The following is a 230,686-nucleotide window of genomic DNA, read 5'->3' as shown; positions in this document are numbered from 1 at the left end:
AAAAAAGTGATCCAGCCGGGCATTGCTGCGCTTTCCGCAGCCTTTCCCGCCCCGCTCACTCCGTTCATTTGAGTTACCTGATTCATATTAACTCCACCTTTCACTTTTAAATACTGAACGTTTAGTTTATTAATTATGGATTTATAATATACTGAACGTACAGTTTTGTAAATAGGCAGTTTAAATGATTTTTGCAAGCTGTCCCCAAGCCTGCTGTGTTTTGCTCCAGATTGGCTATATTCAACGGATATTTTGTATAATGGACGTATAGTTTAGATTTATAATGAATACTGTTTGAGCGGATTATGAACCCGGAGGGATGAGGATATGGATAAAAAAAGAGGACGCCCGCGCAACAATGAAGCAGAGGCTGCGATTCTGGCCGCTTCCTATGAGCTGCTGCTGGAAACAGGGTTTGGTGCGGTAACGGTCGATAAAATCGCTGAACGGGCCAAAGTCAGCAAAGCCACCATTTATAAATGGTGGCCTAATAAAGCGGCTGTTGTTATGGACGGTTATCTCTCTGCCGCTTCGGCGCGGCTACCGGTGCCGGATACCGGCTCTGTTAAAGAGGATATCATGATTCATGCGACCAACCTGGCTGTCTTCCTGCGCAGCCGGGAGGGCAAGGTTATCACCGAGCTGATCGGAGAAGGGCAATTCGATGCCGGGCTTGCCGAGGCTTACCGGGCCCGTTTCTTCGCCCCGCGCCGGCAGGAGGCGCACCTGCTGCTGGAACGAGGAGTTAAGCGGGGGGAGCTAAAGGCTGAGCTGGATATCGGCTGCAGTATTGATTTGCTGTATGGCCCGATTTTTTACAGGCTGCTGATTACAGGGGATGTGCTGGACGAGGCTTATATTACAACGATAACGGCCGCAGCCTTTGAGGGGATCAGACAATAGCTGCAGCGGGCACAGTTAGAGACGCACAGGCCTATTTTCCCCCGGAATCCATTCTTGTATATGTATTGATCAATTCGTCCAGCTTCATTGACTGCCTGATTACACGCGGATGAAGCAGCCCGTAGGTCTGTTCCATCTCATTTAATCTGGTTCTTTCGTACTCTATTTGCTTGCTCAGGATCTTGAGCTTGTCCATCTGAACTACCTCCCGTACATATTTTAGAGGTATATGTCAAATTATAGGATATCAGGCTCAATGCATAATGTATAGATATTCAGAGTTTCGTATATTGCTGCTCCTGTCCTTAAGTGCTGCAAAAAGAAAAGGCCTGCCGGCTCTACGCCGGAGGCCTTTTCACATATTTAGAGCCTTGGCTTAATCATAATTCCAAGCTCCTTCAGGTATGGGCCAAGCTCCTCATACAGCCGGCTAAACCGGGCTGTCTCCTCTTCGCTCAGCCGCTCCGGATGTATACTGCCGTCAGAATCAGTAATGGCCGCATTATAAGCCTGCAGCTCGCTTATCAGCTGTCTGAACGCTGTCAGCTCCGTGCCGCTGAAGACCTGCTCTCCCCGGGCTAGCTGCTCCTCCCAGAAGGTACCGCTGTCGAGAGGAGGTAATTTGCCGGAACCAGACGGCTGTGCCTCCTTCTCTATTTTCTCGAAGTAGGGCTCAAGCTTCACGGTCAATTCCTGATACATATCCTGCTCAGCGGTGCTCAGCAGCCCGGGATTAAGGTTCCCTTTATCATCGGCAATCCTCAGATTGTAGCTCCCGATCTCATGCAAGAGTGCCGTAAGGGCTGTAAAATCATCTTGGCTCAGACTGTTTTTGGCCTGCTGCAGCTTGGCTTCAAGCCGCTCGTAGCCTTCAAGCGTTCCGCCGTTCTCCATGAAATGATCCTGCGAGCCGTACACGGAATCCGCCAAATACGTATATCCGGCATAGGCTCCGGTTGGAACCAGTAAAACGGCTGCCACCACTGTGGCTATAAGCCATTTTTTCATGCGTCTTCCCCCTTGTACCGGAGTAATCCTGCTAAGGATTCTGTCCTTCAGCTCAGGTGGAGCGCTCCAGTCCCCGGCCTTCTCCCGGAGGGCCTGCCGCAGCTGCTGTTCAAGACTCATGCACATCCTCCACCCTTCTGTACTGGATTGTGTCAGCCTGATGCTTCCGGCGCAGCTTCTGCAGTGCAGCATGGATACGCGACTTAACAGTGCCCAGCGGGATCTCCAGAATCGCAGCGATCTCCTCCTGGGAATACTCCTGCAGATAATGAAGGATGACAACCTGCTTCAGCTTGAACGGCAAATGGTTTACCGCCATAAGCAGCGCACGGTTTGATATCCTGTCCACTACCTCTCCTGCAAAATCATGCTCCATCCGCTCGGCAGTCTGCTCCGCACGCCGGAGCAGGCGGAAATGCCTCCAGCCCCTGCGGCGGTAAGCCTGGATCTGCCGCATAACCAGCCCCGTCAGCCATGGTCTGAATTCACGGGAATGGTCATACCGGCCCAGTGAGCGGTACAGCTCCACATATACCTCCTGCACAATATCCTCAGCATTCACCGGCTCGGAAACAAGGAAACGCACGGTTCTGTACACATCCCGTATCGTTGCTTCATACAGCTCACCATAGGCTTCGACGCTGCCGGCCAGCGTCTGTTCAATGAGCTGCGCATATTCCATTGGATGCTTCATCCGTCATCCCCCTTCAGGCTTACACTATGTATTGGCGGGCTGGACCGATTTCGTTCGGTTTATTTGGTAGAGCAGGCAGCAGCCATAAAAAAACAGGCCCACAAGAGAAGCCCTCTTGTAGACCTGTTCTGCTGCAGTGCCGGGTTACAGCCTGATCCGTTCCAATAAACCGATCAGCTGCTGCTTCTCCTCCGGGTCAAACCCTTCATAGACCGCGGCCAGCAGTGCTGCCGACACTTCCTCAAATATCGGCTGCAGCTCCCTGCCCTTGGCTGTAAGAGAAAGGCGATAAATTCTTCCGTCCGTCCGGTCCTGCTCCCGCTTCACATAGTCCAGCCGTACCAGCTTGTCCACCAGTGCTGTAATAGTGGATTTATCCTTATCAATGGAGCTGGATAACTGATTCATCGTGATATCTTCACGGATGAACAGCTGATACAGAATATCTCCGTGAGACGGGGCAATGCCGTGAATATGATGCTTTTTGAGCTCCCGTTCAATGAACCGGTTACCGCTGCGGTGAATACGGCCAATGACCGCCAATATTTTGTTCTCGTCCATGCTCCCATGTTAATTTTAACCAAATGCTGTGTCAAGCCCCTCCTCAATACATTATTTGGGGAAGCTTGCGCAAGTCTTTTTATGTTTTGTTTTAAAAATATTCAAATTTTAGTTTGATATAAAAATTAATTCGATAATTGTGATTTATATCACACCTTATGTGAAAAAAATCACTTATCATAAAGCCATCGAGGATGATCATCCGATACTACAAAGAGAAAACAACCATACTATACTATCAAGGAGTGGATATCATTGTTTAACACCTGGTTCCGTACTAATAAAATCGCTATGCTGCTGCTGACTGTCGTTCGTATATATGTAGGTTATCAATGGCTCGAGGCCGGCTGGCATAAGCTGACCGGGGGCTTCGATGCTTCCGGCTTCCTGAAGGGTGCCATTGCCAAAAGCGTCGGGGAAGATGCTACCGTACAAGCCTGGTGGGGAAGCTTCCTCCAGCATGCCGCTCTGCCGAATGTGAATTTTTTCAATCTGCTGGTTCCTGCCGGTGAATTCCTGGTCGGTCTTGGACTGATCCTTGGTACCTTCACCACCTTCGCTGCCCTGATGGGACTTGTTATGAATGCCGCCTATCTGCTCTCGGGCACTGTAAGCACAAATGTTCAGCTGCTGCTGCTGGAGGTTATCATCATCGTATCCGCCGCGAATGCCGGTGCAATCGGTCTCGACCGCTGGGTACTGGGCTACCTGCGCAGCCTTTTCCACAAAAAAGACAAATCCGCCGCCTTCCGGCCTGCAGCCGCTGCTCCCGGAATGAAGCGCTCCGTATAAATATATTTTTCTGCAAGCTGCAATGCCCCGCAGACATGGACAACGCTCTGACGTCCATCTGCGGGGCATTGTTTTTGTTAAATACCCGATCATACGTTCCATTCTGTGCTGCCGCCGCCAAAGCGTAACAAGCTTGTCTTATCAATGTTAACAGAAAGTGACCTTCACACGTTCAATTTGCTTTATACTAATAGAAGCAACTTCTGCTAGATTAATGCAAAGCCTATATAAATGGAGGATTTACTCATGAAAAGATGGATCGCCAGCGTAGCTGCAGCAATGCTGATTGCCGTATGCCCGTCGGCTCTTGATATAGATAAGACGTTTGCCGCTTCACCGCTTAAATTGATTGTTGACGGGGAAGCTGCGCTTACCCCTCTGCATCCGTTTCTCGACCAGGACATCGTGTATGTGCCGGTCCGGGTGCTCACCGAGTTCTACCCTGCAGCACTCCAGTGGGACAACAAGCAAAAGCTGTTAACAATCACCACTGAAAGCACCAGTACGATGGTTAAACCGGGCAGCCAGCTGGTGCTCTATTATGGCAGCTCGACTGCGCTTGAAGGCAAGGCTATACTGCGGAACGGACGCATGTATATTCCGGCATCTGCCCTGAATCTTATATCCGGAGCTGACTTCCGGCTGGAACAGAAGCAGAACTCGGTATCTATTATATCAGGCAGCGTAAGCACAACCGTGCGGGTCCCGACCGAAGCGCTTGCTGCCGCAGAAGACCATCCGGAAGTCAAAATCTATGCCGCCCTTAAAGACAAGACAGCCTATAAAGGCTATATACTTGAGGTAAACGGACAAAAGCACAAATACAACTGGCAGACCTACCGGGATTTAAGCCACCCGCCGGAGCTTTACTACAATGATATCAATAAGGACGGACAACCCGAAGCCATCGTTATTCTCACATTAGGTACAGGAACAGGAATTGTGGAGCAGGAGATCCATGTGATTAATCCGAAGACCTGGCAGGAGCTCTCTGTACCTGAAGCCTGGAAGGCTGCAACTCAGCTTGTATCCTCCAGCATTACTGCTGACGGCAAGGATATGCTCGTATCGCTGAAGCTTGCCGGTGCCTCCCCTTCACAGGTGACCCTGCGCCTGCCCGACCGCAGCGACGACCCGAATATCGGCGGAAAAGCAGGCATCGGCTCCGTTACTTACTACATGGTGGAGAATAACCGGCTGACGGCTGAAGTGAATGTGACGACCGGATTCCTGGAGAGCATCGGAAGTCTGAAGCTGGTGTACAAACCGGCTGCTTCCGGGAAAGCCCTGGAGCCGGAATCGGTCACCTTCATTGCATTCGATGAATATCCGGCAACGGTGAAGAAGCAGACCGCCAATGATTGATGCTCATATTCATCTGGAGCAGTATGATCAGGCCGTGCTGGAGGACATGCTGTCCGGGCTTCCCGGGCAAGGCATTGACGGCTTGATTGCCGTCTCGATGAATTTGGAATCCAGTGTCCGTACATTAGAGTTAGCCCGCAGAGCTCCCGGACTGATTAAGCCGGCCTACGGCTATCACCCCGAGCAGCCGGTGCCTGAGGAAGCAGAGCTGGCAGCGCTGCTCCGCTTCATTGAAGAGCACGCCGCACACATGGCAGCCGTAGGTGAAATCGGCCTGCCTTATTACAGCCGGGCCGAAGCGCTGGAGCGCGGCTTGCCGTTTGAGATGGAGCCATATATCCGGCTGCTGGATACCCTGCTTGGCGCTGCCGCCCAGCTCGGCAAGCCGGTGGTGCTGCATGCCGTCTATGAGGATGCATTGACCGCCTGCGACCTGCTGGACAAGCACGGCATCCGTGATGCCCATTTCCACTGGTTCAAAGGGCCGGAGGAAGCCGTCGCCCGGATGATTGAGCGCGGCTATTATATCTCCTTCACTCCGGATATCGTCTACGAGCCGGAGATTCAGGCCCTGGCCAGGCGTTATCCGCCTGAGCTGGTTATGGCGGAGACGGACGGCCCTTGGCCGTTTGAGGGGCCTTTTGCCGGACGGCTCACCCACCCGGCTATGATCCGCGATGCTGCTGCAGCCTGGGGCGCGCTGCACGGCTATTCGCCTGCGCAGGCAGAAGCGCTGCTGAGCGCGAACACAGCGCGGTTTTTCCGGCTGTATGAGAGCACGGGAAGCTTAGAATAGTTCGTCATATTCTTCGGATTCTACAACCCGTTCATGCCGGATGCAGGACATTTCTTCTATGCCGAGAATCTCTATGAATTTACCGGATAGCTCCATAGCTTGGTTAATGTTGCGGTGAATGAAGGAATGGCTCAGAATTTCACAGAGCTGTACAACCTGTTCACCGGATGCCCCCAGCAGCTGGAATTGCTCCGGGCGGCTGTCGTTGAACAAATTCCCGAGCTTTTGCTCAAATACAGAGGCCGACTCAAGCTCCTCACGGATCTTTTCCAGAGTACCGCTGAGCAGCAGCTCCGTGAGGTCTGACTCCGGGTACCTTTCCTCTGCAGTATGAAGAACCATTTCTTCCTCATACTCATAGGCAATATGCAGCGCCGCTATCTCTTTTCCTTGGTGGATCAGCTGATAGCCCCACTCATGGTCTGCAAAGTTATAGAAATATAGCACCGGCGCCTCCTCTGACAGAAGCTGAATATGCTCCTGAGCCAGCCCGCTGTTATACGTATGTTCTATCAGATAAGCTATGTATTGTTCATTCAGCTGAATCATTACTGAACCTCTAACAGCATGCTTCCTGACGATATCCCGGTCTGCGGCCCGCAATATATGACCTGATGTAAATTCACTCATTACTTTAAGCCTCCTTATGTAGTGATAAGCTGGATAAAGATAGTTGCACTTCGTGCAGCTAAAACAGCCGGTTTTGCCCTATTGCAGGCCTTTAAGTGTAGTTCATACAACTAAAAAGGCTCCATCCCCGCAAAACGGCGGGAAATGGAGAAAATAGCTGCACGGAATACACTTATATGTCTGAATCCGCTCAAAAAGCCGCTTTTAGATGTACAGAGTGCAGTTAAAGCAGCATGGCTGTACCGGCCGGGAGCAGCGCCGCGAATGGGCTGAGGCTTCTACTTCAATCCGTCTCCCTCTATCCTGCCTGCTCCATCCGGTCGGCCTTAGCCTCCCGCTTCTCCTGCCAGAGTATCCGGCCGAAGAGCAGGCCGGCCAGTCCCAGCGCCGTCTGGATGAGGCCGAAGATCAGGAAGATCCGGCCCGGGCCGGCGAACTCAACCAGCAGCCCGCCCAGCAGCGGGGCGATGATCAGCACCGCGCTGAGCACGGTATTCTGGATGCCGAAGATGCGGCCGGTCATGTGCGGCGGGGTTTCTTTTTGCAGCATATAGTTGAAGGCTACTGCAAAGGCCCCGTTCCCGGCTCCAAGGACGAAGCCAAGCAGCAGCACCCAGATGACCGGGGCGCCCGGCTGCAGCAGCCCGAGGCCCGCAACCGACACGCCGATCAGCATGTAGCCCATGCCCAGCCGCCAGGTATAGCTGATAGCGCCGCGAAGTCTGCCCAGCAGGAGAATAGTCAGCACCGCGCCCACACCCGAGGCGGCAACCATCCAGCCCAGCACCGCTTCTCCGGTCGGGGAATACACCCGGAACAGGCTGGTGAACTGAAAATCAATGACCTGGATCGCCAAAGCCCCGGCCAGCCCGTAGACCATCATATTTAGCAGAATCCGGCTGCTCAGCATGAAGCTCCAGCCTTCCTTCCACATCGTCCGCAGCGGAACCTGCTCTTCGGTTGTCTTCTGCGCAGGCTCTGCCTTTGCATCAATCTTGCGCACAGACAGCAGCAGCAGATAAGAGAAGCCGCGCAGCGCGGCATTCAGCACGATACACCAGTGCGGTGTAAGGAAGGTGAGCGCGAGTCCGCCTAGTAGCGGGCCGGCGATTTTGGAGCCCTGATTCACCAGCCCGTTCAGTGAGGAGGCCTGGAGCAGCTGATCTTCTCTGACAATACTGCGGGTCAGGGACTGCTGGGCAGGCACATTGACCGTTGAGATGGCTGAGCGCAGAGACAGCAGCGGCAGCAGCCAGAACATATTCGGGGCCAGTAACAGCACCAGTGTCAGCACAGCGGTAAGCAGATCGCAGACCCGCATCAGCTTCAGCTTGTTCAGCCGGTCGGCGGCAACTCCGGCCACAGAGCCGAGCAGAATGCTCGGCAGCGCAATGGCTACCGGAATCATGGCAAGCATCAGCGGGCTGACCTGCCAGCGGTATCCGACCAGCACCTGAATGGCCAGGGAGTCGAACCAGTCGCCAAAGCTGGCGGTGGCAAAAGCGCTATATACGCGCACATAGACCTTGTTATGCAGCAGGCTGTTTCCCTGCTTCGTTGAAGCTTCCATCCGTCATTCCTCCAGCAACATATTTAGTCCAGATGAATCAAGTCATCTTATGACCTTAATGTAACGGGGAATTGTCAGAGCATTATCAGAGGGATATCAGGGAATGTGGATCAGATATTCAGCGCCCGCATCAGCAGGTTTTCCAGAGACTGTTCATAACGGCTAAGCCCGCTCTCCTCCATCGCCTCAAGGAACCTGCGCTCATATTTGCGGTGCAGCGGATGCGGCGGCAAATACAGGCGGCAGTAATGATAGATCCGGTAAAAGCCGTACAGCTGAAGCGGAACAAACCCCGACCGCTCCAGCACCCCGATCCCCTCATCCAGCAGACGCACCGCTTCAACCGGCTGATTTTCCCGCAGCTGCCAGAGTCCCTTTATAATTTTGTAGCCGCCGGTTTCTCTTAAAAAGGGCTTCTCCTGCAAAATCTGCACCACAGCCTCATCCAGCCGCATAAGCACATCATTTCCCGCCCCTGCCGCCAGCTGCGCAAACAGCTCAGTTATCATGGTTACCGGCACAAAATTTTCATAGCCCGGCTCTGTGATGGCCTGATAGGACCGGGGAAGGCGCGCCAAGGCCCGCTCCGGTTCACCCGATAGGATGAACAAATCAAGGATCGTCAGAATGTCCAGCTCCAGCTGATCCTCGGGATGCATCACCTGTGCCTGGATTACCCGCTCACATACTTCAAGCTTCTTCTTGGGGTCTCCGGTAAACATGTAAAATAAAAACAAATGAAACAGCCGGTCCTTGAGCGGAACCTCCTCTGTATGCATAAGCCATTCCAGATCCCCCTGGACAAAATGGATCGTCACCGCAACCTCCGGGTCCAGCGCATAGCCGAGTGTATCCTTTTGACCGGCCAGGCTGAGCATGGATTTGCCCTGTCCGTAGACATGGAATTTACTGAAAACCTCGCGCATCGCCTCGCGCAGCTCCGGGTCATGGGTTGTCGGATTAAACATCGGGACAGCTGCTGTTTCCGGTATGGAGAGGCTGTAGCCTGAGCCCCGTACGGTTTGGAGCGCGAGTCCGCTGAAGGGGCGGAGCTTTTTGCGCAGACGGTATATATGATCATCCACGGTCCGCTCCACCGGATACTCCAGCGGCCAGACCTTGTCCAGCAGTTGACTGCGGGTGAAGGTTTGCCCTTTGTTGCGGTACATAAAGTCCAGCAGCGCAAATTCCTTGGGCAGCAGCTGTATAGCCGTTCCGCCGGATGCCACGGTAAAGTTACTTTCATCTAATTCGAGCTGCATCGCAAGTTCCTCTTTTCCACGGATGAGTCCATGGGTGTATTATAGCAGTCCTTCTTCCGTCCGCTCCAGCACTAACGTCATACCATAAGCAGGGGGCCTGCCGATTCATCAAATGATCCGTTAAAAAAAGAGCAAATCTGCAAACCGTCTGCAGCTTTACTCTTTTGTTAATTGTATTAGCCCGCCATATTGTTAAAGGAGTCCTGTTCGGAAAAGACCGAGATATGATCGACCGTGCCCGTTGCTTCCGGAATAATAAACTTCAACTCGTATTCCTTGCCGGCCTGGTAAATATAAATCCTGTCACTGCCGTTCACAGCCGTATCATCCGGCTTGCCGAGCGTCTGCTCAATCTCTTTCAATGTTAGCTGCTGCAGAGTAGCGGCACTGGACCGGACATCAAAAATCCGGCTGCCCTTGTTCCAGCCGAAAACAACATGCTTGGCGCTGTAGGTGGAATAGATCCCTTTGCCTGCCGGCTCCTTAGTGTCCGGCTCGCCCCATGCTGCCTCGACTTCGTCAATCATTCCGCTGTGTGCGGCATATTCCACACCGGGAACCTTGCCCTGCCGGGCCAGCTCCAGCAGCTCCTTCAGCCGGGCTGCACTGTCTTCTGCCGCAGCGTCGTTGCCTGCTGCTGTATCCGGTGCTGCCGTCGCTGCCGGCGGAACAGATTGCTCAGCTGCCGCTGGCGAAGGGCTGGCAGTGACAGCCGGCTGCGCAGAAGCGGACGCCTCTGCCGAAGGGGCATTTGTCGCCTCCGCGCTGTTGTCGGCGGATGAATTGCAGCCCGTAAGCCCGATTGCGCTGGCCAGTATCATGATTCCTGCTATTGTTTTGAATGTTGTTGTCATGCTGTCATCTCCTTGGTTAGCTGAGCTGTCTCTGGTATTAAGTAATGCTTTTGACGCGAGGGGCGTAATAAAGGTTGCAAAGTACGGTTGGCTGAGTACAGTTGGCTGAGTACAGTTGGCAAAAGACAAGACTTCTGCCCGGCTGTACCGCGCTTGCCCAGAAACGGATGGTCTGGAAAGTTTATTTTATTGTAGACAAACTCTCCGGCATTGAATCATAGAGCAGCCTGCACATTAATTTTCTGTTCACTCATGCAACCATACCGCTGCAGCCCGCATCTTATTAGTAAAGGGAGGGGAGCTTCATCTGGATATTATAGAGAGAATCAAGGCCAGGGATGAGTCCGCTCTCCGCCAGCTGATGGATGAATACGGGGATATGCTGCTGAGAACGGCCTGTCTGCTGCTCAGGGACCGGCAGTCTGCCGAAGAAGCTGTGCAGGATACCTTTATCCAGGCTTATGCCAAAATCGGCCAGCTCCACGAGCCCGCCCGGCTCCGTTCCTGGCTGATTGCGATCACGGTCAACCGCTGCCGGATGAAGCAGCGGACCTGGAGCTGGCGGAGCATTTTTCCGGCGGCGGAGAGCGGCCGGTGGGCAGAGGCTGCCGGGGAAGCGGCTGCAGGAGCGGAAGAGCTTTTTATGGCTGAATGGTACAGCGGGAAGATTTCGGATGCAATCGGAGACCTTGACTATATGTATCGTGAATGCCTGACCCTGTACTATTTTCACGAGATGAGTATACGGGAAATTGCTTCCCAGCTGAAGACCAGGGAGAACACGGTAAAATCACGGCTCGCACGCGGGCGGCAGCTGCTCAGGCTGATTTTGGAGAAGGAGGACATAGATAATGGATAACGGACGCGAAAAGATCAGGCAACGGCTGGAAGATGAGCTTGCTCCTGTCACCTTCTCCGGCCATGACCGGGTGCTGGGACAGACCCATCCGCCCACCCTCCGGGCACGCCTCGCGGCGCTGTGGAATAAGGAGCTGGAAATCCCGATAGGGGCTCTCGGTGCTGCAGCAGCAGTGCTCACGACAGGGGTTCTGCTGTTCTATGCACCTCAACTGACAACAAAGCAGCAGCAATCCATCCAGCCGCAGGAACGGCGGGAATTAATAGAAACCGGGGGTAACACCTACTGGAAAGACCTCTACGAGCAGGCGGTGAAGCAGCATGAAAATTAGAATTAAAGTCAAGCATCTGGTGCTTTTCCTGCTGCTCCCTCTCACGCTGCTGGCGGTCTTTGTGTTTATCCGGCCTTCGGCCGGGACTGATTTAAGTCCGGCACAGCAGGCTTCCGCAGACGCCCGGACTGTGCTGCTGCAGAAGCTTGACTCCAGCAGCGGCAGTGCGCGGATGCAGCTTATCCGCGAGACGGTCATAGAGCCGGCCAATTATTACCCGGCTTACTGGTTCAACGTATACGCAGGCGGGTCCATGAGCCAGGTCAACCAGATGAGCGACGATCAGGAGGCATCCCCGCTTCTGCCCAGTGACCGGATAAAGCTGCTGGAAGAGTATATTCAGGAGGGCCCGGCTGATTATACCCTGCAGCATGCGGTTAAGCAGCTGGTCTATGAGTATGATGCGGCAGGGAATGCCGGGGATCAGGCAGACCAGGCGATTGCTGCTGCTGTAAACAGGTTCAGCAGCAAATCCTCTGCCGCACGCGAGCTGACCCTGCTCCGGGCCGAGCGGGCGCTGAACGCCGGGGACTATACAATGGCCGGGGAGTACCTTGAGCAGTCGGCGTTTACGGTCCAGTTCAACGAGTCCGAGCTGGATGCCAGGACGGCCTGGCTGCAGGGGCGGCTGCTGTTCACACAAGGCAAAGGCAGTGAGGCGCTTACACTGGTGAACAGCGCACTGGAAAAGTACCGTAAGGAATGGGCTGAAATAGATGCCGATTTTAATCCCGCTGGCAGTGGTTCGCAGCAGAACGCCTCCGCTGAGGGCAGCACGGATGGCAGCGACGTAGATAGCGGTGGTACGGATGGCGGTGCGGTCGGCGGCAGCTCAGAAACCGGCAGCAACGAAGCTGAGGAGGTATATCGCACATCCTCCCCCACAGAGGAGCAGCTTGTTGCACTTCAGACAGCGCTGCGGGAAGCTGTGAAGCTGGGCTTCGATGCTCCCGCTACCTTATCAGGCACACTCACCAAAAGCGACGGTACTCCGTTAGCCCGGGCCGGCATCTTCCTGCGCGCGGAAAGCGAGCTGTATCACAGTGTGCAGTCTGACAGTGAGCCGTATCAGATGATTACGGATGCTGAGGGACGCTTCCAGTTCTCCGGCGTAATTCCCGGGTTCTATCAGATCCAGCTCGGCTTCAGCTTTGAGCAGATCGACGGCTGGACCTGGCCGGTGCAGTCTGACGACTGGATTGAACTGCAGTCTGGCGGCTCGGTCACACATGACATTACTCTGCAGCCGCTGCTGGAGCTGCAGTCACCTGTTAACTCACAGGTGCTGACCGGTGAGGCTGTACAGTTCAAATGGGAGGCTGTTGATGGAGCTGCCTATTACAATCTGTCAACAACAGTTGATGACAAAGGCAGCTTCTTCAGCCATATCACCCGTCAGCGCATTACGGATAATCAGGTTGAAATTCCGGTCACTGAGCTATACAACAGCGGAGGCTTCTCTACCGGCGGCTTCTCTACCGTAGAAGGCGGGGAAGGCTGGCAGTCGGTTTCACCCGCCTCCCTGCTCGGCTTTGCCAATCCGGACAGCCGGTTCTCCTGGAGCATCGACGCTTACGATGCGCAAGGTCATGTTATCACCCGTAGCAATGGCTACCGGCTCAATGAAGAGACCGTCGGCAATCTGCCGTTCTTCTATCTGAAGTCTCGGACTATGACCGCTGCGGATAAGCTCGTTGCTGATCAAAAGCTGGTGGAAGCACTGGAAGCTTACCGTAAGGACTATGCCGAAAATCCGCAGGATGACCACGCGCTCAAAATGCTGATTCATCTCCTGTTCGCCAAGCATTCCTATTCCCGGGATGCCGGAATTATGGATGAGGCGATGGCCTTATTAGTGAAGCTGGTGGAGCTGCGTCCGGATGCCAACTTTGCCTACAATCTGGCAGATTACTATCTGGATCGCTCCGACTGGAGCAGCTACAACAAATACCATGCGTTGTATCTCAAGCTGAACGGGCAGGAGCAAGACAGCTTCGACCGCTCTCTCGATGCCCTCGCCCTAATGTACCAGGGCCGGCTGGACGAAGCCCGGCAGCAGCTGGCTCTGGCGATGGAGACAGACCCGACTCACCGGTTTATCGGCAGCTATCTGGCAGCCGAGCTGGCTGCTGGCCAGCCGCTGGAGTCCGTGCTGGAGCTGGCGAAACGTTATCCCCAGCACAGCTACGGCCGGGGCGGCTACAGCTGGACCCTGCTGATTATGGAGCTTCAGGCGGAGCGTGCCAAGGCACCTGCTGCTTTTGACAAGCTGCTGGCCGAAAAACTGGATGCCTATATGAGCCGGCAGGATAAAGCCCTTGAGCAGTGGGCCGGCGCTGGCACACCGACGGCACTGAAAAAATTTATTAAGGCCGTTCTCGAGGTGGGCTAGACGGCTGCACAGGGGCGCACAGCAACATAGCATGGCAACATAGCATGGCATAAAAAGACGGTCAACACAGCAGTATGCTGTCTGTTGACCGTCTTTTTTAGATATAACTGTAGCTGGCTAAATTCAAGGGCATTTTTGCCTCTCATTTGGCCCATTTGGCCGCCGAGGCCCAATTCAAAGGCATTTTTGCCCTTCATTCGGCCCATCTGGCCGCCGAGGGCGATTTCAAAGGCATTTATGCCCTTCATTCGGCCCATCTGGCCGCCGGGGCCGAATTCAAGGGCATTTTTGCCTCTCATTTGGCCCATCTGGCCGCCCGGGCCGAATTCAAAGGCACTTATGCCCTTCATTCGGCTCATCGGGCCGCCCGGGCCGAATTCAAAGGCATTTTTGCCCTTCATTCGGCCCATCTGGCCGCCGAGGGCGATTTCAAAGGCATTTATGCCCTTCATTCGGCCCATCTGGCCGCCGGGGCCGAATTCAAGGGCATTTTTGCCTCTCATTTGGCCCATCTGGCCGCCCGGGCCGAATTCAAAGGCACTTATGCCCTTCATTCGGCTCATCGGGCCGCCGAGGCCAAATTCAAAGGCACTTTTACCCTTCATTCGCCCCATTTGGCCGCCGGAGCCTCTTTTCCCGTCCCGTACCCCTCATCCAGCAGCGCACTCTGATTCACCACGTAGGTTCCGGCCATCATATCATGGAGCGCCCGGTTGCGCATGCTGAATACAATAAACAGGCAGTCTATGATGATGATCAGCGCCAGGAATCCTGTCAGGTCGCTGGCCAGCGGGGCCCAATTGGCATAGGCTTCAGGCAGCTTGGAAAGGGTACCATCCCCTGCAGTAACAATGACGGCCAGCAGTGTGTTGACCAGCAGAAAGCTGTAACGGATCACGGCCTGTTTCAAGCTCGGGCGTCCTCCCTGCTCATTCACAACCCGCGTCCGCATGATCAGCCTACCCGGCGTTCCGCCGTATTTGGCAACCAGCACAATATGAAACAGCGAAATTAGGAGCCACTCTATCCACAGCGGAATCCCAGACTGGTATTGAACAGCCGCTGAAACCGCCAAGCCGTTGATGAAATAGATAGGAAGCGCCAGAATCAGAAAATCCAGAATGCTGATCAGTACTCTTTTCCAAAAGCCTACATAGTCGCTCTCCGCCAAACGTTCCGTTATACTGTGCTCCATGAAAGTCCCCCTTGCTGTGTGATGTCTTACTATAGGCTATTGCCAGACACGCTGTTCCGTTACTCCGGACCGATGATATCCCGTGCCACCTGTTTCGCCTCTTCCAGCGTGTGCGCCGGACCGGCAATGTAGCCGTCCTGACCCTTAAGGCCATACCGCTCGTTGACTTCGGTCAGCACGACCCAAATCTTATCCAGTGCAAGTGACGCGGTTACCATTCCTGCAGTCTGCGTGCTGCCATTCCCTGTTGCCTCTGATATAACGCCAAGATAGTAGCTGCCGCTCTCCTTAAGCTTAAGCTCATAACGCAGATCACCGTCCGCAACCAGGCTGCCGTTAAATCTGCTTTTGCCCGGTAATCCCCTGAATTTTTCTCCTGCCAGCACGAGGACTGTACTTCCCGCCTGACCAGCTTCATTCGTATAAATCACACTGCTGTATTCCTGATCAAAAGGCTGCGGACGCAGCCACATATAGGCCAGTGCCACAATCCCCAGAACTGCGATAACTGCTGCTGTACGCCGTATTTTATTCATCGCTCCTCCTGCTGTCTGATATTAATCCGCTGCCCTTACAGCTTCTGCACCTTAAGCCCGGATACTTAATGGTGCTGACCGTTTCGCCTTTATCCGGAATTTTATCCTGCTCCTCCACATAGCCCTTCAGCTTAATGCTCTCCGCCTGCTTCAAATCCAGCACTGCTTGAGAGTGCTTCCCCCCAATCATTCCATACATTTACCTTATATTTACTTCTCTGCCGATGTCAGATTTCCTTTAACTTTGTGCTAATGGCCTGCCGGACCGCCATAATTTCCTGCAGCAGCTCCCGGTTCTCCGTCTCTGTTCCTGCAGCTTCCCTGCACATCAGTCCGGCCATCCGCAGCTGCAGCAGCTGCAGCTCACCCTCTCGGGCCTGCTCCTCCGGAGTCAGCACCCGGCTGCGCTCCTTAGCATAATATTCCTCAAACGTCCCGGAAAAGAACTGCGGGCTCTGCCCCCGGCCCAGCAGCAGCAGGCGGTTGGCGACTCTGGTATGGAGATAACGGTCATGCGAGACGATCACCAGACCGCCGGGATAGGCGGCAAGCGCTTCTTCCACCCGCTCCCGGGTGTCGATATCCAGATAGTTGGTCGGTTCGTCGAGCACCAGCAGATTAGCCTTACCGAAATACAGCCGGAGAAAAGCCACCCGGCATTTCTCGCCGAGGCTGAGGTCGCCGATGCGTTTAAACACATCCTCCCGCGGGAACAGGAAGCAGCCGAGAATGGTCCGCGCCTCCGTCTGCGTCATGCCCGGCAGCTCCAGCAGGCTGTCCAGTATAGTCAGCTCCGGATTCAGATGCTCCAGCTCCTGGGCGAAATAGGCAATTTTCGTGCGGGGATGCAGCCGCAGTCTGCCGCTGGCGGGCTTGACAGCACCTGTAATCAGCTTCAGCAGCGTGGATTTGCCGGCGCCGTTCGGACCGAGCACGGACAGCCGGTCCCCCCGGCGTAAAGTAAGCGAGAAATGCTCCAGCAGCTGCGGCCCGCCCGGGTAGCCCAGGCTAATGTCCTCCGTTGCCAGCAGCGCATCTCCCTGAAAATCCTCACCTTCCAGCTTCATGCTCAGCTGGGGTGCCGCCTTCGGCAGCTCTATACGGTTTTTCTCCAGCCGCTCCAGGCTGGCTTCCTTGGCGTGCAGGCGTGAGACGTTCTTCTTCGACTTGGACCGCAGAAAATCATTCTGCCCGGCAGCAGTGTGCGCCTGCTGGAACCAGAGGGCGTAGCGGCGGATGCTTTCCAGCAGCTTTTCCTTTTCCAGCTCCTGCTTTTTGTGCTGGCTCTCCAGCGTCTTAAGCTCCAGCTCCTTCTGCTCCCTGTACTGTGTGTAAGCGCCGGGATAGCGGCGGCAGCCTGCCGGGCTCAGCTCCAGAACACTCGTCGCCGTCCGGTCGATAAACGTGCGGTCATGCGACACATACAGCACCGTACCGGGATAGGTCCGCACCCACTCCTCCAGCCATGCCATCGTCTCCTCGTCGAGATGATTGGTCGGCTCATCCAGCACCAGCAGCTTCGGCTGCCTGGCGAGCAGCGCAGCCAGCTGTACGCGCGTCTTCTGGCCTCCGCTAAGTCGCCGGTAAGAATGATTCCACAAGGACGGGTCCAGCTTCAGCTGCCGGAGACATTTCTCCGCCTTAGCTTCCCAGCCATATCCGTCCAGCTGCATATAGCTGTCACTGGCTTCTCCGTACTCTGCCACTGCCGCCTCATCCGTGCCGCCTGTCTCTTCCAGCCTGCGGGCAAGCTGCTCCATCCGTTGCTTAAGAGCGGCCAGCTGCTCTGACGCTGACAACACAAATTCAAGGACGCTGACGCCGGAAGCCGTCTCCAGCTGCTGATCCAGTACGCCCCATTCCTCCCGCTCCAGGCCGCAATAGACGGTGCCTTCCTCAAAGGCAAGCCTGCCCAGCAGGCCCTGCAGCAGGGTTGTTTTGCCGATGCCGTTCCGGCCGAACAGCAGGACACGCTCACCTTCCGCGATATCAAAGGATACCCCTTCGAATAAGGGGATGCCGTCCCATTCTTTTTTTAAATTCTTCGCTTTCAATATAGTCATTGTAGTCATATACATTCCTCCGCTTCCGTATTAGCTCCAAGGCTGACTGCCGCATCCGTAACAGAAACAGCAGCAAAAAACCGCAGCCAGCAGGCTGCGGTACAGGAAACGTATGAAGGGAGCAGCGTACAGGAAATAAGCGGCAGAATAACTGTACACCTGAAAGCAGCTCCAAGCGCAGTATTAATCTTTTGCCAGCCCAATTTCCATATCGCATGAGTCCCGGCAGACACACGTATCCCTGACCGTACACCCTAAACAGGTGTCCCGTGGCATGTGCTTATGCACATCACAAGTAAATAGGTCATTGTATAGGAAACGTGTTAGTTATTCATCAGCCGGTGTCCTCCGTATTGTCCGAAATCAGTAATACTTATAATATAAACAATCTGGACGGCGATGATAAGGGTAAGAACGGTTTTAATTGTTTTTGCCCGGCAGAGCGCAGGAATTATCTGTATTTCTCAGCGATCTCAAGTATATAATTCCGGAAGGCATCGACATATGATTTAGGCTCAACAATCTGCAGCCTTGTTCCGAATCCAGCCAAAAAATCAAACCCGAAACTATTATCAGGAACAAGGAATGTTGCCATGAACCGTTCAGGACCGCAGTACTCTATACTCTTATGTCCATACCTTTCAATAAACTGATCCTTTATGCCCGGCGAAATCAACGCTTTAACTGTGACCAGTTCCGGTTGATAGCCCGTGGCCTGTGCTTGTTCCACGGAATCCTCTCTGACGCTAAACGATTGCTCATGCATGCAAGGATCATTGATGCGGGATATTTTGAATGTCCTGTATCCCATTCGCTGCAAGCAGAAGGCTTTGAGGTACCAGCTGGATTCGCTAAAGTGAAGCTGATAGGGCTCAGCAGTCCTTTTCGTCACAATGCCGTTTTTATCTGTATAGTCAAAAGAAACAAGTCTCCTCTTCAGTATTGCTGCTTGAAATACCGCCAGGGTTTGACTGAGCTCAGAGCGGCCCTCCCAGTTATAAAAAGAAAGCCGGATGGCGCTTTTCGGGGCCAGCGGACCTACCATGGCTTCTATTTTTTTAATTGTTCTCTCAACTTCCCCGCTGATTAAAATTTGCTCAAGGCCACTCAGCGCAGTCAAGATGTTCTCTAAGTCAGCGCTGGTTAAAAGCCGTTTATCCATCTTGTATTCATTCAGAATACCGTAGCCCCCGTTGACTCCATTGACTGAATAAACCGGAATATTAGCTAAGCTCAAGGCTTCCATATCGCGAAGAATCGTCCTTTTGGAAACATTAAATAACTGCGCGAATTCTGTGCTGGAAACAACCTCTTTCCTCAGCAAAATCATAATAATAGAAATTAGTCTCTCAACCTTTTCCATCGGCTCACCTCTTTTCTACACTTCAAAAAAACAGTGACAATAAGGTGTCACCTATCATCCATTATACTTCCTTTATAACAAGAAGGAGGCAGTATATATGGCAGCTATTGCGTATCTGAACTTTAACGGAATTGCAGAACAAGTGATTGATTTTTATTCAAAGGCTCTACACGCAATCGAAGTAAAGAAAGCGAAGTATGGGGATATCCCCCAGAATCCAAGCTACCCGATGCCGGAAAACGAGCTGAATATGATCATGGAATCTTCGATAACATTCACTGGCGGGAAAATTATGTTGTCGGACGTTCTGCCTTCCATGAAGGCTGTGACAGGTGAGCTTATGACAGGAAATAATATACTGATTAGCCTGGTCATTGATGATAAGCAAAAACTGGGGGAATACTTCAACGGTTTATCTCAGGGCGGAACGGTCATCATGCCGTTATCTGACACTCCCTGGTCTTCTTGCTTCGGGATGCTGGTTGATAAATTCGGGGTGAACTGGAAATTCAATAGCGATGCAGATCTGTTTTTAGATAAAATAACAGCCAGCACACAGTAACAGTAAAAAAAGACGGCTCCCCGCAATCTTCCCGGGAACCGTCTTTTTTAAATATCAGCTTCGGCAGCACATTAGCTTATGCCGCTCTTACTTTTACAAACTAAGCAAGCTCTGCACTCACCAGGCCGCGGATAAAGCTCTCCACATTCTTGGCCAAATATGTAACCTTATGGTTATTCGCCAGATCGACATAGACTACTTCCGGCTCCCCGTCATTGCCGGCAGGCCTGTAGTCGAGCATTACAACTCCTTGATCGGCCGATGGCGCATCGCAGATGACCACGCCAAACTCAGGATAATTCCATTCGTCTATGACTGCCAAGCTTCCCTGCTCCCCGCAGAGTGAGTATTTCTTATCCCGGCCGATGCCGCGGATTCCGGAGATGACAATGTGATCCTTGCCGGCTTCGGCAGCCTGGTTCCCCAGCGGGTATTTCGTGTTGCGGGGAACGCCGCCGTTCTGCTGCTTCATCACGGCAATGTAGAAGTCCGGCAGCTTGAACACCAGTTGCTCCTGCACGGATTCAATCAGTTCGTCCGTGAGCGGCTCAGACACATAGTTCTCCTGCCCCTCTGCGCCGTCTGCCCAAAAATTAGCACCATCGAACTTCGGCAGAGGCCGCAATCCGGACGTCTTTTTGGAGGAGGCTTCTGCTGCTGCAGCTCTGGCTGCTTTTTTGGCTGCTTTGCGCCGGCTCAGCGCCAGAAACTCGAGTGTATCCTCGTCTTCAGGCTCCAGCTCGTCAGCGGTTTCAAATGCGCTGACAGCTTTGTCATACTGCTTCAGATAGTAGTAGGAAAACCCGACACGGTAATGCCAGAGCGGATCATCCTCGCCTTCCTCCTCAACAGACATAAGCTGCTCCAGCGCATCTTCGTAACGCTCAAGGTTAAGCAGCGCTCTGCCTAAATGGCTGACCAGCACATAATCCCGGTCCTCCCCGGGGATTTCCATCACTGCATCCACAATTTCCTCAAACTCGTCTTCTTCATGCCATAATTCCAACTGTTCCACAAGCTGCTCGCTCATCGTTTCAGGCCTCCCAGTTTCATAACGCTCATACTGGTGAAAATTATACCATTTCTACCGGGTGCTTCTCCACCTGACGCATCACAAGGGCAGATACGCACATTATTTGCATACCCCGGCACATTTATTTTCCTGCCAAATATAGTATGCTGATGAAAAAGATGAGAGGATGTCCGCTGTGCAGCAGAAGGATGTTGTAATCGGAATAGACGGCGGAGGAACGCATACCCGGGTCATCGCCGCAGATATTCAGGGAAATATACTAGCCTACGCTATAAAAGGAAGCGCTTCAATCTACCGGGAGTCCTCTGTGCAGATGAATGTACAATCGGCAATCAGAGACGTAATGAGCAGCGGCGGAATTGAGGCAGACCGGATTGCCGGAATCGCCGCCGGTATTGCCGGTTATGATTCACCTGAGGATCTGGAGTGGATTACTCCGCTTACCGCGGTTCCAGGCTTAGCCTGTCCCAGATGGCATGTGAATGATGCCCTTATTGCCCATTACGGGGCCCATCTGGCCCGGCCGGGCATTATCGCCATCGCAGGCACCGGCTCCATTCTGATTGCCATTAATGAAGAGGGACGCTATTTGCGTAATTATGATTTCCATCATTATGCTGCCAGTGCTGCCCGGCTGCTTGGCTATGAGGCGGTTTTTGAGGTACTGGCCGGGCATACCGGTTCCAGCGATGAGCGGCTTGTTGCCAGGATGCTGGCGCATTGGGAGGTACAATCTTTGGACGAGCTATACAGCCAAGCCTCCGGGGGCTTCGACGCTGACCGCAAAGCACGCGACCGGTGCTTCGGCCGGTTCGCGCCGGCAGTCACCGAAGAGGCAGCGCTCGGAAGCGCTGCCTCGATCCGGGTCTGCGACCGGGCTATCCGTCAGATGAAGACCGGCATTGAGCTGCTTGGCGCTGCCTTTAAGCAGGACCATGTACCGGTCGCTTTCATTGGAAGTGTAGCGTGCAGCAGCTATTTCCAGGCCAGGCTGCAGGAGGAGCTGGAGATTGCCACTAACAAGCAATATTCAGTGGTACAACCGCAGCTCCCCCCTGCAGCAGGAGCCATACTGTATGCGCTGGAGCAAGCCGGCCTGCCGGTTACGGACGGGATCATACACCGCCTGCAGCCTAGCGGCTTGCTGCTCCGGCAGGCGCTTGAGCAAAGCTCTTTTACAGCTTCACCGTTCCATCCTTAGGGTTCCAAGTAAAGGTTAAACCAAACAGCGGGGTCAGGCTGCTGAGCGGAATATACAGGCGGCCGTTAATATTTTGTGAAGCCAGGATGCTTACCTCCCTGCCGTTCACCTTAGCTGTCCCGCTTAGCGGTTTGTGGACTGCTGTGTAGTTGCCTAGGGTAATAATCAGCGATCCGGTAGCCGGCTCCTGCTTCAGGCTCCCTCCAAGGAGTACTACCGACTCCCGCAGCGGAATATACACACGTGAGTTCTCCAGCACAAAAGAATCCTTAACCTTAACCGTCTCTCCATCTACGATAAAAGCGCCAGCCAGCATCGCCGGTCCTGCGGAATAGCCGTGTTTGGCAGCAATGCTTTTCAGATCGAGGCTGGAGGTTGTAATGATTACAGGAGTATTCTTAGCCACCTTCGGATACAGCCAGTGGATGTCGTCATTGTGCATACGGATGCAGCCTGCGCTGACATATTTGCCGATCGAGGACTCATTGTTATTGCCGTGAATGGCATAGGTCGTTCCGTACGTTCCGTTCACCTCGAGCCCCAGCCAGCGGTCGCCGAGCGGATTGGACGGATCGCCGCCGGGGATATTTTCTTTGTAATAAGGCCTGTTTTTGGCTTTGAGCACCATCCGGAAAGTTCCTTCCGGGGTCAGATTCTTGGTTTTGCCTGTAGCGACCGGAAATACCTTTTCGAGCTTGCCGCCGCTAAAAAAGCCCAGTGTGTTCGTTTTTTTATTGACGACAATCAGGTCCGAGGATGCCGCAGCGCCTGCAGCAGCTGATGCCATCCCGGGAAAACAGGCCGTAAACAACAGTAAAAATACCAGCGGCAGCTTGATGCCCAGCAGCCTGCCCGTTCTGTTACGTCCGGCGGTTCCTTGCTCTTTCATGTTGCCCCACCTCCACCTTATGGGTTAATCTGGAAATCTCTTTTATACATAGACGGTGTTGTTACGGAGAAGTTGCAGCCCGGCTTGTACCTATTTGCATCGGTTTGTCCGCATAATAAATGATCATGAATATTGGGTCCAGCCTCCAGAGATAATAAGCCTGCAATACCAAACCGATACTGCCAAGGAGGCAACGACCTTGAATTCAAATCTTTCCAGCCAGATCAGCCAGTGTGAATCCATTATTCAGCAGCTTGTCGCCCAGACTCAGCAGGCCAGCCAAAACTACCAGCAGCTTCTCCAGCAGGAGCAGCAAAACGCAGTCAAGCTGGAGGAACTGGCACAGCGCGAGCACAAAGCAAGCCAGGTGATTCAGCAAGCCCTGCAGGGTCACAGTACGGCTGTGCAGCAGCTGCAGCAGGTTACTCAAACCCTGAGACAGCTGGAGCAGAGTTCCCAGACTGTCAGCTACAATACAGCTCCAAGCTATAACACAAACCCAAGCTATAATACCGCTCCAAGCTATAGCACAAACTCAAGCTATAATACCGGGCTCCCGCATTTTAATACAGGAGCAGCCAGTTATAATACGGAGCATACAAGCTCCAATACAGGTGCTAACGGATATACTCCGTCGTACAGCTCCTCCTACAATCAGCAGCCTTTGCATACACCACTGCATACACCGGCTGATTCTTCCGTACAATCACACATTGGTACCGGCAGCAGCATGAGCCCATCCGGCTCCATCGGCCGGATCGGAGCCCTTGGAGCTATCGGCTCCATTGGCGGGCAGAGCCAGAGCTATGGCTCGTCCATGAACCAGGGCCGCAGCTTCCAGTAATCAGGATTCAAAAAGAAGGCTTCCGGACATTGCGCCGGGAGCCTTCTTTTTTGTGATCTGGCAGGGCTATTTCGGTGGCGGTGCCGGAATAAAGGGGCTGATGGCCTTGCGGGGCGGGGTCAAGGGCCGGAATCAAGGGCATTTTTGCCTCTCGTTCCGTGGATTTGGCCTCCTGGGCCGGAATCAAAGGCACTTTTGCCTCTCATTTCGCGGATTTGGCCTCGCGGGGCGGAATCAAAGGCACTTTTGCCTCTCATTTCGCGGATTTGGCCTCGCGGGCCAGAATCAAAGGCACTTTTACTCTCGTTCCGTGGATTTGGCCTGGCGGGGCGGAATCAAAGGCACTTTTGCCTCTCATTTCGCGGATTTGGCCTCGCGGGGCGGAATCAAAGGCACTTTTGCCTCTCATTCCGTGGATTTGGCCTCGCGGGCCGAAATCAAAGGCACTTTTGACTCTCATTTCGGGCTTTTGGCCTCGCGGGCAGGAATCAAAGGCATTTTTGCCTCTCATTTCGCGGATTTGGCCTCGCGGGCAGGAATCAAAGGCATTTTTGCCTCTCATTTCGCGGATTTGGCCTCGCGGGCAGGAATCAAAGGCACTTTTGCCTCTCGTTACGCGATTTTGGCCTCCTGGGGCGGAATCAAAGGCACTTTTGCCTCTCATTCCGTGGATTTGGCCTCGCGGGCCAGAATCAAAGGTACTTTTGCCTCTCATTCCGCGGATTTGACCTCGCGGACAGGAATCAAAGGCACTTTTGCCTCTCGTTACGCGCAGTACGGCAAATTTCCCCACGCCATCGTTACGGGATAAATTAGTTTATACTCAAAAAGGCTGTCTCTCGCAGATTGTTTGCGACGGAAACAGCCTTTGCAATGTGCATTGAAGCGTTGAGCTTTAGCAATGTGCTTTGAGCGTTGGGTATTGAGCTTTGAGCAATTGAGCGTTTTGAACTTTGAGCATAACAATGTTATCGGGCAATGTGCCCATTCGTCACGTGCCGCACCTTTAGTAGCTCCCGATAGCTGCTTAGACCACCAGCCGGCCCCGTTTCTCCGCCATGCTGATCACCGCTTCTACGCCGGAGTTGAACTCCAGGAAGTCACTCTCCACGCCATCACTGAAGATAACGCCATCCTCCGGCATCTGCGAGGTAATCCGCAGCGGCTCATTACCGCTGACCCGGCCAAACACCACGCCGGCGGAAGTGGTCCGGCTCGGAAAGGGCTCCCTAACCGTAAAATACAGGTTAGGGTCATCCCAAGCCAGCCGGCTGTCCATGCCGGCTCCTGCACCCGCGGCCTGCCCATACCTGCCGCCGTCACGGGACACTCCCGCCGTAGCGGCACCCTCATCGGCTTCCTCACCTGCTGCCTGCCCCTGCCCCGCGACGCCAGGCAGTCCAGCGGCAACACCGCCCGCAGCTTCCCGGGCCGCCAGCCCAAGCCCGGCCGCGCTGCGGGTGATGCCCGCCGCCCCGGCAAGCACGCTGCGCAGCCAGCCGGTGGAGCCAAGGCCGGTCGACACGATGATGCCGCTGGAGGACTGCTGCTCGGCAGCACTGCCGTGCTGCAGCAGATAGCGGGCAGATACATGCGTCCTGCGGCCGATGAACAGGTCGTTCACGCCGTACAGGCTCTGGCCGTCGTTCAGCTCGGCCTTGGCCAGCGTCACTTCCCGCACCTGCCGGCGGCTGCGGAATACCTCCGGCAGCAGCAGCCGCAGATCCTTGACGGTGAACGGCAGCAGCACGCCGTCCCAGCGCTGCGGATCGGGATTCACGCCGATCAGCGGCTGCGCCTGCAAATATTTTAACGTATTGGCTACAAGACCGTCCTGTCCCAGCACGATTACCGTATCCTCATCACCAAAAATAAAGTTCGGCACATGCTGCCGCTCCAGCACCTGCACCCGGCCAAGGGCGCTCAGCTCGATAACCGCAGTCTCCACCGCCTGGCGGTAGGTAAGGTCCTCGCTGATATAATCACTGAAATCCGCGCCCAGCCGCTCAATATAGAACTGGGCCTGCTGAACTGTGTTATAACGGACAACCAGCTTCTCCAGCCGGGTCTTTCGCTTGACCAGTACGATTTTGTTCTCCGATATCCGTCCCCCGCTGCTCATCATCGTCCAACTCCCTTCTACGCATCTGAACCGACGCTCATTATTTGCAAATTTCACCACACTTGCCTGTCACTCATTGTCTGCCTGCTTCTATGACTCAACCTGCTCGCAATCTTCAGCTTCCTGCTCCATGATCTTCCTGTTCCATTCTCTCTTCCTCTGCTCCGCCGCTCATCGTCCACCCGCTCCCCTCGCTGTACCGCTGCCAGTGCCGCCTGCAGAGCCGGCCATAATCCCCTGCAGCAGATCAGGTGTGATGTTCAGCTGCCCGATTTTGCCGGCGTTCTCGGCCAGCTCCTGGAAGGCAATGGCGATCAGCTTATCCGGCTTCATGCCGACATTGGTCAGCGCCTGCAGTACATTCGGCGATACGCCCTGCAGCGAGTTCATCACCGCCGACAGCTCGTAGGCTTTGGCATCCGCCTCGGCCTTCTGGTTGGCAACGGTCAGGCCGATCAGCTCCTGCTTTTTCTCCTCAAGGGCTGTGTCAAAGCTGAGCTGCTCCTCCTTCATCTCGTTCTGCTTCTGCTTCACGAACCGCTCGGAATCCAGCTGAGTCTGGCGGATCTGCTTCTTTTTCGTCTCTACAGCAATCTCGGTATTCAGCTCGTTTTCCTTCACACGGCGTTCCTGCTCAATCGATGCATTCCGGCGTTCATAAAGCGCATTATCGGCACTGCGGAGAATTTCCTCCCGGGCCTGCGCCTCCAGTGCGCGGAGCGTCTCCTTGTTCGGCACAACCGCCAGTATGGAGAGTCCCATCAGCTCGATACCCAGCTTTTCAATCTCCGCATTCCGCTCAATCTCCTGGGTAATTGTCTTGGCCAGCCGCTCACTTGACTGGATCGCCTGGCGCAGAGGCAGCTGCTCCAGCTGCTTTTTGGTCAAAACCTTAGCCACATTAATAACCCGCTGGGCCAGCTTGCCCGGATCGTCAGACAGGTAGGTGTTCTTTTTCAAATTGTAGGTATAGTTAAGGATTTGCGTCGTTTTGCTGTAATCGACAATCCTGTAGGTCAGCTGGCCCTGCACTGTTACCGTCTGGTAATCAGCTGTAATCTCTTCGAACATGAACGGGACATCAATCGAGGAAACAGGAACTACAATAACCGAGGTCGTAGGCACATAATAGTAAAAAGAAAGCCCCACTCCTTCGCGCACCACCTTGCCGTTTTTCACCTTAAGCACGTATTCACTCGGCTGGAATTTCACGAATCTGAATCCGAACATGGTCATTACCTCCTGTATCTTTGTTATTAACATTTTGTTATTAACATCACTTTAACATACCATCTTGATATTATCAACATGTTAATAACAATATTTTCATAATTAATTTATCCTCCGCCAACACGTTCGCTGCAAAATTAGGATCAGCCGGCAACCTGGACACTTCATGGTCCGAATGTACTTTTAAAATAATGCAGATACGTTTACCGCCCGTTCCGTCCTGTTTTGTACAAAACCAATTCCATCCCCCGCGTTTGTCCATTGAGCCGCAGAAGGCTTTACTTTATGATGGTGCAAGCGAGAATGATTCTCAGTAAATAAGATCGTAATTCAATTGGGAGGTACTTTTATGTTAAAAAAAGCAAGACAACCCTTAGCCGTTCTGTGCGTTATTTTCCTGATGAGTGCACTTCTGCTCGCCTGCGGAAATAATAACGGACAGCCGGAGAGCAATAGCGCCGCAAATACAGCAGCCAACACTGCTGCAAGTGCAGCGCCGTCTCCTGAAGCTTCTGATACTGCGGCTGCAGCAGGGACACAATCGTATACAGACTACATGGACCATACGGTTGAGATTCCGGTGAATCCTGAGCGCATTGTATATTCGGGCGAAACCTACGGCGATCTGGTTGCCCTTGGTGTGCAGGCTATCGGCTACCCGCTGTCTATGGGGGAAGGGCAGGTTTTCGAGGACAAGCTGGCGGGAGTTGAGGATGTCGGCTTCCCGATCAATCTGGAAAAGACCCTTGAGCTTCAGCCTGACCTGATCATCTATGCCGGAACGGATGAAGCAGACTTTGAAGCATTGTCCAAAATCGCACCAACGGTTATCTTTAATACCTTCGGACCGCTGGAGGAACGGATGACCAAGCTGGGCGTTCTGCTGGGTAAAAAGCAGGAAGCGGAAGACTGGCTGGAGCAGTACAAAACAAGCAAAACTGCAATGTGGGAGCAGCTGAAGGCTGCCGGCGTGAAGGAAGGCGAAACCGCTTCTGTCTTCACTTACTATCCGGGTGACCGGCTGTTCGTAATGGCTGCGACCGGGCTGTCGCAGGTGCTCTACGGGGAGGGCGGCTTTAAAGCCCCGGCTCCTATACAAGCTCTGCTGGATGAGGGCACCGGCTTCCAGGAAATTTCCATGGAGGTAATCAGTCAATATGCGGGTGACCGGATTTTTGTCCTGACTCCTGTAGCTGATGAGGCCAAACAGTCCACAGATGTCATGATACAGAGTGAGATCTGGAAGAGTCTCCCTGCTGTCAAAAATGGCTACGTCTACACGCAGGACATCATGAAAACCTCTGCCGACGCCACGACCAGAGAATGGCTGCTTACAGAATTGCCGCGCCTGATGGGCGGAAAATAAGCATATATTAATCATACTGGGCCGGACCCGGGCCTTCTGAATGCAAAAAGCTTATCAACAACCGTTGATAAGCTTCTTTGTTTTGGCTACAATAAGTTTATTTGATAATCATTCTCACCTACAAAAGGGAGGTCCGCTCATGCTGCCATCACCTACGCCGCCCGCCCCGCTGCATTCATTGCTGTTTCAATTGGCAGAGGCCTCGCTGGCCGTTCAGCCTGCCATGTCCTCTACGGAGCCGCAGACAACACAAGCCCATCTGCTGCTTATCTGTACCGGCGGCAGCGGCGGGCTGACATTCCCGGGCGGGACCGTTGATCTGAGTGCAGACAGATGCTTTCTCCTGTCTCCCGGAACTACATATACAGCAGCTAATCCGGAAACGACACTGTATTATTATCAGCTCTCCTTCCATGTCTATCAGACCGCCGGGGACTTGAAACCTTATCTGCAGGAGCTGTTGACCGGTAGACAGGAGCTCCTTGTTCATCCGTTTACCCGGGTCATCCGTCTGGCGGAGGAAATAACCGCATATCCGGAGGACTGCAGTGAAGTCCAGCAGTACAGGCAGCAGCTGAAATTCCAGGAGCTGTTACTGCTGCTTCTGGAGCATAACTATCACTCGGATGAGGCGCCAAGCCCGGCAGAGTCTGTGGAAGGCACTCTTACCTATATGCAGGAGCATTATATGGAGAGCATCACGGTCAAGCAGCTGGCCGGACAGGCGGGAGTCTCACTCTGGCAGTACACTCCGCTCTTTCAAAAGCTTACCGGCCAAAAGCCGCTCGAATATCTGACCGGGCTGCGCATCAGCCGCTCGAAGCAGCTGCTGCTGGAATCGGCTGAGCCGCTGCGGGAGATCGCCCGGCTGTCCGGCTTTTCCGATGAATATTATTTCAGCCGCCGCTTCCGCCAGATTACCGGGGTCACCCCCGGCCAATATGCCGTAGCGCAGCGCGGGAAGCTCACCGTCCAGGATTGGACCGGCCATACGGTGGAGATTCCGGAGCGGCCAAGGCGGATCGTCTACCATGGCGAGACGATCGGCGATCTGCTTGCACTCGGCGTGAAGCCGGTCGGCGGCGACGAGGAATTTGCCCGGAACAGCGTCTATAAGCACAGGCTGAAAAGACTGGCCAATGTCGGATTCCCGCTGAATCCGCAGCTGACGGCCTCGCTTCGCCCGGACCTGATCATCATCGCCAATCCCGATGAGAAGGTGTACAAGCGGGTCGCGGGCATCGCCCCCGCCCTAACCTTCGATTCGTTCGCTCCGCTGGAGCACCGCATGCGGACACTGGGCGGCTGGCTCGGCAAGCAGCGCGAGGCCGAGGCCTGGCTGGCCGGCTTCGCGGCCAGGAACGCCGCCATGTGGCAGCGGCTGTACAGCAGCGGCGTGCTCTCGACCGGCGAAACTGCCTCTGCGCTGATTTTTGACCATGGCAAGCATCTATATGCCATGGGACTAAGCGGGCTGTCCAGCGCGCTGTATGCTCCGGGCGGCCTGCGGCCGACTGCGGAGATCCAGGCGGTGCTGGACGCTGAGCTCGGCTTCGCCGAGGTCGATCCGCAGCAGCTGCATGCCTACGCGGGAGACCGCGTCTTCATGCTGATCCCGGAACGGGAGGACTCCCGCGCAGCGATGGATGCGCTGCTCGAAAGCCCGTCCTGGCGCAGCCTGCCGGCCGTGCAGCAGGGCCAGGCCTATTTGCTGGACAGCAGCAAATGGAACTTCAGCGACGCGCTCACCCGCGAGCGGCTGCTGACGCTGCTGCCGAAGGTGCTGGGCGGGCACGGCACCGCCCAGTAACGCGTAAGGCCCCGCCACTTGGATGGCGGGGCCTTGTTGCAGCTGCGCTAGGGCGTGAGATCAACGGGAATAACCCGTTGACCTGTGCTCACGCAGCGCGAATGCCCTGAATCACGGGAGTTTAACCGTTGGTCGGGGCGGGCATTTCCGGTGGAATCAGAGGCATTTGTGCCTCTGATTTACGCCACAGGCCCGCTTTCAGCGTACTCAGAGGCATTTGTGCCTCTGATTCCCGCCACGGGCCCGCTTCCGGGGCATCCAGAGGCATTTTTGACTCTGATTCCGGCCATGGGCCCGGTTTCCGGCATATTCAGAGGCACTTTTGACTCTGATTTCCGCCACGAGCCGCTTTCGGCGCATTCAGAGGCATTTTTGACTCTGATTCCCGCCACGAGCCCGCTTTCGGCGATTTCAGAGGCATTTGTGCCTCTGATTTACGCCACGGGCCCGCTTTCAGCGATTTCAGAGGCATTTGTGCCTCTAATTGACCGCCTCGGGCCCGCTTTCGGCGATTTCAGAGGCATTTGTGCCTCTAATTGACCGCCTCGGGCCCGCTTTCGGCGATTTCAGAGGCATTTGTGCCTCTGATTCCCGCCACGGGCCCGCTTCCAGAGCATTCAGAGGCATTTGTGCCTCTGATTTACGCCACGGGCCGGCTTCCGGCGAAATCAGAGGCATTTGTGCCTCTGATTTCGGCTACGGGCCCGCCTTCGACGATTTCAGAGGCATTTGTGCCTCTGATTTACGCCACGGGCCGGTTTCCGGCGCATTCAGAGGCATTTGTGCCTCAGTTTCCCGCCACGGGGCCGCTTCCGGCGAAATCAGAGTCATGTCTGCTCTGATTCCCACCTAACACCTGCCCCCGCACTACGCACAGACGCCTCTCCATGGTCGTTTAACTATCTAGCTATCTCTGCGGAGGTATACTCTATCCTCAGCACAACAATCCCCTGCTTACGTACAGCGTCAGGCAGCTGCACTATCAGCCCTTTCACTTCGCGGCTCCATTCGAGCGGCTCGTTCCAGCCGAGCAGCTCGACCTTGCCGATCTCACCTGACAGCAGCTTGCAGCCGCTGCCCAGCGTCCCGACGACAGCTGTTCCGTCCTCAGGCCAGCCCATGACGGAGGCATACAGCAGCTTGTCGCCTCTGGCCGTGAAGCGCACATCCTGCGCAGTGAACGGGCTGCGCTTCGTATCGTTGAAGGTGCCGCTGACGATTTGCGTCGGCCCCTCGCCGTAAACCTTCCACGGCCGGGTGCCGTAAATGGCCTCACCGTTAACGGCCAGCCAGTCGCCCACCTCGCGCAGCAGCGCCTGCTCCTCTTCAGGAATCGTACCGTCCGCACGCGGGCCGACGTTCAGCAGCATGACGCCGTTTTTACTGACAATATCGACCAGATCGCCGAGGATCGCCCCTGAAGTCTTATACTTATGGTCGGCAATATGGCACCAGGCCGTTTCCCCAACTGAGGTACAAGTCTGCCAGACCTCCGGATTAATATCAGCCAGCTGGCCGCGTTCCATATCATAGACGGCTGTCCCCTCGGCAAAAGCATCAAATTTATAATTGATGACTGTTCCCTGGCCCCACTCGGCAGCTTTGTTGTAATAGTAGGCAGCCAGCTTTTGCAGATACGGCTTAAAGACAGGCTGTTCAATCCACCAGTCGAAGTAAAGCAGCTGCGGGCCGTAACGGTCGATCAGATCACAGGTACGCACCAGCCAGTCGTCCAAAAACTCCTCGTTAGGAGGCAGAATCGGCAGCGGATAAGCCGGATCGCCGTAGGTAGGCTGCGCCGGGCCATAAAGCTCTGCGAATGCCGGGTCCTGCACATCGGACGGAATATCCCGGCCGCCGTTATAGTACCACCAGTTCTCCGCCCGGTGGCTGGACACGCCGAAGGTCATATAATGCCGGCGTACCGCCGCTGCAAGTTCTCCGACGATATCGCGTTTCGGTCCCATTTTGGCAGCGGTCCACTCGGAATACGGGCAGTCATACATGGTGAAGCCGTCATGATGCTCAGCCACGGGAACAACAAACGCCGCACCCGCCCGCTTGAACAAGGCTGCCCATTCCTCGGCATCGAATTTCTCCGCTGTAAACTGCGGAATGAAATCCTTATAGCCAAAAGTATCCGGTGAACCGTAGGTAGCTACATGATGCTCATACACTTCAGTTCCCTCACGGTACATATTGCGTGCATACCACTCCGTCCCGAAGGCCGGCACAGAATACACCCCCCAGTGTATGAAAATGCCGAATTTCGCATCCTCATACCAGCGCGGAACCGAATAGGCACCGAGAGAGCTCCACTCCGCCCGGAACGGGCCGTTTTCTATAGCGGCGCTGATCTCAAGCTTTTTGGCTTTGCGCAGTTCATGTAGCGTTGACTTTGACAAGCAGCTCACCTCTTCCAGAAATTCAAAATCTGCCGGACAGCCTCAAGCCGACCGGGATCAACCGGTCTAAGCGGACTGCCAGCCTCTCTTACTGCAGAGCCGAAATGCACGCTGCCTACTGCCGTTTGCTCCAAAAAATCCTTAAGCCCCTCTGCTGTCAGCCCGCTGCCGGCCAGAATCGCGGGCTGATGCCGGATGGACGCCAGACGCTGAAGGACAGCTATCCGCTCCGCACCCTCCGGAGCAGTAGCCTTGCTGCCGGAAGTCAGCACATCCGTAATTTGCTTGTAGCGGGATAACACGTCCAGTGCTTCCAGCTGATCCGGAATCTCATCAAACGCGCGGTGAAAGGTCACATCCATTCCGTCTGCCGCTTCAAGCAGGCGCTCCAGCAGCTCCTCATCGACAGAACGGTCCGCGCGGAGCACCCCTGTAACCAGTGAAAGACCGCCCGCAGCGCGGATGTAGCGGATGTCACGCAGCATCACGGCAACGTCCTCCGCGTCATAGCAAAAGGATCGCGCATGCGGCCGTACCATCACCCTCACAGGAATCGAAACAGCTTCCCGCACCGCTTCAATCAGGCCCAGGCTGGGCGTCAGGCCGCCCTCAAGCATCCCCGTAATCAGCTCAATCCGGTCAGCACCGTGGCGCTCGGCGGTGACCGCATCCTTTACAGTTGTGGCGATAACCTCTAACAGCATCTTCAGTTCGCTCCTTATATATAGGGTCAGTCCGGCAAATCTGTCAGGCAGCTTTATTCTTTCTCCATACCTGTTCTATCCGGCTTTTGGCAAAACCTTTTTCTTTCCATACTACACCGGGTAGCTCTGCTCCCTATCCATAATCAGCTTAGCCGCCCCAAGCATCCCGGCCTCATTGCCAAGCCGGGCCGGCAGCACCTTAATGGACAGCGGGGATAACACCGCCAGCCTGCTTAGCCACGTCTCCCACCAGATAGAGTGGGAGTCAGCCACCCCGCCGCCGATAATAACGGCGGCAGGATCAAGATACGACTGGATGTTATGCACAGCATAGCTGAGATCATCCAGATACGCCTCAACCGCGCCCGCCGCCAGCGGATGCCCGGCCGCAAAAGCGTCCAGCAGCCGGCGCCCGTCCCAGCCGGCAAAGACCTCCGCTGCCCGGCGGCCCAGCGCCGTGCCGGACAGATACTGCTCGGCGCAGCCGCGCTGCCCGCAGTTGCAGGGCAGCCCGCCGGGGTAGAGTACGGCATGGCCGAACTCCCCGGCGGCCCCTTGGCTGCCGGACACCGGCGCGCCGCGGTGAAGGAACGCTCCGCCGACGCCGGTGCCCAGCGTCAGCATCGCGAAGCTGCCCAGCCCGGCGGCTGCGCCGAGCCAGCCCTCGCCAACCGCCGCAGCGTTGGCATCGTTCTCCGCCGCGGCGGGCAGGGCAAATTCGGCTGTCAGCGCCTCAGCCAGCCGCATGCCGGTCCAGCCCGGCAGATTGTCCGTTGCATAGCGGACAATCCCTTCCGCGGCGTCGATCCGCCCGGCGCTGCCGACGCCGATGCCCCCCACATCCGCGCCTTCGGCCAGCAGGGCGCGGATGACGTCTTTCAGCGCGCGCAGAATGCCTGCCGCGCCTTCAGTGACCGGAGTTGCCGCCTTGCTGCGGGCGGCAATGACACCCCGGGCATCAATCAGCGCAGCCTTGATGCCCGTGCCCCCGAGGTCGGCGCCGATGTAATACCGGCTCACGACCCGCCCCCGGGAGGCGAAGCTCCGCGCATCGCCTCCACATACCGCCCGGCGATCCACTGCGGGCGGGTAATGGCCGAGCCGACCACGACGAAGGCCGCCCCCAGGCGCAGCGCCTCTGCCGCCTGCTCCGGCCGGCAGATTCCGCCTTCGGCTACAACCGGAACCGGAAGCGCAGCGGCCAGCTTTTTCAGCAGCGAAAGGTCCGGAAGCTCTGTGCCTGCAGTCTCGGCGGTATATCCGCTCAGCGTAGTGGAGACATAGTCCGCCCCCCATGCCGCCGCCTGCACCCCTTCCTCAAACGTTGCAATATCAGCCATTACGGTCACTCCCGACTGCTTCAGTCCGGCAATCGTCTCCTTCAGGGAACGCCCGTCCGGCCGTGGCCTCCCTGTCCCGTCGATAGCTACAATATCTGCACCGGCGGCATGAATGTCCAGCGCATCCTCCAGCGTCGGCGTGATGTAGACCTCACAGCCTTCGGTCTGCTGTTTGACCAGCCCGATTACCGGCAGGCTGGTTTCTTCTTTGATAGCTTTTATGTCAGCCACCCCGCCGGCGCGAATGCCTGCAGCTCCCGCCTCCTTCGCCGCCCTGGCCATAGCCGCCATGTGATGGCTGCCGTGAAGCGGCTCATACTCCAGCGCCTGGCAGGACACGACCAGCCCGTGCAGGGGAATTGCTGCCTTTTTTCCAGCGTCCATTAAGCCCTCACTCCTTAGCCATTGATTTAAACCTGAATCTGCCCAGTAAGCTGAACGTTAACCCTTATCTTTTATCTGCGGTAACCATGGATCAGCGTTCCGATTCGGCTGTACTCATAGAATTAAGCCCGAAACGATCGGCTATTTCCAAAGAATGCTTGGACCTCCCGCCGCCGCTCGCGGTTGAAATCCGCAGACTGGTTATGCCGGTTATGCGATGGTAGCGGGCCTTTTTGCGAAAGGCTGGAAAGGAATGAAGGAATTAGTTGGATAAAAGCAGCCTAAATTCATTCCATATGCGCCCGAACAGAATTTAGTTGGAAAAATGTCACTTAAATCCGCAGTTTTAATGCAATACGCGTACTAAGCTCAAAATTAGATTACTTTTTTCCACCTAATGCCTGTAATTCACGAAAAACAGCAGAATTAAGGTACAAAAATCCACCTAAATCCAATCCCGGCATTCACGGCATTCCCGGCTTTCCCGGCTTTCCCGCACCCCGGGCACCCCGCCAGCCCCCGCATCCCCAGCACAATCCCGAACGATCCGCACACCCCAAGCTGCCCCCGCTCCATTCCCAAGCTCATCCTCTACCCCTTAACAGCACCGCCCACCAGACCTTTAATAATGAACCGCTGTACGAACAGGTACAGGATGATAATCGGCAGCGCCACCAGCGCGGCACCGGCGAACATCTGCGGCCAGTTGGTGTTGTATTGGCTTTTGAAGGCCATCAGGCCGACAGGCAGCGTGCGCATTTCCGGCGAGGACAGGTAGACCAGCGGATTGAAGAAGTCATTCCACGAATTGATCGCCACCACAATCACGCAGGTAGCCGTAATCGGCAGGGTCAGCGGAAAAATAATCTGCATAAACGTCCGCCACGGCCCGCAGCCGTCCACCAGCGCCGCCTCTTCAATCTCTGTCGGGACGGTTTTAAAGAAATTCACATACAGGAAGATCGGCAGGGCCAGCCCCGAAGCAATCTGGATCAGCGACAGCCCGATATGCGTATTAAGCAGATTCACCTGGCGCAGCACCAGAAATGCCGGAATCGTACCGGAGAAAGCCGGCAGAATGAGGCCCATCAGGAAAAAGGTCGACATCGCATCCGATTTGTAGCGTTTGCCGTGGTGCAGGCCGTAAGCGGCCAGTACCGAAACGCCGATTGCGGCGGCGGTGGTCATAACCAATACGAGAATACTGTTACCGAAGTAGGGCAGCAGATTACCGGTCTTGAAGGCCTCCGAATAATTGCTCCACTGCGGATCTTTGGGCAGGCTCAGCGGATTAACCGTCGACGGGGTCTGAAGTGAGACGGAGACCAGCACAGCCATCGGCACCAGCACGATAATCAGGGCGACAATGAGCACGGTGTAAATTGAAGTTTTCTGCAGAGTTGTTGTCAATTCGCCACCTCCATACGGCTGAGCAGTTTTATCTGTACATAGGTCACTGCCAGAATCATCACGGACAGAATCATCGCCATCGCGGTGCCGTAGCCCATTTGCGAGGTTTTGAAGGCATACTGGTAGATCATGATGCCAAAGGTCTGGGTCGAGTTGGCCGGTCCGCCCTGGGTCATGATGAATACATGCTCGAACATTTTCATGCAGCCGATAACCGACAGCACGGTGTTCACAATAATGGACGGAATCAGCAGCGGCAGAGTGACCCGCCAGAATTTGTTCCAGGGCCCGGCACCGTCAATGCTCGCAGCCTCATAGATTTCACCCGAAACCGATTGCAGGCCAGCCAGATAGATCATCATCGAGTAGCCTGTGTACTGCCAGACCATGACGAGCGCAATTGCATAAATCGCCAGCTTCGGGTCACCCAGCCAGTCCAGGGCGGCCAGTCCGTGTAAACCGATCGCGTCAAAAAACTTCGGCAAAAACCCGACCATCGGTGCATACATGTAGCTCCACACATACCCGATTACGACGGTGTTCAGAATGACCGGGAAGAAAATAACCGCCCGCATCCAGACAATCCCTTTAAGCTTCTGGTCAAGCAGCACGGCCAGCAGAATCGAAAAGCTGTGCTGCAGCACGATAACGACAACCGAGAGAATGAGCATATTTTTCAGCGCGGTGAGCAGCAGCGGATCACGGAAAGCCTCGCGGAAGTTCTCCAGCCCCACCCAATCCGCCTTAAACGAAAAGCCGTTCCAGTCCGTGAATCCGTAATACAGGCCGCTGAAGATCGGTCCGGCAAAAAACAGCAGATAGATGAGAAGCGCTGGTAGAATGAACAGTATATAGTTGCGGAAATTCATGAATTTCATGTTGCGCCTCCGTTTCTTACCCCAAAATGGGTAAAAAAAAGAAAAGCCGGCGAAAGACAGAGCTGTCCTTGTTCTGAGCCTTCGCCTATTCTTTTCTGATTCGTGTGTTGGTTTCAGTTGTCTAAGAGACTCTAGATATCCTTATTCTGTGCAGCCTGCAGCTGCTCCAGCAGCTTGGACGTATCCACATCCTGCTTCAGCAGAATCTGCTGGAAGACCGGGAACATTACCGGCTCGATGGATGAGGTCATGCTCGGAAAAATCTGCGCTTCACTGGCTTCCACCAGCGGCTGCAGCGATGCGGCAAGCGGGCTGTAGGTATCGGAGGTGCCGCCTTTGACCGTTACGGCCTGCTTGGTTTCATCGGACCAGATTTTGGCGATTTCCGGGTCTGCGACGAATTCCATGAACAGCTTGATCTCCTCCTGATGCTTGCTCCAGGACACGCCTACCAGCAGGTTATCAGATACCAGATTCGTTACGAGCGGCTGGTCGCCCCGGTTAACCGGAATCGGGAACGCGCCAAGCTCAAAGGCGGAGAAATCGGCATCAAAGTTCTCGCTGTAGCCCCATTCGCCCATCGGCCACATCGCAGCCTTGCCTTCCTTGAACACCTGCGCTACCTGGTCATAGCTCAGCCCGACAGAGTTCTCCAGCAGATAGCCTTTATCCGCCAGCTCCTTCATCCCGTCAAAATAAGTGCTGAACTCCGGATCGGTCCACTTCTTCTCTCCGCTGGCCAGCTGTGCGAAGACATCCGGGTTGTCATGCTGGTATAGGCCGAACTGGGAAGTGGTGATGAACTGGGTGGCCCATCCGTCCTTGCTGCCGATGACCATAGGTGCGGTGCCGCCGGCTTTAATCTGTTCGCTGACAGCGAGCAGCTCATCCCATGTCTGCGGAATCTCAAGGCCAAGCTCGCCGAACAGTGTTTTATTATAGAACATTACGATTGGCTGGCTGTTGTACGGAACGCCATAGGTTTTGCCGTCCACCGTACCCAGCTTCACTGCTGCTTCCAGGTAATTATCCAGCCAGGGGCTGCCGGTAATATCCATCAGGACATCTTCTTTGGAGAACTCGGCCACCTGGTTAGGGAACAGCCAGAGCATATCCATATCGGACTTTGAGACAATCCGGGTACGGATGATTTCGCGGAACTGGTCATAGACCTTGTCATGCTCGATCGTGATGTAAGGATACTTTTCCTGGAATTTATCAACCACCGTCTGGCTGACCGGATTCCAGGTTGTCAGCTTCAGCACCATCGGCTCTTTATCAGCCCCGCTGCCTGCAGCATTTGTTGCTGTCCCCGCCGCTGCACTGTTGCTGTCCGATGCGGCATTGCTGCCGCAGCCGGCAAGAACGGCCAATAGACTGAGACTCCATAACGATGACCGCCAGAACCCCTTTTTCCCACTCATATGTTAGCCTCCCTGACATAAAGTAAATTTCTTAAACCCATATTACCGTTTATGCGTCAGGTTAAATACCGTATTAACTTGCTGCTTTACAGCTATTTATTGCTTACTTAATAGCCTCTGCAGGCTCCAAAAGCTGAAGCCGGCGGAAAAATAGATGAAAATTGCTTATTAGCGCAAAAATTTGCTATTTCCGTGCAACGCTATTGATTGCGGAATTCCAGCGGTGTCAACCCGGTGTCATCTTTGAACAATTTACTGAAATAATGCGGGTTCGCATAGCCCAGCTTTTCCGCCACCTCGTACACCTTATCGTTGCTCTCACGCAGCAGCCTGCGGGCCAGCAGCATTTTTTTGGCCGTCACATATTCATTGAAATGCTGCCCGGTCTCCTTGAGAAACAGGCGGCTCAGGTGACTGACACTGACATGTATCTGTTCCGCCGTACGGGCAAGCGTAAGATCCTCCAGCAGATGCTCATCAATAAAAGCCGTCGCCAGCCGGATCACTCCGCTAAGTCTTCCGCCGGTTTCCGGTTCCTGCGCGGCAGCAGCCCTGTAAGCTTCCGGCAGCTCACACGCTGTCCGGTGAATCCCGCTGCAGGTGTAGGCGAGGCGGATGCCGAGCATTTTATCCAGCCCCTGGTTGAGCTGCTCCAGATCACCCCGCAGCGCTCCGGCGTCCGCCTGCGCTGCATCCAGCGGCAGCAGCCAGACCAGTTCCCTGTCTTCCGTGTTAAGCAGCTGGCCGCCCCATTCACGGGAAATGTACTCCTCCAGGTAATAGCGGAAGGACATAAACCGGGCCTGGCCGGCCGTTTCCGCGGCACTCCCCTCTGCCATACGCAGCACTGCAAGCTGCCAGCCCCGGCCGTAACGCTGCTCCAGCCCAAGCTGCTGCCACCTCTGCGCACAATCAGCCGGCGGCTCACCTGCTGTAAGCAGCTCCAGCAGCAGGCTCTCACGGTCTTTATCTGTATAGCCCTGCGGCTGCTCCTGCTGGTGAAGCTCCTCCAGCGTCGCCGCCGCTTTGCGCAGGGCAGCCGCAATTTCCTCCTCCGCCATCGTCGGCTTATGCAGATAATCCACGACTCCAATCCGTACGGCTTCCTTGACATAAGGGAAATCCTCAAAGCTGCTGAAAAAAATAATCTGCACCCTGCCGTACTGCTCTTTAATCCGGCGCGCCAGCTCAAGGCCGTCCATACCCGGCATGCGGATATCCGTCATTACGATATGGATCTCCTCCTCCGCAAGCACCTTGAGCGCTTCAAGCCCGTTCGAGGCCTCTGCCTTCCAGGCGATTTCCAGCTCATCCCAGTTCAGCATATATCTAAGGCCCAGCCTGACTATGGTCTCATCCTCCACCACAAGCAAATTCCACATCATTGTCACTCCCCCAGTCTGCTTAGACTATCCTGACCGTTCTCCGCCCCATACGGCAGATGCAGCAGCGCTTTCGTTCCTGCTCCGGGTGTACTTTCCAGCTTCAGCGTATAAGGCTCACCATAGCGGAGCCGGATACGGTCGCGCACATTGGAGATGCCGATGCTGTCACCGGCTCTTCCCGATGATGGCGGCACTCCCCCGCCGTTCAGCATATCCAGCGTTTCCGGCTCAATGCCCTGCCCGTTGTCACTGATCCAGATCAGCAGCTCCGTACCCTCCGGATTCACTTCCGCTCCGACCTCAATCTGGAGCAGCCCGTCGCCGCTGTGCAGAGACCCGTGAAAAATCGCATTTTCCGCCAGCGGCTGCAGAATCATCGGCGGCACCTTCGCTCCCAGTATGTCCTCGTCTACCTTCCATTCCACCTCAAAGCGGTTCGTATACCGGAGCTCCATAAGCCGCACATAATGCCGCAGCAGCTCAAGCTCAGCCTCCAGCGGAACCTGCTCACTGTCCAGCTTCATATTGGCCTGCAGCAGCTTGTTGAGTGACTGCAGGAGGCGGGCTATCCCTTCGGACTGCTGCAGTACAGCCAGCATGCGGATCGAGTTGATCGTGTTAAACAGAAAATGCGGCGTAATCCGTGCCCGGAGTGCGTACAGCTCTGCTTCTCTTTTTTGCCGCTCCTTCTCTTCGATCGACTCGATCAGGATGCCCAGCCGTTTCACCATGGTTACATAGCTGAGATGAAGCTGGCCGATCTCGCCCTGCATGGGCGGAGCGGCCGGAGTTACGAACAGCCCGCGTTCCACATCACGCATAGAGGAGATCAGGCTGCGGATCGGCTTCGCCAGCCCCCTGGCCAGCAGCAGCGACAGCAAGCCTGCAAGCGCGGTAATAATCAGTACCAGAACAACCGTAAAGTTCCGGATGACATTGGCATCGCCCAGCAGCTCCCCGCGGTCAATCAGCAAATAGCTGGTCCAGCCGAGATATTCGCTGTAGGCATATACGCCGGTGGCCGCATCCAATCCGTCTCCCAGCGCAGGTACGGTAATCATGCCGCGCACCGCACCGTTTTGCGCCGCCCGCCCGGCAGCAGCACTGAGAAACCGTTGATTGTCAGCGGACTTAGTCGAGTAGATCAGCTCCCCTTTTTCATCAGCCACCATCACATGCATGCTTTTCAGCTGAAAGGAACGGACAATCTTGTCCATAAAATCCGGCCGGATATCCACCGCCACCACACCCGCAGGCGTAAAATCATCATTCAGCAGTACTCTCGAAGCCGTAATCGTCTGAAAAGGAGCGCTGTTGAACTGCTTTTCCAGCCTCAATCCGGATATAGCGATCCCTCCGTCACGGCTCAGCGTCTCCCGGTACCACTCTTCATTCTCCGGACTGACCGCCTCATTAATGGATGACCTGTCGCTGACCCTGTACCCGTAAGTGTTGCCTGTGCTGCTGTAGAAGACGAGACCCTGAATCGTGGAAAAGATCGAAGGATATGTGACAAGAAGCTTGGCAAACTGCTGCTGGCTCTCAATCTCCTGATAGCTCCACTGGTCACGAGGCACGTACGGCTGATTCAGAATCTGAAAGATTTCCGGTGTAAAATAAGGGAAGGTGCTGAACCGGTCCACATCCTCAACCTGCCGCTGGATCGCTTCATTCAGTTGCCCGGCGATAACACCCAAATCCTCATTGACCCGCGCTTCCAGTGTCCCGACCGATTTAAAATAAGCCATCGTGCCGATCACCATTGACGGTATAATACCTAACAGGAAGAAGGCGAGCATCAGCTTGCTCTGATAAGTGAGATTATTCCACCGCCGCATTCTCCATCCCCCTCAGAAGGCTTTTAAATTTCATTTATTATAAGGGATACATCCAGGCCCTGCATGCGAAAAATCACTGTAAATCTCTAGCATTCCCCCTTCACCTAACCGGCCGGGCAGTGAAAAAGCCCGTCAGAATCACCTTTATAACTGACATGAACGTATCATATATTTATCGATAAAAAATATATTTGTAAACTTTAATGACACAGGTATAATGAAGCTTATGTTAAATTCAAAATAAATGCAGCCCCACATCCAGTATGAGAAAGGACTTATACCATGAGTGAGAATATTTCTGTTATTCCTTTGGACGGCTTAACGCCGGATAGCGGATTCCAGCTAAATCAGCTGCTGACCGACACGGTGGAGGACGGCGCCTCAATCGGCTTCCTCCCGCCGCTCGCTGAAGCTGAGGCAGCTGAATACTGGCAGGGAGTGCACGGTCCCGGTGTACTGCTCTGGGTTGCTATGGAAGGCGAAGCCATTGTCGGTACCGTTCAGCTCCATCTGGCGCTTAAGCCGAACGGGGCACACCGGGCCGAGCTGGCCAAGCTGATGGTTCATCCCGCTCACCGCCGCAAGGGCATCGCGGGCCTGCTGATCGATGCGGCTGAGCAGGCCGCGGTTGCACACGGCCGGACCCTGATTGTCCTCGATACGCGGGAAGGCGATCCTTCGAACCTGCTCTATCTTTCGCGGGGATACATAGAGGCAGGCAGAATCCCCGATTTCGCTATCTCTGCTGAGGGCGGACTCGATACAACGGTGCTTTATTACAAGAAGCTGTAGCAGCAGTCAAAAAGAAGCGGCTTTGGTCCCGTAACACGGGAGCAAAGCCGCTTTATTTATTGCTGGCTGCCCATCATTGCAGCTGCTGATAAATCTTATACAGCACCTGCGCAGCTTGGGCTCTGGTGGTAACGCCTTTAGGATTCAGAGCTGCATTGCCCTGCCCGTTAATGAATCCGAGCTTAACCATTGCAGACAGATCTTCCGCTGCATATCCAGCGACTTGGCCGCTATCTGTGAATTCCTTGAGGTCTCCGGAGATACCGGCCTGAAATAGAGGATCTGCTGCACGCAACGCTCTCATGGTCATTACAGCTATATCCTGTCTGGTGATCTCCGCACCGGGATTAAAGTTGCCGCCGAAGCCTACCGTAATTCCGAGGGCTCTGGCAATACCAATTTCCTCATAATACTGGTTAGTTGCATGAATATCGCTGAAGTTCGCATTAAAATCCGCTGACAGGCCCAGTGTTCGTACCAGCCATGCCAAATACTCGATTCTCGTAACCGTGCTGTCCGGGCTAAAGTCTGTAGACGAGCTCCCGTCTATGAAGCCCTTGGAGGCCATTGTTTCTACCGCTGGCCGGTACCAGGCATCCGGTGCTACATCACTGAAGCTCTTATGGGTGTAAGCAACAGCATACGTACCAGGCTGAGTAGTGTTAAATACTACCGCCTTTTTAGCAGCATCATATTTGGCGTGCCTGATCTGAGCCGGCTTTCCGTCTGCATCAATATGCCATACAGTCAGGTATCCGGAAGTAACCAGCTCATGAAGCGAAGGAAGATACGGAATCCGTATTTCAACTGGTGTATCCAAGGCATTCCCGGCTACTGCTGTTCCGTCTATTTTGACAGCTACACTGATTACTGGTCTGCTGCCGGCCATGCTTTGGGTAACAGGATCAAGCATAGTGCTGCCGGCGCTACCTATAGTCAGTTCAACAATTTTGGCATCTGCAGCCGCCTGATTTAGTATTGCGGAAGGCACAAGTATCGTACCGGAGCCTGTTACGACCTCTATTAACACATTTGCTGTATCCGAGCGCAGTGCAGCGGCAGGAAGCTTAACCGTATATCCGCCTGCGCCTTCCATCACCGGAACTGCCACTCTCACAGTCTTTACTCCATCGCTGTCAGCTTTGGCGTTGGCCAATGCTTTATTGATGTCCTCCTGACTGATTGATAGCCCGGCCGCTATGCCGGTCACCGGATCGAGCTTCAGTGCTGAAGCCTTGATTACAGCTCCTTCAACAGTGTTGGTCTCAGGAGCCGGTGCCGGTACGTACACTGTTGCCGGCGGTGAGGTTGGCGCTGGTGTTGCTGTCGGCTCCGGCGTTGCTGTCGCTGTCGGCTCTGGTGTCGCTGTCGGCTCCGGCGTCACTGTCGGCGCTGGTGTCGCTGTCGGCGTTGGCGTCGCTGTCGCTGTCGGCGTTGCTGTCGTTGTCGGCGCTGGTGTCGCTGTCGGCGTTGGCGTCGCTGTCGGCGCTGGCGTCGCTGTCGGCGTTGGCGTCGCTGTCGGCGTTGGTGTCGCTGTCGGCGTTGCCGTCGCTGTCGGCAATGGCGTCGCTGTCGGCGTTGCTGTTGCTGTCGGCTCCGGTGTCGCTGTCGGCAATGGCGTCGCTGTCGGCGTTGCTGTTGCTGTCGGCTCCGGTGTCGCTGTCGGCGTTGCTGTCGCTGTCGGTGTCGGTTCTACAGCCGGACTTTCAATGACAACTTCAAGGAATGGACTCGCTTTATGCGTGGCCGTTTCCTTAAATCTCACCTCATAGGTTCCGGCGTCAAGTCCTGTGATCTCTGTACCTGTGATGGCCGTCCAGAGCTCTGTACCGGCTCCCTGTTTCCGGTATTCCATCCCGGAGGACACGCCGGTGAGCTTCCCGTCCTTAGCGTCAGCTGCACTGACATCCACACCTTTAACCTCTTCAGCAGACGGCGGCACCTGTTCCTGCTTCTGCCCTTCCGGACGGCTTACCTCCCATTCCCATAAGCCCACTCCATTGTCGCCCGCTGCTGACTGCTTCGTCATCGTAACCCGCAGCGCCTTAACCTCAAGCACCGGATCGAACCCGTACGGATTCACGGATTCTGCGGGATTATGCTCAACCACCTTGATGCCCTCGGTGACTGTTCCGGCTGTAACCCATTCATTCGTTACACTGTTCAGTGGAATGTAAGAATACACGTACTTGGTAGGCGGCGTGATTCCGCCTGCATCTGACCACAGCACCAGATTGGAGTTTTGGATTACAGCGCCCTGCGGCCAGTCATACTGCACCCATTCCGCTGCCCCTGCATTGCCCCAGGTTCCCCAGTGCGGCAGATTAGTGCCTGTCTTTTTCCCGTCATTCACTGCGGCAAGACTTTCCCAAGGCGAAGTGTAGCTGGATGATACATTGGCCAGATAGGCCATATTGTTATCATGCGGGCTGAGCAGACGCAAGTCTGTCAGCAGCTTTTCAAGCGCTAGGGTAACTTCGCCGTCTGTGGCAGCCAGATTTTTAATCACAGCGGAAGCATCAGCCTTCGCAGCCTCAACCGGTGCAAGACCCGGTGCGTCAAAGTTAGCAGCGTTCAAAGTATTAACATAGTTATACAGCTTGATCAGCTCTGCCTTATCGACCGCACCTGTATAGCCGTAGACCTTCCATTCCAGAATCCCGCTTCCATTGGCGGCTGGCTTCATATCCATCCGCACGCCTGTAATATAGGCAGGCTCAAAGGTGGTTGTGTTGTATTTGTTAAGCTCATTGCCAAGCCCCTTCACGGCTCTCGGGGTATACCATTTGCCGTCCCCGTCACGGAGCATCAGCTGCATCTCCTTCGGACGGAAGTTTCCGCCGCCGTCCTGGAATACATAGACATCCATGGAAGAGGCGAGAAACGGCTGATCCCATTCGTATGTTACCCAGGCCGGATCTCCTTCCCGGCCCCAGTTATGCCAGGCGCTGTTCGGTGCCCCGCGGTTCGGCGAGAAATCGCCTGAGCTTTTGGGCTCGATGCCGTTGTTCATCGCTTCCGGATACCCGTCACCGCCGGAGAAGCTGGCGGACGGTTTAGCGGTCAGCGCGGCATTTGACAGCCCGGAATTCACGACGTATACAGTAGCGCGCACCTCAATATCGCTATCTATGACTATGCCTTTGGCTTCAAACTGACCCGCAGCTCCATAGCTGGCCGGATCAATAGCCTCCCACTGAATGTCCCGCTCCCCGTAGCCGTCTTCCGACAGGACATTTACCTTACCCGGTAGAACTGGGGCTGTATCCTTTTTGGTCACTGTACTGAGTGCCCGGTAGGTGTTCACTGTGTCCTCTTTAATCTCAATTGTGACATCCTTGCTGCCTTGTTTGTCATCGTCTGACGCCGTAAAGGTAAACACATAAGTGCCTGCCTTGCTGACGCGGGCATACGCTGTCTCTTTATTACCGGCGACAAAAGTAACCTCACCGGCACCCTCCGGCTTCTGCTTAACCGTCCACGCATAGGTCAGCTCCGGCTCGAATACGGCGCTGTGCACCGGATCGGGAACGGCCGAGCCGGACAATATGACGATGCTGTTGTTCGCCACATCCTGAACGGCAGTCACCTGGCTGATCACCGGAGGCTGCTTCTCAGGCGGCGCAGCCAGCTGGAAGGTCACCTCGCCGGAGCCGGTCTTCGCCCCGTCACCTGCGGTAAGCCGTAACGTATAGGTGCCTTCTTTTGAACCCGTAGCCTGTGTAATGTTTGCCTTCGGATGATCGAAGGTGAGCTTGCCGCCTTCCGGCGTGCTGACAATATCCCACTGGTAGGTGAGGCTGCCGCCCGGCGCACCGTCATCGGTTACAATGCCGTTAAGCATAAACGGAATCAGCGCCTGCGGCTTTTGCACTGCAACCTTTGCCGTCACCTGCGGAGCTTCATTTTCGCCGGTATCCGCCTTTTCGATGACCAGCTCAGCCGTCTTTGCGCTGCTCATATGGAACATGGCCGTACCTTTATTGTTCTGTACATAGAACTGTCCGGCATCTGCACCATCCAGCTTGATTGTATAGTAGCCGTTCCCGATGCCCGCCCCGTCAAAGGTAATCCGCGAAGCATGCTCCTTCTCCGTCGTATTCTCAAGCTGCAGGGTAAAAGCTTTACCGTCTTTGCGGATATCCGCGCTTGTCACCTTATCGTTCCCGGACACCAGATACAGCTTCTCATCCAGCAGATTGATCCGTCTGCCGAACCCGTCTTTTGGCGTGATCTGATAGCTGTCTCCTCCGTCCGTAACCAGGGCGCCGTATCCGAACAGCCCGAATACCGGATCGGTCACAATATCGGCACTGATGCTGAGCAGGGAACCGTACAGGCCTTCCTCCGCTTCGCCGGAAAAATCATTCCAGCCGTTATTCATCACCCGCGAGCCGCCGTCGAAGACGTCCTTGGTGCCGGTTCCTCCCTTGTACATGGAATATCTCCAGGAGGTGCTGCCCACAGACTGCGCGGCTATCTGCCCCATGTTGACGGCGTTAAAGTTGGAAATCTTCGCTGCATAGTTGCGCTGCTGGGCGATGGCGGTCTGCTCCTCCGATCTTCCGTCATCCTCATAGCGCAGCCAGTCATCCATAATATAGCCTGCCAGTGAGGCGGTGTACTGGAAATTCCACCAGCCTTCGCCGCCGCGGAATACCGGTACGGAATAATGGAACCAGGTAGGCTGGATGCCGCGCATGGCGCGTGTCTTCCAGTCCGCCATTTCCATGCTTTGTTCGGCTGCCGCTGCGCGTCCGTCGTTCGGATAGTAGGTGCGCAGCGCCTTGGCTGCCGCATATGCCCCTTCCTCCCCGGTGTTATCATACTCAAACTCGGAGCCGTAAGGATAATTGGCATTGGTCATATTGCGGCCTTTATCCAGGGCGAACTTCCGCTGCAGATTGGCTGACTCAGCCAGCATGCCCTCTTCCTTCAGCGCCTCGATCATATCCGGGATCTGCTGCTCTCCGTAGAATCCGATTGCTCCGCTGGACACCCGGTTGTAGTAGATGCCGTAGGCTTTTTCCAGATAATATTGCGGGGACTCCCGGTACTCAATCAGGCTCGGGTAGGCCTTCTGAATCCGGTACATGTTGAAGAAGCCGGTCGCTTCCATCATTTCCGAGAACGCCCGGGTATACGGCTGCTCTTTATCCGTAAAAGCCCCCGAATCTCTAAGATAGTTCGCTACCGTATAGCTTTTCTGTGTATTTTTCATATACCGTTCCCACATGAAGTCGATCAGGTACGTTTCGATGGAGCTGATTTCAGCGGGATCGGGATCAAGCACATTTTTCATCGTCATGAAATTGATATTATCGTGGCTCCAGTCGTCCCCCCAGTGGCTGGTGTTCTTATCGAGGCCGCCGGTGAGATACCAGTCAAAATAGTTGCCGTAAGTCGGACTGTCCGGGTCCTTATCCTGCGTCTGCTCCACCATAAACGTAGAGTGGGCCTCCGAGGTCTGGTCCAGCTCAGCCAGCACATTGAATTCATACTGGGTGAATTTATCGACCCATTCATCGCCAACCTTCAGCCTGTAATTCACACGCACACTGTTATTGCCGATGGAACCGAACTTCAGCGAATAGATATGATGCTGTTCACCGTCAACTACCTTTGTCTCTACGAACTCGTATGCTTCATCGTAGCCCGGATTCCCGTCAGCCAGGCCGCGGCCTGTGCGGGAGTTGTTGACCATCTCCGCTCTTGTTTTGCCGGGCTTGATATCCGGGATATGCTCTTCGTCAAACGGATCATTCTCGTCAACATTCTGGATATCGATCGACTGTACGTCGATAAGGCTGTCGTCATAGTGCAGATCCAGCTTGGCTGGCATATTAATCGCTGTCTGGAAGCCCGGCACCGCCACGGCATCGATCATGCCTGACTTGTACAGGATAGAACGAAGATTGGCCTCACGGTCTTCCATCGAGGTGGAGCTGTTGTTGGGGCTCTGGGCATTAGCCTGCGGCGTATTGTCGCCTGCCCGGACGGCGGAGAATTTGAACTTATATGTCTTCTCCTGATCCGGTCCCAGCACCAGGCTGGAGGCATCGGTGTAATAGCCCCGTCCGGTCTTCTGGATGTCCTTTGAGTGGATATACAGCACATTCAGCCCCGGATACCAGCCGCCGCTGTCGCCGGTCCAGTTCGCGAAGGTATTGCCGGCACGCAGCTCTCCGCTTTCCTGCATCCAGTAGTCCACATATTCGATCCGCGCGCCGCTCTCCGGCACAGGGCTGAACAGCATGAAGTTGCCTTCCCCGCTGGTACGGATCGCATAGGAATATCCGCTGTCTGCCCCGGCAAAATTATGCACAGTTACGCGGTCATCGTAAGTATCGGATAAGGTCCGGTATTTGTTGTTCCAGGGCATCGGCAGGCCGATATCACCGAACTCAATATATTTGCTGCTCTTGTTCTTCAGCGTGATTTCCCACAGCAGCGAGCCGTCTTCGGTATCCATATCAAATACCGACTTGACGTCAAAGCCCTTCATCACCCGCTGGGCTGTGGAATCCAGGCTCTGTCCCGTGAAGCTGACTTCTACCTTTTTGCCGTCTGCGGAGGCCGTCTTTTTGATATAAGGGTTATCCGGGTTGATGGTGGAAACTCTGGTTGATCCGCCTGCGGCCAGCGTTTTATTGGTATCCACTTCTGTAAAGCCGTCTCTGTTGTCGGGGAATTGTGCACTGTCACCCGTGCGGTAAGCAAAAATCATCTCACCCATCCACTGGTGCTGGACATCATTCTGCGGTGATGTCGTGTTCGGCAGCACAAAATTGATCGGCGCCCCTTTTTTATTGGCGGGGTTATTGTTAATGTACAGCTCCTCAATCTGGCCCAGATCACCGACCTTGGCAGACAGGCTGGCATTAGAGATATCGTTCTTTACTGCGGCTGCCAGCAGCTCTGCACCTGCCGCGGATTCTGCACCTGCATAGAGAGGGACTGCCTGGATAAGCATCAGCAGCGCAACCGCCAGCGGCTTCAGTTTTCGTGTAATCATTCCCATCATAACCTCCCGTTCGGACTAATTTTTTAATCCGGTAAGCGTGATTCCCTCTACAAAATATTTTTGGCCAATCAGGTAGAAGATGACGCCTGGAGCAAAGGAAAGACAAGTCGCGGCCATTGTCAGCGGCCAGTCACTTTTGAGCTGGCCTCTAAAGTTAGTCAGACCGAGCGCAATCGTATACTTATCGCTGGAGTTAATATAGATCATCTGCTGCAGCAGATCATTCCATAGCCCGATGAAAATAAAGAGCGCAACAACGATCATGGCCGGACGGATGGCCGGCATAATGATGCTGAACAGAATCCGGAAATAGCCAGCACCGTCGATGGTTCCCGCCTGATCAAGCTCGCGCGGAATCGACACAATAAACTGGCGGATCAGGAAGATGTTAAAGGCGCCGCCCCCGCAGAAATAAGGCAGAATCAACGGCCAGTAGCTGTCATTGAAGCCCAGCCCCCGCGTCCAGCCGATATACAGCGGAATAAGCGTGACCATTGCCGGCAGCAGCATGGAGCCTACGCACAGCGCCCAGAGCAGGCTTTTCCCTCTAAACCGCAGCCTCGCAAAGGCATATCCGCACAGCGTAGCTGTAAAGGTACCTGCCAGACAGGAGGGGGTGATAATAACCATCGTGTTCCACAGGTACTTCCAGAATTTAAAGACCTCCAGCGTCTTCCCGTAGTTGGAAAACAGCCATTTATCCGGCAACAGCGAAGGGGGATAACGGTAGATTTCAGCATTTGTCATGAGCGAGGTGCGGAAAATCCACCAGATCGGGAAAAAGGCGATCAACGCAAGCAATACGACGGCGGCGAAGGTTACAAGGTTCATTATCCTGTTTCTGCGTTTTTTGCTTTTTAGTCTGCCGTATGCAGCCACGCTCATTTGTCGTCGCCTCCCTCGTTAAAAATCCACCGTCCGGACGTTTTGAACAGCACCGTGGTAAAGACAGCAAGAATTGCGAAAATAATCAGCGTGGTCGCGCAGGCGTAACCCAGCTTGTAATTTACAAAGGCCTGATCGTACATCAGATAGGTCAGGAACCGCGACGAGTTACCCGGCCCCCCATTGGTTAAGGCCAGCGCCGGTGTAACGATCTGGAGATTGGCAATCAGGCTCATCAGCAGATTATAAAAAATGATCGGTGTCATGCACGGCAGGGTGATATGCAGGAAGCGCTTCCAGCCATTTGCTCCATCCATCTCCGCTGCTTCATGGTATACCACCGGCACATTCTGCAGCCCGGCCAGAAAGATAACGATCAGATTGCCGGCGAGCCAGACCGAAATCAGGGAAAGTGAAGGCACGACATAGCTGGAATCGGCGATAAAGAGGATTTTATTCAGGCCCAGCTCGGAGAGCAGGTAGTTAAAAAAGCCGAAGTTCCCCTCATAAAGCCAGGACCAGCCTACGTAGATGGCAGTAGCCGGCAACACATACGGCACATAAAACACAGCCCTGAAAAAGCCTCTTGCCGGAATTTTACGGTTAAGCAGCATAGCGATGAACAGCGAATAGACCATGCTTCCGGCCACCGATAAGCCTGCAAAATAAAGCGTCGCCAGGATCGAATCCTTGATGTAAGGATCGGTTGTAAACAGCTTGATATAGTTATCCAGGCCGATAAACTCCGGGCTCTTCAGCCCGGTCCAGTTCGTCAGGCTGATCCCCAGAACTCCCGCAAGCGGAAGGTACGTCAGAAAGATCAGTCCCAGAAAAGCAGGAATCAGACAGATATATGCGGTGCGCGCCTCGCTTGCATGAATACGGGAAGGCTTACGGGGACGGCGTTTCTGCAGCTTAGTAACGGTTTCCATATCTCGCTCTCCCTCACGATTGAAGGAGGGCCGCCTTCTGTGCTTTTGCAGCCCTACCGGCGGTCCTCCTTCTTCTCTATTAGTTGCCGCCGGCGTGGATGGCCTTCAGCGCTTCAAGATTTTTGGTGATCGCTTCCTTCGCGGTCGTTTTTCCGGTCCAGACATCACCCAGAACGGAGCCGAGCAGCGTGTTGAAGTCTGTTGTATAGTTCGTATAGAACCATGCGGCCGGTCTTGCAGCCGGGGACTGGGCATAATCAACTACCGCCGACTTGTATTCGTCATATGGCGGGAAATTCGGATTTTCAACCCATTTGCGGGTGAGCGTCTCATCCTTATACCATTTATCCAGCGTCGGCATCCAAATGCCCGAGGAGATCAGCTCCCAGTTGTTTTCCTCGGAGTTGTACCATTTCAGCCATTCCATCGCTTCCTTCGGATGCTTGGTCTGGGAGAAGACGACGTTGGCACCGCCTGTGCTGATCGTTACCTTATCCTTCATATAAGGCAGGACGGCTACGCCATAATTAAGCCCTTCCTCCTTGGCCGAGTTCAGGCTCGTTCCTACATTCCACTGGCCGTTTGTCGCCATAGCGACTGTACCGGCAATCACTGTACGCTGGATGCCGTCATCGGTCTGTCCTACGGACAGCGGGGCTACATGATCCTTCAGGTACAGGTCAGCCACCCGCTGAATGGCTTCCATGCTGGAATCTTCCCCAATCCGGACCTCTGCTCCATCTTCGGAGTAGAAGCCGCCGCCGTTGCTGAGCGCCCAGGCTTCCAGCTGCCATGGAAGATTCTCGACGGAAGCGCCGAACTGGACGATACCCTGTTCATCAAAGCCATCCTCGCCGGGATGCTTGCCGTTCTTGTCGAGGGTCAGCTTCTTGGCCGTCTCTACGAACTGATCCCAGGTCCAGGCCTGATCGAGCACTGCCGGAGGGTACGCAACACCCGCTTTATCAAACATGTCTTTGTTATAGTAGAGCAGCAGAATTTCGTTGGCAGCGGCATAGGCCACGGTATTGCCCTTGTGCCTGTAGGCCAGACTGTCGAGCGGCTTGCTGTCACTGCCCTCATACATAGCGCTTACATCATTAAGCATGCCTTCGGAGGACCACTGGATAACACCGTCTTCCTTCAGCATCCCTGTATCCGGCAATTGGCCTGCCGTAGCGAGCGTATTCAGCTTGGTCATGTAGTTCTCCCAAGGGATCGCCTGCACCTCGACTTCGATTTTGTCCTGCGAGGCATTGAACCGGTCAGCCACCTTCTGGGTGGTATTCCCTTCTGCGGCGCTTCCCCACATCGAGTAGATGATTTTGACCTTTTCAGCAGAGGCCTCGGAGGTTTTGGCCGGCTCCGCACTTTTGCTTGCCGTGTTCCCTGTGTTCCCCTTGTTTCCTGTGTTTTCCGTGTTCGACGCGTTATTACCACAGCCTGCGGCGCTCACCATCAATGCAGTCAGGATAAGACCTGCTCCCAGTTTTTGTGCTGTTTTCATGCTTCTGATCTCCCCTCATCATTTGCTTCGTTTACCCGGCCAGCCTTCAAATCTTATAGAAATCGTTAGCCAAACCTTTTTGTTAAACGTTTAAATAAAACCGAAATCAAAAGCCCCTTCTGCAGCTTTACAAACCCTGGCACTTTTCCCCTACAGTATATTTTCAAGTCTGATCTTTATAACGCAATTATCAAAAGAAACGTGATGCTTCAACGGTTCAAACCGTATCAGACCTGATATCAGGTTAAGTCCCGCCCCCTTTACAACGGCTCAAGCTCTAAGATAATCGTTTAACAAAGAATCCAAGCCAAGTAGATCTCCCCTGTTTGATTGATTGCTGCTGCTCTTCCCCTCCCTCGTCACGGAAGCGCTTACTTAATTGTAGCACCCCCCATTTCAATTGAAAAACCGATATTACAACCTATATTTATAAAATTTCAATCTTTTTGCGCTGAAGGGTTGTTTTGCGGAAACCGAAAGAGCCCGGAAGAGCCTGCCCGTAAATAAATAGTTCAAAAAAAGAATAAATGATTATATATTTTCACTGTTCATCATAGCTCTTTACTTATACCGGGAGTTGGGATACATTGGGTGCAACAGGCAAGGCATAGCGGAATGCATTTTCATAATTGCAACCTTTGGAGATGGAGGAGCCTATTAGATGAACGCGCCCATCCTGCATTTTATTTCGCCGCCAATTCCTTATTTCGTGGACTGCGGGCATGCATCGTACGAGATTGGTGATTATCATATAGACCGTAACTGCATAGGGGTGTTTGATTTAATTGTGGTTGTCAAAGGCCTTCTGCCGGTCGGGGAAAATGGTATTTTGCGCGAGCTGGGTGAAGGTGAAGGCGTAATCCTCCTGCCGGACGGCCATCATTACGGGTTTGCCCCCTGCACTGTGCCGACCGAAATCATCTGGATTCATTTCCAGACCTTTGGCAGCTGGCAGGAATGTGCCGATATGAGCGAATGTCTGCTTAATCAGCAGATCCTGTTTGAGGAGCACAAGAACAAAGCCTATGTTCATCACACCGACCTCTGCTCCATCTTTCTGCCGAGGCTCCTGAAGATCTCCGCCAAGGCGATGGAGCTGCTGGAGTTATTTTTCGAACAGGAATCGGAACCGAAATCACTGCGCAACTGGCGGCGCCAGGCCAGCTTCCAATCCTTTTTGCAATACCTGGACCGGAGCCTTGCCTCACCGAGCGATGCCACCGCAATCCATCTGGCCGAGCAGATTGAGCTGTACATCCGGAACAATTACATGCACGAGCTAACCAATCCTGTTCTGCAAAAGGAACTGAACTACCACCCGAACTATCTGGCCAAAAGCATGCTGAAGGTCTTCGGCATGACGCCGATGGCCTACCTGCAGTATTACCGGATTGAACAGTCCAAGCGGCTGCTGCTCCAGACCTCCTGGTCTGTGGCCCGTATTGCCGAGGAAGTCGGCTTCCATCATGTATCCCACTACTCCTCCTGCTTCTCCAAGAAAGAGGGACTCTCCCCTTCGGCCTTCCGCAGCAAGTTTGTGAAGGAGCGGTAGTGTCTGTTTGAGTTTGCTTGGAGTGCTGGTGGAATTTTAGAGCCATTTAAGTAGTGTTTTACTCCTTGAACTTTTAAAAGAAAATCGATCTGAGACAAAGAGCAGCGGAATTAATCGACATTCCCAAAAGTACACTTAAATAGTCTGCAAACAGCTCGCTGAAGAGATTAGTTGGAAAAAGTACAGCTAATTGAGCCGTATATCGGAGAATGAAGGAGTATTATCGAGAATAGGTTACTTTTTTAAAACTAAATGCTTAAAAATCGCCAAAATAGGAGAAATAGGTTACCTTTTTACACTTAATGTTCAACTATGGATGGTGGTGCAGCGCCGGAGACAGGGTGATTTGTAGGCATGCGCTCTGTGTGAGCTAACTGGCTGTAATGTTAGATGGAAATCCACTAATTGATTAGTTGCAACCAGGGTGCAAGCCGGATTAGTTGGAAAAAGTACACTTAAATAGTCTGCAAACAGCTCGCTGAAGAGATTAGTTGGAAAAAGTATAGCTAATTGGGCCGTATATTGAAGAATGAAGGAGTATTATCGAGAATAGGTTACTTTTTTAAAACTAAATGCTTAGAAATCGCCAAAACAGGAGAAATAGGTTACCTTTTTACACTTAATGTTCAACTATGGATGGTGGTGCGGCGCCGGAGACAGGGTGATTTGGAGGTATGCGCTCTGTGTGAGCTAACTGGCTGGGATGTGATCCTGAAGCTCCCTCCTCCCTACACAAAGCGGGTTTTTAACGGAAGCTGATGCAGCGGCTTCGCCGTAACCCTAAAGCCTATACACTCATTTATCAAAAACTCTCTCTAATCCAACATTCTCTCTTATCCAAAAACATACCCTTTTATCCAAAACACACTCTTGCATCAAAAAAGCCGCCCCTCCCGGGAACGGCTTCTTTACAATACTAACAATTACTCTAGCCCCTTACCTTAAGCCCACCACATATCAATCGGCTGCTCGCGGATCAGGATCGACTGCAGGTTGGTAACGGCACGCTGGAAGCCTTCGTCCACTGACATCAGCGGGTCCTCATGCTCGATGCTTACCACATAATCATAGCCGTAGGTGCGCAGTGCGCTCATCATATCCGACCACTCGGACAGGCTGTGACCGCAGCCGACGGAGCGGAACGTCCACGCCCGGGTCTGCACATCGCCGTAAGGCTGCATGTCGGTCAGACCGTACATGTTAATGTTGTCCTGATCAAGATAGGTATCCTTGGCATGGAAGTGATGGATCGCTCCGGCCTTGCCGAGAATCTTGATTGCGCCCACCGGATCAATACCCTGCCACCATAGATGGCTCGGATCAAGGTTAGCTCCGATGGCATCACAGGTCGCTTCTCTCAGCTTCAGGATCGTGTAAGGCGTATGGCACAGGAAGCCGCCGTGCAGCTCAATGCCGATCTTCACACCATGCTCCTCTGCCAGCTTGCCGATTTCCTTCCAGTACGGTATCAGCTTCTGCTCCCACTGCCAGGTCAAAATGTCGCTGTATACCGTAGGCCAAGGGGATACCGGCCAGTTCGGCGCTTTAGCTTCTTCACTGTCTCCGGCGGTGCCGGAGAAGGTGTTCACCACCTGAACACCCATCAGCGAAGCCAGCTTAATCGACTTGCGCAGAATCTCGTCGCCCTGACGTGCCTCCTCCTTGTCCGGGGAGATCGGGTTGTTATGGCAGCTGAATGCGCTGATCATAATGCCGCGGCTGGTGAACTTCTCCAGGTAAGCCTTACGTGCTTCCTCGCTGGCCAGCAGCTCGTCAGTCGGGCAGTGCGGATTGCCGGGATTGCCGCCTGAGCCGATTTCTACAGCATTCAGGCCTGCGGCCGCGATTTTATCGAGCATCTCTTCAAGAGTCAAGCTTCCGAATACGGGATCAAATACGCCTAATTTCATTTATACGCCCACCTTTTCACGAATTGGCTCCAGAGCCTGGGAATGGCCGTACACCGGATAATCGCGCTTGGTTGGTGCGCACCAGTTTACGCCGTTGATGATAACCTTTTGGATTTCTTGATGGTAATAAGTCGGATGGGATTCATGGCCCGGCTGGAAGTAAAAGATTTTGCCGCTGCCGCGCCGGTAGGTCGAGCCGCTCGGGAACACGTTGCCGCCCTCGAACCAGCCGACAAAGATCAGGCTCTCCGGAGCCGGCACATCAAAATGCGCCCCGTACATCTCTTCCTGCTCCAGATCGATATATTCGCCGATGCCTTCGGCAATCGGATGGCTCGGGTCCATCACCCACAGGCGTTCCTTCTCGCCCGCTTCGCGCCATTTCAGATCACAGCTGGTGCCCATCAGCTTCATGAAGATTTTGGACATATGGCCGGAATGCAGCACAATCAGCCCCATCCCCTGCAGCACACGGTTATAGACCCGGTTCACGATCTCGTCACTGACCTCCTGATGGGCAATATGCCCCCACCATACCAGTACATCCGTGTTATTCAGCACTTCCTCCGTCAGTCCGTGCTCCGGCTCATCCAATGTCGCTGTAGCTGTGTCAAACCCGGCGTCCTCCAAAAATCCGGCTACCTGCGTATGAATGCCCAGCGGATAGACCTGGCGGATGCGCTCTTCCTGGAGCTCATGACGATACTCATTCCATACGGTTACTCTTGTCACTATAGGACACACTCCTAAATTCATGTATGGGTAAATCAGTCTTCAAAAAACACCGGCAGCCCTGTCTCGGACGACTTATAGATCGCCTCCAGAATCCGGGTTACCACCAGGGCCTGCTCCGGTTTTACAACCGGCTCTGTATCGTTAAGGATGCTGTCAATCCACTGCGTGGCTTCTACCAGCGCCGGATCCTCGCCTGCACCGTCGTAGAAATCCACGCCCGCGGCATCCAGCCCGATATGCTTCTCGTAGGTTTTGCCGTACTCTTCGCCGTTGATACGCAGGCCCTTCTCCATATCAGCCCCGCCTTCTGTCCCGCAAAGCGTTGTCTTGGCTTCACCGACATCCAGGGTGTTCAGCGCCCAGCTGGCTTCCAGCACAATGCTTGCTCCGTTCTCCATCGTGATGAAGCCGATTGCCGAATCCTCAACCGTGAACTTCTCCGGGTCCCACGGGCCCCAGGCGTTGGCGGCATTTTTGCGGCCGGACAGCTTGTGGTAAGCATTGCCTACCGCATATTTCGGCTTGTAATTGTCCATCATCCACAGCGTCAGGTCGAGCGCATGGGTGCCGATATCGATCAGCGGACCGCCGCCCTGTGCCTCCTCATCCAGGAATACGCCCCAGGTCGGCACCGCACGGCGGCGGATTGCCTTCGCTTTGGCATAGTAGATTTCTCCGAGGTCATTGTTCTCACACATCCGGTGGAGGTAAGCGGAATCGGACCGGAAGCGGTTCTGGTAGCCGATGGTCAGCTTTTTGCCGGTACGCTTGGCTGCATCAATCATGGCCTGGGCTTCTGCCGTCGTCTTCGCCATCGGCTTCTCGCACATCACATGCTTGCCTGCCTCCATCGAGGCGATCGAAATTTCCGCATGGGAAATGTTCGGGGTACATACATGGATTACATCTATATTTGTATCTTTCAGCAGCTCTTTATAGTCTGTGTAGACCGCTGCGTTCTCATCTCCAAATTCCGCTTTGGCCTGCTCGGCCCGTTCAGGTACGATATCGCAAAAAGCAACCATGACAGCGCCTTCCACTTTACTCAGTGCCGGCATATGCTTGCCGGTCGCGATGCCGCCGCAGCCGATAATCCCCACTTTTAAGGTCATTCTCTGTATCCCTCCAGCTTATGTTGTAATCTCTCTGCCTCTATCATACAAATCCTGCGAAGCGCTTTCTTCCTGTATTCTTGCCCTGTTATTCCCGAATATTGTCTTGTGATATTTCAGCGGCGAAATGCCGGTTGCCGACTTAAAAAAATGATGGAAGGTCTTTACGCTGCCAAACCCGGCAGCTTCGGCGACGGCAGACATCGGCAGATCCTCGTTGAGCAGAATCCATTTGGCTTTGTTCAGCCGGTATTCATTGAGGAAGGCGATGAAGGTCATTCCGGTATGCTTCTTAAACAGCTTGGTAAAATAATACGGGCTAAATCCCATATGCCCGGCCACCTCGTTAAGGGTGATCTGCTCCTGGTAATGCTGCTCGATATAGATAAAAATCCGTTCCAGCCGCTCCATCATCTCCCGGGACTGGGACAAGCTATCTTCTGAAAATTTCGGCAGCCTGCCGGTGTTATTCCTCGGTACTTCCCGTAATATAACAGCCAGCAGCTCAAATAAACGGGCTTTGATCAGATAGGCATAGCCTTCCCCCCGCCGGGTGTCCTCCTCATATATGCTTTCGATCAGTCCGATGATCCGCCCGGCCGTCTCCTGAGGCCAGCCTGAGCTGGAATGCTCCATCACCGTGAACACCTCGCGCAGCGAAAAATCAGTGCCGCAGGTGGCCGCCAGCTCCTGAAACAAACCCAGGTCGAACTGGAGAACCACCCGTTCACTCTCCGGCGAAGCAAGGAAATAATGCACGTCTCCCCCATTGATAAACTGCACTTCCCCCTGCTCCATGCGGATTGGAGTATCATTTATTCCCAGATTTAGTCTTCCTTTAGTTACGTAAATCATTTCGATTTCTTTATGCCAGTGCGGATAGCAGAGCTCATCCCCGCCGCAGATCAGGCTGCGGAAAGGAAAATGCTTGTCCACATCCGGAAGCTCGAGATAGATGCTCATAAGCGCGGCTCCTTGTGCGTGTGGTCCTATTTTAGGGATTATCATAATCGGGTCGTATTCTAAAGCTATCGTACCTTAACCCTATTCGCAAAACAAATGCCGTGGCATCCTCACCAACACAAAAAGGACAACGCAAAAAGGAGCCTGTCCGGCTCCTTCCATTACATGTGCATCAGTTCTGCATTCTACAGCTTAATCTTCAGCACAACCTTGCGCACCGCTTCCTTGCCGCCGGCCTCAATCCCGGTCATGTGGCCGTCCTGCGGATAGCAGACCACCAGCGCCCCGGGCCCTGCGGTTACCGCAGATTGCAGCTCTCCGGTGAAGAACACCGCGTCCTTCTCGGCGCTGTATTCCTCTTTTACCGCCAGCTGTTCAATGGCTGCATAGCCGATCCGCTCCGTGCCTTCCAGAATATAATGCAGGTCCAGATTCATCCGGTGCGCCTCCCAGAAGCAATCCCCGGCATCCTTCGTTTCATATTCATTAATGAAGTAGAACATATTCTCATCGACTTCATGGCGTCCTGCGGCTTGTCCGCTGAAATCCGTGTCCCGCAAAAAACGCAGCCCCGCCTGGATTTTCTCCCCGTAAGCAGCCTCATTCTCTAGCAAATGTCCCAGTGTGTCTACGATCAAGCCGATCATCTCCTGCATTCTCTGATTACCGCAGCTGCGGCATACAAAAAAGAATAATGGATTCCATGCGCCGCAGCTATGCATTTGTTCACGCTTACCCGGCATATTCTTTTACTAGAGGCTTCTGAGCGAAAATCCAACTAAATAGTCTGGGAGGCTTGATAGATAATGCTAATCTTCCTGATGTACATGTTCGCTGTGCTGGGGGTAGGCCTGCTGCTGGCAGCGGCGGTGCTGAAATTCCGGCTGTCCCATCCCTCATCCGATCCGGCCAGGCTGGCCCGTGCGCTCGGCTCCTATCACCTGAAATTCTCCCGGCGGTTCGTCACCCCCGACCAGTCGCATATGATCGCCCTGGATGAAGCCGGCAGAACGCTGGCTATTGGCAGCTGTCACCCCGGCAAAGCAAAGCATGCGACGGCGCAGCTGTACACTTTTGATACGATACTGGGTTCAGAGATTGTCGAAAATGCCCTCACCCTCACCAAAGTAAGCAAGACAAGCCGGATTACAACCAGCACCAAAAAAGCGGGGTACGGGTACGGCCGGCCTGACGGTGCTAGGAACAGCGGAACGCCGGCAGACTCCAGCCCGTCAGATACAGAGGAGATCAAGGAGCTCACACTCCGAATCTATCTCAGCAGCGCCGAAACACCGGTCTTATCCATCCCTTTTCTCCCAAACACTGCACCTTACAGAAAAACAGATCCGGAATACTCCCTGGCGTTCACAGAGGTTCAGCATGTGCATGAAGCCCTCCTGAAAATTGTCTCAGCGTAAAAAGCCCCCATCAGCTCCGGCTACATTTAGCGGACCGGAAAGGTCAGGCTGTCCAAGGTCTTGCCCTGCTGCAGTCTGGCGATAATATTGAGCAGAAACCGCTCCGCCAGGCTGCCCTGCATAATGGCTTTTTCCGCTTCCTCCAAAGTAAACCAGGCCGCATGATCCAGCTCCTCACTGATCCCGCTCAGATCCTCAGAGTCCGCTACACTTATATAATTCAGCATAAGCGTATTAGATGGCGCAAAATATTCGCTCCGCATATATTCATAAGCGATGATATCCAGCCCGGCTTCCTCCTTCACCTCACGGATCAGGGTCTCCTCCGCGTTCTCCCCTTTGTTCACATAGCCTGCGAGCAGGATATAGTGTTTGCGGTTATACTGCTGGATCAGCAGGATTTTGTTCATCTCGCGGTTCAGGACCGCGGTGCTCATCGCCGTACTGAACACCGGAAACCGGAACACCTCGCATGAAGCGCAAAACGGCACCTCCCCCTCCCCCTTGCATTCCTTTAAGACCAGCTTCGTTCCGCATTCCAGACAAAAGTTCAAGTCCATCGCTTCCTTCTATGTATGTAATAAGTGATCTGAACCCTATTGTAGTCCTTTCGTTATCCGTGTGTAAAATTTACAGCGGTCAGCAGCCTTTTGCATGAAGCGGACAGGGTTTACTGCCCTCATGTGGAATAAGTGAATAGGAGCCTGCAGCAGCAGGAGGAACTGAATTCATAAGCCGGAGGGAAAACGACACATGAACAGTATTATCAACTTTGCGCACCGCGGCGCATCTGCAGTCTGCCCGGAGAACACGATGGCGGCGTTCCGCAAAGGGCTTGAGCTGGGAGCTACCGGAATTGAGACCGATGTCCAGCTGTCACTTGACGGAGGACTGGTGATTATACATGATGAGAGCCTTAACCGCACTGCGGATGCAGACGGCTATGTAAAGGACAAGACACTAAGCCAGCTGCTGGAGCTGGACGCCGGGTCATGGTTCGGTCCGCAGTTCGCCGGAGAACGCCTGCCGGTGCTTGAGGAGCTGCTGGATCTGCTGAAGAACCGGGATACGGTGCTGAACATTGAGCTGAAGAACGGGATTTTTATGTATCCGGGAATGGAGGAAAAGGTTATCGCCGCCGTGCAGGATTACGGCATGAGTGAACGTGTGGTGCTGTCGAGCTTTAATCATTATTCGCTGGCCCGCTGCAAGGCGCTGGCACCGGAGATCCGCACGGGCATTCTATATTCCGAGGGCTTATACCGGCCGTGGGACTATGCTGCCAGCCTGAACGCGGATGCGCTGCATGCCTACCATTATGCCGTGCTGCCGGAGTTTGTGGCGGAAGCGGCGGAGCAGGGCAAGGCCTATCATCCCTGGACCGTTAATGATCCGCAGCGGATGAAATCCTTAATAGATGCCGGCGTCGCTGGTATTATTACCGACTATCCGGATGTGCTGGCCGGGCTGCTGGCTGACAGACAGTCTTAAGGGTATAAAAAAGAGTCCAGGGGGCTGCAATCCCCTGGACTCTTTCTGTGATGGGCCTGGCAGCGGAGCAGGCCTGCTCCGCTTAATTAGCCCGCGGGCTGCCCAGCCAGCTCACCGGCTGAATGACATGAGCCTGGTCATGGACAGCATAACGGCCTCTGCCCAGCTGCTTGGCATTGTACATCGCTGAATCTGCTTCCTTCAGCAAGCGTACGGGATCTACCCTGCCCTGGCTTGCTGTAATGCCGATGCTGGCCGAGACGAACAGCTCGTGCCGCTCCAGCTTGTAGTTGCGTGTAGTGCTCTCCAGCACCTTCAGGGCCAGCTGCTCAGCCTCGCTGTAGCCGCAGCGCTTCGCTACAATCACGAATTCATCCCCGCCGATCCGGAAGATATGCCGCTTCCCCTTGCAGGAAAACTGCTGCAGCGAGCCGCCTACAGCCTGCAGCAGCAAATCACCGATATGATGGCCAAGCTTGTCATTGATCGACTTGAAACGGTTAAGATCAAGGTATAATACGGCAAGCTGCTCATTCGGCTTGCAGTGGTTCCAGAAGTGGTCCATACCGTTCTTATTGAACAGGCCGGTGAGGCTGTCCCTGTAGGCCAGCTCCTTAAGCTGCTCCCGTTCAGCCAGCATCTGGCTGATCCGGTGGAACAGCCAGACCAGCAGGACAAGAGTCAGCGCATAAAGCGACATCGGGATAAGCAGGCTGCCGTCAGTCAGGCCTAATTCGGATACAGCCTCCATTCCAAGCAGGTGCATCCCGGATACCCCGCCGGTAAGTATGAGAATAATCAGGCTCGTGCGCAGTGCACGGGCTTTTTGACCTTTGTCCGCAAAATATTGTCCGGTCCGTAATACGGAATAGGCTGTCACTGCTGCCAGCAGAACAGAGAGTAGTGCAAACATATAATACCGTGCTTCTTCCATGTTGAGGAGCACTCCCCTTTGCTTCTGAATAAGTAGGATCATTATCGCGTATGTGATTTCTATCCGTATAAAACTTATTATCGGCAGGCGGGGCCTGTTTCTTCATGGAATCTTTTGGATAGGAGCAGGCGCCTGTTATTATCCGTGATGCCTCACACAATTATAGAGATCGCAGGTCCACGTCTCTCCGTCCTTGATAATCCGGGTGAGCGACGTGTTCTTCAGCAGCCGGCTCAGGTCAAGCCCGGGCACAAGCCCGCCAAGCGTACTGCGCAGAATTGCGCCGTGACTGACCACCAGCACACGCTGTCCGGGATGCCGCGCGGCGACCTCTTCAATTGCCCTGCAGCCTCTCTGACGCCCCGAATCATTTTTCTCCAGGCCAAGCTCCAGTGTTCTCCATTCCTGCCCCCAGCGCTCTACACGCTCCTGCTCCGTTGTACCCTCCAGCAGCCCGCCGTGCATCTCGCGGATTCCCGGCAGCAGACCTGCCACCGTAAGGCCAAGTTTGGCTGCGATTACCTCTGCAGTCTGCCTGGCTCTAAGCATATCACTCGAATAGACCAGCTCCCATTCCTCAGCACTTAGCCGTTCTGCAATTTCTGCCGCCTGCTGCAGGCCCTCTTCATCAAGCGGATTATCCGTGTGGCCCTGAATGCGGCCTTCTTTATTCCATAAGGTGCTGCCATGCCGGATCAGACCTATTGTTGTTGTCATGGATACAAACCGCCTTTATGCGTAATGAGTTAGTATAGCTAAATTATATACGAATGGTCTGCAAGACGCATGTGACAGTACACGCTAACGATCTCTCCGGTAATTGACGATAAATATTGGCAGGGCCATGACTCCGGTACATCATTCTGGGGCAGGTTCCATATTCATCCTGATATGCAGGAAATACTGTACAAGTTAAAGGAGATTCTGTTCATGCTTAAAAAATGCTCGTCCCTCTGTCTGATTCTGCTGCTCCTGTTATCCGGGCTGCAGCCCGGTTCTGTTGCTTCGGCAGCAGCAGCCCCAAAAAATGCCGTCTTCGTAGACAAAGCCAGCCAGTCTTACATTCCGCTGCGTTTTCTGAACGGACTCTTCGGCATTACCTCGGTTCTGAATCCGGCAACGAAGGAAATTGAAATCTCCGGAGGGAGCGCCTCCCTTCTTCTAACCATGGGCCAAGCCTCCGCTAAGATTAACGGAAAAGCCGTAACCCTCACCGCTCTGCCCTTCAGCGGGAACGGCACGACCTATGTACCGCTGTCTGCCGTCAGTTCGGCAATGGGCATCGGTCTGAAATGGAACAAAGAGGCAGGCTCCGTTACACTGTCAGCGGCCGGAGAAGAAGCCGTCCTGCCTGTGGTAAGCGGCGCACTGGTCAAGCCGGAAGCGCCGGCGGCAGTCAGCGCCAAGCATACATATAAGGTTGGCTCCAGATCATTCAGTGTCCAGACCGTAACAGTACCTCTGATGCACCCCTCCGTCCGCCTGGATGCCGTACTTGCCGGCAATACTGTCGGTAAGACAGAAGCGCTTGGCAGCATTGCCAAGCGCAGCGGAGCCGTTGCAGCCATTAACGGAACGTTCTTCGATGCCTATACCAGCGGAGCTTACAAAGCTCCATACGGATACATTGTCAGCGGCGGCAAGATGCTGAAGAACAGCCCCGGCGACAAACGGGCCGTCTTTGCCTACGACAGTAATCTGCTGGCCGAGCTGATTCCGGGAAGTGAATTCAGCGCCAGGTATCAGAGCGGCAGCATTGAAGGGGCAATCCAGGCCGGTCCAAGACTGCTGGTCAACGGTGCTGTATCCCTGAATGTTACCGCCGAAGGCTTCAGGGACCCCAAAATCCTCACCGGCGGCGGCGCCCGCAGTGCACTCGGTATTACCCGGGATCATAAGCTGATTCTGCTGACAACCGGCGGAGCTACCATCCCGCAGCTGGCCCAGATCATGAAGCAGGCCGGCGCTTATCAGGCAATGAATCTGGACGGCGGCGCCTCCAGCGGTATGTATTACAACGGTAAGTACCTTACTACTCCGGGGCGCCTGATCAGCAATGCGCTTGTCGTCACCAAGTAATCTGATACAACATTAGCTTCCTGATAAGGGGGTGTTCCGCAGTCTGGCTAAAGACTGGAGGGACACCCTTTTTTTGTCCATTCCACCAATCCTACAGCGCAGGCAGAATAAGGAACGGATGCGCCGGGGATAATACTCCCACCTTACCCTGATTCCGGTGCATAGGAGGAGAAGCATTTGTCCGCCCGTTCCAAGCAAGGCCGCGAGCAAGACCCAGATCCTGTCGAACTCCTTATCCCTGCCCCCAGCCCGCTCAGTCCGTCACTGGATGAAGCCCTGCAGGAAATCAGCAGCAGAACAGGCGCAAGCCCGGATATTGTCATCCGCAGATTCGCCAGCGAATCATTAAGCCCGCTCCCGCTGGCTTTTATCTATATCGACGGTCTGGTCAGCGCCGATCTCGTGAATCAGACCGTGCTGCAGCCGCTGATGGATTATGTCTCACCCGGGAGCAGTGCGGTTGCCGCAGATGACGCCTATCTGCTCGTCAAAGACCGGCTGCTGCCGGTCGGCGGTGTCAAGGAGGGCAAGACCATTGAGCATATGCTGGCCCTTCTGTTCGAAGGCTACACGCTTATCCTGTTCGGCGGGCTGTGTAAGGCGCTGGCTGCGGATACCTCCGGCTGGGAGAAGCGGAGTGTCAATGAGCCGACCTCCCAGGGAGTCATCCGCGGTCCTAAGGAGGGCTTCACCGAAAGCCTTCGGGTCGGCACCTCCATGCTGAGACGGCGGCTCAAAACCTCCGACCTCCGGATAGAAGAATACAAAATCGGACAGCGAACCCAGACCGGTGTAGCCCTCGTCTACCTTGAGGGTCTGGCCAGCGCCGAGGTGCTGGCTGAAATCCGCCGCCGGCTGAACGGAATCATTACCGACAGTATTCTGGAGAGTAATTATATCGAGGAATTTATCCAGGACGGCGGGCTGACCCCCTTTCCTACCATTCAGAATACCGAGCGGCCGGATGCGGTGGCCGGAGGGATACTGGAGGGCCAGGTCGGGATCATTATTGACGGTACACCCTTTGCCCTACTGGCGCCCTCCACCTTTTTCAACTTTTTTCAGTCCAGTGAGGATTACTACCAGCGTTACGACATCTCATCCTTTCTGCGGCTGATCCGCTATGGCGCATTTTTCGTATCCATGCTGCTGCCTGCCCTGTATATTGCGGTGACTACCTTTCACCAGGAAATGCTGCCTACTACGCTGCTGATCAGTCTGGCTGCCCAGCGTGAAGGGGTGCCGTTTCCTGCGCTGGCCGAAGCGCTGCTGATGGAGCTGACGTTCGACGTGCTCCGTGAGGCGGGAGTGCGGATGCCGCGGACCATCGGTCCGGCGATCTCCATTGTCGGGGCGCTGGTGCTGGGGCAGGCAGCGGTGTCTGCCGGCCTGGTATCGGCGGCAATGGTTATTGTTGTTTCTTTTACAGCGATCTCCAACTTCGTTATTCCTTCCTTGGCCATCGCTAACTCTATCCGGCTGATCCGCTTTTTGCTGATGCTGACTGCCGCTACGCTGGGCTTGTTCGGAATCATGTCCTTCATGATGGTGCTGCTGATTCATATGGCAGGCCTGTACTCGTTCGGCGTTCCGTACCTGTCTCCGGTTGCACCGATGATTCCCCGCTATCTCAAGGACATTTTTATCCGTGTACCGCTCTGGAGCATGCCGCTGCGGCCCAAGACCTATCTGGGCAAGGAAACCCGCCGGCAGGGGCCGGGCCAGAAGCCGCAATCCCATGAGGAGCAGCAGAAGAAGGCACAGCTGACCGGCCGGAACACACACCCCAAGGAGGAGGAGCCGCAATGAACGGAAAAATCGGCACCGCACAGGCAGCCATGCTTGTGATCAGCACGATCCTTCCAACCGCAACCGTGGTGCTCCCCGTGATCATAAGCAATTACGCTGAACAGGATGCCCCCCTGTCCATCATCCTGTCCACTCTTGCCGGGCTGATCGTTGCTGTTATTGTGGGAACTGTAATCAGCCTGAACAAAGGCGCTCCCTTCATCCCATGGGTCGGTGAAAAAAGCTCGCCTGTGGCAGCCGTTATACTCGGCCTGCTCCTGCTGCAGTTCTATCTGGATACAACCGCCGCCATCTTACGGGAGTTCGTGAATTTTATTAAAGACAATGTGCTGCTGAATACCCCCGTAACCGTCCTGGTTATCCTGATTGTGCTCATCTCCATTTACATGGTCAGGCAGGGGATCGAATCCATTGCCAGAGTGAACACGATTGTAATCCTGCTATTCATCTTTTTCGTGCCGCTGTTCATCTTCGGCCTGATCCATGAAATGGATGTCCACCAGCTGCTGCCGGTATTCGACCATTCCCTGGCGGCACTGACTCTGGCCAGTATTACGCCTACTACCTGGATGTCAGAGGTAGCTGTTCTGCTGTTTCTTGCGCCCTATCTCCGGTTTCCGCAAAAAGCACGGCTGGCCGGAGTGACCGGCCTTCTCTTTGTATCCCTGCTCATGATGTTCTCCCTGGTCACTGCCCTAATGGTCTTTGGTCCGGAGTTTATTAAGCTTAACGCCTATCCGGGCTTCTCAGCCGCCGGCGTGGTGCATATCGGCAAGTTTTTTGAGAAGCTGGATATTCTGTTCATTTCGTATTGGGTGATGTCCATCTATCTCAAATTCGCCATCTTCCTGTTCGTTACCGTCGAGTGCTTCAAGCAGACCTTCCAGGTAAGCAGCAGCCGGCCGTTTATCGGCGCCCTTGGACTGGTGATTGCCCTGGAGTGCCTGTTCACCTGGCAGAACATGGACAAGCTGAACCTGTACAACAAGGAAGGGCGCTTCGTGACCTTCTTCCTGTTCAATGTGCTTGTGCCGTTGGCAGCCATTGCCCTTCACCGGTTCGGGCGCTCCAAGGCCAAACAAAAGGAGTGTGAAACATGAAGCTGTGGAAGCAGACCGCCTGTCTGCTGCTCTGTATCCCCCTGCTGTCAGCCCTGCTTACCGGCTGCTGGGACGACCGGGAGCTGAATGAGCTCGGCATTACCTCCGGCTCGGCATATGACTGGGAGGATAACCAGTGGAAGGCCACCTATCAGGTTATCAATCCTTCTTCCGGTGCCAGCGGCATGGGCGGGAGCGGTGGCGGCAGCACAACCTCCCCGCCATTTGTCACCTTTACCGTCAAAGGAAGAACGATAATGGAGGCGATTGAGCGGACTAATCTGACCAGCACCCGCGAGATGTTTTTCTCCCACTCGCGAATTACCGTTCTGGGCGAATCGGTAGCGAAGCAGGGCATCAACCAGCTTATTGATATGTTTCTGCGCAAGCAGGATGCCAGGGAGACCGTATATGTCTTTCTGTCCCAGGGTGAAGCCGGAGATATTCTGGACCAGCTGATGCAGCTGACCAAGAACCAGGGCGCCGGCATCCAGCTGATGATTGAGCAGGAATCCCGGCTGGTCTCCTATTATCCCGGAGTGCGGATCTACGAGCTGGCGATGGCTTTGTCCTCCGAGTCAGGCAGCGCAGTGCTGCCGGAAATCCAGCTGACCGGCAAGCAGATTATGGATGAGACCGGTGAAACAGGCCGGACTGACCTGCCTTCACGGCTGGCGCTGGGGAAGCTGGGCGTATTGAAGGGGGACAAGCTGATCGGCTGGCTGAATCAGGAGCAGGCCTTCGGCCTGTCTTTTTTGACCGGCAAAGTTAATAGTGCGACCCTCGCCTTCCCCTCGGATCCGAAGGCAGGCGATACGCCCGATGCTTCATTTATCCTTCAGAACGCAAGCACCACTGTTCATCCTGTGTGGGATAAGGATCACTATATTATGGATATCCACATTAAGGGCAGCGGTGTATTGACGGAGCTGGGAAGCGCCATGGATCTCAATGACAGGGCTTCTATTGCCGGTATGGAGCAATCCATTGAACAGAAGGTGCTTGAGCTTGTTAACAGCTCCTGGACCGAGGTCCGGCGGCTGGGGGCCGATGTCACGGGATTCGCTGTCCGGATCCACCGCAGTGACCGTAAACGCTGGAAAACCATTGAACGGGATAAGAGCTGGGACAGCATCTTCCGCGATATCGAGATCCGGCCCCGGGTCTCCATCAAAATTGAACGGACCGGGCTCATCAACAAGTCCTTCAAATCCGTTCAGCAGAAGTAGGGATTGCCATGAAAATCGCCATTACACTTCTCCTGTATGTCCTCGCTTTTATCTGGGGCTGCCGCAGGCTGACGGATAAAGGCTGCAGGCTTCACCGGCTGTGGTACGGATGTATTCTTGCCTGGTGCGCTTATGTGAATATTTGCGGGATAACCGAGACACCCCATATCAGCGTTGCTTCATTTTATACCTCTGTGTTTCAGCCGGCAGGAAGAGTCATTATTGATTGGTTGGGAGGTTGACACGCACTATGCCAAAAAAAGAACAGGTGTCAGCCCTGCAAATCGCTTTTATGGTCATGCTGTTCGAGATCGGCAGCACGCCGCTGTTCCTGCTTGGCGGCAAGGCTAAGCAGGACTCCTGGCTGGCCATGTGCGCCGGTTCGCTGGCCGGTCTTCTTCTGCTCCTGCTGCTGCTGTGGATTCAGCACCGTTCACCGGACCTTGACCTGATCGGCATGCTGCGGCTTCATTTCGGGAAAGCCGCCGGTTCCGGCATCGGCTGGCTATACTGCCTGTATTTCGCCTACCAGTCCATGCGCAATGTCCGGGATTTGGGTGAGCTGACCTCCTTAACCCTGCTGCAGACCACCCCCATGCCGGTCACGATGCTGGTTTTTATCCTGATTGCGCTGTACGCGATATGGAAAGGGGCCGCTGTGCTGTTCCGGCTGCCCGAGGTGCTGCTTCCGCTGGTGCTGTTTTTCTACGGGGTGCTGGTGGTGCTGCTGGGGATTATGGGCAATATTGATTTCAGCCGCCTGACCCCGGTTTTTGAGGACGGCCTTAAGCCGATTCTTAGTGCGGCGCTGCCGGATATCGTCTCTTTTCCCTTCGGGCAGATGCTTGTATTCCTGATGCTGTGGTCCTTATGGGAGAAACCCGGGGTTCCGGCAAAAAATACACTCACCGCCTACGTCGCCATCAGCGTGTTCCTCATCTTTATGAATGCGCTCAATGCTGCCGTTCTCGGGCCTACAGTTGCGGGGATCAGCCAGCTGCCTTTTCTGAAAACAGTCCGGACCTTATCCAATCTGCAATTTGTAGAACGGCTCGATATTCTGGTCACAATTCAGCTGTTCATCGGGCTGCTGATCAAGATGATGCTGTTCTATTTCTGCGCGGTCAAGGGAGTCAGCGGGCTGACCGGCAAATCCGTGCAGCGCTGGGCATTTCCTGTCGGTATGGTCATCTACGGCGCGTCCTTTCTCGAACGTGACTATACCCAGCATATTGCCGTCGGCCTCGGCCCCAGCCTGAAGCTCGACCCGCTGTTCCAGGTGGCGGTCCCGCTGCTGCTGGCAGTATTGATTCTGCTGCGCAGCCGGAGGCAGAACCGGAAAACTTCTGAAGAGTGAGGAGGCTGGTATGCCTGGGTGCATGCTGCTGAGGCTTTGACACTCCGCAGGCCGCCGTGGAATAATAGGTCATCGCAGAACGGATTCTATTAAGGGGGCCTTTGTCTGATGTCCAAAGCCGATTACATGCTGTCCATCCTGTGGATGCTGCAGCAGCGCAAAAGAACCGCGGCCGAGCTGGCGGGGACGCTCGAGCTCAGCGTGCGCTCCGTCTACCGCTATATCGATGCCCTCTGCGCCAGCGGCGTGCCGGTCATCGCCGATGCCGGTCCCGGCGGCGGCTTCCGGCTGCCGGAGCATTTCAGCGCAGTGCCGCTCTTCTTCGATGACGGCGAACGGCGCGCGCTGGTGCAGGCCTCCGCCTTCGCCGAGGGCAGCGGCTACCCGTACATCGAAGCCCTGGGCAGCGCGATTGCCAAGCTCAAGCGCTACAGCAGTGACGAGCAGCTGCTGCAGCTGCAGCGCCATGAGTCCGGCATGGAGATGCTGCACGCTCCTCCGGCCCCTCTGTCCCATCTGCTGGAGGAGCTGGAAGCCTGCACTGCCGGAGGGCTGACTGTGCAGCTGGAGTACCGCAAGAGCAGCGGGCAGGCCGCTTCCTTGCGTAATGTTGAACCCTACGGGCTGGTGCTCTGGAAGAGCCGGTGGTACCTGGCCGGCTTCTGCCACCAGCGCCGGGAAATCCGCAGCTTCCGGGTGGACCGGATTGTGCAGCTTGAGCGGACCGGCGGCGTCTTCAGCCGTCCGGCCGGCTTCTCTGCACGGCAGTTCCTGCTGGACAGCCTTCTGCCCGGCCAGGATCAGCAGGCGGCGCTTATCCGGGTCGTAATCGCCTCCGGCGAAGAGGTACTGAATGATCTGTGCAGCCACTGGCTGTTCGGACATTCCCTCGAGCAGCGTGTCCCGGGAGAGGCATCGTTTCTGCTGGATGAAACGATGCTGTACCGCTATGCGCCTTACTTCCTGCTGCCCTACGGCCGTTCGCTGGCCATCCTTGAGCCTGCTGCATTGAAGCAGAAGCTTGCAGTTGCTGCGGCCGATATCGCCGCTTATTATGCGGAATCATAGCATTGGCTGGAAATCACTGACCGCAGCTGTCAGTGATTTTTTGATATATTGTCCGTGTAAGTGAGGCAGGCAGCTGGCATACTGAGGAGTATTGAGCAATCCGGGGAAACCGGAGTAACTTCGGGGAGGTTAAACAATGAAGGAACTAAAGTATGAATTCTATATCGGCGCGGCACCCGCGGCAGTCTGGGATTGTCTCGTTTCGCCTGACAAAGTGGCGCAGATCTATTACGGCAGCACCATCCGCTCCAGCTTCACGGAAGGGGAACGCCTTGAATATGCCGGACCCGGTGCCGACGGAGATGACACGGTGCATGTGTACGGCACTGTGCTTGAGTACAGACCGCAGGAGGCGCTACGCTTTACGCATCACGCCGGTCCTTCCTATGTAAAGGAGGGGGAAGATTATGAATCTGTTATCTCCTGGCTGCTTTCACCTGCCGGCGGCTGCACGAAGCTGACGCTGATTCACGGCGGCTGGCATCCGGACGATCCCTCCTACGGGCCAAGCGACAGCGCTTGGTGGCATATTCTCAGCAACACCAAAACGCTGGCGGAGACCGGCAGAACGCTCGACTTCGGCGGCTGACCAGCTTGCGGCTGGGGTTAATCCGCTATGGGTCGCGGTTAAGCAGCTTGTGGCTGGGTTAACCCGCCAATGGCTGTTGCTAACCCGCCATTGGTTGCGGTTAAGCAGCTTGTGGTACGGTTAACCCGCTAATGGCTGCTGCTCACCCGCCATCGGTTGCGGTTAAACAGCATGTGGCTGAGGCTGACTAACCGTGCTTTTTCAGAGCTCTCATGCCTCTCAGCTGGCGCTCATCAAAACTAAGTGGAAATACGTCACCTAAATCACCTAAATCGGCTTGATTAAAGAGATTAGCTGTAAAAAGTTCACTTAAATCCGCCAAATTTGCTCAAATTCAGCATTTGGTACGAATTAGGTGGTTTTTTTCCAACTAAATACATTTGGCGCCGATCCTAACTACAATTAGCTGCCAAAAATCAAACTAATATCTCCCCCGGCCTTCCGCCTTCCGCCGTCCTCCATACTCTCCGCCGTCCTCCATACTCTTCACCCTCCCCCATACTCTTTACCTTCCTCCATACTCTTCACCCTCCTCCATACTCTTTACCTTCCTCCATACTTTTCACCGTCCTCCATACTTTTCACCTTCCTCACAGCGCGCACAACTTGTTTTTCCCTAAGGAAACTTTTTTGTTGCAAGGACAAAGTTGTTTACATATACTAATATTGTGGCAAAGAACAATTATTTATCACCTGTGCATAATGGACGCTTATTATAGCGCTATACCAATACATTTAGAGGGAAAGAAGGAACTGCTATGGCTGGAGCCGCTATTCCATTGTCTGAAGCCTCGAACGGCAGCCTGCTGCGTATCAGCGGCATTGAAGTTCAGGGCGTGCTGCGCAGAAGGCTGCTTGATCTCGGTTTTGTGGTCGGCAATGCCGTGGAGGTGCTGCGGCGCAGCCCGCTGGGAGATCCTATCGCTTTTCGGGTAAGCAACACGACGATTGCCCTGCGGAGGGAAGAAAGCTCGCTGATCTACGGTGAGCCTATTAGAGGTGACGGGATATGAGCCGATTCACAGTTGCTTTTGCCGGCAATCCCAACACAGGAAAGAGCACACTCTTCAACCTGCTCACCGGCCTGCGTCAGCATACTGGTAACTGGGCGGGCAAGACGGTTACTACCGCCGAAGGGGAATTTACCCATAATCAGCATGTCTACCGCGCGGTCGATCTTCCGGGCACTTATTCGCTGTACTCTAACTCCGCCGATGAGGAGGCTGCCCGGGACTATATTATTTTTGAGCAGCCGGATGTGACTCTGGTTGTGCTGGATGCGACGTCGCTGGAGCGCAATCTTAACCTTGCCCTTCAGGTACTGGAAATTACGGGGCGTGCGGTGGTGTGCATCAACCTGATTGACGAGGCCGGGAAGCTGGGAATTGATATTAACCTGCAAGCTATCGCCAAGCAGCTCGGTGTTCCGGTTGTAGCGATATCAGCGCGCAATCAGATTGGAATCGGGGCGCTGCTGGACCAGCTCGAGCGCGTGGCAACAGGTGCCTTCACCGGCAAGCCGCTGAAGATAGCTTACAGCGATGAAATCGAACGGGGCATTGCCGAGCTGCTGCCGCTGGTAGAGCAGACTGTAGGCTCTCATTATCCGGCACGCTGGATTGCCCTGCGCCTGCTGGACGGTGACAGCAGCCTGCTGGCCTCGCTCAAAGCCCGTTTAGGAGCCGGCACAGATCCTGTGCTTAAGGAGGTAGCCCGTCATGGAGTCCCCGCATGTCATTAAAGGTCCGGACGCACTGGACTCCCTGCTCTCTGCAGCCAGGAATCTGGCCGACAAGGGCGCCATCAGAGATGAGATTGTCACCGGCATCTACGGGGTATCGGCAGGCATCTGCCGGGAGGCTGTCTCCTACCAGGATAAAAAGAAGCTGGGCAGCACCTATAAGCTGGACCGGATCGTCACCTCCAAAGTGTGGGGCTTCCCGATCATGCTCGCCGGACTTGGCCTTGTCTTCTGGATTACCATTGCCGGGGCCAACTATCCGTCCGGCTGGCTGGCATCCTTTTTCGGCTGGATCGAGGGGTATCTGACTGCCGGCTTTGAAGCCGTTAGTGCACCGTCCTGGCTGCACGGCGTACTGGTTCTCGGACTGTACCGCGGCACCTCCTGGGTAATCAGTGTCATGCTGCCGCCAATGATGATCTTCTTTCCGGTATTCGCACTGCTGGAGAATTTCGGCTATCTGCCGCGGGTTGCTTTTAACATGGACCGGTTATTCAAAAAATCAGGCGGGCACGGCAAGCAGGCCCTGACCATGTCCATGGGCTTCGGCTGCAACGCCGCCGCCATTCTCTCCACCCGGATTATCGAGTCGCCGCGCGAGCGGATGCTGGCTATTCTGACCAACAACTTCGTTCCGTGCAACGGGCGCTGGCCGACGCTGATTCTGCTCTCCTCGCTGTTCATGGTCGGTGCCTCGGCAACCGGTGCACTCCGCACCTTTTCCACTGCGCTTGTGCTGATGGGGATTGTGCTAGTCGGCATCACGGTTACCCTGACTGTATCCTGGGTCATGTCCAAAACGATGCTGCGCGGCGTCCCGACCCACTATACACTTGAGCTGCCGCCCTACCGCCGCCCGCAGATCTGGAAGACGATTGTCCGCTCCTCCAAGGAAAAATCGCTGAACGTGCTGACCCGTGCCATTATCGTTGCCGCTCCGGCCGGTATTCTCACCTGGATTCTTGGCAACGTGGTGGTGGGCGGAGACAGCGTGCTTAACCATATGGCGGCGTTTTTTGACCCCTTTGCCCAAATGCTCGGACTGGACGGCTTCATCATCATGGCCTTCATCCTCGGACTGCCTGCCAACGAAATTGTGCTGCCGATCCTGCTTATGGGCTATATGTCCTCAGGAGCCATGGTTGATGTTGAAGGCATCGGCAGCATTAAGGAGCTTTTTCTGAGCCACGGCTGGACCTGGCTGACCGCACTCAACATGATGCTGTTCTCCCTGCTCCACTATCCATGCGGCACCACGCTGGTCAACATCTATAAGGAGACGAAAAGCCTGAAATGGGCAGTGCTCTCCGCCGTTATTCCGCTCGGCATCGCTGTTGGTGTCACCTTTGCTATTGCTCAGCTCGCCCGCCTGTTCGGCTGGGTCTGACCCTCATTATGCACCCGGCTTCTTCTATAACAGGAGGGGCCGGGTGTTTTTGAGCATAGGCTTATCCGTAGAAGACAGCCTCCGGCAAGTTCGTTCTCCGGTCATTTGACTACGCTTCCCCCAGATGTTAGGGTGACAATGAAGCCAATATTTTCCGGGAGGGATTGTTAATGACGGAAGTAAAGCTCGCTGTCGGATACGACGAATATGAAGACGGCCAGAGAATGGATACGGAAATCGAGCGCCTTAGCGCCAGCCCTGAAGCTGCGCAGCTGACCAGTCTTATTATCGGGGATTGGGGACAGGCCTACGAGAACAGCTCAGACGAGGTTGTGGAGGCGCTTGTTAAGCATAGCGGAAGCTTTCCGTCCTTGCGCAAGCTTTTTATCGGGGACATGAGCTATGAGGAATGTGAAATTTCGTGGATTACCCAGACTGATCTCTCCCCCCTGCTTCCTGCTTACCCGGAGCTGCAATCACTCACCATTCAAGGCGGAACAGACCTGGGACTAAGCAATCTGCAGCATGACAAGCTGGAGGAGCTGATTATTATTACGGGCGGCCTCGGCAAAAAAGTGCTGTCACAAATTGCCGCCGGTTCTTTGCCGAATCTGCGGAAGCTGGAGCTGTACCTTGGTGTTGATAACTACGGCTTTGACGGCAGCCTGGAGGATATCCTGCCGCTGATTCAGCCTGGAAAATTTCCGAAGCTGACCTACCTGGGTCTGAAAAACAGTGAGATTCAGGATGAAATTGCAGCAGCGGTGGCTGAAGCAGAGATTCTGGACCAGCTCCATACGCTTGATTTATCACTTGGAACGCTCAGTGACACGGGTGCGGAAGCGCTGCTGGCCAGCAGCCGGATCAAGGGCCTGCAGGCCCTGAACCTGAGCTATCATTATATGTCGGATGAGATGATCGCCCGCTGGAGAAAAAGTGGCCTGCCTGTTGACGTCAGCGACCAGCAAAAGAGCGATGACGATGAAGACTGGCGTTATCCTTCCATCACCGAATGATGCACAGTACGCTGCCGCTGATCCTGCTGTGCAGCCCCGGCGACAAGCGTACAGCTGGCATCCGGCAGGCGCGGAGCCGGCTCGGGCTGCCCCCGGCCCTGCTTGTCTCTTACCGGGAGCTGCTGGAGGGCGCCTCGCTCAGTAATCTGCTGGAGCGTCAGCTGCCGGGAGCTTGGCGGGCCGGCCTGCCGGAGCGGCACATGACGGAGAGCCAGCCGCTGCTGCGGCTGGAATCGCCCGGCGGCAGCTTCGCGCTTGAGCAGGCGCTCATTGCCCTCGGCGCGCCGGATGCCGGGGAGCAGGACGACACGCTGCATCCCTTCAGGCAGCTGAGCGATCCCTATCCGCTCAGCGTTCAGGCTGCCGGCCGGCTGAAGGAGCTGCCCGGCGTGCTGCATCATCCGTCCCAGTGGTTCCGCGGCTACTGCCGGCTGCTGGCCCGGATTCAGCGCGAAGCAGCCAGGATTCTGCCGGCTGCCCGCTGGCAGAATCATCCCGGCGATATAGCCGCGATGACCGACAAGCGCCGGACGCAGCAGCTGCTTGCCGCTGCCGGCGTTCCGGTTCCGCGTCCGCTGGGCGGCGCACAGCCCCCGGCAGACTATGAATCCCTCCGGGGGCTGATGCTGTCAGAGCGGATGCACCGGGTTTTTATCAAGCTGGCCTGCGGCTCTGCCGCCTCCGGCGTCATCGCCTACCAGATCAACCCTGTTACCGGAGCAGAGCTGGCCGTGACTACGATCGGGGTCGAGGAGTACATCACCCGGCCTCCTGTGTACTACAATTCCGGTAAGCTGCGGCGTTACACGGACCCGGCAGTGCTGAAGGGCATCATCAACTGGCTCTACAGCCACGGCGCTTATAGTGAGCAGTGGATTCCCAAGGCCGGATCAGCGGGAGTCTCGTTTGATATCCGCCAGCTTGTTGTCCTGGGAGAGGCCGGCCACTCTGTCGCCCGGGTTAGTAAGACACCGATAACCAATCTGCATTTGCGCAGCAGGCGGATGACTCCTGCGGAAGCCGGACTGACGGACGAAGAGCAGAGTGAGGTACGGCGTACAGCCGTACAGGCACTTGCTGCTTTTCCCGGGTCGGCAATCGCCGGGATTGATGTTCTTGTATCCTCGGGAAGCAGCCGCCGTACCTATGTAGCTGACGTGAATCCTTTTGGCGACCTGCTGTACGATGTTGAATATGAAGGCCTCAGCACCTACGACTGGGAAATGAAAAAGCTGTTGGAACACCGGATTATATCCTCTTAGAAAGGGTGCTATTAACGGTTATGACTGATATGAATGACATTGTCGGCACCCATGACATTCTGATGATTACACTTGATACCCTGCGCTACGACGCTGCTGTTCTGGAGGAGGCCAACTGCCCCAATCTGTGCGGCACGGGCTCCTGGGAGAAAAGACACACCCCTGGCAGCTTTACCTATGCAGCGCATCACGCCTTCTTCGGCGGCTTTTTACCGACTCCGGCTAATACAGATAAAGCTTCACATGTGCGGCTGTTCCATTCCAGGAATACCGGCCTGAAAACCCATCCTCATACGTGGCTGTTTGATACGCCGGATCTGGTATCCGGGCTTGCAGCCGAGGGGTACCGTACAGTGTGCATCGGGGGAGTTATTTTTTTCACCAAAAAAGTTCCCTTAGCCCGCGTCCTCCCCGCTTATTTCCAGCACAGCTACTGGCGCATGACCTTCGGTGTGACGAACCCCCGGTCTACAGAGCATCAGGTGAACCATGCCCTCAAGGTGCTGGATAATACGCCGCTGGATGAGCGTCTGTTCCTGTTCCTTAATGTATCTGCCATCCACGGGCCCAACCATATGTTTCTTCCGGGTGCCCGCAGGGATTCTGTGGACAGCCAGCGCGCCGCGCTGCGTTATGCCGACGGGGAGCTGGGACGTTTGTTCGCACGTTTGCGCGAGCGCGGCAACCCGGTCTTTTGCATGGCCTTCTCGGATCATGGCACAGCCTACGGCGAGGACGGCTATGAGGGCCACCGCCTGGCACATGAGACTGTATGGAATGTACCTTACCGGGAGTTCATCCTGTAGCTTGGCTGACAATTTAATCCGGATGAAAGGAGAAACGAATGACATCCACTGATTATGGCTTAACACCGTCTCTCTCTTCGGAGGAGGCCCGGCGATGGAAGGAGCAGATTACTGCACAGCCTTACCGTAATTATCTATATTCTTATCCGCACAAGACCGCCTACCGGGAATTTCAGCCGCCTGTTTCTCTGGAGCAGCTATGGCTGAATGAGCCTGCGGAGACGTTTTTTCTGTATATGCATATTCCGTTCTGCGGCGCGCGCTGCGGCTTCTGCAACCTGTTCACTCTGCCGGACAAGCGTGACGATGTCCACGAGCGTTATGTGGATGCGCTGGAGCGGCAGGCGCGGCAGTGGTCAGCTTTTACCGGTCATAAGCCCTTTGCCCGCTTTGCGGTCGGAGGCGGTACGCCGACTCTGCTGGCTGCCCCCCAGCTCAGCCGCTTGTTCCGGATTGCCCGGGAAATCATGGGACTGGATACCTCCCGCGCCTCCATCTCGGTGGAAACCTCACCGGAGACGATCACGGAAGAAAAGCTCTCCATCCTGAAGGAGAACACCGTTGACCGGGTCAGCATGGGTATTCAGAGCTTCGTGGCAGCCGAATCGGCAGCTATTTACCGTCCGCAAAATCCGGAGGTCGTCTACCGCGCGCTGGAGCTGCTCGGACAATATGATTTTCCCATCCTTAATCTCGATCTGATCTACGGGCTCCCGGGCCAGACGGTGGAGTCCTGGCTCTATTCGCTGGGGCAGGCGCTGCTGCATGAACCGCAGGAGATTTTTATCTATCCGCTCTATACCCGTGAGCATACGATTGTTAAGCCGGGCGATATGCAGCGCCAGCAGGACCTGCGGCATGAGTGCTATACTGCCGCCTGCAGGCTTCTTGCCGGGCACGGCTACCGCCAGTACTCGATGCGCCGGTTCGCCAAGGAAGAGGCCGGCACGGACAAATCCATTCTGGACTACAGCTGCCAGGAGGAGGGCATGGTCGGCCTGGGCTGCGGAGCCCGCTCTTATACCCGGGAGTTGCACTATGCTTCCCGCTACGGGGTCAGCCGCAAGGCAACGGAGAGCATTATTGCAGACTACGTGTCAGCGGAGCGTTATGACACGGCGGATTACGGCATCATGCTAAGTCTGGCCGAGCAGAAACGGCGGTTCATCCTCAAGGCTTTGCTGCATAGCGAGGGGCTGCGGCTGGCTGATTACAGCGGACGCTTCTCAGCTTCGCTGTGGGACGACCACCCTGAGCTTACCCTGCTGCTTGAGAGCGGGCTGGGTGAGCTCCAGTATGACGAGCAGAATGTGATTCATGATGGGGATCAGGATGAGGAGCGGCAGGATGAGCGGCTTGAGGGCTTATACAGCACCAAGGCTAAGACTCGGGAGGCTGGTCAGGATGATTGGCTTGGGGGCCGGGACGGCATTCTGCGGTTAACTCCTGAGGGTCTGGGTTACTCCGACTCGATCGGTGACTGGTTCATCTCCGGTGATATCAGGGACCGCATGGAAGGATTTATCCTGCCATGAATGCCGTTCTCTACTACCGGGGGTCCCTCACCTCATGCAACTATGACTGCCCTTACTGCCCGTTCGGCAAAACCAGAGACAGCGCAGCAACACTGGCCAAGGACCGCGAGGGCGTTGAAGCCTTTGTCCGGTGGGCAGCAGAGCAAGGCGCGGCTGGTCACCGGCTGTCTGTATTCTTTAATCCCTACGGCGAAGGCCTGATTCACCGCTGGTACAAGGATGCGCTGATCACCCTCTCCCGCCTCCCCCATGTGGACAAGGTAGCCATTCAGACCAATTTGTCGGCTAACCTTGCCTTTTTGCCGGAGCTGAATCCCGCTACAGCTGCTTTCTGGGCTACCTATCATCCGGGGCAGGTCAGTGAGGATACATTTCTGGCCCAGTGCACGGCTGTCCATCAGCAGGGGATTCCGCTTAGTGTGGGCAGCGTGGGCATCCGCAGCGCTTTTCCGGCGATTGCCTCACTGCGGGCTGCCCTGCCGCGGGACATCTACCTGTGGGTGAACGCCTACAAGGACAAACCGGATTATTATACACCTGAGGATCTCGCCTTCCTCGGCAGTATTGATCCGCATTTTTCTATCAACGCCGCCGACTATGACAGTCTGGGCAAAAGCTGTAACGCCGGCAAAAATGTATTCTATATCCAGGGAGCCGGAACAGTTAAACGCTGCTACAAGGACCGGGGAGTCATCGGCAATCTCTACCGCGATGGCCTTGAGGGCCTCGCCGCTGAACGGAGCTGCCGCATGAAGGTCTGCGACTGCTATATCGGGTACATTCATATGCCCGAGCTCCAGCTGGAGCAGGTATACGGCCGGGGTCTGCTTGAGCGGATACCTTATGGGATAGCGGAGGTGAGCGTATGAGACCAGATGGTGAAAGTGTCGGAATAGCTCAGGTCGATGCTGAGACTGTAGCAGATGATAGGACTGGGGCGGTTTGCGATCAGGCAGCAGCTCAAGCAAATGATGAGTCAGGAGCGGCTCACGATAATGCTGCACACCGGGTTGATGACTATGACGAGAGTGCTGTCGCGTCCAACTGGCTGGATGTTGAGACTATTGTGACTACAGGTGATTCAGTAAGCCAGGCGGATGCTGGGGCTGGAGTGACAACAGATGGTTCGGTAAGCCAGGCGGATGCTGGGGCTGGAGTGACTAAAGGTGGTTCGGTAAGCCGGGCGGATGTTGGGGCTGGCGCTACTTGTAACGGGAACACAACTGGCGCCGCTGGTCAAGGCATGACAATCTGGCTGACCGGTCTGTCCGGTGCAGGCAAATCGACCATCGCCTCGCTGCTAACGGACCGGCTGACCAAATTAGGCATTGCCGCTGAATGGCTGGATGGAGACCAACTGAGACGCGCGCTCGGCAAAGGTCTCGGCTTCAGCCGGGAGGACCGGTTTGAGAATATCCGCCGGACGGTGTACCTTGCTGAGATGCTTAACCGCCACGGTGTGGTTACTGTAGTTTCACTCATTAGCCCATACACGGAGATGCGTAACTATGCCCGTCAGACTCTTCCGCGTTTCGCTGAAGTCTATGTAGACTGTCCATTAGAGGTCTGCGAATCCCGGGACGTCAAAGGACTGTATGCCAAAGCCCGCCGTGGTGAAATTCCCGCTTTCACCGGCATCTCCGATCCATACGAAGCACCGCCCAGCCCCGAGCTGACGCTCAACACTGCCGGGCAGACGCCGGAGGAAAGTACAAACACACTATTAGCCTGGCTGACAGAACACACTTCACTGCAGCTAAACAAATAACCAAACAGCGCCCTGTCTGCTTATCCGGACAAGGCGCTGTTTGGTTATACGGCTGGTTACTTTGGCTAGAGTGCTACTGCGGGGAATATGGTTTAGGCAAGAGAAGGCTGCTACTGCGCGTAACAAATTATGCATCCTGCGGCCTAGCGGCAGCAAACGGCCAATTCAGAGGCATTTTTGCCTCTCATTCCGACCCGCAGCATATTTCCGGCCCATTCAGAGGCCTTTTTGCCTCTCATTCTGCCCGGCAGCCAACTTCCGGCCAATTCAGAGGCATTTTTGCCTCTCATTCCGCCGCGCGGCCAACTTCCGGCCAATTCAAAGGCATTTTTGCCTCTCATTTCGTCCCGCAGCCCGTTTCCGGCCAATTCAGAGGCATTTATGCCTCTCATTTCGCCCCGTAGCCCGCTTCCGGCCAATTCAAAGGCATTTATGCCTCTCATTCTGCCCGGCAGCCAACTTCCGGCCAATTCAGAGGCCTTTTTGCCTCTCATTCCGCCCCGCAGCACGTTTCCGGCCAATTCAAAGGCCTTTATGCCTCTCATTTCGCCCCGCAGCACATTTCCGGCCAATTCAGAGGCATTTTTGCCTCTCATTCCGCCCGGCAGCCCGCTTCCGGCCAATTCAAAGGTATTTTTGCCTCTCATTTCGCCCGGCTGCCCGCTTCCGGCCCATTCAGAGGCATTTCTGCCTCTCATTCCGCCCAACAGCCCGCTTCCGGCCAATTCAAAGGCATTTCTGCCTCTCATTCTGCCCAACAGCCCGCTTACAGCCCCGTTCCCGGCACTAAATGTGTCTACGTCTCTGCCCCTAGCTTCTCCCGCTGCCCGGCGTCCGGTCTGTCCAGGCCCTTCAACGGAACCTCACCCGCTTGAACGCCCCGCACTTCACAGCTCCCGCGCCAGCTGCATCAGCTTGCGCATGCCCTCGCGCAGCATGTTCTCGCTGGCGAAGGAATAGCTGAGCCGCAGCCAGGAGGTCATCTCCCCAAGCGGGTCGCACAGCGCACCCGGCACGAAGGAGATGGAGTGCTCCATGCTGCGCTGAAGCAGCGCGGCTGCCGAGACGGAGTCCGGCAGCCTGATCCACAGGTTCAGCCCGCCCTCGGGCGCGGACCATTCCCAGCCGCTGCCGGCCAGCTCCTCCTCCATAATTTCCTTATGCACCTGCAGCGCAATCCTCAGCTTACCCAGATGCTGCTGCAGGCGCGGCGAAGTGTAGTAATGCAGGAAGATTTTCTGGTTCAGCAGCGGCGACCCGTTGTCCGCCATCGATTTGGCGGTAATCAGCCGCTCCATGAACGGATGGCGGCAGGCTACCGCACAGATCCGCAGCCCCGGCGCCACGTATTTGCTGAAGCTGCTGATGTAGATGACCCAGCCTTCCGTATCATAGGCGAAGAACGGCGCCGGCGGCGCCTCCCCGAAATAGATGTCGCGGAAGGGATCGTCCTCGACCAGCAGGCAGCGGTAACGCTCCGCCAGCTCGACCAGCAGCTTGCGCTGGCGTGCCGGCACGGTATAGCCCGTCGGATTATGATGGGTCGGGTTGATGTAGAACATCCGCGGCCGGTAGGTACGCATCAGCTCCTCGACCGCCTCCAGATCATACCCTTCCGGTGTAATCGTAACCGGGAGCAGCCGGGCACCCGCCCGGCGAAAAATATCAAGCGCCACACTGTAAGTCGGCCGCTCCACCAGCACATGATCCATCGGTCCGAGCACAAGACCCGCAATCAGATTGATTGCCTGCTGAGCCCCCGAGGTAATCAGCAGCTCCTGCGGTGACAGCTGCAGCTTGTAATGCTCCTGATAGTGCCGGCTAAGCACCCCGCGCAGCTCCAGATCGCCCTGGACGGAAGAATACGTGCCCATAACCTTGGGATAGAGATCGAACACTTTTTTTACATAATCGGACAGGAACAGGTTGGGCAGCAGCCCGGGATCAATCAGCGCCTGCGAGAACTGGTACTTAACCGGCATACGCTGAATATCAGACATCGGATTAGTCAGCGAATAGACAGGTACCGCAGCGGTATCCGCATTCGGATCAGCACGCTCCTCGCGCAGCATGCCGGCAGGCGAGACATAATAGCCGGATTTATCCTTTACATACACTCTGCCGCTGCTGGCCAGCTCACGGTATGCCTTGAAGACCGTCAGCCGGTGCACCTGCAACTCCTCAGCCAGCACCCGGATCGACGGCAGCTTGTCATGCACCTTCCACTCCTCACGCACAATCCGGTTCACCATATAATCGTAGACCTGACGGAAGAGCGGATGACTCTGTTCCAGATTGGCCTGTTTTTTCATGCCTGTTGCACTCCCCTCAGCAATTTCCGCAGCTGTCCCTCCACGGAGCCCGTATTTAAGCCCAGCCTGCAGCACGTATCCCTTGTTATTTCCCCTATTGTACAGCATCCTGTGCCCTATCTGTTCTATCCGTTATCAACTGTTCTGTGTCCAGCCCGTTATGATTATCCACAACGCTTTACCGGACTGCCATATTACATTCACAAAGGGGAAATATTCATGATTATGCTTGCTTATTCACTCGTCTGTCTGATCTTCGGCACTACCTTTCTTGCTATCAAAATCGGCGTAGACGCTGGAGCACCGCCCTTTTTCTCCGCAGGCATACGCTTTTTTCTGGCCGGAGCTGTCCTGTTTCTGTGGATGGTCCTCAAAGGCAAGGCCAGCTTCTCCCTGCTGCTGCGCAAAGAAATGCTGATTACCGGCGCTGCACTAACCTTCGGCACCTTCTCCGCACTCTACTGGGCTGAGCAATATGTATCGTCAGGACTTGCCGCCGTGCTGTCAGCTACCGGACCGATGATGATCCTGCTGATGCAGACCGCTGTTCTCCGTCAAAAAGCGCCCTCCTACTCTATGCTCGGCTGCATCATCGGCTTCACCGGCGTACTGCTGCTTGTGCTGCCAAGCCTGGTTGTGGACGTGTCCCCGCTATGGATCACCGGCTGTATCGTTGTCCTGATCGGGGAATGCTGCTACGCGGCCGGTGCTATCTATTCCAAAAAAGTGATCACTGCCTTTTCCGGCGTATCGCCTGTTGCCTTGAATGCCGCACAGATGATGTACGGGGGTGTGCTACTGTTTCTTTTATCGCTTGCTGCCGAACCATGGCATCCGGAAGTTCTATTCTCGCTCAAAACCGCCGGCTCCCTGCTCTATCTGACCGTTATCGGCTCCATGGTCGGACATACCCTGTTCTACTGGCTTGTCGCCAAGACCAATCCGGTGTTTCCATCAACCTGGCTGTACATCTCCCCTCCGATTGCCGTTGGTGTAGGCTATCTCTTCTATAATGAGGCAGTGACCTGGCTTACGCTGCTCGGCGTCTTCACCATCATTGCCGGGACCGTGCTTGTTAATGCGGGGGCTCTGAAGGAGCTGTTGTTTAAAAAGAAGCCTCAGCCCGCTGTCATTCCTGCTCCCAAACTCGATGCCGCTGCACAGGAATAAAGCAATTTGTGCTTACTAAATTTATTTATGACGTACTATATGTTGCATTAATGATCATTATTGCGTATTATATAAACAAGTTAAGGGGTATTATTACCATTAAGACGTCTGAATGAGAGGGGGAATTGGCGACAGCACTCCTTTTCCCATAGGAGAGACCTGATAATATCCGGAAAATGGAGGGACCCGCAATCGAACTGACATCCCGTCAACTGCAAATTATTGAAATTGTGAAGAAACGTGCACCCATCTCCGGCGATCAGATCGCCGAAAGCCTGAACCTCAGCCGGCCGACCATCCGTAATGACCTGTCCATTCTGGTCATGCTGGAGTATATCGACGCTAAGCCGAAGGTAGGCTATTTCCCCGGACAGCGTTCTGTAGCCCATCTGGGCAGCGGCTATCTGCTGCGGGAAACGAAGGTTAAGGATATCCAGAGCATCCCGGTAGTCATACGTGAAACAACAACGATTCAGGATGCCGTCGTCACCCTGTTCCTGCAGGATGTCGGCACCCTGATTATCTGTGACGGGGACGGCAGGCTGGCCGGAGTCGCTTCCCGCAAGGATTTTTTGAAGGTAACACTCGGCAATCCCGGTGCGGTATCCATGCCGGTCAGCATGGTCATGACCCGTGTACCCAAGGTGGTCACGGTATCGCCTGATGAGCCGGTGCTGGATGCCGCACATAAAATGATTTTTCATGAGGTAGACAGCTTGCCGGTAGTCGTACCGGGCAGCGCGGAAGATTCAGTCTCTGGACTTGCAGTCACAGGCCGGTTGACCAAAACTTCCATCGTAAAGCTTCTCCTCGATCTCGAAGCCAAAGGATAACGGGAGGATTAGAACCGCATGGAGCAATCTTCGCACTACATCACGATATGCTCGGATTCAATAGGCGATACGGCAGAAGCAGTAGTGCAGGCCGTTATCCACCAGTTCCAGAATCAGCGTGTCACGATCAGGAGATACGGCAATGTAAGACATGAGGATGAATTGCGCAGGCTTATGGAGGAAACGGCCCAGCTGCAGGGCTTTGTCGCCTATACACTGGTGCAGCCTGAGCTCAGGGAGATGATCCGCGAGGAAGCGGTCCGGCTGGATCTGCGGATTGTCGATATTATGGGCCCGATGATGCAGGCGTTCATCGACACCTTCGATGATGCGCCGCAGGCCCGTCCCGGGCTGCTGCACCAGCTCGATGAGAACTATTTCCGGCGGATCGAGGCCATCGAATTCACCGTTGCCTGTGATGACGGCCGTGATCTGGGTGCCATGCTGAAGGCCGATATCGTGCTGCTGGGCATGTCCCGGACCTCGAAGACTCCGCTTAGCATCTTCCTTGCCCACCGGGGCAAGAAGGTCGTTAATTATCCGGTTGTGCCGGAGATCGCTCCGCCCCAGCAGCTCCTGAGCCTGCCGCCAAGCCGGATTATCGGCCTGACGATGAAGCCGGAGTACATGCTGAAGATCCGCTCCGAGCGCCTGAAGATGCTCGGGCTGCCGGCCGGCTCGCAATACGCCAGCCTGGAGCGGATCAACGAGGAAATGGAATACGCGGCAGTGCTGTTCAAGAAGCTGGGCTGCCCGGTCATCGATATTACGGACAAAGCCATCGAAGAAACCGCCGGCATCATTATGGGCCATCTGTAGTCTGGAGGCTGCCGCAAGCAAGCGTTGAACACCAAACCTATAGACTATTAATGGAGGGAAAACATATGGAACGTGAGTTGGCACTGGAGATTGTACGGGTAACGGAGCTGGGCGCCTTAGCCTCAGCACGCTGGATTGGCCGGGGCGACAAGAACGCGGCGGATGATGCCGCCACAACAGCCATACGTTCCATGTTTGATTCTGTCTCCATTGACGGAACCGTTGTAATCGGCGAAGGCGAAATGGATGAAGCACCGATGCTCTATATCGGGGAGCGGGTCGGCACAAAGAACGGCCCTGCTGTAGATGTGGCCGTTGACCCGCTTGAAGGGACAGAGGTCGTTGCCTGCGGGCTGCATAACGCCCAGTCGGTCATCGCGATTGCCGACCGCGGCAGCCTGCTGCATGCGCCCGATATTTACATGGAAAAGCTGGCCTGCGGCCCCGAGCTGGCCGGTAGGCTTAGCCTGGACGATTCCGCTGAGGTTACGCTGCGTAAAGCCAGCATGATCACCGGCAAGGCTTTGTCTGAGCTGACGGTGATGGTGCTAGACCGCAAACGCCATGAAGAGCTGATCGGCACCCTGCGCGAGCTGGGTGTGCGGATCAGGCTGCTTGGCCACGGCGATGTGGCCGGGGCGATCGCAGCTGCGCTGCCGGACAGCGATGTTGATCTGTACATGGGCTCCGGCGGTGCGCCGGAAGGCGTACTTGCCGCCGCTGCCCTGAAATGCCTCGGCGGCGAGCTGCAGGGCCGGCTTTTGCCGGAGGGGCCGTTCGAGCTGCAGCGCTGCCTGATGATGGGTCTGGATAATCCGGCCCGCGTGCTGTCGATGGAGGATATGGTCGGCACCGGTGATGTAATCTTCGCCGCTACCGGGGTAACCTCCGGCGAGTTCCTCAGCGGTGTACGGTTCATCGGCAAGGAGCGTGCCGAGACGCACTCCGTTATCATGCGGGCGCAGAGCCGGACCATCCGCTATATCCGCAGCATTCATTTCCTGCCCGGCAAGGATATTCCGCAGGGTGTCTCAGACCGCCAGAACGTTGCCTTTATGTAGCTGACACCAGTCTCTGGGACTTGGCGCAGCGTCATCTGCATCTGCTGCCGGCAGCAAAAAAAGGGTTTGCCCGGGGTCCTGTCGGACCTGGGCAAACCCTTTTATACTTCCCGATTCAACTGCCTTGCCACCGCCGCTTAACGCGTGCGGCTGTGGTCTCTCAGCAGCTCATCGCTGGCATTAACCTTCACATCGCCGGTCTTGTCGACACGGGCTTCCTCGCGTTTCACGGTATCTTTTACCTGCTCAGTGCCCTGAACCTCACGTTTGTGAATGTCCACTTCCCCTGTCACGACCGTATTCTTGTGAACCTCCACCTGTTCCTCGCTGACCGGGATGCGGATGGTTTCATCGGCTCCGACCGGCTTTGTGCTGGAATCATTGTTGACCGAGCGCCGCTCAATCACAATCTCCTCATGGGACACAGGAACATTGATCGTCTTCTGCTCCTCGATGATCTCCTTACGCACACTGACTTCACCGGTCTGCACCTTGTTTTTGGACACATCCAGCTGCTCCTCGCGCAATCGCAGCCTGCGGGCCTCGTCATCCTCATTTTCAAAGGCAAGTGAGCTTCTGCTGTCTACATGCTTGCCCATGCCGTCAGGCGTTCCGGAATACAAATCAGCCTTCATACCCGGCTGGTCAATATCCTCATGCGCCCGCTTATCCGGCAGATCATGCACCGGAGCAGAGTTCATTGTATCCAGCCCCGTGTCATTCCGGCCCTCCAGGCCAGATCCGTTAAAGGCCGCATCTACGACATCCGACACTGAATCATCAGCCGCAGCTCTGCGGGAACCGGCTGCACCGGTATCTTCTATATATCTTTCGGCATTGGCCGAATTATGGTTACGGAATACGCTGTACACATCGCTGAGACGCGCTTCATCCGCATCGACCATAACCAGAATCCGTCCCTCATCCACATAATTGTTATAGCTTTCCGCTTCATCCTCCGGAATACCAAGACCGATCAGGCCGCCTACCAGCCCTCCGGTTCCTGCTCCAATGGCCGCTCCTGTCAGTGTGGCAGCAATTGGACCGGCGGCAATGATAGGTCCGATTCCCGGGATGGCCAAAGCTCCAATCCCTGCCAGCAGGCCGGTCACTCCGCCGAGCAGTCCGCCGGTTGCTGCACCGGAGGCCATGCCTTCCGGAGCCTTGGTGCCTGTCTCATCGCTGATCGCTTCGACATCCTTTTTATTGCGGGCAATCACGGAGATGTCCTCTGTCAGAAATCCGTGGCTTTTCAGATCTTCAATAGCCTGTGAAGCCTCATATTCGGTATGGAACACACCTACAATTTTCCTATTCATAACGATTCCCTCCTGATAGCTTTTTTTAATTTTTGTAGTCACTCTTTCACATTTCTTAATTAACCACTCCCCTATCCGCTAAACTGAAAGTTTCTCAAATTCACACGATTCCTCAAATATATTTTCGAAACAGAAAACGCGGTGGAAATCCTATCCTCCGACATATTTTCATCATATTTCCCCTGTGAAAGTCAGGTATAATCACATGTAAATCACGGGATCAGACGATATGTTAAGCCTTTACGAACAATGATCTGAACCTCGTTACACATCCGGAAAAAGAGACTATACTCCTCGTAAGATAGGTCAGCCATTTCCACATGACCAAGGAGGTCTACCCATGAATATGCGATTAAAGGTATTAAAAAAGCATCTGCTGTTCTGCTGCAGTGAGCACTGCAACAACCAGGAGGTCGAGGATGTCATGCAGGCGTTCAAGGAGCAGCTGGTGGAGCAGGGCATCAACAAAACGGTCAAAATCAACAAAACCAGCTGCCTCGGGCTGTGCGGCAACGGTCCCTTTGTCATCGTCTACCCCGACGGCATCTGGTATTATAACGTGACCACTGAGGATGTGCCGCGTATTGTGGAGGAGCATCTGGTAGGCGGCGAGCCGGTGGATGAGCTGGTTATGCTGAAAATGGAAGCCTAGCCTGACTCGGTAATTTCCGCATGCTGTGTCCTGGGCGGTGCGACAATGCATTCCGTCCCCCCGCATTTGAATTCTCCCCCACTTAGCTAACGCTTGAAGTGGCGGATTCTTGCGAACAGAAGAGTAACCTCTTCTTATTTAGCAAGCGATTCCTGCGTTCCCGCAGTTCTATCATTTGGATAGGTGGCGGTTAAACCGCTACTTGTGCAATATTATGAGCGGCGTTTTCATCACGGTCATGAAGCGTACCGCAAACGGTACACGTCCATTCCCGAACCGCAAGATTCTTTACTTCCGGGTGAATCGTGCCACACACGTGACACCGCTGACTGGTCGGTTCGAACGTATCAGCGATCCGAAGGGTTCGTCCATACCAAAGGGCTTTGTACGTCAGTTGCCGTACCCACTCCCCCCAAGACGCATCCGCGATGGATTTTGAAAGCTTGGGATTCTGAATCATATTCGCGACACGCAGATGTTCGATACTAATCGTTTGGTTTTCACGGATCAGTTTCGTTGTCAGTTGGTGGAGAAAATCATTTCGTTTATTCGCAATACGTTCGTGAATGCGAGCGACATGCTGCTTCGCTTTCTTCCAGTTGGAGCCGCCCGGAGTACGCCGAGCCATCCGCCGCTGCCAAAGCGCCAGCTTTTTCTCATATTGGCGGTAAAAGCGGGGATTGGCATACCGTTCACCATTCGAGATTACAGCATACTCTTTCAAACCCAGATCGATTCCGATATGTGCGTCCACTTGCGGCAGTGGGTTCTTTTCAACTTCGCAACCAAGCGAAACGAAAAATTTCCCGCTGGCGTTTTGACGCACGGTAGCAGACAATATCCGGCCTTCCAGCTTCCGGGAGTTTGCAAAACGCATCCAGCCGAGTTTTGGGAGCTTCAAGCGACTCCCCTCAATGGCGATATTCCCGTTCGTGAATTTGGTCGTGTAACTTTGAACCGGATGCTTCCGGCTCTTAAAGCGTGGCACTTGATTTTGCTTTTTGAAAAAGCGATCAAAGCTATCCGCCACATGACGGGCAGCCGACTGCAAAGCGATGCTATCGACTTCTTTCAGCCAGTCGTATTGTGCTTTTAGTGCAGGGAGTTTTGTCGCACAAGCGTGATAGGACAAGCCTTTTCCCGTTTCCGCATAGCTTTGATTCCAAGTGTCCAAAAAGGTATTGAACACAAAGCGGCAGCAGCCAAACATACGCCTTATGAGTTGCTGTTGTTCCGGTGTGGGGTAGATCCGGTATTTATAGGCTTGATGTATCAGCATGTGCGACACCTCATTTTTGGTAATATTATTCATATTATAGCACATGCGTTCGGGTTTAGGTCAAATACCGCAGATTCATCCCCACCCTATCGAGGGTGGAGTATTCTCAGCTTTTTTAGATAAAAACCCCCTGCTGTCTCCGCTTCCGGAAGACTGCAGGGGATTTTTGTGTATTCCTGTGTAAGGCCTGAACTATTGTATAATGATAGATATATCTTCCGGTCCAGACTATCCTACACAGGAAAGAGGCTGAATGATGGCCATATTTAAATATAATCCGCAGCGTCCGTTCCGCAGCAGCCCCGACCTGCATCTGCATTACTGGGGCTTTGAGCATTGTGCTTCCGGGCATACCGTCGGTCCCGGCGTACGCGACCTTTACAAAATCCACTTTATTCACGCAGGCACGGGCACGGTGGCTGTAGGAGAAGCCGAGCACAGGCTGCAGGCCGGCCAGGCTTTTCTGACCTATCCGCATATTGTCACCCGTTACGCAGCCGACAGCGCCGAACCGTGGACCTACTCCTGGATTGCCTTTACCGGAGAAGAAGTGGAATCCTTATTGTCCCGGACCTCGCTTACCCCGGAGCAGCCGGTTTTCCCGATGGATCAGCAGCTTATGCCTGCCCTTTATGACCGGCTGACAGCAGCAGCCGATACGGCTGAGGGGCTCGACCTGCCGCTAAAAGCAATTATGTATGAGTTTTTTGCGGTCCTGCTGCGTACAGCTCCGGCGGCAGCAGACAGCTTGAGGCCTTCGCGTGCAAAAAGCTTTTATGTCGAGGAATGCCTCCACTTCCTGCATGCCCACTATTGTGAAAATATTACCGTCGAGATGCTGTCCGCCTCCCTGAAGCTGGACCGTAAATATTTGTCCGCCCTGTTCAAACGTACAGTCGGCCTGCCGCCGCAGCAGTATCTGCTGAATTTCCGCATTGCCAAAGCCTGCGAGCTGCTTGCCGAAACCGGCTGCACGGTCGGTGAAATTGCCCGTTCGGTCGGCTACCAGGACCCGCTGCTCTTTTCGCGGATGTTCAAAAAGGTCAAGGGCTGCTCGCCCAAGGACTACCGCAGCCGCCATGCGAATAATGACATTGTTCTATAAACAACTTCCATGCTGACATACGCTTTTGGCCCCTGCTTCCGCTACAATAGAACATGTCCGGCAGATTGTGAAGCAAACGCTTCCCCTTACCGGTGAACAAATCTAAGCAGATGCTTCTGAAGCCAGTTTTGCCGAAGGTAATACAGGAAGCTTATGCTAACAAAACTAAGCGTCTGCTTCCGAAGCGAGTTTTGCCGAAGGTAATACAGGAAGTCTATGCTAACAAAACTTTGAGGAGGTTTACACATGTACATCGCTAATCCTGAACGTTACAACCAGATGAAATATAACCGTACCGGCCGCAGCGGCCTGCTGCTGCCGGCCATCTCGCTCGGCCTGTGGCATAATTTCGGCGGCAACGACCTGTTCGAGAACGGACGGGCCATGGTGCGCCGGGCCTTTGATCTGGGCATTACCCATTTTGACCTGGCCAACAACTACGGCCCGCCTCCCGGCTCCGCCGAGGAGAATTTCGGGCGGATTCTCCGCCAGGATCTCGCCGCTTACCGTGATGAGCTGATTATCTCCACCAAGGCCGGCTATTACATGTGGCCGGGCCCTTACGGAGAGTGGGGCTCCAAGAAGAATCTGGTAGCCAGCCTTGACCAGAGCCTGAAGCGGATGGGCCTCGATTACGTGGATATCTACTACCACCACCGTCCGGACCCGAACACGCCGCTGGAAGAAACGATGGCAGCGCTCGACCTCATTGTCCGCCAGGGCAAGGCGCTGTATGTCGGCATCTCCAACTACCGGCCGGCTGAAGCGCGTGAAGCGGCGCAGATTCTCCGCCGCCTGGGCACACCTTGCCTGATCCATCAGCCGAACTATTCCATGATGGCACGCTGGATTGAAGACGAGCTACAGGATGTGCTTGCTGAAGAGGGCATCGGCACCATCGCCTTCTCGCCGCTGTACAAGGGTATTCTGACCGACCGCTATCTGAACGGTATCACCTCGGATTCCCGTGCGGCAGGACCAAGCGTGTTCCTCTCCGAGAAGGAGATTACCGAGGAAGTTATCGGCAAGGTAAGCAGACTGAACGACATCGCTGCAGCCCGCGGCCAGAAAATGTCGCAGCTTGCCCTCTCATGGGTGCTGCGCGGCGGCAAGGTAACCTCGGCGCTGATCGGTGCCAGCAAGGTAAGCCAGATTGAGGATGCCGTGGCATCGCTTAACGCTCCTGAGCTCACTGCAGACGAGCTGGAGCAGATTGAAACCATCCTGCGGGGATAACACCGCCAGGAATGCTGCACAGAATTGCATTATAGACGGTAAATGAAGCTGCCTGGCTGAGAAGCCGGGCGGGGACATTTGCCGTCTTTTGCGTCAGGGATGGTATAATGGACACAAAACAGCGCAGAAAGGATGTACCGCATAATGAACAAGAACCGCTTAGGACAATCCGATTTATATGTAAGTGCCATGGGCCTGGGCTGCATGTCCCTGGGTACGGAGGAAGCGCCAGCCGTCTCTATCATTCATGAGGCACTGGACAGAGGAATCAATTTCCTGGATACTGCTGATCTTTATGATGCCGGCCGCAACGAGGAGCTTGTCGGCACTGCATTACGCGGACGCCGCAGCGATGTCATTCTGGCTACTAAGGTTGGCAACCGCCGGATTCCCGGCCGGGACGGCTGGTCCTGGGACGCCTCCAAGGCCTATATCAAATCCGCTGTCCATGACAGTCTCCGCAGGCTGCAGACCGATTATATCGACCTCTATCAGCTGCACGGCGGAACCATGGAAGACAACATCGATGAAACTATAGAAGCTTTTGAAGAATTGAAGCAGGAGGGGCTCATCCGCTATTACGGTATCTCCTCCATCCGGCCGAATGTGGTCCGTGAATATGTGAAGCGTTCTAAGATCGTAAGTGTTATGAGCCAATACAGCATTCTCGACCGGCGGCCTGAGGAGTCTATTCTGCCGCTGCTTGAGCAGCACGGCATCAGCCTGATTGCACGCGGGCCGCTGGCGCGCGGCATATTGACAGAGAACGGCCGCTCCAGGCTGGAGAAGGACTATCTCGATTATACGGCGGCAGAACTGGCCGCATTGCATGAGGAGCTGACCCGGCAGGCTTCCGCTCCCCGGACCCTCACGCAGACCGCGCTTCACTACCCGCTGTCACAGCCGGCAGTTGCGGCTGTAATTCCCGGCGCGAGCAGCCCGGAGCAGCTGCGGGCGAACATTGCCGCAGCTTCAGCAGCGCCGCTCAACGCTGCTGAAGCGGACGCTGTCCGGCAGGCCAGCAAAGCGGGTGTCTATACCGCTCACCGCTAGGCTTGGTGGAGGCTTGGATTAGCGGGCCTGGCATAGCGGTGCACACGTACAAACCGGTCCGTTAAGAAAAACTGACAGCCGGTAACAGCAAATAGGCTATCCCGTTGCTAGATGCAACATATGGGATAGCCTATTTGCTCCTGCTGCCCTACTAAGCTGACACTGGTGTTCGCAAGGTGTCACCTTCCAGCGTCATTACAGTCCGTTAGATTCGCCAAACTGCACACTGGTAGAATTGGAGCCTACTTTTTCTGCTAAAACCGGGTAATCCGTTACCCTCTATGAGACCTGTTATCTTCTTTTCCGCAAACGGAGAATCCACAGCACCAGCGATACCAGTAATACCACTCCCGAAATCGCCCAGGTCAGCAAAAATGCCATCCCCAGCCCGATATTGGCGTCCTGTGCCTCCCGGAGGCTCTCCTGCACAAGCAAAACGGCGAGCGGAGCACCGCTTGCTATCAGGAGAACCAGCGTGCTGTACCGCGCAAAAGTAGTGCGTTTGGGCAATGCGTAATACAAACTCAGATACGAAATAACCAGTAGAATGAAAGATAACGAAGCCTGAATTGCGAGTCTGTCCATCCTGTCACACTCCTTATCTTCAGCCTTAGCCGGTCACGGAGACCCTGCCCTTTTGCCGGGCACAGTAGTCTCAGCTCCGGATGCGTACAGTATATCGGCTCCGCAAGCCTGATGCAAATGCGGACACCCGAGGCCGGCATCAGCCAAAAAACTGTGTAATATACACCATCGCCAGCAGCCCGAAAATAAACGAATACGTAGAAGGCCGCTCATAGCCGTGACCATGGCTCTCCGGAATAAGCTCCTTATAGACAATAAAGAGCATCGCTCCTGCAGCGAACGCCAGCCCGTAACCGACCGCATGCTCCAGGGAGCTGGCTGCAAAATAGCCGACAACCGCCGATATCATCTCCATCAGCCCAGTCAACGCTGCCACTCCGAGCGCTTTCCAGCGGGTTGACTTTGAATTCATCATGAAAACAGCCAGAATAAGGCCCTCCGGCATATTTTGTGCCCCGATGGCAATTGCCACCATTGGACCAAGACTGGCCTCTTCGCTGGCATAGCTGAAGCCGGTGCTCAGACCCTCAGGAATGTTATGAATGAACAGGGCAATCATGACAAGCAGCGCCTTGGAATCCATATTGGCAAAGCCGGGCTTGTTCTCCACATCGATATGCGGAATATTTTTTTCAATGAGATCAAGCATCAGCACACCGGTAATCAGCCCAAGCGTCAAAGCGATAATGCCCGATTCATTGATCGCCTGCGGCATTAAGCCGAAGGTCGAAGCGGACACCATAATCCCGGCGGTAAAAGCAACCAAAATATCCTTCCAGCGCTCGGACAATCTTCGTACGAACAAAATGGGTACCGCTCCAAGCACCGTTGCCATTGCAGATAAAAAGCTGCCTAGCAGCGCAGTCTCCAAGTTATTTCCTCCTCATCAGCAGAACGATTTTCATAGACTCAATTTATGCGGCGGGCAGCATAGTTTATGACCTTGCCCGCATTTTGGTGCCTATCCTCTGTTCAGGATAGTACAAGTGTCATTAGGTGTTCATCCAGATGCCGGCCGTCGGCCAGTCTGACCGCGTCGCGTTCAGTGCCGTAGCAGGTGAAGCCCAGGGCAGAATAGAGCCGCTTTGCCGGAAGATTATCCGCCATTACAGTCAGATTAATTACCGCAAGCCCTGTTATCTGCCTTACACGCGCAAGCAGCTCCGTCAGTAAAGCGAAGCCCAGCTTCTGTCCGCGTGCCGCCGGACTTACATACATTGCAAAGACATTGCCCTTGTGGCGGATCTTCTCCCTGCCCTCACGGATAAACGTAACCACGCCTGCCAGCTCATGCTCTGTATTGAACGCGCCCAGGGTGAACTTGTCCTCTGTAGGCTCCAGTCTGCTGCGGGTAGTGTCCAGCGGCAGCTCCTTCTCTTCTTCATAGGAGCTTAGAAAGGCCTCCGGATGAAGCCGAAGCGCCTGCAGCCGAAGCTCACGGTACTGCTCCGCATCGGCCTGATCCAGCATTCTTATGTACATAACAGTTCCTCCTTCCGCCCGGGGCGGACAACTGATATAGATAAACCGCAATTACCTGTATAACCTCACATGGAGGCAATCTATCGCTTCCACAGCTAAATCCTTTATCAGCAGGGTTCCGGTTTGGGTTGTAAGGTGATAGAAAAACAAGCTGCAAATGCGGATACTCCTTGGGAAACAGCTGTAACTCAGTAGCGTCATGAATTGGGCTGTTGTCCAACATCAAAGCTATTTTTCTGCTAGGGGAAGCAGAGAGAAGATCCCGTCCGCCTCTCCTTCTTCTCGGTGATGCACTTGCCCTGTTTCGTAAGTAATTGCACGGCATCATGAATGAGCCGGGTTGAACTCATTTAACTCCGAACCGACTGACTAAGGTTAGCGCTTTGGCAAGGGAGATCCATCCGCTGCTCAACGCTTTACCTAAGGCAGGAACAGGAGACGGTTTGTTAGTCTCATAATGACGTTCTATCTAGATAGATTATATCCGCTTGACGCGACTTTTGAAACGGAAGGCTATTTGGACAGCAGCAGTCGCGGATTCATGCCCTAATGCAAAAGAGCGGAAGTCCGGAAATACCGGAGCTTCCGCTCTAATCAGCCTAAGGATTTACAGCAGCTTATCCAGCTCCCGGCAGGCCTCACTGTATGCAGGCCCCAGCTTAGGAAGCTGCACGGCTGCCTGATCGTATTCGCCGGCCCTGGCATGACGCTCCACCAGAGCGCACAGATGGGCGAAATACTGCGCCCCGATGCTCAGGCTGCCGGATTTCAGGTTGTGGGCTGCCGCTGCCATTTCCGCCAGGTCCTGCCGGGCTGCAGCTTCCTCCAGGGCAGCTAGACGCAGAGGCGTATCCTTGTTGAAGATTGCGGCCAGCATATGCAGCAGCTCAGGCTCGTCTTCCCCGTCCATTTCCCGGATACCCGCCAGGGTCTCCTCCTGCAGGACAGGAATATACGGCTTTCTGCCGTACCATTTGGCTAACAGCTTACCTAGCGTCTGCAGGCTCAGCGGCTTAACCGTCCAGTCATCCAGTCCGGCCCCCATAAACTGCGAGCGGCTGTCCCCGTCCTCATCTCCGGTTACACCGATAATGGGTACCCTTGTCCTTGCGCCTGAGGCTTCAAGCTGCCTGATCGCACGGACGGCCTCCGGGCCGTTCATAACCGGAAGCCGGCTGTCCATCAGGATGAGTCCGTACTCCTGCCGCTGCCAGGCCTCAACAGCCTCCTGCCCGTTGCCTGCCAAATGAACGGCCTGTACGCCGAGCCTCTGCAGCTGCCGCAGCAGTACCGTACTGTTCAGCCCGTTATCCTCGGCAACCAGCACCGGCAGCTTACTAAACCTGCTCTCCTGCAAGCCTGCTTCAGCAGGCTTTAACGGTTCAGCAAGGAGGGCCAGCTTATCCAGCGTAAGCTCAAAGCGGAATATCGAGCCTTGTCCGGGTGTGCTGTCTGCTGAAATAGTACCGCCCATCAGCTCGATCATGGACTTGCAGATGGACAGGCCAAGGCCAGTCCCCTCGGCAGACAGCTCCGCATCACGGCCTACCTGCGAATAAGGCCGGAACAGGGAGGCCTGATCCTCAGGCGATATGCCAATTCCCTCGTCCCGGACTTCAAAGCATAAGCGCTGGCGGGCCTCGTCCTCAGCAGTGAGACTCACCCTAACCTCTACCTTTCCCTTTTGCGTAAACTTCACCGCATTGCCCAGCAGATTAATGAGCACCTGCAGAATTTTCGGGGAATCTCCCTCCAGCCTATCAGCAACCCCGCTCATGATCTGGTAGGTCAGACTATTTTCCCGCTTTGCCGCTGCAGGCGAGAGCAGTCTTAACGCATGCTCAATCAGCTCCTGTATGCTGAAGGACATCCGGCCGATCTCCATTTTTCCGGCTTCCATTTTCGAGAAATCAAGCAGATTCCGGATCATCTGCAGCAGATACTGTGCCGATTCGCGGATCACCTGCAGGTGACTCTGCTGTTCCCCGTTACCGCCTTCCGCTTCCAGGAGCTCGGTTATCCCCAGAATCCCGTTCATGGGTGTGCGGATTTCATGGCTGACGGTAGCCAGAAAGAGGCTTTTCGCCCTGCTGGCTGCTTCCGCCTCTTCCTTCAGCGCTTTAAGCTCGGCGACATTCTTGGCCAGCAGCCGGTGCATGGTTATGAGTTCATTATTCATGGCAGAAAACTCAGATAATGCCTGCTCTTCCCGGTGCTTGCCTGCAATTAACTGCTCTGAAAGATTCTCAATCGTCTCTCTCAGAACGCGGATTTCCTGTTCACTGCCGGTCATTGTTGTATCCCGCCTTCTTCTGTATCAGTTCTCCCGGCGCCGGGTACCAGGAATAAGCTGTTCTGCAACCTCAAGCGCAGTCCCGGCATCGGGGGCGTATCCGTCTGCGCCGACTTTTTTCCATAAATCCCTGTCAATATTAAACGGCATCCCGCCGACCATAATCTTCAGGCCGTCCAGTTCTCCATGGCTGCGGATCATCCCGATCAGGCGGACTACCTCGGACACATGAAAGGTCATTGTCACTGAAACTGCCAGCAGATCGGCAGGCTGCTCCTTCAGGTAGCGTATCAGGCTTTCGGCAGGCATGTTCGAGCCTAAATAGAAGGTATTCCAGCCCTCCATTTCAAAAAAATCCGTCAGCATCCGCAGGCCGATTTCATGCAGCTCTTCTCCCACACCGGTTGCAACCAGCCGTTTACGGCCGCTCTGCGCCTGAATCCAGCGGGGATACAGCTGAGAGATAATACTCTGGGTACAGGCCGTGCAGAAATGCTCCTGGGCAACAGTTATTCGTCCCAGCTGCCATAGCCGTCCGATTTCATACTGGCTCTGCTGAAAGAGATGCAGGTAAATGTCCTGGACAGGAATGCCGTCATCATATAGCCTCATTATAAATTCAGCGGCCTGACGCCGCTGCCCGTCCAGCAGCAGCCCGAGGTACTGCTCTGCCTCCCGGTAGTATGGCCTGTCCGGCTGCAGAAAGGAGGGCACACTCTCCTCACCGCGCATGTGGTACATGCCCATTTCAAGATAGCTAAGAATCACTTCCCTATCGGGCGGCTTCACCTCGGCAGTGATAGCATCCTTCATTAGCTCCAGATTGATCCGCAGATCCTCAGCTGTAATCTTGTACTGCATGAGCAGTACTTTAAGCCAGATAATATAATGAATGAACAAAAGCGGACTTTCCAGCGACACGCTTTGTGCAAGATAACGCAGATGATATAGGGAATCCTGCCTGGTTCGAGCAATCCCGGAAGGACCAAAGCGCTGTCTCAGATCAGGCTGACGTTCGTATTGACGCAAGGTAACTTCTTCTGCAAGCTGCTCGGCTATCATTTTAAGGCGTTCTCCAGCGTTTTGCTGATTAGTATACATTGGGTCACTCCTTCAGTATACGCACAAAAAATAATACTTAACTCCTATTATACCTTATTTAGCAAGTCTACCGGAAAATTCGCAGTATTTGTCATATTTTAATTACTGCCCGCCATTTTCCCGGATATTCGCATAAATTCAATAAGAAGCCTGATCTCCAGCGGCAAACAGCGCCTGATAACGCTCAAGCCCGTTAGCTGCAAACTCTTCAAGAGGGACAAAACGCAGCGCAGCCGAATTGGCCCGGTAATGCAGCTTCGCAGGCTCCGGGCCGTCATACAGCAGCTGGCCGAGATAAGCTCCGCTTAACCGGCTCCGCAGTACAGTCCGTGGTGCCCCGCTGCTGAGGTCCGCCTCACGGCGGATCAGCCCCGGCTCAAGCGGTGCGGTAAAGGAGGGCCAGCCGGTGCCGGAATCAAATTTATCTATTGAACTGAACAACGGGTCACCGTTCAGCACATCAATGTAAATACCGTCACGGTATTCATCCCAATAGGCGTTGTCATACGCAGGCTCTGTACCCTTGTTCCGGATAACTTCTATTTGCAGGGCAGTCAGCCGGTAGTGCAGCCGTTCCCTGTCCTCACGCCGCTGCCAATGGCGCTCCAGGAAATCGTCCCGGCCTGAGCCTTTAAGATACAGCTTGTAATCCAGCGGATGCGTCTTATAGTAATCCTGGTGTTCGGCTTCAGCCGGATAGAACGGTGCCGCCGGCAGAATGTCCGTTACAACCGGTCCCTTGAACCTTTTTTCTGCCTGAAGTGCAGCCTTGGAGGCCTCGGCTTCCGCCCGCTGCTCTTCACTGTGAACGAAGATAGCCGTCCTGTAGGAATGGCCGCGGTCCATGAACTGGCCGCTGCGGTCTGTTGGATCGATCAGCTGCCAGTAAATCTCCAGCAGACGCCGGTACGGAAACAGCTCAGGCTCAAAGGTAGTCTGCACCACCTCGAAATGTCCGGTCGTCTCCGTCCCCACCTCGGTATAGGTCGGAGCCTCCGTATGCCCGCCTGTGTAGCCCGAAACCACCGAAACAATCCCCGGCAGCTCATCAAACGGCTTGACCATACACCAGAAGCAGCCGCCGGCAAAGGTTGCCAGCTCATACCGCTGACCCGCCGCCTGTAATTTATCCATCCAGCCTGCCCCCTCACTTGTTCTGTTATAGTATTATTAACCCATTACATGCAGGAATACAGGGAGTCCATCAGGATTACCCGTCATAGACAGGAGCCGGAACGCCGTATGAAGCCAGCAAATACAGCCTGTAAGGAAACCATTGAATCAGCAAATGGTGACAATAAAAAAGCCGGACCTGCCGCCAGCCGCCGGGAAACCGTTGCGGTAACCGGCGCAGCCGGATGCCCGGATCATCAGCTTTCGGCAATATTGACAGGGCATTATGATGTAATAGCGCTGTCTTGTGAGAAGCAAAAAGCACTGGATCAGCGCCGGGACAAGGTACAGGCTCACTCTCATGTGCAGTGGCGTCCTTGTGACTTGTTCTCCCTGCCCTCTGCAGAGAAGGCATTGGAGGGTGCGGATTACGCCATCTATTTCTTGCACCGGCCGCAGCGCCCGGCCAGGCTGACACAGGCAGATACGGCGGATATGAATGCTATACAGGCCGATTATTTTGCCAGGGCAGCCCTAAAGAACGGCATTAAGCATATTCTACTCCTCCTCAATACAGTGTCTGCAGATAACCTGAACAGCCAGCTGCAGGGCTGTCTGGAGACGGAGCGCATCCTCGCCTCTTACGGGCTGCCCTTCACGACGCTTGGCACGAGGCAGCAAGCCGGAACGGTACACGACTCCCGTCCGGTTCCGGCAGAGCTGGCCGATGCCGGAAGGGCACTGCTTATGGCCGCGGCAGGCGTTGCCTTGTCAGGCAAACAGGCCGGAGCTCCGGCCAAGTCCTCAGCCGCAAAGACTGGACCGTTCCCGGATGTCCGGTCCATCCAGCGTGTGGTGCTGCCTGGAGATACAGATGCGGCCTGGGCTGCCCGTTATTATACGGACTGGCTGGGCAGCCTGCTCAAGCCGCTGATCCGTATAGATTATCATGACAGTGAGGACAGGTACAGGCTCTGTCTGCGTGCCTTCAGACGGCCGATACTGGAATTGACCTGCCAGCCACTGCAGAGCAGCCCGCAGCATACCGTATTCCGAATTTCCGGCGGAATCCTCACGAAGCAAAGAGATCCGTATGAAGGAAGGCTAGCATTTCTGCAGATTCCCGGCAGCCGTGAGTGTATCATTGCCATCCATGACTACCAGCCTTCGCTCCCGTGGTTTCTCTATAAGCACACACAGGCCAGAGTCCACCTGCTCGTAATGTCTGCGTTCCGCAGGCACCTTCGGCGTATAAATAGCCGCCGCTGAGCAGCTTTATTCGATTAAATATAACTGCAGTAACAGCAAAGCAGCGATCCTGCCTATACCGGAGAATCGCTGCCTTTGCGGGTAGCCTGCATTGTTCCTTGGGCTACAACCTGCCAGCTATGGAGTGCACACCCAAGTGCCCGGTAAGCATCTCATAACCTATTTATCCTGCTCGTTGATATCCCACAGATCCTTGTGCGTCAGCCCCGCGAACAGGAGCAGGATCAGCGTCAGAATCATCACTAACTCCCTGATCGTATTGGATACGCTGTCTACATTATAACCAAAAACAATGTTCAGCCGGCCCCACAGCAGGTTAATGCACAGCAGCGAGACCATGAAATAAGTCATCCATACACTCCGGAGATACAGGTTATACGTCCGGTTCGGCCCTTTTCCGATAAAAAACGTACGGTACCGCAGCACATAAGCAGCAAACACGATAAAAACAGCAACCTCGAGCGTAATTAGAATCAAATCAACGATGGCCATGCAAATCATCTCCTCTCTTACCCAGGCCGGTACGGTGCAGGTCTAACAGGCTTTCGATATCATTCAATTCATAGGCTTCCCGGATTCTGCCGAGGTTCTCTATCTCCCGTCTCACACTGCTGGGCTTGACTTCATTTTTTTTGAAAATATCGAGGAGCTTCACTTGTTGACGACCTCCTCACCTTTGGTTTTATCGGCGCTCTCTCGTACCAGGGCCTCTCTTTCAATCAATAGCTTGACCAGGGAACGATTGTACTCACTCAGCTGCTTCTCGTTCTCCTCATCACGTTTCTGGTAATTCTGAATGACCTTCTCTTTGCCCGCGATCTGCCTGATCGCCCAGATTAAAGCAACCGATAAAAGGACATTTAGCACGACTGAGCCGCTATTCTCAGCAAACAGGCCAGTCAATGCATTCAAATCCATCCATATCACCCCGTTTGTTGGGAACCTGTCCATCTCCGCAGCACCTGCAAAAGCAAAAGCACTGCAGAAGATCAACTGCTATACTCTATTCTTTTGTTGCTAGATTCGTTTGGGTATTCCAGTATGAAAAAAAAAAGCCCTCCGCATGTCTAGTAGACTGCAGAAGACTTTTATATAGATTGAACTAATAATATTGCTGTTTTGGGATTGCATGTGACTCCAGAGAATGTTTGGACTTCCAGCCGCTGTTGTCTGCAGATTTCTTGATTTATACCGTTTTTAACGGTTGAAATCCGCAGACAAAGGCGGTCGCTACCGCTCCTCCAGTTCCAAAATTCCCCTCCGCCACTTTTCCCTTAACTTAAATTCTTAAGTTCAATCTATATAGTAAATTTAATTGTCATTGATTCAGCCTATTCCAACTCATTAAATCTTTGGAGCATCGTGGCCACCTCTGCTCTGGTTGCAAGACCAGAAGGATTTAGAGTCAAATCATCGTTACCCTTCATAATGTCCTTGGATACAGCCCAAGTGATGGACTCTTTGGCAAAGTCTGAAATTTCATCAGCATCCTTGAAGCTCAGGCTTGAATGACCGGTTTGAAGGTCAACACCTTTACTCTTAGCGTATCTATAGAGCATAACAGCAATTTGCTCACGGGTGATTGCATCATTGGGAGCAAATCTATCCTTATCATACCCGTTAACAATTTTACTTTGATGTGCCCAAATAATCGGATCTGAATACCAATAGCCACTTTGAACATCAGAGAATACATTTGCAAATGTAACATTCGGCTTATTTTCCATACGATAGATTACAGTGGCCAGCATGGAACGGCTCATTTTCCCTGACGGTGAGAATTCCGTGTCAGAAGTTCCCGTAAATAGTCCCTTGTTGTAAACATGCCTTACTGAAAAATAGTACCAATCATCATGTGCTATATCTGTAAAAGGCGGTTTTTTAGCAAATGTAACCACCACAACGGTATCTCGGCTAACCTCGGGAATGGTGTAAATGTCATGGCCTATAAATCTTTCACCGTTGACAATGATATATTCAGTTTCAAACCCCTCATCTGGAATCATTCTGATGGTTGCAGAGGTTGTTGCCCGAATGGTCTGAACTTCAAAGCCGCCGGCAATTTTTCCGTTTCCGCCTTTTACAGAAGCACTAACGGAATAGTAAAGATCAACTGCGGTGTTACCGTCTGTGGTGTTGCCAACCGGCGCAGCCCAACGTTTCGGACCGACAATTTTTGAGCTCTCGAAATCGGAAACGCCAACGCTAAGCTTTTCGATTGCTTCTGAGATTTCCGACGCCAGAGCATCCTTGTTATCAAAAACAGCCTCAGCCTCGGCAATAACCTCTCTCAATTTTTGAGCGGATTTTGTTGGATACCAATAATCCGGATCATATATAGTTTTGGGATTATCTGCAATAGTAACTGAAGCAAGTAAGGCTTTTGCAGCTACAATGTTTTCATATAATAAAGATTTTGAGGTGTCCTTTATTCCAGAGCCAACAGTGATCTGCACATCCTCAAACGGTTCAATGTACCGGTGTGTCGCATCTTTATTTGTCAGAATGAAGCTGCCTGAAGAAAAGCTGAACGTTCCGCTGTTTTTAGCTTGAAATACAGCAGTACCAATATTCCGGAGTATTGAATCCTCTTTTCCGTTACCGGTCATATCAAGATAGACATAGTTGACGGCACCCTCGGAATATTTCATTGAAATGTCCTTTTCCATTTTAACACTGGTATTTTGCAGAACATAAGAATCAAACTGCAGCTTTCCTTGAAAGCCATATACCGGTGCCCTTCCGGCACCAGTATAGGAAAGACTCAGTTTAACAAAAATTTCTTCTCCAACCTCAAATGATGATTTTAAGGCACCGGAGCTGTCAGTTACTGTAGTGACTACACGATAACTAAGGTCTGCAGCATCGTTTGCGCTGTAGGCATATGATGGTAAAACAGCTCCTAGAAGCATGATACACAAAATGCTTTTCAAGTATTTTATCATCTCTCAAGTGCCTCCATTAGTGTGAGCTGCGCATCTACAATGTCAACTATGCCGTCACCGTTTTTATCAGCTCTCATCCAATCTTCTGATGAACTAAAACCGTTGTAGACATTGTCTAAAATAGCATTCAACGTTGCCAAAACGTCGATTTTATCAATAGCACCACTACCATCGGTGTCTCCACGAAGGAGAACAGGAGATTTCACTGTGGGTTCAAAGCCAAGCTTGGCTGTTAATTGCTCGCCTGTGACAAGTTCCTTTGAAGCCCCAATATATGCTTTTTTAAGCTTGTCATACAAAAGAGTATGTTTGTTGCCTCCAATTACAACCGTTGCCTTGCCCATGTTTATTTCAGTGTATATGGTGTACAACGAGAACCCTTGTGTCTGACGAACTTCATAACGATAACCATAATCTTTTACACTAATTCTGATAACGTCTGACAGTTCTTTATAGACCGTTTTCCCATTCTGTCCTTCAAAAGCAGAAAGTCTATAACTAACCTTGATTGCAGTTTCGCCTGGAGCTAATGCTTCAATAGTCCCGTCTTGTGAAAGTCTAATGATGTTCTGATTATAAAGAACGTCCCACACAACGTCGTCTGCCTTTAGAACGGTGTCGCCAACTGTACGAAGCGCTTTAACAGAAAGCACAGTTGTCCCGCCTATACCAAGCTCAATCGAATCAGGCTGATCATCCGAGCTTTCAAGGTCAGAGATTAGGTTAATGCTGTCAAACTCTGACAAAGCACGATTCACAAGATATACTTGAACAGCTGTTTCGTTTCCGGCAGCATCAACCGCTTTAAGAATCAGGGTTTGGTCCGGGTCCTCACTTGAGGCCTTACGATTGACAACGAATGTTCCGTCCGGATTTACAACAATTCCGTCTGAACTACCGTCTAATGTTAATGCTGCGGTTGGTTCTGTTAGACCATGGAAGCTATAGCTTGAGCCCGCGCCAACAAAAACAACTTGATTACTGACGGTGTTTTCAGCGTTTTCCCCGTCAAGACTTGTTTGAACATCTTCGTCAAGGAGTAACACAGGTGCTTTTGTGTCAACATTAAATCCAATGGCACCCGATGACCTGCTGCCTTGGATGGTGTCACGGTTTTCACCAACTGCTATAAAGTCAATTAACTGCTGGCCGTCTTCAAGACTTTCTTCAAATGACCACTCCGTCTTAAACTCTTGAGGCGTGTTTTTATCTTCAGTATTTAGGTTTAAGGTCATTTTAACAGGTCTGTCGAAGGTGTACTTTGCCTCTAATCGGTCAGTGTTTAAATAATAGCGGTCTTTTGATCTGTCAATATTGGTTTCAACGCTTAACAGCTGAGGTTTATCCATTGAAGGCATAACAAAGCTTGGCGATGATGCAAATCCGGCTGATCGGTAATATTCGGCCTGTTTAAGAGCAGACTCCACAATTCTAGCTGCCTGTACTTTAACAAAGTAAGTCTTGCCTGCCTCCAATAGAGGCCGGTTGGTCTGGCTTTCTAGTGGTTTTAGAATGATGCTACTGCCAGCTTTAAATTGACCAAAGGAATTCTCGACCTCAATACCATCTTCGTCTTCGATCGCCACGAGATAGTGTGTTGCCGTTTCGTCGCTTCCCGCTAGTTCAACCTTCACATAGCCGTCACCACTGTAGACCGCAGAAACAGATTTCGGGTTTTGAGGGAGCAATGGATTGGTGAAAGTGAATGTTGAAGACGTGATTTTCTTACTCATTCCGCCTTGATGGTTAACAAGCATTGCAACAACATGATATTTCCCTTCAGGAAAGGACTCCGGAAGTGTGAACACATGAGAACCTGATTCAATTCCGTCTAACTCCAGGTTGCCGATACTAATTAATGCTGAAGTGTCTTGAATGTTAGAGGATTCGATTGTTTGCATGACTGATGGGTCTGTAGTGACATAGACATTAAGTGCACCCGAATATTTGCCTTGCTTATCAGTTGTCCAGGAAACGTTAATATCACGGCTTGAATTTGCGCTATGAGAAGCACTGATTCCTGTAAGCTCCGGCAAATAGTCCACACTGTTTACTGCAAAGCTGTCTATATAAACATCAGGTGTTGTAACTGAAATGGACCAGTTACCGGCAACAATAAGAGAAGGGTCAGTGACTGAAACGTACAAATAATTAGTGCCATCTAAAGATTGAACAAGAAAGTTTCCGTTGCCCTTGTTATCGTCTTCAACCATTGTCAATTTTTTGCCGTTTGGATTGGTGACAATGATTTCTGATGCAGACGGTTTGACTAAACCGCGAAGCGGAACTTCAAAGAGAAGCGCATCCTTTGATGTTGGGGTAACCTCTTTTGTAACCCCATCCCCGGCCCTTGTTTTAGCTATTGCCCCGGTACTCAGTCTTCTCATATTCGTTCCATATATCATTGTGGTCGGCACAAGCTTGCCGTTTTCGTCCAGCGCTTCCGAGTTGACATAGTGAACCGCGTTTCCTCTTGAAGAGAGGTCGATTGATCCGCCAAAGCTCAGGTCACCGTTCCAGTAATAAATAAAGCCAAGCTTAATTCCAATGACTTTAAAGTTTGCACCAACAAAGTCAGAGGAAACAGCTGCCTCTACTCCTGCAACCTCCTTGCCCCCGAGCAATGGGATCGAGTCTGGAATGAACAGTCCTGCGTAAACATAACCATAAAAATAATCTTCCGTAATTTTTATCGTTATACCGCCACGAATGGCTCCGGCATGAATGCTGATGCTGCCAAAGGCATTTAGCTGAAACGGCGATATCCATTGCACATTCATTCCCGCTTGAAGATTAAGAAGTCTTCCCTCTTCGTCTTTTTCCAGCCGGCCGGTACCTTCAATTGCAAGACCGGATAGTTTGGCATCCAGCTTAAAGTCACCTACAATAATCGCATTAATTAAAAGCCTCGTTTGAAGATGAATTGTAAGCGGTGGAAGTTCACCTGCCGGTTCTCCGGCAATGGTATCTGCAAGGTTTGAAATCCCTCCGCCAAGCCCTGTGATAAACACATAAGGTGCAACCACAGGAACCTTCATTGTGGATGGCGCTAAAAAGAAGGTAAGTTTGTCTAGCATCATTTTTGGAACAGCGTTAATAGGGACCTTTTTTAGTGCCAATGACCCTTCTACTTCCAGCATGGTTACAGAAACACCTGCATCAATGCTGTAAATATCATCAATGGTGTTAATGGTTATATCCGCCTTAACACCGGCTTCGTTTCCTACTAGCGGGCCTAATATATCTTTTGGCAGGGCTACAGATAGTGTTGTGTTTATGCCAACAAAACCAATTTCGCTGTCTTTACTTCCATAGAGTACATCTTGGACGTTAGCCGTTAGTGAGCCTTTATAATCATAGTGCTCCTCACCCTTCGATTGATCAGCAGCTTTTAAAGGCAATGAAATTTTTCCGCCAAAGCTTATGCCGTAATCATCTTCATCCTGGGTCATAACGCCATATTTAATATTGATCAAAAAACCTGCAATATTCTGCAGCATATAACCGGCATCTCCAAGCTGAAGTTCAAGTGCTTGAGCATCTTTCTCGGAAACTGCCTCCCGGTTCAGAGTATATTTGGTTCCATTTTTGGCTTCAAAATGCCACTTATTATGCCAAATATTAATGGAGTTGATCACTTTGATGGTACCATCGCCTTCCAGCTTTGCACCCTTGCTGTCAACTGTCATCTTAAGGGCTTCGTTGCTGTCATAGGTCAGGATGTTGTTAATGGTAATGTCGCCATCGGCTCTGCTGGCAGAGTAATATTTTTCCGTACCCGTATCCATAAGCCTGATTTTTCCGCGAAGGGTCAAAAGAATCTCTGTTTTATCTTTTTCAAATGCTATGCCTTTGTTAAGAATTCCATCCTTTTTCACGCCGCCAGATACAAATTTTTTCATTGCATCTTCGTTTGCGAAACTAATATAGTCATACAGCTGTCTGTTATTTGCAGCGTCTGTAAATCGAACTAGCGAAACAATACCGTAACTTGCACTTTTATCCGCTAAATTATTGGTGACGTCCACTGTAGCTGCCGCTTTAATTTTTGTACCGAAGGCATCGATTAGCTGTTGATTTGTAAATCTGAATTCAATGTCATATTTTCCAACATCCAAGGTCTGATTAGTTGAAAACGCAAGCGTCTGACCTTCTTCAATAAAACTTATTTTTCTTTTGTCAATCAAAATAGCCTCACCGCCTGATGATGAAACAAGGTAAAGACTCCAGCCATCACTTCCCGAAAGAGCCTCAGTCAAAACCTTCATATTGCCAGAAACGGTGATATTTTTGTCGCCTTCATAATAAACGGACGACGGGAAAACATGCTTCATTGAAACTTCCGGAAGCTTTCCGTCAACTGCAGGAATCAATATGTTTGTGTTTGCACTATAGTCAACCAATTTATTAGTGTTAGCATCAATTATTTCTGTCGCGTTTAATGAAACGACCAAACGTTTTGATGTGATCATAGCCTGAGTCTCTGCAATAATTTCAACATCCGGAATATCAAACACCGATCCAATGTTAAGACCGCCCGAAATTTTCACCGTGTATTCCCGTGTTTTCGTTGCTGCAAAAACAAGTCCCTCATCGAGGCTAAGCCTAACAATAGGCTCTAAGAGTTCTTTTGCTCCCGAGACACTGTTGTCAATGGTGACATTCGCTTTAAACACACCATCGTTTTCATATGCTTTTTTGTCGTTAGCCAGTAATATGTTGTCAGTTTGGATACCTATTGAAACATGCTCCTTTTGTGTTTGTTCAGAAAAGTTGCCGATCCCATAGAGCATTTCAGAAATTCTGACTTGACCCGGCTCAATTGATTTTTCGTTCCAATAATAAGCAGTTGCAGTGTCAGGAACTAAATATTTGTTTGAATAATTAGTAAAGTCAACATTAGGGTTTGGTGTATAATCGTATCTTGTGTTTGCAAGATTAACCCAGTGGCCTACAATCACTTTATCCACGTTTACGTCTTTGTTGCCGCTCCAGCCTGACAAGAGGGCATAAGCCATCTTGTTCGAAGCTGAAAGAGAATCAACATATCTGATTTGCTGCGGAAGATTGTCACCGCTATATTCGGTTTCAACGATTGTCGGCTGCGTCGGGTCAACCAAAACATAAGGTGAATCAATTTCTGAACCAAGCGCGTTGTCCAGAAGAAGCCGAATACCAACCGTTCCGGCTGTAGCATTGTTATTTTTCACATCATATGAAATACCAATGTTTCCAGTCCTCGAGTTGTTAGGATCAATTGAAATGGACACCTTTTGTGTGATGGTGTAGCCCTTAATGTCCCATGCAATGGTTAAAAGCCTGTTTTGCTCTGAAACGACAGGTTCATGAAGCTTTGTATCGATTCCAAACCAGCCATATTCCTGACCGAAAACAAAATCTTTTCCGTCGATACGAACGGTTGTGAACGAGGTTCCATTGCTCCTTGCCGCATCTTCCTTATAAAGAAGCGGAAGGTTGTTGTCATAAGCTTTTTGTGGATGGCCGTCAACGGTTTCGATTGAAAAACCGCCTGTTTTTGAATTAATCGAATATTTCATAAATTCATTTGCAATCGAATAATCCGCACTACTGGCTTCTGCACGAGCAGGGAAACTGGCAAAAGTGAAAAGCATAGCTAGAAAGAGAGTTGCAGCTATGCTGCGTTTCATTGTTTTATGGACCGTCATTGCCTACTTCCCTCCTTGATTTGAAACATATACATGAATGTTGAAATAGTCGCGTTTATCCGTTTGGATATATACGGTGTACCAGCCCGCCGAAACATTATCGATGGTGTAAACTCCGTTTTTCTCCTGAAGGACAGTTCCTTTTGTTTTCATCTGGCCTTGTGTTAAAATACCCTTTTCATAACGGGCATACGAGATTCCGGAAAAGTTTTTCAGTGAAATTTCAACCTTGCTTCCAATAACGGTTGCAACATTTGAGCTGTCCGGCATAACTCCGTTAACAAGGGCTAAAGTGTCATAAAGACCCACAAGGCGAACGGTTCGGCGAATGGTTGTTTGATTCCCTGCATCATCTCTTACTGTATAGTCGATATAGTAAGGGTTCGAACGAACAAATTCATTTGCTGAGAGATTGTCAGGGTTAAACACCCGTCCGCCTGCTCCATAATTTATGGTGACCCGGCTTGTCAGGTCGACTTTTTGACCTGCAACCATATCCCATGCTTTGAAATCCAGAAGCTTTGACTTGTCATATGCAATGGAGGCATCTTTTTTAGGCGTCATTCCTTCGATGAAGATTAGCTCATCGCCATTTTCAAGTTTTAGCTCAGGGGAAGTTTTGTCGATTAGACCAATGTCGACACCATATGAGGTGTAGGCCCCTGTTCTTCCTTCAAGGTTAAAATTGTAAAGCCCATTTTCTCTATAGTTCAACGACTTCTCTTGTTCCCAAGGGTCGTTTCCGCCCACAAACTTAGCATCTTTGTCAGTGATTACCGTGACATTCACATTCTGGTTCGTTGCCGGATTTTTGTCGATTCCCACAACATATCCTTCTTCTTTTCCAGATGTGTCAACACCAACAACAATCTTGTTTTGATAGTCCTTTTCCACCCATGCACCACTTTGGTTTTGTTCGAGATATTTATATGTGAAGCGGACCTCTTTAACCTTGGGTGCTCCAACTTCAATTCCTTCCACCGTTAAAAGAATTTTTTGCGTTATACCTGTTTGGTCCCTGACTTGAAAGACGTGCTCCCCGTTAGTGTTAACGTTGATAACGGCATCTTTGTAGGACTCCACATCGCCGTTTTCATCCTTCACCTCAGTTAAAAGGGCATGTTCATATCCACGATAAGAAACGGTAAGATCTGTCATCTTTCTAAGAATATCCACCGGAACGCCGTCACTGTCACGGATTTGGTCAAAGGTTACATTAACGCTCAGCTTATCTTCTGCTAATGTTGCAGTCGCTTTTACTTGCGGCGGCGTAGAAACAATATTGGATATGGTAATAAGCTCATGTCCTTCGTTGCCATAGTCGTCAACAAAGAACATCGTAACAGTACCATTTTTTCTAAAGCGAACAGCTTTTGTGCCAGGGATATGTACGATATCGTTGGCAGTCAGGCTCCCGACAGGTTCTACACCAGTGACTGAAATAGTTTTGAACTCTTTGCTAAACTGTGTCAGCTCAACATTCACGCTTTGTGCAGTAATTGTGGCTGGAGGCGTGCTGTAAGTCTTCTCAATTGCTATTGGCACTACTTTGTTAATGTTTGAAACGGTGATCGGAGTACTCCAGCGGTTTCCGGCATAGTCATAGGCTGTCACATAATAAATTCCTGAGCTGTCAAGCTCAACGATATATTCATTTTCAAGCGGCTCACCTTTGAACGGATAAACCACATCGCCCTTTTTAACCTCCGCAAATGCGATTTCACCTGAATCATCCGATAAAGTGATCGTTGCAAAGATATTTTTGTTTGTCTTGGACGTATTGGATAACACATAGGAGGTTTGACCAATGGTGTTGTCAAAATGGTCATAGCTAACCTTATGAGCAGCTGTATTTCCTGCATTATCCTTAAACTCAAATGTGAATGTGTTTACATCTTGAGTTAAAGTCCTTGAAAAGGCTGCGTTGTTGTTTGTCATAGAAAGCGTTTTTCCGCCTCCTATAAACTTGAGCGTAGCCATAACCCTTCTATAGGCTTTTCCTTCTTTGATTGGAACCCAGTTTCCAAGATAGTTCTCATAGGTGTATTCAACCGTGTAGTGTATGTCTTGCGTGATTGGCGTTTTATCAATGTTTGAAACGGTGACCGGCAGGGTCGTTTCTATTCCTGCTTTGTTTGTCACTTTGAAATATACCGTTGCATTTTGTTCGAATGTTTCGGTGTGCGGAAGCATGAAGTCAATTTGGCTAAAATCTATGCCGTCATATGAACGCTCAAGCTTTGAAATCCCGCTTTCCGGGTCATACACAGAAAGTGTTGCACTAACACTTTTATTGGTTAACTCGGTAATTGAATATTTAACCTCTGCAACAGGTGCCGTTTCATCGACCACTGTAATGGCAACATATTCCTCTTCCATCCGGTCGGCTTCGATGCCTTCATTGGTATAGGCCTCGAAATAAGCTGATTTTGTTGTTTTTCCATTTCTGAGCGCTTCAAATACAAGCTTTGAATAAGCTGTTTTTCCTTCTGCTTCTGTAAATGAAGGGTCCAGAACACTTAGCTCTGTATTCAGAACGAATCCCGACAAAACTGCATTTTCAACAAAGAAATATTGTCCTGCATACTTTGGATCCGGAACGACAACATAATAAAGCTTATCGCCCTCGTTAAAAGATATAAACCCGCCGTTTTGGATGGTTTGACCATTTCTCTCTACATAACCTGAAACATCAAATCCTGTAACAAACTCAACCTCAGGTGTGAATTCTAACACACTATCCCTTCCGACCTCGTCCTGAACATAGAGGCTGATTGGATTATTGTTTTGAACAACAACCTCATAGTCCATTACATAGTCAGCAGATGTTGTTAAAAGTCCTTTATGGAGAAGGTTCGACCTTGCCATATCACCCACAACATCACCCTGGGCAGGTGCGTTAGGCATTACGGTTACTGGAACGTTAAAATAAACGCTAACCGTTGCTGTGGTTTTTGTTGTTGTAGGGTTTGCGCTGACCCTTACAATGGAAGCCTCCGCGTCAACCAGGTTTATTTTTGAGTCAAAGAAAACTTTTTCAGTCACATTTCCTGCGGTGTCGACGGCTTTGATCCCAATTGCATAGGTGCCGCTAAGCCCTTTCAAGTCAATGGTATAGCTTCTCTGTTTGTTCCCTTCGCCATTAACGATTACCGGACCGCTTTGCATTTCCACTGATTGACTTGAATTAAATAACATATAATCAGCTTCTGTTGCAATATAGTTTTCTGCCGGATCTTTAATAAGTGCGAATGAGACGGTTGTGTCACTATTGTCTGAAACCTCTACTGTAATCACACCATCCTGTCTTTCTCCTTTTGTCACGATTTCACTTGACTCAAGTGCAGATGGAGCTGTCCGGTCAATGTTAGACACGGAAATAGGAACAAAAACCTGATTTCCAAGCTCGTCAGACAGGAGCAGGTTTGTTGTTATATTTTCGCTAACTGTAACGGTGAATGCACCGTCTGCATATGGAGAAACCGTGATTTTGTCTGCATCCTCCGGTGCAACTGTCAGCTTGCTGATTCCCGTGCCGGCATCATTTGCTGCTATTGTTGCTGTCACTGATGCGTTTGTTGGCTGAATGGTGCTATAGTCCGGCAATTCAAAGGTTGGTGCCTGGCTATCATAAAGAATGGTGACAGGTTGTGCCTCTGTTACAAACTCCGGTCTAACGTCAGCGGGAACATTGAGAAGCCCGAACTGAAAATAGATTGTGTTAACGCCCTCTTGAAGCGGAACAGGGGTGTCGATTGTAAATGAAAAGTTCCCGCCTGAATGGTTGCTCGCTGTAAATTCGGGCACTACAACGCCGTTATCTGTTGACATGCCGTCCGTTGTTGCATAATATACCGGGTTTTGATATTTCGTTGTGCTGTCAGAAGTCCATGCTACATGGGGCTCATTCAAAACAGCATAGACACTATATGTACCATCTGTTGTTGTCCCCATTCCGTTCAAAGTCTTTGGCTGAGTATGATTTAATGTATCCATTGTCACAGGTCCTGACCTTATGCCAAAGTAGGGGGAAACCCTTTTGCTTTCTCTGCCATGCGGGTCTTGTGCAACAACAACAATACTGTACGCACCTGAAGGAATTCCTGTTAGGGTCAAGATTTGATTAACCTCAGCAATGTTTTCACTGTCTGGTGTCAGTGTCAGCGGATATTCTGGCGTACCTTCAATTCTAATTTCTGTATCTGGTTCAGATAGATAGTAATATGCACTCGCAATTCCGCTGTCATCTGTCACTTTCACTTTAAACTGATGGGAAGATTTGAAAAAATCATGCTGCTTCTCGATAATATAGCTAATTTCCGGATCATTATGGTCGAAATAGTATTCTCGCGAAAAATCAGCCGTGTTTCCGGATAGTTTATCTTTAACACGGTATTCAAGTATATATCTTCCGTCCATCACCACATTTGTTTCATTATGACTACGTTGTTCAGCTGCACCAACATCATGGCTCGATTCATACACTCTAAAGTTTTGTGTAAAGCTATTATCATTGCTGGAATGAGAAATCCATCTATAACTCGTTTCAATGTTTGCATCGCTTGTGTCGAAACGGATATCAAAGCGTGGCTTTGGCAGGCTGGAATCCTCTGTAATCAGTGTGTCGGCAACATCCCCGTTAAAAATCTGCAAAGGCCTTTTATAATACCTTGTTGACGCCTGCTCGTTTCTTGAATCGTTTCCTAGTGAGTCCACTGTGAAATAATAGAGAGTTCCGTCAAAATTATCACCTTTGGGAATGGATATCATAGCCGTTGTGCTATCACCTTCCGAGTCTACAAATGCCCACACCCCTTGAGTTGAAGCTATTTCTTTTGATACAGGCTTAATTTCATCGATTGGAGTGTCGGTTGGCGCCGCAGTTCCGTTTATAAAGGTATAATAAGTCCTTGACCAGCCGTTATTGCTTTGCTCCAGGTCGTTCATTTCAAAACGATAGTCATTTCTTTTACGAAGCTGTGCATTTTGCGGATGTACCGTTTCGTGAATGGTCACTCGCGGAGCCAGGCTATCGATTTTGATATTTTCAATTTCTGCATATCCGGCATCTCCGCCTAGTGGATTGTCAGCTTTATCCCATCCATAAAGCCGAAGCTTGAATTCGCCTTCTGTCGGGTCGATCGGACTTAGTTTTATACTGACTCCATTTAGCACTTGCGTGTTAATGGGTGCGGTAACAGTTGTTCTGGAGCCTGTACCGTCAAAGTTTTTTATTCTTGTTATTGCCGGTTCATAGGAATCACCGGTTTTCTTGTACAGCTCATATTTAAAGAGGTTTTGATTCTCACTGGTGTGGGCGGCATTCCCCTCCGGATAGAGTGTTTCGCTTGATACCATGTAGAATTCATGCATCTTTTTGATGTTGTTTTGAATGGAATTCCCCCCCGTAAGGTCATTTCCATCTTGATCGGTAACTCTGACGGTTGGCGTTTGTGTGTCCACTTTGTGAGTAGAAAAATAAAAGCTTTGTGATGCTGCAGATTCCGGTGTCGGATTTTCCAAATAGTAGGCCTGAGCACGCCCATTTTTCGATAGATAGGTAGACACATTGTTAAGCTGAAGCCTTATGCCCTCGCTTTCAACTGCGCTGACATCCAGCGGTACCTTTCCAGTGAATTGAAGTTTGCCGTTTGGTTGTCCGTCATTGCCTTGCAGTTTTGTCATGGTAAGGCTAGCGAGCTGTGTTTCCGTACTGTTTCCAAGATATAACACAGGTGTTGCCTGGAAATTTGTTATGAGCTCCGTTTTAATTTCTTGCGTCATGCTTTTTTTATGAATGGAAACCGCTTCAACGGTGATATTAACATCTGTCAATTTCCGATTTAGATACCGGTTGTCCTGGCTCGGCGTATAGGTAACCGTTTGATTGATATCGGGGTTGCCGAGGTTATATATACTACGATAGAACGTATACGTTACATCCTTATAGTAGTAATCCGCTTGCCCTATCTTTGTTGTTAAATAGGTTTTAACTTCGGGATTTCCTGAAACGGTGTGGGCAAAAGTCCCCCCGAGGCTTTCAGCATTGGTAGACTGGGCAAGCAGCGCCACCCTGTAGGTTAGCGAAATCTCTGCTTTGTCCTTTGCAACCATTTCATCGTGAAGCTTCTTGCGGTCAATATCCATCTGAAACGTTTGTGTTTTTGTTGGTTCCTGGAATGTTAACCAATCTCTGCCCACAGCGTCATCCGAAACGCTATAGCTGAAAACAGGAGCATCCTCATATTGCATAATGTCATAGTGACCATATTGATCTCTGACATATTTGTCCCACCCTGCACTTTCAGAGCCTGACGAATTAGCATCCAGATAGAATTCTCCGCCAAGCTCATCAACGTAACCAAGATCTGTGAATTTTCTTTTGGTTACGTCCGAAATGTCACGATAGAGTCTGCCCTGGTCTTTTGTCCATGCGTTTATTGGAATGGTCTTCGTCTGTGTTGGATTTATGTTCCCCCCAATTTGAGGAAGCCACAGAACCACAGATTCACCGTACCAGTCATCACTGCCCACAAGCCAAAAAACGAGCTCATTCATTCTCCAAGGTGGAATATTTTGTAATTTAAATGTATGTTGTGTATCAGACCAAGCGGCAGCGCCGCCAAAATTTGCTACATGATCAGAGTTTACTCCAGGTTCATAGGTACTTACGCCCATATAAATATCATCACCTGTTCCGCCGTTTCCGTTTCCTCCTGTTTTCACACCAAACACATAAGTGTACTCTGTTGCTGTATTCGCATAAACAGGCGCTACTGATGCGAGAAGCGAAAATACCAGCATCAAACTTAAAATCTTCTTCATAAAATACCTCCTAGTATTATCCTGGCACTTTTGGCAGTAAGTTCATTCGCAGTTATGAACCGTGATGATCAAATTTCGACATTTTTTTCTATAATACCATCGTCGAAAGAAGCCCTGCTGCTTTGTAAAGAAAACTTTAAGTTTCAAAAATAAAGTAGACTAGGAAGCCAGCTTGTTACCACGACACGCAAAAAAGGCCCGCATAAGTTTAATAAACTCATGCGAAGCCGGAAGCACAATAATGGTAAGACCACATTCAGGCAACGATCAGCCTTTACAGCTATTTTCCGTTAAGAATAGTTTCAATATACTTAGAGCTAAGACCTATAGCTTTTAGCTCTTCTTTCATTTCATGTGTGTGTGACATTTTTCTGTTAGGGACATATAAAGCTACGCCGCCCCGATTGTTATACCCTGCTGAATTTCTTACTTCGAATGCAAGTGCTTGGGCTGCAGCAGTGATTTCTGATGATTTGCCCATTATCTCTATAAGATCATATTGATCAAATATCCCATCGTTCTTGCCTAATAGCTCTGCGTTGTTTGCAAGATCTGTTAGTGGGGAATCAAATTCTGCATGTTCTATTGCCTTAACCAGGGATTCAGCCTGAGAAAGCTTCATCATAGACATTGTGGTTTGCATCTTAGCTTCAAGCCCCGAATGAAGGGTAAAGGAATCTAAGATTAAACGCCCTACTCTTTCAGTGCTAATCTGCGGGTTTCGCTCCATCGCACCTATCCATGTGGTATAATACAACCCTGCCGCAGGAGTTGAATCTTCAGAAGCGATGAGATATTTGCCATGGTCTCTAAGGGCATAGGCCGTTTCAACTGTGCCCATAAGACATGCATCAAAGACGATTAAGTCAAAATACATATCTGATGCACCGATTGCCTTCGAAAGCTCCGAAACCTTCATCGTTTTTCGTTCATTTAGCTCGTCTGCACCAAATCCGCCCATTGTACCATACCCATGATCCCATAAAACCAGTATATAACGATCACTTGGTGCAACGGTTTTGCCCCAAACAAGAAAATCCCTTAGTGTTTTAGGGTCTGATGCGGCTGTTTGGATGTGGCTCTCGTGCTTTTTAAGCTGTCCATTGCCGACTTCAAAGCGTTCTGATGCTCCATCAGCCATATATTTGTTGTGATATTTGAGCGTTCCACCTGTTTGAATCAGGATTTTCGTGTTTTGGTTTGGCTGGCCGCGGAACATTTCTTCCAGGTCATCTGTTAGCTGGCCTTGCTGTGATTCAAGGTCAGAACCAACTGCATATATTAAAATTGTCGATGAAGCAACATTTTTATCCTGCTCCCAAAGTGACCTTGCCTCGTTTAAAGCTTGCGTTGTGAAAACTTCTGTTGCACTAAGGGTTTCACCTAGTGTTGCTATTTGATCTCTGGGTCTTGTGTTTAAAGCATGACTGCTTATTTTTGCGAGCGTTCCCCGATTGAATTCGAGTTCTTGTGTAAAGTCTATTCCTAAAACTATAGAGGCGAAAGAAACCGCGGTTTCATAGGTAAAGTCGCCCTTAGTTTCTGAATATCCCAAAACCCTTAAAACCATTAAACAATATTGGTTTAAAGTGGTTGGCCGGTTACCGCCAAAGCTAAATTCATCAATTCCGTTAACTACACCCTTTGAATAGGAATACGACACGTAGCGGCTTTCCCAGCCCGTATCCTTAAACGGATTTTTGTAGGTGCTTTTCAGGACCTCGTCTTCCTTCCCCCACAGACGCAGCATCATAACAAGGGATTCTGCTCTGGTGGGCACCCGCGAAAGCTCATATCCATTCCCCGTTCCACTGAACAATTCCAATCGGTTAAGCCCTTCCGCATAGTTTGAGCTTTGTGCCGCTGCTGATGGAGTTATTGCAACAAAAAAAAACATAAAAATAATTAAGCTTCGGATATGCTTCATCAAATTCCGGCCTTTCCATTTGAAAATAAAGTAGCTGATTTACTTATCAAGCAACTCTAACATGGCGGATTAGCCCCTGTGTGAAAGTTAAAGAAATCTTTAAGGTTGCACCTGCAGCTCCATTCTGACTTGGAATACGGATACCTAATTTATTTCCCCACTTTTAAAAACATCTGTTCGAGCTCTTCCGCCACTACTTCCTTTTTGGATATTTTCAAGTTCAAATTATGTTCACAAGCAAAATCTTGATGATCAAAGAATGCTAATTCATATATAGGTGATTCTTCTTCACACCTTAGTCAAGATATACAAAAGACACCCTAGAGTAATTTTCATCACTCTAAGGTGTCTTCATTTTACACAATATGGTAAAAACACAGGCAATTAGTATTGCCACGAGGAGAAACCCTTGCTACGCAAGGGATCAGCCCTCAAATCACATCATGCCGCCCATGCCACCCATACCGCCCATATCCGGCATGCCGCCGCCTTTTTCAGGCTCAGGCTTGTCAGCGATAACAGCTTCGGTAGTCAGGAACATTGCAGCTACGGATGCAGCGTTCTGCAGCGCGGAGCGTGTTACCTTCGCAGGGTCAACGATTCCGGCTTCGAACATGTTCACCCATTCGCCGGTTGCAGCGTTGTAGCCGATGCCTACTTCTTCCTTCTTCAGACGGTCCACGATTACGGAACCTTCTTCGCCGGCATTCGCAGCGATTGTGCGGATCGGCTCTTCCAGAGCGCGCAGAACGATGTTAACGCCGGTTTTTTCGTCGCCGGTTACATTAACTGCTGCTACTGCGTTATATACGTTCACGAGAGCTGTACCACCACCGGATACGATACCTTCTTCAACCGCAGCGCGGGTTGCGTTCAGGGCATCTTCGATGCGCAGCTTGCGCTCTTTCAATTCTGTTTCTGTTGCAGCGCCTACTTTGACAACGGCTACGCCGCCAGCCAGCTTAGCCAGACGCTCCTGAAGTTTTTCTTTGTCGAACTCGGAAGTGGTTTCTTCCAGCTGGGAACGGATTTGGCTAACGCGTGCATTGATGTCCGCTTTGTCGCCGCTGCCGTCAACGATTGTAGTGTTCTCTTTGGTTACGCGCACTTGGCGTGCGTTACCCAGCTGATCAATGGAAGTGCTCTTCAGGTCAAGACCGAGCTTCTCAGTGATCACTTGGCCGCCTGTCAGGGCAGCGATGTCCTGCAGCATAGCTTCACGGCGGTCGCCGAAGCCAGGAGCCTTAACAGCAACAGCGTTAAAGGTTCCGCGCAGCTTGTTCACGATCAGCATAGCCTGTGCTTCGCCTTCGATATCCTCAGCGATAATCACGAGCGGACGGGCCTGCTGTACGATCTTCTCAAGCAACGGCAGGATTTCCTGTGTGCTGCTGATCTTCTTGTCAGTGATCAGGATGTACGGGTTGTCCAGAACAGCTTCCATTTTGTCCGTATCAGTAATCATGTACGGGGAAATGTAGCCGCGGTCGAACTGCATACCTTCTACCACTTCAAGCTCAGTCAGGAAGCCGCGGGATTCTTCAACGGTGATAACGCCGTCCTTGCCCACTTTTTCCATAGCTTCAGCGATCAGCTGGCCCACTTCATCGTCAGCAGCAGAAATAGCTGCTACCTGAGCGATAGCCTGGGAATCTTCGATTGGCTTAGCGATGTTCTGCAGCTCAGCAACAGCAGCTTTAACCGCCTTGTCGATCCCTTTGCGGATAACCATCGGGTTAGCGCCTGCAGTTACGTTCTTCAGACCTTCGCGGATCATAGCCTGAGCCAGAACCGTTGCAGTTGTAGTACCGTCACCGGCTACATCGTTAGTCTTGGTAGCTACTTCTTTAACGAGCTGTGCGCCCATGTTCTCAAAAGCATCTTCCAGTTCGATTTCTTTGGCAATGGTTACACCGTCGTTAGTGATCAGCGGGCTGCCGAATTTCTTCTCAAGAACTACGTTGCGGCCTTTAGGACCCAGTGTAACTTTTACTGCGTTAGCCAGAGCATCAACCCCGCGGAGCATCGAGCGGCGGGCGTCTTCACTGAATTTAATTTCTTTTGCCATTAGTGTTAACCTCCTAGAAATTTGTTATAAGTGTTGGTGTGTAAAGCTTATGAAACTTAAGTATATTTAGCGCTATTCTTATAAACGGTCTGCTTAGTCCAGAATCGCGTGAATGTCGCTTTCTTTCATAATCAGATATTCTTTGCCTTCGTATTTGATTTCGGTTCCGGCATATTTCGAGAAGATCACGCGGTCGCCTTCTTTAACTTCCAGCGGTACACGCACTCCGTCTTTAAGAGCTCCGCTGCCGACTGCGATGATTGTGCCTTCCTGCGGCTTCTCCTTGGAGGAGTCCGGAAGCACGATACCGAAAGAAGTGGTTTCCTGTTGCTCGCTTGCTTCTACCAATACGCGTTCACCTAATGGCTTGATCATGAAAAATAGCCTCCTTTGAAATTATGTGGTTTAACTTGAAAACATAGATTGATACCGGAGAACCGGTAAGGTTACCCGGCTGTCGGGTCAGGCAGCGGCACAGCTTCAGCCAGCTGATTCCCTATTACCCGGCAGTATTAGCACTCAACCATCTTTAGTGCTAACAACAATTTTTATGATACTCAACTTGAAGGCGGATTTCAAGTCCTTTTGCGTAAAATCAGCTGCTTCCTTCGGAAAAAAATGGTTCTCCAGGTTTGTCCGGCACACACTCACATACATTCTATCCACCGGAAGGCAAAATATGCCTCCCGGCATTAAAACCTGACCCCTTACAGCTGCTCCCGCTTTACATACCTGGCCTCCCGCGCCGCCTCCTCCGCCAGCTGCCTGCGGTAGACAAAGGCCGAGAGGAACACGCTGAACTCGTACAGCACAAGCAGCGGTACCGTAACCAGCAAATCAGAGATGAAATCCGGCGGTGTAATCACAACCGCGATAAATACCAGGGCGAAATAAGCATACCGCCGCATCCGGCGTAGCCGCAGCGGATTCAGAACCCGCAGCTTGGTCAGGAACATGACCAGCAGCGGCAGCTCAAACAGCAGCGCCAGCGGAAGGCACAGGCTGAACATAAAGCTGAAATAATCAGCAATGCCATAAGTCTCCTCCAGCCCCATGCTCCGGGTAACGGAGATGGTAAACGACAGGGCCATAGGAAAGACAATATAATAGGCAAATAACAGACCCAGAATAAACAGCACCGACACATACGGAACGTACCGCAGCGCAGCGCCCCGCTCCTCCGGGTGCAGGCCGGGGCTGATGAACGCCCACAGCTGGAATACGATAAACGGCAGGGATACTGCCAGGGATACCGCCATGGCGATCTTCATGTACATGCCTATACCGTCCCAGAAGGAGAAGGCATGCAGCACAAAGCCCCGGGCGTGGTCGGCAGCAATCAGGTATTCATAAACCGGCTTTGCCACAAACAATCCGCCGATCAGGCCGGCTGTGAACACAATCAGCACATAAATGATGCGTCTGCGCAGTTCGGCCAGATGATCAACCATTGACATTTCTTCCGCTTTCAGTGACATGATAGGCACCACCCGGATAACATATGTATAATACTCTTCGACAAAAAATAAAGGAGCGCCGCCCGGTCTTAAGCAGACTGAGAGAAACGCCCCCGCGTAATTAAAACGGTTATTCCGGCAGCTTCCGGTCCTGCGGAAGATCTGCAGCCAATGTCTGCGGGGCCGGCGCAGCAGCAGCTTCACTGCGCTTTGCCGGTTCCGGCTCATTGATAATTTCACGCGCCCCGTCCTTGAATTCACGGAAGGTACGTCCGACCGCCCGGCCTAGCTCAGGGAGCTTATTCGGACCAAAAAGCAGCAACGCCAGGATCACCAGTAGAATAATTCCGGGAGCACCAATACTACTCAGCATTCGTTATTCCTCCTCGCCTTTTGTCCGGTCATGGTAACTTTAGAAGTAGCTTAATAATACCATAACTTATATCACACATCCAATGGCTTTAATGCAGCAGAATGTGACATGGCAGAGGCCCGCTGAGACTATTGACGGTACTGTCCGGTTACCATGAGCAGCGCTTCCGGCAGCTGATCCATAATCGCTGCCAGATTCTCATGCACACCCTTCGGCGTGCCCGGCAGATTGACAATGAGCGTCCGGCCGCGGATTCCGCAAATGCCGCGGAAAAGCATGACCGCACGGTTCTTTTGCATCACAGTGCTTCTCATCGCCTCAGACATGCCCGGCACCTCGCGCTCAATCACCCGCCGGGTCGCTTCCGGGGTAACATCTCGGATAGCCAGCTCCGTTCCGCCTGTAGTCAGCACTAGATCGGCTTTGAAGTAATCAGTAAGCTCAATCAGTGCCGCAATAATCTCATCCTGTTCGTCCGGCACAATCCGGACCTCGATAATTTCACCGCCTAGCTCCTCTTCCACCAGCTCACGGATAACCTGGGCGCTCGTATCCTCCCGCTCGCCCCGGGATCCCTTATCACTTGCTGTCAGGATTGCTGTTTTCCACGCCATAGGTCGTTCCTCCCTCTCTGTTCTATGTATGGACGGCCGCAGTCTGCGGCTCTCCGCGCCTCTCCCTTGCAGCCCCCGGCTGTCTAAGCATCCAGCGCGTAATCCCCGTTCTTTCCGCCGCTCTTGGCTACGAGCATCGTCGGTCCGATAATCATATCCTTCTGCAGCGCCTTGCACATGTCATAGACAGTCAGCGCAGCCGCCGAAACCGCCGTCAGCGCCTCCATCTCCACTCCGGTCTTTCCGGTCGTCTTCACGGTTGCTTCTATATAAAGTTCATCTTTGCTGTTATCCGAGAAGGCAATATCTATACCGGTCAGCGGCAGCGGATGGCACATCGGTATCCAGCCGGACGTCTGCTTCGCAGCCATAATTCCGGCCACCTGTGCAACTGCCAGTACATCCCCTTTGCTGATTCTTCCTGCCTTGATCGCCTCAAGTGTCCCGGGATCCATTGCTACCTTGCTCTTTGCAGTCGCCGACCGCTTGGTGATCTCCTTGTCGCTGACATCCACCATGCGCGCGCGGCCCTGCTCGTTAAAATGACTAAATTCCATGCCGTCTCTCCTCCCGGAAATCCATGACGCCGTCTTCGGTAATTAACAGGTCCATGCAGGCATCATGATCTTCCATAGGCACTTCCTCCACCACCTGCTGGCTGAAGGACAGGCCAATCCACAGCGTATCTCTTCCTCGTGCAGGAGCCCCTGCATTCAGGCTGGCCCGCAACCGGTCGTAGTATCCGCCTCCGTAGCCCAATCTTCCGCCGCGCCGGTCAAATGCCAGTCCTGGCGCAAAAATAAGCTCCGGCCGGTGCAGCCGGACCTGCATATCTGCAGGGTCAGCTGCAGGCTCCAGAATACCGTATGCCCCCGGCACAAGCTCTTTCCATGAGTGTACCGGATGCAGGCTCATCATTCCTGTGGCTTGTATCACACGGGGCAGCAGCACTGTGCAGCCCGCTGCCCAGGCACTGCCGATCAGCGGGCGTGTATCCAGCTCCGAGCGGAACGGAACATAAGCAAGCAGCGTATTCACGCCATAACCTGCCATCCATTCCGCCGCATGCCGGCAGACCAGAGAAGACTGCTGCTCCCTCCGGTCTGCCGGGAGCTTGCCGCGTGCAGCAGCAGCCGCTGCACGCAGCTCCCGCTTCCACTCAGCGGTCCGGTCACTCCGGACTGTCATGTGCAGCCGCCTCCCCTTGCGTATTTACCTGGCTTATCATTGTTTGTAAACCCAGTTTACCACTCTTCTCCCCGGTTCGCCAAGGTTGTATCATTTCCCCTGTTATACGAATCGGAGAATCCCTCCCTCTCGCGCGGAAGAAGCTTTTCATGTAAACTGTAGTATAAGTAAATTTTACAGCCGGGCTATAACGCCAGGGCGAATATGCAAGGGCGGAGGGTTCAATCAGTATGCTTCTTCAAGCGACAGGAATTTCGAAATCATATGGTGTTCAAAGCGTGCTGGACGGCATCAGCCTGCAGGTGAACGAAAAGGAGCGCGTTGGTCTTGTAGGCGTTAACGGAGCAGGCAAGTCCACCTTTTTGCAGATTATCGCAGGTGAAATGTCCTTTGACAGCGGACAAATTCATAAATCCAAGGAAACAACCGTCGGCTATCTGGCCCAGAACAGCGGTCTGCAGTCTGACAAAACCATCCAGGAGGAAATGCTGGCGGTATTCGCGCCTTTAATTGAAGCGGAAGCGGAGCTGCGGCAGATGGAAGCCGATATTGCTGATCCGAAGCTGGCGGAGGATCCGAAACGGTACGAGGATCTGCTGGAGCGGTACTCCAAGCGCTCGGACTGGTTCAAGGACCACGGCGGCTATGAGATGAACACACGGATCCGCAGCGTGCTGCACGGTATGGGCTTCGGCGAGTTTGCACCGGATACGCCAATATCCACACTAAGCGGAGGACAAAAGACAAGGCTGGCGCTGGCCCGCATTCTGCTGCAGGCTCCCGATCTGCTCATGCTGGATGAGCCTACCAACCATTTGGATATTGAGACACTGACCTGGCTGGAGGATTACCTGCGCGGCTATGCCGGCGGCATTCTGGTCGTGTCCCATGACCGGTATTTCCTCGACAGGCTGGTTACCACTATTGTAGAAATAGAACGGCATCAATCCCGTCGTTACACGGGCAATTACAGCCGTTATATGGAGCTGAAGGCGGCAGAGTATGAAATCCGCATGAAGCAGTATGAGAAGCAGCAGGAGGAAATCTCCCGGATGGAGGATTTCGTGCAGCGCAATATCGTGCGCGCTTCCACCACCAAACGGGCCCAGAGCCGGCGCAAGGCGCTGGACAAGATGGAACGCATCGACAAGCCGCTCGGCGATCTGAAGAAGGCCAGCTTCTCCTTTGAGCCTGACTTCATGTCCGGTAAGGAGGTGCTGCAGGTGCGTGACGTCGCTGTAGCGTTCAGTGAAGCGGCAGCGCCGCTCTTCCGCGGCGCTTCCTTTGAGCTGCGGCGCGGAGAAACGGCTGCGCTGATCGGACCGAACGGAATCGGCAAATCAACGCTGCTGCAGTGCCTGACCGGCACCCGGGAGCCTTCCGCCGGAACCGTCAACTGGGGCGCTAAAGTCAAAATCGCCTACTACGACCAGGAGCAGACCCGTCTCAACCCGCGTAACACCGTGCTTGAGGAGCTTTGGAGTGAATATCCGATGCTGGAGGAGGCACGCATCCGCACAATTCTCGGCAACTTTCTGTTCAGCGGTGAGGACGTCCTGAAGAGGATAGCTGCACTGAGCGGCGGGGAAAAGGCCCGGGTGGCCCTCTCCAAGCTGATGCTGCGCGGTGCCAATATGCTCATACTCGATGAGCCTACCAACCATCTGGATCTGGTCAGCCGCGAGGTGCTGGAGGCGGCACTGATTGATTTTGAAGGCACCCTGCTGTTCATATCCCATGACCGTTACTTCCTGAACAAAATGGCTGAGCGTGTCCTGGAGCTGCATCCGTCCGGCATCGACCAGTATCTCGGCAATTACGATGATTACATTGATAAGAAAAAAGAGCTCGAGGCTATCGCCCTTGAGGAAGCCGGACTGGTCGCAGCCAAAGCCGCACGGATTGCCGAGGCTGAGGCTGCGGATAAAGGCAGCGCCTCTTCCTTTGAAGCTGACAAAGCAGCCAAACGCGAGGAACGCAACCGCCTGCGGCGGATTTCTGAGCTGGAGGAGGCCATTGCCCGCCTCGAGGAGGAGATTGCCCTCATCGAGAATGAAATGACCAAACCGGAGATTTATCAGGATTATATGGCGCTACAGCAGCATGAAAGCGACCTGAAGGCTAAGAAAGAGCAGCTTGGCCTGCGGTTTGAGGAATGGGAGCAGCTTGCTGACGAATAATGTAAACCGGCTTCAAAAAAAATTTTAACTGTTCCAAATTTGTTCATAATCACTTATCCACATGCCCATCCACAGATTTGGTGCATAACCTTGAATAAAAAAAGCCCCTAAGGGGCTTTTTTTATGCATAAAATCAACATTTCTTTTGTCAAGTACTTTTTATCCACCGAATTGTCCACATTATCCACAGTTTACACATAAACCTCACATTGAAAAGTTCCCCATTTCATAGGGGTACGAAACAGGCGTTATTGCTGATTTTACACGGTTTTTACACAAGTAAGGCGGAATATGTGGATAACGTTGTCCACAGCTTGACAAAACCAGCATTCGCTAATTTTCTACGCTTTCAGACAAAGCCCTTTGCTGTAAAAAAACAGCTTATTTTACCTGTACATCACCTTAGCTCCGGCTGTGATCCCGTTTGGACAATCCTGCCCGTTCTCTGGCCTGCAGCCTGGCAGACTCCGGTCCTTTGTCAGCTGGTCCCGCAAACTGTCCGAAGCTGTCTGCTCTGCCGCTAGACAGCCGTCTCCCGGCTGTTCTCCGCGCTGGCGGACAGCAGCGCCGCATTGCAGGCAGCCACATAGGCAATCCCCGCCGCCATAACAATATCCTGATGGATGGCTGTGCCCCTGAATTTGGCGCCTTCCCACTCCACCATGACAGCCGCTTCAGCCTGGGCCTGCTCCCCGCTGCCCAGTGAATGCAGCTCAAGACCGGCAAACCCGATGCTTTCCGTGATGCCAAGACTGATGGCTGCAATGACCGCCTCCAGCGGGCCGCTGCCTGTGCTGGTATAGGCCTGCTCTGCTCCTGTCTGCAGGTTCCGCACGGTAACTGCAGCTACCCGGCGCGGTGCACTGCCGGCCAGCACCTGAACCTCACCCAGCTCGTAGAACTGCGCCTGCTGTCCGGTAGTGCTGCTGACCATCCGCAGAAGCTCGTCGTCGCTGACAGCCTTCTGGCGGTCCGCCTTTTCCTTAAAGGATTCATAGAGCGCATCCAGCTCTGCCGCATCCAGAGCTATTCCGTATTTGGCCGCACGGTCCTTCAGCGCATGCCTGCCGGAATGCTTGCCCAGAATAATCATGCTGCGCGGAATACCGAGCCGTTCCGGGTCCATGATCTCATAGGTGCTGCGGTCCTTCAGCAGACCGTCCTGATGAATACCGGACTCGTGCTGGAAGGCATTCCGTCCGACTACCGGCTTGTTGAAGGCAATCGGGAAATGCATCGCCCCGCTGATCATCCGCGAGGTTTCATACAGCTTATCCAGTACGATTCCCGTCTCTGCCCCAAGCACATCCCCTCTGGTCTCAAGCGCCATAACCAGCTCCTCCAGGGCACAGTTTCCGGTCCGCTCACCGACACCGTTCACCGTAACCTCAATTTGTGTTGCCCCTCCCTCAATTGCTGCCAGGCTGTTTGCTACAGCCAGCCCCAGATCGTTGTGGCAATGGGCGCTGTAGCTTACGTTCTGTCCGCCTCTGGCTCCGAGGCGCACCCGCCGGAACATCTCTCCGTATTCATGCGGCAGGGCATAGCCGACTGTATCCGGCAGATTGATAATACTGGCCCCTTCTTCAATGACGGCCTCAACCATTTCAATCAGATCGTCAATTCCTGTCCGGGCCGCATCCATCGCGGTGAATTCCACCACATCGCAGAACTGGCGGGCATAGGCCGTCATTTCACGGGCGGCTGCAACAACCTCAGGCCGGCTCATGCGCAGCTGATGGCGCAGGTGAATATCAGAGGAGGAGATGAACAGGTGAATCCGCCGGCGTGCCGCATCCCGGGTTGCCCGGACAGCCGCATCGATATCCCCGCGCACCGCGCGGGCGAAGCCGCAGATTTCCACGCCCTCTACTTTACGGGAAATGGTCTCCACAGCGGCAAAGTCCCCCGGACTCGAGACCGGAAAGCCCGGCTCAATCACATCGACTCCCAGCCCGGCCAGCTTGTGGGCCAGCACAATCTTCTGCTCAGGAGTCAGACTGGCACCCGGTGCCTGCTCGCCGTCCCGCAGCGTCGTGTCAAAAATCTGAATACGTTTCTTTACCGGAATAATCATCATGAACCCTCCTGAAATGTTAATTTTAGATTGCAGAACACAACAAAAACCCGTCGTCTCTTTAAAGAGACGACGGGTTTCACCCCTCCGCGGTACCACTCTTGTTGACGCATCCGGCCCCCTGATTCTCGGGCAGCCGTAAGCTGCGTCCAGCTCACCCTATACTTAACCGAGGTCCAGCGCAGGCATAGCCCGGCAAGTACAGGTGTCCGGTAACGGGGACTGCCGTTGCGGCGTACTTCCTTATTTCCGCCGCTCCGCTCCCGGGCGAGATTCAATGCTTCTTGGGTGACTGCGTTGCACCAACCCGCAGCTCTCTGCACACCTTCAACATCTACTGCTCCCGTTCATCGCGTGTAATCTTTATATAAAAGCATACAAAAAAGCCTGCCGTCTCATTCAAGAGACGACAGGCTGTTCACCTTCGCGGTACCACTCTTGTTGATATTCCGGCTTAGCCATCATACACAGCCTGCAGAATATCCACTCAACAGTCAGCAAGCTCATCAGGATACCTTAAGCATTACCCAGCACTTGTCTGACCACCCTCTCACGGAGGTTACCCGTAACGGTGTACGAAAGGTCCGGCACATTGAGATGCCGTTAATATTCCTCTAGAAAGAATATCCCGCTTCCACCGCTCCGCTCCAAGACGAGTTCAGGTTTCCTTCGGCTGCGTCGCACCAACCCGCAGTTCTCTTAACCCGGAATTACCCTACTGCTTCTCTTCATTGCGTTTCATTATTTGGATTGGGTTGATTATACGTTTAACGTTCAAAAGATGTCAATAGGCAGAAACAGACCACTTCTCCAGCGATAAGCCCGGATCCGCAACCATATCCAGCGGCGTACTGCCGTTATGCCGCCATTTCACATAGGCTGCTGCCCCAATCATAGCCGCATTATCCGTGCAGTATACCGCAGGTGGAATAATCAGCTCGATGCCTTCCTTTTCACAACGGGACACCAGTGCTTCCCGCAGCCCTTTGTTGGCGGCAACTCCGCCGCAGAGCAGCAGCTGCCTAGCCTGGTTGGCTCTGACAGCACGTACAGCCTTCTCCACCAGCACTTCAACGACGGATTCCTGGAAGCCGCGGGCAATACCGGCCACATCCGGAGTCAGGCCCTTCATCTTGCTCTGGTTGACTACATTCAGCACCGCCGACTTCAGGCCGCTGAAGCTGAAATCATACGAATCCGGCTCCAGCCAGACCCGCGGCAGGGCTACTGCCTCCTCAGCTTCACGGGCCAGCCGGTCAACATGCGGGCCGCCCGGATACGGGAAGCCCAAAGCCCGTGCGACCTTGTCATAAGCTTCGCCCACTGCATCATCCCGGGTGCGCCCGATAATCCGGAACTCCCCTTCACGCTCCATATTTACAAGCTCCGTGTGCCCGCCCGATACAACCAGCGTCATACACGGATACTGCAGCTCCTTAACCAGCCGGTTGGCATAAATATGCCCGGCGATATGATGGGTACCGATCAGCGGCTTGCCCCAGGCCAGCGCCAGGCTCTTGGCGGCCACGACACCGACCAGCAGCGCGCCGACCAGCCCCGGGCCCTGCGTTACCGCAATGGCCGTAAGCTCCTCCGGCTGTACACCGGCTGCTGTCATTGCCTCCTCAATCACCAGAGTGATGACCTCCACATGCTTGCGGGAGGCAACCTCCGGTACTACACCGCCAAATGCGCGGTGGGTTTCGATCTGGCTGGAGATGATGTTCGCCAGCACCTCACAGCCGTCCTTGACAACAGCTACCGAGGTTTCATCACAGCTCGTCTCAATAGCCAATATAAGTACAGGCGCAGCTGCACCCGTTTCTGTATTCATTTCAGATCCACTCTTCCTTCCATCATTCCCTGCTCCCCGTAAGCCGGCAGATCGGCCCACATAATGAGCGCATCCTCACGGTTGTCCGAATAGTAGCCCTTGCGGGTACCCGCCGGACGGAAGCCTTTTTTGCGGTACAGGTTCTGGGCCACCTCATTCGAGACCCTGACCTCAAGTGTTATTGATTTCATGCCCAGGAAGCCTGCCGTTCTCATCAGCTCGTCGAGCAGCCTCTCTCCCCATTTGCGTCCCCGGTAAGCCTCAAGGAGCGCTATATTCGTCACATGCGCCTCATCAACAATAGCCCACATCCCGGCATATCCGATAATGCGGCCCTGCAGCTCCATCACCATATACTTGGCAAAATGATTATGCGTCAGCTCATTGCGGAACGCTTCCTCAGTCCACGGCATGGTGAAGGCTTCCCGCTCGATCACGAGAATTTCCGGAATATCCTCAAGCTTCATCAGGCGAAAAACAAGCTCGCTCCCCTGATCTCCCACTATCATAGGCTCCGTCATACTTGGCCTCTGCTCCCTTCACTGCTCCGGCGCAGATTGGCTTCCGCTTCAGAAAGCTGGGTATAGTTCGGGATTAACCCGTGAACCTCATCACCGCCTGCCAGCAGTCCCGTCTCACCGAGAAAGCCTGCCCAGCGCCCTTCCAGCTCGTACGGCAACGGCTGTATTTCAGCCTGACCAATCAAAGGCTCGATGCTTGCATGGCTTGCATGCTGGGCGGTTTCACCTACGAACCACAGGATGCGCGGCTTGCTGCCCTCTGCCTCCGCCTGCTTCAGCCGCCCGGCAAGATGCGTTACCCAGTCGGCCATAAGCCGGATTGCATCCGGTTCAAGCCGCTGCGGAGCAGCCTCGCCATCCGCAGCAAACAGCCCGGTATAGGCTTGTCCGCGGCGCGCATCAATCAGCGGGATAATCCAGTCGGGGCCATACACGCCGGCTTGTCCCGGCTCAGCAGCCGGCTCTTCCGCCCGCTTCTCCAGCGCGGCGGCATACCCGCCCCAGGCAATTGCATGCAGGCTGGATACGCCGGTAACCTGTACCTTCCAGGCCCAGGCCAGTGTCTTCGCCGTGGATACCGCAATGCGCGTTCCGGTGTAGGACCCCGGGCCGACGCCGACGGCAATCCCCTTCAGCATCGAGGCATCTGTACCGCTGGCCTGCATGGCCTGTTCAATGATCGGCAGCAGATGCACGGAATGATTCCGCTCCCCGGATGCATTGATCTCATGCAGCACCCTGCCGTCCTCCGTAACAGCCACACCGAGGATGGCCGTCGAGGTATCCAGCGCCAAAAGCCGCTTACGCGGCCCGTTATTATCGTTCTTCATCGTCCGTTACCCCACTTCTCAATCAGCTCACGGCACAGCCCGCCATACGGCTCACCGGCTGCCTTCACCGTTATCAGGCGTTCTTCCGGCCCGGCCGTTTCCATGTATAGGTGCAGATGCTGCTGCGGCATCAAATCTGTAATGATACTGCTCCATTCCACCAGGCAGACTCCCTGCCCGTAGAAATATTCATCAAGCCCCAGCTCGTCCGCTTCCTGCGGAGAAATCCGGTACACATCCATATGGTACAGCGGCAGGCGCCCGTTGTATTCTTTGATAATCGTAAAGGTAGGACTGTTCACAATCCCCTCTACACCCAAATGGCGCGCAAAGGCCTGCGAAAAGGCCGTCTTGCCGGCACCGAGGTCACCGTCCAGGCCGATCACCATGCCTGCCGATGCCGCCCCGGCTATCGCAGCCGCAAGCAGCTCCGTATCCCGAAGGCTGTGTGAACGGTAAGTTAATACCGTTTCAGCATTATTGTCCAAGCTGCAACTCCACCTTATATAGTATCCTTCAAAGACATGAACCGACATAGCATTACAATACTTTTAATTATATCGGTATGCTCCTGGTCCCGCAACAATCCCCTCATTCCCGGCCCTTAACTGCACGGGAAGTTTGCAGCTGTCTGCCGACTTGCTTAGGCGAAGGTGCGGAAAACAGGCTGTGCAGCGCCATTCCGGCAATGATCACGGCAATTCCGGTCCAGGACAGCAGTGAAGGCAGCGGGGCAGACAGAATCAGCAGCTCGCCAATCAGGGCGAACAGCACCTCCAGAGACTGGGTAGCTTCCACCGCAGCCAATCCGCTCATGCTGCTGCGGACCATGTCCGTAGCCCGGAAAAACAGGACGGTGGCAATTACACCTGAGGACAGCGCGACTATGACAGACTGTAGGGTCTGAGAGCCGGAGGGCAGTCCGGTATCTGCCAGGCCGATAAGCGATAAAATAAGCCAGAACGGCAGGCTGGCCAGTGTCATGCCGAGGATACGCTGGAACACATCCAGCCGGTCCCCGCACAGCTCCATAGTCTTGCGGTTTCCGAGCGGATAGGCGAAGGAGGCGATCAGAACCGGGACTATGCCCAGCAGCACCTGTGACAGAGCCAGCTCCCGGGCATGCTCAGCCTGGAGCAGCGCTACACCGGCAAGGATAACCAGTGACAAGCCGAGTCCGCGCAGCGGAATCCGGCCCCGTTCATAGATGCGCGCACCTCCGGGACCCGCAATCCATTGCCCGAAGAGAGGGGCCAGCAGCGAACCGGAAATAATGGTGATCTGCCAGGTCCCCGCGGTCAGCCAGCCGGGCGCATAGGCAGCCGCGAAGCAGATCGGCGCGTAGAACAGCCCGAAGCCGACCGTCCCCCATAGCAGCCAGGCTCCGGGGCGCTCCTTCATCGCAGTAAGCAGCGGCTTCAGCCTGCCTCTTCCCGCAACAATCGCCACCAGAAACGGCAGCGTGAATAAATAGCGCAGCGAGGCGCTCCAGGCCCAGCTTCCTCCAGCCAGCTCCATCCGCCGGTTAAGAACAAAGGTTACCGCAAAAAACAGCGCCGAACAGACGCCAAGCATAATAGGACGCACGCTCATCATCTCTTTCCGTCAAATTCACCTCCCAAATATAGGGTCAGGCTGCTGCCAGCGTCAACCCTTGTGTCAGCTGTACGGCAGCTCGGACTTCTAAGCCATTTGTGCTCAATACCGGCTTAAACGCCATTCTGGACAAAAAAACAGAGCAGCAATCATCCATAGTCCGGATTGCGCTGCTCTGCTGCTATTTATGGTTCCTCTCTGCCTTGAAAAACGGTTCTGCACCAGAAAATAATCAGGTCCTATTGGGGAGTCAGGCTGCCGGCAATATCCAGCAGCTCCGCCTTGCTCTGCACAGTGTTCCGGGTATCGGTCAACGTATATTCCACACTGCCGTCCGCGCTGCTCCACTGCAATTGCGATTTGAGCTTGCCGTGATGCGGCCCAAAGGAGGTGAGCATCATCTCCTGCCCGTTAACCTGCACCTGCTCATCCTTGTCCCCCGGCAGTAAGGCCAGTGTAATGCCTGCCGGAAGCCCGCTGGCCGGCTCGGCGCGGAGGCTCAGCTCCTCTCCCTTACGGGTATAAGTCAGCCAGGTTTCAACGCCGCTCCATGGCAGCATTTCAGAGACGACCTTTTGGCCGGTTGCCGTGGATTTTTGCTTAAATTCATCTCTGAGCTTCATGTATTCATCCTGGTAAAATAATGGAATATCAGGGCTGATAGTCGCATCCTTCAACGCATACTCTTTCGGCAGCCAGGACGGAGCCATTAATACGCCACCGCCCATAGCGGATAATTTCTGTGCCGCTTTACTCACAGAGGTATAGCTAAACGGCATATAGCTGATATTCAGGCTATCCAGCTTGTTGATTTTGGCATCATTTACATAAACGGCCCGCATTTCCCCCGCTTTCAAGGGAATCTCATATACCTTAATCAGCAAAGCATCGATTGAGGATGACTCAGCAGGCTTGGCCGTTTCCGTCACCATAATGCCATTGCTTTTATTCTTCAGCTTGTCAGGCAGCGTTCCTGCTGCTCCGGCAGTTCCGGCAACCGCGCTGAGCAGCATGGACAAGCACACTGCGGCAACAGCCGCTTTCTTTGTATGAATCATGATGAATCCTTCCCTTCGGTTGATTTATTGTTGCTGCAGCACTCTTGTAATGCCGCCCGTCTTCCAAAAGGGACAATAAGCCTGAAAAAATTTTCCTATAACAACTAGAACAAGTCATTTCATGGATTTAAAATGCCGGCGGCGATGATCTCCCATTGTTCTCTGGTCAGCCGCTGATCCGGCGGTTCCGGTATCGAAGCAAACCCTCCATAGGCGCTGTCATACCAATACAGTCTGCTTTTTGAAACCCCGTTCAGCTCTTCACCGCCGGCAGCCCCGGAAATGAACAGCAGCTCCTGATCGGCGAAGGACCAGATTTCGGCAGTCTGGCCCCTGTATATAGGGATTTGAGAAGGGCCGGTCGTTACTGCGTTATTCCAGAACACATTTAGAGTAAGCATCTGGCCGCCGCCTTCCCGGTAAACCAGCTCGGCGCTTGCAAAATCCTTCAAGGTCCATAAGGTTATGGCGAGCGGATTCCCGTCCGGAGAGGATTCAGCTTTAGCCTTAAGTTCCTTCAGTACCTGCTGATACTGTGGCTCAAACACAGAGGGCGTTTCCGCGGACATCCGGCCTTCCGCAAACCGGAAACCGCCTATAGCCTCAGGAGGCAGTGAAAGGCTCCATTTCCCCGTTTGCTCCCGGGCTGCTGAAAACTGCGCATAGTTATTATATTGAACAGAGGAATGCGTGAAAAAAAGAGGCTCCCCATAACCCAGCCCTTTCATCAATGAAATCAATTCACTGTCATTTACATAGTAAGCCGCCATCTCGCCCGGCTCTAAAGCCGCTTGCGCCTGAAGTTCATATTGTTCCCTCAGCTTACTATATCGCTCCCGCGCTGAAGAAGATCCTGTATAAGATGGCGTGTAGGCCTTCCACACGGAGCTCCTCAGCTGTGCTACCACTCTGCCGCTGCTGTCCTTCAAGGCCAGAACCTGCCCATCCGTCTGCCGGGTAACCGCAAAGTCCGGACGCAATTCCTTTCCCAGGATTCCCTGGTCCGTTACATTGCGGAGAATGCCAAAGCCAGCCAGCCCAAGCAGTGCGACTGCACAGAGTCCAGCCTTCAGCCTTCTGCCCCGCTTCGCCGCAGGAAGCTGCGGCGGCGTCTGCTGTTTTACCATAACAAGCGTCTGCGTATCTGTTCCTAACGGCAATGTTCTCAATGAAGCCGCCGCTCTGTCCCCGGAAGAAATTTGTTCGTCATGAATGGCCCGTACCCGCTCCATAACTGAAGACTTGACATCAAAGCTGTTGAAATCTTCACCGGAGCCCATGCGTCTTATCCATTTTTCTTCAGTAGAGATGCGCTCGTCCAATTTTCCTCCCCCTCTCTATGAGCTTGCAGCATGTTAGTGAGCTTAATGATCGTGCGCTGGTATCTTTTTTTGACCGTATCCGTATTTTTCCCCAGGATAGCGGCCATTTCCGCAAAGCTTTGCTCTTCAAAAATCCGCAGCACCAGCAAATTGCGTTCCTCCGCTTTCAGCCGGGAAAGCGCCACAGCCAGCGGTTCATCAAACAGGTGACGGTCCATAGCCTGCTCCGGGCTCTCAGCATATTTCTGCGGCCTCAACAGCATTAACAGCCGGTTGTGCCGCTGGCGCTGGCGGATGATATGCAGGCAATGATGATATGCGATTTTATAGAGCCATGAGGAGAAGCTGACCAGCGGACGGTATTGGCCAATATTTTGATAGGCTTTAACCAGAATCTCCTGTACTGCATCCTCAGCCTCAGCCGCATTGCTGAGCAGACGGCTGCAGTAACGGTACATCGGCTTTTGAAAAGTCTCAACAATCTGCCCGTACGGCTCCACTTCACCGTTCTGCACCCGGACAACGAGGTGTTCCATCTCATCCAAAGTCGGAAACTCTCCTCTCTTATTCCTAACACTCCTTATAAGCAGCGAATGAGGTCAAAAGGGACATTTTGCATAAAAAAAAGTAAACGGCGCCTTCTTTCCCTTCTCCGGGGAACCACCACACCGATGCAGCATTAGACTTTGATCCATACCTTCATTATGACTTCAGCAGCCTGCCCTGTTAATAACAAAAAGGCCCGCAGATGCCTACTCTCAGGCTCTGCGGGCTTACATGCCGAAACGAATCGGTCAATCTAAACACAACATGCTATTTCTCCTGCTCCTCCAGCCGGTCTACTCCAACTGTATGGGTGTTGGTTGGACGTGAGCCAACCTGTACCGTTGCCATTCCATTTTCCTCGTCCACACGCTCAATCCAAACCGACTTCCCGTCCAGGTGAACCGGGATCATCTCCTTGGATGCATATATATCCTTTGCCCGTTGAATGTCCATGAATTCAGGTCTCCTTCAAGTTTGGTTACACTTCATCCGCCTCTGGCTCACCGATTGTATCTTCGGCATCGAGATATCCGGCCTCCGGACCGGAATCCTCTTCATCCGGATCACCAACAATACCGGACCAGTCCACAACCTCGGCGGGAATATCCTGCTCAGACAGGTCGTCCAGCCACTCCTTACGTTCCTCGTCCACGATATCCCTCCTTTTTCTAAATGATGCATGCCACGCGGAAGCCGCTTTTATAGGCCCGGCTTTATTTTTTCCCAAGGCTCGCAAAAAATGCATCAGGGTAGAAACAGCGCCGTCACAGCATACTAAGCGGTAATTACATCGTTATGTTCAGTTCATACAGCACTTATACTCAGGAGGCGATATCCATGCATACCGTTTGGAAAGGGGCCATCAGCTTCGGCCTTGTGCATGTCCCGGTCAAAATGTTCTCGGCAACCGAGGATAAAGACATTTCCCTCAGGTACATCCATAAGGAATGCGGAAGCCCGCTGTCCTATGTGCGCAAATGTCCGGTCTGTGAAAAGGAAGTGAACTGGGAGGAAATCGGCAAGGGCTATGAATATGAAAAAGGCAAGTTTGTCCTCTTCGACAAGGAGGAGCTGGAGCAGCTGACCGAGGAGAGCAGCAAAAGCATTACCATTCTGGACTTTGTGGACCTGACGGAGATTGACCCGATTTATTTTCAAAAAACCTACTACCTGTCCCCGGACCAGGCCGGCAGCAACGCCTACCGGCTCTTAATGGAGGCGATGCGCCAGACGGGCAAAATCGGAATCGCCAAGATTTCCATCCGTTCCAAAAGCAGTCTGGCGGCCATCCGGGTGCTGGAAAACTGTCTGGCGATTGAGACGATTTTTTATCCGGATGAGGTACGCCCGGTTACGCAGGTTCCGGGACTCCCGGAAGCCGGAATTGTCAGCGACAAGGAGCTGGAAATGGCCAAGCTGCTGATCTCCCAGCTGTCCACCCCGTTTGAGCCGGGCAAGTATACCGATGACTACCGCCAGCGGATGCTGGATCTGATCTCGCACAAAATTTCCGGCGAGGAATTCCACATCGCCCCGGCACGGCAGGAGAGCAATGTGATCGACCTGATGGCCGCGCTGCAGGCCAGTATCGAGGCGGTCCAGCATATCCCGAGCGATCCCGGGACTGCTCCCGCCGCCGCTGCCGGCAAGTCCAAGAGTGCTGCCGGCACACGAAAAAGAACAGTCAAGGCCAGCGGTGCCGAAGCTGTACCCGGCACTCCTGTGATCAGCGAAGCTACCGGACCCATTCCGGTCATTGCGCCAAAAGCCAAACGCCGCAGCACCAAAAGCAAAGAAACCGTATCTTAACTTATCCTGTTCAGCCACCAAGGAGGCAGTGTAATGGATCTGAAGCCGGTTAAGCCATTCGAGCCGATGCTTGCTGCACAGCTTCCTGCCGGCAGCCAGTGGATCGCGCAGATTAAATGGGACGGTGTCCGGATGCTCTCTTATTATGACGGAGGCCCCATAGAGCTTGTAAACCGCCGGGGCAACCGGCGCACAATGCAGTATCCCGAGCTGACGGCAGAGGGACGTTACTGCCGCGCAGACAGCTATATTCTTGACGGTGAGGTTATTGCCCTGAGCGGGGGGAAGCCGTCCTTTCACGAGGTGATGCGGCGTGACGGCGTAAGAAGCGAAGCGGCTGTCCGGGCGGTACAGCCGCAGGTTCCGGTGCTGTATATGGTATTCGATATTCTGTACTGCAACGGTGAATGGCTGCTGGACCGGCCGTTGTCCGTACGCCAGCAGATCCTGCGGGACGTGCTGCTGCCCCACCCCCATGTGCAGAATGTGCCGAGCTATTCAGATCCTGCACAGCTGTTCGCCGCTGCCTGCAGTGGAGGGCTGGAGGGCATTATCTGCAAGGATACAGGCAGCACCTATGCTCCGGGCGGCAAGGATGCGCGATGGCTGAAGCGCAAGAACATTCTGGATGTGACCGCTGTAGCCGGAGGGGTCACCTTCCGGGACGGCATCGTGAATGCCCTGCTTCTCGGACTGTATGACGATGAAGGCAGGCTTCACTACATCGGGCATGCCGGGGCTGGAAGAATGACGGCAGCAGACTGGCGTAATCTCACTGCGCAGGCGCACAGCCTGGCCCTGCCGTCATCGCCCTTTGCAGCCATGCCGGAGCGCAGCAAGGATGCGGTGTGGATTAGCCCCACCCTGGTGTTCAAGCTGCATTTTCTGGAGTGGAACCCGTCCGGCACACTGCGCCAGCCGGTTATCCAGGCGCAGGTGGATCTGCCGCCGGATGCCTGCCGGCTGGAGCAGCGCGGCTGAATGTTCTTAGAAAGGAGGATTTCGAATGCCTGCAGCCCTGAAAGGCACAATAGTCATCGACGGACAGGAGATAACCGTTACGAATCCCGATAAGCCGCTCTGGCCGGAGATGGGCATTACCAAGCGGATTTATCTGCAGAAGCTGGCTGCCCTGTCCCCTTACCTCCTGCACTACTGCAGGAACCGGCTGCTTACCGTCATCCGCTATCCGCACGGCGTGCCGGGAATGTCCTTTTACCAGAAGAATGCCCCTCAGCCCAGGCCGGCATTTATCAGGACAGCCGTGCAGGACGGGATTGAGTATATCGTCCTGCACGGCTTGCCGGAGCTGCTGTGGCTGGGCAATCTGGCTGCACTTGAGTTTCATCCTTCCCTGCATTATGAAGGCAGCGATCTGCCCTGTGAGTGGATGATTGATCTTGATCCATCCCTTGAGGTGGAGCCGCGGATAATGGAGGCAGCCGCCCTGGTCGGCGAGGTGCTCAAGTCGCTGGGCCTGGCCTCTGTTCCCAAAACCTCCGGGGCAACAGGGGTTCAGATTATTGTCCCCGTGCGCCAGGGAATTACCTTTGAGGAGCTGCGGAAGACAGGGCATTTCATCGGACGTTATGTGACCGAGAAGCGCCCTGACCTGTTCACGCTGGAGCGGTTGAAGAAAAACCGGGGCGACAGGATCTATTTCGATTACCTCCAGCATTACGGCGGAAAAACACTGGCCGCCCCTTATACCCCGCGCGCAAGGCCGGGGGCAACCGTATCCACGCCGCTGCTATGGGAAGAGGTTGCCCGCAACGTTTCACCGCTGGATTTTCATCTGCTGAATATTGAAGAACGGCTGGCCCGCACTGGTGATCTTATCGCAAAGGTTCCCCCGCAGCCTGTAGGCGAAATTGCCGCGAAGCTCCCCTGACCTGGTCCCGGAGACAGCCATAAGCCCGCAATTGCCTATATCAGGCTGCGGGCTTATCAGGCGTCCAGCTTTTGGACGGAAGGTATTATATATGAGAATTCGGTGCAGCTTGCTGCAGGCACCGGATTGGTTACTCTGACTTTCGTAAATATACCTTCCTTCAGACCGCGTATCCGTTCCCCCGGATGACGCTAGTGGATTGATTTCTTTTTAAAGCGGCCGCCTTTAACATCGTGGATATTGCCGATCGCAATAAAGGCGTCGGAATCCCAGTCTTCAACAATGGATTTAAGCTTCGCTTCTTCCAAACGTGTAATGACCACGAAGATCACTTTTTTGTTTTCCCCGGAAAAGCCGCCTTCACCATCGAGATAAGTAACTCCGCGTCCCAGACGTTCTGTCAGCGCTTCACCGATATCACGGAATTTGTCGCTGATGATCCAGACCGATTTGGACTGGTCCAGGCCCTCGAGTGTAATATCGATCATTTTGAAAGCAATGTAATACGCAATTAAAGAAAACATGGCGTTATTCCAGCCGAAGACAAAGCCCGCCCCGGACAGAATAAAGAAGTTGAAGAACATCACCACTTCACCTACCGAAAACGGCAGCTTCTTGGCGACCAGGATAGCCACGATTTCAGTGCCGTCCAGCGAGCCCCCGTATCTGACTACGAGTCCCACACCGACGCCGAGAATAACGCCGCCGAACACTGCTGCCAGCAGCGGTTCAACGGTTATCGGATTTACCGGATGCAATAATTGTGTGCCGATGGACATTACAACTACCGCAAACAATGTGGACAAGGCAAAGGTTTTGCCGATCTGCTTGTAACCGATAATCAGAAACGGAAGGTTGAGCAGGGTCAGCAAAATGCCGAGAGGAATATGAAAAATATGGGATAGCATAATGGAAATACCTGTTATTCCGCCGTCAATCAACTCATTGGGAACGAGAAAAATTTCCAGCGCAACGGACATCATTCCCGCGCCGAGCACCATCATGATAATCCGATGGGCCAGCCGCAGCCTGGCCGCCTTCATAGAACCGGCTTTCAGAGGCTTTTTCTCATCCTCACTCGTAAAGATTTGCTGGCTTACATTCATAGAACTCCCCCTATAAATAAGTATCCAAAGAATAACGGAAAGTATAAGGTTCAAGGTACACTTTCTTATGCTTCTTCTCGTACTTACATTATATCATAAAAGGCGGTCAAATAAGGTATGGAACATATTCGCGCCTTAGAAAAGTTAAGGTTTAGTCCTATTTTTGGTCATAATAGCGGAGATAACAGCTGACAAAGACCTTGAATCAACTTGACATTCCTTCCGCGCCTCATGAACTTATCGGGATCAATAAACTCGCTGTGCTTCAGATCCTTTTCGAAGGCCTCCGCCAGCCCGGCAACCGTATCAGGAGCAAGCAGCACCGCCGTCAGCTCAAAATTGGAATAGAAGCTGCGCATGTCCAGGTTAGCACTGCCTGCCGCCGCGAGCAGATCATCGATGATCATTACCTTGGCATGCATGAAGCCAGCAGTATAGCGGTAGAACTTCACTCCGGCATCCTGCAGATTCTCCAGATAGGACAGAGACGCCGCATAGACGAGCTTATTGTCCGGTTTGCCCGGAATGATAATCCGCACATCCACTCCGCCCAGCACCGCATTCTTCAGCGCCCGGCAAATCGCAGGATCAGGTATAAAATAAGGCGAGGTAATCCAGATCCGCCTCCTGGCTGCGCAAAGCGCACCAAAAAACATCCCCTGTGACGCGTCTATAGCCCCGTCTGGTCCGCTCGCAACAATCAGCGCTGCTTCCTCCCCCTTACAGTGATGCTCCGGAAAAAAACGCGGGTGGCTCAGCAGCTCTCCTGCCGCCAGCTTCCAGTCCTTCAGGAATACATCCTGCAGATCATATACCGTATCCCCCTCCAGCTGCAGATGAGTGTCACGCCAGTAGCCCATTTTGGGATCTTTGCCTAAGTAATCGTCCCCCACATTCATCCCGCCTGTAAAACCGACCAGACCGTCGACCACCACAATTTTGCGGTGATTCCGGTAATTGAACCGGCGTTCCAGCAGCGAGATCAGCGGAGGCAAAAAGAAATGCATCTCCACCCCCGCATTTTTCAGCGTCCGGATAAACCGCCTGCTGAGTCCATGACTGCCCAGACCGTCGCACAAAAGCCGGACCTTCACCCCCTGCCGCGCTTTGCGGATCAGCGTATCCTGGAACTGCTCTCCAATCTCATCATCCCGGAAAATATAAAATTCCAGGTGAATATGCTCACGTGCAGCCTCCATCGCCTCCAGCATGGCAGCATAGGCAACGCCTGCATTCAGCAGCACCCGGCAGTGATTCCGGCCTGTAATCTTCATGCCCGACAGCCCGGAGAGCAGGCGGAGCAGCTGCTCCCGGCCGGTAAAGGCGGGATTGCCGCAGTCTTCAGGTTTTTTGACCATTTTTATTTTGCCGCTGACATGGGTACGGATTTCCTGTCGCTTAGCAGGGGTACAGCGCCTGCTTACTCTGCGGCTCTGCCAGTAATCCCGCCCTAGGAAATAATAGAGTGCAAGACCTGCCGGAGGACAGCAGAAGCTGAGGAACAGCCAGGCCAGCGCCCTCTGCGGGCGGCGGTATTCAAGCAGCAGAATAACCGCAGTCTGCAGCACAAAAAGGCCCAGTAAAACCGCTATGATTTTCAATCCGTCACCTCCCCCGGAATCCCGGCATACAAGTTCTGCTGACATGCTGTTTTCCTATCCGGACATGCCTTATCTAGTACAGGTTTTGCCGTAACTCTCCCACTTTATTCAAGCAAACCGTTGTCATGTTCATCCAGCAGCCGGAATACATAGAGTAATAGGACAAATCGGATGAGCCCTGCTGATTATTGCCGGAGCGCTAATTCCACAGCCTTACAAGGCGGCGTCCAGCCGCAGGAAGGAGAAGCTATGAAAACCCAGCATAAGGATAACCGGATTACCCTGCTTGTTGTCCGTGAAGCCGGACGTCCGGTCAGACAGCTCCAGCTGTCCAAGCCGCTTGCCCTGGTCCTGCCGGCTGCCGCCGCCCTGTCCATTTCCAGTCTGGTCACCTCGATGCATTTTCATGCCTCACGCTCCATTGCGGAGCTCGAGGCCGAGGCCGCTGCCTTGTCACTCGCCAATCTCCGCATGGAGGTAAAGGTGGCCGACAAGGACCATACGCTGCAGCAGCTCCGCAGCCAGGTTACAGAATTGTTTGAGGAAGCCGAGACCATTAAAGACAAGCTCAAGAGTGTCAGCGAGCTTGAGGCACAGCTGCAGTCACTGATTGAAACCGAGGAAGATAGCGAGGCAGACACGGATGCAGACAGAGATTCTGCCTCCACCTCAGGAAGCATTCCGGCTGCAGAGTCAGGAAACCGCCTTGCCGCCTATACCGCGGCAGCTGCCGTTAACACCAGAGCCGCTGCAGCAGGAGGAGTACATTCCAGCTCCGCTGTCACTTCCCTCCCCGCTGTAAGCTTCCGCCTCGGGGCCGTCACTTCCGCAATCAGGAGCACTGTAACTCCCCAGGTCGGCGGAGAATATATCGCCGTTTATCAGGATGACCCCCTGGGGCTGGTGCAGGAGGCGCGGGATGATTACGAGGAGATCCGCAGCCTGCTCGATGAGCTGCTTGCCAGCCTGTCCGCCACCATTACTGAGGCGAAGGAGGTGCAGAGCGCAGAAGCCCAGCTCCAGGCCAAGCAGGCGCTAGCCGAAAAAGCCAGGCTGGCACCGGCAGTCATCTGGCCTACCCGCTCCAAAGTCATCACCTCAAGCTTCGGCTACCGCTCTGACCCGTTTAAAGGCGTCTCTGCCTATCACTCCGGGATTGATATTGCCGGCAGCATCGGGGACCCGATCTATGCGGCGATGGACGGCGAGGTTACAGCCTCCGACCAGATGGGGGCAAGAGGCAAATACATTATTATCAAGCATGCCAACGGGCTGGATACCTGGTATATGCACCTGAACAGTATGTCCGTCTCCGAGGGTGAGCGGATCAGCAAGGGCCAGCAAATCGGGACACTCGGCAACACCGGGCGCAGCACCGGCCCTCATCTTCATTTTCAGGTCATCAAGCAGAATAAGGCCGTTAATCCTCTGAGTTATGTAAAACCTTAATTCAATTTCCGGGAGGGAATAATATGTGGGGCAGACGCAAGCAGGTTGCACCGTTCAGGTCTACGGATTCGCTGATCGGCCACGGCGGCAATCTGGAGGGCAAGGTGCAGTGTGATACCAATCTGCGGATTGAAGGGAACTTCAGCGGGGAAATCCAGTGCCAGGGGACCGTAACCGTCGGCGAACAGGGCACTGTACGTTCCTCTATTAAAGCGAAGGCGATTATTATTGCGGGAAAGGTATACGGTGATGTCACTGCCGACCAGCGGCTCACTATGACCGAAACCGGACAGCTGCACGGCAATATTATGGCTGGCACGCTGAGCATTATGGAAGGCAGTGTGCTGAACGGCTCTATAGCCACCGCTGAGCCGGCTGCTCCTCCCTCTTCTGAAAGCCGTACCGGAGCCGGGAATGCCAGCAGTGCGGATAAAGCAGCTAAGCGCGCCGCCAAACAGCAGGCGAAACGTGAAGCAGGCTAAGCGGGCACTGTCCGCTTAGCCTTTTTTTGTATAAGGTATTCTTTTTACGCGGCAACATCCCGCTTCTTAAAGACGAACCAGGAAACTGCCAGAAACAGCACATAGTAAGCAGCGAGCACCGCTACCGAAAAGCCGAGGCTGACCCCGCCGGGTCCGGTATCACTAATCAAATAGCCCCGCAGATCCATATGCGTGAAAATCAGATAATTGGCCCATTCGAAGCGTTCGGGACTAAAGAGAGTAGCAAATATATTCTTGGTAAACATGATAAACAACGACAGGCCGATCGCCAGGCCGCTGGCCCGAAAGACACTGGAGACCATAAACGCCAGCGCCGTTGTCAGGAACAGCTCGATATAACGGCAGAATACATCCATAAATGAATATTCCGCCGGGCTCCAGGACATCAGATTCATCAAGCTGGAAGAATCGGATCTGGAGAAAATCAGCGAAGAGCCGTAACCAAATGCAATCAGGACAGCTGTACTCAACAGGCTGAACAGCACCACAGAGATATATTTCGAGAGCAGAATTTTGGAACGGCTCCATGGGCGGATCAGCAGCAGCTTAATGGTACCCCAGGAAAACTCGCTGGCGACTGTATCCGAAGCGACTACAACCGCAAATATTGTGTTCAGAAAAAAGGAGATGCTTACCGTCATCTGAAAGTTATCCCATACTCCCGTACCGGACGGATCACCTGTGCTTGTATAATAGATCAGAGCCGGAAACAGCGCGCTCATTAATGCCAGAATAAACAGCATAATCCACGTACGCACACGGCTGTAGATCTTGATGTTCTCATTATGTATGAGAGCTGCAAACTCACCCAATGCCTTCACCTCCGGTAATTTCCAGGAATTGATCCTCGAGCGACCGTGACAGCGCTCTGATGCTGTATATCTTGAAGCCTGCTGCCACAAGCGCGGCATTCAGCTCAGCAATCTCCTCACGCCCGGCTATAAGCGAGATTCCCCCATTTTTTAACACACCTTGTCCAAGCAGGGCCAGCGCCCCTTCAGGGTCATTAACCTCAAACAGCGTTTCCGTGACCGGCAGCACAGCATCTCCCACAGCCTTGAGCTGCTTGACATCAATCAGCCGGCCGTTCTGGATGATCGCCACACTGTCGCACATCAGCTCCATTTCAGAGAGCAGATGACTGGAGACAAAGACGGTTGTTCCTTCCGTCTGGCATAACCGCCGCAGATAATCACGCAGCTCACGGATACCCTGCGGATCAAGACCGTTCGTAGGCTCGTCCAGGATCAGCAGCTTCGGCCGGTGCAGCAGGGCCTGGGCTACACCCAGCCGCTGGCGCATGCCCAGCGAGTAGGTTTTTACTTTATCGTTAATTCTCTGGCCAAGTCCGACCAGCTCCACCACCTCATCAATCCGCTGCTTCGTAACGCCGGGGACCATCCGGGCATACTGCCGTAGATTCTGATAGCCGCTGAGGAACTTGTACATTTCCGGATTCTCTACAATTGCGCCGATATTCGCGACAGCCTCCTCGAAATGATCCTTAATACTGCGTCCGCAGATCAGGATATCCCCCTGGCTGATGGAGATCAGGCCGACCATCATGCGGATCGTAGTTGTTTTACCGGCACCGTTAGGGCCGAGGAATCCAAAAATCTGCCCGGGCGGAATGTCGAGCGTCAGATCGCTGACCAGCGTTTTGGAGCCTATTTTTTTGCTTACCCCCATCAGGCTGGCAACAGGCTTATTTGCTGATTCTGCTGTGACTGGCATACCTTCACTTCCTTTCTTTTGTTATAAAATGACCTGATTTTAAATTGAACCAAGAAATATTCTGTTTAGGATTAGCCGTGACTCCAGAGAATATTTGGACTACCGGCCCCGCGGTTGAAATCCGCAGACAGCTTATGACTCCGTAGTGAGCTTTTCCCTTAACATCAAATTTCCAGCCCAATCTATATAAGCATTTCATTTTATATATTTTTCATATTACCACATCCTGTCTTTTTCCTGAAAACAGGGGGAAAAGGAAGGGATGACCAACTTAAAGATGATTTAAGCGGGCTGAGCAAGCTCTGGTCTAGTTGCCGCTCTCCCTAAACCTTTAATCGGAGCATTAGTTAGTCAAAACAACGGGATTTTTACCGTTACTTCGGCCCTCTCTGCCTACTTTGGGAACATTTAACGGGGTTTTTACCGTTACTTCCGCTCTCCCTGCCTACTTTGGGAACATTTAATGGGATTTTTACCGTTACTTCGTCCGCTCCCACACTTTTGGCTAGAAAGGCGAAGCCGTTTGAAATTTAGATAAACATTACTAACTATTTTGTAACGCTAGGGATAAGGACGGGCCTCGATTGTCAAACTTTATTCTGGACAGTACCCGGCTAGCTGCCTTTAGAAGCCGTCTCAACTCAAAGCATAACCCCTTAAAAGGGGCTGCTCCCTCCAGGCTCGCATCAAGCTTTTTATTTACCAGGGCTAGCTGTTTCTCTATACTGGTGCACGCAAAAAAAGCTGCATCCTCCCCAATGCGGAAGGATACAGCTCTTTACTCTTTGTTACACCAAGCTGCTTAGCACAGCAGGTTATGCTTAGCCTCCAACACGCGCAAGCTCACGCATATTGGCTTCAAAAGCAGCCATCAGGGCAGCCTCGCCGGTCAGGCCGGTCTGCTCAACCTTGCGGATCTGCTCCAGCATCCGCTTGTAATCCTTCGGAATGACGCGGACGAACTTCGGGAGGGAAGCTTCCCAGCTGCCGAGAATCCGGTCTGCCGCAGCACTGCCGGTAAGCTCAGCATGGCGGGAGATCAGCTTGTGCAGCTCGGCTGCTTCGTCAGCCTCCTCAACACGCTCCAGCAGAACCATCTCCAGGTTGCAGCGTTTAATGAAGCTGTTCTCCGGATCATAGACATAGGCGATACCGCCGGACATCCCTGCCGCGAAGTTGCGGCCGGTTGCACCCAGAACGGCTACGCGGCCGCCTGTCATATATTCACAGCCGTGGTCGCCCACGCCTTCAACCACTACGTTCGCGCCGGAGTTGCGGACAGCGAAGCGTTCACCGGCAATCCCGTTGATATACGCTTCACCGCCGGTTGCACCGTAGAGCGCCGTATTTCCGATAATGATGTTGTCTTCGGCAGCAAAGGTAGCTTTAGGAGACGGCTTGATGATCAGCTTGCCTCCGGATAGACCTTTACCTACATAGTCATTGGAGTCGCCTTCGACCGTAATCGTAATCCCCTTAGGAACGAAAGCACCAAGACTCTGTCCGGCAGAGCCGGTGAAGTTCAGGCGGATTGTATCATCCGGCAGTCCGGCAGCACCGTACTTACGGGTAAGCTCACTGCCCAGGATTGTACCCACTGCACGGTTGACGTTAGTAATCGGCAGGGATACCTCTACCGCCTGGCCGGATTCCAGCGCCGGAGCAGCCAGATCGAGCAGCTTCGATACGTCAATCGTTTCTTCCAGGCCATGATTCTGGAACTTGCTGCGGAAGCGTGTGCTTCCCTCCGGAAGCTCCGGAGTGTGCAGCAGGCTGCTCAGGTCAACGCCTTTCTTCTTCCAATGGTCAGAAGCATGAACCGCATCCAGGCAATCCGTACGTCCGACCATCTCTTCGATGGTGCGGAAGCCAAGCTCTGCCATAATTTCGCGCAGATCCTGTGCTACGAAGGTCATAAAGTTAACGACATGCTGCGGATCACCGGTAAAGTTCTTGCGCAGATCCGGGTTCTGGGTGGCAACGCCGACCGGACAGGTATCCATCTGGCAGACGCGCATCATGATACAGCCGACCGCTACGAGCGGCGCGGTCGCGAATCCATATTCCTCCGCTCCCAGCAGCACCGCTACCGCAAGGTCGCGTCCGCTGAGCATCTTACCGTCTGTTTCCAGTACAACACGGTCACGCAGATTGTTCAGCATAAGCGTCTGGTGCGTCTCGGCAAGCCCGAGCTCCCACGGCAGACCGGCATGGCGGATGGAGTTCATCGGGGAAGCCCCGGTACCGCCGTCATAACCGCTGATCAGGATAATATCGGCACGGCCTTTGGCTACGCCTGCGGCAATCGTTCCGACACCAACCTCGGACACCAGCTTCACGTTGATGCTGGCCCGCGGATTAGCGTTCTTCAAATCATAGATCAGCTCTGCCAGATCCTCGATGGAATAGATATCATGATGCGGCGGCGGTGAGATCAGACCTACACCTGCTGTGGAGCCGCGTACTTCCGCTACCCAAGGATACACCTTACGGCCCGGAAGCTGTCCGCCTTCACCCGGCTTTGCTCCCTGTGCCATCTTAATCTGGATCTCATCGGCGTTCACCAGATAATTCGAGGTTACCCCGAAGCGTCCCGATGCCACCTGCTTGATCGCACTGCGGCGGGAATCGCCGTTAGCGTCAGGAATGAAGCGGGCCGGATCTTCCCCGCCCTCACCGGTGTTGCTCTTGCCGCCGATACGGTTCATTGCAATAGCCAGTGTCTCATGGGCTTCCTTACTGATGGAGCCGAACGACATGGCTCCGGTCTTAAAGCGTTTCATAATTGATTCCGCCGGCTCCACTTCATCCAATGGAACCGGCTGGTTCACGGATTTGAATTCCAGCATGGAGCGGATGGTCTGATGCTTCTTGGTCTCACCCTGAACAAGTGCCGCATATTTCTTGTACAGTGCGTAGTCACCGCTGCGTACGGAATGCTGCAGCATGTGGATCGTCTGCGGGTTGAACAGGTGGTCCTCCCCGTCACTGCGCCATTGATAGTCGCCGCCGGAATCCAGCACCTTGTCGTTGCCGTCCTTCTCGGTGAAGGCACGGTTGTGGTGAGACAGTGCTTCAGCCGCCACTTCTTCCAGGCCGATACCGCCGATGCGGGAAGGTGTCCAGGTGAAGTAACGGTCCACAAACTCTGTGCTCAGGCCGACCGCTTCAAAGATCTGTGCTCCGCGGTACGATTGGATTGTGGAGATACCCATCTTGGACAATATTTTAACTACGCTCTTCGTCGCAGCCTTAATGTAATTCTTCACAGCCTTCTCATGCGAGATGCCGCGCAGCAGACCCTGGCCGATCATGTCGTCCAGGCTTTCAAACGCCAGATACGGATTGACTGCACTTACGCCGTAGCCGAGCAGCAGCGCGTAATGGTGTACCTCACGCGGTTCGCCGGATTCCAGCAGGATGCTGACCTTGGTCCGTGATCCGGAGCGGATCAGGTGGTGATGCAGGCTGGATACAGCCAGCAGCGCCGGAATGGCTGCATTCTCACGGTCTACACCGCGGTCAGACAGAATAAGAATATTATGCCCCTTGGCCATTACGCGGTCAGCCGCCTCGTTCATGCGGTCAAGCGCGATGCGCATGCCCTCCGCTCCAAGCTCAGCCGGGAACAGGATCGGGATGGACATCGACTTGAAGCCTGCACGGCGGACGTGGCGGATCTTCGCGAAATCCTCATTGGAGAGGATCGGCGAGTCCAGGGAAATCTGGCGGCAGCTCTCAGGCTCAGGCTTCAAGAGGTTGCGCTCAGGACCGATTGTAGTCGCTGTGGAAGTAACCAGCTCTTCACGGATCGCATCGATCGGCGGGTTGGTTACCTGCGCGAACATTTGTTTAAAGTAGTTGTAGAGACGCTGCGGACGGTCCGAGAGCACGGCCAGCGGCGCATCATAGCCCATAGAGCCGACAGCTTCGGCACCAGTGGAGGCCATTGGCTCCAGCACCTTGCGCAGATCCTCGAAGGTATAGCCGAACGACTGCTGCAGCTGCTGCACATTGTCATGCTTCGGATTCGGCAGCTCAGGCGCTTCCGGAAGCTGATCAAGGCCGATCAGATGCTCTTCGAGCCACTGGCGGTAAGGCTGCTCGGAAGCGATGGAAGCCTTGACTTCCTCGTCGGAGATAATCCGTCCCTGCTTCGTGTCAACCAGCAGCATACGGCCTGGTCTCAGCCGGTCCTTGTATAATACATCCTCTGCCGGAATATCGAGCACTCCCGCCTCAGAGGACAAAATAATCATATCGTCTTTGGTTACATAATAACGCGCAGGACGCAGACCGTTGCGGTCAAGCATTGCGCCGATTTGCACACCGTCAGTAAAGCCCATCGCCGCCGGCCCGTCCCACGGCTCCATCAGTGTGCTGTGGTATTCATAGAAGGCCTTCTTCTCGTCGCTCATGGTCTCATGATTGCTCCAAGGCTCAGGAACCATCATCATGGCCACATGCGGCAGGGAGCGTCCGCTGAGGTACAGGAACTCAAAGGTATTATCGAACATCGCGGTATCCGAACCGTCAGGGTTCACGATCGGCTTGATCTTACCCAGCGATTCCCCGAATACTTCGCTCTTGAACAGGGACTGGCGGGCATGCATCCAGTTCACGTTACCGCGCAGCGTATTAATCTCACCGTTATGGATCATGAAGCGGTACGGGTGGGCACGTTCCCAGCTCGGGAACGTATTGGTGCTGAAACGGGAGTGAACCAGGGCGATTGCCGACTCCAGCTCTTCATTCTGCAGATCCAGGTAGAACTGGCCTACCTGCTCGGTTGTCAGCATGCCTTTGTATACGATCTTACGGCAGGACATGCTTGGCATATAAAAGGATTCAGCCTCTTCAACGCCGCCATAGCGGATTGCGAGCTCTGCACGCTTGCGGATTACAAACAGCTTGCGTTCAAAGGCAAGCTCATCAGCAAGGCCTTCCGAACGGCCGATAAATACCTGGCGTACATATGGCTTGGCAGCCTTAGCGGTTTTGCCCAGCATTTCATCATAGGTGGGAACATCGCGGTATCCCAGCACTACCTGGCCTTCTTCAGCAATAATCTCGCTTAACAGAGCTTCATGGCGGGCGCGGATCTCCTCATTATGAGACAAAAAGATCATACCCACGCCATATTGGCCCTGTTCCGGCAGCTCAAAGCCAAGCTTGCTGGCTTCACCGGCAAAGAAACGGTGCGGAATTTGCAGCATAATGCCTGCTCCGTCACCGGAGTTCGGCTCGCTTCCCTGTCCGCCGCGATGCTCCATATTAAAGAGCATGGTCAAAGCGTTGCTTACGATATCATGGGAAGGCTTACCTTTAATATGGGCGACAAAGCCCATGCCGCATGCATCTTTTTCGAACTGGGGATCATAAAGACCTTGTTTGTTGGGCAGTTCAGTGTGTCTCATCATACGCAACCTTTCTATTCTAAAGTAGACCTTATTTCTCAGGAAAATGTTACATAGAAATTCTTAATATTTATTCAAGCCAGATTGGTTATATAAGTTTATCATCGACCTTACATGAGTGCAATTTAAAGTTTTTTATGAGTTTGATTAACATTTGTTTTTACGGTACAGCTTTACTGAGTGAAAGTGTAAAAAAACCTTATAGTGAATATTTATGCATTAATCATGAATAAGCACTTATACATTGGAAACGCTTCAACAGGGTTTTATTTTCACTATATATCTTTTTTTATGGACTTTTCCGCATATGAAAATACAAAGGACGCCCTCATCAGGGCGTCCTTTGCTAAGTTTGGCCAATTTGCGGCAAATTCGTTATACAGTCAACACTTGTTCACCTTTTACAGTAATTTCATTCTCCTGTTCACGGGTCATGAAGTAGGTAAAGGTAAGTGCCAGGAATACAATTCCATAAATGGCCAGGACTCCCGCATCACTCCACATCATACCGTAATTGCCTGTGGAGATGGCTGCCTTAAATCCGCGGACGCTGTAGGTCATCGGAAGCAGCGGATTGAAGAACTTCATCCAGCCCGGAATCAGCTCCAGCGGGAAGGTTCCTGCACTTGTAGTCAGCTGGAAGATCAGGATCACAATGACTACAAACCGCCCAGGCTGATCCAGCCAGGTTACAATCGCCTGAATCATCCACATAAACGAGATGCTCGTAATAAAGGTAAATGCATAGAACAAGGCTACATTCTGCACTTCAAGGCCCAGCCCGTAGAGTACTATCATCGCCGCCATCAGCGACTGGAGCACACTCATCATCGAGAAGGTCAGCGTGCGGCTGATGAACCGGTTGAACCGGCTTGCGCCGGGAACCTCGGAGCTGCTCATCGGAATGACCAGCGTACAGATCAGCGCGCCTACGAATAGTCCGAGTGACAGGAAGTAAGGGGCGAATCCTGTGCCGTAGTTCGGCACTGCGCTGACCTTTACTTCTTCAATCTGCACCGGCTGTGCGAACATGGCTACCAGCGCATCGCTCTTGTTCACGGTGCTGGTCTGCGTAGCGGCATCCCCAAGCTTGGAGGCCAGCTCGCCGGAGCCGGTCTTCAGCTCATCGAGGCCGTCCTTCAGCTGGCCCGCACCATCGCTAAGCTGCTTCGAGCCGTCGGCCACTGAGCTAAGCCCGCTGCTGAGCTGGCCTGCGCCTGCCAGCAGCTTAGAGGTGCCCGCCTCCAGCGCCTTGCCGCCGTCAGCCAGCTTCGCACCGCCTGCGGCCGCTTCGTCCAGCTTCGCGCCGAACTGCTGCATCCCGGCGGACAGCGTGCCGCCGCCGGTCTCCAGCTTCGCTGCGCCGGCCAGGAGCTGCTGCTGCCCGGCCAGCAGCTGCGTGCTGCCTGCATTCAGCTGCTGCGCACCTTCATGCAGCTGCGTAACCCCCGCGTCCAGCTGCTGCGTTCCCGCCTGCAGCTGGTTCGCGCCCTGCACCAGCTGCCCGTGGCCGCTGTGCAGCGACGTTGCGCCAGCCAGCAGCTGCTGCTGGCTCTGATCGAGCTGCGCTGTGCCTTCGGCTACAGCGGCGCTTGCGGCCAGCAGCTTCTGCACATCTGCGCTTGCAGCAAGCTGCGGGTTCGACTTGGCCAGCTGCTGCAGGCCGTCGGACACCGCCTTGGCAGCGGCGCTTACCTTAGCGCTGCCTTCCTTGGAAGCCTGAAGACCGGCTTCCAGCTTCGCACTGCCTTCACTTGCGTCCGTCAGTCCGGCTGCCAGCTTGGCGCTGCCGTCCACTACGGACTGCGTGCCGGCCTGCAGCTTCGCTGTTCCGTCGACTGCCGACTGCGTGCCGGTCTGAAGAGCCTTGGCTCCGGCCTCGGACTGCTTCAGGCCTGCGCTGAGCTGCTTGCTGCCGTCCGCTGTCTGCGATACGCCGGCCTGCAGCTTTTTATGTGCGGCGGACAATTGCTCAAGTCCGCCTGCCAGGGTGCTGCTGCCGCTCTCCAGCGCCGCTGCTCCGTTATTAAGGGCTGTTACGCCTTCAGTCAGCGGTGCTACTCCCTCTACCAGCTTGCCGGTACCCTCAGTCAGTACAAGCAGATTATCCTTGAGCTTGAGCGCACCGTCATCCAGCTTGGCTGCACCGTCGGCGATTTGGGTCGCCCCGTCTCCGGCATCCCCGAGGCCGTCAGCAATTTCTGTAATCTTGTCGAACACAGAAGTCGTGTACGCTTCTGTAATTTTGGCAGATACCTTGGTCTTGATATCCTTAACAGCGGTTCCGCCGATCTGGCCGGCCAGGAAGTTATAGCCTTCATTCGGCTCGTAAATGATTTTGGCCGGCTGCGGGTCTGCCTCCAGCAGCGTCGTCGCGCTGGCGGAGAAATCCTCAGGAACAATAATCGCCATGTAATACGTATCATCGTCCAGCCCGGCCTCAGCCTCGGCACGGGTTACAAAATCCCACTTGAACCCGTCGGTTTTTTTGAGCTCCTCTACCAGATCACTGCCGGCGGTAAGCCGGGAGCCCTCGTATTCTGCTCCATTATCCTCATTAACAACGGCAACAGGCAGCTCGTTCATTTTACCGTACGGGTCCCAGAAGGCCTTGAGGAACAAACCGCTGTAGAGTACGGGAATGAACAGGACAACGAACATGGGAATCAGCACCTTGGGATTCTTCAGCGCCGCGCCCAGATCCTTAAAAAAGACGGATAAAGATTTCATTCTGGTTCTCTCCTTATAATCATATGCTCTTTTTATAATGCTATAAATGCTATAAATCTCTCTTTATCTCTGCGGGACTGCTAACTTGATAGCCGGATGAAAGTTACAGTAACACCAGATGACCATTTTCCTCATTCGGTCATTTAAGGACAAAAAAAATTTCACTTTCAGCCTGCCGGCTTTTCACAATACAGCACCGTGTTCAGGGACAGCGGACAGCCTGTGCGCCGGCCCCTCATCAGTTCAGCATTTACTGTGCCAGGCCATCCGTTAAAAATAGATGGAAATAATCCTTGATCTGCTCCTTGCTTAAAGGCACATGCACCTTATTCAGCTCAGCAGTCAGCACAATGTAGAGCCTGAACATTACTATCGACACAATCTTGGGGTCACACGGCTTGATCTCTCCTTGCTCTACGGCCTGTTCCACCTCCCGCTCCAAATATTCCAGCACAACGTTCTCAAGCTTGTCGAGCCCGTCACCGGCCTGCGGCGTTCCGAAATCGCGACTTTCCTGGGAAAGCTTGATAAACAGCTCGTGTTCGCTTCGAAATTCAAGCAGTGCATCCAGTACCCTGTGCAGGTTATCAAAAAACGGCTTATCCCGTCTGATCTCCCGCTCGGCGATATGCTTCATCTCGGTAATGACATCACGCAGAATCTCATCAAACAGCTGCTCCTTATTCGTAAAAAAGGTATAAATCGTACCCTTTCCGACATTTGCGATCTTTGCGACCTGATCCATTGTTGTTGCCTTATAGCCGAATAATGAAAAACACTTCGTCGCGGCCTGAAGCACCAGCTGCCTTCGATCTACCACAGCCACCATCGTCCACTCCCTTTCCTGCAAAAAATCGCTGCCACACCACTCTGACCACTTTACTATTCCGGTCATTTGGTCAACACCTACTTTAACACTTTCACATTCGCTTGGCAATACCCGTGCCTCTTCTTTATTTTTATTTATTGCAGTGTTTTAACTTTCCATTTACGTCTTATTTGTATAATGTGAGAGAAGTAGTCTAATTAATTTATAATGGAAGAAGAGCTTTACTAAGAGGTATCTCCTATTCGATCTAAAAAGAGAACCCGCAATTCTACCTAAATGAAGGAAAGTAGCAGGTGAACTTATGCGAAAGAAAAGAGTACTGCTGTTTTCGGAAGGCTTCGGCACGGGCCATACAGGGGCAGCCTATGCTCTGGCCGAGGGAATCAGACTGCTTAGCCCGGACGTCCAGTGCCGGGTCATTGAGCTGGGCAAATTCCTGAATCCTACGGTTGCGCCTTGGATCCTTTCCGCTTACCGAAAGACAGTCAGCAGCCAGCCGAAGCTGGTCGGCATGATGTATAAAACCCAATATCATAAATCACTGAGCCGGCTGACCCGGGCAGCATTGCACCGGGTCTTTTATACACGTGCCAAAAAGGTAATTGAGCAGCTTAAGCCTGATCTCATTATCTGCTCCCATCCGATTCCTGCCGCAGTTATCGCAAGGCTGAAGCAGCAGGGCCTGGATGTACCGCTGTATACATTAATTACAGATTATGATGCGCACGCCAGCTGGGTGAATCCTGAAACTGACCGTTATCTGGTCTCCACCTCCCGCGTCAAATCCGTTCTTACCGGCCGGGGTGTCTCACCCGAGCTGGTTACAGTGACCGGAATTCCGGTACACCCCAAGTTCTGGGAGCGTTCCAATAAGACACTGCTCCGTAAAGAGCTGGGGCTGGCTGATATCCCAACCGTCCTGATTATGGGCGGAGGCTGGGGGCTGATGTTCGGACAGGATGTTATGGATTCACTTACCGCCAGAATGGATCAGATACAGCTGATCTTCTGTATGGGCAGCAACGACAAGCTGGTGGCAAGGATGCGCTCGACACCGCTGCTGAATCATCCCAATGTAAAAATCCTGGGCTACAGCAACGAGATCAACAAGCTTATGGATGTTTCTGACCTGCTTATAACCAAACCGGGCGGAATGACCTGCACGGAAGGCCAGGCCAAAGGAATTCCGATGCTGTTCTACAGTGCGATCCCCGGCCAGGAAGAAAAGAACTGCCAGTATTTCGTAGAGCTCGGTCTTGCCGAGGAGCTTAATTCCCGGGTAGTGGACAAATGGTTCTCCATGCTCCTTCGCGAGTACAAGGGAATCGAGGAGCAGCGCAGACGCCGGCTCGCCCAGGAGCGCCAGCAGACGCATAACTGTGCCTCCGCCGTATTGCAGCTTCTTGGCAAGACTGCAGACGTGACAGCAGAGCTGAGGAGCACGCGGGCCCAGGCCCGGACGGAAGAGGCAGTCTATGTCACCCCCTGAACAGCCAAAAAAACCCTCCATCCTGCCTAACGCAGATATGGGGGGTTTTTTAGTTTGTCTGCAATTTGACTGAAGCTTATTTATAAAAGGTATGATTGCCGATCGTCTTGGCATAGGTGCGCGAATGATGCACAGTCAGATCCTGGGCAAGCTGCAGCGACAGGAAAAAATACGTATCATCCGTAACCTCCTTCACTCCGGAAAGAGCGGCATTGACCGCTTTAATGCTGTCTTCATTAGGTTTTACACGCTTAAGACGCCCGTTAGCAACCGGGCTGAACTGGCTTTTCTGATAAATGACCTCATATATAGTGTCGGGATAATTGGCTGACCGTAGCCGGTTCAGAACAACGTTGGCGACTGCCACCTTGCCCTGGTACGGTTCACCCTCCGCTTCTGCCATTACAATCTTCTGCAGCAGTAGCAGGTCTTCATCGGATACGGCGTAGCTCCAGGTTGCTTCCGCTTGCTGTTCCTGGCTTAGTAGCTTTGTCCGGGAGAAGAACAATTTGAGTGGGGGATTGTGCTGAGATGCCGTGCTTACATTCTTTACGGTCTGATTCCCCTTGGCTGCCGCCTGCTTAAGTGTTGTCTGCACTGCCGGCGGGGCCTTCATCAGAGTGGCTTTGGGCTGCTCAGGCTGCTTCACGGCTGCCTTCGCAAGCTTGAGCTTGTCAGGACCGAACCATCCTGCCTTATGCTTGTCCTGCCAGATATGGCTGAGACCAGCTGCTGATGTATAAAAAACAGGGGTGCTTGCAGCTGTCCTGTTCATCCTCTCTGCGGTAGGCGGCTGCTGCTCCGTCAATGCTGCTGCAGCAGCATAACCGGCTCCACCCAATGTATCCAGTTGCTGTGTATTCTGTCCTTCGGTAATCGCGCCGGGGCTAAACAGGCTTATCGCTGAGAAACACACTAGAATAACGCCAACAAGCAGCGCAATACAGCGGTTTTGTTTGAAAATATCCATTTTTTACCTCCTAATTTACGGCACATTCCTATTGTATGTAACCGAAAATGGAAGCTTTGAAAACTTTCTTGTCGATTTAAGCTTAGAAAAATGTCATTTTTCCGATCATTTCATACATAGGAATGGCATGCATTCTAGTAGCATACACCACAAAAGCATCAATCGTCCAGTCTTTAACCGAACAATTGTTCTCTATATTCTCTGTACGGCTCCTTAGATCACTAAGCAGCCCGCTGCTGAAAGCGCGCTCATCCCGGTATTTCCGGGCAAGTGTAAGATGAGGGGAATAGGTTCTTTTTTCCTCCTTAAACCCCAGCGGTGAAGTTGCAGAAACAATCTTCCGCTGCAGGTTCCGCAGCTGCTCCAGCTCACCGGAAACCCCTGCCCACAGCACTCTGGGTGATTCCGGAGCACCGAAGGTTCCCCATTCACCCAGACGGAGGGTGAAGGGCTCCTGCCCGGCAGAAATTACCTCCAGGGCAGCCAGCAGCTCAGGAATTTTGGCAGCAGGGGTGTCACCCAGAAACTGGAGGGTAATATGATAATCATCAGGATATGTCCATTTGGCGAACTTAAGCCTGGACGACAAGGCGGCAGCTTCCTGTCCCAGCAGTCCTGCCGGCTCTTCAGGCAGCTTTACGGCAATAAACAGACGTTCAGTATCACGGCCAGTCAAGCGGTTTTCCATAGGAATTTCACCTTTCGGGGCAGATTTGTTATCCTTATTGTATACAGGTTCAGCCATTTTTACGAAAATTGCATAACGGGAGGGAACCATCATCACTAAATCCATTGTTTGTTTGCAGCCGCTTACTGCACAGCAGCAGGAGACTATTCTCGCCGCTGCTCTAGGTTATACCCTTACACTCGGAAATGCCAAAAGCCCGGATCTTGACCAGCTTGCCCGCGCGGAAATTATAATCGGCTGGGGCAAGGGCATCAGTGATACTGTCCTGCAGTCCGATTCACCGCTCCGCTGGGTGCAGACCTGGTCTGCAGGCGTAGAGAAGCTGCCGCTCGGGCGGCTGGAGGAGCGCGGCATTCTTCTGACCAACGCCAGCGGCGTCCACGCCGAACCGATTACAGCTGTTATAATCGGGTTCATGCTGATGTTTACCCGCAATCTGCACACGGCGCTACGCAATCAGCTGGAACGTAAATGGCATTCTGACGGTAAAGAAAGCGAGCTGACAGGTAAAACGGTAGTGATTGCCGGTACAGGCTCCATTGGCAGCGAGACCGCACGGATCGCCAAGGCCTTCCGGATGAATACAGTCGGAGTCAGCCGTTCCGGTAAAGCCGTTGACGGATTTGATAAGGTCTATACCACCGCTGAGCTGCGGAAGGCAGCCGAAGCGGCAGACTTCCTGGTCAATACGCTGCCCCTTACCGATGAGACGCAGGGACTATTCAATGCAGATGTATTCAATGCCTGCCCGGAGGGCGCTTATTATATCAACATCGGACGCGGGGCGACCACGGATACTGAAGCTCTTATGGCTGCGCTGAACAGCGGGCAGCTGGCCGGAGCCGGCCTGGATGTCTTTGATCCCGAACCATTGCCGGCCGGGCATCCTCTCTGGGGTATGGAGCAGGTCATTATTACCCCGCACTGCGCCGGTACAACAGACCGTTATGCCGACCGGATCGTGGAGCTCTTTACAGAGAATGTACAAGCCTACCTGAAGGATGGCAAGCCTTCACGCAATCTGGTGGATTACAGCCGCCAGTACTGATACCGTCTGACATTATAACCATAGAATATCATTCAAAAAGGGGTATTCCCGCAGCCATTCTTACTTGGCCGGGAATACCCCTTTATCTCTTGGCCGGTCCCTGCGGTTAGATCCGGAACCGTGTGACTGACTCCTCCAGCTCGACCAGGCGGCTGCGCAGCTCGCCGATACCCGCCGCCACCTCACTGGTTGCCTGCACCTGCTCGTTGGCAGAGGCTGACGTCTCCTCTACTCCCGCTGCCGACTGCTGGGCAAGCGCGGAAATATGCTGGCTGAATTCATTCATTGTCTCACTGGCGCCGGCCATCCGCTCGATATCGCCGCCCATGTTCTCAATCGTTCCGGCCATTACATCCACTGACTGGTTAATCTCAGCCAGGGCGCTGCCCGTCTCCAGAATCTGCCGGCCGCCCTCTTCAGTCTTCAGGACACCTTCCCGCAGCTGCTCCACCATGTCTCTGGAATCAGCCTGGATTCCCTGAGTAATGCTGGTGATTTCGGATACGGTCTGCTGCACATCCTCCGAGAGCTTGCGCACCTCCTGGGCGACAACAGCAAAGCCGCGGCCGCTGTCCCCGGCTCTGGCTGCCTCAATCGCCGCGTTGATTGCCAGCAGATGCGTCTGTTCTGAAATGCTGCGGATCGAGCCAACCAGCCGGAAAATCCCCTGGTTCTTCCGGTTCAGCTCCTCTACTGTATCCATTGACTGGGATACAACCTCGGCGATCTGCCCCATCTGTGCCACCGAGCTTTCCATCAGCGCTCTGCCGCGTTCCCCCCTGGTCCGTACCTGACCGGAATGTTGCATCAGCTCGTTTCCTTTTGCGGCAAAATCACTGATCAGCCTGTTCAGGTCCTCAACCGCCTTGGAGGCTTCCACCGCGGATTCAGCCTGGCTGCCGGCGGCATTGGCCAGCTCCTCCATCGTTACCGCGATCTGGCTGCTCCCTTCCTTGGTACCTGAAACTGTCCGTACCAGCTCCTCGCCCTGCCGGGCAATAATCTCCGAGACATTGCGGATCTGGCTGACGATGGCCAGCAGCGTACGGTTCGTATCATTTACTGTTTTGGCCAGCCGTCCGATTTCATCCTCATTCCGGATCAAGGTTTCCTCTGCGGTCAGATCCCCCTCCGCAATCTGCTGCAGATGAGCGGTTACGGTCTTGATCGGATTAATGATGGTCTTGCGGATTATCATATTAATCAGGCCAATAACAACCAGTACGAGCACAATGATTACGCTATTGACAATAATTGAGGTGTGAAAGGTTTCCTCGGAGTGGCGGCCTTCCTGCTCAGCACCCTCCTGGCTGTATTTTACCAGCGCCTCCAGATCAATCTGCATCGCATTAAAGGCGTCAATCCCTTTTTGTGAAACCTCCAGCGCCAGCTCCTCATCCCCTGCGTCACTGAGCTTAATCGCCTGATTATTAATGGTCATGAATTCCCCCCACTTGTCACTGAGGGCGGACAGCTGCTCCAGTCCCCTCTCACCGGCAAGCGATTCTCTGTAAAGCTTCATTGCTTCAGCCACCGTACGGATGACTTCGACTCTCTGCTCCTCCAGCTTTGCTTTCTCCGCACTGTCTGTATTGAGAATATGCTGCATGCTGAGCGCCATAACATGTTCCGTGTAATAGTTGATATCATGAATCTGATTCAGCGCCGGTATCGATTCTTCAACAATATTCCCCGTGTTTTTCTGCATATTGTACATTTGATAGAGTGAAGTCCCCCCGATCAGCAGTACAAGTACCGCCAAGGCTGCGTAGCCTGATGCGACTTTAGCCCCTACACTTTTTTTTCTGGCCTCCATGACCTTTTTCACAGTACCTTTTGCCTGCTGTAGTACGGAGTCCATGCGGTTCCGCTCTTTTCCCACAAATACGCCTCCTCTGGTCTCCGAAAACTTTCCATGTAATTCCAACCGATTGCTTTCATTTTCATTTTTAGGCACAACGATACACTACTCTCTATATTTCGGCACGGATATCGGATATTTTTAGATCATCCCAACCCTTTCAATTCCCGGATAAATGCTTATTGTCCCGCAAAAAACCGGACTCCAGCAGGGAGTCCGGAACTATATCCGCAGCATCAATCCAGGTCGTAAATGGAGCCAACCTTCAGGCCGTATAGCTCATTATAGATTTTCTCGGCAAATGCGTCCGTCATCCCGGCGATATAGTCGATCACCATATGCTCCCAGGTCCAGATCGGCTTCGCCTGCCGCTGGTCCTTCTCGAAGCGCTGCAGCCAGTCGCTCGGAATAATGGCCTTGGAGGTCTCCGGCTCATTGAACGCCCCCCACAGCCGGCGGAGAATCCATTCACTGCGCTTTTGCAGGCGCTGCACACGCAGGTCGCGGATCATCGTAACCCAGGCAAAGCTTTTGAGCACGCTGACCGTTCTCAGCATGTCCTCATCCTCAGCGCCTTCCTTAATGAAGGTTACCTTCTTCCAATCCCCGTCTGCGATAACCCCCAGGCTGGCTACAAACGTGCTGACCCAGTAAGCCTTCACTTCGCGGCGGGTGCGGGAGTAATCATTCTCGCAGGTGGGCATCTTCTCCATCCAGACCCGCAGGAATTCGCTCAGCACGGCTTCCACCTTAATATGGATGGCCTCAGGCTGCCAGCCCTTCCAGAAGGCATCCTCCAGCGTCGTAATTTTCTCCACAATCAGCCGCTGAATATAGGCATCATGCATGAAATGCTCATGGACCTCGATTTTGCCCGCCTTGATTCCGTCCTCCAGATCATGCGCAGAATAGGCGATATCGTCGCACAGGTCCATCAGCTGGGCCTCGAGTGTCTTTTTGCCGTCCGGGATTCCCCAGTCCTTGCGGATCTCGGAGATATAATTCCATTCGGACAGATACATACCCTTCTTCAGCACCGTGCCGGGAAAAGGATACTTGTTGATCCCAAGCAGAACGGCATCGGACAGGTTCAGCCCGTCAATATTTTCGCGCTTCTCCAGGAACATGATCAGCCGGAAGTTATGCGCATTGCCTTCAAAATGCTCATACTGCCGTTTCATATTCCCTTCAATCGTCTGCTTCTGCACCGGACCGGCGCCTGATTTCAGCGCTTCCTCGGCTGTTTTTTTGGCGATGAGCTGTTCAAGGATATTGTCCAGCACCTCTTCGCCTTTATGCCCGAACGGCGGATGGCCGAAATCATGGGCGATGGCCGCGCATTCCACCACTTCAGGATCAATGACAAGCCCGGGGTTGTCCGCCTGGCCGGTCTCAATCCCGGGATAAGAGCGCAGGAGGCTTTTGGCTGCTTCCCGGGCAATCTGCGCCACCTCCAGCGAGTGGGTCAGACGAGTCCGGTAATAATCACCCGTGCCCGCGCCGAATACCTGGGACTTGCCCTGCAGCCGGCGGAAGGTCGGTGAATGAATCAGGCGCGAGTAGTCACGCTCATAGGCTGCTCTCGATGTTTCCAGGCGGGTAACCTCCGGATATTGCCGGTGCTCTCTTTTCTCGATTAGTGTCATATCCGCTGCCCCTATCCATGTTCTGTATTTAGTAATTCATTATAAGTCATTTCCGGCAGAACTTTCACTCTAAAAGTGAATATTTCAGCACCAGGCCGGAGCATGCTAAGGTCAAAATAGCCCGCTCCACGAATGCGGGTCCGGTATGGAGTGAAACTGACAACCCATGAATAGCATCCGCCGACTTTCTGCTGTACTGCTAATCCCGCTTTTGCTGCTGATCAGCTGCCGGGGCCATGCACATGCATTTGCCGATATTAAAAACCGCCAGTATCACGAGCAGCGGGGCGATATGATCTGGGAAGTGCCCATCAGCCAGAAGGTAATAGCCTTTACCTTTGATGACGGCCCTGACCCGACAGAGACTGCCCAGATCCTTGATGTTCTGCACGAATACAACGCGAAGAGCACCTTTTTTGCAATCGGCAAAAAAATCGCCGCCTATCCTGAAATAGCCGGCCGGGTCATCTCGGAAGGCCATGAGCTGGCCAACCACACGTATAACCATGTGTACTTTAAACGGCCTACTTCTGTTGATCAGGTAATGAAGGAGCTGAAGCAGACCGAGGACGAGATTGTAAAGGTAACCGGCAGGCACAGCAGCCTCTTCCGGCCGCCAGGCGGGATGTATGATGAGACGCTGGTCAAGGTCTCGAACCTCATGGGCCTGAAGCCGGTCCTGTGGTCCTGGCATCAGGACACGCGTGACTGGAACCGCCCGGGCGTATGGAGCATTTCCAGCAAAGTGATCAAGAACGCCCGCAGCGGGGATATTGTGCTTTTCCATGATTATGTGCACGGACAGTCCCAGACCCATGAAGCCCTGCAGATTATTCTGCCTGCCCTGGAGAAGCAGGGGTACCGCTTCGTTACCGTTTCCGAGCTGATCCGGCTGTCGGCCTCCGAGAAGGCGGCAGAGGGCAGGCAGCTGGCCTACTGACAGCAAGTCCAGTCTGCCGTTATTCATTGCGTACGCTCTCAAAATAAGGTAGGCTTGATCTATCTTTTAGACTTAATGAGCGCTGCCGCAGTGCACCTCCAGGAGGCTTTAGCTTATGTCCGAGAATACTTCCTATACAACCGAGGAAATAGCCCGGCTGTTGAAAATATCCAAATTAAAGGTTTATGATCTGATCAAAAAAGGCGAGCTGCCTTCCTACCGGGTAGGCAAGCAGATGCGGGTGGACCACTCCGATCTGGAAGCATATAAGCAGCATTCACGCAGCAGCGGTGCAGCTGCAGCTCCGCAAAGCGCAGCTCCCGTTCCTCTGCAGACGGGTACGCCGTTTGTTCTGCCGCCGGCCACCTTCTCGCCTCCGCTTCATCTCGGCCAGCCTGGAACAGGACCGGCGAAGACTGCCGTAACGAACATTGTGATTACCGGACAGGATATGTCCCTTGATATTCTGGCAACCCATCTGGAGCGCAGCCTGCCCTCTTCACGGCCGCTCCGCTCCTATGCCGGCAGCCTCGACAGCCTGATCGCCATGTATCACGGCGAATCTGATATTGTCAGCACCCATCTGCTGGACGGTGACACAGGAGAGTATAACCTTCCCTACATCCGTAAGCTGATGGTCGGCTTCTCCTATCTCGTCGTGCACATGCTGACCCGCAGCGCCGGCTTCTATGTACAGCAGGGCAATCCGCGGAGTATCCGGAGCTGGCAGGATTTGCAGCAGCCGGGCCTGAAGCTGATTAACCGTGAGCGCGGCTCCGGCGTACGGGTGCTGCTGGACGAGCAGCTGCGGCTGCACGGAATTCCTGCAGCCGGGCTCAGCGGATATGGGACCGAGGAGAACAGCCATCTGGCTGTAGCCGGCCGCGTAGCACGCGGGGAAGCCGATGTGGGCATAGGCATCGAAAAGGCCGCCAAAATTATTGACGGCCTGGAATTCATCCCGCTGATTAAGGAGCGTTATGACCTGGTAATGCTCAAGAAGCCGGAGAATGAACAATGGATCAGCGCGGTTCTTGATATTCTGCGCTCTCCGGCCTTCAAAAATGAGCTTAATTCGATTCACAGCTATGATCTTACAGGCACAGGCGACATTATATACGAGACCTGAACCTTGGCTGCACAGACAAAACTCCGGCTCTTCCTGAATGAACAGGCGAAGCCGGAGTTTTTAGTCTGCAGCTGTACGCTTCCGCCGTTCAGGAACGGCGGTTCACAAACATCAGCATAAGCGCAGAAATAATAATAATGGAACAGACCCACATCCAGGCAAGCGTCATATTGCCGCCGTCAACGGCAACATAAATAGCCGTCGGCACAGTCTGGGTCCGCCCCGGTATATTTCCGGCCACCATAATAGTAGCCCCGAACTCCCCAAGCCCCCGGGCAAAGCCCAGCACGAACCCGGCAGACAGCGCACGGCCCGCCAGCGGCAGGGTCACATAGCGCAGCACCTGCAGCTCGCTGGCCCCCTGGGCACGTGCAGCATCCTCAATATCCTTATCCACTTCCTCAAAGCCGGCCTTGACTGTCCGGTAGACCAGCGGAAATGCAACCACTACCGCAGCTATAACCGCTGCTCCCCATGTAAACAGTATAGTCTGCTCCGTAAGCCGCTCGTACAGCTCACCGATCCAGCTCCTGCGCCCCAGAATGACCAGAAGCACAAAGCCGACTACCGTCGGCGGCAGGACAAGCGGCAGCATCAATACAGTCTCCAGCAGACTGTAGCCGGGAAATTTCCGGCCTGCCATCAGCTTAGCCGCCCAGGAAGCCAGAATAAATACAATAATGCTGGTAATGACAGCAATTTTGACGGAAAGCCAGACAGGGGCGAAAAATTCAGTCCAGTTAATCTCCACCCGCTTCCACCCCGCTTATCTTCATTCGGTATTAGTTAGCCAGCGAGAAGCCGTAGCTTGTAAAGACGCTGCCCGCTGTCTTTGTCTGAACATAATTATAGAAGGCCTTCGCTTCTGCCTGATGATCAGATTCCTTAACAATGCCTACAGGGTAGTTGATGGCCTTATGTACATGTCCGCCTACAGTAAGCGCGATCTTCACCTTCTTAGAGGTCAGGGCATCTGTCTTATATACGAAGCCTGCATCAGCATTACCTGTCTCTACATAGGAAAGGACCTGGCGGACATCCTTGGCAAAGACCAGCTTGCTTTGCAGTGTATCCCATACCTTCTTGGCCGTCAATGACTGCTGGGCGTACTGGCCGGCAGGTACGGACTCGGGCTGGCCGACGGCTACCTTCTTAAAGGCTTTATCAGTAAGCTGTGTAATAGTTGTAATTTTCGTCTGCGAGTTAGAAGGAACAACCAGTACGAGCTGGTTCATTAAAAGCTGCTTATTCTCCGAGATAAGCCCGCCGTCAACCAGTGCCTTCATCTGCTTATCTCCGGCAGAGAAGAACAGGTCGGCCGGTGCCCCTTGTTCAATCTGCTTCTGCAGCGTGCCGGAAGCTCCATAGTTGAACACAAGGTCAATGTCAGGGTGCTGCTTCTCATACTGAACTGCGATTTTGTCCAGGCTGTCCTGCAGGCTGGCTGCTGCGGATACGATTATTTCTGTCTTCTTGACTGCTGCCTCGGCCTGGCTGCCCGCTGCAGCCGATACCCCTGTTGCCAGCAATACAGACATCATCACTGCCGCTAATTTCCTGAATTTGAGCATGCCCAATTCCTCCCCGAATTACATCTAATATATTTTGATGTAATTCTAGCATATACTATTCCACTTTACTATATGTTTAGTTATGTTTGTTTATATTTAGACATAAATAGTATATGTATTGAAATTGAACAAAGGTCAAATGCCCCCAGTGAAGCTCTGGAATGTGTATACCCGGCTTAAAAATCCAAGACAGGACAGGGTTATTCCTGCCCGTTCCGGATTATCTGTAGAGAACCAGCCATTGCTCCATATGATATCTGAGCACATCCCTGTAATAATACGGCTCCAGAATCTCCGCCTCCTCTTCAAACCTCATCAGCCAGCGGACAAAAGCGATATCCTCCTCAATAGCCACCTTAAAATGCATGCAGCCGTTCTGCCTGTCCACCCTGCTCGGCTTCACCAGAAGCTCTTCATACTTCAGCCGCTCCATCATCCTGTCCGAGAACCGTATTCTGAATTCAACCTGCACACTGTCCTGATTCAGGCTCCATTTCTGGGACATGAAGGCCTGCAGGTCAAAGCGTTCCTTGGAAAACCAGTTATCGAGCAGATTCACCTTGGAGAAGCCGTTAATGTGAAAAGCGCGGATTCTCCCGAACCGGTGGCAGGCACCGATCAGATACATCCGGCTCTCCAGCGGAACTAAGCAGTAGGGATCAATCCTTATCCCCTGCTCCTCCCTCCCGTTCTCCATGTAGTCTGCCTGCACGCTCCGCTGCTTCATCACAGCAGATAATATTTCTGTAAGAAAAGCCGGCTGCTCCAGCTGCACCCTATTCCAGTCCGTCCCGGGCTGCCTGGATTCCTTTTTTGTACTTTCCATCGTTTCTTCCCTTTCCGCATTTCGCTTATATTGTGCAGCCATTATTTTTTCATAGGCCGTTTCAAATTCCGTCGGCAGCAAAGGCTTGATGTCCTTCATAACTTTGCGCAGCTGTGAAAAGGCGGCCGCCTCAGCATCTGTCAGATCCAAAGGGTACAATGCAAAATTACCGATAAAAGCGTATCCCTTCCCATGCCCCAAGTGGGTGATCGGGATGTGCATGGCGCTGAGCGCATCCATATCCCGATAGATCGTTCTTTCGCTGTTACCGCAGCGTTCTGCCAGCTCACGCGCCAGAATCCCAGGTTTGGCCTGCACTAACGTGATGATGCGCATCAGCCGGATTAATCGGTCTGTCATTTTTCAGTTCCCCTTGATATATGGTAAAATAGACCCATTATTTTATATAAATTAGTTATATTTATCCATGAATGAGAATCTAATAACCGAGTCACAAAAAGATAATAGAACTATTTTACTACATTACCACATTTATATAATGCATAATCTGTGAAGCAGCCTTTAACGACGGGTTCTCCATTATGTATGTATCGCAATTTTTTCCCGCTCACAGCCCTGATGCTTCGTTATCCCCATTAACGCCATCAGCAGCAGGCTATGCCTCAAGCCGCTTATACAGCACTTCCGCTTCCTTCACAAGCTGCATATCACCTGAGCGTGCTGCCAGCAGCAGCAGCTTATCCGCCTGTCTGCGGATTCTCTCCGCCAGCACCGGATCATTGCTGCGATTGTGGAACGATGATGCCTCCTCCAGCACCCTAATCATCTTCAGCAGCTCCAGATGCTTCTCGACATGGAAGCTGCCTTCCATAGCCAGCACATCGGTATGATGCGAATACTCCAGTCCCAGCTTTTGCAGCGGCAGCTCCCTGATCCGTTCCACCGGCGGCTGCTTGTACTGCCATTGCAGCCAGAGCGCCTCGTGGATTCCGGCAGGCATGCCCTTCGTTTCGAACTCCAGACAGATAAATTTGCGGGCACCGGAGTGGATTTTGCCCAGCCTGAGCAGCAGCGATCTTCCTTCACCGGCTTCAGCGGTACAGCCATGGGCTCCGATAAAGGTTAAATGAGACTCCAGCCAGATGCGAAGCTCGATTTCCCGTGCTACCACCTTACGGCTTTTTTTGCGCGCCTCCTCTCCCTGGGACAGGCCTTTCCATTCCACAAGCAATATTAAATTCCGGGAATTCCCGGCAAAAATCCGGCTTCGGCTCCATGTAAATATGGGCTGGATACTTGCTTGCATATTTCCACCTCTTTCTTTTTTTGGTTCTTCTATTAATGTACCAATAATGGCGGACAACTCCTTGTCATGGAATATATGTTCGCCTCTATATTATCGACAAAAAAAGAGCCACTCTACTTAAAAGCAGATTGCCTCTTTATGAAAACATGCCCTTTTGTCTAAAAATGACGAAATTCCTCTGCCCCCTCACCGGCTTTTCCTGTAGCTGCGCATCCCCTCGCTCCTGAAAAAATAGCCAAGCGACCATTTTGCACAGAATAATGAAAAAAGAACAAAGAACGCGGCCCAGAAAACTGCCGGCAAAAACGTCAGTCCCGCCAGATTTGCAGCATCCCCGGCTCTTGAAGGGGACAGCAGCGAAGCGGAGAACAGGAATAGCGTTCCCAGCACCGACTCTTCCAGTGTCAGGAAGGCCAAAAACAGATAATAGTATTTGCCTGCCTTGGGCCAGAGGTACAGCATAGCAAGATTGAGGGCAATGAACCCGCCCAGCCAGAGCATGCCGAAGCCGCCCCTGACATACAGCGCAAGCATAATCAGTGCGACCAGCGAGGATAACAGCAGCCCCCACCGTTCACGCCCTCTGGCATACAGATAAAACAGCAGCAGGGCAAAAAGCGAAGCGAGCGGATACCCTGACAGCGATACCAGCACCGGCCTCCAGCCTGCTTCCACCGCCGAATAGGTTACACCGCTATGGTCAGCGTACAGCTCAATCCTCAGCACTTTTCCTGAGAGCAGCAGGGTAACCAGCGCATGCCCGAATTCATGAAACATGGTGTCCAGATTACGGAACACCGATGAGAACGGAATCAGACGTGTCAAAAGCGCAGAGCCTGCGAGAAACAGCAATGTTTTCAGCCATTTATTCATACGATCAGCCCCTCCCCGTTCACAGTATACGTTAATTATCCGCTGCATGGAAAGCCAAAATGAAACCAGCCCCGCTCCATTACGGTATTACTCTTTGGTTACGTCCGGCAGCGCAGGGGTAAAAATGCTTAAACCGCTATGTTCCTATATAATAGTGCAGCATTTGCCCTATTATTACGCCAAATGCTGCCACACTTCGATCAAAAGTGCCTATATATCCCTCTCTATGCTAAACTATTAGCAGTACGAACCTATTACAGGTGGTGAATGATATGAACAGCAAAACACGGCTCACCCGAGCATGGAAAAAACTGTCGTTATCGGCTCTGCTGCTGCTCGGTATTTCCGTCTACCTGCCGGCTCAAACCGCAAAGGCCAATTATTTCAGTGATTTATATAATGGATTGCAGAATTTTTCAGAGCTGCCCGGCGAAGTGAACAGGCTGCAGCAGAATTATCAGGATACGGTTGAAGAGCTGCAGCAGACTAAGGATCAGCTGGGGCAGACTGTTGACGCATTGGGGGAAACACAGACCCAGCTGGGCCAGACCCTGGAGCAGATGCAGACCTATCAGGCCCAGAATGAAGCGCTGCAGGAGCAGAACCGCCAGCTTAGCCTGGTTGTGGATGAGCTAAAAAATGACCGCACCGAGCGCGAAAATTATTATAACCGGATTAAGGTTACGTTTATTACCGGAATCGCCCTTGTTCTCGGCTACTTTGTAATCATCCGGCTGCTGCGCTTTACAATGCGCCACCGCTCCAGAAAAGGGGACAGCCTGCGTGACCGGCTGCGCTGAAGCTGCACGGCAATAGCATTTAAAATAGGAAGGAGTATGCATGATGAACATCGACATCCAGGATGAAGGCGACAGCGGCAGCGGACAAGCCGTCGCTTTTACAGTCGGGGAGAATGAAGAAATCCATGTCCTGCATCCCCAGCAGATTATCGCCTATCAGGGCCCTTCTTCCGGACGGGCAGACCGGCTGATGGATGTCAAGGGGATGTACCGCAAGCGCAAGCTGATCCGTTCGGACCTGTCCGGGCCCTGCAGATTCGTTGCGGCCCTGCCGCCGGGCTACCGGGTAAAAACCTTGCAGCTCGAGGGCAAAAGTGACCTGCTCTATGATTTCAGGCATCTGTTCTTTTACAGCAACGGAATTTCGATGCAGACCCGGGTGCTGAGCATGAAGAACATGCTGGTAACCCGTGATGTAGTAAAGGTGAAATTTGCCGGCCACGGCAGCATCGGCATTCTTACCGAAGGAACAGTCTGTGAGGCAGAGCTTCACCCCACTGAGCCGCTATATGTGGATGCAGGCAGTATTATTGCCTATCCTGAGAACGCCAGGCTTGAGCTGACCGTCTACGGAAACCATCTGGCCAGCCAGCACATGAGCTACCACTGGAAAATGACCGGCCACGGGCCGGTGCTGTTCCAGGCAGGACGCCAGAGCCGCCGCTTTGAACGTGAGAATGACGAGGACGGCATCATCAAGCGCTTTTTGCGCGAGGCGCTGCCGTTCGGCGGCGTATTCATTAAATAAGCTGTATACCAAAAGTGCCCGTGCGGTTATCGCACGGGCACTTTAACGCTCCAGCAGCCTGCACAGGGGCAAGGCAGCATCAGCTATTTTTCATCAGGCTGTTATTATTAAGCCAGATAGGCATTCAGCATCCAGGCGTTCTTCTCAACGCTGGTTCTGATTCCGATCAGAAGATCAGCTGTCGGCTGGTCGCTAAGCTCCTCCGCTGCGGAAATTGCACTCTTAAGCTCCTCGGATACCTGTGCAAAGTCCTTAATCAGCTGGGCCACCATATCCTTCGCGCTCTCACCGCCGGCTGCTTCCTTCAGCTCGGAGAGGGCCAGGTATTGGGTCATTGAAGAGGCCGGCTTACCGCCGATAGCGAGCAGACGTTCAGCCAGATCATCCACATAGGTAGCAGCCTCAGTATAGAGCTCTTCAAATTTGGCATGCAGGGTGAAAAACTGTGCTCCGCTCACATACCAGTGATAATGATGCAGCTTCACTCCAAGCAGTGTCCAGTTTGCAGTCTGGCGGTTCAATGCGGCGTGCAGTTCGGTCTGGTTATTGACATGGGTACTCATTCTAAACAGCCTCCTATAGTTTAATTATTTGTTATTGTATTTAGACTCGTTCTAAATCTATATACAATATAACACAAAGATATGCTGTTTTGCAAGGTGCTTTACGTTTTTGCTGCTGCAAATTCTAGCATACCTGTTATGAGAAGCCTGTTATTTGTATCACAATCAGCAAATCATAGCCATATTGACATAAATCACCTGGCAGCGGGATAAAATCTGACACAAATGTAGAATGTGCAAATCCCGCCTTCCTATGCACAGCAAAAAACCCTGCCGGCAGCGGCGGGGTCCCTTCACAGGAATGCAGAAAGCTGCCTCCTGTACCCTATTCTCTTGAGTATACCTGCAGTTCCTGAATGGACCAGTAATTCCCCCCGGCTCCTGTCTGCAGAATTTTGATATAACGCGTCTTTAATTGAGGAAAGCTGATCCGGGTCATGCTGAGCTGGCCTTTACCGCTGGCCGCCCGTTTCCAGTTCTTTGCATCATCTGAAACGTATAGCTCATAGCCGCGGGGATAATCATAGGAGGATAAGGTATAATCGAGCTCTACAGCCTCAACCGTATGGGCTTTGCCGAGATCAATCTGAAAATATTCCCCTGATGCCTGATGCTTGCCGGTATCCCAGCGTGTACGCCGGTCTCCGTCAATGGCACCTCCAGGATTGGATACGCTGGTGCTGACGTTGGAAGAGACCTTCCATTCAGAACGGTCCAGCGGCACCAGGCCTGTAGCCGTAATCTGCGCGGTGTCCGACTGAAGACGCGATCCGGTAACCCTTACTGCATAAGTATAAAGCGTGCCTTCCTGCAACTTACTGTCTGTATAGCCGGTGCTCTGCACATTCGTTGCTATAACCTTCATATCCCCGCCGGAGCCGTCGGCCCGGAGCACTTCATAGCTTGCCCCGGGAGCCTCCAGCCAGCTTAGCTTCATGGACAGCCCCTTGACCGCTGCCGCCTTGAAGCCCTGAGGTGCTGCATCCGCTACCTCGGAAGAGGGCTCCAGAATATACTGGACCGCCTCTCCCGGTGCCAGCGTCTCTGTGAACTCAAGCTCAGGCGCCGCATTTTTACCGGATACATAACTGCGTGCTGTCTCATAGGTATCCCCATTGCCGTAACGCTCGCCTTCGTAGACTGTTTTTTCCGGCATAGTAACCTTCACCGTTACCGTCTGCTCCGTATCCTCAAAGTTGACGAAATTGACCAGCACCTTGTTGGAAGTAGCCCCGGTACCGGCCAGAGGCGCAAGTGCAGAGGTATCTACAGCCCGGACATACACCAGCTTGTCGGCCAGCTGATCCTTGTTGCTAATCTGATAGGTCAAAGGTGCTCCGTGTGTGGCATAAGCAAGGCTCAATCTGCGCATGATGCTGACCCGGGATTCCTCATTTTCCTTCGTATAGTAGATTTCCGTCTTGGCCGGATCATGCTCTTCCAGATTGAAGCCATATTTGAACAGGCTGAAATTTTTGAAAAAGGCGGCATGCTGCACAAACATATCCGCATAGCCGATATGGGCGCGCATGATCCGGTCAAACACTGCTGCCGTCGGCTCGGAAGCGCCATACTGGTGAGCATCGGTATGCGAGTCCGAAGTGCCGAACTCAGTGGTCAGCATTTGCTTGCTCAGTCCGTCTGCCGCTCCGCCGAAGGTTTTAAGATTTTCGGTGAAGCTGCCCCCGTCGCTAAAAATATAGGATTCCCCATAGGAGTGCCCGTTGGTCAAATCCGTAACCTCTTCCAATTCGTTACGCTGGGCGGGATCACGCTCCCAGCCGTCGGGATCGCCGCACTGCTTGAGCGTTCCCTTCTGATTGCCGCAGGAATCTGTGCTGTACTCCGGCCAGTAGGCCCAGCCGGGCGCCACAGTCTGCAGGTGCGGGGCAATGGTCTTGCCCTTTGTATTCAGCCAGTCGGCAACGGCCAGATTGACCGCTTTGGAACGGTTAAACAGCCCCGGCTCGTTATCCACCTCATAATATTGGAAGTAAGGGCTGTATTGCTCAAAGTAATCCGTAAGCTTCTTCTCGGCATCCGCCGGCAGCGAGCCGTCGGCATTCAGCTTGATATCCCCCGTATACAGGTACAAGGCTACCGACTGCATATTGTAATCCTTAAGCACCTTGTAGTAATCTCCCATGTTAGAGCAGGAACGGCCGACGTCGCTGGCACAGCTGGTGCGCATAATATTGCCGCTGTAGGCCACGCCGAGCCATTTCATAATATAAGGAAGATGACTGACGGCTCCTTCATCAAAATAAAACTGTTTATTGTTGACCATCGTGCCGGTCAGTGTGTAGCTGCCGTGAATCGGCTCCTGAATCGGAGTATTTAAGGATTCCAGGCTAAGCGCATCCCAGGTCCACCAGTTGTATTTATCCTCCGTCTTGGATGAATAAATACCGCGTGTTGCCTGCAGCTTCAGCTCATTGCTGCCTTCCACCAGCTGCTCTTTTGGAATATAGAGCTCATAGGCTTTGCGGAAGCTGTACTCGCTGTCTGTGCCGGCTACTCCTGCAATCTGGATAATGCCGGACAGCTGGCGGTTGGAGAAAACACTCATTTGCGGGACCGATTTGTAGGCGTCGATAATGCTTACGCGAAATAAGACCCCGTTCTCCGGGATCTTATTCAGATTATACGTAATGCTCAGCTCAGGATTGGTATCTCCCCTAAGTCCCGAAGGCACGCTCTGGAGATTCGTGGCCGACTTGGCAGAAGAGGAAGAAACAGTGTAAGCGGCCTGGACACCTGCAGAGCCGGCTGCCGCGAATTCCGCTGACGAGCCATCCTGACGGCCCAGCTGCCACAGCACAGAACCCTCAGGCAGTTCAGGTCCTGCATCACTTGCTGATGACAGCTTGGTCATATCTACTTCTACCTCGCCCTGCTTGGTACCGTCCTCTCCGAAGACAGAAACAGACACTAGAAACAAGACAGCTAAGGCTGCGAATTTAAGCAGTAGATGAAGAGGTTTAATGGTTTTTTTCTTCTTATTTCTGGTCCTCATTCCCTTGTCCTCGCTTTCTTCCGGGATTAGCTTACTTCGGAGGAGTCAATGCGCTCTGGGGAATAACCCCCTGCTTCTGGCTGGCGCTCTTCCATTGCAAACCGATGCTTGCATTACCGTGGTCCTCATAATACTCTACTTTGATGTCATAAGGGGTTCCTGCTGTCAGCAGAATGCTGCCCTCCCGGCTGTCACCGCTCTGCTTCTTCCAGCTGTCGATGATCAGCCTGCCTCCGATCCAGACGCGGACGCCATCATCCGAGGAGGAGATAAAGGTGTATTTTTCACTGTACAAAGGCTTGATGGTTCCGGTCCAGCGGACTGAAAAAAGGTCCTTGTTAATTCCGACTGCAGGGGAATTCTGATGCCAGTTGAAATCGATCCTGCTGTCATTGCGGATAAGCTCGGCACCGCCGGATAGATCCTTATTATTGAAATACTGCGCTCTTAAGCCTTTGGTCTGCTTCGCTGCCGGTGTCGTCACCTTGCTGGCCAGATCAACAATATAATCATTCCTGGAAACAATGTATTTGTTGTTCATAAAGCTGGTAATTTCCTGGAGATTATTGTTCTCCGTCAGCATTTTCCCCCATGTCATCGTATATACCCATTTACTTTGGGTTTGAGACAATGTTACAGGGTCTGGAAGCTCTCCGCTCTCTCCGATTCCAATCGGCTTCCCTTCCGCCAGCTTCAGCAGCTTGTCATAGTAGGATTGCTTGAAATCGTCGTTGTAAATATCTGCGGCCAGAACATCCACTTTATCTATGCCGGGAAAATAAGGATCATAGGCGTCAGAGGAATCATTAGGCGCGTTGGGATTCCATACCCACAGTAAATTGTTCAGCCCGTGCGTGAGGGTTAGACGGTTGTACATAATGTCCCAGAGCTCGGCAAAATTATCCTTCTGCCCCCACCAGAACCAGCCCCCGTTCATTTCATGATAGGGCCGCCACAGCACTGGAACTCCGGCATCCTGCAGCTGCTCCAGATAGACGGCAATTTCGTCGATATCAGCAATCAGCTTCTTATATTGCGCCGTGCCTGGAGTTACATAAGCATCAAATTTCTCCTGGCTGAGCCCCATATGCACGTTTTTCCATTCATCGGAAGTTCCGGGCAGATTCTGATGGAAGGTCATGGCTACAATGCCTCCGCCTTCATGCCAGCGGATTGCACTGTCCGTAACCCACTGGCGCTGCTGGGCTATAAGGGATTTCTTCTGATTACCGATCGCCCCGAGCTCATAGCCATGCAGCACGGCGGATTCTCCGCTGATTTTCTTCAGCTTCTCATTGAACTCATCTGGGCTCTCCAGATAATCATGCTGCCCGGAGATCAGACCGTTGCCGCTCAGGCCGATGAGATAATCCAGCAGTTCCTCCGCTTCACGGGAAGCTTTGGGATTAATGGGAGTAATATCTGCTGCCGGGGCAACCGGGGTATGGACAACCGGAAGACTGCGCACCTCGGACCAGGGCAGCAAAGAAAGGATAAAGATAATAGGCAGAATAGTAGTATACAGCCGGTACTTGCGGTAAGTGTTCAATGTTATCTCCTTTCTCCAACCGCATAGCCGCACAGGTGCACGGGACAGCTTCCTTGGCAGAAGCATCCTAAAGTAGCATCCGGATGAGGACTATAGCCTAGTAGCCCTGCCGGTAAGCAGGGCCCATAAGGTGGTCTTTGAGGATGTAGTATTGTAACGGCTTTACCAGCATCAGTGACGGCGGTGAATTCAGTTGAACACGTTATGTTGCCTGATCAGGAAGCGGAAGGCAGGAATAAGGCACTTGCAGGAACAGCCGACTTACTCTGGCTGGCACTCTCCCACATCAGCTTGGCCTTAGCATCCCCCTGGTTTTCATAATATTCCACTTTAATATCATATAATTGCCCGGCTTGCAGGCTGATGCTTCCTACGCGTTCGGTTCCGCTCTGCTTCACCCAGCTGTCGATGATCATGTTGCCATCAACCCAGACGCGGATGCCGTCATCTGATGTGGTGTAAATATTGTAGGTTTCACTGTACAGCGGCTTAATCTTTCCGCTCCAGCGGACGGAGAAGAAATCAATGCCGATTGCTTCATCCGGTGTACCCTGACGCCAGTTGAAATCGAGTACAGCATCCGTTCTCACCAGTGCCGGAGTACCGCTCAGCTGAATATTATTGAAGTATTCAGCCTGCAGCCCGTTAACTGCGGGTGCTGGCGTTGCTGTTGGTACTGGTGTTGGTGCTGGTGTTGGTGCTGGTGTTGGTACTACTGTTGGTGTTGGTGCTGGCGTTGCTGTTGGCGTCGGTGCCGCTGTTGGTGTTGCTGTTGGTACTGGTGTTGGTGCCGGCGCTGCCGGCTGGCTTGCAGCTGCGTTCTTCACAAACAACGCACTTGCAGGAACAACAACCTTCGGCTGGCTCGGGCTCTGCCACATCAGGCGGGCGCTGGCATCACCGGCATTTTCATAGTATTCCACTTTAATGTCATACTGCTGTCCTGCCTGCAGGGCAATGCTGCCGGTACGCTCAGTGCCGCTCTGCTTCACCCAGCTGTCAATCACTGATGTACCGTTAACCCAGACACGGATGCCGTCATCGGAATTTGTAACAATCTGATAAGTTTCACTGTAGGCCGGCTTGATCAGACCGCTCCAGCGGACCGAAAAGCCGTCAACCGGAACTACAGGATCAGGAGAGCCCTGCCGCCAGCTGAAGTTCAGCTGTGCATCATTACGTACAAGCACCGGAGTGCCGGACAGCGTCATATTCTTGAAATATTCTCCGGTTAGTCCGTTCACTGCAGGCTCCTGCAATGCTGAATCCTCAGTCAGGCCCGGCTTGGCAGCCTGTACCGGAGCTTCTGTAGGTACAGAAACCGGGGTCGGTGCAGGCGTTGCTGTTGGTACTGGTGTTGGTGTTGGTGTTGGTGTTGGTGTTGGTGTTGGTGTTGGTACCGGTGTTGGTGCAGGCGTTGCTGCCGGTGCTGGTGCGGCCGCTGCCGGCTGGCTGACAGCCGCACTCTTTACAAACAATGCACTTGCAGGAACAACAACCTTCGGCTGGCTTGCACTTTGCCACATTAGACGAACACTGGCATCGCCGGCATTCTCGTAGTATTCCAACTTGATGTCATACAGCTGTCCCGCCTTCAGGGCAATGCTTCCGGTTCTCTCGGTACCGCTTTGCTTCATCCAGCTGTCGATGACTGCTGTCCCGTTAACCCAGACACGGATGCCATCATCCGAGTTGGTATAAAACTGGTAGGTTTCGCTATAGGCCGGTTTGATCTGGCCGGTCCAGCGGATGGAAAAGCTGTCTACCGGAATTACAGGATCCGGGGAACCCTGGCGCCAGCTGTAATTAATCTGTGCATCATTGCGCACGAGCGCCGGAGTACCGGTAAGCGTCATATTCTTATAATACTCACCTTTGAGCCCGTTAACTGCCGGCTCCTGCACTGCTGAATCCGGAGCAGGTACCGGAATTGCCGGCGGCTGCACTATCGGTGCCGGCGTAGCTGTTGGTTGCACTGTCGGTACCGGTGTAGCTGTCGGTGTAGGCATTGGTGTAGCCGTCGGCTTCACTGTCGGTGTAGGTGTCGCTGTCGGTGCGGCCCATACCTTATACTGGTCACGGGTCAGGGTATAGCTGTCATTCATAAAATTTTTGATCGTATCCGTACTGTTGTTTTCATACAGCATTTTTCCCCAGTTCATCATAAATACATAATTCTGCTGGGAAAGCTTCAGCTTGGCAATGCTCGGCATTTCACCGTTTTCACCAATACCAATCGGTTTACCGGCGGCCAGGCTAAGAAGACTGTCGTAATATTTGTTCAGATAATCGTTATTATATATATCTACTGCAAGCACATCCACTTTATCCGCACCCGGATAAGTCAGCTCATAGGGATCAGAATTGGAGTTGGGAGCATTCGGATTCCACACCCACAGCAGATTGTTTAATTGATGAACGTTGACGAAACGGTCATACATGATATTCCACAATTGAGCAAAATTATTTTTCTTGCCCCACCAGAACCAGCCGCCGTTCATTTCATGATAAGGTCTCCAGAGAATCGGAACCCCTGCATCACGCAAGCTTTTGAGAGAAACGGCTACTTTGTCAAGGTCTGCAATCAGGGCATTATATTCAGTCGTGCCGGGGGTTACATATTTATTGAATTCTGCCTGAGTGATATTCTTCTGCACATTACCCCACTCGTATTTGGTGCCTGGCAGATTCTGGTGAAAGGTCATTGCTACGATCCCGCCGGTTTTGTGCCAGTTCGTAGCGCTCCATACAATGTTCTTACGCTGTGCAGCTACTCCACTCTCTGATTGCCCGCCGATCGCTCCAAGCTCATAGCCGTGCAGTGCGGCATACTGTCCGCTTGTGGCCTTCAGCTTGTTGCTGAGCTCATCCGGACTTTCGAAATAGTCATGCTGTCCTGTAATAATCCCTTTTCCGGAGATTGCGTACATTTTGTCCAGCAGCTTAACCGCCTCTGCTGAAGCATTGTCATTCACTGGTGCTCCGGTCACGGAAGCTGCTTGCACATTTGACGGTGCAACGCCTAATCCTATAGGTACAGCGGACAATAAAACGGCCACGGACAATACGGCAGACAACAGACGAGACTTACGGTAAGCTTTCAACATTTATCTTCCTTTCGGTAGCCAGGCTGCCACTTGGGAGAGGCCCTATAGCTTTGCGTCCCTATCTTTCGATTAGGTTTGCCTTTGTCGTTTTGGAAGGTGTTATCCCTCTTACCGTAAGTATCGACTCTATGAAGTTGTAGGTTTATAGCAAAAATGAAGAACTCTTAATAAATAGTTCCAAATACCCGTTTCACACTTTTCACAATTGGTTAAATAGATTAATTAGACCTATGAAATAAACTGATGCAATTCAATGTCCTCCCAGTCCAGCGTAATCCGGATGTTATCCTCCTCCACCAGCTCCGAGCCGCTCTGCACCTCTATAAACTCCACATCTGTCAGTGCCAGGATGGCATGCTTAGTGCCTTCAGGGATACGGACAACATCGCCCGCTTTTACCGTATGCATTTTTTCATTGATGACAATGCTTGCTTCCCCGCTGACAAAGGTCCAGATTTCACTGCGCTTGTGGTGCAGCTGATAGCTGATATTTTTACCCTGCTCGATAAAAATCCGCTTCGTCAGCACTTCATTTCCCTCATCATACTTCACATAGTCGATAACCTTGTAATGGCCCCAGCGGCGTTCCTCGTACATCGGTCTTTGCTCGTGAGACTTCAGTACTTCCTTGATGCGCGGGCTTTCCGCTTTATGAGTGACGAGAATTCCGTCGGGGCTGGCGGCGATGATCAGGTCCTTGGCCCCGATTACTGTAATCGGAATGTCCAGCTCATTGATCAGGCAGGTCCGCTCGGAATCAGAGGTTACTACCCCTTTGCCGACCAGATTGCTGCTCATCTCCTCAGTCAGCGTATTCCATGTGCCAAGATCCTTCCAGAAGCCGGCGTATGGCTGTACAACGATTTTCTCCTCTTTTTCCACCACTTCATAATCAAAGCTGATGGATGCCAGCAGCTTATACTGCTTCTGCAGCTCCTCATAATTCAGCGGCAGGCCCTTGCTCTGCAGGATATCAAGCAGATAACCGAGGCGGAAAGCGAATACGCCGCAGTTCCAAAGGGCCCCTTTGCTGATTAGTCCTTCCGCCTGCACCCGGTCAGGCTTTTCCTGGAAGTGGCTTACCTGCAGGTAGCCGCCTTCCCCTGGCGCTGCACTGGTAGGAATAATATATCCGTATTTCTCTGACGCATGCTCAGGCACTACGCCCATCAGCGCCAGATTTGCGCCGCTCTCCTCCATCGTCTGCTCCAGCCGGACAACGGTGTCGAAGAAGGAAGCCTCCACATAAGGATCGACAGGCAGGATGGCTACTGTCTCCGCCGGAGAAACACCGGCGATAGAATACAGGTAGGCTGCTGTAAGCGCAATAGCCGGGAATGTATCGCGGCGCTCGGGCTCCACAATAATCGGCACATGGCTGCCGAGCTGGCTCTGGATCGATTCCACCTGGCTGCGGCCCGTAGCCAGATAGGAGGAGCCCGTCATCCCAGCTTCCTCCAGCTGTCTCCAGACCCGCTGAACCATGGATTCCGGTTCACCTGCCGGGCTTTCCAGTACCTTCAGAAATTGCTTGGAGCGTGAGTCATTGGACAATGGCCAGAGCCGTTTACCTGAGCCGCCTGATAGAAGTACTAGTTTCATGTGGAACCCCTCCTTGGTATGTGTGACGCGAAAATTTCGGATTGTTATTGGGAGCTTGTTCTGGGAGCGAAATCTTGATGCTCCTCGGAAATTCTTTATGCTGCGCAAGATTTTTAGAGATTGCACTTTTATGAGAGTCACTGCAAGGAATGTTTGGGCTTCCGGCCGCTGTTGTCTTCGGATTTCCTGATTTGAACCGCTGGCCGCGGTAGAAATCCGAAGACAAAGGCGGACGCATTCGCTCCTCCAGCTCCAAAATTCCTCTCCGTTCCATTTCATAAAATTTGGTTGTAAAAATCTTTGCTTGCCTCACCAAGCATTCCAAAAGCATCCAAAGCATGCTCCCCCAACAGGGAAGGCTCCCTGCTAAAGATCCGGAATTGCCGCTTGGTTGGGCGGCAGCTGAAGATTAAGAGCCAAAGATTAAGGTCCAGAGATTAAGAGCTAAGAGCTAAAAATCGGGTCTATAGCTATGTCAGAGTTTTACGCTATGCAAGAAAGAGATAAGAACGCACAAGCGCACAACCTTTAAAGTCAAAAAGCTTAAAAGCCTAAAGCTTAAACCGCGCCGGCAACCGGAGAATATCCGCTAAGCCCGCCCATCTGCGGACGGCCGACGGAATGATACTCCAGCCCAGTGCCCTCAATCTGCTCCTTGGAGTACACGTTACGGCCGTCGATCAGGATCTGGCGGCGCATGGTGCCGGACAGGTGATGCAGATCGATATCCTTGAACTGCGACCAGTCGGTCAGCAGGCAGATCGCATCGCTGCCCTCAGCAGCCTCCTCCGGCACACCGCACCAGCGCAGCTGCGGATGGTCATATTGTGCGCGGAAGTTGGCGGCGGCGATCGGATCGTACAGCTTCACTGTAGCGCCCTCCGCTACCAGTGCCTCCACGATCTCGCGGGCCGGAGCCTCGCGGACATCATCGGTGTTCGGCTTGAAGGCCAGGCCCCAGATGCCGATTACGGCGCCGCGCAGGCTGCCGAGCGATTCATGCAGCTTGGAGATAATCATGAACCGCTGGTCCTTGTTCACCTCGACCACTGATTTCAGCAGCTTGAACTCGTAGTCCACGTTGCCGGCAATCTGGATCAGCGCATTTGTATCTTTCGGGAAACAGGAGCCTCCGTAGCCGATGCCGGCCTGCAGGAACGAGGAGCCGATTCGCCGGTCCATCCCCATGCCTTCCGCCACCATGGTCACGTCAGCTCCCACTTTTTCACAAATGTTGGCGATCTCGTTGATGAAGGAGATTTTGGTCGCCAGGAATGCATTGGATGCATATTTGATCATTTCCGCACTGCGGATGTCGGTTACAAAAATATTTTCGGTGAAGCCCTGATGCAGCTGGCGCATGACCGGCTCAATCGACGGATTGTCAAGGCCGATAACGATGCGGTCCGGGTGCAGGGTATCGCGGATCGCGGAGCCTTCACGCAGGAATTCAGGTGCGGAGACAATATCAAAGGGGTGATTGGTGCGGGAAGCGATGAGCTTGCGGATTCGTTCATTCGTGCCGACCGGAACCGTCGACTTGGTCATGATAATCTTGTAGCCCTCCATGGCGTCGGCAATTTCAGCAGCCGCCCCTTCGATGTACTGCAGATCGGCTTCACCGCCCGGCAGTGACGGGGTTCCTACAGCCAGGATAACGATATCAGAGCGGCGTACCGACTCCTGAAGATCTGACGAGAAGGACAATCTGCCTTCACGCAGGTTCATTTCAATCAATGCCTCAATACCCGGTTCATAGATGGGGGATTCCATGCGGTTAAGCTTATTGATTTTCTCCTCATCCTTATCGACACAGATCACATGATTACCATTCAGCGTAAAGCATACGCCTGATACAAGACCGACATAGCCGGTACCGATAACTGCCAGCTTCATACAATCATCCTCCTTTTAGGAAATTAACGTAGGCTTGCTCTACATACTGCTTGAATTGCACCATAAATGCCTGTTCGTCGAACTTGCGGGCATGCCCCATAATCCGGCTGATATCCCATGCATAGGACTCCACTTCATTTATGGCCTTCAGTAAATCGTCAACCTCCTGGTGCTGGAAAAACACCCCGTTCACATAAGGCACAATCGTATCCAGTGCCCCTCCGGCCTGATAAGCAATAACCGGTCTGCCTGCAGCATTCGCCTCCAGCGGCGTGATACCGAAATCCTCTTCTCCCGGGAAAATAAAGGCCCGGCACTGTGACATCAGCCCAGTTACCTCGGCATCCTCCAGCCGGCCCAGGAAGGATACATTGCCTTTGGCCATGCCTTCCAGACGCTTGCGGTCCGGTCCGTCTCCGACGATGAACAGCTTCAGCCCGTTACGGTTAAAGGCCTCCACCGCGAGATCAATCCGCTTGTAGGATACAAGCCGCGAGACGATCAGATAGTAGTCACCGATGGAGTTGGAGCTGGAGAACCGCGCCGTATTGATCGGCGGGAAGATAATATCCGCATCGCGGTGATAATAGTTCTGGATCCGCGTCTTCACGACGGAAGAGTTGGCCACGAACTGATTGACATTTTTACTCGTCCGCTGATCCCAGGTCTTGAGCCGCTGCATGTAGACCTTCAGCAGTCTTTTGAACAGGCCGGAATTCGTTTGCCGCTCCATATACGTGTCATAATCCCAGGCAAAACGCATCGGTGTATGACAGTAGCAGAGATGGAACGTCGATTCGGGTACCTGAATGCTTTTCATAAAAGCGCTGCTTGAGCTCAGGACGATATCATACCCGCTGAAATCCAGATCACGGATGGCCATCGGATAAAGCGGCAGCACCCCTTTAAAATTGGTCTTCACTCCCGGAATTTTCTGCAGCCAGGAGGCTCTGATGTCCGCGTCTTTGAGGTTGTCGGTCAATCGGCTTCCGTTAAACACGGTTGTGAAGATCGGAGCCTCCGGATACATGTGGTGGAATACTTCCACTACTCTTTCCGCCCCGCCCATTTGGATTAAGTAATCGTGCGCTATCGCAATTTTCATGTAAATCATCCTCAAAGTTTTATGGAGCCGCATCATCAAGCAAGATCAGGTAGCCGCCAGCAGGCCTTTGTAATAATCAACAATGTCCTTGACGGTATTCTCGATGACAAAATGCTCTTTCACCCGTTTTGTTCCGTTCTCCGCCATCATTCTGCGCTCCTCGGGATGTTCCAGCATCCATGTGATGGACTCCGCGAGTATCCCGGCATCTCCGGGCTGGATCAGCATTCCGGTTACACCCGGCACTACGATCTCTACCGGACCGCCTTCATTGGAGGCGATAACCGGCAGTCCGGCTGCCATGCCTTCGACAATAACCTGGCCGAACGGCTCAGGCGTAACCGACGTATGAATCAGCAGATCGGCTTTTTGCATTAGTCCCTGTATGTCATCCACATGGCCCAGCAGGCTGACATTCGTCAGATCATTCTGCCGGATCGTCTGGATTAATTCCTGTTTGTATTCCTCTTCTCCGAACAGCGCATCACCGGCCAGCCAGAATTTCACTCTGCTGTCCTGCTTGAAGGCTTTGGCTGCCTCCAGCACGACATGCTGGCCTTTCCAGTGTGCCAGCCGTCCGACCAGCAGCACGTTGAAATCCTTCTGATCCTGTCTGCGGACACCCTCGCTGATTGCCTTGGCGAAGGCGGAGTAGACAACAAGTGTCTTTTTGGTCCGGGGCAGCTCAAGGGCGCTCAGTGTAGAGTGCGAATTGGCGATAACCCCGTTCGGCAGCATGCGCGACATCGTCCGGATTGCCTTGGCCACCACCGGCTTTAAGTAAGGGGCCCCGATATGATCCCGGATATGCCAGATCAGCGGAACGCCTGCCTTTTTGGCGGCAACTGCACCGTAAAACGCTGATTTCAGCGAGTTGGTATGCACACAGTCCACCTTCTCCCGCTTCAGCAGCGGAGCCAGCCTGCTGCCGTAAGCCAGCAGCTTGAAGGCTGCAGCCGGAGCACCGAGATTGACGGCGTTGCGGCCGCGGCTGCGGATGCTCTCATCCAGCGGAATCACGCGGACATCAATGCCCTTTTCACGCAGCCGGTCGGCAAGTGCACCCTCTTCGGCCAGAATAACGAGCGGCTCCACATTTTCACCGATGTTGGTGAGAATGTTGAACAGGGCAACCTCTCCTCCGCTCCACTTGGCGGTGTGATCGATATAGGCGACTTTTAGCATCCTGCGGCCACACCCTTTCCCAAAGTCTGCAGAAATACTGATTCGACCTGATCACCGACATGCTGCCAGGTGTACTTCTCCAGCACATGTCCCCGGCATTCCTCCCGGGTCGGCAGCAGCTTGCGGTTGCTGAGCATATGGATCATGCCCTCCGCCATATCCTCGCTGGCTGCGCTCTTGAACAGCAGCTCCGGCCGGAAGCCCTGGAGAATCTCCTTGTTGCCGCCTACCGGGGTAGCCATAACCGGCAGCCCGGAAGCCAGTGCCTCGACGGTAATCAGCCCGAAGCCCTCCAGCGCCTGTGAGGGAACCACGAACATGTCAGCGGCCTGGTAATAAGACGCCAGCTGATGATCGGGAATATATCCGAGCAGCCGGACCTTGTTGCTAAGGCCGTAATCGGCGATTTTTTCTTCCAGCTCGCCGCGCAGCGGCCCTTTGCCGCCGATCAGCAGAATCGCATTCGGGAAGCGCTCCGACACCTGCTTCCAGGCCTCAAGCAGCTGCAGCAGCCCCATGCGGTTCATCAGCCGCCGCACGGTCAGAACGGTGGTTGCCCCCTCGGGCAAATTCAGCGTCCGCCGTACCGCCAGCCGGTTATTCGCCGGGACAAAGCGTTCTATATTCGCTGCTCCCGGGATGACAACGATCTTGTGCAGCGGTACTCCGTGCAGCTGATGCAGCGTGTCGCGGAAGTACTCACTCAGCACTATAAATTTATCAGCCAGCTTATAAGCCTTGCGTTCGATGGATTTGGCAATGGTTGTCTTGACCCGGTGCTTGATGCCCTGGCCTTCAATCTTCATCTCTTCATTCCACGGCCCGTGGAAGGTCATGATGACCGGAATGCCCCGCTTCTTTGCCTCAATTGCCGGCCCGACGCCGTAAGGAGCAAAATGCGAGTACAGAATATCGATGCGCCCGCTGCCGCTGCCCATCAGATCAGCCGCTTTGCGCTGGAAGGCATCCTTGCGCTTCCAGATCGTCTCCTTCGGATCACCCGCATTGTGGATGATCAGTTCCTTGGGAGTCGGCGGTGTCTCCTGGCTGCAGATCAGCGCATGCACCTGGTTGCGTGTGGAGAGCTGCTCGCAGACAGATTTGAAATACGTGTTAAGCCCGCCGGGCTGCAGCGAAGGCCAGCTGAGGCCGGTCGTCATAATGTTCAGTCCGTCACTGTACGGCATAGCTTCTCTCCCCCTTCTTCCCTTTCTCCGCCTGACCCTGCGCATTATGCCGGGCCAGCCTGCCGGAGCTGGTTAATTCGTAATGCTTGAAGCCGACCATGAATTCATACATCACCCAGAATACGGATACCGCAAATCCGGAAATGCCTTTCTTGAACAGGCCATGCAGGAAGTACTTCTGCAGGAAGCGTGCCGGCGGCCGGAGCAGCAGGTTTCTAAGCTTGAACGGCTTGCCGTTCTCGAACGCAGCCTGTGCTTCCAGATCGGTGTATTTGTTGAAGCGGGCCACATGATCGTTGATGCTGCGGAAGCCCTGATGCCAGAGCACACCGTTCAGCTGAACCGTCCGCTCCTCCTCAACCTCGGGCATTTCATGCACCAGAGAGTTACGGATGCCGTACGCCTTGCGGTTGTACAGGCGGACCAGGTACTCTCCTTTATCCAGCCATCTGCCCAGGAAATCACCGATCCGGTACAGCGAAAAGGCTACCCCACGATCCGTCAGACCGGGCTTGCGCTGCAGAATATCCTGTGCCAGCTCATCGCTGACCACTTCGTCGGTATCAATCAGGAAGACCCAATCATGGACGGCGCGTTCCACTCCGAATTCCCTTTGTTTGGCATATCCGGGCCATGGGTTGACGTATACCCGGCAGCCGAGGCTTTCTGCCAGCTGCACCGTCCCGTCCTTGCTTCCTCCGTCGATTACAACTACCTCGTCGGCGAAGGGCCGGCAGGACTGAATTGCTTTGGATATGCGAACTTCGTCATCCTGAGCAATGATGACAACCGATATCGGGTAACTGCCCGGGCTGCCAAGCACGCTTGTTACTGAATCCATGAAGGTCTCCTCCTTTACTTGGGTGGTCCGGTGTGTGCCGTCGCTGCGGGAAATGTTTGGGCTTCCGATCGCTGTTGTTTTCTAATTTCTTTATCAGGCTGCTGTTAGCAGTTGGAATTAGAAAACAAAGGCGAACACTTCGTTTCTACAGCTCCAAACTTTCCCTCCGCTCCGTCATACACCGTCCCTTGGTTATTTAGCTGCTAAGTGCCCGCATCGTATCCTCTGCCCGCTGCAAAACACAAAATCACTTAACTGCTAACTACTGGTGTCCGCTGGTTTCTTGCGGATGTAAGAATTCATCGTTGTCTTCATCCATTGGATGTCCTCCCTGCTGATCAGCAGGCGGGGAAGCTTAACCTTAAGGTTGTATCTGATATTTAGAATAATGAACAGGAAGCGCAGGATGGCCGACAACAGCATCGCTACCCCTGCTCCGAACAATCCGAACTTCGGCACCATCAGGAAAAGCATCGGGATTACCAGCAGCAGTCCCACCCCCTGCAGGATAGAGACAAACTTCGGTTTGCCGAGCGCCATAAAGGCCTGGGCCAGAATCAGTGTGCCTCCGCTGATCGTTACCTCCAGCAGCAGCAGACGGAACACCGTCAGCGCTGTGTTGAATTCCTTGCCGTACAGCAGCGGAATGACTAAGGGAGCTACCAGCATGAGGAACAGCGCGCCAAGCAGGGTGCAGGTGGTGCTGATCCGGAAAGCCTTGAAGGTCAGCGAGATCGCTTCATCTTTCGAAAGCTCGGAGGCTTTCGGGAACAGCACCACAGTAATCGAATTCGAGAAGAAGTTGACCATCCTGGACAGGCTGACTGCTACTGCATACAGCCCCAGATCGGCCGGCCGCAGCAGGCCGGCGATAATGATCTGGTCAATGTAAGTAGAGAACTGGCCGAGCAGGTCATTACCGTAAGAGCCGAGCCCGTAAGTAAACAGCCTTTTAAAATTACGGTAGGTGTCCCTCATTTTGACTCTGTAGGTACGCAGCAGCAGCAGTGTCATCCAGATGAACAGCGGCACTGACGGGATCAGATAAGCCAGCGCGGTCGTGTATGGATTCATATTGCCGGTTACAATCAGAATGCCGATGACTGCCAGTGTCAGGAGCGGAACCAGATACCGCTGCCAGTTGAAGGTCTTGTAGTCCCCTCTGAACTGAAAGGCTGCGTTATTGATCTGCGAGACTACAATCAACGGGCACAGGATCATGGACACTTGCGCGAACAGCACAACCTCGGAGCTGAAGGAATCAAGCCAGTACGGCAGAACGAAAATCCCAATAGTCATCGCCGCTATCCCGAAGCCAAGGCCGATCAGCAGTGCCACCCGGTAAAGGACTCCGGCATCATCGGGGTTCTTCTTGGCGTTGTAGATCAGCGCCGACGGAATCCCGAAGCTCATACTGAACGCCAGGAACTGTGACCAGTTCACCATCGCCGTCTGTTCCCCGCGGCCGGTCGGCCCGAGGTAGCGGGCGGTCAGCACACCGGTCAGCATATTGACCAGCAGGATCAGCACGCTGACCATCATCGTTTTGACTGCCGCCGAGCTGTTGTTCTTGCTCTTGGTAAACCGTTTGAGCGAGGACCAGACCGTGCTAGTGGGAAGTGATTTGGCGTTCGACTGCTGCATGCGGTGTTCCCTTCTTTCTGCTTTCAATAATCTCTTTGGCGCCGAGGCCAAGGCCAATCAGCATCCAGATCAGGTAGCCCTTTAATCCAGGGAAGCCGTTATCGGACAGCAGGCTGACTACCGCTCCTGTCCAGGCCGCCAGTGAAAGCCTGGCGTACGGCTGAAAGCTGTCCTTGCTTGTGACCCTGAGGGCAATCTCCTTGATCACTGCGCCAAGTGCCCCGAAGAAGAACAACGCCCCAAGTACACCAAAGGTAAGCAGCAATGCGATAAACCCGTTATCCATATTGCCGTACTCCCCAAGCTCTCCGCCGTTCCCCAGCTTGGTACTCTGCCCTACACTGCCTATCCCCTCGCCGACGGGATTGGAGGCTACGAGCGGCACCATGTTCTGCCAGAGGGCCAGACGTTCATTGTAGGAGTGATCCTCCTGGACCGAGGTCAGCGTCTCCATCCGTGCGACCAGCCCTTCTGCTCCGGGAAGCTTGGGAACGATCCAGAACAGCGCGGCGGCAACAAAGCCCAGCTGGAGCAGTGTCTTCCATTTGCCTTTGGACGGAGAGGAAGCGATGTAAACCAGCAGCATCACCAGCAGCACCAGCCAGGCGGAACGGACCAGGGTGGTCAGCAGGCAAATTACGACGAGCAGTACGCCGATCCAGCGCAGCGTTCCCTGCCATTTCCGCTCCAGTACCATCGGTACCAGGGCAAAAACCAGGAAGGTAGCGGCCGGTCCGGGCGAGTTCAATGTGGAGAACACCCGGACTTCCAGCGGATACGGTGTTCCAATGGAGATCATATCCGCGTTCCGCATCCAGAAAGCATCCCATGGCGGAACGGTCAGATACTGGATGATCCCATAGGCGGCTACCAGTACAGCAATGTTGGCAAAAGCGTACAGCAGCCGGTCAATATCCTTCGGTGTAAACCTCGTTACTGCAAAATAAGGAATCAGCAGCAGCGGTACGATGTAATTGGCCAGATCGTACACAGAGCCTACTCCGTTCTTCGCCAGCCCGATGATGGCGCCGTAAGCCAGCGCCACGGAGAACAGCAGGAGAATCCGGGTCGATGATTTGCGGATCCGGTGAATCTCACGCAGCACCGGAATAGCAAGCGTAGCTCCCGTCAGCAGCGGTGCCAGACTGAGCAGCGATACCGGGTGGTACACGCCCTCCGACCAATCCGCAATACGCCTTAGCTCCGGGGCCACCGCCCAGATAAGCAGCGTGTATGCGATCAGCTGCTTCGGCTTGAGCAGTGCCAGCAGGAAGGCGGGAAAGAGAAGTCCCGCCAGAATCGCTCCCTGCAGACTGTCGGAAGCACTGAGCTGCGCACTCGCAAACCCGATAACCAGCGGGATTCCAAGACATATGGCACAGATCAGCGCCATAGCCGCACCTGATTTCATGGCGCCCAGAGAGGGCAGCGATAGCCCGCTTTCTTTCTCCTCCGTCATCTTCCTTCCCCCTCCTGCCGGCAGCTTCATTATTCAAGGCTTCTGCCCTTCACTCTGTCCTTCTTGCGCAGCTCCTTGAGCAGCAGCACCAGGAATTGGGCATCGTCTACAAGATATCTTTTCCAGAGTCTTCCCGGCTCCTGGCTTAACCGCCAGAACCATTCCAGCCCTGTCTTTTGCATAAAGTCCGGTGCCCGCTTCACAGAACCGGAGAGAAAATCAAAGGTTGCTCCGACACCGATCGAAATCGGTGCCTGGTAGGAGTTGTAATGGCGGTAAATCCATTTCTCCTGCTTCGGTGCGCCCACTCCAACGAATACAATGTCAGGCCGGCTGTCCGTCAGCATCTTGATGATGTGCTGGTTCTCCTCCTCGTTATGCTCAAAGCCGTAGGATGGGGAATAGCAGCCGACAACATTGATTCCGGGATAAGCCGCTTTTAAATTCATCGTCGCCTTCTCAGGCACGCCTTCCGCCGAGCCCAGGAAGAACAGCCGGTACTTCCTTTGCTCAAAGGCATTGCCGAGCCGGCTGAACAGATCCGCACCGGATACCTTTTGCTTCAGCGGCTTGCCGAGCATCTTGGAAGCCCAGATCAGCGGCATGCCGTCTGCCACTACCGCACCTGCTTCAGAGTAAACGGTCTGGAATTCCTTGTCCTTGCGAAGCTTGATTACATGGTCGACATTGCAGGTCAGGATATAGGACTGGTTCCTCTCCTGAATCGTCTTGTCGATGTAATCCAGCAGGTCCATAAAGTCATAGTTATTAAAGTTAACATCGAACATATTCACTTGGTTCATCGTATCACTTCTTTTTGTGGGGAATCGGTTGGCTGTGAAGATCGATACAGGCAGTTCAGATACCAGCAGAACGGAATAATGAATTGGACCGTCGACAGCGTGTTGTCTGAAAATGAATAAATGAGAAACGCTGCAATCAATAGAGCATAATAAGGTCTGACCGGCGGAGCCAAAGCTCGATAAACTACAAGAAACACAGCCAATAAGGAAAGCAGCAGCAGGATGGCACCAATGTACCCTCCATCGTAGTAAAACCGGATGTACTCATTATGCGGAACTACAAATCCGTAATAGAGTGTACCGTCGTTGGCTACGGTGGCTGATCCAAGTCCACGGCCCGCCCAGGGTGAGCCGGCTGCCTTGTTCAGGAAAAACTCCCAGGCCTCTGTCCGGCCCGACAGGTCAATACCCGTGTCGGTGGCCCGCTCAAAGGAACGTTTTCTGAGGTTGTCAAGCTGCAGATACACTGCCCCTGAGAGTACAGCCCCCCCGCCCAGCAGCGGGACCAGGTACTGTGACTTGCCTTTTAAGTACTGGCGCGAGATATCGTAGAAATAATAGAGAACCATAGGCACGAGTGCCAGCATCGGCCCTCTCGTTCCTGTTCCAACCAGGATCAGGAAATTCAAGGCCAGTACGGTGTAGAAAAAGCGGATATGCTGCGGGCTGCGCTTGATCTCGATAAAGCAGACCGCCACGCCCATGAAGGCCAGCATCGCCAGATGCGGTGCAATGTTCGCTCCCTGCAGCCGTACAGCACCCGTGAATTCGACTGCCAGCAGGGAGTGCATGCCCGCAGCCTGCAGCAGAATCCCTAACCCGACACTGATTACAGGCAGCAGCGCCAGAATGCGGATCTGCTTGTCGGCCACCTCCTTCTTCCAGTTGATGAGAAGAAACACGAAGGGCAGCGACAATCCGATAAAGGCTTTTACCGCAATGGATGAGCTCATCTCCGGCAGCCAGACTGAGAAGCCGAAGGTGATGATCAGCAGTGTGAGCATGGCCCACAGGGGAGGACTCAGCTTGAGCCGCAGCCCGTTCACCAGAATGCAGGGTACCAGCAGCATCAGGATCATCAGCTTGTAGAGCGAGAGGATTTCGATACCGAACATGCCGCCGCTGAACAAAAAGTTGATCGAGACCGCCGTTGTCAAAAGCACGAAGTAACTAATGACGTCGGGACGTGAGATGGAGACAGTCAGTAAAATAATCAAGAGTACGGCCGCTACCGCAAATACCGGCTGGTAAATGACCGCGGTCCCCAGAAGAAGCGCGGACACGAGGTAGAGCATTCCGTATGGCAAAGCGTTTAATTTAGTGCCCCACTCAAAATTAGTCATTGTCTTCCCTCACCCCGCTGCAGATTCCCTCTTCCGGTTCCAAAACATGTGTAGCGTTCCGCGAATGCTCTCCAGGCGGCATCTGTTCAGCAGCTTTCTGCCCCGGCTTCTGGAGAAGATGGAGTCCGCCATCACATACACGATTTTGGCAGCCGTCTTGCCCAGCAGCAGCAGATTTCCCTTAAGTCCTTCGCTTTTCATGGCATTTGAGATGCCCTGGCTGTAATACCTTTTCATAATCCAGTCCTCGGTCAGGCGACCTGCAGCCACGAAATGGTCTACGGCCATCTGCGGATGATACAGGATAGTGTGTCCCTGCCGCTGCAGCTGTCCGAAGAGCCAGGTTTCTTCACCGGAGATAAGCGAATCGCCCTTTCTTCCCAGATCCAGCGGGAACAGGCTGATATCGAAGGCCGGCTTGCGCATCGCCATGTTGGCTCCGCACGGATGCAGCCGTTTCGGATATTCCCTGACTTTGTTGCCCAGATCAACGATAGTGTAAGGCAGCTCGAACGGCTTGATCAGCCAGTCCGGACGCTTGCTTTCGAAGATCGGGGCAACCTTTCCGCCCATGGCCATCACTTCCGGCCTTTCCTCAAAGGTGCTGATTATGGTTGTAATCCAATTCCGGCAAGGTATCGCATCATCGTCCAGAAAGGCAATGATCTGCGATTTGGAAGCCAGAATTCCTGTGTTCCGGGCCGCCGACAATCCCTGTACCGGCTCCAGAAGATAACGGATATCCATCTCTGCACCATGTGCTCCAATGAAGCCCTTGATCTCTGCTGCCGTATTATCCGGGGAATTGTTATCCACCACGATGATCTCGGCCCGATGCAGATTCTCAAGTCCGGTCAGCGACTGAAGGGTTTTGACCAGCAGCGCTGACCTGTTGTAGGTGCAGATAATAATGGAAACCTGTGGGATGTCTCCGTACTCAGTCATCGGCAATCACCCAATTCCCATATTTTTAATAAGCGTCCTTGGAACCGAGCAGCATCAGGCCGGTTTTGAAAATAATCTTCAGATCCAGCATCGTGCTCCGGATATGGATATAAGTCAGATCCAGCTGCACCATTTCGTCAAAGCCGACACTGTTTCTGGCATTTACCTGCCAGTATCCGGTGCAGCCCGGTGTAACGAGCAGCCGCTGCTTGTCGTAATCCGTATACTGCGCCACCTCTTCAACGAGCGGAGGACGGGGGCCGACCAGACTCATGTGGCCCATCAGCACGTTCCAGAGCTGAGGCAGTTCATCGATGCTCGTCTTACGGATGAATTTTCCGATCCGGGTGATCCGGGGGTCATTCTTGATCTTGAACATTGCCCCGCTCACTTCGTTATAAGCCATCAGATTGGCCTTCAGCTCCTCGGCGTTAGAAACCATGGATCGGAATTTATACATCGGAAACTGCACCTCGTCCTTGCCCACTCTGTTCTGCCGGAAAAACACTTTGCCTTTGGGATCCTCCAGCTTGATCAGGATGGCCACAAGGGCGAATAGCGGCAGCAGTACGAGAAGGCCAAGGGCGGAGAAAAGAATATCAATGATCCGCTTCATTACCAGATAGGAATCCATCCCTTTGCTTCCTTCTTTGGCATGCAGCATGTAAAGTTTCGGCAGGACGGCCTCGTAGTCTTCCGGCAGTTTTTGCATGCTCATTTTCTCCTCATTCCTCCTAAAAGTTTAAAAATATTTTTAGCTGCTGAGTGTGGTTTGTCCGGCTTTGCTGAGCCATTCCGCCATTGCATCCATTACCGGGTAACGGAGATCATCACTCTGGAGGGCAAATTCCAGTGTAGTGAGGATGTAGCCAAGCCGTTCGCCGACATCGTATCTGGTTCCGTCAAAGTTATAAGCGTAAACCCGTTCGCTCTGATTCAGCTTCTGGATGGCGTCCGTAAGCTGGATTTCACCGCCGGCACCTTTTTCCTGCAGATCGAGGTACTTGAAAATTTTTGGAGTAAACACGTAACGTCCCATGATTGCCAGATTGGATGGGGCTGTACCCAGCGGCGGCTTCTCCACAAAGTTGTTAACCCGGTAGAGCCGTCCGTCCTGGAGGTCAGGTTCGATAATCCCGTAACGGTTGGTGAACTCATCCGCGATCTCCTGTACTCCGATAACCGAGTTCTGTGTTTCCTCGTACTGGTCGATCAGCTGCTTGAGGCAAGGGGTTTTGCCGGTTACGATGTCATCGCCAAGCATAACGCCGAAGGGCTCGTCTCCGATAAAGCGGCGTGCGCACCATACGGCATGCCCCAGGCCCATTGCTTCCTTTTGGCGGATGTAGTGGATTTCTACTTTAGAGGAACGCTGAACCTCTTTGAGCAGCTCCAGCTTGCCATCCTCCAGCAGTCTGGATTCCAGCTCGAAAGCATTGTCAAAGTGATCTTCAATCGCCCGCTTGCCTTTACCGGTAACGATAATAATGTCCTCTATACCGGAAGCAATGGCTTCCTCCACGATATATTGGATGGTCGGCTTGTTGATGATTGGAAGCATTTCCTTAGGCATAGCCTTTGTGGCAGGAAGGAAGCGCGTTCCTAGCCCAGCTGCAGGGATAATTACCTTCTTTACCTTTTTCATCGCACTTACCTCCTGATCGTTATGTGTGGGATTTGAGACTTAAGGGACTCTACCTGGCCTGGTTCATGGCAATGCCAAGAATATTGGACCCGCTCTGCTCGAGCAGCGTCTTCAGCTTGCGGACCGCTTCGCGTTTGGTTTTGCCGTGCCTGGCCACCAGGATTACTCCATCAGTATGCGGGGCAAGGATACGGGCATCACTGTATTCAACTGCCGGAGGCGTGTCTAGCAGGATCAGATCAAAGCTGCTTTTCAGCTCCTCCAGCAGAGCGGTCATTTTGGGATTACCCAGCAGATCCGGCGGGCTGATGCGTGTCTTGCCTGCCGGAATGACAGCCAGATTAGCCAGATTACCGTATACGGCAATATCCTTGGCTTCCTCCTGACCGCTGAGGTAAGCGGCAAGTCCTTCACTGCCCTCTACCTCAAACACCGCATGCAGTCCCGGACGCCGCATATTGCAGTCTATAACGGCTACCTTCTTGCCGTCCTGAACAAAGGATACGGCCAGATTGGACAGAACCGTCGTCTTCCCCTCTCCGCCTTCGGCAGAGGTGAAGAGAAGCACCTTGCCGCTGTCCCCTCCTGTCAGCCCGAGCTGACGGATATAGGTGCGCAGCGAGCGGAAGGATTCGGAGATATGTGAGGACGGGTTCAAGTCTGCAATCAAGCTTTTATTCAGCCGTAACATAAGCACCCTCCCCTACTCTTGCATCGGCATTACCTGCTTTGCCCAAGTCACGCTTGCGGATGACCGGAATGCTGGCAATGACCGGCAGTCCAACGTCAAACTCTGCTTCCTTCTCCGTGCGAAGGGTTCCATTCAGCGTTTCCAGCAGCAGGATGATTCCGATAGCAGCCATAAGTGAAACGACAAAGCTGATGATCAGATTCATGGCTACACCGCCGTTGGTCGGTGCCGGAACATCGGCCGGATCAGCGGGAGTCAGGAAAGTAACATTGTCCAGCATCATCAGTGACGGCAGGCTGCGGATGAAGCTTTGCGAAACCGCGTTTACAATGTTCGCCGCCGTGCTGTAGCTTTCGTCCTGCACACTCAGATTGATGACCGAGCTTTTCTCAGAGGATCTTACCTGCAGCTTTGCGGCAAGCTGTTCTTCCGTGAGGCCAAACTCAGGATGATCAGCCACAACACTGCTGAGAATTGCGGGGGACTTCATAATTTCCTTGTAGCTCTCGATGAGGTTCAGGCTGAAGTTCAGGTTGTTGAGATTGTTGCTCTCGGGTACATTTGCGGTATTGTTGACCAGCAGCTGTCCGGAGGCGGAGTAGACGGGTGTAACGAAGTTCTTGCTGACATAGAAGGTGGTGGCACAGGAGATTAATACAAAAATCGTGATCAGCCAGAGCCTCTTCTTAATCAGGTTAATGTAATCTAAAATCGTCTTTTCCACAGTAACCCTCCTTCCGCATTCATTACGTTCTGAAAGCATTCATGAAAGTTTCAGATATCTTGTGTTTTATTCTATCAATCTGTACGGGTTGCCACATGGCTCCTCCCATCACTTTAATGTTCACTTTCGAGGGATTGAAATTGGTGCATATGCAGGGCAGAATGGTATACTTTAGTACCATATCCGGCTGAAAAGCCTCCGAAAGGATGGAAGCTAAGCCGACGGCAGCCATAAACCTCCCCTTATATAGAAGAAGATTACCTACATCGCACGTTAGATTTATTGAAAAAGAGTGCACAGAAACAGCCCGGGTCTTTACGAAAAGACCCGGGCTGTTTCTGTAATATTCTTACTGTTACACAAAAAAACACGGACAATCCTGTCCGTGTTCTGCTGCTATAAAAGTTATAAAGTGCTGTTAATCATAGGACATTTCGTACTTAGTCAGTCCAACTGCATTAGCATACAGCGCCGCCTGTGTCCGGTCTGCAACCTGCAGCTTCGCAAGAATCTGGCTTACATGCTTCTTAACAGTGAATTCACTGATGAACAGGCGCGAAGCAATGTCCTTATTGCACGCACCCTGGCCGAGTTCAATCAGCACTTCCTTTTCCTTGGGTGTCAATTCATCGGTAGGACTGCTGCCGCTCATCCGCATCTTATCTTCCATCAGGCCGGGATCATAATACTTGCGGCCCTTGTAGACCAGCTGGATCGCAAACAGCAGCTCCTCCGGCAAGGCTTCCTTCAGCACATATCCGTCAACCAGTACCTCTTCCGCTTTGAGGAAGTCTTCCCGGCTGGCCGAGGAGGTGAGCAGGATGAACTTGCTGGTAAGTCCGCGCGCCCGTGCACTCTTGATGACATCAAGGCCCGACTCGTCCGCCAGCCGCAAATCAATCAGCACAAGATCAGGCTGTGTCTCTTCGATAACCAGAAGAGCCTCCTGGCCATTCGTTGCTTCGCCTGCAAAGTGCAGATTAGGCTGCATGGAGATGACCGCTGCCAATCCTCTTCTCACCAACGGGTGATCATCAACAATGACGATATTCACTTGAATGACCTCCTGCCTAAAGTTTATGCATTCTTTAATTCAGCCACGCCGACAGGTATCGAAATTGAAATTTTGGTGCCTGCATTCTCGCTGCTGGAGATATGGAACTCTCCGCCCAGCGACTGAGTCAGATATTGCATATTCTTCATGCCAAGCCCGCCGGTGGTATCTTCAGACGTAGTCCACAGCAGATCCGTATCGAAACCGATTCCGTCGTCTGTAATAGACAGTCTGATCCATTTAGGCTTCAGTGACAGCTCAACATCCACCCGGCTGGCCGCACCATGACGTATGGCGTTGCCTGTCGCTTCGGATATAATCCGGAAGAGTGCCTTGTGGTAAGGATAAGGGAGGCTGAAATCATCCCCCGTTATTTTCAGTTCAATCTCCACATCATTGAGCCTCGACAGGCTCTTGAGATGTGATCTGACCATCCCCAGCCAGGTTGGTCCGCCGCTCTTCTTGGAGCTGAGGCTGTAAATCGTTATCCGCAGCTCCTTGGCAACCCGCGTTGCCGAGTCATGAATCAGGTCAATCTGCTCCTCAAGCTCGGAGTCGGACATTTTACGCCAGGTCTGCTTCAGCGAATGGGTTGCGTACACAATGCCGAACAGGCTCTGCGATACGCTGTCATGCATTTCATCGGCGATCCGGTTCTGCTCATTCGTGATGATCAGACGGTTCTCGATGACACCCAGCTCATGCCGCTCCAGAATAATCGCACTCAGCTCTGACAGAAACATCAGCTGCTGAATGTACCACCTGCGTCCCTCAAGTCCCTCCGAGGATTCCAGCTTCACGCCGATCATACCGACAAATCGGGTGCTCATTCTTACCGGCATCAGCAAAAAGTCGCCAAGGCCAGGCATACTCTTGAACACCGGCTCACGCTGCAGCCTCCATTCGTGCTCATGCTTTTCCAGCTCTGTGAACAAAAAACGTTCCTCTTCATGCTGCCATCCGGTCTGCCGGCTCTGCGGGGCAGGCTCACCGCTTTTTTTGGCAAACCAGAATAAGGCCTTATCCAGCTTGGTCAGCTTCACCACGTAATCGGTAATGACCTGGCCAATGTTCATGAAGTCATGCTGGCTGGAGGTTTCGACGATGTGATAGAGCGATTTAATATGCTCCATGGTTTCGTTGGTCCGCGCGTTCGCTTCTTCCCGCTGCCGCTTGATCCTGTTAACCATCTGCATTACTATAACCGCAAGAACCAGGGCTAGAAACAGGTTACCGTTCTGCAATACTGCATCCGTTACCGATTTGCCCGCAGAATTAACAAATATATAGCAAAAGCCGGTTACAATAACAATATAGCTCAGCAGCAGTCCCCACCCGAAATACATGGATAACGATCCTGCCGCGATAAGAACAGGGTTAAGCACGTAAAGCTTGAATACACTGTCAAAACCGCCTGTCAGTAAGGTCAGTGCAATAACGCCAGCCATCTCTATGCTGACTGCGAGCATCAGAACCCGCGGTCTGGTCCGGAGCCTCCGGTAAGTAATTACGAATGCTTGTGCAATTAAGAAAAGCGAGACGATTAATAGGGATTTATAAATGACGGAAGGCCCCGTATGGTCCAGGAGGTACATCAGAGATGTGAGGGACAAAGAAAAGTATCTGTAAAAAGCAATCATTTTGTCTTCCGCGGTTGTTTTGATTTTCATCCCACCACCCTATTCTCCACCTTTTTTGGAAAATGCGAGCTTATCAAAGCCTTGTTTAAAAGCATCATACATGAGAAAAATCACAATAACAAGTTTCTATGTTTATTGACAACGTTTTCTTTTCAAATAAATAACATTGCGACCTAATTTTTTTGAGGAATTTATTATATTTTTATTCGTCACATCTAAAACTAGTACAGCCGATCTTTATTTGCCTGCCGCAAGCATGCCAAACAGCCTGTCCGGCGGCGGACAGGCTGTTTGGCATGCGGCAATATCGGCTGCTGGCATATACGGATAAGGTAATACTTATCCGGATACTGCCGGCCCGTGCTGCGGCTGTTTAATATTACAAATACAAATCTGGTACCGCTGCTCCCCGACGATATGATAACCGGTGGAAAGCACACGGACAGTATGATTATTACGCACATCAACCTTATGGAGACTACGGCAGGAAATGCAGTAAAATTCGCTCATGATTTCATCTCCGGCATAGCATAGTTAGAAAGCACTAAAATTTTTGTTAATATTATCTAAATAATAGCACCCCATTTTTATGAGTGTCAACATAAATCAGCATAATCCGACAAAATTCTGCTATTTACTCCGTTGTAATCTGCTAACGGATATTGCTGCGGCAGAGCTGCGGGGAGAGGCCCATGTATTTCTTGAACAGTCTTGAGAAATAAAACGGGTCAGTGTAATGCAGCATGCCCGAAATCTCCTTGACCTGCAGGGAGGTGTTCAGCAGCAGATGCTTTGCTTCTCCCATTTTGAGCCTGTGGACATATTCATGCAGCGGATAGCCGCTGCTGCTGCGGACCAGCCGGCGCAGGGTGGACATGGACATATGGTGCTTTGCAGCCAGCTCTGCCAGGTCAGGCTGCTCATAGATGCAGGCTTCCAGATCACCGCGGATGAGCTGCAGAGCGCCGGGCTGCCAGAGCCGTGGATGGTCCCGGACTGCGAAAGAGCATTCCAGCAGCATAGCCTCCAGCCGCAGCGCAGCCCGGTCTGCATCAGCGGGAACGCCCCCGTCCATTAGCTCCAGAACCTCCTCAAAAAAATCCGCGAGCCCGTGGAGCCCTCCGGCCTGAAATACGCTTCCGCCTGCTATAAGCCCTGCCTCCAGCCATTCATCCGTCCGGCTTCCTGTAAAATTGATATAGTATTCATCCCAGCTCCCGCCGGGAGGCGGACCATAGCTGTAGCTGCAGCCGGGCCGGAAAAAGAACAGGCTTCCATCACCAGCCTTCTGGGGAGTGCCTCCATTCTCGGAAATGCTCCCTGAACCCGATACGATATAGACCATGGCCCAGTGGCTGAACACCACCTGCCTGCGGAACAGCGTTCTGCCCGGCAGATGACCGGCCTGCCCGATCCGGATGGACTTCAGCCTGAGCATGGATGCATCCAGCTTCGGATCTATGATCCTGACCGGATAAGGGCTGATCATATAATCCATGACCTTGGGCATATGCTCTATTCCTCCTCCTGTTTCAGCATGCTATCGTTAAATATGTTGATCATATTCTACATGAATAAGAGGTGTCCCAGCTATGCCGGAAATCTGTGCCCTGCAGCTTCTGCCCCGCCCCCAGACTATTACCGTATCTGAAGGACTATTTCGTATCCCGCAAAGAGGCGCTATTACTATCGCTCCAGCAGAGAAGCATGACGTACTGCCCGCTGCCCGCAGGCTTCAGCAGGTAATCAGCCAGCTGCTGCAGCTCAGTCTGCCGCTGTCCGTCGGCTCCCGCCCTGCCATCCAGCCGGCGGCCAGCTTCATTTACAGTCCGCTGCTCCCTGCTCAGGGCTACGAAATTGCAGCCGGAGCGGACGGTATCGCAATAACCTACAGTACTCCGGAAGGAGCCTACTATGCTGTAGCTACACTGAAGCAAATACTGGAGCAGTGCGGCAGAGAGCTGCCTTTCCTGCTCATCCGCGACCAGCCGGATTTTGCCGCCCGCGGCCTGATGCTTGATATCAGCCGCAATAAAATCCCAAAGCTGGAGACTCTACTGAAAATTGTTGATTTAATGGCTGACCTGAAGCTCAATCAGCTGCAGCTATATATAGAAGGTTCCCCGTTTGCCTATGAGTCCTTTCCCCAGGTCTGGGAGCTGGAAACACCTGTTACGGGCGATGAAATACTCCGACTGAATGCCTATTGCCAAGAGCGTTTTATCGAGCTTGTGCCTAACCAGAACAGCTTCGGCCATATGGAGCACTGGCTGACCCGTCCGGAATTTAACCATCTGGCGGAAATTCCCGACGGCTTCATGCTCCCGGAGAATATGTATGACCACGACCTGTATCCGGACGGCCTGTTCATGCAGCCGGGCACATTCCGTACAGAGCACCCCGGGGTTCTTGAGCTTCTGGGAAAAATGTACGATGATCTTCTGCCCTACTTCACTTCTGCGCAGTTCAATGTCGGCTGTGATGAAACTTATGAACTGGGGCTTGGACGGAGTAAAGCCCTTGCCGATTCCGGGGGCAAGGGCCGGCTGTACCTGTCCTTCCTGCTTGAAATTCATAAGCTGGTCACCGCCCGGGGGAAAAAGATGCAGTTCTGGGGAGATATCATACTCCAGCATCCTGAGCTGATCCCCCTTCTTCCGAAGGATATTATTGCGATGGAATGGGGCTACAGTGCGGAGCATCCCTTTGCAGCAGATACCCTGAAATTCCGCGAGGCACAAATCCCCTTCTATGTCTGTCCCGGTACAAGCTCCTGGAATTCGCTGACCGGCCGCACGGATAACATGCTGGCCAACCTGCGCAGCGCAGCTGTACACGGCAAGGCGAACGGCGCGATCGGCTACCTCATCACCGACTGGGGTGACTTCGGCCACTGGCAGCATCTGCCGGTCAGCTATGCCGGTTACGTCTACGGGGCTGCGCTGGCCTGGGGTGCCGAGAATAACCTGGAAGCCGATACGGCAGGATACCTGAACCGCTCGATCTTCCGTGACCGTTCGTCCGGGATCGGTCAGCTGCTGCTTGACCTCGGCAATTATTACAGGCTGGAATCCGGAGCCCTGCGGCCCAATGATTCCGAGATGTCCATGCTGCTGCGCAGCCGGCTGGACAATATGGGAATTGCCGGCAAGCTTAGTCCAGAGCAGCTAGATCAGCTGGAGGCGTATATTCTCGGCATTGAGGGCCGCCTGGAGGAGCTGTCCTTAGCCTGCGAGGACGCAGAGCTTGTCATGCTGGAGCTGGAGAACAGCATCCGTTTTGTGAAGCATGCCGTGCAGCTCGCCCGGATCAAGCTGAAGCTTGCCGGAGCGCCGGATACGCTTGATCCGGCTGTTATCCGCAGGCAGATCAGCGATCTTGAGCTTCTGCTGCACGAATACCGCACACTTTGGATCCGCCGCAACCGGCCGGGTGGACTTACGCAGAGCGTCAGCAGACTGCTCAGCCTCAAGACAGATTATGAAGCGCTGCTGCTCAGCCTCACGGAGCATACAAAGAATTGACCTGCAGCAATAAGCAGCCGGATCTCCTCCGGCTGCTCTCATGTTTCTCTTCCCGGCGTATGCCTTCTATCCCGCAGGAAATCTTCCCGCACTTCCTCATACTGGTTCACCAGCATTTCACGTTCCCTGCGCTCATGCGCTTCCCGCATTTCGTTCTCCGGCCCCCCAGCTTCATCCTCGCTTATCGTCCAGATATCCGAGAACAGGTAATCCCTGACTTCAACCACTGTTCCGCCAAGTCTTCCGCCCTGCCAGAGCAGTCCGCCACGCGTGCGGATTACCGCACGGCCGTCGGGTGTAGCGGCTGTCTGCCCGATGCGGATCTGCGCCAGCATCTGCCCGAACGTATACCATTGCATCTGTCTCATCCCCCTTCAGGTTCTCATTGAAAAAGACGTTATTTCAGCATACAATCAAAGCATCAGTCAGCTATAGATTTACAGACCATCCTAATAGTGACAGGGGACAAGCCGATGGAATGGCTGAACGATTATGAGCTGGAGCTTCAAGCCGTTTTTCAGGAATGTAAAGCAGCCATTGCCGGATTTCCGGAGCCGCTGGGCTCCCGGGGGCTTGCCTATCTTGAGCAGTTCGATGTGTTCCGGGCCCGCAGCAAAAAGAATTACATCTGCTACCTGCTTCCGTTCTGGCTCCGCAGGGAATGCGGGCTGAGCCCGGAAGAGACGCACATCATGTCTACAGGGAATGTCCTGCTGATGCTGTACTTCTTCCTGCAGGATGATCTGATGGATAACCGGCGCAGCTCGGCGGCGGAGCTGCTGCCGCTGGCCAATCTGCTGTATTCAGAGTTTCTTGACCGCTACCGCCCGCTTTTCCCTGCAGAATCCTCCTTCTGGAGCCACTTCAAGCGTTATCTCTTCGAATGGTCAGACAGCGTCAGCAATGAAGCCTCAGGCGACTACTATTATAACGACCGCAGCCGGATTGCCGGCAAAGCAGCTCCACTCAAGCTTTCAGCAGCAGCCGCACTGCTGCTCACCGGCCTTGCGTCCTCAATTCCGGCTGCAGAAGAAGCAGTGCAGGAGGTGCTGATTACGCTGCAGATGCTCGATGATTACGAGGACTGGGAAGAGGATCTGGAGGAGGGCAGCTATAATTGCCTGCTGGCACTGGCCCGCAGGCATCTGTATCCTGACCATCCCCAAGCCGGGATTACTGCCGCCGAGGCCAGGAATTTCATCTATACAGCCGGAGGTCTCAAGACGTATGCAGCTGCCGCGGCGGACAATCATGAACGGCTGCTCGCCGGCACCTTCCGTATTTCCGGCCTGACCGCCTTCCATCAGATGCTCGCGGACAATCTTCAGAGAATCGCGGCAGCAGTTGAAGCGGAAAAAGAGCAGCTTCTGGGCGGCGGATTACAGTATTGGCTATCTAAACATATGAAAAGCCAGGAATTCTTTGAAAATTCAGCTAACAACCAAAAAAAGTCATAGATTGTAATAAAATGCTATGGTATGCTAACGGGGTAATCAAACCATTTGGGGAAGGGTGATTGTTGTGTCAGAGGCAATTTTTAAGAATCAGGTGATTCAGAAGGCATGGGAGGATCCGGGTTTCAAACAGAAACTGCTAGTCAATCCAAAAGAAGCCCTCCGGGAAGCACTAGGTATTGATCTGCCCGACCATATTACGCTCAAAACGGTAGAGGAAGGCTCCAACGAATTCTACCTGGTCATTCCGCCCAGCCCGTCCTCCGGTGTTATGAAGACGGATGTCACCCCCCTCGGTTCCTGGTAAGCCTACATCACGCTCCTGACCTCACAGGGAGTCTGAACCCCCCGGAGCCTCTGCCAGCGGCAGAGTCGTAACGGTTTCGGTTCCGGCTCCCTTTTTGCTTTCGAACCGGACCTCGCCAGCCATGGCTTCAATGATCCGGAAAGTAACCATCAGTCCAAGGCCTGTTCCCTTCGTTTTATTCGAGAAATACGGTTCACCGAGCCGGTTCAGCACCTCCTGGTCCATCCCCTCGCCGTCATCCTGGATATGAATATACACGTATGGACCGACACCATAAGCGATCATATGAATCGTGCCTTCATCCCCCAGCGACTCAATGCTGTTCTTGATAATATTGATGAACGCCTGCTTGAACTTGGAGGAGTTGCCCTTTACCCACAGGCCCTCTCCGGCCTCCATGATCATTTTGCCCCCGTTTAGATGACACAGCGGCAGCATAATACTCTCGATATGCTTAAATTCCTCCCTGACATTAAGGATGGAAATCTGCTCAAATTCCGGCTTGGCAAAGGTCAGGAAATCGGTAATGATATTAGCCGCACGGTCCAGCTCGCTAAGCGCCATCGATAAATACTGCGCTTCACTGCCGCTTGCCTTCTCGCTGAGAAGCTGAAGGAACCCTCTTGTCACCTGCAGCGGATTGCGCACCTCATGAGCAACCGAAGCCGCCAGCTCGCTGATAATTTCCATTTTTTCGGAACGTTGAAGCTCATTGTTGAACAGCTCCAGCTCCTGTGAATACTGCACTACCTGCCGGTGGTTCAAGGCCAGCCTGCGGCCCAGAATAACAATCAGCGAGAGAATGAATACGACCAGCGCCCATTTCCAGTAGAACAGATCATAATCGCCGTTTTTGATGTAATACCAGACCAGCTCCGATACACCTGTCAGGGCGGCGGTGCCGAAGCCGATGGCGAAGGTAATCGCATCCTTATTTTTTTTGAGTGAAAACAAAATCACACAGGCAATAAGGAGGATAAACTGGGCTATCATAATAAACCCGATAACTGTAGTCGATACAAAATAATACCCTTCCACAAAACGGTTGTCTGCCAGCGTATTCACAATCAGGAACACCATGCAGAACAGGGAATAGGCCGTCTGAAAAATGCGGAACCGCCGGATGATGGAGAAGCGGCCGCTCCCGAAAATCCGCTCAAACAAAAATGTAAGCGCCGGCAGCAGGGAGAGCAGTCCCAGATCGAGGAAGATTACGCTTAGTGCTCCGTAGGAGCTGTAGAATGTATAAATGAAGGGAGAGTAAGTAACCGCCAGTATCCCTGTAGCTGCAATGACAATGGATAAGGAGACTGCAATTGAAAAATGCTCCCTGTCCAGAAAAAAGCCGCACATGAACAGCACCAGCGCCACAAAAATAAAGGCCCCGCCCAGAATGACGTCGATCAGTCCGTTTTTGACAAAATGGCGGATTAGCTCGCTGTGCTCACCGACTTGTATCGCATCCTTGACTCCGATCCGGTCCTGCAGTGTCGAAGCCCATATATACAAGGTCTTACCGTTGTCCTCACTGCTCAGCGGTACGAGCAATGAATAATTATCCTTAATGTAGCTGCGGTCCCCCTCCAGAACAAGCCGGTCCTCCACAAACACCCTGATATGCAGACCATAGAGCTTCTCGATGTACACCGCAGGCGACACATAGTTAAAGACCGGCAGCTGGATCTTTGTCCAGGCTGAGGAGATTCCCTCCGGAAGATCGCCGGCAGGCTTGGTTCTCCCGCTGCTGAACCAGTGTCCCTGACCGCTGTGCGGAGCTTCAAGCCCGGTATCCCCCGCTCCGCTGCCCCACTGCATCTGCCACTCTGTAATTTCATTTGCGGCGTAACGGCCTTCCCCGGAGGCTGACAGCGACCCGAACGTCATCAGAAGCAGCAGCAGCATCGCTGTTATATGTACACTTTTACCGATCAAGCGCATGCAAGCACCCCAAAAGAAAGTAGTAGTATTGCAGGATTCACAGCTAGTATTTCGCCCAGCATTGCCCTTATCCCTTTAAAAAAACGGATTTCATTTCTATTTATTGTGATCAGCTGGTAATTTTACCACTACCTCGGTTCCCTGTCCCTTTTTGCTGTAAAAATGAATGGTCCCGTTCATCGCCTCGACGATCCGGAAGGTGACCATCAGGCCCAGGCCGGTCCCCTTGGTCTTGTTCGAATAAAAGGGCTCGCCCAGCCGGGCCAGCTCGCTCAGCTTCATGCCTTCCCCGTTATCCACCACACTGATGAGAATATGCTGGCCCGATTTCCGCGCTGACACCTTGATCAGGCCATCCTCCTTCAGCGCCTCCACACTGTTCTTAATCAGATTAATAAAAGCCTGCTTGAACTTGGCGGGACTGCCCAGCACAAACAGCTCCTCCTGCAGATGCGTCTCAATGGTTCCGCCCTGCAGATTAGCCAGCGGCCCCAGAATACCGGCCACATGCTTCAGCTCCCCAGACACCTCAAATACGTCGATCTCTTCCATCCCCGGCTTGGCAAAGGTAAGAAAATCAGTAATGATCACGGAGGCCCGGTCCAGCTCCTGCATCGCCATATTCAGATATTCCTTCTCCTTACGCCCGGAGCGCTCCCCCAGAATCTGCAGGAACCCGCGCGTCACCTGCAGCGGATTGCGCACCTCATGGGCTACGGAAGCAGCGAGCTCACTGATAATCTCCATTTTCTCGGAGCGCTGCGCGGCATTATTGAACTGCTCCAGCTCCCTGGAATAGTTAAGCGCCTGCTCGTAGTTTCTGGCAAAGCCGCGGCCGAGAATGACGATCAGCGAAAGGATGAATGCAACTACGCCCCACTTCCACCAGTAGAGATGGAACGGGCTGCTGGATGAGAAATACAGTACCAGCTCACTGAGCGAAATGACCGCAAAAAGGGCGAAGCCGGAAGCAAAAATCGCCGCATCCTTATTGCCCCTGTAGGCATAAAGAATGGCCAGCCCGAGCAGATAAATCAGCTGTATGATCATCATTACCCCGGTAACATTAACGGTCATCATTATATACAGCTCGTCCAGCTGATACGACAGCAGGGTGTTCAGCAGGAGCAGCATGAGGCAGAAGAGCGAATACCCCAGCTGAATATTACGGAAAAGGACCAGATGCCGGCCTCTTCCCGGTCCGAAAATCTGTTCAAAATACAGCGTGAAGGCAGGCAGCAGCATAAATAAAGCCATATCAAAGACAGCCTCGGTCAGACGCTCCCTGCTGCCCAGAATAAGCGCAAGAAATGGAGAATAGGTAATAAACAGAACGCCGAATGTAAAGATTACAATCACCAGCCAATACCCGCCGGAGAACATTCTTACCTTCACAAAATATAAACAGAGCAGCAGGACAGCCGCCATAAACATCAGCGAGGTGCCGAGAATTACGTCTACCATATCCTGCTTGACATATAAAGTCATCAGTCCGTCGTAGTTACCTGCCCGGATCTGTCCGCCTACCCCGAACCCTCTGTCACCGCCGGTGCTCCACAGATACAGCGGCCCGTCACCCTGACGGTCTGACAAAGGAATCAGTACCTTGGTTCCGTTAAAATTAACCGTCTGTCTGGAATCATAGATAAGCTCGTTATTACGGTAGGCTTTAAGCGTTGTTCCATATACTTTATCAATAAGCAGCGCTGTATGGTTCTCATTAACCGGTATTTCAAAACGCAGCCAGGCTGCGTCGGCATCCGCTGGCGTTACCGGCCTGCCTGAATCCGCTGACAACTTTGACCATTCCTCTTCCGGGGCAGCGGCCGCAGCGGCAACTGTTTCCTCTCCCGTATATGCCCATTTCTGCTCCCAGTCCAGCAGGACGATATCCTGCCCGCCGTTCCGTCCTACAGTTAATCCTGCAATCACAAGAACGGTCAAGAGGAGAAGCATGCAAAGGACGGCCACTCTTTTTAGTGATACCAGCTTCATGTTGACTCCTCAATAAATCATTGGTTGGATTTTATTAGTTCGTATGATTCTTAGTTTCGACAACCTTCGCACTTTCCCTGCCTATATCGGCAAAATTCCGCGAAAACCCTGTTTTTATTCTCCCGGCGTTTAATACCGCAGACGAATGAATATATTAAGAATGCCGTATACAAGCATTAAGGCGCAGATTCGCAGCCGCTTAATCGGGTATAGAAATACTATAGAACAGGGTAAGGAGGTCCGGCAATGACTGAGCAGAAGAAGCTTGACGCCGGGAAAGAACCGGCTGAGGATAATCTTGTGACCGAGCGGGACATCGACGAGGACTTCGGCCTGTTCCAGGAGGGGTCTTATCCCGGAGCACTGCCGGAGGAGGACCAGGAGGCAGCCATTAATCACGCTGTTCCCGATGAGGAGCAGACTAAAGCTTAAAGGAGCTGAACGGCTATGGGTAATGAGTTCAATAAAACTGAAGCCGATTTTGCATATGAGCGTTATCAGAAAATGGGCGGTATCACTCCCGAGGAGGATATCCCGCTGGATGATTTGCGTCCGCTCGGGACTATCACTGAACAGGGCGTGAGCGGAGTTACACTGGATGTGGAGCGGCAGCCGCTGGAGTCCGCGCTGGCCAGCCATGAGCCTGCTCATGAGCGTCCCGTTGACTTCGTGGACGGTATCGCAGACGATGGCTCCGATCCGGCGCTTGAGGGAGACTCCATTCTGGCCGCCGACATCGGCGCCAATGAGCCGGAGCCGGCGCTTGGCCGCAGGGCCGACCGCAGCAGCGGTGTCACAGCCTCCCCTGCCCCGCAGCGGGATGAGCTGCTGGAATCCGATGCGGTATTTGCTGCCGGAGCAGCCGGATTAACCGGCAGTGTAATTGATTATGCAGACGACGAGGAAGTCTACGCGGAAGATGAAGAGCAGCCGCTGGAGGATATTCCGGATGCAGACGAGCTGCAGCCCGGTACAGCAGTCGATCCGGCTGCCCCGCCCGTCGATGCGATGCCAGGTACAGATGTGCTCAACGGCTCTACCGGTGAAGAGGATTAAGGAATGTTCAAAAGGCCAAAAGCATTTCCGGAAACCGTTTTCCGGTGCTTTTGGCCTTTTTTTAGTTATAGAGTATTGAGGGTAGATATCATATATTACCGGCTGCCTCTGTATCTCCCTGCTCTCCGCGGGCACGCGCCTGCCCGACCTTGGCTTCCAGGTTGCGGACCTTAACGAGCACTGCAGCTACAAGCAGTATCATGCCGTTGACGACGAACACCCAGCGGATCGGAATAAAGGCGCCCAGCAGGCCGCCTATAATCGGACCGGCCATGGTCGCCAGCTGCGAGGCCGCCTGATTCAGGCCAAAGGCCCGTCCGCGGAAGCCCGGCTCAATGGTCTGGACAATCATGGCATTGACTGACGGCAGCACCCCGGCGTAGAACAGGCCGTAGACAAACCGCAGGATAGCAAACTCTACATAGCCGGAGACGAAATACTGCAGGATGTTGCCGATCCCTCCGCCGATCAGACCGATGAACAGAATAAATCCGAAGCCCTTGCGGCTGCCGATCCTCCCCCACTGCGGAGCCATGATCACCGTCGCTATGCCGACAGCGGAGAAAACAATACCCGAACTAAGGGACGCCGTGTTCCTCGAGATCCCCATATCAAGAAGGTAGATTGGCAGCAGCGGCTCCAGGATCATTACGGAGAACGTGCTGATGCCGGCTAAAGAAAGCAGTGTAATAAAGGCTTTATTCTTCACCGCCTCACGGATGTCATCACTGACGCGCGACCTGGGTGCAGAACGGTTAAAATTCTCTTCCTTAGCGAAAAAGGTGGCAATCAGCGCAGAGACAAGCACAATCGCCGCCGAGAACAGAAACGCGCTGCGGTTGCTCGAATAAAAGCTGACCACCCCGCCGATCAGCGGGCCGATGATGCTGCCGGTCGCTCCCGCTGTAGACATCACGCTGAGCGCATAGCCGGTCTTTTCCTCTGGTGTATTGGTCGCCACCATCGCAATCGCCGCCGGAACGAATCCGGCCAGCAAGCCCTGCAGCACACGCACAACGAGAAATACATAAGGGTCATGCACAAAGTAATTAATCAGATAAAGTGCGGCCAGACTGAAGCCCGAGCGGATCAGCATCGGCTTGCGCCCGTATTTGTCAGCCAGAGATCCCCAGTAAGGCGAGATCAGCGCACTGGCCAGAAAGGTAATCCCAAAGCTTACACCGGACCAGATTTCCAGATGGCTGGTTACACCGAGCTGGTCACTAAGAAAAATCGAAAGGAACGGAATCGAGATCGAGTAGGCGGTGCTGCAAAAGAACACCCCGATCCAGAGTACAATCAGATTCCGCTTCCATGAAAATGCCAAAACAACCACCGTCCCTTCTGTTACTCCCTGAAGTAAAGTAACTACCATATTAAACCTATTTTTCCGCCCTGCCAAACGCTATATGCCTCCAGTCTTTGCATCAGCCGGGACAAACCATGTATGATGAAGCTTGAGTGCACCAGAATACCCATAAGAAAAAGGAGAGATTTACAACGTGAAGCGCACAAGAAAAGCACCCGTTATCCTGCTGCTGATGATGACCCTGCTGATGGTCATTGCAGCAGGCTGCGGCAACGCAAAGAACAATACTGCAGGAAATGCCGGCGGCAATCAGGCCAGCCCTGCTACGCAGGCTCCAACCGAAGGTGTTCCTTTGGACACAGCCAGCCATCCTGTTGTTACCATTGAAATGGATAACGACGGTATCATCAAGGCCGAGCTGTATCCGGAGGTTGCCCCGAATACCGTTAACAACTTTATCTCGCTGATTCAAAAGGGCTTCTACGACGGAACGATCTTCCACCGCGTTATTCCCGGCTTTATGATTCAGGGCGGTGATCCGGACGGCACCGGAATGGGCGGCCCGGATTACAGCATTGCCGGCGAATTCCTGGCGAACGGCTTCACCAATAACCTGCAGCACACCGAAGGCGTGCTCTCCATGGCCAGAGCCGAGGATATGAACTCCGGCGGCTCGCAGTTCTTCATAATGGCTGCCGATTACCCGAGCCTTGATGGCAGCTATGCCGCCTTCGGCAAGGTAACCGAAGGCATGGATGTCGTCCAGGCTATCGTCAGCCTGCCGCGTAACAGCTCTGACCGGCCGGATACGCCGCCGGTAATGACTAAGGTTACAGTAGATACACTGGGTGTTGATTACCCGGAGCCGGACAAGGCGGAATAACCTTTCTTAGTAAGGTACAACTTACTTGCACAGCATAGAAGCCCCTCTCCGGAATGTTCCGGGGACGGGCTTCTTCATATTGCAGCTATCTTCTGCTGATGGCATGATGCGGGTTACGCAGGAAGGTGCTGCGGCTTCTGCGCAGCAATTCAATCCGTTCTTCTGCCAGGCGGTCTGCCGCCACGTAAGCCGGAATACCGTTTGTGCGGGAAATTTCCAGCACACGGGTGATGCTGTCATAGATTTTGCCTATCTGCTTGTAGGCGCGCTCCTTATTATAGCCGTTCAGCTCATCGGCGATGTTGATTACGCCGCCGGCATTAATGACATAATCCGGTGCATAGACTATCCCCATCTGATGCAGGGTATCCCCGTGGCGGGGCTCCTTCAGCTGGTTATTGGCTGCACCGGCGACAACCTTCGCCTTAAGCAGCGGCAGCGATTCATCATTGATGGTTGCTCCAAGCGCACATGGCGCATAAATATCGCAGTCCACGCTGATAATATCTGCCGGATCAACGGTTTTGGCACCGTAGGCCTCCACGGCACGGGCCACTGCATCCTTGCTGATGTCTGTTACAATCAGCTCAGCGCCTTCCTCATGCAGATATTTACACAGCGTAAACGAGACATTACCCACACCTTGTACCGCAATCTTCCGGCCGGCCAGCGAATCACTGCCGAAGGCCGCCTTGGCCGCCGCCTTCATTCCCTGATATACCCCGAAGGCCGTTGCCGGTGACGGATTGCCGGAAGAGCCGTAGCTGGCTGAAATCCCGGTTACATAATCGGTCTCCTGATGGATAATATCCATATCCGCCTCTGTCGTCCCGACATCCTCAGCTGTGATATAACGGCCGTTAAGACCTTGTATGTATCGTCCGAAGGCGCGGAACATCGCCTCGTTCTTGTCCTTTTTCGGGTCACCCAGGATGACGGTTTTACCGCCGCCGAGGTTCAGCCCGGCAACCGCATTCTTGTAGGTCATTCCTTTGGCAAGCCGGAGCGCATCGACCACTGCTGCTTCTTCAGTCGCATACGTCCACATTCTTGTCCCGCCCAGCGCCGGCCCCAGTGTTGTGTCATGAATCGCAATGATTGCCTTTAAGCCTGATGCCTTGTCCTGGCAAAATAAAAGCTCCTCGTAATCGTCCCGCTCCATTGCTGCAAACAATTCCATTATGTCCATTTCTCCTGTCTTATCGCATTATGCGTGTTACGTTTCATAACAAAGCTAGTACACCCGACTTTTATTGTCAAGTTCATTTGTCCTTTTCTTAGGAGAATCCGCGAAATAAACCCAATAACAGACATCAAACTAACGTAATGTGTAATCCCGGGCAGAAGAACGGCAAGGATAACGAACCGGGAATCCTGTATACAAAAAAGAGGGGCAGAGGCCCCTACTCCCAATATTCATCAGGACGGTATTCAATCTCCGATTGCACAGTGATGCTCAGACATTCTGTATCTGCATCATACCGGACTGGATTATCCCCGACATAATACCAGTGCTTGATAACCGGACCCTCCGCCGGCTCCTCAAAGCGGAATACGTTAAGCTCGGAATTCAGCTCCACTACGGCCGTTCCCTGGGCAGGTGATACACCGTAAATCTTAATCAGCGTAAGCTCTCCCTCCGGATCAAAAGAATAAGTCAGCCCGTCAGTGCTGCTGACAAGCATTCGCCCTGTTACCGAGTGCTTCACTAGTACCCTTTCCTGCTGCTGCATTTCCGGTTCCTCCTTCGGCGTTAGATTGTCGCAGACAGTTAAGGCAGATCGATAACCATGACCAGCGTATCCGCTTCAGCGGCAAGCGCAAGTCTGCTCACGCCTTCGACTCGTGCTGAATCTCCCGGCAGCAGCACCTGATTATCCGGAAGCTTAACCTGTCCTTCTATTAAGTAAATAAAAATCCGCCGTCCCTCTTCCTGCTCAAATGCCAGCTCCCGGCCTGTCACAGCCCGGCCCAGGAAAATGGTCATGTCCTGGGCGATGTCCACGATCTCCGGCCCGCGCTCAGGCGCTACCACCGGCAGCAGCCTGCCCTCCAGCCTGGCGGGATCAAACCGCCCGGTGGTATACGATGGTGCCGTGCCGCGGGTACGCGGCATGAACCACAGCTGCAGCAGCCGCACCGGCTCCGTGTCCGACGGATTATGCTCGGTATGGATTGCTCCTGTTCCGGCCGACATCCGCTGAACGCCGCCAAACTCCGTCTCTGCCACATTGCCCAAGTTGTCCTCATGGCGCAGCCTGCCGGACAGCACAATGGAGACGATCTCCATGTCGCTGTGCGGATGGGCCCCGAAGCCTCTGCCCGGCGCAATGGTGTCATCATTACAGACCCGCATCGGGCCGAAGGCCGTATTGTCCGGATCGTAGAATTCCCCGAACGAGAAGCTGTGGCTGCCCTTCAGCCAGCCGTGATCGAACCGGTGCGCGGATGCGGCGGAATAAACCTTGATCATAAGGATCTCCTCCTGATTGTCTGATGAATTCCAGTTAGTGATTTGGTGAATGTTGCACGTTCTAGTTCTGCTGCGATTGCTGTAAATGTAAATACTCCGGTGACTGTGCATACAAATATAGCTTCAATAGTAAGGCAAACTTCGCTTCAAGAGATGTAAAGCAAACTCGCTTTAAGGGCGGTAACACAAACTTTGCTTTAATGGCTGTAAAACAAACTTTTTAAATAGCGGCAAACAAAACTCCCATCAATTGCGGGCAAACAAACCTTGATTCAATAGCCGTAAGCACAAGTCATACTGCATATTCTCCGCTGAATATAACTTTCTAATGTACAAAGCCTGCCTTTGCTGCAGGCACTAACAATAATATAGCAGAAACTGCGGGAAACCGAAAATTGCGGCCGCCGGAGCGTTTGCGGGCGGGTCTGGGGGGCAGGTTTTGGGGGGCGAGCAAGTCGGAGGCGGACAAGTCGGGGGCGAGCAGGTCGGAGGGAGGGCAAGTCGGGGGCGGGCAAGTCGGGGGCGGGCAGGTCGGGGGCGGGCAAGTCGGGAGCGGGCAAGTCGGGGGCGGGCAAGTCGTACGGGTCTGGCGTGGCAACTTGGTGATACGCATTTTTAGACATAGACTACAGTAACATTCAAGCGAGCACCTGCGCCCCACTACCAACCTGCTCATTCACTCACCATCAGCCTCTCACCAGCCTATTTAAAGGGATTTTTCCCTTTACTTGCTCACCTTCGGCCCCCCACCAGCCTATTTAAAGGGATTTTTCCCTTTATTTACTCACCTTCGGCCCCTCACCAGCCTATTTAAAGGGATTTTTCCCTTTATTTACTCACCTTCGGCCCTCCAACAGCCTATTTAAAGGCATTTTTCCCTTTATTCGCTCACCTTCAGCCTCCTTCCAGCAGTAAGCTCCGAAAATGCGGGCCTCCAACAGCCCCATAAAAAAGAAGCAGCCAGCTTACGCCGGCTGCCCCTTCCATAATCCACACAGGTAATATTTTACCAGAGGTTATCTGCCACACCTTACAGGTACCGCCATTCCCCCTGCTCCTGTGTATGCTTACCCTTCAAAGCCATTCCATTGCGTTACTTCCTCCAGCGGCAATCTGGCTGTGGAGCGTCCTTCTGCCGCCGCTTTGCCGAGGGAGATCAGCATCACCGGCTCATAACGCTCTGGAATGCTGAACAGCTCGCGTAATTTTTCGGGAATAAAGCCGCCCATAGGTACGGTATCGTATCCCCTTGCTTTGGCTGCCAGCATCAGCTGCATGGAGATCAGTCCGCCATCGATCAGGGCGATTTCCTTCAGCTTCCCGGCCGGCATGGCCGAATAGCTGTCTCTGCTGCGTTTAGCCATCGCTGCACCTATTTCTGCAGTGATATATCCGGCTGCCTCGGCGTACTCATATATTTTCTCCGCATTGCGGTAAGCTTCGATATCCCCAAGAACAGCAATTGTAGCAGAAGCATCAACAACCTGCTGCTGGTTGTACGCGATGGGCAGCAGCTGCTGCTTCAGCTCCTGATCCGTGATCACAATGAAGCGCCATGGCTGCAGATTGGATGAGGACGGGGCCAGAATGGCATCATTCAAAATCTCTTTGATCTCCTCATTGGAGATTTTCCAGGACGGGTCATATTTACGCACCGAATGCCGATCCCGGATCACCTTACTAAACGCTACTTCTGCTTTCAATTCTGTTGTCATTGTCTAACTCCTCCTCTTCCTGATCCCAATTCTGTGATTAAAAATGCACAGTTAACCTCAAAAAAAATTCACTGTTCCTATGTGCCGTTAAGCCTTTAACTGTAATTTATTATGCACAGTATAATTCACAAAAAAGCGTCCTGTCAACAACCAGACCTCCGCACCATTTCAGCAAGCGTATATTTTTCCAGCACAGTCATCATACTGCGGTCCATTTCATTAAAAATATCGCTGCAGGCGTCCATCATCTGCTCCCCCAGCGCATTTCCGCACATCGTCTCATTCACCGCTTTACTGCACGCTTCGTCTGCCTCAAGTGCCTGATAAACGTCGGCAAGGGTCAGCTTGTCAGGGTCACAGTTAAGCGCGTATCCGCCATCCCGGCCTTCTTTGGTCACCAGGATCTGCGCACGCGTCAGCTTGGCCATTGTCTTTCTCAGCAAAGTCGCCTCCGAGGAGAGCAGCTCAGCCATTTCACAGCTTGAACAGGTATCCCCTTTACGCGCCAGCACCACAAGCGCCTGCAGCACCAGGCCGAAGGTTTTATATTGGGAAGCACTACCGCTGCGTGTTTTTGTCATATTGGAGCCCCTTTCTGACTCATTGATGTATGTTAAGTATAGAACGCCGGACCTTTTTTGGCAAAAGAAAGCCCCTGCCTTACAGACCACGGGTCCAGACAGAGGCTTACTGCTTATATATACACGAGATGTCAGCCGGCAGGCCTACCCGCCCTTTAAAATCGGTTACAGCTTAGCGATCGTTTCAGTCAGAACCGGTACGATCTGGGATTTACGGGATACTACACCTCTGAGCAGCGCTTTGTTGTCATCCAGCTTCACATTGTAAGCCTGCTCTACTGCACCAGCGAGACGGCCGAGCGCCAGACCTACAGAGTCGTTGTTCAGAATGTCGGTTACTACGAACAGGAAGAGATCCAGTTCTTTTTCAGCAATAATGGCAGTAAGGGCTGCTTCCAGCTCTGCCTGCTTGGAAAGCACATCGTTAACGTCAACTGCGTTGACCTGGGCGATTTCAACCTTGTGGTCACCCATTTTGAATTCCTTGGCATCCAGGGAGATCAGCTGGGCAATGCTCTTGTCACTGAGGTCAGCACCGGCTTTGAGCATAGCCAGACCGTATTCTTCAGCATTGACACCGGCGATTTCAGCCAGCTCACGCGCAGCAGCTACGTCCTGCTCGGTGCAGGTCGGTGATTTGAACAGCAAAGAATCGGAAATGATTGCGGACAGCATCAGACCGGCGATTTCCCGGGGAATCGCTACACCGTTTTCTTTGTACAGCTTGTTCAGGATAGTCGCTGTGCAGCCTACAGGCTCGGCACGGTAATAAAGCGGGTGCGCGGTTTCGAAGTTGGCGATCCGGTGGTGGTCGATTACCTCAACTACACGGACCTGATCAATTCCGTCTGCACTCTGCTGGCGTTCGTTATGGTCAACCAGAATCACCTGTGCGGCTTCTCCGGCAACACTTCCTACAAGACGGGGTGCAGCCACGCCGAATTGGTCAAGCGCAAACTGGGTTTCGCCGCTTACTTCTCCCAGGCGTACCGCTTCAGCATCCCAGCCCAGTTCTTTCTTTAGTGCTGCATAAGCAATAGCTGAACAGATTGTATCCGTATCCGGATTTTTGTGTCCAAAGACGAGTGTTTTTTCCATTTCCAATCTCCTTACTTTGTTTTTTGTGAGAATAATATACCATACATTGATAGGGACAAGCCAGAAAAGGAATAGAAGTCTTCGCAGCCTTCGCAGTCACTGAATTGTGCACAGCTAGATGCCTTTGATCACCGCCATCGGTTTGCACTTCGCTACAACTTCGGCCAGCCCGGCTCCAGTGATGCTGTCGATGATCTGGTCCACATCCTTATAGGCTTGCGGGCATTCATCGAGGATCGTCTCCAGAGAACGGTGGTTAACGATAATTTCCTCATCCGTGCCGACCTGCAGCGACTGGCTGAACTCATTCACCGTCACCGCCAGACGGGTTGCTCTTCTGGACCGCACCCGGCCGGCACCATGGCAGATGGAGTAGAAGTTTTTCAGGCCCTCCTCGCGGCCAAGCATAATGTAAGAAGAGGTGCCCATGGAGCCGGGGATGAGCGCCGGATGCCCTGTTGCTTTATATACCGGCGTATTCAAAAAATGCCCCGGCGGCAGCGCCCGTGTCGCCCCTTTACGGTGCACCAGCATCGGCTGCCCGCGGTGGAACTCTTTTAACGCATAGTTATGCATCAAATCATACAGCACCGGCATTTCAAACTGTGGTCCGAACAGCTCCCGGAAGGCCTCCTGCACCCCAAAAGCAATCATATGACGGTTCGTTACGGCAAAGTTCAGCGCGGAGTACATCAGATTCAGATAGGTCTGGCCCTCACGGCTAGTGACTGGCGCATAATTCAGGTTCGGATCGGGGTTCGTTACACCCCAGAGATGCATAGCTTCCTTAATAGTCTTCGTATGCTCCCGGCCGACCATCGCTCCCCAGGCACGTGAGCCGGAATGAATCATTACTACTACACCGCCGTCAAAAAGCCCCCATTGCGCCGCCAGCTCCTTATGCTCCTCTGCAATCTCAAGGTACTGAATCTCGCAAAAATGATTCCCGCTTCCCAAAGTCCCGAGCTGGCCGTGGGCATTTTTGCGGATTTTGGGCGGCAGCTGCTCCAGTGCAGTATGGTCATAGCGGAAGTTGCTTTCCTCCACATGGGTGATCCATTGCGGGGACGGGATATATTTTTCCGGCAGACCGTTCAGGCCATTCCGCACAACCTCCATAATATCGATATCGGCATAGTTGCTGTTGACGCGTTCATTGGTCGGGACATATTTTTCAATCGCTTCGATCAGCTTGCGGCGGACCTCCTTATCCTGCAGATCCCGCTTATGCAGCGGCGTCGTGTGCACACGCATCCCGCAGCCGATATCCACACCGACAATCGAAGGCGAGACCATCCCGTCCTTCATATTCCACACCGCCGTTGTGCCGATACAGGTACCCACGCCGACATGCGCATCCGGTGTATAAGCCATATATTTATTGCGCGGAATCCGCAGATTGTTGTCAGCCATCTCAAACACCTTGTCTTCGAAAGACCCGAAAATTTCCTGATTGGCGAACACATGCAGCGACCCGTGCGGGAGCTCCAGCTGATAGTGGTTGTTACCGTGCGATTTGATGTTTCTGGTCATTGCTTCTCCTCCTGTGATGTTAATTTATATAAAAGAAGCCGCCGGTCTGCGCGCGTCTCTGCTTCTACCTGTATACAGGTGCAGCAAAACTCGCACAATCCAGCGACTCTCATCCATCGTCTATTGCCGCAGCACGGCTATGCCGTGTCGCGGCTAATGTAGACCAGACCTGTGCCTCTGCCCCTTGTGAGAAGGAGAGGTGGCGGGATGAGAAAGATTGCTGCCGGATAAATAGCTGCCGAATAGATAAAGCCTGCGCTTTTCGCTGCGCCGTCTGGATTCGGCGGGACGAAGGTTCTGCGGGGACAGGCTTGTCTCGGGATCTTTTGCCGGGCTTAGGGCTGTAGCTGAAGCCGTAGCTGTTTGCGTAGCCGGAGCTTGCTCCAGATCAAAACCTGTGCCAAGCTCTATGCCTAGCGCCGCTGCCAGCTCTATGTGCTGCTCATACCATCTCAATACTGTGTTCATTAGTCTCTCTCCTTTCAGGGAATATGGGGGTTAAGACGCCGCTGGCGCCTCGGTCAAAGGGATTTTTTCCTTTCATTTCAACATTTTGGCCCGCTAGCATCCCGGTCAAGGGGATTTTTCCCTTTCATTTCAACTTTTGGCCCGCTAGCATCTCGGTCAAAGGGATTTTTCCCTTTCATTTCAACTTTTGGCCCGCTAGCGTCCCGATCAAAGGGATTTTTCCCTTTATTCAGGTGTCAGGGCCCGGGATTCAGTAACATTAGCGGGACTCTCTCCTCTAACCTTGCCTGCACTCTGTCTAATAACAACAAAAAGGCTGCGTCACGCCGCCCTTTTCTCCGCCTCTCTACAAGGTCAAAGAAAAAGGCTGCGGTGCACGCAGCCAGAGATCCCGGTATTGCCATAGATAAGGGTGCAGAATCAGATCTGCCTGACCCAAGGCAAGGGAGTGCTGCGTGAAACCTGAGTTTCCTCTGGATAGGAATATGCCGGACGGTCGAAAGGTATCGTTAGCTCCCGGTCAAATAGCTGGCTAACGTGTTCATCCCTGTTCAATGTCTGCATTGTTCCTGCTCCTCCCTAAGCCTCTGCGGCGTAAATTTGTAGCCAGCTTACCATGTATTCCCAGACACTGTCAACCACTTACCTCCTGCAGCTCACCGGTCAATAAGTACACGCTAGCCTTGAGCACCATAGCTAATACTAAACTCAAAGACAGCTAATATAGTCTACAACAGCGTGGAAAAATAAACGGCTATGTACGTATACGTCCATCACCTAACTCTGCTGTGTACGCATACGTCCCGTCAACTAACTCGGACCGGTACCAAACTGCGCCAATCCGCGCAGCGTTGCGGGCAGCGGATCAGGCACAGCGCTGCTGTCCAGCGGCTCGTTATCTCCGAACAGATCCGGATCCACAGCAAGCATGCCGCTTAGGATGCCGGTAGTCTCCACTGCCCCGCAGATCATGACAGGAGCATCGCCAAACTGCCCTTTGCGCAGTGCTCCGCCGTCCTCCAGCACATGCTCCACCTTCCAGAAATGCTGCGACCACGACAGTCCGCAGTGCCTGCGCGACGGTACAGGGATCTCCGTTCCGTCCGGCGTAACCGTGTACAGCTGCTCCGGCTCATCGGTCATCCGGCCGGGAATATCCACCCACTCCTCTATGCCGTGAATAAACGTGTTGCGCCGCAGATCCACGCCAAGCAGCATGATTTCCGCTCCCCGGTCCAGCAGCTTGCCGTAGACCGATCCGCGTGCACAGGGGGTATCCCAGCGGTGATCCCCGGCGGTAAAAGCTTCGGCATCCTGCCCAAGGGCAGCTACCGAGTGGGTGGGATGCCAGGAACGGATAACGCCCGGACGCCTCCGGAACAGCTCCGGCAGGATCCCGATACAGGACGGTGAATCCTGCACAGAAAAGCGCGGATTTGCCGCATCAATATACGACCAGGTATGCGTCGGCAGGACAAGCAGCCCGTCCTTCATATATTCGGACAATACATCCAGTACGGTATCAGCGCCACCTTCCACGGGTCCGATACTTTTTAACGAGGAATGGACCAGCAGGGTTCCTTGAGGATTAATATTAAGCTCCTTCAGCTGTTTGAGCAGACTGGCTTTCGTATGCATTGTAATAATCTCCTTTTTTGCGGCCGATATGCAGTTTCTACTTGCAATTCAGCCAACTTACTATTAAAATTATAGTAACTTAAATAAATTCACCAATTAACTCTAGAAGCTTTAGCAAATAATGAAACAGCATCCGTGAGCTTTACCTTTTCAGTTGTCATCTTCACTCACAACATTCCATAAATACGTTCACACCATTCCCGTCTATCACATAAATCCAAGGAGGACCTACCATGAGTTTAACACTAAAAGGCCTGCACCATGTATCCGCCATTACAGCCAAAGCGCCGGAAAACTACAAATTCTACACCGAAGTTCTGGGACTACGGCTGATTAAAAAAACAGTCAACCAGGATGATATCTCCGTCTATCACCTGTTCTACGGCGATGAAGCCGGCAATCCGGGCACAGAGCTGACCTTCTTTGAGCTCCCGAACGCCGGACGCAACCGGGACGGCAACAACAGCATCTCCGCCCTGTCGCTGCGCGTACCGGATGACAAAGCACTGGATTACTGGAAGGAACGGCTCACAGCCTTCAACGTGGACCATGACGCCGAGACCGCTGACCGCGGCGGCCGTCTTACGCTTGGCTTCCGCGATCATGAAGGCCAGCGGTTCCTGCTGGTCTCTGACCAGAACAACCAGGGGGTTGCCGGCGGCACACCGTGGCCGGCCAGCCCTGTACCGGCGCAGTTCGGCATCACCGGCCTCGGCCCTGCCCATCTGACCGTCGGGGACGCCGAGCCTACAACGCTCGTCCTGCAGGATCTGATGGGCTTCCGCCGCAAAGGAAGCTATCCTTCACCGGTGGCCGGACAGCCGGACATCGTAGTATTCGAGACCGGCGAAGGCGGCTCCGGCGCTGAAGTGCATCTGGAGGAGCGCAGTGATCTGCCGCAGGAGCGGCTGGGCCGCGGCGGCGTGCACCACGTTGCCTTCCGGGTAGACAACGACACGGAGCTGAAGCAATGGATTGAGCGGATACGTACCGTCCAGCTGCCCAACTCCGGCTTTGTGGACCGCTTCTATTTCCGTTCCCTGTACTTCCGCGAGCCGAACGGCATCCTATTCGAGCTGGCTACGGATGGGCCGGGCTTTGCGACCGATGAGCCGCTGGAGCACCTCGGCGAATCCCTTGCCCTGCCCCCGTTCCTGGAAGCAAAACGGGAACAGATCGAGGCTTATCTCAAACCGCTGGATACCCGGCAGCAGTCCTGATAAGGGCGTCTATGAGACACCGGCCCAATCGTCCCAAAGCACCAGCTCAAACAGCTGCGTTCCATATGGAACGCAGCTGTTTGTATTTTATCCCTTACAGAGCGTAGTAACGCCTTAATATCAAAGGCTGGCCCGTAAAGCGTTTAGCTCTCTGACCAGGTAATTGTAAAGATATTAAAGCCCGGACGTGCCGTAGAAGGCTTGCCTGTAATGGACACCGGACTTGTGCCGCCCAGCCGTCCGGTAATCTTCACCGTGGTTGCCGAGACTGTCTGCGAGGCATTGTCCAGCCGTTTGATTTTGACATATTCATTGTATACAAAGCCCATTGTCTCCAGCGTTTCCTGCGTGGAGTAGCTAAAGGCCGCCTTCTTCACGCCGTCAGCATCCGTATCCAGTGTTGTAGCGATGATTGCGTCACCAGGTATCGGAAAATCCTGCGGCAGGTTCACCGGCCGTATCGTGCTCTCTACAGGCGCAGCAGCTCCCGAACCTGAACCAGAGCCGGAGCCTGTGGACGCTCCCGCCTCCGCACCGCTGCCGATCCGGACTTTGTAATTCACGGCATCATACGTAATCGGCACATCCAGCGCCTCAGCAACCGAGCGGACCGGTAAATACGTAAGCCCCTCGTAGGTAATCGGTCTTAAGGTTTTGCCGTTGCCGTCTCTGAGCCAGTATGGCGTGCCGTCCACGACAACACCGATACTGTTGTTCAGATAGGCTTTTATCTCCTGAAGCTTGGCTCCGGCGAATACACCGGCTGAACCGCTCAGCGCCATGCCTGAGGCAACAGCGGCGATCAGCCATTTTTTGTTCATTTTCACGATAATCCTCTCCCGTATATTAGGATGATAGAGCAAGAAATACTGCGTCCTAATCTATTTACCACCGGAAGAAGCGCTCCAACCTTTTACAAAGCGGTAAAATACCCGCAGACACCGTCAGGCTGATGACTCAGCGCACAATATCGAGCAGCTCTGCCAGGTCGCGGATTTCATAGGTCGGCTTAACACCGGCGCTGTTCGTTTTAGCCAAAGGATTAAACCAGCAGGTATCAATACCATAGTTCATCCCGCCCCGGATGTCAGAGGTCAGGGAGTCGCCGACAATCAGCACCCTGCTTTTATCAGACAGGCCAAGCTTGTCAAAGGCATAATCAAAGATCCCCGCAGCCGGCTTCTGATAGCCTGCTTCCTCCGAAATAATGATCTGCTCAAAGGTCTCCGCCAGCGGCGAGCCTTGAATCCGGGACAGCTGCACATCCTTGAACCCGTTCGTAATAATCGCCAGTCTGCAGCCTTCAAGCGCACCGCACAGCTCAACCGCCCCCTGGATCAGAAACGTGCCTTCGCCCAGAAAGCGCAGATACGCCTCACTGAATTCCTCCGGATTATACTGCAGATTATGCTGCATAAACAGCCGGTTAAAGCGCTCCACCCGCAGTGCAGCAGGGGTAATCTGCCCCGCCTCCAGATCAGCCCACAGTGCACGGTTAATCTCCTGGTAGCTGTCAGCATATTCCTGTGCTCCGGCCGGCAGCCCGAAATGGGTGAACACATTCAGAAACGCCTGGCCCTCGGCCATTCCATAGTCAAACAGCGTATCGTCCGCATCAAACAGAATTACATCGTATTTCATCATCAGCCTCCAAATTTTATGTATAATCGACAAGGTAACGCCCTCTGCGATATAATCGAGACAGCCCTGCACATAAGACAATTTATCGTGGAACATCTTAAGCTTATCTTCTAAAAAAATCAACGGTGGTGATTGTCATTTTTTACGTTTTGGCATTTCTGGTATCGTTTTGCATCGTTTATCTGCTTATTCCTCCGCTTGGCAGGCTTGCGTTCCGGCTTGATTTTGTGGACAGGCCCCGGGAGGATGTTGAGCGCAAAATTCACAGGGAGCCTATTCCCCTGACAGCCAGCTATGCGATATTTATCGGCTTTTTCATTACATACCTGCTGTTTGCCCGTGATTTCTCGCTGGAGACGCTCGCTCTCTTTATCGGCGGGGTACTCCTGCTCACTATAGGTACTATTGATGACTGGTACAAAACCAAAGGCAAGGATTTTCCGGCCCTGCCCAAGTTCATTGTACAGATTGCAGCGGCTGTTCTTGTATTTCTGTCCGGCAATGCCTTTACAGGCTTTATCAACCCGTTCTCGGGAGATTATGTCTCCCTGCCGTTTATCCTGCAGTTCATTCTGACGATCGTCTGGATCTTCGGTGTTACTACAGTAATTAACTTCTCTGACGGCATGGACGGGCTGGCCGGCGGGCTTACAGCGATCTCAGCTGTTACCTTGTTCATCGTTGCCGTTACGAAGGGCCAATCCGCTTCCGCGATCATGGCGATTTCCCTTGTGGGTGTCACACTGGCTTATTTACGCTTCAACAAAGCACCCGCCAAAATCTTCATGGGCGATGCCGGAGCTACCTTCATGGGCTTCATTCTGGCAGTTATCGCACTGGACGGGGCGTTCAAGCAGGCTACAATGCTGTCCCTGTTCATCCCGATTCTGGCGCTCGGCGTGCCGATCTTCGACAATCTGTTTGTCGTAATCAAGCGGTTCCTCCAGGGTAAAGCGATTTATCAGGCCGATGCCAGCCAGGTCCACTACCGGCTGCTCAAGGCAGGCCTAAACCAGAAGCAGGTTGTTGCCGTGCTTTATCTGGTCAGCGTCTGCCTGTCGCTGTCCTCCATTATTTTGCTGCTGATTGAAACGTAACGGATTGTGCAGCAGCTTGGCTTGCTGTCTAAAACAGCAGCACCCCCCTCGCTTATGTGAGGGAGGTGCTTTTTTGTATTCAGCCGTTCTCCTGAATGAAGTCATACAGCTGCCGGTAGATGCCTACAATCTCCGTCATCGGCATCCGGACCAGACCGCTGGAGGAGGGGGCGACGAATTCACGCACCCCGTCGACAACCGGCTCCGCTGTCTGGAAGCCCCATTCCGCCTTGGACCTGCGGCTGAACTCCGTGTAGACACCTTTGCCCACAAAGCAGGCAATCTGCGGCCGGTATTGCTCCAGCTTCCCGCGCAGCAGCTCCCGCCCGGCATTATATTCCTCACGGGTGATATCCTCCGCGCCTACCGTAGGCCGGGCTACAATGTTCGTAAAGCCGTAACCAAGCTTCAGCAGCTCGCCGTCCTCTGCAGCCTCATACAGGCGCGGAGTCAGGCCGGACTGCTGAAGAATCCGCCAGAAGTTGTTGCGCGGATTCGCATAATGATGTCCCAGCTCCCCGGAGCGGATGCTCGGGTTAAAGCCGATAAATACAATCTGCAAGCCGTTCTCCAGGTGATCCGCCACTTCTTCCATGAACATCCCTCCTCTCACTATATAGATTTAACTATTTCTTGAACTATACCCGCTGTCTCCTCGGAGGGCTGAAATAACTGTATTTTCTGCAACTAAACTTGGCTAATTAGCTCCGCTGCAGGTTTTAACTGCACTCTGTACACTTATATTTGCTGAAAACGCCCGAAACCGGCTTTCCCGAGGAAAATAAATGTACAAAATACATTTATTTTCTAATAATGATTCATTTCCTCTGTTTTAATTGTACAAAGTACACTTAAAACTGATTTGACTTTGAACCGACTAACTGAGGTCAGCGCTTTAGGAGGGAGAGCAATCCGCTGCCCGCCGCTTTACCTAAGGCGGGAACAGGATTCGTTTTGTTAGGCTCTTAATGACGTATAGTTATTTCTCCGCATTCTCCAGCTCAGCTATGCAGTCTGCAGGAACCGCTCCTGCAAGCCACACCTCATTGCCTGCATAATAGAAGGTTACGCCGGAATCCGCTGCCTTAACCGTATCTATGGCAAGAAGCACAAGCTTCCCCCGGCGGCGGCCGGCCAGAGATGCAAAATGAAGCCCCTCCGACAGATGAACATACTGCCGGCCCATGGGCTTCAAGCCTTCCTTCAGGATGACGGATAGCGCACTCTTGTGTGTTCCATGATAGAGCACAGCCGCAGGCTCTCCCGGCGGATATTCCACCCTGGTATGGCTGTGACCGTACCGTGCACGGATCCGTTCCCCCTCTATGGCGAAGCGCTGCTTCTCACTGTTCGCTACCGTCTGCCGGATGTCAGCCCCGGTGATCCCTGACCACTTGGGAGCTGCTGTGATTACATCAAGCAGCTCTTCCAGCAGGCAGGAGCCGTCCTCCGGATCAAGGATTAATCCATACTGCTCCGGCGTGTGCCGCAGTATCCTGGTCATAAATTTGCTGAGGGAAACCTCAGCTTTAGCATCTAACATCCTGAATAACTCCTTCTCCCGCTACAGCCGGGGATCAACCGGGTCAGACTCCAGTGCAAGCGCAGCCAGTACACATTCATGCACGCGCTCCAGCGGCTCCTTGCGGATGAACCGGTTCACGGATTCCACGCTGAGCGCGCATTCCATCAGGGCGTGGCGCTCTTTCTTGGAGGTTCTGCGCTGCTTGAGCCGTTTCAGGTTATCCGGCTGCAGGTAGTCGATACCGTAAATAATGTGCAGGTATTTCCGGCCCCGCACCTTGATGGCCGGCTGGATCATCTGTCTGCCGTTTCTGGTTATGAAGATTTCCGGCTTGATGACGATCCCTTCATGGCCGTCCTCCGTCATGTCCTGCCACCACCCGATAACCTCCGCTTCATCAGCCCCGCTGCGGATGACCCGGTATTCCGTCTCCATGAACAACGGTGAAATTCCGGCCAGCAGCCGGGCCTGCTCCATATGCCAGATATGGCTGTGGTCAAAAAAGCTCTGCCCGCTGTGGGCCAGCGTATGAAACGGGGCAATCCGGATTCCCTCAAGCCCGCTTACATCCCAGCAGTATTGCTGGAAGGCCTTGCGGAAGACCTGGACATTATGCAGTTTCGCTTCCATCTCCTGCACCCAGCCGGAGACATCACGGCCCGCCGCTTCTGCCTGCCGCAGCTTGACGAGCAGCTGCTCACGGTCCATTTCCGCTGCTTCGGCGACATGGGCGTATTGGGTGGCAATCAGCTCACGCGCTTTGAGGTTCCAGGGAATAATCTCAGCATCCAGCAGCAGCATTTCCGTATTGTGCTTTGTAAAATAACCCGCCTGCACCAGATCGGCATTCAGCCGGGCCAGCACCTGCGCTTCCGTCTCCCGGTCGAAGAAAGGCCGGCCTGTACGGCTATAGATGGTGCCCAGCGCCGGCCGCCCGATATAGGACACAGCCGCCTGCTCGTCACGGAAGAGAAGCAGCACGGCACGGCTGCCCATATGCTTTTTCTCAGCGACCATCGTGGTAACTCCCTGCGAACGGAAGTAGTCAAAGGCCTCCTGTGGATGCTCCAGGTAAGACTCATCAGCGGATACGGACGGAGTCGGGCTCATCGTCGGCGGAATGTATACCAACTCCTCCAGCGGAACGGTATAGTGGGAGACGCTGTCTACTGCCGCCTTCACATATTCGCCTCGCACGGAGAGCTCGCCGTACGCGTCTGTAAGGACAGAATAGCCGTTCACCAGCCTGCTGAGGTTAGGCGGAGCAAACCTCCCCCGCTCCCAGCGGACCAGCGGGCTGTCCGGGTCTTCCGCATAATCACGGTACGCCTTAACGCTGACAAATGCCTGCTCAGGGTAGCGGTAAGCTGTAAGGGAGCCGCCGAACACCACTCCCTGGTCGATGTTAATCGTGTTCTTGACCACCGCAGGATAAGGCCGCGGATCGTGTCCCCAGACAATCAGCTCGCCTGATTCATGGCCGGTATACCACTCTTTGCGCACTGGTGCTCCCGCAGCGTCCATCCCGTCAGTGTCGCCGTAGCGGCAGAAATCCTGAACCCGCCGGGACTGCCTGCCGATATACTCGTCACGGATGCCGGCATGAGTGATAACAAGCCTCCGCACCCCGTCCCGGCACATGACCAGATGACTGGGGGCCGATAACAGAAACTGCTTCAGCTCTTCTTTTAAGGCTGCCGCCGCTTCCATACCGGCTTCCTCTGCCAATAATCCGAGCTCGGCGGCAATCCTTTCGTCGCCGTGGCTCAGGGTGACATTGCGTCCGCTGAGGTAGCGGGCGATTTTCCAACCGTGGTTGCTGTCAGTCATCCGGGCAATCCCGGCGCCGCAGTGCCGCTGCCAGAAGATCATCGTATCCAGCGATCTCGGCCCGCGGCTCATGACATCACCGACCGAGATTAGCGTCCGGCCGGCAGGATGCCTGTACAGCCCCGCCTCGTCGGGAGCATAGCCCAGTTCTCCGAGCAGCTCCAGCATTTCGTCATAGCAGCCGTGGATATCGCCGATCACATCAATGCCGGCGCCAATCTCTGCCAGCAGCGGATTGTCCCGCCGCACAAACTGTACAGCCTCAGGCTCCTTGAGCATGTATGTAAAGTCAAAGCCCTCCTCGCGCAGCCCGCGCAGCGAGCGCTTGAACTGGCTGTACTGGCTTTTGACCCGCTGACGGCCGCGCGGCTGCTCACGCGTCTGGTCCCGCGCAAGCAGCGTCTGCTCCGGCACATCAAGCACCCAGGCTACACAGGGCAGATCATGCCCGGCAGCGATCTCTATATATTTGCGCCGGTATTCCGGCTGCAGATGAGTAGCGTCCACTACAGTCAGCTTGCCCAGCCTGCTGCGCATGGACACTACCGTGTTCATTGCCTCGAAGGCCAGCCCGGAGAGCTTCTGATACTCAGAATAAAGAATATCCGCCTCCTCCCGCGGCCGTCCCTTCCAGTCCAGGTATTCGACATCTCCAACCAGTGTACGGTAGGTATCCGAGGATACCATTTCCGTCTCCAGCAGCACACCTTCCTCTACCAGTCTGCGGAGCAGAGTGGTTTTACCGCT

193 protein-coding genes, 1 riboswitch and 1 other annotated feature (2 of these 195 running past the window's edge) are annotated in these 230,686 nt (G+C 53.3%); of the genes, 62 read left to right on the top strand and 131 right to left on the bottom strand.

All coding sequences use genetic code 11. From position 1 onward, the window contains the following. Positions 1–68, bottom strand: partial view of an MFS transporter gene (locus tag R70723_RS05240; protein WP_039878284.1) — the 5' portion only. Its footprint begins 1,138 nt before the window's first position; 68 of the gene's 1,206 nt are visible here — the first part of the coding sequence; its start codon is at positions 66–68; its stop codon lies beyond the left edge, outside the window. 259 nt (positions 69–327) lie between these two features. Here R70723_RS05240 and R70723_RS05235 point away from each other — a divergent pair, with 259 nt between their 5' ends. Further along, positions 328–903, top strand: a complete 576-nt coding sequence (locus R70723_RS05235) for a TetR/AcrR family transcriptional regulator (RefSeq protein WP_039870325.1) — start codon at positions 328–330, stop codon at positions 901–903. A gap of 31 nt (positions 904–934) precedes the next feature. On the opposite strand, the gene R70723_RS32755 is transcribed toward R70723_RS05235, so the two are convergent. The 4 genes from R70723_RS32755 to R70723_RS05220 all read right to left on the bottom strand — a co-directional run bounded on the left by R70723_RS32755 (position 935) and on the right by R70723_RS05220 (position 3,166). Continuing rightward, on the bottom strand, positions 935–1,099 hold the full coding sequence (locus R70723_RS32755) for an aspartyl-phosphate phosphatase Spo0E family protein (protein ID WP_081957222.1): 165 nt from the start codon (positions 1,097–1,099) through the stop codon (positions 935–937). 167 nt (positions 1,100–1,266) lie between these two features. After that, complete coding sequence (locus tag R70723_RS05230; RefSeq protein WP_039870321.1) at positions 1,267–2,031, bottom strand: DUF3600 domain-containing protein; 765 nt, start codon at positions 2,029–2,031, stop codon at positions 1,267–1,269. Then, positions 2,021–2,605 (bottom strand): sigma-70 family RNA polymerase sigma factor, encoded by a 585-nt coding sequence (locus tag R70723_RS05225; RefSeq protein WP_039870318.1) that lies wholly within the window; start codon positions 2,603–2,605, stop codon positions 2,021–2,023. Before R70723_RS05225 ends, R70723_RS05230 begins: the two co-directional genes overlap by 11 nt. Before the next feature lie 144 nt (positions 2,606–2,749). Further along, positions 2,750–3,166, bottom strand: coding sequence for a MarR family winged helix-turn-helix transcriptional regulator (locus tag R70723_RS05220; RefSeq protein ID WP_039870315.1), 417 nt, complete (start codon positions 3,164–3,166; stop codon positions 2,750–2,752). A gap of 255 nt (positions 3,167–3,421) precedes the next feature. Between R70723_RS05220 and R70723_RS05215 the strand changes: the two genes are divergently transcribed. The 3 genes from R70723_RS05215 (at position 3,422) to R70723_RS05205 (ending at position 6,119) form a co-directional block, all read left to right on the top strand. Continuing rightward, positions 3,422–3,958: a DoxX family protein gene (locus tag R70723_RS05215; protein WP_039870314.1), complete on the top strand. Its 537-nt coding sequence runs from the start codon at positions 3,422–3,424 to the stop codon at positions 3,956–3,958. Positions 3,959–4,204: 246 nt separating this feature from the next. Continuing rightward, complete coding sequence (locus R70723_RS05210) at positions 4,205–5,323, top strand: stalk domain-containing protein (RefSeq protein ID WP_039870312.1); 1,119 nt, start codon at positions 4,205–4,207, stop codon at positions 5,321–5,323. Beyond that, positions 5,316–6,119, top strand: a complete 804-nt coding sequence (locus tag R70723_RS05205) for a TatD family hydrolase (RefSeq protein ID WP_039870309.1) — start codon at positions 5,316–5,318, stop codon at positions 6,117–6,119. Before R70723_RS05210 ends, R70723_RS05205 begins: the two co-directional genes overlap by 8 nt. Here R70723_RS05205 and R70723_RS05200 read toward each other — a convergent pair. The 4 genes from R70723_RS05200 to R70723_RS05185 all read right to left on the bottom strand — a co-directional run bounded on the left by R70723_RS05200 (position 6,111) and on the right by R70723_RS05185 (position 10,435). Beyond that, positions 6,111–6,749: a hypothetical protein gene (locus tag R70723_RS05200; protein WP_039870308.1), complete on the bottom strand. Its 639-nt coding sequence runs from the start codon at positions 6,747–6,749 to the stop codon at positions 6,111–6,113. The two genes, R70723_RS05205 and R70723_RS05200, sit on opposite strands and share 9 nt — an antisense overlap. A 298-nt stretch (positions 6,750–7,047) precedes the next feature. Next, a complete protein-coding gene (locus R70723_RS05195) occupies positions 7,048–8,319 on the bottom strand; it encodes an MFS transporter (protein ID WP_039870307.1) in 1,272 nt (423 codons plus the stop codon). 110 nt (positions 8,320–8,429) lie between these two features. Next, the gene (locus tag R70723_RS05190; protein WP_039870305.1) at positions 8,430–9,581 is read right to left on the bottom strand and encodes a winged helix-turn-helix domain-containing protein; all 1,152 of its coding nucleotides are present in this window, start codon (positions 9,579–9,581) and stop codon (positions 8,430–8,432) included. Between the two features lie 176 nt (positions 9,582–9,757). Further along, positions 9,758–10,435, bottom strand: a complete 678-nt coding sequence (locus R70723_RS05185; RefSeq protein ID WP_039870304.1) for a YjgB family protein — start codon at positions 10,433–10,435, stop codon at positions 9,758–9,760. 277 nt (positions 10,436–10,712) lie between these two features. On the opposite strand from R70723_RS05185, the gene R70723_RS05180 reads away from it, so the two are divergent. Genes R70723_RS05180 through R70723_RS05170 form a run of 3 tightly spaced genes read left to right on the top strand, consistent with a single transcriptional unit; the run spans position 10,713 to position 14,017 of the window. Beyond that, positions 10,713–11,294: an RNA polymerase sigma factor gene (locus R70723_RS05180; RefSeq protein WP_331281987.1), complete on the top strand. Its 582-nt coding sequence runs from the start codon at positions 10,713–10,715 to the stop codon at positions 11,292–11,294. Beyond that, positions 11,287–11,625, top strand: a complete 339-nt coding sequence (locus R70723_RS05175; RefSeq protein WP_039870302.1) for a hypothetical protein — start codon at positions 11,287–11,289, stop codon at positions 11,623–11,625. Before R70723_RS05180 ends, R70723_RS05175 begins: the two co-directional genes overlap by 8 nt. Continuing rightward, positions 11,615–14,017 (top strand): hypothetical protein, encoded by a 2,403-nt coding sequence (locus tag R70723_RS05170; RefSeq protein WP_039870300.1) that lies wholly within the window; start codon positions 11,615–11,617, stop codon positions 14,015–14,017. Before R70723_RS05175 ends, R70723_RS05170 begins: the two co-directional genes overlap by 11 nt. Here R70723_RS05170 and R70723_RS05165 read toward each other — a convergent pair. The 6 genes from R70723_RS05165 to R70723_RS05135 all read right to left on the bottom strand — a co-directional run bounded on the left by R70723_RS05165 (position 14,014) and on the right by R70723_RS05135 (position 19,174). Continuing rightward, positions 14,014–14,631, bottom strand: coding sequence for a hypothetical protein (locus R70723_RS05165; RefSeq protein ID WP_039870299.1), 618 nt, complete (start codon positions 14,629–14,631; stop codon positions 14,014–14,016). The two genes, R70723_RS05170 and R70723_RS05165, sit on opposite strands and share 4 nt — an antisense overlap. After that, on the bottom strand, positions 14,619–15,212 hold the full coding sequence (locus tag R70723_RS05160) for an RDD family protein (RefSeq protein WP_039870297.1): 594 nt from the start codon (positions 15,210–15,212) through the stop codon (positions 14,619–14,621). The genes R70723_RS05165 and R70723_RS05160 overlap by 13 nt, the downstream gene beginning before the upstream one ends. A 59-nt stretch (positions 15,213–15,271) precedes the next feature. Beyond that, positions 15,272–15,748, bottom strand: coding sequence for a hypothetical protein (locus R70723_RS05155; RefSeq protein ID WP_039870296.1), 477 nt, complete (start codon positions 15,746–15,748; stop codon positions 15,272–15,274). After that, positions 15,741–15,911 carry a hypothetical protein gene (locus R70723_RS05150; protein ID WP_156123783.1) on the bottom strand — a complete coding sequence of 57 codons (171 nt, stop codon included), beginning with the start codon at positions 15,909–15,911 and terminating at the stop codon, positions 15,741–15,743. Before R70723_RS05150 ends, R70723_RS05155 begins: the two co-directional genes overlap by 8 nt. Before the next feature lie 64 nt (positions 15,912–15,975). Then, entirely contained in the window at positions 15,976–17,820 is a 1,845-nt protein-coding gene (gene abc-f, locus R70723_RS05145; RefSeq protein WP_231574829.1) for a ribosomal protection-like ABC-F family protein, read from the bottom strand. Between the two features lie 442 nt (positions 17,821–18,262). Then, positions 18,263–19,174 carry a helix-turn-helix transcriptional regulator gene (locus R70723_RS05135; protein WP_039870291.1) on the bottom strand — a complete coding sequence of 304 codons (912 nt, stop codon included), beginning with the start codon at positions 19,172–19,174 and terminating at the stop codon, positions 18,263–18,265. 97 nt (positions 19,175–19,271) lie between these two features. Between R70723_RS05135 and R70723_RS05130 the strand changes: the two genes are divergently transcribed. Next, positions 19,272–19,736 (top strand): VOC family protein, encoded by a 465-nt coding sequence (locus R70723_RS05130; protein ID WP_039870288.1) that lies wholly within the window; start codon positions 19,272–19,274, stop codon positions 19,734–19,736. Positions 19,737–19,836: 100 nt separating this feature from the next. On the opposite strand, the gene R70723_RS05125 is transcribed toward R70723_RS05130, so the two are convergent. Next, positions 19,837–20,766, bottom strand: a complete 930-nt coding sequence (locus R70723_RS05125) for an SMI1/KNR4 family protein (protein ID WP_039870286.1) — start codon at positions 20,764–20,766, stop codon at positions 19,837–19,839. A 178-nt stretch (positions 20,767–20,944) separates the two neighbouring features. Here R70723_RS05125 and R70723_RS05120 point away from each other — a divergent pair, with 178 nt between their 5' ends. Then, positions 20,945–21,970 carry an N-acetylglucosamine kinase gene (locus R70723_RS05120; protein ID WP_076418460.1) on the top strand — a complete coding sequence of 342 codons (1,026 nt, stop codon included), beginning with the start codon at positions 20,945–20,947 and terminating at the stop codon, positions 21,968–21,970. On the opposite strand, the gene R70723_RS31410 is transcribed toward R70723_RS05120, so the two are convergent. Next, complete coding sequence (locus R70723_RS31410; protein WP_081957216.1) at positions 21,945–22,859, bottom strand: L,D-transpeptidase family protein; 915 nt, start codon at positions 22,857–22,859, stop codon at positions 21,945–21,947. The genes R70723_RS05120 and R70723_RS31410 overlap by 26 nt on opposite strands. Before the next feature lie 199 nt (positions 22,860–23,058). On the opposite strand from R70723_RS31410, the gene R70723_RS34325 reads away from it, so the two are divergent. After that, positions 23,059–23,703, top strand: coding sequence for a hypothetical protein (locus tag R70723_RS34325; protein ID WP_305954262.1), 645 nt, complete (start codon positions 23,059–23,061; stop codon positions 23,701–23,703). Between the two features lie 52 nt (positions 23,704–23,755). After that, positions 23,756–24,514 carry a hypothetical protein gene (locus tag R70723_RS05105; protein ID WP_039870283.1) on the top strand — a complete coding sequence of 253 codons (759 nt, stop codon included), beginning with the start codon at positions 23,756–23,758 and terminating at the stop codon, positions 24,512–24,514. 216 nt (positions 24,515–24,730) lie between these two features. Here the strand turns inward: R70723_RS05105 and R70723_RS05100 are convergent, their stop codons facing one another. Then, positions 24,731–25,828, bottom strand: coding sequence for a diacylglycerol kinase catalytic domain-containing protein (locus R70723_RS05100; protein ID WP_372238256.1), 1,098 nt, complete (start codon positions 25,826–25,828; stop codon positions 24,731–24,733). 168 nt (positions 25,829–25,996) lie between these two features. After that, the gene (locus R70723_RS05095; protein WP_039870277.1) at positions 25,997–27,055 is read right to left on the bottom strand and encodes an SPFH domain-containing protein; all 1,059 of its coding nucleotides are present in this window, start codon (positions 27,053–27,055) and stop codon (positions 25,997–25,999) included. A gap of 349 nt (positions 27,056–27,404) precedes the next feature. On the opposite strand from R70723_RS05095, the gene R70723_RS05090 reads away from it, so the two are divergent. Then, positions 27,405–28,421 carry an ABC transporter substrate-binding protein gene (locus tag R70723_RS05090; RefSeq protein ID WP_047171030.1) on the top strand — a complete coding sequence of 339 codons (1,017 nt, stop codon included), beginning with the start codon at positions 27,405–27,407 and terminating at the stop codon, positions 28,419–28,421. A gap of 139 nt (positions 28,422–28,560) precedes the next feature. Then, on the top strand, positions 28,561–30,231 hold the full coding sequence (locus tag R70723_RS05085) for an AraC family transcriptional regulator (RefSeq protein WP_039870275.1): 1,671 nt from the start codon (positions 28,561–28,563) through the stop codon (positions 30,229–30,231). Between the two features lie 899 nt (positions 30,232–31,130). On the opposite strand, the gene R70723_RS05070 is transcribed toward R70723_RS05085, so the two are convergent. The 9 genes from R70723_RS05070 to R70723_RS05030 all read right to left on the bottom strand — a co-directional run bounded on the left by R70723_RS05070 (position 31,131) and on the right by R70723_RS05030 (position 41,999). Beyond that, positions 31,131–32,645 (bottom strand): alpha-L-fucosidase, encoded by a 1,515-nt coding sequence (locus R70723_RS05070; protein ID WP_231574828.1) that lies wholly within the window; start codon positions 32,643–32,645, stop codon positions 31,131–31,133. Next, positions 32,642–33,340: a copper homeostasis protein CutC gene (locus tag R70723_RS05065; protein WP_179088070.1), complete on the bottom strand. Its 699-nt coding sequence runs from the start codon at positions 33,338–33,340 to the stop codon at positions 32,642–32,644. The genes R70723_RS05070 and R70723_RS05065 overlap by 4 nt, the downstream gene beginning before the upstream one ends. Positions 33,341–33,451: 111 nt before the next feature. Beyond that, on the bottom strand, positions 33,452–34,360 hold the full coding sequence (locus tag R70723_RS05060; RefSeq protein WP_039870268.1) for an ROK family protein: 909 nt from the start codon (positions 34,358–34,360) through the stop codon (positions 33,452–33,454). Further along, positions 34,357–35,064 carry an N-acetylmannosamine-6-phosphate 2-epimerase gene (locus tag R70723_RS05055; RefSeq protein WP_047171028.1) on the bottom strand — a complete coding sequence of 236 codons (708 nt, stop codon included), beginning with the start codon at positions 35,062–35,064 and terminating at the stop codon, positions 34,357–34,359. Before R70723_RS05055 ends, R70723_RS05060 begins: the two co-directional genes overlap by 4 nt. A 591-nt stretch (positions 35,065–35,655) precedes the next feature. Then, positions 35,656–36,474: a carbohydrate ABC transporter permease gene (locus R70723_RS05050; RefSeq protein WP_039870267.1), complete on the bottom strand. Its 819-nt coding sequence runs from the start codon at positions 36,472–36,474 to the stop codon at positions 35,656–35,658. Continuing rightward, complete coding sequence (locus R70723_RS05045) at positions 36,471–37,352, bottom strand: carbohydrate ABC transporter permease (protein WP_039870266.1); 882 nt, start codon at positions 37,350–37,352, stop codon at positions 36,471–36,473. The genes R70723_RS05050 and R70723_RS05045 overlap by 4 nt, the downstream gene beginning before the upstream one ends. A 131-nt stretch (positions 37,353–37,483) precedes the next feature. Further along, the gene (locus R70723_RS05040; protein ID WP_039870265.1) at positions 37,484–38,776 is read right to left on the bottom strand and encodes an ABC transporter substrate-binding protein; all 1,293 of its coding nucleotides are present in this window, start codon (positions 38,774–38,776) and stop codon (positions 37,484–37,486) included. A 200-nt stretch (positions 38,777–38,976) separates the two neighbouring features. Beyond that, positions 38,977–40,161: a response regulator transcription factor gene (locus R70723_RS05035; RefSeq protein WP_231574827.1), complete on the bottom strand. Its 1,185-nt coding sequence runs from the start codon at positions 40,159–40,161 to the stop codon at positions 38,977–38,979. 2 nt (positions 40,162–40,163) lie between these two features. Then, positions 40,164–41,999 (bottom strand): cache domain-containing sensor histidine kinase, encoded by a 1,836-nt coding sequence (locus tag R70723_RS05030; RefSeq protein ID WP_039870263.1) that lies wholly within the window; start codon positions 41,997–41,999, stop codon positions 40,164–40,166. A 282-nt stretch (positions 42,000–42,281) separates the two neighbouring features. Between R70723_RS05030 and R70723_RS05025 the strand changes: the two genes are divergently transcribed. Beyond that, complete coding sequence (locus tag R70723_RS05025) at positions 42,282–42,791, top strand: GNAT family N-acetyltransferase (RefSeq protein WP_039870261.1); 510 nt, start codon at positions 42,282–42,284, stop codon at positions 42,789–42,791. A gap of 73 nt (positions 42,792–42,864) precedes the next feature. Here the strand turns inward: R70723_RS05025 and R70723_RS34215 are convergent, their stop codons facing one another. The 4 genes from R70723_RS34215 to R70723_RS05005 form a co-directional block, all read right to left on the bottom strand. Continuing rightward, positions 42,865–49,806, bottom strand: coding sequence for a DUF5695 domain-containing protein (locus R70723_RS34215; RefSeq protein ID WP_144027125.1), 6,942 nt, complete (start codon positions 49,804–49,806; stop codon positions 42,865–42,867). A 24-nt stretch (positions 49,807–49,830) separates the two neighbouring features. Next, positions 49,831–50,700, bottom strand: a complete 870-nt coding sequence (locus R70723_RS05015; protein ID WP_039870259.1) for a carbohydrate ABC transporter permease — start codon at positions 50,698–50,700, stop codon at positions 49,831–49,833. Beyond that, positions 50,697–51,632 (bottom strand): carbohydrate ABC transporter permease, encoded by a 936-nt coding sequence (locus R70723_RS05010; RefSeq protein ID WP_039870258.1) that lies wholly within the window; start codon positions 51,630–51,632, stop codon positions 50,697–50,699. Before R70723_RS05010 ends, R70723_RS05015 begins: the two co-directional genes overlap by 4 nt. Positions 51,633–51,711: 79 nt before the next feature. Beyond that, positions 51,712–53,139, bottom strand: a complete 1,428-nt coding sequence (locus tag R70723_RS05005) for an ABC transporter substrate-binding protein (protein WP_039870257.1) — start codon at positions 53,137–53,139, stop codon at positions 51,712–51,714. Between the two features lie 661 nt (positions 53,140–53,800). On the opposite strand from R70723_RS05005, the gene R70723_RS05000 reads away from it, so the two are divergent. Beyond that, complete coding sequence (locus R70723_RS05000; RefSeq protein ID WP_039870254.1) at positions 53,801–54,691, top strand: helix-turn-helix transcriptional regulator; 891 nt, start codon at positions 53,801–53,803, stop codon at positions 54,689–54,691. 941 nt (positions 54,692–55,632) lie between these two features. On the opposite strand, the gene R70723_RS04995 is transcribed toward R70723_RS05000, so the two are convergent. The 5 genes from R70723_RS04995 to R70723_RS04975 form a co-directional block, all read right to left on the bottom strand. Next, the gene (locus R70723_RS04995; protein WP_039870253.1) at positions 55,633–56,601 is read right to left on the bottom strand and encodes a sugar phosphate isomerase/epimerase family protein; all 969 of its coding nucleotides are present in this window, start codon (positions 56,599–56,601) and stop codon (positions 55,633–55,635) included. After that, a complete protein-coding gene (locus R70723_RS04990) occupies positions 56,602–57,333 on the bottom strand; it encodes a ThuA domain-containing protein (protein ID WP_039870252.1) in 732 nt (243 codons plus the stop codon). It abuts the gene before it with no gap. A gap of 35 nt (positions 57,334–57,368) precedes the next feature. Beyond that, complete coding sequence (locus tag R70723_RS04985; RefSeq protein WP_039870250.1) at positions 57,369–58,448, bottom strand: Gfo/Idh/MocA family protein; 1,080 nt, start codon at positions 58,446–58,448, stop codon at positions 57,369–57,371. 18 nt (positions 58,449–58,466) lie between these two features. Then, positions 58,467–59,411 (bottom strand): helix-turn-helix transcriptional regulator, encoded by a 945-nt coding sequence (locus R70723_RS04980; RefSeq protein WP_047171026.1) that lies wholly within the window; start codon positions 59,409–59,411, stop codon positions 58,467–58,469. A 185-nt stretch (positions 59,412–59,596) separates the two neighbouring features. Further along, entirely contained in the window at positions 59,597–60,058 is a 462-nt protein-coding gene (locus tag R70723_RS04975; RefSeq protein WP_231574826.1) for a NanQ anomerase/TabA/YiaL family protein, read from the bottom strand. Between the two features lie 159 nt (positions 60,059–60,217). Here R70723_RS04975 and R70723_RS04970 point away from each other — a divergent pair, with 159 nt between their 5' ends. Then, positions 60,218–60,829, top strand: a complete 612-nt coding sequence (locus R70723_RS04970) for a hypothetical protein (RefSeq protein ID WP_039870246.1) — start codon at positions 60,218–60,220, stop codon at positions 60,827–60,829. Between the two features lie 26 nt (positions 60,830–60,855). Here R70723_RS04970 and R70723_RS04965 read toward each other — a convergent pair whose 3' ends face one another. Continuing rightward, positions 60,856–61,389, bottom strand: coding sequence for an NAD(+) diphosphatase (locus R70723_RS04965; protein ID WP_231574825.1), 534 nt, complete (start codon positions 61,387–61,389; stop codon positions 60,856–60,858). Positions 61,390–61,582: 193 nt separating this feature from the next. Here R70723_RS04965 and R70723_RS04960 point away from each other — a divergent pair, with 193 nt between their 5' ends. Further along, positions 61,583–62,320: a glycerophosphodiester phosphodiesterase gene (locus tag R70723_RS04960; RefSeq protein WP_039870241.1), complete on the top strand. Its 738-nt coding sequence runs from the start codon at positions 61,583–61,585 to the stop codon at positions 62,318–62,320. Between the two features lie 82 nt (positions 62,321–62,402). On the opposite strand, the gene R70723_RS04955 is transcribed toward R70723_RS04960, so the two are convergent. Together R70723_RS04955 and R70723_RS04950 are read right to left on the bottom strand one after the other, a co-directional pair. Beyond that, positions 62,403–63,254 (bottom strand): GGDEF domain-containing protein, encoded by an 852-nt coding sequence (locus R70723_RS04955; RefSeq protein WP_052421184.1) that lies wholly within the window; start codon positions 63,252–63,254, stop codon positions 62,403–62,405. Between the two features lie 138 nt (positions 63,255–63,392). Further along, positions 63,393–63,971: a histidine phosphatase family protein gene (locus R70723_RS04950; RefSeq protein WP_039870240.1), complete on the bottom strand. Its 579-nt coding sequence runs from the start codon at positions 63,969–63,971 to the stop codon at positions 63,393–63,395. Between the two features lie 213 nt (positions 63,972–64,184). On the opposite strand from R70723_RS04950, the gene R70723_RS04945 reads away from it, so the two are divergent. The 16 genes from R70723_RS04945 (at position 64,185) to cysC (ending at position 82,000) form a co-directional block, all read left to right on the top strand. Continuing rightward, a complete protein-coding gene (locus R70723_RS04945) occupies positions 64,185–65,333 on the top strand; it encodes a phosphodiester glycosidase family protein (RefSeq protein WP_039870238.1) in 1,149 nt (382 codons plus the stop codon). A 177-nt stretch (positions 65,334–65,510) separates the two neighbouring features. After that, positions 65,511–67,142 (top strand): spore germination protein, encoded by a 1,632-nt coding sequence (locus tag R70723_RS04940; protein ID WP_047171025.1) that lies wholly within the window; start codon positions 65,511–65,513, stop codon positions 67,140–67,142. Further along, a complete protein-coding gene (locus tag R70723_RS04935) occupies positions 67,139–68,242 on the top strand; it encodes a GerAB/ArcD/ProY family transporter (protein ID WP_039870237.1) in 1,104 nt (367 codons plus the stop codon). The genes R70723_RS04940 and R70723_RS04935 overlap by 4 nt, the downstream gene beginning before the upstream one ends. Beyond that, on the top strand, positions 68,239–69,471 hold the full coding sequence (locus tag R70723_RS04930; protein ID WP_039870236.1) for a Ger(x)C family spore germination protein: 1,233 nt from the start codon (positions 68,239–68,241) through the stop codon (positions 69,469–69,471). The genes R70723_RS04935 and R70723_RS04930 overlap by 4 nt, the downstream gene beginning before the upstream one ends. Before the next feature lie 250 nt (positions 69,472–69,721). Further along, positions 69,722–70,828, top strand: a complete 1,107-nt coding sequence (locus R70723_RS04920; protein ID WP_039870233.1) for a GerAB/ArcD/ProY family transporter — start codon at positions 69,722–69,724, stop codon at positions 70,826–70,828. Positions 70,829–70,936: 108 nt separating this feature from the next. Next, the gene (locus R70723_RS04915; RefSeq protein ID WP_039870232.1) at positions 70,937–71,896 is read left to right on the top strand and encodes a helix-turn-helix transcriptional regulator; all 960 of its coding nucleotides are present in this window, start codon (positions 70,937–70,939) and stop codon (positions 71,894–71,896) included. Positions 71,897–72,032: 136 nt separating this feature from the next. After that, entirely contained in the window at positions 72,033–72,485 is a 453-nt protein-coding gene (locus R70723_RS04910; RefSeq protein WP_039870231.1) for an SRPBCC domain-containing protein, read from the top strand. A 758-nt stretch (positions 72,486–73,243) separates the two neighbouring features. Then, positions 73,244–73,498 carry a FeoA family protein gene (locus R70723_RS04905; protein WP_039870229.1) on the top strand — a complete coding sequence of 85 codons (255 nt, stop codon included), beginning with the start codon at positions 73,244–73,246 and terminating at the stop codon, positions 73,496–73,498. Continuing rightward, positions 73,495–74,226 carry a FeoB small GTPase domain-containing protein gene (locus R70723_RS04900; RefSeq protein ID WP_039870227.1) on the top strand — a complete coding sequence of 244 codons (732 nt, stop codon included), beginning with the start codon at positions 73,495–73,497 and terminating at the stop codon, positions 74,224–74,226. Before R70723_RS04905 ends, R70723_RS04900 begins: the two co-directional genes overlap by 4 nt. Continuing rightward, entirely contained in the window at positions 74,204–75,613 is a 1,410-nt protein-coding gene (locus R70723_RS04895) for a nucleoside recognition domain-containing protein (RefSeq protein WP_039870226.1), read from the top strand. The genes R70723_RS04900 and R70723_RS04895 overlap by 23 nt, the downstream gene beginning before the upstream one ends. A gap of 170 nt (positions 75,614–75,783) precedes the next feature. Then, complete coding sequence (locus R70723_RS04890; protein WP_039870224.1) at positions 75,784–76,629, top strand: STM4015 family protein; 846 nt, start codon at positions 75,784–75,786, stop codon at positions 76,627–76,629. Further along, complete coding sequence (locus R70723_RS04885) at positions 76,626–77,891, top strand: STM4014 family protein (RefSeq protein WP_305954263.1); 1,266 nt, start codon at positions 76,626–76,628, stop codon at positions 77,889–77,891. The genes R70723_RS04890 and R70723_RS04885 overlap by 4 nt, the downstream gene beginning before the upstream one ends. 20 nt (positions 77,892–77,911) lie before the next feature. Beyond that, positions 77,912–78,697 (top strand): STM4013/SEN3800 family hydrolase, encoded by a 786-nt coding sequence (locus tag R70723_RS04880; RefSeq protein WP_039870222.1) that lies wholly within the window; start codon positions 77,912–77,914, stop codon positions 78,695–78,697. A gap of 38 nt (positions 78,698–78,735) precedes the next feature. Then, entirely contained in the window at positions 78,736–80,232 is a 1,497-nt protein-coding gene (locus tag R70723_RS04875) for an STM4012 family radical SAM protein (protein WP_039870221.1), read from the top strand. Next, positions 80,229–81,101 (top strand): STM4011 family radical SAM protein, encoded by an 873-nt coding sequence (locus R70723_RS04870; protein ID WP_039870220.1) that lies wholly within the window; start codon positions 80,229–80,231, stop codon positions 81,099–81,101. The genes R70723_RS04875 and R70723_RS04870 overlap by 4 nt, the downstream gene beginning before the upstream one ends. Beyond that, the gene (cysC, locus tag R70723_RS33900; RefSeq protein WP_231574824.1) at positions 81,098–82,000 is read left to right on the top strand and encodes an adenylyl-sulfate kinase; all 903 of its coding nucleotides are present in this window, start codon (positions 81,098–81,100) and stop codon (positions 81,998–82,000) included. Before R70723_RS04870 ends, cysC begins: the two co-directional genes overlap by 4 nt. 143 nt (positions 82,001–82,143) lie before the next feature. On the opposite strand, the gene R70723_RS04860 is transcribed toward cysC, so the two are convergent. Both R70723_RS04860 and R70723_RS04855 read right to left on the bottom strand, forming a co-directional pair. After that, on the bottom strand, positions 82,144–82,749 hold the full coding sequence (locus R70723_RS04860; protein WP_039870219.1) for a hypothetical protein: 606 nt from the start codon (positions 82,747–82,749) through the stop codon (positions 82,144–82,146). Between the two features lie 138 nt (positions 82,750–82,887). Next, complete coding sequence (locus R70723_RS04855) at positions 82,888–84,312, bottom strand: aminotransferase-like domain-containing protein (protein ID WP_039878261.1); 1,425 nt, start codon at positions 84,310–84,312, stop codon at positions 82,888–82,890. 219 nt (positions 84,313–84,531) lie between these two features. Here R70723_RS04855 and R70723_RS04850 point away from each other — a divergent pair, with 219 nt between their 5' ends. The 4 genes from R70723_RS04850 to glpX all read left to right on the top strand — a co-directional run bounded on the left by R70723_RS04850 (position 84,532) and on the right by glpX (position 88,195). Further along, entirely contained in the window at positions 84,532–85,482 is a 951-nt protein-coding gene (locus R70723_RS04850) for a DMT family transporter (RefSeq protein WP_039870218.1), read from the top strand. 176 nt (positions 85,483–85,658) lie between these two features. After that, positions 85,659–86,315 (top strand): helix-turn-helix transcriptional regulator, encoded by a 657-nt coding sequence (locus tag R70723_RS04845; protein ID WP_039870217.1) that lies wholly within the window; start codon positions 85,659–85,661, stop codon positions 86,313–86,315. Between the two features lie 18 nt (positions 86,316–86,333). Then, complete coding sequence (locus R70723_RS04840) at positions 86,334–87,134, top strand: pyruvate, water dikinase regulatory protein (RefSeq protein ID WP_039870216.1); 801 nt, start codon at positions 86,334–86,336, stop codon at positions 87,132–87,134. A gap of 65 nt (positions 87,135–87,199) precedes the next feature. Continuing rightward, a complete protein-coding gene (gene glpX / locus R70723_RS04835; RefSeq protein WP_039870214.1) occupies positions 87,200–88,195 on the top strand; it encodes a class II fructose-bisphosphatase in 996 nt (331 codons plus the stop codon). 137 nt (positions 88,196–88,332) lie between these two features. On the opposite strand, the gene R70723_RS04830 is transcribed toward glpX, so the two are convergent. Further along, a complete protein-coding gene (locus R70723_RS04830) occupies positions 88,333–89,514 on the bottom strand; it encodes a YsnF/AvaK domain-containing protein (RefSeq protein ID WP_039870212.1) in 1,182 nt (393 codons plus the stop codon). A 340-nt stretch (positions 89,515–89,854) separates the two neighbouring features. Here R70723_RS04830 and R70723_RS04825 point away from each other — a divergent pair, with 340 nt between their 5' ends. Next, complete coding sequence (locus tag R70723_RS04825) at positions 89,855–90,166, top strand: (2Fe-2S) ferredoxin domain-containing protein (RefSeq protein ID WP_042198045.1); 312 nt, start codon at positions 89,855–89,857, stop codon at positions 90,164–90,166. A 190-nt stretch (positions 90,167–90,356) separates the two neighbouring features. Here R70723_RS04825 and tnpB read toward each other — a convergent pair whose 3' ends face one another. Continuing rightward, positions 90,357–91,445: an IS200/IS605 family element RNA-guided endonuclease TnpB gene (gene tnpB, locus R70723_RS04820; RefSeq protein ID WP_197071793.1), complete on the bottom strand. Its 1,089-nt coding sequence runs from the start codon at positions 91,443–91,445 to the stop codon at positions 90,357–90,359. A 253-nt stretch (positions 91,446–91,698) separates the two neighbouring features. Between tnpB and R70723_RS04815 the strand changes: the two genes are divergently transcribed. The 3 genes from R70723_RS04815 to R70723_RS04805 all read left to right on the top strand — a co-directional run bounded on the left by R70723_RS04815 (position 91,699) and on the right by R70723_RS04805 (position 94,839). Continuing rightward, complete coding sequence (locus R70723_RS04815; protein ID WP_047171024.1) at positions 91,699–92,550, top strand: AraC family transcriptional regulator; 852 nt, start codon at positions 91,699–91,701, stop codon at positions 92,548–92,550. A 246-nt stretch (positions 92,551–92,796) separates the two neighbouring features. Continuing rightward, positions 92,797–93,786, top strand: coding sequence for an aldo/keto reductase (locus R70723_RS04810; RefSeq protein WP_039870208.1), 990 nt, complete (start codon positions 92,797–92,799; stop codon positions 93,784–93,786). 144 nt (positions 93,787–93,930) lie between these two features. Beyond that, a complete protein-coding gene (locus tag R70723_RS04805) occupies positions 93,931–94,839 on the top strand; it encodes an aldo/keto reductase (protein WP_039870206.1) in 909 nt (302 codons plus the stop codon). 291 nt (positions 94,840–95,130) lie between these two features. Here the strand turns inward: R70723_RS04805 and R70723_RS04800 are convergent, their stop codons facing one another. The 6 genes from R70723_RS04800 to msrA all read right to left on the bottom strand — a co-directional run bounded on the left by R70723_RS04800 (position 95,131) and on the right by msrA (position 101,434). Further along, complete coding sequence (locus R70723_RS04800) at positions 95,131–95,424, bottom strand: hypothetical protein (protein WP_039870204.1); 294 nt, start codon at positions 95,422–95,424, stop codon at positions 95,131–95,133. Between the two features lie 139 nt (positions 95,425–95,563). Then, on the bottom strand, positions 95,564–96,295 hold the full coding sequence (locus R70723_RS04795) for a ZIP family metal transporter (protein ID WP_039870203.1): 732 nt from the start codon (positions 96,293–96,295) through the stop codon (positions 95,564–95,566). A 101-nt stretch (positions 96,296–96,396) separates the two neighbouring features. Beyond that, on the bottom strand, positions 96,397–96,906 hold the full coding sequence (locus R70723_RS04790; RefSeq protein ID WP_039870201.1) for a GNAT family N-acetyltransferase: 510 nt from the start codon (positions 96,904–96,906) through the stop codon (positions 96,397–96,399). A 607-nt stretch (positions 96,907–97,513) separates the two neighbouring features. Further along, on the bottom strand, positions 97,514–99,199 hold the full coding sequence (locus tag R70723_RS04785; RefSeq protein WP_039870199.1) for an ATP-binding protein: 1,686 nt from the start codon (positions 99,197–99,199) through the stop codon (positions 97,514–97,516). A gap of 24 nt (positions 99,200–99,223) precedes the next feature. Then, complete coding sequence (locus R70723_RS04780) at positions 99,224–100,300, bottom strand: cobalamin B12-binding domain-containing protein (protein ID WP_039870198.1); 1,077 nt, start codon at positions 100,298–100,300, stop codon at positions 99,224–99,226. A 138-nt stretch (positions 100,301–100,438) separates the two neighbouring features. Then, positions 100,439–101,434 (bottom strand): peptide-methionine (S)-S-oxide reductase MsrA, encoded by a 996-nt coding sequence (msrA, locus tag R70723_RS04775; RefSeq protein ID WP_047171023.1) that lies wholly within the window; start codon positions 101,432–101,434, stop codon positions 100,439–100,441. A gap of 108 nt (positions 101,435–101,542) precedes the next feature. On the opposite strand from msrA, the gene R70723_RS04770 reads away from it, so the two are divergent. Further along, the gene (locus R70723_RS04770; RefSeq protein ID WP_039870197.1) at positions 101,543–102,682 is read left to right on the top strand and encodes a Rossmann-fold NAD(P)-binding domain-containing protein; all 1,140 of its coding nucleotides are present in this window, start codon (positions 101,543–101,545) and stop codon (positions 102,680–102,682) included. A gap of 159 nt (positions 102,683–102,841) precedes the next feature. Here the strand turns inward: R70723_RS04770 and R70723_RS04765 are convergent, their stop codons facing one another. The 14 genes from R70723_RS04765 to R70723_RS04705 all read right to left on the bottom strand — a co-directional run bounded on the left by R70723_RS04765 (position 102,842) and on the right by R70723_RS04705 (position 125,766). Next, positions 102,842–103,174, bottom strand: coding sequence for a hypothetical protein (locus R70723_RS04765; RefSeq protein ID WP_039870196.1), 333 nt, complete (start codon positions 103,172–103,174; stop codon positions 102,842–102,844). Continuing rightward, on the bottom strand, positions 103,161–103,337 hold the full coding sequence (locus R70723_RS33265) for a hypothetical protein (protein WP_156123781.1): 177 nt from the start codon (positions 103,335–103,337) through the stop codon (positions 103,161–103,163). Before R70723_RS33265 ends, R70723_RS04765 begins: the two co-directional genes overlap by 14 nt. Continuing rightward, entirely contained in the window at positions 103,334–103,633 is a 300-nt protein-coding gene (locus R70723_RS04760; RefSeq protein WP_144027224.1) for a hypothetical protein, read from the bottom strand. Before R70723_RS04760 ends, R70723_RS33265 begins: the two co-directional genes overlap by 4 nt. Positions 103,634–104,013: 380 nt before the next feature. Next, on the bottom strand, positions 104,014–105,627 hold the full coding sequence (locus R70723_RS04755; RefSeq protein WP_039870194.1) for an S-layer homology domain-containing protein: 1,614 nt from the start codon (positions 105,625–105,627) through the stop codon (positions 104,014–104,016). Then, positions 105,624–111,314, bottom strand: a complete 5,691-nt coding sequence (locus tag R70723_RS04750) for a dockerin type I domain-containing protein (RefSeq protein WP_039870193.1) — start codon at positions 111,312–111,314, stop codon at positions 105,624–105,626. Before R70723_RS04750 ends, R70723_RS04755 begins: the two co-directional genes overlap by 4 nt. A 3-nt stretch (positions 111,315–111,317) precedes the next feature. Continuing rightward, the gene (locus tag R70723_RS04745; protein WP_039870191.1) at positions 111,318–118,139 is read right to left on the bottom strand and encodes a hypothetical protein; all 6,822 of its coding nucleotides are present in this window, start codon (positions 118,137–118,139) and stop codon (positions 111,318–111,320) included. 280 nt (positions 118,140–118,419) lie between these two features. Next, entirely contained in the window at positions 118,420–120,066 is a 1,647-nt protein-coding gene (locus tag R70723_RS04740; RefSeq protein ID WP_081957207.1) for a clostripain-related cysteine peptidase, read from the bottom strand. Positions 120,067–120,502: 436 nt separating this feature from the next. Beyond that, positions 120,503–122,134 carry a chaperonin GroEL gene (groL, locus tag R70723_RS04735; protein WP_039870187.1) on the bottom strand — a complete coding sequence of 544 codons (1,632 nt, stop codon included), beginning with the start codon at positions 122,132–122,134 and terminating at the stop codon, positions 120,503–120,505. A gap of 93 nt (positions 122,135–122,227) precedes the next feature. After that, the gene (gene groES, locus R70723_RS04730) at positions 122,228–122,509 is read right to left on the bottom strand and encodes a co-chaperone GroES (protein ID WP_039870185.1); all 282 of its coding nucleotides are present in this window, start codon (positions 122,507–122,509) and stop codon (positions 122,228–122,230) included. A gap of 332 nt (positions 122,510–122,841) precedes the next feature. Further along, entirely contained in the window at positions 122,842–123,612 is a 771-nt protein-coding gene (tatC, locus tag R70723_RS04725; protein WP_039870184.1) for a twin-arginine translocase subunit TatC, read from the bottom strand. A gap of 109 nt (positions 123,613–123,721) precedes the next feature. Next, positions 123,722–123,961 carry a twin-arginine translocase TatA/TatE family subunit gene (gene tatA, locus R70723_RS04720; protein ID WP_039878252.1) on the bottom strand — a complete coding sequence of 80 codons (240 nt, stop codon included), beginning with the start codon at positions 123,959–123,961 and terminating at the stop codon, positions 123,722–123,724. Between the two features lie 131 nt (positions 123,962–124,092). Next, positions 124,093–124,578, bottom strand: a complete 486-nt coding sequence (locus R70723_RS04715) for a MogA/MoaB family molybdenum cofactor biosynthesis protein (RefSeq protein WP_039870183.1) — start codon at positions 124,576–124,578, stop codon at positions 124,093–124,095. Positions 124,579–124,661: 83 nt separating this feature from the next. Beyond that, positions 124,662–125,135: a cyclic pyranopterin monophosphate synthase MoaC gene (gene moaC, locus R70723_RS04710; RefSeq protein WP_039870182.1), complete on the bottom strand. Its 474-nt coding sequence runs from the start codon at positions 125,133–125,135 to the stop codon at positions 124,662–124,664. Further along, positions 125,125–125,766: a 5-formyltetrahydrofolate cyclo-ligase gene (locus R70723_RS04705; protein WP_039870181.1), complete on the bottom strand. Its 642-nt coding sequence runs from the start codon at positions 125,764–125,766 to the stop codon at positions 125,125–125,127. Before R70723_RS04705 ends, moaC begins: the two co-directional genes overlap by 11 nt. 230 nt (positions 125,767–125,996) lie before the next feature. On the opposite strand from R70723_RS04705, the gene R70723_RS04700 reads away from it, so the two are divergent. Further along, on the top strand, positions 125,997–127,946 hold the full coding sequence (locus R70723_RS04700) for an ABC-F family ATP-binding cassette domain-containing protein (protein WP_039870179.1): 1,950 nt from the start codon (positions 125,997–125,999) through the stop codon (positions 127,944–127,946). A 520-nt stretch (positions 127,947–128,466) separates the two neighbouring features. On the opposite strand, the gene R70723_RS04695 is transcribed toward R70723_RS04700, so the two are convergent. From R70723_RS04695 to R70723_RS33260, 11 genes are all read right to left on the bottom strand, one after another. Continuing rightward, entirely contained in the window at positions 128,467–130,023 is a 1,557-nt protein-coding gene (locus tag R70723_RS04695; RefSeq protein ID WP_039870178.1) for a 2-isopropylmalate synthase, read from the bottom strand. Between the two features lie 62 nt (positions 130,024–130,085). Then, positions 130,086–130,383 (bottom strand) — a binding site (T-box leader). A 424-nt stretch (positions 130,384–130,807) separates the two neighbouring features. Next, positions 130,808–131,857 carry a tRNA (adenosine(37)-N6)-threonylcarbamoyltransferase complex transferase subunit TsaD gene (gene tsaD / locus R70723_RS04690; protein ID WP_039870176.1) on the bottom strand — a complete coding sequence of 350 codons (1,050 nt, stop codon included), beginning with the start codon at positions 131,855–131,857 and terminating at the stop codon, positions 130,808–130,810. Continuing rightward, positions 131,854–132,378 (bottom strand): ribosomal protein S18-alanine N-acetyltransferase, encoded by a 525-nt coding sequence (gene rimI / locus R70723_RS04685; protein WP_231574823.1) that lies wholly within the window; start codon positions 132,376–132,378, stop codon positions 131,854–131,856. The genes tsaD and rimI overlap by 4 nt, the downstream gene beginning before the upstream one ends. Continuing rightward, positions 132,375–133,208, bottom strand: coding sequence for a tRNA (adenosine(37)-N6)-threonylcarbamoyltransferase complex dimerization subunit type 1 TsaB (gene tsaB, locus R70723_RS04680; RefSeq protein ID WP_039870175.1), 834 nt, complete (start codon positions 133,206–133,208; stop codon positions 132,375–132,377). The genes rimI and tsaB overlap by 4 nt, the downstream gene beginning before the upstream one ends. Beyond that, complete coding sequence (gene tsaE, locus R70723_RS04675) at positions 133,205–133,696, bottom strand: tRNA (adenosine(37)-N6)-threonylcarbamoyltransferase complex ATPase subunit type 1 TsaE (protein ID WP_039870174.1); 492 nt, start codon at positions 133,694–133,696, stop codon at positions 133,205–133,207. The genes tsaB and tsaE overlap by 4 nt, the downstream gene beginning before the upstream one ends. A gap of 103 nt (positions 133,697–133,799) precedes the next feature. Then, positions 133,800–134,795 carry a DMT family transporter gene (locus R70723_RS04670; RefSeq protein WP_039878249.1) on the bottom strand — a complete coding sequence of 332 codons (996 nt, stop codon included), beginning with the start codon at positions 134,793–134,795 and terminating at the stop codon, positions 133,800–133,802. 248 nt (positions 134,796–135,043) lie between these two features. Beyond that, positions 135,044–135,862 (bottom strand): hypothetical protein, encoded by an 819-nt coding sequence (locus tag R70723_RS04665; protein WP_039870173.1) that lies wholly within the window; start codon positions 135,860–135,862, stop codon positions 135,044–135,046. A 119-nt stretch (positions 135,863–135,981) separates the two neighbouring features. Next, positions 135,982–137,184, bottom strand: a complete 1,203-nt coding sequence (locus tag R70723_RS04660) for a hypothetical protein (RefSeq protein ID WP_144027138.1) — start codon at positions 137,182–137,184, stop codon at positions 135,982–135,984. Then, positions 137,148–137,720: an RNA polymerase sigma factor gene (locus R70723_RS04655; RefSeq protein WP_231574901.1), complete on the bottom strand. Its 573-nt coding sequence runs from the start codon at positions 137,718–137,720 to the stop codon at positions 137,148–137,150. Before R70723_RS04655 ends, R70723_RS04660 begins: the two co-directional genes overlap by 37 nt. A gap of 277 nt (positions 137,721–137,997) precedes the next feature. After that, on the bottom strand, positions 137,998–138,183 hold the full coding sequence (locus tag R70723_RS04650; RefSeq protein ID WP_039870170.1) for an H-type small acid-soluble spore protein: 186 nt from the start codon (positions 138,181–138,183) through the stop codon (positions 137,998–138,000). 25 nt (positions 138,184–138,208) lie between these two features. After that, entirely contained in the window at positions 138,209–138,382 is a 174-nt protein-coding gene (locus tag R70723_RS33260; protein WP_156123779.1) for a hypothetical protein, read from the bottom strand. A 185-nt stretch (positions 138,383–138,567) separates the two neighbouring features. On the opposite strand from R70723_RS33260, the gene ku reads away from it, so the two are divergent. The 3 genes from ku to ligD are packed head-to-tail and all read left to right on the top strand — an operon-like array spanning position 138,568 to position 141,430. After that, the gene (ku, locus tag R70723_RS04645; RefSeq protein WP_039870169.1) at positions 138,568–139,539 is read left to right on the top strand and encodes a non-homologous end joining protein Ku; all 972 of its coding nucleotides are present in this window, start codon (positions 138,568–138,570) and stop codon (positions 139,537–139,539) included. 33 nt (positions 139,540–139,572) lie between these two features. Beyond that, complete coding sequence (locus R70723_RS04640; RefSeq protein ID WP_039870167.1) at positions 139,573–140,520, top strand: ATP-dependent DNA ligase; 948 nt, start codon at positions 139,573–139,575, stop codon at positions 140,518–140,520. 25 nt (positions 140,521–140,545) lie between these two features. Then, positions 140,546–141,430 (top strand): non-homologous end-joining DNA ligase, encoded by an 885-nt coding sequence (gene ligD, locus R70723_RS04635; RefSeq protein ID WP_039870164.1) that lies wholly within the window; start codon positions 140,546–140,548, stop codon positions 141,428–141,430. A 191-nt stretch (positions 141,431–141,621) separates the two neighbouring features. Here the strand turns inward: ligD and R70723_RS04630 are convergent, their stop codons facing one another. Continuing rightward, complete coding sequence (locus R70723_RS04630; protein WP_047171328.1) at positions 141,622–142,473, bottom strand: YitT family protein; 852 nt, start codon at positions 142,471–142,473, stop codon at positions 141,622–141,624. A 230-nt stretch (positions 142,474–142,703) separates the two neighbouring features. Continuing rightward, positions 142,704–144,137 (bottom strand): cardiolipin synthase, encoded by a 1,434-nt coding sequence (gene cls / locus R70723_RS04625; protein WP_039870162.1) that lies wholly within the window; start codon positions 144,135–144,137, stop codon positions 142,704–142,706. Positions 144,138–144,386: 249 nt separating this feature from the next. Between cls and R70723_RS04620 the strand changes: the two genes are divergently transcribed. Both R70723_RS04620 and R70723_RS04615 read left to right on the top strand, forming a co-directional pair. Further along, entirely contained in the window at positions 144,387–145,586 is a 1,200-nt protein-coding gene (locus R70723_RS04620) for a peptidoglycan DD-metalloendopeptidase family protein (protein WP_039870161.1), read from the top strand. A gap of 23 nt (positions 145,587–145,609) precedes the next feature. After that, positions 145,610–146,068: a bactofilin family protein gene (locus R70723_RS04615; protein ID WP_039870159.1), complete on the top strand. Its 459-nt coding sequence runs from the start codon at positions 145,610–145,612 to the stop codon at positions 146,066–146,068. A 44-nt stretch (positions 146,069–146,112) separates the two neighbouring features. Here the strand turns inward: R70723_RS04615 and R70723_RS04610 are convergent, their stop codons facing one another. The 5 genes from R70723_RS04610 to R70723_RS04590 all read right to left on the bottom strand — a co-directional run bounded on the left by R70723_RS04610 (position 146,113) and on the right by R70723_RS04590 (position 156,796). Next, positions 146,113–146,901, bottom strand: a complete 789-nt coding sequence (locus tag R70723_RS04610) for an ABC transporter permease (protein WP_039870157.1) — start codon at positions 146,899–146,901, stop codon at positions 146,113–146,115. Further along, a complete protein-coding gene (locus tag R70723_RS04605) occupies positions 146,894–147,823 on the bottom strand; it encodes an ABC transporter ATP-binding protein (RefSeq protein ID WP_039870156.1) in 930 nt (309 codons plus the stop codon). Before R70723_RS04605 ends, R70723_RS04610 begins: the two co-directional genes overlap by 8 nt. A gap of 821 nt (positions 147,824–148,644) precedes the next feature. After that, positions 148,645–153,240 (bottom strand): glutamate synthase large subunit, encoded by a 4,596-nt coding sequence (gltB, locus tag R70723_RS04600; protein ID WP_039878247.1) that lies wholly within the window; start codon positions 153,238–153,240, stop codon positions 148,645–148,647. Between the two features lie 375 nt (positions 153,241–153,615). After that, the gene (locus R70723_RS04595; protein ID WP_039870154.1) at positions 153,616–155,970 is read right to left on the bottom strand and encodes a YhgE/Pip domain-containing protein; all 2,355 of its coding nucleotides are present in this window, start codon (positions 155,968–155,970) and stop codon (positions 153,616–153,618) included. A 250-nt stretch (positions 155,971–156,220) separates the two neighbouring features. Then, positions 156,221–156,796 (bottom strand): TetR/AcrR family transcriptional regulator, encoded by a 576-nt coding sequence (locus R70723_RS04590; RefSeq protein WP_144027141.1) that lies wholly within the window; start codon positions 156,794–156,796, stop codon positions 156,221–156,223. Between the two features lie 304 nt (positions 156,797–157,100). Here R70723_RS04590 and R70723_RS04585 point away from each other — a divergent pair, with 304 nt between their 5' ends. Then, positions 157,101–158,288 carry a UDP-N-acetylglucosamine--LPS N-acetylglucosamine transferase gene (locus R70723_RS04585; protein ID WP_039870151.1) on the top strand — a complete coding sequence of 396 codons (1,188 nt, stop codon included), beginning with the start codon at positions 157,101–157,103 and terminating at the stop codon, positions 158,286–158,288. A gap of 76 nt (positions 158,289–158,364) precedes the next feature. Here the strand turns inward: R70723_RS04585 and R70723_RS04580 are convergent, their stop codons facing one another. Both R70723_RS04580 and thpR read right to left on the bottom strand, forming a co-directional pair. Then, on the bottom strand, positions 158,365–159,258 hold the full coding sequence (locus R70723_RS04580) for a cell wall hydrolase (protein WP_039870150.1): 894 nt from the start codon (positions 159,256–159,258) through the stop codon (positions 158,365–158,367). Between the two features lie 82 nt (positions 159,259–159,340). Continuing rightward, the gene (gene thpR / locus R70723_RS04575) at positions 159,341–159,946 is read right to left on the bottom strand and encodes an RNA 2',3'-cyclic phosphodiesterase (RefSeq protein WP_039878245.1); all 606 of its coding nucleotides are present in this window, start codon (positions 159,944–159,946) and stop codon (positions 159,341–159,343) included. A gap of 112 nt (positions 159,947–160,058) precedes the next feature. Here thpR and R70723_RS04570 point away from each other — a divergent pair, with 112 nt between their 5' ends. Further along, positions 160,059–160,994 (top strand): D-2-hydroxyacid dehydrogenase, encoded by a 936-nt coding sequence (locus tag R70723_RS04570; RefSeq protein WP_231574822.1) that lies wholly within the window; start codon positions 160,059–160,061, stop codon positions 160,992–160,994. Between the two features lie 106 nt (positions 160,995–161,100). Here the strand turns inward: R70723_RS04570 and R70723_RS04565 are convergent, their stop codons facing one another. Beyond that, positions 161,101–162,876, bottom strand: a complete 1,776-nt coding sequence (locus R70723_RS04565; RefSeq protein WP_039870148.1) for a methyl-accepting chemotaxis protein — start codon at positions 162,874–162,876, stop codon at positions 161,101–161,103. A gap of 215 nt (positions 162,877–163,091) precedes the next feature. Beyond that, positions 163,092–164,501, bottom strand: a complete 1,410-nt coding sequence (locus tag R70723_RS04560) for a deoxyguanosinetriphosphate triphosphohydrolase family protein (protein WP_039870147.1) — start codon at positions 164,499–164,501, stop codon at positions 163,092–163,094. A 166-nt stretch (positions 164,502–164,667) separates the two neighbouring features. Here R70723_RS04560 and R70723_RS04555 point away from each other — a divergent pair, with 166 nt between their 5' ends. Next, the gene (locus R70723_RS04555) at positions 164,668–165,441 is read left to right on the top strand and encodes a polysaccharide deacetylase family protein (RefSeq protein WP_039870146.1); all 774 of its coding nucleotides are present in this window, start codon (positions 164,668–164,670) and stop codon (positions 165,439–165,441) included. A gap of 115 nt (positions 165,442–165,556) precedes the next feature. Next, positions 165,557–166,570 (top strand): helix-turn-helix transcriptional regulator, encoded by a 1,014-nt coding sequence (locus R70723_RS04550; protein WP_039870143.1) that lies wholly within the window; start codon positions 165,557–165,559, stop codon positions 166,568–166,570. Positions 166,571–166,658: 88 nt separating this feature from the next. Here the strand turns inward: R70723_RS04550 and modB are convergent, their stop codons facing one another. The 5 genes from modB to R70723_RS04525 form a co-directional block, all read right to left on the bottom strand. After that, the gene (modB, locus tag R70723_RS04545; protein WP_179088081.1) at positions 166,659–167,315 is read right to left on the bottom strand and encodes a molybdate ABC transporter permease subunit; all 657 of its coding nucleotides are present in this window, start codon (positions 167,313–167,315) and stop codon (positions 166,659–166,661) included. A gap of 37 nt (positions 167,316–167,352) precedes the next feature. After that, positions 167,353–168,141 (bottom strand): molybdate ABC transporter substrate-binding protein, encoded by a 789-nt coding sequence (gene modA / locus R70723_RS04540; RefSeq protein WP_039870141.1) that lies wholly within the window; start codon positions 168,139–168,141, stop codon positions 167,353–167,355. A gap of 220 nt (positions 168,142–168,361) precedes the next feature. Then, positions 168,362–169,327: a helix-turn-helix transcriptional regulator gene (locus tag R70723_RS04535; RefSeq protein ID WP_039870139.1), complete on the bottom strand. Its 966-nt coding sequence runs from the start codon at positions 169,325–169,327 to the stop codon at positions 168,362–168,364. A gap of 256 nt (positions 169,328–169,583) precedes the next feature. Then, positions 169,584–170,234 carry a hypothetical protein gene (locus R70723_RS04530; RefSeq protein ID WP_039870137.1) on the bottom strand — a complete coding sequence of 217 codons (651 nt, stop codon included), beginning with the start codon at positions 170,232–170,234 and terminating at the stop codon, positions 169,584–169,586. Between the two features lie 186 nt (positions 170,235–170,420). Then, on the bottom strand, positions 170,421–171,107 hold the full coding sequence (locus R70723_RS04525; RefSeq protein WP_039870136.1) for a M50 family metallopeptidase: 687 nt from the start codon (positions 171,105–171,107) through the stop codon (positions 170,421–170,423). Positions 171,108–171,379: 272 nt separating this feature from the next. Between R70723_RS04525 and R70723_RS04520 the strand changes: the two genes are divergently transcribed. Next, positions 171,380–171,907 (top strand): coiled-coil domain-containing protein, encoded by a 528-nt coding sequence (locus tag R70723_RS04520; RefSeq protein WP_039870134.1) that lies wholly within the window; start codon positions 171,380–171,382, stop codon positions 171,905–171,907. 43 nt (positions 171,908–171,950) lie between these two features. After that, positions 171,951–172,655, top strand: a complete 705-nt coding sequence (locus R70723_RS04515) for an AIM24 family protein (RefSeq protein ID WP_039870132.1) — start codon at positions 171,951–171,953, stop codon at positions 172,653–172,655. Between the two features lie 107 nt (positions 172,656–172,762). Here the strand turns inward: R70723_RS04515 and R70723_RS04510 are convergent, their stop codons facing one another. The 22 genes from R70723_RS04510 to R70723_RS04400 all read right to left on the bottom strand — a co-directional run bounded on the left by R70723_RS04510 (position 172,763) and on the right by R70723_RS04400 (position 202,164). Then, entirely contained in the window at positions 172,763–173,218 is a 456-nt protein-coding gene (locus tag R70723_RS04510; RefSeq protein WP_039870131.1) for a Dps family protein, read from the bottom strand. Positions 173,219–173,543: 325 nt separating this feature from the next. Next, positions 173,544–176,234, bottom strand: a complete 2,691-nt coding sequence (locus R70723_RS04505) for a discoidin domain-containing protein (RefSeq protein WP_039870129.1) — start codon at positions 176,232–176,234, stop codon at positions 173,544–173,546. Between the two features lie 31 nt (positions 176,235–176,265). Then, the gene (locus R70723_RS04500) at positions 176,266–177,783 is read right to left on the bottom strand and encodes a glycosyl hydrolase (RefSeq protein WP_047171021.1); all 1,518 of its coding nucleotides are present in this window, start codon (positions 177,781–177,783) and stop codon (positions 176,266–176,268) included. Positions 177,784–177,998: 215 nt separating this feature from the next. Continuing rightward, on the bottom strand, positions 177,999–180,890 hold the full coding sequence (locus R70723_RS33895; RefSeq protein WP_081957195.1) for a PA14 domain-containing protein: 2,892 nt from the start codon (positions 180,888–180,890) through the stop codon (positions 177,999–178,001). A 10-nt stretch (positions 180,891–180,900) separates the two neighbouring features. After that, a riboswitch (cyclic di-GMP riboswitch) is annotated at positions 180,901–180,980 on the bottom strand. A gap of 138 nt (positions 180,981–181,118) precedes the next feature. After that, complete coding sequence (locus R70723_RS04490; protein ID WP_039870127.1) at positions 181,119–182,492, bottom strand: sugar phosphate nucleotidyltransferase; 1,374 nt, start codon at positions 182,490–182,492, stop codon at positions 181,119–181,121. A gap of 558 nt (positions 182,493–183,050) precedes the next feature. After that, on the bottom strand, positions 183,051–184,388 hold the full coding sequence (locus R70723_RS04485; RefSeq protein WP_039870125.1) for a UDP-glucose dehydrogenase family protein: 1,338 nt from the start codon (positions 184,386–184,388) through the stop codon (positions 183,051–183,053). Positions 184,389–184,392: 4 nt separating this feature from the next. After that, positions 184,393–185,493 carry a glycosyltransferase gene (locus tag R70723_RS04480; protein ID WP_039870123.1) on the bottom strand — a complete coding sequence of 367 codons (1,101 nt, stop codon included), beginning with the start codon at positions 185,491–185,493 and terminating at the stop codon, positions 184,393–184,395. A 45-nt stretch (positions 185,494–185,538) separates the two neighbouring features. Then, positions 185,539–186,678, bottom strand: a complete 1,140-nt coding sequence (locus tag R70723_RS04475; protein ID WP_039870122.1) for a glycosyltransferase family 4 protein — start codon at positions 186,676–186,678, stop codon at positions 185,539–185,541. Next, positions 186,672–187,865 carry a glycosyltransferase family 4 protein gene (locus R70723_RS04470; protein ID WP_039870120.1) on the bottom strand — a complete coding sequence of 398 codons (1,194 nt, stop codon included), beginning with the start codon at positions 187,863–187,865 and terminating at the stop codon, positions 186,672–186,674. The genes R70723_RS04475 and R70723_RS04470 overlap by 7 nt, the downstream gene beginning before the upstream one ends. After that, positions 187,852–188,706 carry a glycosyltransferase family 2 protein gene (locus tag R70723_RS04465; protein ID WP_039870118.1) on the bottom strand — a complete coding sequence of 285 codons (855 nt, stop codon included), beginning with the start codon at positions 188,704–188,706 and terminating at the stop codon, positions 187,852–187,854. The genes R70723_RS04470 and R70723_RS04465 overlap by 14 nt, the downstream gene beginning before the upstream one ends. Positions 188,707–188,964: 258 nt before the next feature. Next, on the bottom strand, positions 188,965–190,350 hold the full coding sequence (locus tag R70723_RS04460) for an oligosaccharide flippase family protein (RefSeq protein ID WP_039870117.1): 1,386 nt from the start codon (positions 190,348–190,350) through the stop codon (positions 188,965–188,967). After that, entirely contained in the window at positions 190,316–191,809 is a 1,494-nt protein-coding gene (locus R70723_RS04455; RefSeq protein ID WP_039870115.1) for an O-antigen ligase family protein, read from the bottom strand. The genes R70723_RS04460 and R70723_RS04455 overlap by 35 nt, the downstream gene beginning before the upstream one ends. A 29-nt stretch (positions 191,810–191,838) precedes the next feature. Then, positions 191,839–192,612, bottom strand: a complete 774-nt coding sequence (locus R70723_RS04450) for a WecB/TagA/CpsF family glycosyltransferase (RefSeq protein ID WP_039870113.1) — start codon at positions 192,610–192,612, stop codon at positions 191,839–191,841. Further along, positions 192,609–193,955 carry an O-antigen ligase family protein gene (locus R70723_RS04445; RefSeq protein ID WP_039870111.1) on the bottom strand — a complete coding sequence of 449 codons (1,347 nt, stop codon included), beginning with the start codon at positions 193,953–193,955 and terminating at the stop codon, positions 192,609–192,611. Before R70723_RS04445 ends, R70723_RS04450 begins: the two co-directional genes overlap by 4 nt. A 9-nt stretch (positions 193,956–193,964) precedes the next feature. Then, complete coding sequence (locus R70723_RS04440; RefSeq protein WP_039870110.1) at positions 193,965–194,900, bottom strand: glycosyltransferase; 936 nt, start codon at positions 194,898–194,900, stop codon at positions 193,965–193,967. 25 nt (positions 194,901–194,925) lie between these two features. Beyond that, positions 194,926–195,618, bottom strand: a complete 693-nt coding sequence (locus tag R70723_RS04435) for a sugar transferase (protein WP_039870108.1) — start codon at positions 195,616–195,618, stop codon at positions 194,926–194,928. A gap of 36 nt (positions 195,619–195,654) precedes the next feature. Then, complete coding sequence (gene galU, locus R70723_RS04430) at positions 195,655–196,545, bottom strand: UTP--glucose-1-phosphate uridylyltransferase GalU (protein ID WP_039870107.1); 891 nt, start codon at positions 196,543–196,545, stop codon at positions 195,655–195,657. Between the two features lie 49 nt (positions 196,546–196,594). Continuing rightward, positions 196,595–197,236, bottom strand: coding sequence for a CpsD/CapB family tyrosine-protein kinase (locus tag R70723_RS04425; protein ID WP_039870106.1), 642 nt, complete (start codon positions 197,234–197,236; stop codon positions 196,595–196,597). After that, a complete protein-coding gene (locus R70723_RS04420) occupies positions 197,220–197,960 on the bottom strand; it encodes a YveK family protein (protein ID WP_039870104.1) in 741 nt (246 codons plus the stop codon). The genes R70723_RS04425 and R70723_RS04420 overlap by 17 nt, the downstream gene beginning before the upstream one ends. A 418-nt stretch (positions 197,961–198,378) precedes the next feature. Then, on the bottom strand, positions 198,379–199,014 hold the full coding sequence (locus tag R70723_RS04410) for a response regulator (RefSeq protein WP_039870102.1): 636 nt from the start codon (positions 199,012–199,014) through the stop codon (positions 198,379–198,381). Between the two features lie 23 nt (positions 199,015–199,037). After that, positions 199,038–200,684, bottom strand: a complete 1,647-nt coding sequence (locus tag R70723_RS04405) for a sensor histidine kinase (RefSeq protein WP_039870101.1) — start codon at positions 200,682–200,684, stop codon at positions 199,038–199,040. A gap of 622 nt (positions 200,685–201,306) precedes the next feature. Then, positions 201,307–202,164 carry an AraC family transcriptional regulator gene (locus R70723_RS04400; RefSeq protein ID WP_039870100.1) on the bottom strand — a complete coding sequence of 286 codons (858 nt, stop codon included), beginning with the start codon at positions 202,162–202,164 and terminating at the stop codon, positions 201,307–201,309. A gap of 82 nt (positions 202,165–202,246) precedes the next feature. Here R70723_RS04400 and R70723_RS04395 point away from each other — a divergent pair, with 82 nt between their 5' ends. After that, positions 202,247–204,178, top strand: coding sequence for a beta-N-acetylhexosaminidase (locus tag R70723_RS04395; RefSeq protein WP_047171019.1), 1,932 nt, complete (start codon positions 202,247–202,249; stop codon positions 204,176–204,178). Positions 204,179–204,216: 38 nt separating this feature from the next. On the opposite strand, the gene R70723_RS04390 is transcribed toward R70723_RS04395, so the two are convergent. Further along, the gene (locus R70723_RS04390) at positions 204,217–204,537 is read right to left on the bottom strand and encodes a hypothetical protein (protein WP_047171018.1); all 321 of its coding nucleotides are present in this window, start codon (positions 204,535–204,537) and stop codon (positions 204,217–204,219) included. 114 nt (positions 204,538–204,651) lie between these two features. Between R70723_RS04390 and R70723_RS04385 the strand changes: the two genes are divergently transcribed. After that, complete coding sequence (locus R70723_RS04385) at positions 204,652–205,635, top strand: hypothetical protein (RefSeq protein ID WP_039870098.1); 984 nt, start codon at positions 204,652–204,654, stop codon at positions 205,633–205,635. A gap of 64 nt (positions 205,636–205,699) precedes the next feature. Next, complete coding sequence (locus R70723_RS04380; RefSeq protein ID WP_039870097.1) at positions 205,700–205,939, top strand: NHLP leader peptide family RiPP precursor; 240 nt, start codon at positions 205,700–205,702, stop codon at positions 205,937–205,939. Between the two features lie 21 nt (positions 205,940–205,960). Here R70723_RS04380 and R70723_RS04375 read toward each other — a convergent pair whose 3' ends face one another. Then, positions 205,961–207,877, bottom strand: coding sequence for a sensor histidine kinase (locus R70723_RS04375; protein WP_039870095.1), 1,917 nt, complete (start codon positions 207,875–207,877; stop codon positions 205,961–205,963). Between the two features lie 96 nt (positions 207,878–207,973). After that, on the bottom strand, positions 207,974–209,872 hold the full coding sequence (locus R70723_RS04370; protein WP_039870093.1) for a sensor histidine kinase: 1,899 nt from the start codon (positions 209,870–209,872) through the stop codon (positions 207,974–207,976). 246 nt (positions 209,873–210,118) lie between these two features. Here R70723_RS04370 and R70723_RS04365 point away from each other — a divergent pair, with 246 nt between their 5' ends. Beyond that, complete coding sequence (locus tag R70723_RS04365; RefSeq protein WP_039870092.1) at positions 210,119–210,304, top strand: hypothetical protein; 186 nt, start codon at positions 210,119–210,121, stop codon at positions 210,302–210,304. Positions 210,305–210,319: 15 nt separating this feature from the next. Then, complete coding sequence (locus tag R70723_RS04360; protein WP_039870091.1) at positions 210,320–210,928, top strand: hypothetical protein; 609 nt, start codon at positions 210,320–210,322, stop codon at positions 210,926–210,928. Between the two features lie 88 nt (positions 210,929–211,016). Here R70723_RS04360 and R70723_RS04355 read toward each other — a convergent pair whose 3' ends face one another. Continuing rightward, positions 211,017–212,255, bottom strand: coding sequence for an MFS transporter (locus tag R70723_RS04355; protein ID WP_039878240.1), 1,239 nt, complete (start codon positions 212,253–212,255; stop codon positions 211,017–211,019). A gap of 214 nt (positions 212,256–212,469) precedes the next feature. Here R70723_RS04355 and R70723_RS04350 point away from each other — a divergent pair, with 214 nt between their 5' ends. Further along, the gene (locus tag R70723_RS04350) at positions 212,470–213,120 is read left to right on the top strand and encodes a peptidylprolyl isomerase (protein WP_047171324.1); all 651 of its coding nucleotides are present in this window, start codon (positions 212,470–212,472) and stop codon (positions 213,118–213,120) included. A gap of 85 nt (positions 213,121–213,205) precedes the next feature. Here the strand turns inward: R70723_RS04350 and R70723_RS04345 are convergent, their stop codons facing one another. From R70723_RS04345 to R70723_RS04300, 9 genes are all read right to left on the bottom strand, one after another. Continuing rightward, complete coding sequence (locus tag R70723_RS04345; RefSeq protein ID WP_039870088.1) at positions 213,206–214,300, bottom strand: Leu/Phe/Val dehydrogenase; 1,095 nt, start codon at positions 214,298–214,300, stop codon at positions 213,206–213,208. Between the two features lie 223 nt (positions 214,301–214,523). Further along, a complete protein-coding gene (locus tag R70723_RS04340; protein ID WP_039870086.1) occupies positions 214,524–214,853 on the bottom strand; it encodes a hypothetical protein in 330 nt (109 codons plus the stop codon). 38 nt (positions 214,854–214,891) lie between these two features. Continuing rightward, positions 214,892–215,593: a pirin family protein gene (locus R70723_RS04335; protein ID WP_039870084.1), complete on the bottom strand. Its 702-nt coding sequence runs from the start codon at positions 215,591–215,593 to the stop codon at positions 214,892–214,894. Positions 215,594–216,660: 1,067 nt separating this feature from the next. Then, a complete protein-coding gene (locus R70723_RS04325; protein ID WP_039870080.1) occupies positions 216,661–217,308 on the bottom strand; it encodes a nitroreductase family protein in 648 nt (215 codons plus the stop codon). Positions 217,309–217,451: 143 nt separating this feature from the next. Continuing rightward, the gene (locus tag R70723_RS04320; protein ID WP_039870079.1) at positions 217,452–217,889 is read right to left on the bottom strand and encodes an RrF2 family transcriptional regulator; all 438 of its coding nucleotides are present in this window, start codon (positions 217,887–217,889) and stop codon (positions 217,452–217,454) included. Between the two features lie 165 nt (positions 217,890–218,054). Further along, the gene (locus R70723_RS04315; protein ID WP_039870077.1) at positions 218,055–218,987 is read right to left on the bottom strand and encodes a manganese-dependent inorganic pyrophosphatase; all 933 of its coding nucleotides are present in this window, start codon (positions 218,985–218,987) and stop codon (positions 218,055–218,057) included. 114 nt (positions 218,988–219,101) lie between these two features. Further along, entirely contained in the window at positions 219,102–220,520 is a 1,419-nt protein-coding gene (locus tag R70723_RS04310) for an RtcB family protein (protein WP_039870075.1), read from the bottom strand. A gap of 153 nt (positions 220,521–220,673) precedes the next feature. Further along, a complete protein-coding gene (locus tag R70723_RS04305; protein ID WP_039870074.1) occupies positions 220,674–220,988 on the bottom strand; it encodes a hypothetical protein in 315 nt (104 codons plus the stop codon). A gap of 810 nt (positions 220,989–221,798) precedes the next feature. Next, positions 221,799–222,626: an AAC(3) family N-acetyltransferase gene (locus tag R70723_RS04300; protein WP_039870073.1), complete on the bottom strand. Its 828-nt coding sequence runs from the start codon at positions 222,624–222,626 to the stop codon at positions 221,799–221,801. Between the two features lie 233 nt (positions 222,627–222,859). Here R70723_RS04300 and R70723_RS04295 point away from each other — a divergent pair, with 233 nt between their 5' ends. Next, a complete protein-coding gene (locus tag R70723_RS04295) occupies positions 222,860–223,846 on the top strand; it encodes a ring-cleaving dioxygenase (RefSeq protein ID WP_039870071.1) in 987 nt (328 codons plus the stop codon). Between the two features lie 143 nt (positions 223,847–223,989). Here R70723_RS04295 and R70723_RS31880 read toward each other — a convergent pair whose 3' ends face one another. After that, positions 223,990–224,673 (bottom strand): stalk domain-containing protein, encoded by a 684-nt coding sequence (locus R70723_RS31880; RefSeq protein WP_052421182.1) that lies wholly within the window; start codon positions 224,671–224,673, stop codon positions 223,990–223,992. Positions 224,674–224,803: 130 nt separating this feature from the next. Beyond that, the gene (locus R70723_RS04285) at positions 224,804–225,487 is read right to left on the bottom strand and encodes a YjjG family noncanonical pyrimidine nucleotidase (RefSeq protein WP_039870069.1); all 684 of its coding nucleotides are present in this window, start codon (positions 225,485–225,487) and stop codon (positions 224,804–224,806) included. A gap of 128 nt (positions 225,488–225,615) precedes the next feature. Between R70723_RS04285 and R70723_RS04280 the strand changes: the two genes are divergently transcribed. Further along, the gene (locus tag R70723_RS04280) at positions 225,616–226,584 is read left to right on the top strand and encodes an MraY family glycosyltransferase (protein ID WP_063837782.1); all 969 of its coding nucleotides are present in this window, start codon (positions 225,616–225,618) and stop codon (positions 226,582–226,584) included. 79 nt (positions 226,585–226,663) lie between these two features. Here the strand turns inward: R70723_RS04280 and R70723_RS04275 are convergent, their stop codons facing one another. The 3 genes from R70723_RS04275 to R70723_RS04265 form a co-directional block, all read right to left on the bottom strand. Continuing rightward, positions 226,664–227,179: a mismatch-specific DNA-glycosylase gene (locus R70723_RS04275; RefSeq protein WP_039870067.1), complete on the bottom strand. Its 516-nt coding sequence runs from the start codon at positions 227,177–227,179 to the stop codon at positions 226,664–226,666. Positions 227,180–227,563: 384 nt separating this feature from the next. Next, the gene (locus tag R70723_RS04270) at positions 227,564–228,127 is read right to left on the bottom strand and encodes an RNA 2'-phosphotransferase (RefSeq protein ID WP_039870066.1); all 564 of its coding nucleotides are present in this window, start codon (positions 228,125–228,127) and stop codon (positions 227,564–227,566) included. A gap of 21 nt (positions 228,128–228,148) precedes the next feature. Continuing rightward, positions 228,149–230,686, bottom strand: the 3' portion of a protein-coding gene (locus R70723_RS04265) for a polynucleotide kinase-phosphatase (RefSeq protein WP_039870064.1). The gene runs 78 nt beyond the window's last position; only the last 2,538 of its 2,616 coding nucleotides appear in the window; its start codon lies beyond the right edge, outside the window; it ends in the stop codon at positions 228,149–228,151.

It is taken from the genome of Paenibacillus sp. FSL R7-0273, assembly GCF_000758625.1.
Lineage (GTDB): Bacteria > Bacillota > Bacilli > Paenibacillales > Paenibacillaceae > Paenibacillus_AQ.
This window is presented reverse-complemented; position numbering and strand designations above follow the sequence as displayed.

Coding starts and splice junctions, on each gene's coding strand:
- R70723_RS04755 (WP_039870194.1), bottom strand. CDS start 105,627: ATGATAAAATACTTGAAAAGCATTTTGTGTATCATGCTTCTAGGAGCT.
- R70723_RS04715 (WP_039870183.1), bottom strand. CDS start 124,578: ATGGCGTGGAAAACAGCAATCCTGACAGCAAGTGATAAGGGATCCCGG.
- R70723_RS04875 (WP_039870221.1), top strand. CDS start 78,736: ATGACATCCACTGATTATGGCTTAACACCGTCTCTCTCTTCGGAGGAG.
- R70723_RS04460 (WP_039870117.1), bottom strand. CDS start 190,350: ATGCAGCAGTCGAACGCCAAATCACTTCCCACTAGCACGGTCTGGTCC.
- R70723_RS04760 (WP_144027224.1), bottom strand. CDS start 103,633: ATGGACAGGTTCCCAACAAACGGGGTGATATGGATGGATTTGAATGCA.
- R70723_RS05195 (WP_039870307.1), bottom strand. CDS start 8,319: ATGGAAGCTTCAACGAAGCAGGGAAACAGCCTGCTGCATAACAAGGTC.
- R70723_RS04515 (WP_039870132.1), top strand. CDS start 171,951: ATGAACATCGACATCCAGGATGAAGGCGACAGCGGCAGCGGACAAGCC.
- R70723_RS04520 (WP_039870134.1), top strand. CDS start 171,380: ATGAACAGCAAAACACGGCTCACCCGAGCATGGAAAAAACTGTCGTTA.
- R70723_RS04585 (WP_039870151.1), top strand. CDS start 157,101: ATGCGAAAGAAAAGAGTACTGCTGTTTTCGGAAGGCTTCGGCACGGGC.
- R70723_RS04855 (WP_039878261.1), bottom strand. CDS start 84,312: ATGAAAAAACAGGCCAATCTGGAACAGAGTCATCCGCTCTTCCGTCAG.
- R70723_RS05045 (WP_039870266.1), bottom strand. CDS start 37,352: ATGAAATTCATGAATTTCCGCAACTATATACTGTTCATTCTACCAGCG.
- R70723_RS05175 (WP_039870302.1), top strand. CDS start 11,287: ATGGATAACGGACGCGAAAAGATCAGGCAACGGCTGGAAGATGAGCTT.
- tnpB (WP_197071793.1), bottom strand. CDS start 91,445: ATGCTGATACATCAAGCCTATAAATACCGGATCTACCCCACACCGGAA.
- R70723_RS04630 (WP_047171328.1), bottom strand. CDS start 142,473: ATGAAGGCGGCCAGGCTGCGGCTGGCCCATCGGATTATCATGATGGTG.
- R70723_RS04980 (WP_047171026.1), bottom strand. CDS start 59,411: ATGAGCATCTATCTCGAGCTTCCGGATGTGGACAAGCATTTTCCTTTC.
- R70723_RS04525 (WP_039870136.1), bottom strand. CDS start 171,107: ATGAATAAATGGCTGAAAACATTGCTGTTTCTCGCAGGCTCTGCGCTT.
- R70723_RS04425 (WP_039870106.1), bottom strand. CDS start 197,236: ATGTTACGGCTGAATAAAAGCTTGATTGCAGACTTGAACCCGTCCTCA.
- R70723_RS05205 (WP_039870309.1), top strand. CDS start 5,316: ATGATTGATGCTCATATTCATCTGGAGCAGTATGATCAGGCCGTGCTG.
- R70723_RS32755 (WP_081957222.1), bottom strand. CDS start 1,099: ATGGACAAGCTCAAGATCCTGAGCAAGCAAATAGAGTACGAAAGAACC.
- abc-f (WP_231574829.1), bottom strand. CDS start 17,820: ATGACTACAATGACTATATTGAAAGCGAAGAATTTAAAAAAAGAATGG.
- R70723_RS04935 (WP_039870237.1), top strand. CDS start 67,139: ATGAACGGAAAAATCGGCACCGCACAGGCAGCCATGCTTGTGATCAGC.
- R70723_RS04325 (WP_039870080.1), bottom strand. CDS start 217,308: ATGACAACAGAATTGAAAGCAGAAGTAGCGTTTAGTAAGGTGATCCGG.
- R70723_RS04335 (WP_039870084.1), bottom strand. CDS start 215,593: ATGATCAAGGTTTATTCCGCCGCATCCGCGCACCGGTTCGATCACGGC.
- R70723_RS04320 (WP_039870079.1), bottom strand. CDS start 217,889: ATGACAAAAACACGCAGCGGTAGTGCTTCCCAATATAAAACCTTCGGC.
- R70723_RS04825 (WP_042198045.1), top strand. CDS start 89,855: ATGAATATGCGATTAAAGGTATTAAAAAAGCATCTGCTGTTCTGCTGC.
- R70723_RS05015 (WP_039870259.1), bottom strand. CDS start 50,700: ATGAGCGTGGCTGCATACGGCAGACTAAAAAGCAAAAAACGCAGAAAC.
- R70723_RS04275 (WP_039870067.1), bottom strand. CDS start 227,179: ATGGAAGAAGTGGCGGATCACCTGGAGAACGGCTTGCAGATTGTATTT.
- R70723_RS04750 (WP_039870193.1), bottom strand. CDS start 111,314: ATGACGGTCCATAAAACAATGAAACGCAGCATAGCTGCAACTCTCTTT.
- R70723_RS04485 (WP_039870125.1), bottom strand. CDS start 184,388: ATGAAGCTGGCAGTTATCGGTACCGGCTATGTCGGTCTTGTATCAGGC.
- R70723_RS04885 (WP_305954263.1), top strand. CDS start 76,626: ATGATGCACAGTACGCTGCCGCTGATCCTGCTGTGCAGCCCCGGCGAC.
- R70723_RS04780 (WP_039870198.1), bottom strand. CDS start 100,300: ATGTATACTAATCAGCAAAACGCTGGAGAACGCCTTAAAATGATAGCC.
- R70723_RS04530 (WP_039870137.1), bottom strand. CDS start 170,234: ATGCAAGCAAGTATCCAGCCCATATTTACATGGAGCCGAAGCCGGATT.
- galU (WP_039870107.1), bottom strand. CDS start 196,545: ATGAAAAAGGTAAAGAAGGTAATTATCCCTGCAGCTGGGCTAGGAACG.
- R70723_RS04300 (WP_039870073.1), bottom strand. CDS start 222,626: ATGCATACGAAAGCCAGTCTGCTCAAACAGCTGAAGGAGCTTAATATT.
- R70723_RS04945 (WP_039870238.1), top strand. CDS start 64,185: ATGCTTAAAAAATGCTCGTCCCTCTGTCTGATTCTGCTGCTCCTGTTA.
- R70723_RS05210 (WP_039870312.1), top strand. CDS start 4,205: ATGAAAAGATGGATCGCCAGCGTAGCTGCAGCAATGCTGATTGCCGTA.
- R70723_RS04880 (WP_039870222.1), top strand. CDS start 77,912: ATGACTGATATGAATGACATTGTCGGCACCCATGACATTCTGATGATT.
- tsaD (WP_039870176.1), bottom strand. CDS start 131,857: ATGAATACAGAAACGGGTGCAGCTGCGCCTGTACTTATATTGGCTATT.
- R70723_RS04370 (WP_039870093.1), bottom strand. CDS start 209,872: ATGAAGCTGGTATCACTAAAAAGAGTGGCCGTCCTTTGCATGCTTCTC.
- R70723_RS04870 (WP_039870220.1), top strand. CDS start 80,229: ATGAATGCCGTTCTCTACTACCGGGGGTCCCTCACCTCATGCAACTAT.
- tatC (WP_039870184.1), bottom strand. CDS start 123,612: ATGTCACTGAAAGCGGAAGAAATGTCAATGGTTGATCATCTGGCCGAA.
- rimI (WP_231574823.1), bottom strand. CDS start 132,378: ATGACGGAGCCTATGATAGTGGGAGATCAGGGGAGCGAGCTTGTTTTT.
- ku (WP_039870169.1), top strand. CDS start 138,568: ATGCATACCGTTTGGAAAGGGGCCATCAGCTTCGGCCTTGTGCATGTC.
- R70723_RS04640 (WP_039870167.1), top strand. CDS start 139,573: ATGGATCTGAAGCCGGTTAAGCCATTCGAGCCGATGCTTGCTGCACAG.
- R70723_RS04385 (WP_039870098.1), top strand. CDS start 204,652: ATGGAATGGCTGAACGATTATGAGCTGGAGCTTCAAGCCGTTTTTCAG.
- R70723_RS05065 (WP_179088070.1), bottom strand. CDS start 33,340: ATGCTGTTAGAGGTTATCGCCACAACTGTAAAGGATGCGGTCACCGCC.
- R70723_RS04650 (WP_039870170.1), bottom strand. CDS start 138,183: ATGGACATTCAACGGGCAAAGGATATATATGCATCCAAGGAGATGATC.
- R70723_RS04915 (WP_039870232.1), top strand. CDS start 70,937: ATGTCCAAAGCCGATTACATGCTGTCCATCCTGTGGATGCTGCAGCAG.
- groL (WP_039870187.1), bottom strand. CDS start 122,134: ATGGCAAAAGAAATTAAATTCAGTGAAGACGCCCGCCGCTCGATGCTC.
- R70723_RS34215 (WP_144027125.1), bottom strand. CDS start 49,806: ATGATTACACGAAAACTGAAGCCGCTGGCGGTTGCGCTGCTGATGCTT.
- modA (WP_039870141.1), bottom strand. CDS start 168,141: ATGCTCAAATTCAGGAAATTAGCGGCAGTGATGATGTCTGTATTGCTG.
- R70723_RS04510 (WP_039870131.1), bottom strand. CDS start 173,218: ATGAGTACCCATGTCAATAACCAGACCGAACTGCACGCCGCATTGAAC.
- R70723_RS04450 (WP_039870113.1), bottom strand. CDS start 192,612: ATGAACCAAGTGAATATGTTCGATGTTAACTTTAATAACTATGACTTT.
- R70723_RS04360 (WP_039870091.1), top strand. CDS start 210,320: ATGGGTAATGAGTTCAATAAAACTGAAGCCGATTTTGCATATGAGCGT.
- R70723_RS04950 (WP_039870240.1), bottom strand. CDS start 63,971: ATGACAACAACAATAGGTCTGATCCGGCATGGCAGCACCTTATGGAAT.
- R70723_RS04840 (WP_039870216.1), top strand. CDS start 86,334: ATGGAGCAATCTTCGCACTACATCACGATATGCTCGGATTCAATAGGC.
- R70723_RS04955 (WP_052421184.1), bottom strand. CDS start 63,254: ATGGAAGAAGCACGGTATTATATGTTTGCACTACTCTCTGTTCTGCTG.
- R70723_RS04435 (WP_039870108.1), bottom strand. CDS start 195,618: ATGAGCATGCAAAAACTGCCGGAAGACTACGAGGCCGTCCTGCCGAAA.
- R70723_RS04350 (WP_047171324.1), top strand. CDS start 212,470: ATGATGACCCTGCTGATGGTCATTGCAGCAGGCTGCGGCAACGCAAAG.
- R70723_RS04745 (WP_039870191.1), bottom strand. CDS start 118,139: ATGAAGAAGATTTTAAGTTTGATGCTGGTATTTTCGCTTCTCGCATCA.
- R70723_RS04555 (WP_039870146.1), top strand. CDS start 164,668: ATGAATAGCATCCGCCGACTTTCTGCTGTACTGCTAATCCCGCTTTTG.
- R70723_RS05185 (WP_039870304.1), bottom strand. CDS start 10,435: ATGACAACAACATTCAAAACAATAGCAGGAATCATGATACTGGCCAGC.
- R70723_RS04315 (WP_039870077.1), bottom strand. CDS start 218,987: ATGGAAAAAACACTCGTCTTTGGACACAAAAATCCGGATACGGATACA.
- R70723_RS04695 (WP_039870178.1), bottom strand. CDS start 130,023: ATGATTATTCCGGTAAAGAAACGTATTCAGATTTTTGACACGACGCTG.
- gltB (WP_039878247.1), bottom strand. CDS start 153,240: ATGAGACACACTGAACTGCCCAACAAACAAGGTCTTTATGATCCCCAG.
- R70723_RS04470 (WP_039870120.1), bottom strand. CDS start 187,865: ATGCCGTACAGTGACGGACTGAACATTATGACGACCGGCCTCAGCTGG.
- R70723_RS05010 (WP_039870258.1), bottom strand. CDS start 51,632: ATGGAAACCGTTACTAAGCTGCAGAAACGCCGTCCCCGTAAGCCTTCC.
- R70723_RS04480 (WP_039870123.1), bottom strand. CDS start 185,493: ATGAAAATTGCGATAGCGCACGATTACTTAATCCAAATGGGCGGGGCG.
- R70723_RS04800 (WP_039870204.1), bottom strand. CDS start 95,424: ATGGACAGACTCGCAATTCAGGCTTCGTTATCTTTCATTCTACTGGTT.
- R70723_RS04440 (WP_039870110.1), bottom strand. CDS start 194,900: ATGACTGAGTACGGAGACATCCCACAGGTTTCCATTATTATCTGCACC.
- R70723_RS05220 (WP_039870315.1), bottom strand. CDS start 3,166: ATGGACGAGAACAAAATATTGGCGGTCATTGGCCGTATTCACCGCAGC.
- R70723_RS04620 (WP_039870161.1), top strand. CDS start 144,387: ATGAAAACCCAGCATAAGGATAACCGGATTACCCTGCTTGTTGTCCGT.
- msrA (WP_047171023.1), bottom strand. CDS start 101,434: ATGGATAAATTACAGGCGGCGGGTCAGCGGTATGAGCTGGCAACCTTT.
- R70723_RS04345 (WP_039870088.1), bottom strand. CDS start 214,300: ATGGAATTGTTTGCAGCAATGGAGCGGGACGATTACGAGGAGCTTTTA.
- R70723_RS04700 (WP_039870179.1), top strand. CDS start 125,997: ATGCTTCTTCAAGCGACAGGAATTTCGAAATCATATGGTGTTCAAAGC.
- R70723_RS04960 (WP_039870241.1), top strand. CDS start 61,583: ATGAACAGTATTATCAACTTTGCGCACCGCGGCGCATCTGCAGTCTGC.
- R70723_RS04615 (WP_039870159.1), top strand. CDS start 145,610: ATGTGGGGCAGACGCAAGCAGGTTGCACCGTTCAGGTCTACGGATTCG.
- R70723_RS04310 (WP_039870075.1), bottom strand. CDS start 220,520: ATGACCAGAAACATCAAATCGCACGGTAACAACCACTATCAGCTGGAG.
- R70723_RS05000 (WP_039870254.1), top strand. CDS start 53,801: ATGAACGCGCCCATCCTGCATTTTATTTCGCCGCCAATTCCTTATTTC.
- R70723_RS04365 (WP_039870092.1), top strand. CDS start 210,119: ATGACTGAGCAGAAGAAGCTTGACGCCGGGAAAGAACCGGCTGAGGAT.
- R70723_RS04595 (WP_039870154.1), bottom strand. CDS start 155,970: ATGAAATCTTTATCCGTCTTTTTTAAGGATCTGGGCGCGGCGCTGAAG.
- R70723_RS04305 (WP_039870074.1), bottom strand. CDS start 220,988: ATGAACACAGTATTGAGATGGTATGAGCAGCACATAGAGCTGGCAGCG.
- R70723_RS05035 (WP_231574827.1), bottom strand. CDS start 40,161: ATGATGTGGAATTTGCTTGTGGTGGAGGATGAGACCATAGTCAGGCTG.
- R70723_RS05170 (WP_039870300.1), top strand. CDS start 11,615: ATGAAAATTAGAATTAAAGTCAAGCATCTGGTGCTTTTCCTGCTGCTC.
- R70723_RS04285 (WP_039870069.1), bottom strand. CDS start 225,487: ATGAAATACGATGTAATTCTGTTTGATGCGGACGATACGCTGTTTGAC.
- R70723_RS05085 (WP_039870275.1), top strand. CDS start 28,561: ATGCTGCCATCACCTACGCCGCCCGCCCCGCTGCATTCATTGCTGTTT.
- moaC (WP_039870182.1), bottom strand. CDS start 125,135: ATGGAATTTAGTCATTTTAACGAGCAGGGCCGCGCGCGCATGGTGGAT.
- R70723_RS05125 (WP_039870286.1), bottom strand. CDS start 20,766: ATGAGCGAGCAGCTTGTGGAACAGTTGGAATTATGGCATGAAGAAGAC.
- R70723_RS05025 (WP_039870261.1), top strand. CDS start 42,282: ATGAGTGAGAATATTTCTGTTATTCCTTTGGACGGCTTAACGCCGGAT.
- R70723_RS04785 (WP_039870199.1), bottom strand. CDS start 99,199: ATGACCGGCAGTGAACAGGAAATCCGCGTTCTGAGAGAGACGATTGAG.
- R70723_RS04845 (WP_039870217.1), top strand. CDS start 85,659: ATGGAGGGACCCGCAATCGAACTGACATCCCGTCAACTGCAAATTATT.
- R70723_RS05155 (WP_039870296.1), bottom strand. CDS start 15,748: ATGAATAAAATACGGCGTACAGCAGCAGTTATCGCAGTTCTGGGGATT.
- R70723_RS04455 (WP_039870115.1), bottom strand. CDS start 191,809: ATGACGGAGGAGAAAGAAAGCGGGCTATCGCTGCCCTCTCTGGGCGCC.
- R70723_RS04920 (WP_039870233.1), top strand. CDS start 69,722: ATGCCAAAAAAAGAACAGGTGTCAGCCCTGCAAATCGCTTTTATGGTC.
- R70723_RS05040 (WP_039870265.1), bottom strand. CDS start 38,776: ATGAGTGGGAAAAAGGGGTTCTGGCGGTCATCGTTATGGAGTCTCAGT.
- R70723_RS05235 (WP_039870325.1), top strand. CDS start 328: ATGGATAAAAAAAGAGGACGCCCGCGCAACAATGAAGCAGAGGCTGCG.
- R70723_RS04895 (WP_039870226.1), top strand. CDS start 74,204: ATGGAGTCCCCGCATGTCATTAAAGGTCCGGACGCACTGGACTCCCTG.
- R70723_RS05135 (WP_039870291.1), bottom strand. CDS start 19,174: ATGGAAAAGGTTGAGAGACTAATTTCTATTATTATGATTTTGCTGAGG.
- R70723_RS05030 (WP_039870263.1), bottom strand. CDS start 41,999: ATGCGGCGGTGGAATAATCTCACTTATCAGAGCAAGCTGATGCTCGCC.
- R70723_RS04910 (WP_039870231.1), top strand. CDS start 72,033: ATGAAGGAACTAAAGTATGAATTCTATATCGGCGCGGCACCCGCGGCA.
- R70723_RS05160 (WP_039870297.1), bottom strand. CDS start 15,212: ATGGAGCACAGTATAACGGAACGTTTGGCGGAGAGCGACTATGTAGGC.
- R70723_RS04830 (WP_039870212.1), bottom strand. CDS start 89,514: ATGAATAGGAAAATTGTAGGTGTGTTCCATACCGAATATGAGGCTTCA.
- R70723_RS31410 (WP_081957216.1), bottom strand. CDS start 22,859: ATGAAAGAGCAAGGAACCGCCGGACGTAACAGAACGGGCAGGCTGCTG.
- R70723_RS04560 (WP_039870147.1), bottom strand. CDS start 164,501: ATGACACTAATCGAGAAAAGAGAGCACCGGCAATATCCGGAGGTTACC.
- R70723_RS04985 (WP_039870250.1), bottom strand. CDS start 58,448: ATGACCTTAAAAGTGGGGATTATCGGCTGCGGCGGCATCGCGACCGGC.
- R70723_RS04395 (WP_047171019.1), top strand. CDS start 202,247: ATGCCGGAAATCTGTGCCCTGCAGCTTCTGCCCCGCCCCCAGACTATT.
- R70723_RS04655 (WP_231574901.1), bottom strand. CDS start 137,720: ATGGAACACCTCGTTGTCCGGGTGCAGAACGGTGAAGTGGAGCCGTAC.
- R70723_RS04790 (WP_039870201.1), bottom strand. CDS start 96,906: ATGTACATAAGAATGCTGGATCAGGCCGATGCGGAGCAGTACCGTGAG.
- ligD (WP_039870164.1), top strand. CDS start 140,546: ATGCCTGCAGCCCTGAAAGGCACAATAGTCATCGACGGACAGGAGATA.
- R70723_RS04475 (WP_039870122.1), bottom strand. CDS start 186,678: ATGCTAAAAGTCGCCTATATCGATCACACCGCCAAGTGGAGCGGAGGA.
- R70723_RS05230 (WP_039870321.1), bottom strand. CDS start 2,031: ATGAGTCTTGAACAGCAGCTGCGGCAGGCCCTCCGGGAGAAGGCCGGG.
- R70723_RS04805 (WP_039870206.1), top strand. CDS start 93,931: ATGAACAAGAACCGCTTAGGACAATCCGATTTATATGTAAGTGCCATG.
- R70723_RS04445 (WP_039870111.1), bottom strand. CDS start 193,955: ATGACTAATTTTGAGTGGGGCACTAAATTAAACGCTTTGCCATACGGA.
- R70723_RS04975 (WP_231574826.1), bottom strand. CDS start 60,058: ATGATCGGCTTGATCGTAGACACACTGGGACATTTGCTAGAGAATGAG.
- R70723_RS04270 (WP_039870066.1), bottom strand. CDS start 228,127: ATGTTAGATGCTAAAGCTGAGGTTTCCCTCAGCAAATTTATGACCAGG.
- R70723_RS05190 (WP_039870305.1), bottom strand. CDS start 9,581: ATGCAGCTCGAATTAGATGAAAGTAACTTTACCGTGGCATCCGGCGGA.
- R70723_RS04930 (WP_039870236.1), top strand. CDS start 68,239: ATGAAGCTGTGGAAGCAGACCGCCTGTCTGCTGCTCTGTATCCCCCTG.
- R70723_RS05165 (WP_039870299.1), bottom strand. CDS start 14,631: ATGGGGCGAATGAAGGGTAAAAGTGCCTTTGAATTTGGCCTCGGCGGC.
- R70723_RS04815 (WP_047171024.1), top strand. CDS start 91,699: ATGATGGCCATATTTAAATATAATCCGCAGCGTCCGTTCCGCAGCAGC.
- R70723_RS04850 (WP_039870218.1), top strand. CDS start 84,532: ATGATTATGCTTGCTTATTCACTCGTCTGTCTGATCTTCGGCACTACC.
- tsaB (WP_039870175.1), bottom strand. CDS start 133,208: ATGAAGAACGATAATAACGGGCCGCGTAAGCGGCTTTTGGCGCTGGAT.
- R70723_RS04580 (WP_039870150.1), bottom strand. CDS start 159,258: ATGGATATTTTCAAACAAAACCGCTGTATTGCGCTGCTTGTTGGCGTT.
- R70723_RS04890 (WP_039870224.1), top strand. CDS start 75,784: ATGACGGAAGTAAAGCTCGCTGTCGGATACGACGAATATGAAGACGGC.
- R70723_RS05090 (WP_047171030.1), top strand. CDS start 27,405: ATGTTAAAAAAAGCAAGACAACCCTTAGCCGTTCTGTGCGTTATTTTC.
- R70723_RS04340 (WP_039870086.1), bottom strand. CDS start 214,853: ATGCAGCAGCAGGAAAGGGTACTAGTGAAGCACTCGGTAACAGGGCGA.
- R70723_RS33895 (WP_081957195.1), bottom strand. CDS start 180,890: ATGTTGAAAGCTTACCGTAAGTCTCGTCTGTTGTCTGCCGTATTGTCC.
- R70723_RS05130 (WP_039870288.1), top strand. CDS start 19,272: ATGGCAGCTATTGCGTATCTGAACTTTAACGGAATTGCAGAACAAGTG.
- R70723_RS04665 (WP_039870173.1), bottom strand. CDS start 135,862: ATGATTCATACAAAGAAAGCGGCTGTTGCCGCAGTGTGCTTGTCCATG.
- R70723_RS04535 (WP_039870139.1), bottom strand. CDS start 169,327: ATGACAGACCGATTAATCCGGCTGATGCGCATCATCACGTTAGTGCAG.
- R70723_RS04465 (WP_039870118.1), bottom strand. CDS start 188,706: ATGGATTCAGTAACAAGCGTGCTTGGCAGCCCGGGCAGTTACCCGATA.
- R70723_RS04705 (WP_039870181.1), bottom strand. CDS start 125,766: ATGACAGTCCGGAGTGACCGGACCGCTGAGTGGAAGCGGGAGCTGCGT.
- R70723_RS04400 (WP_039870100.1), bottom strand. CDS start 202,164: ATGCCCAAGGTCATGGATTATATGATCAGCCCTTATCCGGTCAGGATC.
- R70723_RS04505 (WP_039870129.1), bottom strand. CDS start 176,234: ATGAGGACCAGAAATAAGAAGAAAAAAACCATTAAACCTCTTCATCTA.
- thpR (WP_039878245.1), bottom strand. CDS start 159,946: ATGGAAAACCGCTTGACTGGCCGTGATACTGAACGTCTGTTTATTGCC.
- glpX (WP_039870214.1), top strand. CDS start 87,200: ATGGAACGTGAGTTGGCACTGGAGATTGTACGGGTAACGGAGCTGGGC.
- R70723_RS04770 (WP_039870197.1), top strand. CDS start 101,543: ATGAAGCCAGCAAATACAGCCTGTAAGGAAACCATTGAATCAGCAAAT.
- R70723_RS04375 (WP_039870095.1), bottom strand. CDS start 207,877: ATGCGCTTGATCGGTAAAAGTGTACATATAACAGCGATGCTGCTGCTG.
- R70723_RS05095 (WP_039870277.1), bottom strand. CDS start 27,055: ATGTTCGGATTCAGATTCGTGAAATTCCAGCCGAGTGAATACGTGCTT.
- R70723_RS04905 (WP_039870229.1), top strand. CDS start 73,244: ATGGCTGGAGCCGCTATTCCATTGTCTGAAGCCTCGAACGGCAGCCTG.
- R70723_RS04740 (WP_081957207.1), bottom strand. CDS start 120,066: ATGAAGCATATCCGAAGCTTAATTATTTTTATGTTTTTTTTTGTTGCA.
- R70723_RS04765 (WP_039870196.1), bottom strand. CDS start 103,174: ATGGCCATCGTTGATTTGATTCTAATTACGCTCGAGGTTGCTGTTTTT.
- R70723_RS05005 (WP_039870257.1), bottom strand. CDS start 53,139: ATGAAAACAGCACAAAAACTGGGAGCAGGTCTTATCCTGACTGCATTG.
- R70723_RS05055 (WP_047171028.1), bottom strand. CDS start 35,064: ATGGACGCTGGAAAAAAGGCAGCAATTCCCCTGCACGGGCTGGTCGTG.
- R70723_RS05225 (WP_039870318.1), bottom strand. CDS start 2,605: ATGAAGCATCCAATGGAATATGCGCAGCTCATTGAACAGACGCTGGCC.
- R70723_RS04295 (WP_039870071.1), top strand. CDS start 222,860: ATGAGTTTAACACTAAAAGGCCTGCACCATGTATCCGCCATTACAGCC.
- R70723_RS04965 (WP_231574825.1), bottom strand. CDS start 61,389: ATGGACTTGAACTTTTGTCTGGAATGCGGAACGAAGCTGGTCTTAAAG.
- R70723_RS04550 (WP_039870143.1), top strand. CDS start 165,557: ATGTCCGAGAATACTTCCTATACAACCGAGGAAATAGCCCGGCTGTTG.
- R70723_RS04970 (WP_039870246.1), top strand. CDS start 60,218: ATGCTAATCTTCCTGATGTACATGTTCGCTGTGCTGGGGGTAGGCCTG.
- R70723_RS04995 (WP_039870253.1), bottom strand. CDS start 56,601: ATGAAATTAGGCGTATTTGATCCCGTATTCGGAAGCTTGACTCTTGAA.
- R70723_RS04405 (WP_039870101.1), bottom strand. CDS start 200,684: ATGAAAATCAAAACAACCGCGGAAGACAAAATGATTGCTTTTTACAGA.
- R70723_RS04810 (WP_039870208.1), top strand. CDS start 92,797: ATGTACATCGCTAATCCTGAACGTTACAACCAGATGAAATATAACCGT.
- R70723_RS04605 (WP_039870156.1), bottom strand. CDS start 147,823: ATGCCAGTCACAGCAGAATCAGCAAATAAGCCTGTTGCCAGCCTGATG.
- R70723_RS04490 (WP_039870127.1), bottom strand. CDS start 182,492: ATGAAACTAGTACTTCTATCAGGCGGCTCAGGTAAACGGCTCTGGCCA.
- cysC (WP_231574824.1), top strand. CDS start 81,098: ATGAGACCAGATGGTGAAAGTGTCGGAATAGCTCAGGTCGATGCTGAG.
- R70723_RS04390 (WP_047171018.1), bottom strand. CDS start 204,537: ATGCAATGGTATACGTTCGGGCAGATGCTGGCGCAGATCCGCATCGGG.
- R70723_RS05100 (WP_372238256.1), bottom strand. CDS start 25,828: ATGATGAGCAGCGGGGGACGGATATCGGAGAACAAAATCGTACTGGTC.
- groES (WP_039870185.1), bottom strand. CDS start 122,509: ATGATCAAGCCATTAGGTGAACGCGTATTGGTAGAAGCAAGCGAGCAA.
- R70723_RS04860 (WP_039870219.1), bottom strand. CDS start 82,749: ATGAGAGGCAGAAATGCCTTTGAATTGGCCGGAAGCGGGCTGTTGGGC.
- R70723_RS05200 (WP_039870308.1), bottom strand. CDS start 6,749: ATGAGTGAATTTACATCAGGTCATATATTGCGGGCCGCAGACCGGGAT.
- R70723_RS04900 (WP_039870227.1), top strand. CDS start 73,495: ATGAGCCGATTCACAGTTGCTTTTGCCGGCAATCCCAACACAGGAAAG.